General features: G+C 71.9%; 213 protein-coding genes, 4 tRNA genes, 6 pseudogenes and 1 riboswitch (2 of these 224 only partly in view). Of the genes and pseudogenes, 104 read left to right on the forward strand and 119 right to left on the reverse strand.

The features are described 5' to 3' along the window. A protein-coding gene (locus ABZV00_RS00820) for an ABC transporter permease (protein WP_355600689.1) crosses the window boundary here: on the forward strand, positions 1-474 show its 3' portion. 264 nt of this gene lie to the left of the window's left edge; only the last 474 of its 738 coding nucleotides appear in the window; its start codon lies off the left edge, out of view; it ends in the stop codon at positions 472-474. 95 nt (positions 475-569) lie between these two features. Beyond that, the gene (locus tag ABZV00_RS00825; RefSeq protein WP_328422569.1) at positions 570-1,334 is read left to right on the forward strand and encodes a VOC family protein; all 765 of its coding nucleotides are present in this window, start codon (positions 570-572) and stop codon (positions 1,332-1,334) included. Positions 1,335-1,368: 34 nt separating this feature from the next. Here the strand turns inward: ABZV00_RS00825 and ABZV00_RS00830 are convergent, their stop codons facing one another. The 4 genes from ABZV00_RS00830 to ABZV00_RS00845 all read right to left on the reverse strand — a co-directional run bounded on the left by ABZV00_RS00830 (position 1,369) and on the right by ABZV00_RS00845 (position 6,668). Further along, positions 1,369-2,148, reverse strand: coding sequence for an ABC transporter ATP-binding protein (locus ABZV00_RS00830; protein WP_355601321.1), 780 nt, complete (start codon positions 2,146-2,148; stop codon positions 1,369-1,371). A gap of 149 nt (positions 2,149-2,297) precedes the next feature. Then, a complete protein-coding gene (locus ABZV00_RS00835) occupies positions 2,298-3,467 on the reverse strand; it encodes an iron ABC transporter permease (protein WP_355600692.1) in 1,170 nt (389 codons plus the stop codon). 13 nt (positions 3,468-3,480) lie between these two features. Further along, the gene (locus ABZV00_RS00840) at positions 3,481-4,416 is read right to left on the reverse strand and encodes an ABC transporter substrate-binding protein (RefSeq protein ID WP_355600694.1); all 936 of its coding nucleotides are present in this window, start codon (positions 4,414-4,416) and stop codon (positions 3,481-3,483) included. A 110-nt stretch (positions 4,417-4,526) separates the two neighbouring features. Next, positions 4,527-4,592: riboswitch (cobalamin riboswitch) on the reverse strand. Between the two features lie 198 nt (positions 4,593-4,790). Next, entirely contained in the window at positions 4,791-6,668 is a 1,878-nt protein-coding gene (locus ABZV00_RS00845; RefSeq protein WP_355600696.1) for a M14 family zinc carboxypeptidase, read from the reverse strand. Positions 6,669-6,879: 211 nt separating this feature from the next. On the opposite strand from ABZV00_RS00845, the gene ABZV00_RS00850 reads away from it, so the two are divergent. Continuing rightward, positions 6,880-8,235, forward strand: a complete 1,356-nt coding sequence (locus ABZV00_RS00850) for a C39 family peptidase (RefSeq protein WP_355600698.1) — start codon at positions 6,880-6,882, stop codon at positions 8,233-8,235. 73 nt (positions 8,236-8,308) lie between these two features. Here ABZV00_RS00850 and ABZV00_RS00855 read toward each other — a convergent pair whose 3' ends face one another. The 3 genes from ABZV00_RS00855 to mqnE all read right to left on the reverse strand — a co-directional run bounded on the left by ABZV00_RS00855 (position 8,309) and on the right by mqnE (position 10,301). Then, on the reverse strand, positions 8,309-8,599 hold the full coding sequence (locus ABZV00_RS00855) for a DUF4229 domain-containing protein (RefSeq protein WP_328426232.1): 291 nt from the start codon (positions 8,597-8,599) through the stop codon (positions 8,309-8,311). 71 nt (positions 8,600-8,670) lie between these two features. Continuing rightward, positions 8,671-9,108 (reverse strand): hypothetical protein, encoded by a 438-nt coding sequence (locus tag ABZV00_RS00860; RefSeq protein WP_355600700.1) that lies wholly within the window; start codon positions 9,106-9,108, stop codon positions 8,671-8,673. A gap of 23 nt (positions 9,109-9,131) precedes the next feature. After that, positions 9,132-10,301: an aminofutalosine synthase MqnE gene (gene mqnE, locus ABZV00_RS00865; RefSeq protein ID WP_328422557.1), complete on the reverse strand. Its 1,170-nt coding sequence runs from the start codon at positions 10,299-10,301 to the stop codon at positions 9,132-9,134. A gap of 234 nt (positions 10,302-10,535) precedes the next feature. Here mqnE and ABZV00_RS00870 point away from each other — a divergent pair, with 234 nt between their 5' ends. From ABZV00_RS00870 to ABZV00_RS00885, 4 genes are all read left to right on the forward strand, one after another. Further along, complete coding sequence (locus ABZV00_RS00870) at positions 10,536-12,074, forward strand: C40 family peptidase (protein WP_355600703.1); 1,539 nt, start codon at positions 10,536-10,538, stop codon at positions 12,072-12,074. A 114-nt stretch (positions 12,075-12,188) separates the two neighbouring features. Next, complete coding sequence (locus ABZV00_RS00875; protein ID WP_355600705.1) at positions 12,189-13,691, forward strand: hypothetical protein; 1,503 nt, start codon at positions 12,189-12,191, stop codon at positions 13,689-13,691. Between the two features lie 251 nt (positions 13,692-13,942). Next, positions 13,943-15,964 carry a DEAD/DEAH box helicase gene (locus ABZV00_RS00880; RefSeq protein ID WP_355600707.1) on the forward strand — a complete coding sequence of 674 codons (2,022 nt, stop codon included), beginning with the start codon at positions 13,943-13,945 and terminating at the stop codon, positions 15,962-15,964. Between the two features lie 114 nt (positions 15,965-16,078). Further along, complete coding sequence (locus tag ABZV00_RS00885; protein WP_355601324.1) at positions 16,079-16,699, forward strand: putative glycolipid-binding domain-containing protein; 621 nt, start codon at positions 16,079-16,081, stop codon at positions 16,697-16,699. A 63-nt stretch (positions 16,700-16,762) separates the two neighbouring features. Here ABZV00_RS00885 and ABZV00_RS00890 read toward each other — a convergent pair whose 3' ends face one another. From ABZV00_RS00890 to ABZV00_RS00900, 3 genes are all read right to left on the reverse strand, one after another. Next, positions 16,763-17,854, reverse strand: coding sequence for a PLP-dependent cysteine synthase family protein (locus ABZV00_RS00890; RefSeq protein ID WP_355600709.1), 1,092 nt, complete (start codon positions 17,852-17,854; stop codon positions 16,763-16,765). 31 nt (positions 17,855-17,885) lie between these two features. After that, the gene (locus ABZV00_RS00895; protein WP_355600711.1) at positions 17,886-18,716 is read right to left on the reverse strand and encodes an SDR family oxidoreductase; all 831 of its coding nucleotides are present in this window, start codon (positions 18,714-18,716) and stop codon (positions 17,886-17,888) included. Between the two features lie 114 nt (positions 18,717-18,830). Continuing rightward, positions 18,831-19,289 carry an Lrp/AsnC family transcriptional regulator gene (locus tag ABZV00_RS00900; RefSeq protein WP_328422547.1) on the reverse strand — a complete coding sequence of 153 codons (459 nt, stop codon included), beginning with the start codon at positions 19,287-19,289 and terminating at the stop codon, positions 18,831-18,833. Positions 19,290-19,558: 269 nt separating this feature from the next. On the opposite strand from ABZV00_RS00900, the gene ABZV00_RS00905 reads away from it, so the two are divergent. Further along, entirely contained in the window at positions 19,559-19,825 is a 267-nt protein-coding gene (locus tag ABZV00_RS00905; RefSeq protein ID WP_328422546.1) for a BldC family transcriptional regulator, read from the forward strand. Positions 19,826-19,925: 100 nt separating this feature from the next. Here the strand turns inward: ABZV00_RS00905 and ABZV00_RS00910 are convergent, their stop codons facing one another. Next, positions 19,926-20,555 (reverse strand): UbiX family flavin prenyltransferase, encoded by a 630-nt coding sequence (locus ABZV00_RS00910; protein WP_355600714.1) that lies wholly within the window; start codon positions 20,553-20,555, stop codon positions 19,926-19,928. 153 nt (positions 20,556-20,708) lie between these two features. Here ABZV00_RS00910 and ABZV00_RS00915 point away from each other — a divergent pair, with 153 nt between their 5' ends. Next, positions 20,709-21,698, forward strand: coding sequence for a terpene synthase family protein (locus ABZV00_RS00915; RefSeq protein ID WP_355600716.1), 990 nt, complete (start codon positions 20,709-20,711; stop codon positions 21,696-21,698). A gap of 60 nt (positions 21,699-21,758) precedes the next feature. Here the strand turns inward: ABZV00_RS00915 and mqnP are convergent, their stop codons facing one another. Further along, positions 21,759-22,670: a menaquinone biosynthesis prenyltransferase MqnP gene (gene mqnP, locus ABZV00_RS00920; protein WP_328422541.1), complete on the reverse strand. Its 912-nt coding sequence runs from the start codon at positions 22,668-22,670 to the stop codon at positions 21,759-21,761. Further along, entirely contained in the window at positions 22,670-24,127 is a 1,458-nt protein-coding gene (locus ABZV00_RS00925) for a menaquinone biosynthesis decarboxylase (RefSeq protein ID WP_355600718.1), read from the reverse strand. The genes mqnP and ABZV00_RS00925 overlap by 1 nt, the downstream gene beginning before the upstream one ends. 224 nt (positions 24,128-24,351) lie before the next feature. Between ABZV00_RS00925 and ABZV00_RS00930 the strand changes: the two genes are divergently transcribed. Beyond that, complete coding sequence (locus ABZV00_RS00930) at positions 24,352-25,167, forward strand: alpha/beta hydrolase (RefSeq protein ID WP_355600720.1); 816 nt, start codon at positions 24,352-24,354, stop codon at positions 25,165-25,167. Positions 25,168-25,203: 36 nt separating this feature from the next. Here ABZV00_RS00930 and ABZV00_RS00935 read toward each other — a convergent pair whose 3' ends face one another. Then, entirely contained in the window at positions 25,204-25,758 is a 555-nt protein-coding gene (locus ABZV00_RS00935) for a carboxymuconolactone decarboxylase family protein (RefSeq protein ID WP_355600722.1), read from the reverse strand. Positions 25,759-25,858: 100 nt separating this feature from the next. On the opposite strand from ABZV00_RS00935, the gene ABZV00_RS00940 reads away from it, so the two are divergent. Further along, entirely contained in the window at positions 25,859-26,335 is a 477-nt protein-coding gene (locus ABZV00_RS00940; protein ID WP_355600724.1) for a MarR family transcriptional regulator, read from the forward strand. Positions 26,336-26,487: 152 nt separating this feature from the next. Beyond that, positions 26,488-26,703 carry a hypothetical protein gene (locus ABZV00_RS00945; RefSeq protein ID WP_328422531.1) on the forward strand — a complete coding sequence of 72 codons (216 nt, stop codon included), beginning with the start codon at positions 26,488-26,490 and terminating at the stop codon, positions 26,701-26,703. Positions 26,704-26,723: 20 nt separating this feature from the next. Here the strand turns inward: ABZV00_RS00945 and ccsB are convergent, their stop codons facing one another. Genes ccsB through hemL form a run of 6 tightly spaced genes read right to left on the reverse strand, consistent with a single transcriptional unit; the run spans position 26,724 to position 32,773 of the window. Further along, the gene (gene ccsB / locus ABZV00_RS00950) at positions 26,724-27,707 is read right to left on the reverse strand and encodes a c-type cytochrome biogenesis protein CcsB (RefSeq protein WP_355600728.1); all 984 of its coding nucleotides are present in this window, start codon (positions 27,705-27,707) and stop codon (positions 26,724-26,726) included. After that, on the reverse strand, positions 27,707-29,362 hold the full coding sequence (locus ABZV00_RS00955) for a cytochrome c biogenesis protein ResB (protein WP_355600730.1): 1,656 nt from the start codon (positions 29,360-29,362) through the stop codon (positions 27,707-27,709). The genes ccsB and ABZV00_RS00955 overlap by 1 nt, the downstream gene beginning before the upstream one ends. Beyond that, positions 29,362-30,216, reverse strand: coding sequence for a cytochrome c biogenesis protein CcdA (locus tag ABZV00_RS00960; protein ID WP_355600732.1), 855 nt, complete (start codon positions 30,214-30,216; stop codon positions 29,362-29,364). The genes ABZV00_RS00955 and ABZV00_RS00960 overlap by 1 nt, the downstream gene beginning before the upstream one ends. Continuing rightward, the gene (locus ABZV00_RS00965) at positions 30,216-30,782 is read right to left on the reverse strand and encodes a TlpA disulfide reductase family protein (RefSeq protein ID WP_355600734.1); all 567 of its coding nucleotides are present in this window, start codon (positions 30,780-30,782) and stop codon (positions 30,216-30,218) included. Before ABZV00_RS00965 ends, ABZV00_RS00960 begins: the two co-directional genes overlap by 1 nt. Next, complete coding sequence (locus ABZV00_RS00970) at positions 30,782-31,429, reverse strand: histidine phosphatase family protein (RefSeq protein WP_328422521.1); 648 nt, start codon at positions 31,427-31,429, stop codon at positions 30,782-30,784. Before ABZV00_RS00970 ends, ABZV00_RS00965 begins: the two co-directional genes overlap by 1 nt. A gap of 6 nt (positions 31,430-31,435) precedes the next feature. Continuing rightward, positions 31,436-32,773, reverse strand: a complete 1,338-nt coding sequence (gene hemL / locus ABZV00_RS00975; RefSeq protein WP_355600736.1) for a glutamate-1-semialdehyde 2,1-aminomutase — start codon at positions 32,771-32,773, stop codon at positions 31,436-31,438. A gap of 164 nt (positions 32,774-32,937) precedes the next feature. Between hemL and ABZV00_RS00980 the strand changes: the two genes are divergently transcribed. Next, positions 32,938-33,273: an STAS domain-containing protein gene (locus ABZV00_RS00980; protein ID WP_088951070.1), complete on the forward strand. Its 336-nt coding sequence runs from the start codon at positions 32,938-32,940 to the stop codon at positions 33,271-33,273. A 76-nt stretch (positions 33,274-33,349) separates the two neighbouring features. Here the strand turns inward: ABZV00_RS00980 and ABZV00_RS00985 are convergent, their stop codons facing one another. Then, on the reverse strand, positions 33,350-33,904 hold the full coding sequence (locus ABZV00_RS00985; RefSeq protein WP_355600738.1) for a response regulator: 555 nt from the start codon (positions 33,902-33,904) through the stop codon (positions 33,350-33,352). Further along, positions 33,901-38,268: a HAMP domain-containing protein gene (locus tag ABZV00_RS00990; protein WP_355600740.1), complete on the reverse strand. Its 4,368-nt coding sequence runs from the start codon at positions 38,266-38,268 to the stop codon at positions 33,901-33,903. Before ABZV00_RS00990 ends, ABZV00_RS00985 begins: the two co-directional genes overlap by 4 nt. A gap of 302 nt (positions 38,269-38,570) precedes the next feature. Between ABZV00_RS00990 and ABZV00_RS00995 the strand changes: the two genes are divergently transcribed. Both ABZV00_RS00995 and ABZV00_RS01000 read left to right on the forward strand, forming a co-directional pair. Further along, positions 38,571-40,646, forward strand: a complete 2,076-nt coding sequence (locus ABZV00_RS00995; protein WP_355600742.1) for a SpoIIE family protein phosphatase — start codon at positions 38,571-38,573, stop codon at positions 40,644-40,646. A 48-nt stretch (positions 40,647-40,694) separates the two neighbouring features. After that, the gene (locus ABZV00_RS01000; protein ID WP_328422513.1) at positions 40,695-41,126 is read left to right on the forward strand and encodes a hypothetical protein; all 432 of its coding nucleotides are present in this window, start codon (positions 40,695-40,697) and stop codon (positions 41,124-41,126) included. Positions 41,127-41,162: 36 nt separating this feature from the next. On the opposite strand, the gene ABZV00_RS01005 is transcribed toward ABZV00_RS01000, so the two are convergent. Next, positions 41,163-42,521 carry an FAD-binding oxidoreductase gene (locus tag ABZV00_RS01005; RefSeq protein ID WP_328422511.1) on the reverse strand — a complete coding sequence of 453 codons (1,359 nt, stop codon included), beginning with the start codon at positions 42,519-42,521 and terminating at the stop codon, positions 41,163-41,165. Between the two features lie 96 nt (positions 42,522-42,617). On the opposite strand from ABZV00_RS01005, the gene ABZV00_RS01010 reads away from it, so the two are divergent. Continuing rightward, positions 42,618-44,714 (forward strand): S9 family peptidase, encoded by a 2,097-nt coding sequence (locus ABZV00_RS01010; protein ID WP_355600745.1) that lies wholly within the window; start codon positions 42,618-42,620, stop codon positions 44,712-44,714. A 205-nt stretch (positions 44,715-44,919) separates the two neighbouring features. Beyond that, a complete protein-coding gene (locus ABZV00_RS01015) occupies positions 44,920-45,066 on the forward strand; it encodes a hypothetical protein (RefSeq protein WP_355600747.1) in 147 nt (48 codons plus the stop codon). 52 nt (positions 45,067-45,118) lie between these two features. On the opposite strand, the gene ABZV00_RS01020 is transcribed toward ABZV00_RS01015, so the two are convergent. The 3 genes from ABZV00_RS01020 to ABZV00_RS01030 all read right to left on the reverse strand — a co-directional run bounded on the left by ABZV00_RS01020 (position 45,119) and on the right by ABZV00_RS01030 (position 48,012). Next, positions 45,119-47,242 (reverse strand): bifunctional polysaccharide deacetylase/glycosyltransferase family 2 protein, encoded by a 2,124-nt coding sequence (locus tag ABZV00_RS01020; RefSeq protein ID WP_355600749.1) that lies wholly within the window; start codon positions 47,240-47,242, stop codon positions 45,119-45,121. After that, entirely contained in the window at positions 47,242-47,673 is a 432-nt protein-coding gene (locus ABZV00_RS01025; RefSeq protein WP_328422503.1) for a hypothetical protein, read from the reverse strand. The genes ABZV00_RS01020 and ABZV00_RS01025 overlap by 1 nt, the downstream gene beginning before the upstream one ends. 114 nt (positions 47,674-47,787) lie before the next feature. Continuing rightward, positions 47,788-48,012 (reverse strand): hypothetical protein, encoded by a 225-nt coding sequence (locus ABZV00_RS01030; protein WP_355600751.1) that lies wholly within the window; start codon positions 48,010-48,012, stop codon positions 47,788-47,790. 14 nt (positions 48,013-48,026) lie between these two features. On the opposite strand from ABZV00_RS01030, the gene ABZV00_RS01035 reads away from it, so the two are divergent. Next, positions 48,027-48,206, forward strand: a complete 180-nt coding sequence (locus ABZV00_RS01035; RefSeq protein WP_355600753.1) for a hypothetical protein — start codon at positions 48,027-48,029, stop codon at positions 48,204-48,206. 653 nt (positions 48,207-48,859) lie between these two features. Here ABZV00_RS01035 and ABZV00_RS01040 read toward each other — a convergent pair. Continuing rightward, on the reverse strand, positions 48,860-49,438 hold the full coding sequence (locus ABZV00_RS01040; RefSeq protein ID WP_355600755.1) for a TIGR03086 family metal-binding protein: 579 nt from the start codon (positions 49,436-49,438) through the stop codon (positions 48,860-48,862). A 31-nt stretch (positions 49,439-49,469) separates the two neighbouring features. On the opposite strand from ABZV00_RS01040, the gene ABZV00_RS01045 reads away from it, so the two are divergent. Further along, entirely contained in the window at positions 49,470-50,273 is an 804-nt protein-coding gene (locus ABZV00_RS01045) for an AraC family transcriptional regulator (RefSeq protein ID WP_355600757.1), read from the forward strand. 48 nt (positions 50,274-50,321) lie between these two features. Here the strand turns inward: ABZV00_RS01045 and ABZV00_RS01050 are convergent, their stop codons facing one another. Genes ABZV00_RS01050 through ABZV00_RS01075 form a run of 6 tightly spaced genes read right to left on the reverse strand, consistent with a single transcriptional unit; the run spans position 50,322 to position 55,914 of the window. Next, the gene (locus ABZV00_RS01050) at positions 50,322-51,857 is read right to left on the reverse strand and encodes a SpoIIE family protein phosphatase (protein WP_355600759.1); all 1,536 of its coding nucleotides are present in this window, start codon (positions 51,855-51,857) and stop codon (positions 50,322-50,324) included. A gap of 2 nt (positions 51,858-51,859) precedes the next feature. After that, positions 51,860-53,221, reverse strand: a complete 1,362-nt coding sequence (locus ABZV00_RS01055; protein ID WP_355600761.1) for a sensor histidine kinase — start codon at positions 53,219-53,221, stop codon at positions 51,860-51,862. Further along, the gene (locus ABZV00_RS01060; protein WP_355600763.1) at positions 53,218-54,231 is read right to left on the reverse strand and encodes a SpoIIE family protein phosphatase; all 1,014 of its coding nucleotides are present in this window, start codon (positions 54,229-54,231) and stop codon (positions 53,218-53,220) included. The genes ABZV00_RS01055 and ABZV00_RS01060 overlap by 4 nt, the downstream gene beginning before the upstream one ends. Then, positions 54,228-54,647 (reverse strand): ATP-binding protein, encoded by a 420-nt coding sequence (locus ABZV00_RS01065; protein ID WP_355600765.1) that lies wholly within the window; start codon positions 54,645-54,647, stop codon positions 54,228-54,230. The genes ABZV00_RS01060 and ABZV00_RS01065 overlap by 4 nt, the downstream gene beginning before the upstream one ends. After that, complete coding sequence (locus ABZV00_RS01070) at positions 54,644-55,054, reverse strand: STAS domain-containing protein (RefSeq protein ID WP_355600767.1); 411 nt, start codon at positions 55,052-55,054, stop codon at positions 54,644-54,646. The genes ABZV00_RS01065 and ABZV00_RS01070 overlap by 4 nt, the downstream gene beginning before the upstream one ends. Next, positions 55,054-55,914, reverse strand: coding sequence for an STAS domain-containing protein (locus tag ABZV00_RS01075; RefSeq protein WP_355600769.1), 861 nt, complete (start codon positions 55,912-55,914; stop codon positions 55,054-55,056). The genes ABZV00_RS01070 and ABZV00_RS01075 overlap by 1 nt, the downstream gene beginning before the upstream one ends. 165 nt (positions 55,915-56,079) lie before the next feature. Here ABZV00_RS01075 and ABZV00_RS01080 point away from each other — a divergent pair, with 165 nt between their 5' ends. Then, positions 56,080-56,436, forward strand: coding sequence for an STAS domain-containing protein (locus tag ABZV00_RS01080; protein ID WP_355600771.1), 357 nt, complete (start codon positions 56,080-56,082; stop codon positions 56,434-56,436). 13 nt (positions 56,437-56,449) lie between these two features. On the opposite strand, the gene ABZV00_RS01085 is transcribed toward ABZV00_RS01080, so the two are convergent. Beyond that, entirely contained in the window at positions 56,450-57,724 is a 1,275-nt protein-coding gene (locus ABZV00_RS01085; protein WP_355600773.1) for an MFS transporter, read from the reverse strand. 59 nt (positions 57,725-57,783) lie between these two features. Between ABZV00_RS01085 and ABZV00_RS01090 the strand changes: the two genes are divergently transcribed. The 4 genes from ABZV00_RS01090 to ABZV00_RS01105 all read left to right on the forward strand — a co-directional run bounded on the left by ABZV00_RS01090 (position 57,784) and on the right by ABZV00_RS01105 (position 59,945). Then, complete coding sequence (locus tag ABZV00_RS01090; RefSeq protein ID WP_355600775.1) at positions 57,784-58,467, forward strand: FadR/GntR family transcriptional regulator; 684 nt, start codon at positions 57,784-57,786, stop codon at positions 58,465-58,467. A 39-nt stretch (positions 58,468-58,506) separates the two neighbouring features. Beyond that, positions 58,507-58,980, forward strand: coding sequence for a large conductance mechanosensitive channel protein MscL (gene mscL, locus ABZV00_RS01095; protein ID WP_328422475.1), 474 nt, complete (start codon positions 58,507-58,509; stop codon positions 58,978-58,980). 79 nt (positions 58,981-59,059) lie between these two features. Beyond that, on the forward strand, positions 59,060-59,311 hold the full coding sequence (locus ABZV00_RS01100) for a hypothetical protein (protein ID WP_328422473.1): 252 nt from the start codon (positions 59,060-59,062) through the stop codon (positions 59,309-59,311). 262 nt (positions 59,312-59,573) lie between these two features. Further along, on the forward strand, positions 59,574-59,945 hold the full coding sequence (locus tag ABZV00_RS01105) for a hypothetical protein (protein WP_355600778.1): 372 nt from the start codon (positions 59,574-59,576) through the stop codon (positions 59,943-59,945). Here the strand turns inward: ABZV00_RS01105 and ABZV00_RS01110 are convergent. After that, entirely contained in the window at positions 59,858-61,138 is a 1,281-nt protein-coding gene (locus ABZV00_RS01110) for a benzoate/H(+) symporter BenE family transporter (RefSeq protein ID WP_355600780.1), read from the reverse strand. The genes ABZV00_RS01105 and ABZV00_RS01110 overlap by 88 nt on opposite strands. A 55-nt stretch (positions 61,139-61,193) precedes the next feature. On the opposite strand from ABZV00_RS01110, the gene ABZV00_RS01115 reads away from it, so the two are divergent. Beyond that, positions 61,194-61,754, forward strand: a complete 561-nt coding sequence (locus tag ABZV00_RS01115) for an XRE family transcriptional regulator (RefSeq protein WP_355600782.1) — start codon at positions 61,194-61,196, stop codon at positions 61,752-61,754. A 41-nt stretch (positions 61,755-61,795) separates the two neighbouring features. On the opposite strand, the gene ABZV00_RS01120 is transcribed toward ABZV00_RS01115, so the two are convergent. Then, complete coding sequence (locus ABZV00_RS01120; protein ID WP_355600784.1) at positions 61,796-62,842, reverse strand: AAA family ATPase; 1,047 nt, start codon at positions 62,840-62,842, stop codon at positions 61,796-61,798. A 63-nt stretch (positions 62,843-62,905) separates the two neighbouring features. Here ABZV00_RS01120 and ABZV00_RS01125 point away from each other — a divergent pair, with 63 nt between their 5' ends. The 3 genes from ABZV00_RS01125 to ABZV00_RS01135 all read left to right on the forward strand — a co-directional run bounded on the left by ABZV00_RS01125 (position 62,906) and on the right by ABZV00_RS01135 (position 66,136). After that, on the forward strand, positions 62,906-63,625 hold the full coding sequence (locus ABZV00_RS01125) for a protein phosphatase 2C domain-containing protein (RefSeq protein ID WP_355600786.1): 720 nt from the start codon (positions 62,906-62,908) through the stop codon (positions 63,623-63,625). Positions 63,626-63,678: 53 nt separating this feature from the next. Next, positions 63,679-64,869, forward strand: coding sequence for a GNAT family N-acetyltransferase (locus ABZV00_RS01130; protein ID WP_355600788.1), 1,191 nt, complete (start codon positions 63,679-63,681; stop codon positions 64,867-64,869). A 67-nt stretch (positions 64,870-64,936) separates the two neighbouring features. Continuing rightward, entirely contained in the window at positions 64,937-66,136 is a 1,200-nt protein-coding gene (locus ABZV00_RS01135; RefSeq protein WP_355601326.1) for a hypothetical protein, read from the forward strand. A gap of 13 nt (positions 66,137-66,149) precedes the next feature. Here ABZV00_RS01135 and ABZV00_RS01140 read toward each other — a convergent pair whose 3' ends face one another. Continuing rightward, positions 66,150-67,232 carry an NAD-dependent epimerase/dehydratase family protein gene (locus ABZV00_RS01140; RefSeq protein WP_355601328.1) on the reverse strand — a complete coding sequence of 361 codons (1,083 nt, stop codon included), beginning with the start codon at positions 67,230-67,232 and terminating at the stop codon, positions 66,150-66,152. A 344-nt stretch (positions 67,233-67,576) separates the two neighbouring features. Between ABZV00_RS01140 and ABZV00_RS01145 the strand changes: the two genes are divergently transcribed. Beyond that, positions 67,577-67,648 (forward strand) — tRNA-Lys (locus ABZV00_RS01145). A 41-nt stretch (positions 67,649-67,689) separates the two neighbouring features. Next, positions 67,690-68,067: pseudogene (locus ABZV00_RS01150) on the forward strand (HAD family hydrolase); the annotation flags it as partial. A 650-nt stretch (positions 68,068-68,717) separates the two neighbouring features. Here ABZV00_RS01150 and ABZV00_RS01155 read toward each other — a convergent pair. Next, entirely contained in the window at positions 68,718-69,065 is a 348-nt protein-coding gene (locus ABZV00_RS01155; RefSeq protein ID WP_355600790.1) for a hypothetical protein, read from the reverse strand. A gap of 671 nt (positions 69,066-69,736) precedes the next feature. Here ABZV00_RS01155 and ABZV00_RS01160 point away from each other — a divergent pair. Further along, positions 69,737-70,171, forward strand: coding sequence for an ester cyclase (locus ABZV00_RS01160; protein ID WP_355600792.1), 435 nt, complete (start codon positions 69,737-69,739; stop codon positions 70,169-70,171). Between the two features lie 324 nt (positions 70,172-70,495). Further along, positions 70,496-70,847: pseudogene (locus ABZV00_RS01165) on the forward strand (transposase family protein); the annotation flags it as partial. 143 nt (positions 70,848-70,990) lie between these two features. On the opposite strand, the gene ABZV00_RS01170 reads toward ABZV00_RS01165, so the two are convergent. Further along, positions 70,991-71,437 (reverse strand): DUF6069 family protein, encoded by a 447-nt coding sequence (locus tag ABZV00_RS01170; protein ID WP_355600794.1) that lies wholly within the window; start codon positions 71,435-71,437, stop codon positions 70,991-70,993. A gap of 151 nt (positions 71,438-71,588) precedes the next feature. Here ABZV00_RS01170 and ABZV00_RS01175 point away from each other — a divergent pair, with 151 nt between their 5' ends. Beyond that, a complete protein-coding gene (locus tag ABZV00_RS01175; protein ID WP_355600796.1) occupies positions 71,589-72,815 on the forward strand; it encodes a helix-turn-helix transcriptional regulator in 1,227 nt (408 codons plus the stop codon). Positions 72,816-72,861: 46 nt separating this feature from the next. Here the strand turns inward: ABZV00_RS01175 and ABZV00_RS01180 are convergent, their stop codons facing one another. Next, positions 72,862-73,410: an isochorismatase family protein gene (locus ABZV00_RS01180; RefSeq protein WP_355600798.1), complete on the reverse strand. Its 549-nt coding sequence runs from the start codon at positions 73,408-73,410 to the stop codon at positions 72,862-72,864. Between the two features lie 317 nt (positions 73,411-73,727). Here ABZV00_RS01180 and ABZV00_RS01185 point away from each other — a divergent pair, with 317 nt between their 5' ends. Then, a complete protein-coding gene (locus tag ABZV00_RS01185) occupies positions 73,728-74,471 on the forward strand; it encodes a serine/threonine protein kinase (protein ID WP_355600800.1) in 744 nt (247 codons plus the stop codon). A gap of 273 nt (positions 74,472-74,744) precedes the next feature. Continuing rightward, complete coding sequence (gene argS, locus ABZV00_RS01190; RefSeq protein ID WP_355601330.1) at positions 74,745-76,463, forward strand: arginine--tRNA ligase; 1,719 nt, start codon at positions 74,745-74,747, stop codon at positions 76,461-76,463. Between the two features lie 17 nt (positions 76,464-76,480). Here the strand turns inward: argS and ABZV00_RS01195 are convergent, their stop codons facing one another. The 3 genes from ABZV00_RS01195 to ABZV00_RS01205 form a co-directional block, all read right to left on the reverse strand. Further along, positions 76,481-77,122, reverse strand: coding sequence for a hypothetical protein (locus ABZV00_RS01195; RefSeq protein ID WP_355600802.1), 642 nt, complete (start codon positions 77,120-77,122; stop codon positions 76,481-76,483). After that, positions 77,119-77,688 carry an NADAR family protein gene (locus ABZV00_RS01200; protein WP_355600804.1) on the reverse strand — a complete coding sequence of 190 codons (570 nt, stop codon included), beginning with the start codon at positions 77,686-77,688 and terminating at the stop codon, positions 77,119-77,121. Before ABZV00_RS01200 ends, ABZV00_RS01195 begins: the two co-directional genes overlap by 4 nt. Positions 77,689-77,803: 115 nt before the next feature. Further along, positions 77,804-78,598: a hypothetical protein gene (locus ABZV00_RS01205; RefSeq protein WP_355600806.1), complete on the reverse strand. Its 795-nt coding sequence runs from the start codon at positions 78,596-78,598 to the stop codon at positions 77,804-77,806. Between the two features lie 196 nt (positions 78,599-78,794). Here ABZV00_RS01205 and ABZV00_RS01210 point away from each other — a divergent pair, with 196 nt between their 5' ends. From ABZV00_RS01210 to ABZV00_RS01220, 3 genes are all read left to right on the forward strand, one after another. Continuing rightward, a complete protein-coding gene (locus ABZV00_RS01210) occupies positions 78,795-79,217 on the forward strand; it encodes a VOC family protein (protein WP_355600808.1) in 423 nt (140 codons plus the stop codon). Positions 79,218-79,356: 139 nt separating this feature from the next. Next, a complete protein-coding gene (locus tag ABZV00_RS01215; RefSeq protein WP_355600810.1) occupies positions 79,357-80,538 on the forward strand; it encodes a low temperature requirement protein A in 1,182 nt (393 codons plus the stop codon). A 30-nt stretch (positions 80,539-80,568) separates the two neighbouring features. Continuing rightward, positions 80,569-81,609 carry a P1 family peptidase gene (locus ABZV00_RS01220; RefSeq protein WP_355600812.1) on the forward strand — a complete coding sequence of 347 codons (1,041 nt, stop codon included), beginning with the start codon at positions 80,569-80,571 and terminating at the stop codon, positions 81,607-81,609. A 45-nt stretch (positions 81,610-81,654) separates the two neighbouring features. Here the strand turns inward: ABZV00_RS01220 and ABZV00_RS01225 are convergent, their stop codons facing one another. Next, positions 81,655-82,815: a low temperature requirement protein A gene (locus ABZV00_RS01225; protein ID WP_355600813.1), complete on the reverse strand. Its 1,161-nt coding sequence runs from the start codon at positions 82,813-82,815 to the stop codon at positions 81,655-81,657. A 73-nt stretch (positions 82,816-82,888) separates the two neighbouring features. Beyond that, positions 82,889-83,686, reverse strand: coding sequence for an SAM-dependent methyltransferase (locus tag ABZV00_RS01230; protein ID WP_328422432.1), 798 nt, complete (start codon positions 83,684-83,686; stop codon positions 82,889-82,891). Positions 83,687-83,832: 146 nt separating this feature from the next. Between ABZV00_RS01230 and ABZV00_RS01235 the strand changes: the two genes are divergently transcribed. Next, positions 83,833-84,297 carry a hypothetical protein gene (locus ABZV00_RS01235; RefSeq protein WP_355600815.1) on the forward strand — a complete coding sequence of 155 codons (465 nt, stop codon included), beginning with the start codon at positions 83,833-83,835 and terminating at the stop codon, positions 84,295-84,297. Positions 84,298-84,506: 209 nt separating this feature from the next. On the opposite strand, the pseudogene ABZV00_RS01240 reads toward ABZV00_RS01235, so the two are convergent. Then, positions 84,507-84,887 (reverse strand): annotated as a pseudogene (locus ABZV00_RS01240) (hypothetical protein); the annotation flags it as partial. On the opposite strand from ABZV00_RS01240, the gene ABZV00_RS01245 reads away from it, so the two are divergent. After that, positions 84,886-85,515 carry a phosphatase PAP2 family protein gene (locus ABZV00_RS01245; protein ID WP_355600817.1) on the forward strand — a complete coding sequence of 210 codons (630 nt, stop codon included), beginning with the start codon at positions 84,886-84,888 and terminating at the stop codon, positions 85,513-85,515. The pseudogene ABZV00_RS01240 and the gene ABZV00_RS01245 overlap by 2 nt on opposite strands. Before the next feature lie 334 nt (positions 85,516-85,849). Here ABZV00_RS01245 and ABZV00_RS01250 read toward each other — a convergent pair. Beyond that, positions 85,850-86,528 (reverse strand): annotated as a pseudogene (locus tag ABZV00_RS01250) (A24 family peptidase); the annotation flags it as partial. A 288-nt stretch (positions 86,529-86,816) separates the two neighbouring features. On the opposite strand from ABZV00_RS01250, the pseudogene ABZV00_RS01255 reads away from it, so the two are divergent. Then, positions 86,817-87,269 (forward strand): annotated as a pseudogene (locus tag ABZV00_RS01255) (LysM peptidoglycan-binding domain-containing protein); the annotation flags it as partial. Between the two features lie 649 nt (positions 87,270-87,918). Here ABZV00_RS01255 and ABZV00_RS01260 read toward each other — a convergent pair. Next, entirely contained in the window at positions 87,919-88,770 is an 852-nt protein-coding gene (locus ABZV00_RS01260) for a Rieske 2Fe-2S domain-containing protein (RefSeq protein ID WP_355600819.1), read from the reverse strand. A 118-nt stretch (positions 88,771-88,888) separates the two neighbouring features. Here ABZV00_RS01260 and ABZV00_RS01265 point away from each other — a divergent pair, with 118 nt between their 5' ends. Next, the gene (locus tag ABZV00_RS01265; protein WP_355600821.1) at positions 88,889-89,704 is read left to right on the forward strand and encodes a crotonase/enoyl-CoA hydratase family protein; all 816 of its coding nucleotides are present in this window, start codon (positions 88,889-88,891) and stop codon (positions 89,702-89,704) included. Here the strand turns inward: ABZV00_RS01265 and ABZV00_RS01270 are convergent. The 8 genes from ABZV00_RS01270 to ABZV00_RS01305 all read right to left on the reverse strand — a co-directional run bounded on the left by ABZV00_RS01270 (position 89,691) and on the right by ABZV00_RS01305 (position 104,655). Beyond that, the gene (locus ABZV00_RS01270) at positions 89,691-93,389 is read right to left on the reverse strand and encodes a discoidin domain-containing protein (RefSeq protein ID WP_355600823.1); all 3,699 of its coding nucleotides are present in this window, start codon (positions 93,387-93,389) and stop codon (positions 89,691-89,693) included. The two genes, ABZV00_RS01265 and ABZV00_RS01270, sit on opposite strands and share 14 nt — an antisense overlap. Before the next feature lie 195 nt (positions 93,390-93,584). After that, on the reverse strand, positions 93,585-96,452 hold the full coding sequence (locus ABZV00_RS01275) for a discoidin domain-containing protein (protein ID WP_355600825.1): 2,868 nt from the start codon (positions 96,450-96,452) through the stop codon (positions 93,585-93,587). A gap of 161 nt (positions 96,453-96,613) precedes the next feature. Further along, a complete protein-coding gene (locus ABZV00_RS01280; RefSeq protein WP_355600827.1) occupies positions 96,614-98,263 on the reverse strand; it encodes a glycoside hydrolase family 13 protein in 1,650 nt (549 codons plus the stop codon). A gap of 99 nt (positions 98,264-98,362) precedes the next feature. Beyond that, complete coding sequence (locus ABZV00_RS01285) at positions 98,363-99,250, reverse strand: carbohydrate ABC transporter permease (protein ID WP_328422416.1); 888 nt, start codon at positions 99,248-99,250, stop codon at positions 98,363-98,365. 13 nt (positions 99,251-99,263) lie between these two features. Beyond that, positions 99,264-100,214 carry a sugar ABC transporter permease gene (locus ABZV00_RS01290; protein ID WP_355600830.1) on the reverse strand — a complete coding sequence of 317 codons (951 nt, stop codon included), beginning with the start codon at positions 100,212-100,214 and terminating at the stop codon, positions 99,264-99,266. Between the two features lie 82 nt (positions 100,215-100,296). Continuing rightward, positions 100,297-101,676, reverse strand: a complete 1,380-nt coding sequence (locus ABZV00_RS01295) for an extracellular solute-binding protein (protein ID WP_355600832.1) — start codon at positions 101,674-101,676, stop codon at positions 100,297-100,299. A gap of 383 nt (positions 101,677-102,059) precedes the next feature. Beyond that, positions 102,060-103,061 carry a LacI family DNA-binding transcriptional regulator gene (locus ABZV00_RS01300; protein ID WP_355600834.1) on the reverse strand — a complete coding sequence of 334 codons (1,002 nt, stop codon included), beginning with the start codon at positions 103,059-103,061 and terminating at the stop codon, positions 102,060-102,062. Positions 103,062-103,179: 118 nt separating this feature from the next. Further along, positions 103,180-104,655 (reverse strand): FAD-dependent oxidoreductase, encoded by a 1,476-nt coding sequence (locus tag ABZV00_RS01305; protein ID WP_355600836.1) that lies wholly within the window; start codon positions 104,653-104,655, stop codon positions 103,180-103,182. Positions 104,656-104,746: 91 nt separating this feature from the next. Between ABZV00_RS01305 and ABZV00_RS01310 the strand changes: the two genes are divergently transcribed. Next, the gene (locus ABZV00_RS01310; protein WP_355600838.1) at positions 104,747-105,835 is read left to right on the forward strand and encodes a serine hydrolase domain-containing protein; all 1,089 of its coding nucleotides are present in this window, start codon (positions 104,747-104,749) and stop codon (positions 105,833-105,835) included. Between the two features lie 19 nt (positions 105,836-105,854). Here ABZV00_RS01310 and ABZV00_RS01315 read toward each other — a convergent pair whose 3' ends face one another. Beyond that, positions 105,855-106,778, reverse strand: coding sequence for a phytoene/squalene synthase family protein (locus tag ABZV00_RS01315; protein ID WP_355600840.1), 924 nt, complete (start codon positions 106,776-106,778; stop codon positions 105,855-105,857). Positions 106,779-106,842: 64 nt separating this feature from the next. On the opposite strand from ABZV00_RS01315, the gene ABZV00_RS01320 reads away from it, so the two are divergent. The 9 genes from ABZV00_RS01320 (at position 106,843) to ABZV00_RS01360 (ending at position 112,981) form a co-directional block, all read left to right on the forward strand. Continuing rightward, on the forward strand, positions 106,843-107,985 hold the full coding sequence (locus ABZV00_RS01320; RefSeq protein ID WP_328422402.1) for a polyprenyl synthetase family protein: 1,143 nt from the start codon (positions 106,843-106,845) through the stop codon (positions 107,983-107,985). Between the two features lie 28 nt (positions 107,986-108,013). Further along, positions 108,014-109,495 (forward strand): phytoene desaturase family protein, encoded by a 1,482-nt coding sequence (crtI, locus tag ABZV00_RS01325; RefSeq protein WP_355600842.1) that lies wholly within the window; start codon positions 108,014-108,016, stop codon positions 109,493-109,495. After that, positions 109,492-110,112: an isopentenyl-diphosphate Delta-isomerase gene (gene idi / locus ABZV00_RS01330; RefSeq protein ID WP_355600844.1), complete on the forward strand. Its 621-nt coding sequence runs from the start codon at positions 109,492-109,494 to the stop codon at positions 110,110-110,112. The genes crtI and idi overlap by 4 nt, the downstream gene beginning before the upstream one ends. After that, on the forward strand, positions 110,102-111,082 hold the full coding sequence (locus tag ABZV00_RS01335) for a MerR family transcriptional regulator (protein ID WP_355600846.1): 981 nt from the start codon (positions 110,102-110,104) through the stop codon (positions 111,080-111,082). Before idi ends, ABZV00_RS01335 begins: the two co-directional genes overlap by 11 nt. A gap of 44 nt (positions 111,083-111,126) precedes the next feature. After that, positions 111,127-111,915, forward strand: coding sequence for a polysaccharide deacetylase family protein (locus ABZV00_RS01340; protein ID WP_355600847.1), 789 nt, complete (start codon positions 111,127-111,129; stop codon positions 111,913-111,915). A gap of 154 nt (positions 111,916-112,069) precedes the next feature. Beyond that, a tRNA-Glu gene (locus ABZV00_RS01345) sits at positions 112,070-112,142 on the forward strand. Positions 112,143-112,173: 31 nt separating this feature from the next. Next, positions 112,174-112,247 (forward strand) — tRNA-Asp (locus tag ABZV00_RS01350). 99 nt (positions 112,248-112,346) lie between these two features. Further along, positions 112,347-112,420 (forward strand) — tRNA-Phe (locus ABZV00_RS01355). Positions 112,421-112,792: 372 nt separating this feature from the next. Next, the gene (locus tag ABZV00_RS01360) at positions 112,793-112,981 is read left to right on the forward strand and encodes a hypothetical protein (protein ID WP_355600849.1); all 189 of its coding nucleotides are present in this window, start codon (positions 112,793-112,795) and stop codon (positions 112,979-112,981) included. Positions 112,982-113,249: 268 nt separating this feature from the next. Here the strand turns inward: ABZV00_RS01360 and ABZV00_RS01365 are convergent, their stop codons facing one another. Next, a complete protein-coding gene (locus ABZV00_RS01365; protein ID WP_355600851.1) occupies positions 113,250-113,579 on the reverse strand; it encodes a hypothetical protein in 330 nt (109 codons plus the stop codon). A gap of 269 nt (positions 113,580-113,848) precedes the next feature. Between ABZV00_RS01365 and ABZV00_RS01370 the strand changes: the two genes are divergently transcribed. Next, the gene (locus tag ABZV00_RS01370) at positions 113,849-114,424 is read left to right on the forward strand and encodes a TetR/AcrR family transcriptional regulator (RefSeq protein ID WP_355600853.1); all 576 of its coding nucleotides are present in this window, start codon (positions 113,849-113,851) and stop codon (positions 114,422-114,424) included. A gap of 51 nt (positions 114,425-114,475) precedes the next feature. Then, positions 114,476-115,264, forward strand: coding sequence for an SDR family oxidoreductase (locus ABZV00_RS01375; RefSeq protein ID WP_355600855.1), 789 nt, complete (start codon positions 114,476-114,478; stop codon positions 115,262-115,264). A 130-nt stretch (positions 115,265-115,394) separates the two neighbouring features. On the opposite strand, the gene ABZV00_RS01380 is transcribed toward ABZV00_RS01375, so the two are convergent. Further along, positions 115,395-116,279 (reverse strand): hypothetical protein, encoded by an 885-nt coding sequence (locus ABZV00_RS01380; RefSeq protein WP_355600857.1) that lies wholly within the window; start codon positions 116,277-116,279, stop codon positions 115,395-115,397. 165 nt (positions 116,280-116,444) lie between these two features. Here ABZV00_RS01380 and ABZV00_RS01385 point away from each other — a divergent pair, with 165 nt between their 5' ends. After that, on the forward strand, positions 116,445-116,966 hold the full coding sequence (locus tag ABZV00_RS01385) for an SRPBCC family protein (protein WP_355600859.1): 522 nt from the start codon (positions 116,445-116,447) through the stop codon (positions 116,964-116,966). Positions 116,967-117,027: 61 nt separating this feature from the next. Here the strand turns inward: ABZV00_RS01385 and ABZV00_RS01390 are convergent, their stop codons facing one another. Together ABZV00_RS01390 and ABZV00_RS01395 are read right to left on the reverse strand one after the other, a co-directional pair. Next, a complete protein-coding gene (locus ABZV00_RS01390) occupies positions 117,028-117,735 on the reverse strand; it encodes a DUF2786 domain-containing protein (RefSeq protein WP_355600861.1) in 708 nt (235 codons plus the stop codon). A gap of 201 nt (positions 117,736-117,936) precedes the next feature. Further along, positions 117,937-118,326 (reverse strand): hypothetical protein, encoded by a 390-nt coding sequence (locus tag ABZV00_RS01395; protein WP_328422382.1) that lies wholly within the window; start codon positions 118,324-118,326, stop codon positions 117,937-117,939. 154 nt (positions 118,327-118,480) lie between these two features. On the opposite strand from ABZV00_RS01395, the gene ABZV00_RS01400 reads away from it, so the two are divergent. Beyond that, positions 118,481-119,824, forward strand: a complete 1,344-nt coding sequence (locus ABZV00_RS01400) for an ABC transporter substrate-binding protein (RefSeq protein WP_355600863.1) — start codon at positions 118,481-118,483, stop codon at positions 119,822-119,824. Positions 119,825-119,889: 65 nt separating this feature from the next. On the opposite strand, the gene ABZV00_RS01405 is transcribed toward ABZV00_RS01400, so the two are convergent. Beyond that, positions 119,890-120,633 carry an enoyl-CoA hydratase/isomerase family protein gene (locus ABZV00_RS01405; protein ID WP_355600865.1) on the reverse strand — a complete coding sequence of 248 codons (744 nt, stop codon included), beginning with the start codon at positions 120,631-120,633 and terminating at the stop codon, positions 119,890-119,892. Next, positions 120,630-121,487, reverse strand: coding sequence for a 3-hydroxyacyl-CoA dehydrogenase family protein (locus ABZV00_RS01410; protein WP_355600867.1), 858 nt, complete (start codon positions 121,485-121,487; stop codon positions 120,630-120,632). Before ABZV00_RS01410 ends, ABZV00_RS01405 begins: the two co-directional genes overlap by 4 nt. Positions 121,488-121,663: 176 nt before the next feature. Between ABZV00_RS01410 and ABZV00_RS01415 the strand changes: the two genes are divergently transcribed. Next, the gene (locus tag ABZV00_RS01415) at positions 121,664-121,966 is read left to right on the forward strand and encodes a hypothetical protein (protein WP_074315850.1); all 303 of its coding nucleotides are present in this window, start codon (positions 121,664-121,666) and stop codon (positions 121,964-121,966) included. 51 nt (positions 121,967-122,017) lie between these two features. On the opposite strand, the gene ABZV00_RS01420 is transcribed toward ABZV00_RS01415, so the two are convergent. Then, entirely contained in the window at positions 122,018-122,797 is a 780-nt protein-coding gene (locus ABZV00_RS01420) for a class I SAM-dependent methyltransferase (protein WP_328422373.1), read from the reverse strand. A 54-nt stretch (positions 122,798-122,851) separates the two neighbouring features. On the opposite strand from ABZV00_RS01420, the gene ABZV00_RS01425 reads away from it, so the two are divergent. Then, positions 122,852-123,241, forward strand: a complete 390-nt coding sequence (locus ABZV00_RS01425) for a PPOX class F420-dependent oxidoreductase (RefSeq protein WP_355600869.1) — start codon at positions 122,852-122,854, stop codon at positions 123,239-123,241. Positions 123,242-123,319: 78 nt separating this feature from the next. Here ABZV00_RS01425 and ABZV00_RS01430 read toward each other — a convergent pair whose 3' ends face one another. Further along, entirely contained in the window at positions 123,320-123,529 is a 210-nt protein-coding gene (locus ABZV00_RS01430; protein ID WP_007073996.1) for a BldC family transcriptional regulator, read from the reverse strand. A 250-nt stretch (positions 123,530-123,779) separates the two neighbouring features. Next, positions 123,780-124,619, reverse strand: coding sequence for a hypothetical protein (locus ABZV00_RS01435; protein WP_355600871.1), 840 nt, complete (start codon positions 124,617-124,619; stop codon positions 123,780-123,782). 192 nt (positions 124,620-124,811) lie between these two features. Here ABZV00_RS01435 and ABZV00_RS01440 point away from each other — a divergent pair, with 192 nt between their 5' ends. Next, a complete protein-coding gene (locus ABZV00_RS01440) occupies positions 124,812-125,894 on the forward strand; it encodes a Glu/Leu/Phe/Val dehydrogenase dimerization domain-containing protein (RefSeq protein WP_355600873.1) in 1,083 nt (360 codons plus the stop codon). Positions 125,895-126,193: 299 nt separating this feature from the next. Then, the gene (locus tag ABZV00_RS01445) at positions 126,194-126,409 is read left to right on the forward strand and encodes a DUF3073 domain-containing protein (RefSeq protein WP_328422365.1); all 216 of its coding nucleotides are present in this window, start codon (positions 126,194-126,196) and stop codon (positions 126,407-126,409) included. A gap of 143 nt (positions 126,410-126,552) precedes the next feature. On the opposite strand, the gene amcA is transcribed toward ABZV00_RS01445, so the two are convergent. From amcA to ABZV00_RS01470, 5 genes are all read right to left on the reverse strand, one after another. Next, a complete protein-coding gene (gene amcA, locus ABZV00_RS01450; protein WP_355600875.1) occupies positions 126,553-126,789 on the reverse strand; it encodes a multiple cyclophane-containing RiPP AmcA in 237 nt (78 codons plus the stop codon). After that, positions 126,758-127,861: a cyclophane-forming radical SAM peptide maturase AmcB gene (amcB, locus tag ABZV00_RS01455; RefSeq protein ID WP_355601332.1), complete on the reverse strand. Its 1,104-nt coding sequence runs from the start codon at positions 127,859-127,861 to the stop codon at positions 126,758-126,760. Before amcB ends, amcA begins: the two co-directional genes overlap by 32 nt. A gap of 130 nt (positions 127,862-127,991) precedes the next feature. Beyond that, the gene (gene purM / locus ABZV00_RS01460) at positions 127,992-129,146 is read right to left on the reverse strand and encodes a phosphoribosylformylglycinamidine cyclo-ligase (RefSeq protein WP_328422361.1); all 1,155 of its coding nucleotides are present in this window, start codon (positions 129,144-129,146) and stop codon (positions 127,992-127,994) included. 61 nt (positions 129,147-129,207) lie between these two features. Then, entirely contained in the window at positions 129,208-130,746 is a 1,539-nt protein-coding gene (gene purF / locus ABZV00_RS01465; protein WP_328422359.1) for an amidophosphoribosyltransferase, read from the reverse strand. A gap of 168 nt (positions 130,747-130,914) precedes the next feature. Continuing rightward, positions 130,915-131,268, reverse strand: a complete 354-nt coding sequence (locus ABZV00_RS01470) for a sterol carrier family protein (RefSeq protein WP_355600878.1) — start codon at positions 131,266-131,268, stop codon at positions 130,915-130,917. A gap of 160 nt (positions 131,269-131,428) precedes the next feature. On the opposite strand from ABZV00_RS01470, the gene ABZV00_RS01475 reads away from it, so the two are divergent. After that, positions 131,429-133,468, forward strand: coding sequence for a carboxypeptidase-like regulatory domain-containing protein (locus tag ABZV00_RS01475; RefSeq protein WP_355600880.1), 2,040 nt, complete (start codon positions 131,429-131,431; stop codon positions 133,466-133,468). A 93-nt stretch (positions 133,469-133,561) separates the two neighbouring features. Here the strand turns inward: ABZV00_RS01475 and ABZV00_RS01480 are convergent, their stop codons facing one another. From ABZV00_RS01480 to purS, 4 genes are all read right to left on the reverse strand, one after another. Beyond that, on the reverse strand, positions 133,562-134,317 hold the full coding sequence (locus ABZV00_RS01480) for a 2-phosphosulfolactate phosphatase (RefSeq protein ID WP_355601334.1): 756 nt from the start codon (positions 134,315-134,317) through the stop codon (positions 133,562-133,564). 4 nt (positions 134,318-134,321) lie between these two features. Further along, entirely contained in the window at positions 134,322-137,048 is a 2,727-nt protein-coding gene (gene purL / locus ABZV00_RS01485; protein ID WP_355600882.1) for a phosphoribosylformylglycinamidine synthase subunit PurL, read from the reverse strand. A gap of 67 nt (positions 137,049-137,115) precedes the next feature. Then, on the reverse strand, positions 137,116-137,799 hold the full coding sequence (gene purQ / locus ABZV00_RS01490) for a phosphoribosylformylglycinamidine synthase subunit PurQ (RefSeq protein WP_328422353.1): 684 nt from the start codon (positions 137,797-137,799) through the stop codon (positions 137,116-137,118). After that, a complete protein-coding gene (gene purS / locus ABZV00_RS01495) occupies positions 137,796-138,059 on the reverse strand; it encodes a phosphoribosylformylglycinamidine synthase subunit PurS (RefSeq protein ID WP_328422351.1) in 264 nt (87 codons plus the stop codon). Before purS ends, purQ begins: the two co-directional genes overlap by 4 nt. Before the next feature lie 354 nt (positions 138,060-138,413). On the opposite strand from purS, the gene ABZV00_RS01500 reads away from it, so the two are divergent. Both ABZV00_RS01500 and ABZV00_RS01505 read left to right on the forward strand, forming a co-directional pair. After that, the gene (locus ABZV00_RS01500; protein WP_355600885.1) at positions 138,414-139,097 is read left to right on the forward strand and encodes a trypsin-like serine protease; all 684 of its coding nucleotides are present in this window, start codon (positions 138,414-138,416) and stop codon (positions 139,095-139,097) included. A gap of 24 nt (positions 139,098-139,121) precedes the next feature. Next, positions 139,122-139,685 carry a YbjQ family protein gene (locus ABZV00_RS01505; RefSeq protein ID WP_355601336.1) on the forward strand — a complete coding sequence of 188 codons (564 nt, stop codon included), beginning with the start codon at positions 139,122-139,124 and terminating at the stop codon, positions 139,683-139,685. 118 nt (positions 139,686-139,803) lie between these two features. Here the strand turns inward: ABZV00_RS01505 and purB are convergent, their stop codons facing one another. The 3 genes from purB to ABZV00_RS01520 all read right to left on the reverse strand — a co-directional run bounded on the left by purB (position 139,804) and on the right by ABZV00_RS01520 (position 144,569). Further along, positions 139,804-141,225, reverse strand: coding sequence for an adenylosuccinate lyase (gene purB, locus ABZV00_RS01510; protein ID WP_355600887.1), 1,422 nt, complete (start codon positions 141,223-141,225; stop codon positions 139,804-139,806). Between the two features lie 196 nt (positions 141,226-141,421). Next, a complete protein-coding gene (locus ABZV00_RS01515; protein ID WP_355600889.1) occupies positions 141,422-143,128 on the reverse strand; it encodes a sugar ABC transporter permease in 1,707 nt (568 codons plus the stop codon). 148 nt (positions 143,129-143,276) lie between these two features. Further along, positions 143,277-144,569, reverse strand: a complete 1,293-nt coding sequence (locus ABZV00_RS01520; protein ID WP_355600891.1) for an acetyl-CoA C-acetyltransferase — start codon at positions 144,567-144,569, stop codon at positions 143,277-143,279. Between the two features lie 55 nt (positions 144,570-144,624). On the opposite strand from ABZV00_RS01520, the gene ABZV00_RS01525 reads away from it, so the two are divergent. The 7 genes from ABZV00_RS01525 (at position 144,625) to ABZV00_RS01555 (ending at position 151,754) form a co-directional block, all read left to right on the forward strand. After that, a complete protein-coding gene (locus ABZV00_RS01525) occupies positions 144,625-146,043 on the forward strand; it encodes a 3-oxoacyl-ACP reductase (protein ID WP_355600893.1) in 1,419 nt (472 codons plus the stop codon). A gap of 152 nt (positions 146,044-146,195) precedes the next feature. Beyond that, positions 146,196-147,020 carry a MaoC/PaaZ C-terminal domain-containing protein gene (locus ABZV00_RS01530; RefSeq protein WP_355601338.1) on the forward strand — a complete coding sequence of 275 codons (825 nt, stop codon included), beginning with the start codon at positions 146,196-146,198 and terminating at the stop codon, positions 147,018-147,020. Between the two features lie 91 nt (positions 147,021-147,111). Continuing rightward, positions 147,112-147,867: an NUDIX domain-containing protein gene (locus tag ABZV00_RS01535; RefSeq protein ID WP_355600895.1), complete on the forward strand. Its 756-nt coding sequence runs from the start codon at positions 147,112-147,114 to the stop codon at positions 147,865-147,867. Continuing rightward, positions 147,864-148,835, forward strand: a complete 972-nt coding sequence (locus ABZV00_RS01540) for a serine/threonine protein kinase (RefSeq protein WP_355600897.1) — start codon at positions 147,864-147,866, stop codon at positions 148,833-148,835. The genes ABZV00_RS01535 and ABZV00_RS01540 overlap by 4 nt, the downstream gene beginning before the upstream one ends. A 9-nt stretch (positions 148,836-148,844) precedes the next feature. Then, positions 148,845-149,804 (forward strand): hypothetical protein, encoded by a 960-nt coding sequence (locus ABZV00_RS01545; RefSeq protein WP_328422335.1) that lies wholly within the window; start codon positions 148,845-148,847, stop codon positions 149,802-149,804. Then, positions 149,801-151,063 carry an adenylosuccinate synthetase gene (locus tag ABZV00_RS01550; RefSeq protein WP_355600899.1) on the forward strand — a complete coding sequence of 421 codons (1,263 nt, stop codon included), beginning with the start codon at positions 149,801-149,803 and terminating at the stop codon, positions 151,061-151,063. Before ABZV00_RS01545 ends, ABZV00_RS01550 begins: the two co-directional genes overlap by 4 nt. A 70-nt stretch (positions 151,064-151,133) precedes the next feature. Next, positions 151,134-151,754, forward strand: coding sequence for a DedA family protein (locus tag ABZV00_RS01555; RefSeq protein WP_355600901.1), 621 nt, complete (start codon positions 151,134-151,136; stop codon positions 151,752-151,754). Between the two features lie 24 nt (positions 151,755-151,778). Here the strand turns inward: ABZV00_RS01555 and ABZV00_RS01560 are convergent, their stop codons facing one another. Then, entirely contained in the window at positions 151,779-152,420 is a 642-nt protein-coding gene (locus ABZV00_RS01560; RefSeq protein ID WP_328422329.1) for a response regulator transcription factor, read from the reverse strand. Next, the gene (locus ABZV00_RS01565) at positions 152,417-153,568 is read right to left on the reverse strand and encodes a histidine kinase (RefSeq protein ID WP_355600904.1); all 1,152 of its coding nucleotides are present in this window, start codon (positions 153,566-153,568) and stop codon (positions 152,417-152,419) included. Before ABZV00_RS01565 ends, ABZV00_RS01560 begins: the two co-directional genes overlap by 4 nt. A gap of 167 nt (positions 153,569-153,735) precedes the next feature. Between ABZV00_RS01565 and ABZV00_RS01570 the strand changes: the two genes are divergently transcribed. After that, positions 153,736-154,383 (forward strand): DedA family protein, encoded by a 648-nt coding sequence (locus tag ABZV00_RS01570; protein ID WP_355601340.1) that lies wholly within the window; start codon positions 153,736-153,738, stop codon positions 154,381-154,383. Between the two features lie 16 nt (positions 154,384-154,399). Here the strand turns inward: ABZV00_RS01570 and ABZV00_RS01575 are convergent, their stop codons facing one another. Beyond that, complete coding sequence (locus tag ABZV00_RS01575) at positions 154,400-155,038, reverse strand: TetR/AcrR family transcriptional regulator (protein ID WP_355600906.1); 639 nt, start codon at positions 155,036-155,038, stop codon at positions 154,400-154,402. 76 nt (positions 155,039-155,114) lie between these two features. On the opposite strand from ABZV00_RS01575, the gene ABZV00_RS01580 reads away from it, so the two are divergent. From ABZV00_RS01580 to ABZV00_RS01590, 3 genes are all read left to right on the forward strand, one after another. Next, positions 155,115-155,567 (forward strand): SCP2 sterol-binding domain-containing protein, encoded by a 453-nt coding sequence (locus ABZV00_RS01580; RefSeq protein WP_328422324.1) that lies wholly within the window; start codon positions 155,115-155,117, stop codon positions 155,565-155,567. 1 nt (position 155,568) lies between these two features. Continuing rightward, positions 155,569-156,783 (forward strand): acyl-CoA dehydrogenase family protein, encoded by a 1,215-nt coding sequence (locus ABZV00_RS01585; RefSeq protein WP_328422322.1) that lies wholly within the window; start codon positions 155,569-155,571, stop codon positions 156,781-156,783. Between the two features lie 215 nt (positions 156,784-156,998). Then, entirely contained in the window at positions 156,999-158,561 is a 1,563-nt protein-coding gene (locus ABZV00_RS01590) for an AMP-binding protein (protein WP_355600908.1), read from the forward strand. A 911-nt stretch (positions 158,562-159,472) separates the two neighbouring features. Here the strand turns inward: ABZV00_RS01590 and ABZV00_RS01595 are convergent. The 7 genes and pseudogenes from ABZV00_RS01595 to ABZV00_RS01625 form a co-directional block, all read right to left on the reverse strand. Further along, positions 159,473-159,739 carry a hypothetical protein gene (locus ABZV00_RS01595; protein WP_355600910.1) on the reverse strand — a complete coding sequence of 89 codons (267 nt, stop codon included), beginning with the start codon at positions 159,737-159,739 and terminating at the stop codon, positions 159,473-159,475. 53 nt (positions 159,740-159,792) lie between these two features. Beyond that, positions 159,793-160,433 (reverse strand): annotated as a pseudogene (locus ABZV00_RS01600) (replication-relaxation family protein); the annotation flags it as partial. Between the two features lie 440 nt (positions 160,434-160,873). Next, positions 160,874-161,410 (reverse strand): hypothetical protein, encoded by a 537-nt coding sequence (locus ABZV00_RS01605; RefSeq protein WP_355600912.1) that lies wholly within the window; start codon positions 161,408-161,410, stop codon positions 160,874-160,876. Between the two features lie 3 nt (positions 161,411-161,413). Beyond that, positions 161,414-161,536, reverse strand: coding sequence for a hypothetical protein (locus tag ABZV00_RS01610; RefSeq protein WP_355600914.1), 123 nt, complete (start codon positions 161,534-161,536; stop codon positions 161,414-161,416). 60 nt (positions 161,537-161,596) lie between these two features. Further along, positions 161,597-162,847 carry a phosphoribosylamine--glycine ligase gene (gene purD / locus ABZV00_RS01615; protein ID WP_355600916.1) on the reverse strand — a complete coding sequence of 417 codons (1,251 nt, stop codon included), beginning with the start codon at positions 162,845-162,847 and terminating at the stop codon, positions 161,597-161,599. 101 nt (positions 162,848-162,948) lie between these two features. Continuing rightward, complete coding sequence (locus ABZV00_RS01620; protein WP_355600918.1) at positions 162,949-163,878, reverse strand: hypothetical protein; 930 nt, start codon at positions 163,876-163,878, stop codon at positions 162,949-162,951. A 186-nt stretch (positions 163,879-164,064) separates the two neighbouring features. Next, positions 164,065-165,354 carry an adenylosuccinate synthase gene (locus ABZV00_RS01625; RefSeq protein ID WP_355600920.1) on the reverse strand — a complete coding sequence of 430 codons (1,290 nt, stop codon included), beginning with the start codon at positions 165,352-165,354 and terminating at the stop codon, positions 164,065-164,067. Positions 165,355-165,478: 124 nt separating this feature from the next. On the opposite strand from ABZV00_RS01625, the gene ABZV00_RS01630 reads away from it, so the two are divergent. Then, a complete protein-coding gene (locus ABZV00_RS01630) occupies positions 165,479-166,534 on the forward strand; it encodes a hypothetical protein (RefSeq protein WP_355600922.1) in 1,056 nt (351 codons plus the stop codon). 69 nt (positions 166,535-166,603) lie between these two features. Beyond that, positions 166,604-168,940, forward strand: coding sequence for a chromosome partitioning protein (locus ABZV00_RS01635; RefSeq protein ID WP_355600924.1), 2,337 nt, complete (start codon positions 166,604-166,606; stop codon positions 168,938-168,940). A gap of 51 nt (positions 168,941-168,991) precedes the next feature. Here the strand turns inward: ABZV00_RS01635 and ABZV00_RS01640 are convergent, their stop codons facing one another. Then, on the reverse strand, positions 168,992-169,420 hold the full coding sequence (locus ABZV00_RS01640; protein WP_328422307.1) for a DUF3151 domain-containing protein: 429 nt from the start codon (positions 169,418-169,420) through the stop codon (positions 168,992-168,994). A gap of 249 nt (positions 169,421-169,669) precedes the next feature. On the opposite strand from ABZV00_RS01640, the gene ABZV00_RS01645 reads away from it, so the two are divergent. Continuing rightward, positions 169,670-170,869 carry a hypothetical protein gene (locus ABZV00_RS01645; RefSeq protein ID WP_355600926.1) on the forward strand — a complete coding sequence of 400 codons (1,200 nt, stop codon included), beginning with the start codon at positions 169,670-169,672 and terminating at the stop codon, positions 170,867-170,869. Between the two features lie 53 nt (positions 170,870-170,922). Here the strand turns inward: ABZV00_RS01645 and fbaA are convergent, their stop codons facing one another. Further along, complete coding sequence (gene fbaA, locus ABZV00_RS01650) at positions 170,923-171,948, reverse strand: class II fructose-bisphosphate aldolase (protein WP_355600928.1); 1,026 nt, start codon at positions 171,946-171,948, stop codon at positions 170,923-170,925. A gap of 143 nt (positions 171,949-172,091) precedes the next feature. Beyond that, a complete protein-coding gene (locus tag ABZV00_RS01655; protein WP_328426210.1) occupies positions 172,092-172,475 on the reverse strand; it encodes a phage holin family protein in 384 nt (127 codons plus the stop codon). Positions 172,476-172,598: 123 nt separating this feature from the next. On the opposite strand from ABZV00_RS01655, the gene ABZV00_RS01660 reads away from it, so the two are divergent. Next, a complete protein-coding gene (locus tag ABZV00_RS01660; RefSeq protein WP_355600931.1) occupies positions 172,599-172,811 on the forward strand; it encodes a hypothetical protein in 213 nt (70 codons plus the stop codon). 18 nt (positions 172,812-172,829) lie between these two features. On the opposite strand, the gene ABZV00_RS01665 is transcribed toward ABZV00_RS01660, so the two are convergent. Continuing rightward, the gene (locus ABZV00_RS01665; protein ID WP_328422299.1) at positions 172,830-173,888 is read right to left on the reverse strand and encodes an LCP family protein; all 1,059 of its coding nucleotides are present in this window, start codon (positions 173,886-173,888) and stop codon (positions 172,830-172,832) included. After that, on the reverse strand, positions 173,885-174,370 hold the full coding sequence (locus ABZV00_RS01670; protein ID WP_355600933.1) for a SigE family RNA polymerase sigma factor: 486 nt from the start codon (positions 174,368-174,370) through the stop codon (positions 173,885-173,887). The genes ABZV00_RS01665 and ABZV00_RS01670 overlap by 4 nt, the downstream gene beginning before the upstream one ends. A 177-nt stretch (positions 174,371-174,547) precedes the next feature. Here ABZV00_RS01670 and ABZV00_RS01675 point away from each other — a divergent pair, with 177 nt between their 5' ends. Then, entirely contained in the window at positions 174,548-176,113 is a 1,566-nt protein-coding gene (locus ABZV00_RS01675) for an LPXTG cell wall anchor domain-containing protein (RefSeq protein WP_355600935.1), read from the forward strand. Positions 176,114-176,243: 130 nt separating this feature from the next. Continuing rightward, positions 176,244-177,065 carry a DedA family protein gene (locus ABZV00_RS01680; protein WP_328422293.1) on the forward strand — a complete coding sequence of 274 codons (822 nt, stop codon included), beginning with the start codon at positions 176,244-176,246 and terminating at the stop codon, positions 177,063-177,065. 169 nt (positions 177,066-177,234) lie between these two features. On the opposite strand, the gene ABZV00_RS01685 is transcribed toward ABZV00_RS01680, so the two are convergent. The 9 genes from ABZV00_RS01685 to ABZV00_RS01725 form a co-directional block, all read right to left on the reverse strand. Beyond that, positions 177,235-177,612, reverse strand: coding sequence for a metalloregulator ArsR/SmtB family transcription factor (locus ABZV00_RS01685; RefSeq protein WP_007454255.1), 378 nt, complete (start codon positions 177,610-177,612; stop codon positions 177,235-177,237). Between the two features lie 57 nt (positions 177,613-177,669). Further along, positions 177,670-178,209, reverse strand: a complete 540-nt coding sequence (gene pyrE / locus ABZV00_RS01690) for an orotate phosphoribosyltransferase (RefSeq protein WP_328422292.1) — start codon at positions 178,207-178,209, stop codon at positions 177,670-177,672. 169 nt (positions 178,210-178,378) lie between these two features. Then, on the reverse strand, positions 178,379-179,188 hold the full coding sequence (locus tag ABZV00_RS01695) for an SDR family oxidoreductase (protein WP_328422291.1): 810 nt from the start codon (positions 179,186-179,188) through the stop codon (positions 178,379-178,381). 10 nt (positions 179,189-179,198) lie between these two features. Continuing rightward, positions 179,199-179,864, reverse strand: coding sequence for a hypothetical protein (locus ABZV00_RS01700; RefSeq protein WP_355600938.1), 666 nt, complete (start codon positions 179,862-179,864; stop codon positions 179,199-179,201). 71 nt (positions 179,865-179,935) lie between these two features. Beyond that, positions 179,936-180,760 carry a hypothetical protein gene (locus ABZV00_RS01705; RefSeq protein ID WP_328422287.1) on the reverse strand — a complete coding sequence of 275 codons (825 nt, stop codon included), beginning with the start codon at positions 180,758-180,760 and terminating at the stop codon, positions 179,936-179,938. A 92-nt stretch (positions 180,761-180,852) separates the two neighbouring features. Beyond that, the gene (locus tag ABZV00_RS01710) at positions 180,853-181,473 is read right to left on the reverse strand and encodes a DUF4178 domain-containing protein (RefSeq protein WP_355600940.1); all 621 of its coding nucleotides are present in this window, start codon (positions 181,471-181,473) and stop codon (positions 180,853-180,855) included. Between the two features lie 142 nt (positions 181,474-181,615). Then, positions 181,616-181,996: a hypothetical protein gene (locus tag ABZV00_RS01715; protein WP_355600942.1), complete on the reverse strand. Its 381-nt coding sequence runs from the start codon at positions 181,994-181,996 to the stop codon at positions 181,616-181,618. A 104-nt stretch (positions 181,997-182,100) separates the two neighbouring features. Further along, on the reverse strand, positions 182,101-184,692 hold the full coding sequence (gene clpB / locus ABZV00_RS01720; protein WP_328422281.1) for an ATP-dependent chaperone ClpB: 2,592 nt from the start codon (positions 184,690-184,692) through the stop codon (positions 182,101-182,103). An 86-nt stretch (positions 184,693-184,778) separates the two neighbouring features. Further along, entirely contained in the window at positions 184,779-185,432 is a 654-nt protein-coding gene (locus tag ABZV00_RS01725) for a helix-turn-helix domain-containing protein (protein WP_355600944.1), read from the reverse strand. 85 nt (positions 185,433-185,517) lie between these two features. Between ABZV00_RS01725 and ABZV00_RS01730 the strand changes: the two genes are divergently transcribed. Next, positions 185,518-186,654, forward strand: coding sequence for an epoxide hydrolase family protein (locus tag ABZV00_RS01730; protein WP_355600946.1), 1,137 nt, complete (start codon positions 185,518-185,520; stop codon positions 186,652-186,654). A gap of 84 nt (positions 186,655-186,738) precedes the next feature. On the opposite strand, the gene ABZV00_RS01735 is transcribed toward ABZV00_RS01730, so the two are convergent. Further along, complete coding sequence (locus tag ABZV00_RS01735; RefSeq protein ID WP_355600948.1) at positions 186,739-187,002, reverse strand: hypothetical protein; 264 nt, start codon at positions 187,000-187,002, stop codon at positions 186,739-186,741. Positions 187,003-187,272: 270 nt separating this feature from the next. Here ABZV00_RS01735 and ABZV00_RS01740 point away from each other — a divergent pair, with 270 nt between their 5' ends. From ABZV00_RS01740 to ABZV00_RS01755, 4 genes are all read left to right on the forward strand, one after another. Beyond that, positions 187,273-187,494, forward strand: coding sequence for a winged helix-turn-helix domain-containing protein (locus tag ABZV00_RS01740; protein ID WP_328422273.1), 222 nt, complete (start codon positions 187,273-187,275; stop codon positions 187,492-187,494). Between the two features lie 80 nt (positions 187,495-187,574). Then, a complete protein-coding gene (locus tag ABZV00_RS01745) occupies positions 187,575-188,075 on the forward strand; it encodes a cation:proton antiporter regulatory subunit (protein WP_328422271.1) in 501 nt (166 codons plus the stop codon). A gap of 5 nt (positions 188,076-188,080) precedes the next feature. After that, positions 188,081-189,286 (forward strand): cation:proton antiporter, encoded by a 1,206-nt coding sequence (locus ABZV00_RS01750; RefSeq protein WP_355600950.1) that lies wholly within the window; start codon positions 188,081-188,083, stop codon positions 189,284-189,286. Positions 189,287-189,496: 210 nt separating this feature from the next. Beyond that, the gene (locus tag ABZV00_RS01755) at positions 189,497-189,928 is read left to right on the forward strand and encodes a hypothetical protein (protein ID WP_355600952.1); all 432 of its coding nucleotides are present in this window, start codon (positions 189,497-189,499) and stop codon (positions 189,926-189,928) included. A gap of 138 nt (positions 189,929-190,066) precedes the next feature. Here ABZV00_RS01755 and ABZV00_RS01760 read toward each other — a convergent pair whose 3' ends face one another. The 5 genes from ABZV00_RS01760 to dnaK all read right to left on the reverse strand — a co-directional run bounded on the left by ABZV00_RS01760 (position 190,067) and on the right by dnaK (position 194,819). Further along, a complete protein-coding gene (locus ABZV00_RS01760; RefSeq protein ID WP_328422265.1) occupies positions 190,067-190,261 on the reverse strand; it encodes a hypothetical protein in 195 nt (64 codons plus the stop codon). A gap of 132 nt (positions 190,262-190,393) precedes the next feature. Then, positions 190,394-190,834, reverse strand: a complete 441-nt coding sequence (locus ABZV00_RS01765) for a helix-turn-helix transcriptional regulator (protein ID WP_328426208.1) — start codon at positions 190,832-190,834, stop codon at positions 190,394-190,396. A 30-nt stretch (positions 190,835-190,864) separates the two neighbouring features. Then, positions 190,865-192,046 carry a molecular chaperone DnaJ gene (gene dnaJ, locus ABZV00_RS01770; protein WP_328422263.1) on the reverse strand — a complete coding sequence of 394 codons (1,182 nt, stop codon included), beginning with the start codon at positions 192,044-192,046 and terminating at the stop codon, positions 190,865-190,867. 85 nt (positions 192,047-192,131) lie between these two features. After that, complete coding sequence (gene grpE, locus ABZV00_RS01775) at positions 192,132-192,890, reverse strand: nucleotide exchange factor GrpE (protein ID WP_355600955.1); 759 nt, start codon at positions 192,888-192,890, stop codon at positions 192,132-192,134. Between the two features lie 48 nt (positions 192,891-192,938). Continuing rightward, complete coding sequence (dnaK, locus tag ABZV00_RS01780) at positions 192,939-194,819, reverse strand: molecular chaperone DnaK (RefSeq protein ID WP_355600957.1); 1,881 nt, start codon at positions 194,817-194,819, stop codon at positions 192,939-192,941. A 220-nt stretch (positions 194,820-195,039) separates the two neighbouring features. Here dnaK and ABZV00_RS01785 point away from each other — a divergent pair, with 220 nt between their 5' ends. From ABZV00_RS01785 to ABZV00_RS01795, 3 genes are read left to right on the forward strand one after another with little or no spacing between them, the layout of a single operon-like run. Then, positions 195,040-196,884: a GTPase domain-containing protein gene (locus tag ABZV00_RS01785; protein ID WP_355600959.1), complete on the forward strand. Its 1,845-nt coding sequence runs from the start codon at positions 195,040-195,042 to the stop codon at positions 196,882-196,884. Continuing rightward, positions 196,881-198,566 carry a GTPase gene (locus ABZV00_RS01790; RefSeq protein ID WP_355600961.1) on the forward strand — a complete coding sequence of 562 codons (1,686 nt, stop codon included), beginning with the start codon at positions 196,881-196,883 and terminating at the stop codon, positions 198,564-198,566. Before ABZV00_RS01785 ends, ABZV00_RS01790 begins: the two co-directional genes overlap by 4 nt. Positions 198,567-198,623: 57 nt before the next feature. Further along, positions 198,624-199,847: a hypothetical protein gene (locus ABZV00_RS01795; RefSeq protein ID WP_355600963.1), complete on the forward strand. Its 1,224-nt coding sequence runs from the start codon at positions 198,624-198,626 to the stop codon at positions 199,845-199,847. Between the two features lie 110 nt (positions 199,848-199,957). Here the strand turns inward: ABZV00_RS01795 and ABZV00_RS01800 are convergent, their stop codons facing one another. After that, a complete protein-coding gene (locus tag ABZV00_RS01800) occupies positions 199,958-200,581 on the reverse strand; it encodes a phosphatase PAP2 family protein (RefSeq protein ID WP_328422251.1) in 624 nt (207 codons plus the stop codon). 87 nt (positions 200,582-200,668) lie between these two features. On the opposite strand from ABZV00_RS01800, the gene ABZV00_RS01805 reads away from it, so the two are divergent. The 8 genes from ABZV00_RS01805 to ABZV00_RS01840 all read left to right on the forward strand — a co-directional run bounded on the left by ABZV00_RS01805 (position 200,669) and on the right by ABZV00_RS01840 (position 211,040). Beyond that, on the forward strand, positions 200,669-201,007 hold the full coding sequence (locus ABZV00_RS01805) for a hypothetical protein (RefSeq protein WP_355600965.1): 339 nt from the start codon (positions 200,669-200,671) through the stop codon (positions 201,005-201,007). Between the two features lie 84 nt (positions 201,008-201,091). Continuing rightward, positions 201,092-201,310, forward strand: coding sequence for a hypothetical protein (locus ABZV00_RS01810; protein ID WP_355600967.1), 219 nt, complete (start codon positions 201,092-201,094; stop codon positions 201,308-201,310). Between the two features lie 643 nt (positions 201,311-201,953). Beyond that, a complete protein-coding gene (gene pdhA, locus ABZV00_RS01815; RefSeq protein ID WP_355600969.1) occupies positions 201,954-203,129 on the forward strand; it encodes a pyruvate dehydrogenase (acetyl-transferring) E1 component subunit alpha in 1,176 nt (391 codons plus the stop codon). Next, positions 203,129-204,118: an alpha-ketoacid dehydrogenase subunit beta gene (locus ABZV00_RS01820; protein WP_355600971.1), complete on the forward strand. Its 990-nt coding sequence runs from the start codon at positions 203,129-203,131 to the stop codon at positions 204,116-204,118. The genes pdhA and ABZV00_RS01820 overlap by 1 nt, the downstream gene beginning before the upstream one ends. Before the next feature lie 5 nt (positions 204,119-204,123). After that, positions 204,124-205,593: a dihydrolipoamide acetyltransferase family protein gene (locus ABZV00_RS01825; RefSeq protein WP_355601343.1), complete on the forward strand. Its 1,470-nt coding sequence runs from the start codon at positions 204,124-204,126 to the stop codon at positions 205,591-205,593. A 219-nt stretch (positions 205,594-205,812) separates the two neighbouring features. Continuing rightward, entirely contained in the window at positions 205,813-205,950 is a 138-nt protein-coding gene (locus ABZV00_RS01830) for a hypothetical protein (protein ID WP_328422241.1), read from the forward strand. 343 nt (positions 205,951-206,293) lie between these two features. Then, positions 206,294-209,083, forward strand: a complete 2,790-nt coding sequence (locus ABZV00_RS01835) for a hypothetical protein (RefSeq protein ID WP_355600973.1) — start codon at positions 206,294-206,296, stop codon at positions 209,081-209,083. Positions 209,084-209,207: 124 nt separating this feature from the next. After that, on the forward strand, positions 209,208-211,040 hold the full coding sequence (locus ABZV00_RS01840) for an NHL domain-containing thioredoxin family protein (protein WP_355600975.1): 1,833 nt from the start codon (positions 209,208-209,210) through the stop codon (positions 211,038-211,040). 55 nt (positions 211,041-211,095) lie between these two features. On the opposite strand, the gene ABZV00_RS01845 is transcribed toward ABZV00_RS01840, so the two are convergent. Genes ABZV00_RS01845 through ABZV00_RS01855 form a run of 3 tightly spaced genes read right to left on the reverse strand, consistent with a single transcriptional unit; the run spans position 211,096 to position 213,375 of the window. Next, positions 211,096-211,845, reverse strand: coding sequence for a 5-oxoprolinase subunit PxpA (locus ABZV00_RS01845; RefSeq protein ID WP_355600977.1), 750 nt, complete (start codon positions 211,843-211,845; stop codon positions 211,096-211,098). Continuing rightward, positions 211,829-212,692: a biotin-dependent carboxyltransferase family protein gene (locus ABZV00_RS01850; protein ID WP_355600979.1), complete on the reverse strand. Its 864-nt coding sequence runs from the start codon at positions 212,690-212,692 to the stop codon at positions 211,829-211,831. The genes ABZV00_RS01845 and ABZV00_RS01850 overlap by 17 nt, the downstream gene beginning before the upstream one ends. Next, positions 212,689-213,375, reverse strand: a complete 687-nt coding sequence (locus ABZV00_RS01855; RefSeq protein WP_355600981.1) for an allophanate hydrolase subunit 1 — start codon at positions 213,373-213,375, stop codon at positions 212,689-212,691. The genes ABZV00_RS01850 and ABZV00_RS01855 overlap by 4 nt, the downstream gene beginning before the upstream one ends. A gap of 107 nt (positions 213,376-213,482) precedes the next feature. Between ABZV00_RS01855 and ABZV00_RS01860 the strand changes: the two genes are divergently transcribed. Further along, on the forward strand, positions 213,483-214,160 hold the full coding sequence (locus ABZV00_RS01860; protein WP_355600983.1) for a hemolysin III family protein: 678 nt from the start codon (positions 213,483-213,485) through the stop codon (positions 214,158-214,160). A 106-nt stretch (positions 214,161-214,266) separates the two neighbouring features. Here ABZV00_RS01860 and ABZV00_RS01865 read toward each other — a convergent pair whose 3' ends face one another. After that, positions 214,267-214,554: a DUF6458 family protein gene (locus tag ABZV00_RS01865; RefSeq protein WP_355600985.1), complete on the reverse strand. Its 288-nt coding sequence runs from the start codon at positions 214,552-214,554 to the stop codon at positions 214,267-214,269. Between the two features lie 112 nt (positions 214,555-214,666). On the opposite strand from ABZV00_RS01865, the gene ABZV00_RS01870 reads away from it, so the two are divergent. After that, positions 214,667-215,206 carry a histidine phosphatase family protein gene (locus tag ABZV00_RS01870; RefSeq protein WP_355600987.1) on the forward strand — a complete coding sequence of 180 codons (540 nt, stop codon included), beginning with the start codon at positions 214,667-214,669 and terminating at the stop codon, positions 215,204-215,206. A gap of 42 nt (positions 215,207-215,248) precedes the next feature. Here the strand turns inward: ABZV00_RS01870 and ABZV00_RS01875 are convergent, their stop codons facing one another. The 4 genes from ABZV00_RS01875 to ABZV00_RS01890 form a co-directional block, all read right to left on the reverse strand. Continuing rightward, entirely contained in the window at positions 215,249-215,518 is a 270-nt protein-coding gene (locus tag ABZV00_RS01875) for a DUF6458 family protein (RefSeq protein ID WP_074315731.1), read from the reverse strand. Between the two features lie 317 nt (positions 215,519-215,835). Beyond that, positions 215,836-217,692, reverse strand: a complete 1,857-nt coding sequence (locus ABZV00_RS01880) for an acyl-CoA dehydrogenase (RefSeq protein ID WP_328422224.1) — start codon at positions 217,690-217,692, stop codon at positions 215,836-215,838. A 140-nt stretch (positions 217,693-217,832) separates the two neighbouring features. Next, positions 217,833-218,960, reverse strand: a complete 1,128-nt coding sequence (locus ABZV00_RS01885) for a PP2C family protein-serine/threonine phosphatase (RefSeq protein WP_355600989.1) — start codon at positions 218,958-218,960, stop codon at positions 217,833-217,835. A gap of 101 nt (positions 218,961-219,061) precedes the next feature. Then, positions 219,062-219,694 (reverse strand): septal ring lytic transglycosylase RlpA family protein, encoded by a 633-nt coding sequence (locus tag ABZV00_RS01890; protein WP_355600991.1) that lies wholly within the window; start codon positions 219,692-219,694, stop codon positions 219,062-219,064. 187 nt (positions 219,695-219,881) lie between these two features. On the opposite strand from ABZV00_RS01890, the gene ABZV00_RS01895 reads away from it, so the two are divergent. The 3 genes from ABZV00_RS01895 to ABZV00_RS01905 are packed head-to-tail and all read left to right on the forward strand — an operon-like array spanning position 219,882 to position 222,006. Then, positions 219,882-220,433 carry a phosphoribosyltransferase family protein gene (locus ABZV00_RS01895; RefSeq protein ID WP_355600993.1) on the forward strand — a complete coding sequence of 184 codons (552 nt, stop codon included), beginning with the start codon at positions 219,882-219,884 and terminating at the stop codon, positions 220,431-220,433. 33 nt (positions 220,434-220,466) lie between these two features. After that, on the forward strand, positions 220,467-221,519 hold the full coding sequence (locus ABZV00_RS01900) for a questin oxidase family protein (RefSeq protein WP_355600995.1): 1,053 nt from the start codon (positions 220,467-220,469) through the stop codon (positions 221,517-221,519). Positions 221,520-221,574: 55 nt separating this feature from the next. Then, positions 221,575-222,006 carry an ASCH domain-containing protein gene (locus ABZV00_RS01905; protein ID WP_355600997.1) on the forward strand — a complete coding sequence of 144 codons (432 nt, stop codon included), beginning with the start codon at positions 221,575-221,577 and terminating at the stop codon, positions 222,004-222,006. A 65-nt stretch (positions 222,007-222,071) separates the two neighbouring features. Here ABZV00_RS01905 and ABZV00_RS01910 read toward each other — a convergent pair whose 3' ends face one another. Both ABZV00_RS01910 and ABZV00_RS01915 read right to left on the reverse strand, forming a co-directional pair. After that, positions 222,072-222,950, reverse strand: a complete 879-nt coding sequence (locus ABZV00_RS01910) for an LLM class flavin-dependent oxidoreductase (protein WP_355600999.1) — start codon at positions 222,948-222,950, stop codon at positions 222,072-222,074. Between the two features lie 95 nt (positions 222,951-223,045). Then, entirely contained in the window at positions 223,046-223,399 is a 354-nt protein-coding gene (locus tag ABZV00_RS01915; RefSeq protein WP_328422211.1) for a hypothetical protein, read from the reverse strand. A gap of 156 nt (positions 223,400-223,555) precedes the next feature. Between ABZV00_RS01915 and ABZV00_RS01920 the strand changes: the two genes are divergently transcribed. From ABZV00_RS01920 to ABZV00_RS01930, 3 genes are all read left to right on the forward strand, one after another. Further along, complete coding sequence (locus ABZV00_RS01920) at positions 223,556-223,750, forward strand: hypothetical protein (protein WP_355601001.1); 195 nt, start codon at positions 223,556-223,558, stop codon at positions 223,748-223,750. Between the two features lie 35 nt (positions 223,751-223,785). Beyond that, positions 223,786-224,217, forward strand: a complete 432-nt coding sequence (locus ABZV00_RS01925; RefSeq protein ID WP_355601003.1) for a hypothetical protein — start codon at positions 223,786-223,788, stop codon at positions 224,215-224,217. A 242-nt stretch (positions 224,218-224,459) separates the two neighbouring features. Continuing rightward, a protein-coding gene (locus ABZV00_RS01930) for a dihydrofolate reductase family protein (RefSeq protein WP_355601005.1) crosses the window boundary here: on the forward strand, positions 224,460-225,025 show its 5' portion. It continues 136 nt past the right edge of the window; only the first 566 of its 702 coding nucleotides appear in the window; the start codon lies at positions 224,460-224,462; its stop codon lies beyond the right edge, outside the window.

A 225,025-nucleotide genomic window follows, 5' to 3' on the forward strand; every position in this document is an offset into this window, starting at 1 on the left:
GCCGGGCCGGCGCCCCGGTTCGCCGGCCGGGTGCTGGCCGGCCTGGCGCTGACGTACCTGTCGCTGATCCCGGTCGTGGTGATCGGCGCGACGCTGACCGCGGCCCAGATCACCCCGGCGGCGTTCCTGCTGACCGCCGGCATCGTGGCCGTCATCTCGGTGCCGTTCACGCTGATGGGGCTCGCCATCGGCTACTCGCTGCCGAGCAAGGCGGCGATCGTGGTGGCGCAGGTGGTGTTCCTGCCGCTCGCGTTCGGCGGCGGCCTGCTCTCCGCACCGGGCGAGGCACCCGGGTTCATCGAGACGATCGCGCCCTTCCTGCCCACCCGGGGCGCCGCCGAATTGATGTGGTCGGCGGTCGGTGACTATTCGGTCCAGCCGCTGGCGCTGATCATGCTCGGCGTCTGGGTGGTGCTGCTCGCCACGCTCGCCGGATGGGCGTACCGGCGGGACGAGGGTCGCCGGTTTAGCTGACGATTCGTCCGTTTCCGCCCCGGGCCGCAGCGGGACGGTGCCAGGATTCCGGCAGGGGGCCGTCGTGGCCGCCGGGGCCGAGAGGGGTCTTCACCGTGAGCACCGTCCCGCCGGGCACGCCCTGCTGGGCCGACCTGGCCACCCCGGACCTGACCGACGCCCGGCGCTTCTACCCGGAGCTGTTCGGCTGGACCGGCCGGGTGACACCGGAGCCCGAGGCGGGTGGCTACACCGTCTTCCTGCTCGACGGACAGCCGGTGGCCGGCGCCGGGCCGCCGGCGATCCCGGACCAGGTGCCGATCTGGTCGACGTACCTCGCCACCGACGACGCGGAGCTGGTCGCCGGGCGGGTCGAACGGGCCGGCGGGCAGGTAGTCGTGCCGCCGTTCGAGGTCTTCGACCGGGGCCGGATGGCGGTCTTCGCCGACCCGGCGGGCGCCACCTTCAGCGTCTGGCAACCGCAGGCCATGCCCGGCGCAGAGGTGTTCAACGTGCCCGGCGCGATGAGCTGGAACGAGCTGGTCACCCCGGACCCGGAGGGCGCGAAGGTCTTCTACGAGCTGGTGTTCGGCTGGCAGCCCGACGACCAGCCGGTCGGCGGAATGACGTACACCGGATGGCGGCTCGGGGCGCGGATCGTCGCCGGCATGATGCCGCCGTTCGCCGACGATTTCCCGGCCGACCTGCCGGCGTACTGGACGGTGTACTTCGCGGTGGCCGACGCGGACGCCGCCGCGGCCCGCGCCGCCGAGCTGGGCGGGACGATCCTGGTCCCGCCCCGCGACAACCCGGCCGGTCGGTTCGCCGCCCTGCGCGACCCCCAGGGCGCCCTCTTCTCCGTCATCGACCTGGGCCCCTGACCTGGCCACCTCCCCTGGGATTGGAGCCGGGGGGTCAGGGCATGCGGGGGCGGACGGGGACCACCAGAGGGCCGTGGGTGCCGGGGACGACGCGGACGCTGGCCCGGTAGTGGGTGGCGAGGAGGTGCTCGGTCAATACCTCGCGGGGGGTTCCGGCGGCCACCACCCGGCCGTCGGCGAGCATCACCATCCGGTCGGCGTACTCGCCGGCCAGGGAGAGGTCATGCATCGTGGCGAGCACGGTCAGGCCGTGCTCGCGGCGCAACTGGTCGACCAGCTCCAGCACGTCCTGCTGGTGACCGATGTCCAGCGCGCTGGTCGGCTCGTCGAGCAGCAGCAGCGTCGCGCCCTGGGCCAGTGCCCGGGCGAGGAAGACCCGCTGGCGTTCGCCCCCGGAGAGGGTGGCCAACTCCCGGCGGTGGAAGCCGGTGAGGTCCAGCCGGTCGAGCACCTCGTGCACGGCGTCCACGTCGGCGGCCGACTCCCGGCCCAGCGGCGGGATGTACGGGGTGCGCCCGAGCAGCACGTAGTCCAGCACCGACATGCCAGGCGGCACCACCGGGGACTGCGTCACCGTGGCCACCACCCGGGCGCGGCCCCGGCGGCGCAGCGCGGCGCTCGCCGTACCGAACAGGGTGATCGCCCCCGGCGCGGGCAGCAGCCCGCCGACGGCGCGCAGCAGGGTCGACTTGCCGGCGCCGTTCGGGCCGATCACGGTGACCCACTCGCCGGCCGCGACCGTGAGGTCGACGCCGGTGAGGATCGGCGTGCCGTCCAGGCTGACGTGCAGCCCCCGGACCTCGACAGCCGGCACGCCAGCAGCGCCGGCCGAGCCAGCGCCGGCCGAACCAGCAGCGGCCGGGCCAGCCTGGCCGGTGGTGGCCGCGCCGGCCGAGCCAGCCGGACCGGTGGTGGCCGCGCCAGCAGGGCCAGCAGCGGCCGACCCGGCGGTGGGCTCGGGGCTCACGTGAGCACCCGCCGGGCGGTACGTAGCACGAGCACGAAGAACGGGCCGCCGAGCAGGGCGGTGACCACCCCGATCGGGATCTCGGCCGGGGCGGCGGCGGTGCGGGCCACCACGTCGGTCAGCGCCAGGAACGCGGCGCCGAACAGCAGCGACAGCGGCAGGATCACCCGGTAGCTCGCCCCGGCGAGCAGGCGGACGGTGTGCGGCACGATGATGCCGACGAAGCCGATCAGGCCGGTCGCGGAGACCGCCGCGGCGGTTCCCAGCGAGGCGGCGGCGATCAGCAGGTAGCGGGAGCGCTGCGGGTGCAGGCCGAGGCTCTTCGCCTCGTCGTCACCGACGGCGAGGACGTCCAGCTCGCGGCGGTGCAGCAGCACCACCACGGTGGTCAGTACGGCGTACGGCAGCACCAGCAGCACGTCGTGCCAACCCGCGGTGGCCAGCCGACCGAGCAGCCAGGAGTAGACCTGCTGGATGCTGTCGGAGTGCCGTTGCAGCAGGTACGTCTGCCCGGCGGACAGGAACGCGGAGACCGCCACCCCGGCCAGGATCAGCATCGCGGGTGAGCGGCTCCGCCCGCCGGCACCACCGAGCAGGTAGGTCATCGTCACGGCGACCAGCGAACCGGCGAAGGCCGCCAGTGGGATGGTCACCGGCAGCCCGGTGATCGAGCCCTGCCGACCGGCGCCGCCGAGGGCGATCACCGCAGTGACCGCCAGCCCGGCGCCGGCGGCAACGCCGAGCAGGTACGGGTCGGCCAGCGGGTTGCGGAAAACCCCCTGATAGCAGCCGCCGGCCAGGGCGAGGAGGCCGCCGACGAGCAGACCCAGCACCACCCGGGGCAGCCGCAGCTCGGTGACGATGGCGATTTCCCGCTCGGTCAGCCCGCTGTCCAGGTGCACCCCGGGGATCAGGTTGAGCAGCTCGGCGGCGACGCTGCCCGGCGGCAGGCTGACCGGGCCGATGGACACCCCGGCGATCAGCGCGACGAGCACCGCGAACATGCCGGCGACCAGCCAACGCTTGCGCAGTCCGGCGGGCCGGGTTCCAGACGGCAGCCCACCGGGTCGGGCTCCGACCGGCAGCCCGGCGGGCCGGGACGGAGGCTGCGTCCCGGCCGGCTGGGTGGATGCTGCCGGTGCACCCGCCGGTGACGGCCCGGTCATCGACGGACGACGGTCACGCGGGCACCTTGGCGACCGCGTCGACGATGACCCGCAGCAGGTCCACGATCCGCGGGCCCCAGCGGGAGGCGATGTCGTCGTCCAGTGCGACCACCTGGTTGTTCTTCACCGCGGTCAGCCCGGCCCAGCCGCTGCGCGCCTTGACCGAGTCGGCGTTCTGCTGGCAGCACTTGGAGTCGGCCAGGAAGACGAAGTCCGGGTTGGCCTTGACGATGAACTCCTGGGAGAGCTGCGGGTAGCCGGCGCTCTTGCCGTCGGCGTCGGCCGGGTCGGCGATGTTGGTCAGCCCGACCTGGCTGTAGAGCGAGCCGATGAAGGTCTTGCTGGTCGCGCTGTACAGCTCCGGGCCCAGCTCGTGGAAGTAGGTGAGCTTCTCGGCGCGCTGCGGCACGTCCTTGAGCAGCTTGGCGATGTCGTCCTTCATCCGGCCGGTGACGTCGGCGGCCTGGTCGACGTGCCCGGTCAGGCTGCCCAGCTCGGTGATCTGCCGGTAGGAGTCGTCCAGCGTGGTCGCCGCCGGAGTCAGGTAGACCGGGATCTTCAGCTTGCCGAGCTGGTCGACGATCTTGTTTCGGTCATCGGAGAGCACCACCAGGTCGGGGCTCTTGCCGGCGATCGCCTCGGTGTTGGGCTGGAAGCCGGACAGGTCGCTCTTGGGCGCGTCGGCCGGGTAGCTGGACTGGTCGTCGACCGCGCTCACCTGCGGGCCGGCGCCGATCGCGAAGAGCATCTCGGTGGCGGTGGGCGACAACGAGACGATCTTCTCGGGGCGCTTGTCGAGGGTGAGCGAGCCGACCGTCACCGGGTAGGCGACGGTCGCCGAACTGGCGCCGGCGGCCGGCTGGTCGGCGCCCTTCTCGGCGCAGGCGCCGAGGGCGAGTGCGGCGACCGCGAGGGTCGCGGCGAAGAGCCGGGGGGTACGTCTGGACATGGGTCCTCCTGTCGGTCGAGGAGTGTGGTGCTTCGCCGACAGGACTTTCGTGCGCCCGCCCACGAGGCGCCCTTCCTCGAGAGCGCGTGTCGCGACCGATCCGCAGGCGACCTGGCTCGTCCCCGCCGTCAGGACGGGGCATCACAGTTGCGGGACAGCGCCGGGCTCACACCGGCTTCGCTGCGGACTGGTCGCTAAGACGGTAGCGCACCGCCAGGACGTGCCGGATCGATCAAGGACCGATCACCGCCGGTCGATCACCTGGGCCGCCCGATGGCGGGGTGGGGTGGTCGACCGGCGGCGATATGTCCCGGATCCGAGGGGTCGGAGCGGGTGGTGGGGCCCCGCCGGGGGCGGGACGGGGCCCCACCCGATCAGGAGGCGGTGATGGTGACGTTGTCCACAGCCGCCTCCACCAGGCTGGCGCCGGAGGCGTCCGCCGCCTCGACGAGGATGCGCACCGACTGGCCCGCGTACGGGCTGAGGTTGAGGTTGGCCACCGCCCAGCTCCCGTTGCGGTTGGCTGCCGCGCCGGCCTGGGTGAGCAGCGCCGTGGTGCCGCCGTTGTGCACCACGCTCACCCGCAGGTAGTCCGCCGAGGAGGCGTTCGAGCCGTGTGCCAGGTACCAGGCCAACGACAGGGTCAGCGTGCCGGACGACGGCAGGGTCACCGCCGGGGACCGGGCGCTGGTCACGCCGCCGTCGACGTCGTGGTCACCGGCGGCCGATCCCGCGAGCCGGCCGGTGACCAGGTCGTTGGCGCCGGCGTACGGGGTGAGCTGCTTGGCCCCGCTGGAGGTGGTCGCCTGGGCGGCGCCCCGCTCGAACACCCCGGCCGTGGCGGTGTCGGTGCCGGACGGGTTGATCGTCCAGCCGGTGGCCGTCTCGAAGGTGTCCGACCAGACGGTGGTGCCGCCCCCGCCGCCGCAGTACTGCGCCTGCTTGCCGATGGCCCGGTACGGACAGTCGGCGTACTCGCTGAGCATCAGCACGGCCTCCCGGTTGCGGGTGGTCTGCGCGGGGATCACCTCGTCGGGCGGGTAGAACCCGCCGCCACTCGCCGAGCCCGGGTACATCTCGAAGGTGTACGCCCAGATGTTGTGGGTGGCCCACATCCAGTCGATGCTGGTGCCGTCGGCGATGTAGAGGTCGCTGGACTGCTCCGGGGTGTAGCTGTTGGTGGCCGCCATCTGCTGGCCGATGGTGGCGAAGGTGTTGTACTGGTCCGCGCTCATCCCCGCCGGATTGTTGGCGGTGGTGTAGCCGAAGGGCCAGAGCACCAGCTGCGAGTAGGTGTGGAAGTCGATGTTCGCCTTGATCTGCTGGACGCCGCCGACAACCCGGCTGTTGACGAAGTTGCGCAGCGCCTGCGTTTCCGGGGCGGAGAACGCCGACGGGCCGCGGTAGGTCTCCGACGAGGTGCTGCCGGACGAGCCGCCGCAGCAGCCCCACTGGTGGGACCAGTTGCGGTTCAGATCGGTGCCGACCGCGGACGAGCCGCTGTTCGGCTGCCGGTTCTTGCGCCACGACCGGTACGACCCGGTGGCGATGTCGTACTCGCTGCCGTCCGGGTTGACCGTCGGCACGATCCAGATCTCCCGGCTGTTGACGATGTTCGTGATCCGGGAGTCGGCGCCGTAGCTGTCGGTGAAGAGGTTGAGCAGGTAGATCGCCATCTCGACGGTCAGGTGCTCGCGGGCGTGCTGCTGGGCGTTGAACAGGATCTCCGGCTCACCCTCGTCGGTGCCGACGTTGTCGGAGATCTTCACCGCCATCAGGTCGCGGCCCTCGTACGACGTACCAATGCTGATCTTGCGGGCGATGGCCGGGTGGTCGGCGACGGCCTGGTTCACCACGGCGGTCAGTTCCGCGTAGTCGTGGAAGTTGGAGTCGGCGGGCGGGAACGCCAACGTGCCCACCTCGCTGGCGCCTCGCTCGACGTTCGGCGGTGGGGCGAGCGGTTCCAGCCGGAAGCCGAGACGGCTGATCGCGGCGGCCTCGGTGGCGGTGGCCGAGATGTGCAGGACGCCGTGTTCGGAGTAGTCGATGGCGGCCCCGGTGCGGGCCACCGCGGTGCGGTCGGCGACGGTCCGAGGGCCGAGCACCCGGTAGCCGGTGGCGGCCTGTTCGGCGGTTCGGTCCGGTGCTGGTCGGGCGGCGACCGGGGCGGCGCCGACGGTGGCGATTGCCAGCCCGGTGACGACGGCGAGCACCAGGACGCGGCGGAGAGGGGTGGGCGTGCGGAGGGCCATGGACTACCTCCTCGAAGGGCGGGAGATCCCGCTCGGTGGAGGACACTTCACCATCAGTCACATGGTCATATCAATATTGATCGCTGCCTAATGCATCCCAGGCGGATCATCGCGGCGGCAATGATTTTCCACCATCGAACATCTGGCGAAACTTCCCTCCAAGCGGAACACTGACCAGCGACGATGTCCCTCTCGACACCGCGGAGCACCCATGGCCAGATCCCGCCTGCGCACGGCCGCCCTCGCCGGCGTCACCGCGCTCACCCTGCTCGCCACCGCCGCACCCGCGGTGGCGGCCCAACCGCTCACCGGCGGCCGTCCGCACCCCATCACCCACGACGAGCAGATCACGTTCCAGGACTGGTCAGGGCCGGCGGACTGGCACCGGGGCGACCAGGCCGGCACCCGCGTGGTGCCCGGCGCCCGATCGGGCCTCACCCTGGCTCGCCCCACCGGCACCACCGAGTACGCCGACCCGCACAGCGGCACCACCCGTAGCTGGGAGTACGGCACCTGGACCTCGCCGGTGACCCGGATCGGGTTCGACGCCACCGAGCTGATCGCCTCCTGGAACGCGGAGACCCCGGCCGGCACCTGGATCCAGGTGGAGATGCAGGGCAGCTACACCAGCGGTGACCAGACCCCGTGGTACGTCATGGGCCGCTGGGCGTCCGGCGACAACGACATCAAGCGGACCACCGTCAACCGGCAGGGCGACCCCTGGTCGACGATCTGGACCGACACCTTCAGCATCGACGACGCCACCGCCGGGGTGCTGCTGCGGTCGTACCAGTTGCGGCTGACCCTCTACCGCGCGCCCGGTCAGGCCGCCGCGCCGGTGGTCCGGATGCTCGGCGCGATGAGCTCGACCGTGCCGGACCGGTTCACCGTCACGCCGAGCGCCGGGCACATCGCCTGGGGCGTCGAGCTGCCGGTGCCGCGCTACTCGCAGAACGTGCACTCCGGGCACTACCCCGAGTACGACGGCGGTGGCGAGGCTTGGTGCTCCCCGACCTCCACGGAGATGGTGGTCGAGTACTGGGGTCGGCGGCCGTCCGCGGCCGACACCTCCTGGGTGGACCCGACCTACCCCGACCCGACCGTCAACCACGCTGCGCGGATGACCTACGACTACGCGTACGACGGTGCCGGCAACTGGCCCTTCAACACCGCGTACGCGGCCAGCTTCCCCGGCCTGGAGGGTCGGGTGACCCGGATGCACTCGCTGGACGAACTGGAACGCTTCATCGCCGCCGGCATCCCGGTGGTGACCAGCCAGTCCTTCCTCGCCAGCGAGCTGGACGGGGCGAACTACGGCACCTCCGGGCACCTGTTCGTGGTGGTCGGCTTCACCGCTGACGGCGACGTGATCGTCAACGATCCCGCATCGTCCAGCAACGACGTGGTGCGCAACGTCTACAAGCGTGCACAGTTCGAGCAGATCTGGCTGCGTACCAAGCGGACCAACGCCAGCGGCGGCGTCTCCGGCGGCTCGGGCGGCGTCGCGTACCTGATCAAGCCCACCTGGAAGGCCTGGCCGAAGGTCCCCGGCTCCACCAACTGGTGACCCACCCGGCCGAGCGCGTCTGATCAAGAGGTTTGCGTCACCGGAAGCCGTCCTGGTGACGCAAACCTCTTGATCAACGCGAGGGTCGGTCGGTGGGAGGCTCGGGGTCGGTGGAGGGCTGGTCGTCGCCGGCCAGAGCGGAGCGGAGACGCTCCTTCTCGCTGCGGCGGCGCTCCGCCGCGTCGGCCATCTCCTCGCCCATCTCGTCCCGCCAGCCACGCAGCAGGAAGAAGGAGAGCGCGGCGGAGAAGGCGAGCGCCAGCATCAGCTTCAGGAACACGTTCATGTCGATCAGCCAGAGGCCCGCCAGCACGGCGACGAACAGCCCGATCCGGCCCAGCGTGTACTTGACCGCCGCGCTCACCTGCACCACTCCGTTCTCCGTCACCCGCCGGTGCCGGCGGAAGAATCGACCCGCCCGGCGGGCGGTCGGGATCAGCCGGTCCGGCGGGCCAGCCAGCGGACGCCCGGGAACCAGACCGCCGCGTACGCCACGGTGAACGCCGCCGCCGCCAAAGCTCCGGAGAGCAGCGGCGGCAACCCGGCGCCCAGACCGGCGATCAGCAACCCGGCGAACACCCCGACTGCGGCGGCGACCAACGCCGCCACCACCCGGGCCGCGCCGAACTCCCAGGCCCGGAAGTCGTCCCAGAACAGCCAGGCCGGCAGGATCACCGCCAACCAGCCGTTGGTGTGCCCGAAGTCGCCGGCGCCCATCGAGGCGAACGCCCAGTCGAACAGCACGAGCGCCAGCGCGCCGATGACCAGGCCGGCCAGACACACCCCGAGCAGATCGCCCAGGGTACGGACGCGCCCCTCGGCGTCCCGGCGGGGGAACCCGCCCTGCTGCTCGGACTTACGCTGCTCGGTCATCGACTGCGAGGGTACGTGGTGACTCAGGCCCAGACCTGCTGCGGCTCGGCACGGCGCTCGGCCAGCGACGGCGCCTTGTCGTACTCCCGGACCACGTTGTAGCGGGTGTCCCGCTCGACCGGCTGGAATCCGGCGTCCCAGATCAGGTGCAGCAGGTCATCGCGGTGCATCGTGTTCGGGGTGCCGTACGAGTCGGCGTCGTGGGTGATCTTGTATTCGACGACCGAGCCGTCCAGGTCGTCCACGCCGAAGTTCAGCGAGAGCTGGGCCACCGAGAGCCCGTGCATCACCCAGAAGTTCTTCACGTGCGGCACGTTGTCGAAGAGCAGCCGGGAGACGGCGAACGTCTTCAGCGACTCGGCCGGCGAGGCCATCGTGGTGCGCGCCTGGATCTTGTTACGGATCTTGCCGTCCGCCGAGTCCACGAAGTCGTGCTGGTAGCGCAGCGGGATGAAGACCGCGAAGCCGCCGGTCTCGTCCTGCAGCTCGCGTAGCCGCAGCACGTGGTCGACCCGGTGCCGGGGCTCCTCGATGTGGCCGTACAGCATCGTCGCCGGGGTCTTCATGCCCTTGCTGTGCGCCAGGGCGTGGATCCGCGACCAGTCCTCCCAGTGGCAGGCGTGGTCGACGATGTGCTGCCGGACCTCCCAGTCGAAGATCTCCGCGCCGCCGCCGGTCAGCGACTCCAGACCGGCGTCCATCAGCTCGTCGAGGATCTCGTCGGCACTCAGACCGCTGATCTTCTCGAACCACTGCACCTCGGTCGCGGTGAAGCACTTGAGCTTGACGTTCGGCAGCGCCGCCTTCAGCTCGCGCAGCACCTTGGGGTAGTAACGCCAGGGCAGCGTCGGGTGCAGGCCATTGACGATGTGCAGCTCGGTGAGCTGCTCATCCTCCATCTCCTTGGCCTTGCGGACGGCCTCGTCGATGCGCATCGTGTACGCGTCCTTCTCGCCCGGCTTGCGCTGGAACGAGCAGTACGCACAGGACGCCGAGCAGACGTTGGTCAGGTTGAGATGCCGGTTGACGTTGAACATCACCCGGTCGCCGTTGAGCTCGGTGCGCTTGTGATGAGCCAGCCGCCCCAGCCAGGTCAGGTCATCGCTGTCGTAGAGGGCGACCCCGTCCTCGCGGGTCAGCCGCTCACCGGCGTACACCTTCGCTTCGAGCTCACGCTTGAGTCCGGCGTCCATGGCACGTCCCTTCCACCTGCGGTCCCGGTCGAGCGTACGTCGGGACGCCGACAGCCCCGGCGGCACGGTCGCCGGAGGCGACCCACTTCACCAGACTCTCAGCCTCCCGTAACCCGGCGATGCATCGACATCACTGCCCCATTGCGGTAAGACAGGGTGGGGCGGAACACACTGGTACCGTCCCGACGGCTGCGCCCTTGGGGCGCGGCGACGGGCTGCGGGACGGGGAGCGGAATGGTCGACAGCGAGCGCGGGCGACGGCAGCGACGACGGAGCCCGGTGATCTCGCCGGTGCTGCGCCCGAGGCTCTGGGCCGCCCTGCTCGGCGCGATCGCGGCCGCGGTGCTGGCCACCCCTGCGTACGCCGAACCCGGGCTGCCGACCACAGTGCCCGACACCGGCGCGCGCCCGGCGGTGGCCGGCGCGCTCCAACTGCCCGGCGGCGCGCCCGTCGCCGGCATCCCGGTCCCGCCGGTCGTCAACGTCGGCACGGGCCCGCTGGCCGCCCAGATCTCCGCCGGTGAAATCCAGGTCGGCACGCTCGGCGAGGCGCTTCTGCTGAGCCGGCAGAAACGCACCGACGCGCAGGCGCAGCTCCAAGCGGCCGGCAAGATGCTGGAGACCGCGCAGGACACCCTGCTCCGGGCTCAGCAGGCCGCCGACGTGGCCGCCTCGGACGCGATCAAGGCAGCCGCCGCGCTGCCGCCCGGCGACCTCGCCGACGACATCCAGGGGCTGAGCCGGCTCCAGCAGATCACCCGCGGCGAGAAGGTCGCGGGCGGCACCACCGGGGTGGCCGGGGAGCTGTCCCGGGCCCGCAACGGCGAGCAGCTCGCCTACCAGGCGCACACCGCGGCCAAGGCCCGGGTCGACGCCGCCGAGGCGGAGTTCACCGCTGGCGATCAGGCACTGCGCACGGCCGAGGCCAGCCTGCTCAAACTGCGCCGGGACAACGCCGCGCAGCTGATCCAGATCGAGCGCCAGCAGGAGGCCGTCGAGCAGCAGCTCGGTGCCGGCTACGTGGCGGGTCAGAGCGTCAGTGGGATGGCCGCGCACCCGCGGGCGCTGGCTGCGGTCGCGTACGCCCTGGCCCAGCTCGGCGACCCGTACAAGTGGTCGGAGGAGGGGCCGGACCGGTTCGACTGCTCCGGTCTCATGTGGGCGGCGTACCGGTCCCCGGGCGCCGACTACTTCGACCTGCCCCGCGTCTCCCGGGACCAGTACGCGGCCACCCGGTCGCGGACCGTGCCGCAGGCCGCGCTGCTCCCCGGCGACCTGCTCTTCTTCGCCTCGGGCAGCAGCTACACCACGATCCACCACGTCGGCATGTACATCGGCAACGGCAAGATGGTGCAGGCGCCCACCACCGGCGACGTCGTCAAGATCTCGGTCGTCTCCTGGTCCCGGCTGTACGCCGCCACCCGGGTGATCGGCGCGGTGCCGGCCCCGATCGTGCCGACCCCGCCGCCCAGCGCGACCCCGAAGCCGACGCCCACCACCAAGCCGACGCCGACGCCGACCGGCTCGGCCACCCCGACGCCCACGGGCAGCGCGACGCCGACGCCGACGCCGACGCCGACCGGCAGCACCTCGCCGAGCCCGTCGCCCAGCCCGACCCAGACCCCGACGACCCCGCCGCCGCCGACCAGCGCACCGGCCACCTCGTCCCCGGCCAGCGAGCCGTCGGCCAGCGAGCCGTCGGCCAGCCGGAGCGGGGCGGCCAGCGACAGCCCGGCCGCGAGCACGGAGGGCAGCCCGAGCACCGAAAGCTGACCCGCCACGTTTGGCTCCGGCTGTCCGCTCGGGGCGATCTGTGGCACCGTGACATCCATGCACACCCGGCCCGACGTCACGGGTGCGGGTGCGGGTGCGGCACGGAGGGCGGAGATGGCCGAGCAGAGTGATCCGGCGGAGACTGTCGACCCTGTCGCCATCGACCGGGCCGATCCACCGGAGCCCGCAGACCCGGCACCCACCAGCGACGCCGAGTCGGCCGCCAGCGAGGCCTCCGCTGACGCTGCTGACGTCCGTGCCGCTTCCGCCACCACCGACAACACCGGCGCCGCCGCGGACGCTCCGGACTCGGACGCCGGGCAGCCGGCACCCGAGGACGCTCGCCCTGACCCGGCTGCCGTCCCGGTACGAGCCCGGGCGAGTGTCGCGACCGCCGCCGCGCTGACCGGTGACCTTCCGGCCTGCGCTCCGGCCAGCGCGACCACCTACCGGGCGACCGGTTCCGCCACGCCGGCCGGTGCGCTGCCCGGGCAGCGGGATGGTTCGACGGCCCCGGCCCGGGCCAGCGCCACGGTGCCCGGCAGCAGTCGAGTCACGGCCGGAACGGCGGGCACGCCGGACCCTCGGGCGAGCGCGCCCGCCGTCTACCGGTCCGGTCCGGTGAACCCGGAGCCGCCGGAGCCGGTGCAGCCGCCGGAGCCCGCCCAGCCGCCCACGCCGCCGACCCCGGAGCCGGAGCCGATCCCCGCGCCACCCGGGCCAGGGCCGACCCCGCCGTCGCGGCCCGAGCCGGAGCCCGGGCCGACCCCGCCGTCGCGGCCCGAGCCGGGGCCTGCGCCGACCCCGGGGCCGTACCCGCCCGGCCCGGCGCCGACGCCGGGGCCTCGGCCCACGCCGCCACCCGGCCCGGTGCCGCCCGTCCCGGGCCCGCCCACACCGCCGCCCTCGCCGCTGCCGCCCATCCCGGGCCCGCCGGCTCCGCCGGTGCCCGGTCCGCCGGTGCCGCCGCCCGGCCCGCCGGTGCCCGCGCCACCACCGCCGCCCGGGCCGATGCCGGCACCGCCGTTCCCGCCGCCACCGGCGATGCCCGGCACTCTGCCGGGCGTCCGGGCCACCGCGTCGGTCTCCGCACCACCGGCCGGTTGGCCGTCCGCGGCCGTCGCGGCGCAGCCGACCTCGGCCGGCGGCAGGGCCAAGGCACCCGTCTCCGCACCACCGGTGGTGCCCGCGCCCGCGCTGCCCAGCTGGCCGCCATCCACCACCGGCGCTCCCCAGTCGTACGCAAGCGGCGTCGGCGTGTCCCGGCCGACCGTTTCGCCGGCCCACCCGATGGCCGGGCGGCCGGCGGGGCAGGGCGCGCCCGGCGGACGGTACGACGGCGGCCCGGACCTGGCTGGCACCGTCTACGCCGGCGGGGACGGGCCGGGCTTCGCCACGATCGCGCTGCCGGCCAACGCGGTGGAGAACTCCGGCTCGCTGACCGGGCACATCCTGGCCCAGGGCTGGGCGGACACGCCGGCTGAGCGCTCCAGGACCACCCGCGTGGTGATCGTCCTGGCCGCCGCGCTGGGGCTGCTGGTGGCGATCAGCGTGCTGATCGTCCTGCTCGCCAACAACGCCCTGGACGGTCTGATGGGCAGCGTGCTCAGCGGCTGAGCCGGCGACCGGAAGCGATGGTGAGTCCGCCCACTACCGTCGGTCAACCGGCTGGCGACTCCGCCAGACCGCCGTACACTGGGCGAGATCACTGACCCGGCGCGCGTGATGCGCGCCCATGGGCGATCTTGCGGGCGATCCGGCGGTACAGCCGCGGCGGGCCATCGCGAAGATGCGCCCCGCTCGAAAGGCATTTGTTGACCACCTCTGCTGACCCCAGCATCGTTCCGTCCGTTTTCAACCCCGCCCCGGTGACGGCCGACGCCTCCCCGGAGACGACCGACGCCACCTCGACGGAGGCCGGCACCGCGCCGGCGCCGACCGCCGCCGAGCAGATCGACTTCGCCGCGCTCGGCCTGCCCGAGCCCCTGGTCCGCGCGCTGGCGCGCCAGGGCATCACCACCCCGTTCGAGATCCAGCGGGCCACCGTTCCGGACGCGCTCGCCGGCCGGGACGTGCTGGGCCGCGGGCAGACCGGTTCGGGCAAGACGCTCGCCTTCGGCCTGCCGCTGCTGGCCCGGGTCGCCGCCGCCAAGCCGGCCCGGCCGCTGCGGCCGCGCGCCCTGGTCCTGGTCCCGACCCGGGAGTTGGCCATGCAGGTCAACGACGCCCTGCTGCCGCTGGGCAAGGCGCTCAACGTGTTCCTGAAGACCGCCGTCGGTGGGGTTCCGTACGACCGCCAGATCGACGCGCTGCGGCGCGGCGTGGAGATCATCGTGGCGACCCCGGGCCGGCTCGGCGACCTGATCGAGCGGGGCATCTGCCAGCTCGACGACGTCGAGGTCACGGTGCTGGACGAGGCCGACCAGATGGCCGACATGGGCTTCCTGCCCGAGGTGACCGACCTGCTGGCGAAGACGCCCGCGAACGGTCAGCGGCTGCTCTTCTCGGCCACCCTGGACGGTGACGTCGACGCGTTGGTCAGGCGGTTCATGACCGACCCGGTGACCCACTCCACGGCGCCGTCCACCGCCTCGGTGTCCACCATGGACCACCACATGCTGTTGATCCCGCCGCACGACAAGTTCCCGGTGGCTGCCTCGATCGCCGCCCGGGATGGCCGCACCATGGTCTTCGCCCGCACCCAGCTGGGCGTGGACCGGCTGGTCGAGCAGCTCGCCGCGGTCGGCGTACGGGCCGGTGGGCTGCACGGCGGCAAGACCCAGCGGATGCGCACCAAGACCCTGGCCGAGTTCCGTGAGGGCCGGATGAACGTCCTGGTCGCCACCGACGTGGCGGCCCGGGGCATCCACGTGGACGGGGTCACCCTCGTGCTGCACGTGGACCCGCCGAAGGACCCCAAGGACTACCTGCACCGCGCCGGGCGTACCGCTCGGGCCGGCGAGTCAGGCGCGGTCGCCACGCTGGTGCTGCCCAAGCAGCGCCGCACCACCCTGGCCATGCTGGAGAAGGCCGGCGTCGCGCCGGCCGAGACCCGGGTCAAGGCCGGCGACCCGGTGCTGGCCGAGCTGATCGGCGCCCGTGCGCCGAGCGGCGTCCCGGTTCGCGTGGAGGCGGAGCCCCGTGGCTTCGGCGACCGCTCCGGCGGCTCGCGCCGCTTCGACGACCGGTCCGGGGGCCCGCGCCGCTTCGGCGACCGCCCGAGTGGCGACCGCCGGTTCGGCGACCGCTCACAGGGTGAGCGGCGCTACGGCGACCGCCCGACCGGCGAGCGGCGCTTCGGCGACCGACCGCAGGGTGAGCGCCGCTTCGGCGACCGTCCGCAGGGCGACCGGCAGTACGGCGACCGCCCGACCGGCGAGCGCCGCTACGGTGACCGTCCGCAGGGCGACCGGGGTTACGGCGACCGACCGCAGGGTGAGCGGCGCTTCGGCGACCGGCCGCAGGGCGACCGGCAGTACGGCGACCGCCCGACCGGCGAGCGCCGCTACGGCGACCGTCCGCAGGGCGACCGCCCGACCGGCGACCGGGGCTACGGGGACCGTCCGACCGGTGAGCGTCGTTACGCCGATCGGGACACCCGGGGTTACGGCGATCGGCCGCAGGGCGAGCGCCGGTTCGGGGACCGACCGCAGTTCGGCGACCGGGACGGCCGGGGCGACCGCCCGACCGGCGAGCGGCGCTACGGCGACCGTCCGCAGGGCGACCGGCAGCAGGGCGACCGGCCCGCCGGGGAGCGGCGCTTCGCGGACCGGGACTCCCGGGGCGGCTTCCGCTCTGAGGGCCGTGGTCGGGACGACCGGCCGCGCGATGACCGGCCGCGTGACGACCGGCGCGGCTTCGGTGGGCGACCGCCGGCCCGTACCCACTGATGATCTGACGCACTGATCGACCGGACGCCGTCGCGGAGCCCACGCTCCGCGGCGGCGTTCGCGCATGCCCTGCCGATGACGGCCCGGTCGCGTAACGTCCGGCTCATGGCGACCATGCCGAAGTCGATCTTCTGGTCCCGGACGGACACCGCCGGCAGCGAGCAGGCCCTGCTCGACGACGGCCACGGGTTGGCGGCCCGGGGCACCCTGCTCGCGGTGGACCCGATCCCCTGGACCGCCCGCTACCAGCTGACCACCACGCCGGACTGGACCACCACCCGGGTGGAGGTCGAGGTCGAAGGGCTGGGCTGGCTGCGCAGAGTGACGCTGGAGCGGGCCGTGGACCGGTGGCGGGTGACCACCGCCGAGCAGGGCGACCTGGACGCGGCGCTGACCGCGGCCGGTCACCCCCGGACGGGCCTGCCGGGCACCGACGACCCGGACCGGCTGGCCGACGCGCTCGACGTGGACCTGAGCGGGTCACCGCTGTTCAACGCCCTCCCGGTCCACCGGCTCGGGCTGGCCGCCGGGCCGGCCGACCGGCCGCACCGGATCACCGTGGCGTGGGTTCTGCTGCCTGGCCTGGAGGTGGTGCCGGCCGAGCAGATCTACACCGGGCTCGGGCCGGGCCGGGTGCGGTTCGCCAGCGGCACCTTCACCGCCGACATCGACCTGGATGCCGACGGCTACGTGGTGCGCTACCCCGGGCTGGCCGAACGGATCGACCCGCGCTGAACGGGCGACCCAACCCGCGAGGGCTCAGGCCGCCCGCGACCGGCGAACCGCCGCCGGCACGGCTCAGGCGGGCCAGGCGCCGCTGCTCAGGAACCGTTCGACGGTGGCCAGGTGCGGCGCGAGGTCGAGGCCCTGAGCGCTCACCCAGTCGTCGTCGTAGTACGTGTCGGCGTACCGATCGCCGGCGTCGCAGATCAGGGTGACCACCGAGCCGGCCCGGCCCTCGGCGAGCATCCCGGCGATCAGGCCGAACGCGCCCCACAGGTTGGTGCCGGTGGAGCCACCCACCCGGCGGCCGAGCACCGCCGAGCCGGCCCGCATGGCGGCCAGCGACGCGGCATCCTGCACCTGGACCATCCGGTCCACCACCGACGGCAGGAAGGACGCCTCCACGGTGGGACGGCCGATCCCCTCGATCCGGGATCCCTTCCCGGTGCGCACCGACCAGTCGGCAGCCAGCCAGGCCGGGTAGAACGCGGAGTTCTCCGGGTCCACGACGCAGAGTTTGGTGGCCAGCCGGCGATAGCGGGCGTACCGGCCGATGGTGGCGCTGGTGCCCCCGGTGCCGGCGCCCACCACGACCCAGGTGGGGATCGGATGCCGTTCCAGCTCCAACTGCGCGTAGATCGACTCGGCGATGTTGTTGTTGCCCCGCCAGTCGGTGGCCCGCTCGGCGTAGGTGAACTGGTCCATGAAGTGGCCGCCGGAGTCCTCGGCCAGCCAGCGGGCCTCGACCACCACGGTCGCGGGGTCGTCCACCAGGTGGCACCGGCCGCCCTGGAACTCGATCTGCGCGATCTTCTCCGGTGAGGTGGAGGCGGGCATCACCGCGATGAACGGCAGCCCGAGCATCCGGGCGAAGTACGCCTCGGAGACCGCCGTGGAGCCGGAGGACGCCTCGACGATCGTGGTACGCGGCCCGATCCAGCCGTTGCAGAGCCCGTACAGGAACAGCGACCGGGCCAGCCGGTGCTTCAGCGAGCCGGTCGGGTGCACCGACTCGTCCTTGAGGTAGAGGTCGATCCCCCATGCCCGAGGCAGCGGGAACGGCAGCAGGTGGGTGTCGGCCGAGCGGTTCGCGTCCGCCTCGACGGCGGCGATCGCTTCGGTCACCCAGGTCCGGCTGGCCTCGTCGCACCGGTCGAGATGAGTCACGCCGGAAACCTAGCAAGCAGCCGTCAGCTGGTCAGCTCCGGTCCGGCGGGGTGGCCCGGCGCGACTGGCGGCGCTGCCCGGCCCGGCCGACGGCCTGGACGAGTGGGGTCAGCGCGACGGCCAGCCGGGGCAGGGTGTCCAGCAGCCGGACCTGCGCTCCCCGCCAGCGCGGCAGGCTGACCACTGGGCGCGGTCGCCGGGCCAGTCGGACCGCCCGGGCGGCCACCCGTTCCGGGGTCAGCAGCGACCCGGTGAACGACGCCAGCGCCCCGGGGTCGTCCAGCCGGTCGTGCAGCATCGGGGTCCAGATGCCGTCCGGGCAGAGGCAGGAGACGTGCACCTGTCGGTAACCGGCCATCCGCAGGTCGGACAGGATGCCGAGGCTGAACGCCAGCAGCGCGTGTTTGCTGGCCGCGTACACCGTCTCGCCGGGCGCGGCGACCAGCCCGGCCAGCGAGACGACGTTCAGCACGTGGCCGTACCCCTGCCCGCGCATCACCGCGAGCGCCGCGAGGGTGCCGTTCATGGCGCCGAGCGCGTTCACGTCGAGCACCCGGCGGCGGGTCGGGCCGTCGTGCTCCCAGGCGGGGCCGGTGACCAGGATGCCGGCGTTGTTGACCCAGAGGCCGAGGCCGCCACGGCTCGCCGCGGTCGCCGCGATCTCGGCGCAGGCGTTCTCGTCCCGGACGTCCAGCGCGGCGGACCAGCCGCCGAGCGGCGCGGCGGCGGCCGCCACGGCGTCCGCGTCGAGGTCGGTGAGCAGCACCGACCAGCCGTCGGCGTGCAGCGCGGCGGCGACGGCGCGACCCAGGCCGCCGGCAGCCCCGGTCACAACGGCCGCTCCACGTCCCGGCAAGGTCATCGGCGCACGCTACCGCCGGCCGGGCAGGCGGCACCAGGGCCGACCGGCCACGCTGCCGGACCACCGATGCCGGATCCGGGGGTACGCCGACGGCCGGTGGGCGGTACGCGCGGGTCAGGCCGGCGGCGAGCCGACGGGCTGGGGGCGGTTCTCCCACTTGGTGGAGAGCGCGATGGCGGTCCGGGTGGAGGCGACCCCGGGCGTCCGGTTCAGCCGCACGATCAGCTGCTCCAACTCGGCGATGGTGCCGACCCGCGCCTTGAGCAGGAACGACTCGACACCCGCCATGAAGTAGCAGGACTCGATCTCGGGCAGCACCCGGAGCGACTCGAGCATGTCGTCGCTGTCCGCGCCCGAGTCCTCGACGATGCCGATGAGCGCGGTGACACCCAGCCCGATCGCCTCCGGCGCCACGTCCGCGCGGTAGCCCCGGATCACGCCGCTGCTCTCCAGCTTGCCGACCCGTTCGTGCACGGCCGGGGCGGAGAGGCCCACCTGCCGGGCCAACTCGGCGTACGAGAGGCGGGCGTTGCCGCGCAGCAGGTCGACGAGGCTCAGGTCGATGGCGTCCACGGAGAGTGACCTTAACCGGTTGGGCGTAACGCGACGCCTTCGGCATCCGTTGCACACAGCAGTGAGTGACTGTTCACAAACAGACAGTGAAGGTAGGGGTTACGCCAGTACCATTTACTAACTTCCCACTCAGTGCGTTTTTCGCGTTTGGCGGACAGGCCAGGTCCCTGGTGCTGTAATTGCCATACGTCCCTCATGACGGCTCTGGGCTCGCACCAGCCGGGGGCAGTGTGTTCAGCCAGGGGCTTCGTCGACGCGAGGAGGGGGCTGTGGACACTGGAGATCGCCTGCTGACACCGGGTGAGGTCGCCGCGCTGTTTCGGGTGGACCCGAAGACTGTGACGAGATGGGCGGCGGCCGGCCGGATAGGAAGCATCCGGACTCCAGGCGGGCATCGCCGGTTTCGGGAATCCGAGGTGCGAGCCCTGCTTGAGGGGGAGGGCATGCTGGACGAGGTGGACGAGGTCGGAAAATCACGCAACGTGGGACCGGCCGCCTCCACCGGGCCAGGTCCGGCCAACGCCGGCATGTACTGAACTGGTGCGGACAACGCCACGCGGACCGGGCATCAGTCCGGTCCGCGTCCCACTACGACCAGTCGTCCCGCCGCAGGACCGGTCGGGCTGAGCGGACGGCTCAGCTCCGGGCCGCGCCGAGCTGGCCGGACCACCGTCGGAACAGAGTGTGCGGGACGGCGAGCGCGTCCAGCACCTTGCCAGCCACGAAGTCGACCAACTGCTGGGCGCTGGCCGACGCGCCCGCGCCGTAGAAGCCCGGGCTTGCCGGCAGCACCACCGCGCCGGCGTCGTGCAGTGCGATCAGGTGCTCCAGGTGGCTACGGGTCACCGGCGTCTCCCGGGGGACCACCACCACCGGCCGGCGCTCCTTGAGGTTGACCTCGGCAGCACGCTGCAACAGGTCCTTGGAGAGCCCGATCGCGATGCCGGCGCAGGCAGCCGTACTGGCCGGCACCACGGCCATTCCGCGTACCCGGTAGGAGCCGCTGCTCGGCCCGGCGGCCAGGTCGCCCGCCGGCCAGTGCCGCAGGTCCGCGCCGGTCAGGTCCCGGCCGAGCCAGGCGGCGAGGTCCTCGGCCCAGTGCGCGTCGCGGAACGGCCGCCCGGTCTCGTCGAGCAGGGTCAGCCGCGCCGCCCGGGACACGATCAGGTCCACCGCCTCGCCCGCGTCGAGCAGCCCGCCGATGACGGCCGCCGCGTACGGCGTGCCGGAGGCCCCGGAGACTCCGACCACCCATGGTTCCCGCATACCTTCCAGCCTGCCTGGTCGGGCTGGTGCGTCGGCGGGCACCCCCGGGATCGCTGGTCGCCCGAGTTGTCCGGGGGGTACCTGTGCATCCCGTCGACCTGAGATGCTGCCGGTGGCGATTCGCACCGGCAGCAGATCGCACAGGAGGCATCGGTGACGACCGGCAAGGTCCTCTGGACGCTACGCGCCGAGTGCCCGATCCCGGCCCGGCTCTCGCCGCACGCCGACCGGGTGCAGGAGTGGCTGCTCGGCCTGCTGCCCGAGCTGGGCCTGCCGCTGGACGACGCCGCGCTGCACCGGCTGACCCGGGGTGCCTTCGCCCGGTACGCCGGCCGGCTCTACCCGGACGCGAGCGAGGCCGACCTGCGTGTGCTGACCGCCCTGTTCACCTGGTTCTTCCTGGTCGACGACGCCTGCGACGGGCCGGGCCGGCTCGACCCGGGCCAGATCCGGGCGCTGCGCAACGGCACGCTGGCTTTGCTGCACGACGGCCCCCGGCCACGGCACGCCGGGCTGACCGGTCCGCTCCGACGGCTACTGGTGCTGGCCTGGCGGGAGCCGCGCCGCCGGATGCCGGCCCGGTGGCGACTGCGCTTCGCCGACGCGGTGGCCCGGCATCTCGACGGCACCTGGCGGGAGGCGGTCAACAAGGAGGCCAGCCATCGGCCCGGCGTCACCGAGTACGTCGAGTTGCGTCGGGCCACCTCGGCGGCGGACGTGTCCTACCCGCTGGTGGAGTTCGTCAGCGGCCGACCGCTGCCCGACCCGGTCTACCACCACCCGCTGCTGCGCCAGCTCGCCCACACCGGCAACGACCTGCTCTCCTGGTACAACGACCTGGCCTCGCTGGACCGGGACCGGGCCACCGCGGGCGGGCACAACCTCGTGCTGGCCATGCAGGACGAGTGGGGCCTGTCGCCCGCGACGGCGGTCGACCGGGTGGCGGAGCGCTGGCGGGAGTCGATGCGGCACTTCGTGGCGCTGCGGGCCGCAGTGCCGTCGTTCGGCCCGGCGCTGGACGAGGCGGTCACCGACCACCTCGACGGGGTGGCCGACGCGGTGCGCGGCACCATCGAGTGGACGCTGGAGAGCGGGCGCTACCCCACCGAGCATCCCGAGCCCGCCGGCACGTCCCAGCCCTGACCGCGCCGGCCCGGACCGCGCCGCAGCGGGTCGGCGCGGAGGTCGGGCGATGCGGACCGATCAGGGCCGCAGGTCGAGCCGGATCACCAGGTCGAGCAGGGCGAAGACGAACAGCGCGATGCCGACGAAGCCGTTGGCGGTGAAGAACGCCCGGTTGACCTTGCTCAGGTCGGTCGGGGTGACCACCACGTGCTGGTAGCCGAAGGCGACCGCGGTCAGTGCCAGGCCGACCCACCAGAGCCAGCCGAACCCGATCAGCGCGCCGAACCAGACGAAGAGCCCGAAGGTCACCACGTGCGCCACGGTGGAGGCGTGCAGCGCGAAGCGCCGCCCGTACCGGGCGGGCACGCTGTGCACACCGATCTCCCGGTCCACCTCGGTGTCCTGGCAGGCGTAGATCAGATCGAAGCCGCCGATCCACAGCCCGACCGCCGCGCCCAGCAGCCAGGCCGGCCAGGAGCCGTCCAGGGTGCCGGTGACCGCCAGCCAGGCGCCGACCGGGCCGACCGCCTGAGCCACCGCAAGGATGGCGTGCGGCCAGTTGGTGAACCGCTTGCCGTACGGGTAGACCACCAGCGGCACCACGGCGAGCGGCGCCAGCACCAGGCAGAGCGGGTTGAGCAGGGCGGCGGCGGCGAGGAAGACCACCAGTGCGACGGCCGCGCCGGTCCAGGCCGTCCGCACGCTCACCGCACCGGTGACCAGCTCACGGCCGGCGGTACGCGGGTTCCGCGCGTCGATCCGCCGGTCGAGGATCCGGTTGGCGGCCATCGCGAACGTCCGCGCCCCGACCATCGCCACGGTGATCAGCAGCAGGTCCATCCAGCGCACCCGGCCGCCGTTGACCTGCATCGCGGTCAGCGCCGACAGGTACGCGAACGGCAGCGCGAAGACCGAGTGCTCGATCGCGACGAGCTTGAGGAAGGACTTGATCCGGCCCGGACGTTCGGCCGGCGCGTCGAGGACCGCCATCAGATGCCGTACTCCTTCCAGCGCTTGTCGACCAGGGAGGTGACCTCCGGCGACATGCGCATCTCCTCCGGCCAGCCGCGGGTGTATCCCTCGGTGGGCAGCTTGCGGGTCGCGTCGACGCCCGCCTTGCCGCCCCAGAACTGCTGGTACGACGCGTGGTCGAGGTGGTCGACGGGCCCCTCGGTGAGCAGCAGGTCGCGCGCGTAGTCGACGTTGCCGAAGGCGCGGAAGGCCACCTCGTTGTAGTCGTGCACGTCGCAGTCCTCGTCGACGATCACGATCAGCTTGGTCAGCGACATCATGTGCGCGCCCCAGATAGCGTTCATCACCTTCTGGGCGTGCTTCGGGTACCGCTTGCGGATCGACACGATCGCGCAGTTGTGGAAGACCCCGGCGGCCGGCAGGTCGTAGTCGACGATGTCCGGAATCAAGAAGCGCAGCAGCGGCGCGAAGATCCGCTCGGTGGCCTTGCCGAGACCGTGGTCCTCCTGGGGCGGCTGGGACGTGACGATCGAGTGGTAGACGGGGTCGCGCTGCATGGTCATCGCCTCGATGTGCATCACCGGGAACGGCTCCACCGGCGTGTAGAAGCCGGTGTGGTCGCCGAACGGGCCCTCCGGCAGCCGCTCGCCCGGCTCGATGTAGCCCTCGAGGACGATCTGCGCGTGCGCCGGCACCTGCAGCGGCACGGTCAGGCAGTCGACCATCTCGACCCGCTCGCCGCTCAGGAAACCGGCGAAGAGGTATTCGTCGATGTCGGCCGGCAGTGGCGCGCTGGCCGAGTAGGCGACCGCAGGGTCGGCACCGATGGCGATCGCCACCGGCAGCCGCTGCCCGAGCTGCTCAGCGACCGCGTGGTGCGCCGTGGAGTTCTTGTGGATCTGCCAATGCATGCCGATCGTGTTGCGTGAGTGCTGCTGGAGCCGGTAGAGCCCGAGGTTGCGCTTGCCGGTCTCCGGGTGCTTGGTGTGGGTCAGCCCGAAGTTGTGGAAGATCCCGCCGTCACCCGGCCAGACCTGCAGCCCCGGCAACCGGTTGAGGTCGACGTCGTCGCCGCGGTAGACCACCTGCTGGCAGGGGGCCGTCTTGACCTTCTTCGGCGGCATCGACTTGAGCTGCATGACCTTGCCGAGCCCGCCCATCATGCCCGAGAAGCCCTGCGGCAGCTCCGGCTTGAGCAGCTCGCCGATCCGCGCGCCGATCTCGTCGAGGTTCTCCACCCCGAGCGCCATCGCCATCCGCTTCTCGGTGCCGAACAGGTTGACGGCGACTGGCATCTCGCCCCGGGTGGGCCGCTCGAAGAGCAGCGCCGGACCGCCGGCGCGGACCGTCCGGGTGACCACCTCGCTGATCTCCAGCGTGGGGTCGACCGGGACGTCGACACGTCGCAGCTCCCCCGCGCGCTCCAGCGCCGCGAGGAAGTCCTTGAGATCGGTGTACGGGAAGCCACGCGCCATACCCGCCAGTCTCCCCCACCGGCGCCCCAACCTTCCCGGCCGGGTCCGGGGATGGCGGGCGTCACCCGGCCGGAGGCATCCTGACCGCGCCTGCCGGTGGCGGATCGCCCGTTGTGTGCCGACGGCCCCGTGGGGTTCGCCACAGCAGCCGCCGGTCCGGGCCGGATCTGTCGGCGCCGACCGGCACCATGCGTGGGCCGTCGCAACAGACCAGGGGGAACACCATGCCGCACCGCACGCCGGTGACGTTGAACTTCGTCGAGCACGGTACGGGGACCCCGGTGCTGGCCCTGCACGGTTGGACACCTGACCACCGGCTGATGCTCGGTTGCCTCGAGCCGGTCTTCGCCGGGCGCACCGGCTACCGACGGCTCTACCCGGACCTGCCCGGCATGGGCGAGTCGCCGTGCCCGCCCGAGATCGCCAGCTCCGACGATGTGCTCGCCGCCGTGCAGGACTTCGTGGACGACGTCCTCGGCGACGCACCGTTCCTGCTCGTCGGCGAGTCGTACGGCGGCTATCTCGCCCGCGCCATCGCCCGGTCCCGCCCCGACCAGGTGCGCGGCCTGGCGCTGGTCTGCCCCACCGGCACTGCGGTGGAGAACGCGGATCGCACGGTGCCGCAGCGGCAGGTGCTGCGCCCCGACCCGGATCTGCTCGCCTCGACCGACGCCCGGACCGCTGCCGAGTTCGCGGACATCTCTGTCGTGCAGACCCCGGAGACGCTGCGCCGGTTCCGCGAGGAGATCCTGACCGGCCTCGACGTCGCGGACACCACGGCGATGGCGCGCATCCGGCAGCGGTGGACCCTCAGCGAGGATCCCGAGGACGGCGCGCCGTTCACCCGGCCGACCCTGATCCTCACCGGGCGCCAGGACCACGTCACCGGCTACCTCGACCAGTTCGTGCTGCTGCCGCACTACCCGCGGGCGACGTTCGCGGTGCTCGACGTCGCCGGCCACAACCTCCAGATCGAGCAGCCCGGGCTGTTCGACGCGCTGGTGGGCGAGTGGCTCGACCGGGTGGCGGCCGATGGTTGACCGGCTCCGCCGCCGGCCGACCACCGGCGGCGGCCGTCAGGCGGCCGGCTCCCAGGCGTGGGCGGCCAGCGGCGGGTCGAGCGGCGCGCGGGTGAGCCGGTTGGCGAAGGTGGAGATGGTGTACGTGCCAACGCCGAGCACCACGTCCAGCGCGTGCCGGGGCTGATAGCCGGCGGTCAGGAAGTCGTCCAGCACGCCGTCGGGCACCGCACCTCGATGGTCGAGCACGGCCAGGGTGAACTGGCGCAGCGCCTCCAGCCGTGGCTCCGGCAGCGCCGTGCCGGCCCGCAGCGCGGTGATCAGCTCGGTGGTCGCGCCGAGCCGGGTGAGCGTGCCGGTGTGCAGGGCGACGCAGACGTGACACTCGTTCGTGGTGGCGACGGCGAGGACGACCACCTCCCGTTCCAGCGGTTCGAGGGCGGTCTGTTCGAAGCCCGCGTTGGCGGTGAGGAAGCCGGCGAGCAGCTGCGGCGAGTCGGCCATCAGCGCCACCGGGGCGGGCAACCAGCCGAACCGGCGGCGTACCGCCTCGACGGTCGGACGGGCGGCGACGGGGGCGGTCTCGGCGGTGTGCGCGGTGAAGACGGACACGGTTACCTGCTTTCGGCAGCGGAGTCGGGAGTGCCACGTCGCCCGGAGCCCCGTAAGATAGTCAACGTGGTTGACGAAATAGTAAACGTGGTTGTCGAACATGGCAACCGCTGAACCCGCCCGGCCCGGCTTCCAGCTGCCGCTGCTGCTCCTGGCCGGTTTCCGGACGCTGATCGACGACCTGCACGCCGAGCTGGCCCGGCAGGGCCATCCGGAGCTGCGACCGCTGCACGGCTTCGTGCTCCAAGCGGTCGGGGCGGACGGCACCACCGCCACCGAACTGGGCCAGCGGTTGGGCATCTCCAAGCAGGCAGCCGGCAAGACGGTCGACCGGCTGGTCGCCGTCGGCTACCTCGCCCGGATCGACGACCCCCGGGACGCCCGCCGCCGGCTGGTCATGATGACCCCGCGCGGTGTCGACGGGTTGCGCCGCTCGGCGGAGATCTTCGACCGATTGCGCGAGCGGTGGGCCGACACCCTCGGCCCGGAGCGGGTCGACGCCCTGGAGGACGACCTGCGGACGATGGCCGCCGCCAACTGGTTCCGGCTCGACGTGCCAGGGTGGTTCGGCGGCTGACCGCACCAGGGTTGATCGACACCATGTTGCCGACATGGCGGTGTTGGCGGCGCGAAACACCGCGACATCGCCGACCTGGAGTGGGTCAAGCCGCGCGGACAAATCTCACCGGCACTGGCGTGCCTCGCCCGCCGGCGCGCAGCCTGGAAGGCATGTCGGATGCCTACGTCGTCGGCGACCCGGACGGGTTGTCGCCCCTGCTGGTCGAGGTGCGCGACGCCATCGCCCGGGAACTGCACGCCCAACTGGCGCTGCGCGCCGAGCGGATCGAACTGGCCGACCTGCCGGAGGTGGCCTACCAGGTCACCGTGCAGGTGGACCGGACACTGCGCGGCTGGCGACCCCGGTCGCCGGGATCCGACGGGTAGGACGTCGGGCTACTCGAGGATCAGTCCAGGCCACCGTACGAGTGCAGGCCGGTGAAGAAGATGTTCACGCCGAACAGGTTCATCAGGACGGTGAGGAAGCCGAGCACGGCGATCCAGGTGGCCACGTTGCGCTTCACGCTGGGCGTGGCCCGGGCGTGCAGGTAGCCGGCGTACACGACCCAGGAGATGAAGGCCCAGGTCTCCTTCGGGTCCCAGCCCCACGGCCGCCCCCAGGCCGCCTCGGCCCAGATCGCACCGGCGATCACCGCGAAGGTGAAGATCGGGAAGGCGAAGGCGTGCAGCGTGAAGGTCAGCCGCTCCAGACCAGCGGCCGCCGGCAGCCGCTTGGCGAGGGTGTACGGGAAGCTCCGCTTGCCCTGCTCGAACCCGGAGCGCATCAGGTAGCCGACCGCCGGCACGGCGCCCAACAGCAGGATGCCGGACGCGAAGACGATGGTCGAGACGTGGATGACGAACCAGTACGAGTTCAGCGCCGGCACCAGCGGCACGATCGGCACGTACAGCACCAGCTCGGCGGTGGCCACCAGCAGCACCATCACCAGGGTGAGGAACAGCCCGAGCTTGCGCAGCGAGGGCCGCTTCCAGAGCACCACGAGCCAGGCCGCGACCCCGATGAACGTCACCGTGAGCACAAACTCGTACATGTTGCCCCAGGGCATGCGGTCGGCCGCGATGCCGCGGGTGACCAGCGCCGCGAGGTGCAGCACGGCGGCGAGCGCGGTGGCGCCCACCGCGGCCAGGCCGGCGATCCGGGCGCGCCGCGCCGAGCGGTCGGCTGCGGCCGACACCGGGACCGGCGCGGACGACGTCGGTACGGCACCGCCGCCTCCGCCGACGCCAGCGCCGACCAGCTCAGGAGCCGGAGCCGCGGCGGCGACCGAGGTACGCGCGTTGCCCAGCGCGTACTCCACGGCGTGGCAGATCATCGCGACCAGGTACACCAGGATCGCGAAGGTCACCAGATTGTCGGAGAGCGCGGACATCACTCGGTCCCTTCTCGCACACCGGCCCGGCCGCTGGAGTCAGCATCCGTTGCCGCCCGCTCGGCCGCCCGTTCGTCACCGCTGACCGCGGCGACGAGCTGGGCGAACTCGTCGGCGAACCCTGGATAGTCGGTGCGCGGCAAGCCACCGGCCTCCATCAAGCTACTACCGCCCGTCGGAGATCCGTCCGCCGGGTCGGCCGGCATCACCCGGAAGAACACCCGGCGGCGCCGCCCGAACAGCGAGCCCATCAACCCGACCAGCAGGAACCCGCAGCTGATCAGCAGGATCGTCGAGCCGGGATCGTGCCGGACGGAAAGGGTGACGTACCGCTCGGTGCCGAGGAACTCGACCTTGCTGCCGTCGTCCAGCGTCCAGGTCTCGCCCTTCTTGAGCAGCTTGGTGCCGACCTCCTTGACCTTGCCGGTCCGCACCTGCCGCTGGTCGAGCTGGTAGATCGAGCCCGGGATGCCGGCGTCCAAACCGAGGTTGCCCCGGTAGGCGACCAGGTTCAGCGCCGGGTTGCGCTCGGTCGGGTACTGCGAGCTGACGAACGGTGCCTGCTGTGGCGCCGTGGGCAGGTAGATGCCGGTGAACGCCATCTGCTCATCCGGTGCGCGCTGCCCGGTCCGCGGGTCGATGTTCGCGTCCGGGAAGGCCGCCAGCCCCTCGCTGGTCAGGCCCATGTCGCCGGTGGTCAGGAACGGCTCGTCGCTGACCTGGGTGCGGCCGAACCGGTCGGTGTAACGGATGACCGGGGCGTACCCGTGGCCGAGCAGGTAGACGTTCGCGTCGCCCAGCCGCAGTGGCGAGTTCACCGAGAAGTTGGCGCTGCGGGTCGGCTCGTCAGGGCCGTCGACGGTGACCGTGGCGTCGAAGAACTCCGGCTGGCCGGAGGCCAGGAACCGGGCCTGGAAGTCGTCCAGCCGCAGACAGAAACGGGGCAGGTCCTCGCTGTCCACCTGGGGGCCGAGCTTCGCCTCGGCGTACTGCTGCCGGGTGTTGCAGAAGGCGTTGTCGGCGCCCGCCACCAGCAGCCGGTTGCCGCTCCAGCCGTACCACGAGCCGAGCGCGACGCCGATCAGCACGGCGATCAGCGAGGTGTGGAAGAGCAGGTTGCCGGTCTCCTTGAGGTACCCCTTCTCGGCGGAGACCTCGTTGCCGCGGACCTCCACCCGCCAGCGTCGGCCGCGCAGCACCTCGGCGACCGCCGCCGCGCCGCCGGCCGGGGCGGGCAGCACCGCGTGCTGCGGCAGCCGCTGCAGCCGCTTCGGCGCGGCCGGCGGCCGGGACCGGAGCGCCCGGACGTGGTCGCGCAGCCGGGGCGTGATGCAGCCGATCAGGGAGGTGAACAGCAGCAGGTAGATCGCGGAGAACCAGACCGAGCCGAAGACCTCGAACGCGCCGATCCGGTCCAGCCGAGGGGCCAGGTCCGGGTGCTCGGTGAAGTACTCGTTGACCCTCTCCGGGCTGATCCCGCGCTGCGGCAGCACCGAGCCGGGGATGGCGGCGACGGCGAGCAGGAAGAGCAGGATCAGCGCCGTACGCATGCTGGTCAGCTGCCGCCACGAGTTGCGCAGCAGTGCCAGCAGCCGGTTGGGCCGGCGCCGGGGCGCCGGGGCCGCGGTCTCCGGCCGGTCGTCCAGGGCGGTCATCAGATGCTCACCTCGCCCACCCCGACGGTGGTCTGCAACCAGATCACGAAGCTCTGCCATCCGCCGGTGACCAGCGCGAGGCCGATCAGGATGAGCAGGGCGCCGCCGACCCGGGTGACCCAGCGGCTGTTGCGCCGGACGGCGCGGAAGACCCCGAGCAGGCGCTGGAAGCCCAGCCCGAAGACGACGAACGGTATCCCCAGCCCGAGGCAGTACGCCACGGCGAGCACGACCGCACGGTCGCTCTGGCCGCTCGCGGTGGCCATGCCCATCACCGCGCCGAGCGTGGGGCCGGTGCAGGGCACCCAACTGAGTGCGAAGACCGCGCCGAAGACCGGGGCGCCGAGCAGCCCGGCGGAGGGCAGACGGGAGATCCGGAACTCCCGTTGCAGGGCCGGGATCAGCCCGAGATAGCCCAGCCCGAGCACGATGATCAGCGCGCCGATGGCGATCTCCAGCTGCCGCTCGTACTCGAAGAAGACCCGGCCGATGCTGGCGAACAGGATCGCGGTGGCGACGAAGACGACGGTGAAGCCGGCGATGAAGAGCAGCGTCCCGGCGAGCACCCGGCCCTTGACGGCCGCGGCCGTGGCGGTCCGCTCCCGGACGGCGACACCGCCAGTGGCCTCGGCCGGCGTGGGGTTGGCCGGCGTGGGGTTGGCCGGCGTGGGGTCGGCCGCCGGACGGCGGCCCTCCAGGTCGGCGCCGGCGAGGCCGGTGACGTACGAGAGGTAGCCGGGGACCAGCGGGAGCACGCACGGGGAGAGGAAGCTGACCAGGCCGGCGAGCGCCGCCGCGCCGATGGCGAGCAGCAGCGGCCCGCTCGTGGCCAACTCCTTGAAGGTCTCGCCCATCAGCGAGACGCCGCCTGCTCGGCGGCGATCCGCTCGACGATCGGTTGCAGCCCCTCCTGCTTGACCGCTGCCCGGATCACCGTGGCGATCCGGCCCTCCCGGTCGAGCACCACGGTCGCCGGAATGCTGTTCGGTGGGATGTCCAGGGCGAGCGCCAGTTTGCTCGGCGGGTCGAACAGGCTCGGATAGGTGACCCGGCCCTCCTCGAACGCCTTGGCCTTGTCCCGCTGGTCCTGGACGTTGATGCCGAGGAAGGTCACCCCGGAGGCCTTGGTGGCCTGGTAGGTGCCCTCCAGGTCGTCCGCCTCGGCGCGACAGGGCGCGCACCAGGAACCCCAGAAGTTGAGCACCACCACCTGGCCACGGGCCTGGCTGACGTCGTAGTTGCCGCCGGTGAGCAGCTCACCGCTGATCGCGGGCGGTGCCGAGCGCTGGTCCGGTGCGCACTCGATGACACCGTCGGAGGTGGTCGTGCAGGTCTTCTCCCGGCCCTGCGAGGTGCAGCCGACCAGCGCCACCGCGGCGACGGTGGCGAGCAGACCCGCGGTCCACCTCCGGGCGTTCATCAGGCCCCCTTGGCCGTCCGGGCGGTCGCGGAGAGGGCGATCAGGTGCGCGGCCGGCTCGTTGTAGCCGATGCCGACCACCTTGGCGCCGTCGAAGTGGAACGAGGTGAGGCTGGCCAGCCCGCACTGCCGTTTGCGCGGGTCGTGCCAGAGCCGCTTGCGCTCGACGTACCGGCGCAGCGTCCAGATCGGCAACTGGTGCGAGACCAGCACCGCCTCGCGCCCCTCGGCGGCGACCCGGGCGGCGTGCACGGCGGCGAACATCCGCTCGGCGATGACCCGGTACGCCTCGCCCCAGGACGGCGTCACCGGGTCGCGCAGCACCCACCAGTTGCGCGGGTCGCGGAACGACCCGTCGCCCGGGGACACCTTCTTGCCCTCGAACCAGTTGGCGCTCTCGATCAGCCGCTCGTCCACCCCGACCGACAGCCCGAACTGGGCGGCGATCGGCTCGGCGGTCTGCTGGGCGCGCTCCAGCGGGCTGGCCACCACGTGCACGACCTCCCGCTCCGCCAACCCCTGTGCCGCGGCCTTGGCCATCTGCACACCCAGCTCGGAGAGGCGGAAACCGGGCAGCCGGCCGTAGAGGATCTGGTCGGGGTTGTACACCTCGCCGTGCCGGAGCACGTGGACCACCGTCTTGCTCACCGCTCGTTACCCCCCGTGACCCGCCGCTGCCGCCGCGTTCGCCGCCGTCGGCAGCGCGGCGGCGATCTGATCCAGAGCGGCGTCGTCGATCGCCGCCGACACGAACCACGACTCGAACGCGCTCGGCGGCAGGTACACGCCGGCGGCGAGCATCGCGTGGAAGAACGCCTTGAACGCCGGCACGTGCTGGGTGCGGGCGCTGTCGTAGTCGACCACGTCGGCGTCGGTGAAAAAGATCGAGAACATGCTGCCCGCGTACGACAGCCGGTGCGGGACCCCGGCGGCGGCCAACGCGTCGGCGGCGAGCTTGCCCACGACGGCGGCCGTCTCGTCGAGGCGGCGGTACAGCTCGTCGTCGGCCAGCCGCAGCGTGGCCAGGCCGGCGGCGCAGGCGAGCGGGTTACCGGAGAGCGTGCCGGCCTGGTAGACCGGGCCGGCCGGGGCGAGCCGGGCCATGATCTCGGCGCGCCCGCCGAACGCGGCGGCGGGCAGCCCACCACCCATGACCTTGCCGTACGTCCACAGGTCGGCGTCGGAGGGGTCGAGGCCGTGCCAGCCGGCGCGGGAGACCCGGAAGCCGGTCATCACCTCGTCGACCACGAGCAGCGCGCCGTGCGCGTGCGCGATCCGGGCTAGCTGCTGGTTGAAGCCGTCGCGGGGGGCGACCACGCCCATGTTGCCGGCGGCGGCCTCGGTGATCACCGCGGCGATGTGCTGGCCTTCGGCGGCGAAGGCCTCCTCGACCGCCCTGACGTCGTTGTACGGCAGCACGATGGTCTCGCTGGCCGCCGCGCCGGTGACGCCGGGTGAGTCGGGCAGGCCCAGGGTGGCCACGCCGGACCCGGCGGAGGCGAGTAGAGCGTCGACGTGCCCGTGGTAGCAGCCGGCGAACTTGACGATCTTGGAGCGGCCGGTGAAGCCGCGGGCCAGTCGGATCGCCGACATGGTCGCCTCGGTGCCGGAGTTGACCAGCCGGACCTGCTCCACCGGGGTCCGGTCGACGATCTCGGTGGCCAACTCCACCTCACCGGGGGTGGGGGTGCCGAAGCTGGTGCCCCGGGCGGCGGCGGCCTGTACGGCGTCCACCACCTCCGGGTGGGCGTGCCCGAGGACCAGCGGACCCCAGGAGCAGACCAGGTCGACGTAGCGGCGGCCGTCGGCGTCGTGCAGCCACGGACCCTCGCCGCGAACCATGAAGCGCGGGGTGCCGCCGACCGCCTGGAAGGCGCGCACGGGGGAGTTCACCCCGCCCGGCACGATGGCGCGGGCGCGGTCGAACAGGGCCTCGGAGGCCGGCGCGTCGGCCGGGTAGCGGCCGGATCCGGCAGAGAATGTCTCGGTCACGATGCCGCCATTGTGTCAGCGCCGAACGGTCAGGCCGCAGCCACCCCGGACCGGGGTTACCCGGCTCACCCGCCTCCGGCGCCCGTCAACGGGGCCGACACGGCGGCCGGAGCGCCTCGCGGCCTCGACAGGCCGGGTCGTCCGGATCGCGCTAGGCTGACCGGGTGGATCGTGCCGAACTGTCCATCACGCTACACCGGACGGGCGACGAAGCAGTGCTGCGCCTGGCCGGTGAGATCGACATGCTCACGGCCGCGCAGCTCTCCACCGTGGTCAACGAGGTGCTGGCCGACCCGCCGCCGAAGATCGTGCTCGACCTCGGCGGCGTCACCTTCTGCGACTCACAGGGCCTGGGCACCCTGGTCGTGCTCAGCCGCAAGGCCAGCCACGCGCAGAGCCTGCTGATGCTCACTCACGTGGGTGATTTCCTGATCCGCGTCCTGGACATCACCGGCCTCCGCAGCGCCCTGATGATCCGCAACGACCAACCCACCGGCTAGGCCCAGTCGCTGGCGGGCCCGCCGGGCGGCCAGCGGCCACATCCGCCCCGGCGAGGCCTGAGCGCCCACCCCTCCGTCAGGAGGTGTTGCCCCAGCGGGCCTGTTCGAGCAGCTCCACCGCCCGGTCCCGAGCCTCCGGCTCGTCGGAGCGGAGCAGGGTGACCGCCTCGTCGACCGCGTCGGTGAGCCGCCGCCACTGCGTGTCGCGCTCCCGCACCAGGTCCGACTGGGCAGCCAACTGCCGGGTCTTCACCCACAGCTCGACGAAGACCGACACCTTGGCCCGCAGCACCCACGGGTCGAACGGCTTGGTCAGGTAGTCCACCGCGCCCACCTGGTACCCGCGCAGGGCGAGCTGGGCGTCCCGGTCGGCGGCGGTGAGGAAGATGATCGGCACGTGCCGGGTCCGCTCCCGGCGCTTGATGTGGCTGGCCGTCTCGAAGCCGTCCATGTCCGGCATCTGTGCGTCCAGCAGGATCACCGCGAAGTCGTCCACCAGCAGCTGCTTGAGCGCCGCCTCGCCGCTCTCCACCGCCACGGACTGGACCGGCAGGCCCTGGAGGATCGCCTCCAGTGCCATCAAATTCTCCCGCCGGTCGTCGACGAGTAGCGCCTTGGCCATCTGGGTCACGAAGTCTCCTCGGTCCGGCTGCCGCTGATCCAGGACGACATCAGCTCGATCAGGTCGTCCAGGTCGACCGGCTTGGTGATGTAGTCGCTGCCCCCGGCCGCGAGTGCGGACTCGCGGTCGCCCGGCATCGCCTTCGCGGTCAGGAAGACGACCGGTAGGTCGGCGAACCGGTGGTTGCGGCGGATCTGGCGGGTGGTCTCGTACCCGTCCTGGTCGGGCATCATGGCGTCCATCAGCACGATGTCCACCTCCGGGTGCTCGGCCAACAGGCGGACACCGTCCACGCCGTTGTCCGAGTACAGCACGGTCATCCCGTGCAACTCCAAGGCGCTGGTCAGGGCGAAGACGTTACGCACGTCATCGTCCACGATCAGCACCGTGGACCCGTCCAGCTGGCGGGTGGCCGGCGCCTCCGGCCGCTCGGGAAACAGCTCCAGCGGCGGCATCAGCAGCGACGACGGCAGACCGGCGCGCTGCGGGGACGGCGCCTGGGGCGCGACCACGGCGTCCGGGGCCAGCACCTGCGGCACGAACAGGGTGAAGGTCGACCCCTGCCCGGGCGCCGACGACACGGTGATCGTGCCCCCGATCAACCGAGCCAGGTCACGGCTGATCGACAGGCCCAGGCCGGTGCCGCCGTAGCGGCGGCTGGTGGTCCCGTCCGCCTGCTGGAACGCCTCGAAGATGATCGACAGCTTGTCGTCGGAGACGCCGATCCCGGTGTCGATCACGGTGAACGCGATCACCTGCTGGGCGTTGGTCAGCGCCGGCACGTCGAAGACCGCGTTCTCCGCCGCTGGGGCGATTCGCAGCGTCACCGCACCGTTGTCGGTGAACTTCACCGCGTTGGAGAGCAGGTTGCGCAGAATCTGCTGCAACCGCTGCGCGTCCGTGACCAGCGCCGGTGGCAGGTCCTTGCTCACCCGTACCTGGAAGTCCAGGTTCTTCTCCTCGGCCTGCGGCGCGAACGCCTGCTCGACGTAGCCGCGGATCTCCGCGAACCGGATCTCGGTCGGCTCGACGTCCATCCGACCCGCCTCGATCTTGGACAGGTCCAGGATGTCGTCGATCAGCGAGAGCAGGTCCGAGCCGGCGCTGTGGATGGTCCGGGCGAACTCGATCTGCTTCGGGTTGAGGTTCTGCTCCGAGTTCTCCGCCAGCAGCCGGGCCAGCAGCAGCAGCGAGTTCAGTGGCGTCCGCAGCTCGTGGCTCATGTTGGCCAGGAACTCCGACTTGTACGCCGAGGCCCGGGTGAGCTGCTGCGCCTTCTCCTCCAGGCCGAGCCGGGCCAGCTCGATCTCCCGGTTCTTCGTCTCGATGTTGCCCTTCTGCTCGGAGAGCAGGGTGGCCTTCTCCTCCAGCTCGGCGTTGGTGCGCTGCAACTCCGCCGACTGCTCCTGGAGTTCGTGCGCCAGCCGCTGTGACTGGGCCAGCAGCTCCTCGGTACGACGGTTGGCCTGGATGGTGTTGACCGCGACGCCGATGGTGAGCACCAGCCGCTCCAGGAACGCCAGGTGCAGCTCGGAGAAGGCCGCCACGCTGGCGAACTCGATCACCCCGAGCAGCTCCCCCTCGAACAGCACGGGGAGTACCACCAGGTCGGACGGGGGCGTCTCGGCCAGGCCGGAGCGCAGGGTGAGCCGGCTGTTCGGGGATGCGCTGACCCGGATCGTCCGGCGGGAGAGGGCGGTCTGCCCGACCAGCCCCTCACCCGGCCCGAAGGTGACGTCGTGCCCCCGCGCCACGTACCCGTAGGAGGAGGTCAGCTTCAGTCGCATGCTGCCGTCGGCGTCGTCGGCCAGGAAGAAGGCGCCGAGCTGGGCGTCGACCAGCGGGGTCACCTCCGTCATGATCATTCGGCAGACCTCGCCCAGATCCCGCTGGCCCTGCAACAGGCCGCCGATCCGGGCCAGGTTGGAGTCAAGCCAGCCCTGCTCGGCGTTCTTCTTGGTCGTCTCCCGGAGGGTGACGATCATCTGGTTGATGTTGTCCTTCAGCTCGGCGACCTCGCCCTGCGCCTTGACCGCGATCCGCTGGGTCAGGTCACCCCGGGTCACCGACGTGGACACCTGCGCGATGGCCCGCAGCTGGGTGGTCAGGGTCGAGGCGAGCTGGTTGACGTTTTCCGTGAGGTCACGCCAGGTGCCGGAGACGCCCTTGACCTGCGCCTGACCGCCCAACTTGCCCTCGATGCCGACCTCGCGGGCCACCCGGGTCACCTCGTCGGCGAACGACGACAGCTGGTCGACCATGGTGTTCACCGTGGACTTCAGCTCCAGGATCTCGCCCTGCGCGTCCACGGTGATCTTCTGGCTCAGGTCACCCTTCGCCACGGCGGTGGTCACCGAGGCGATGTTGCGCACCTGGCCGGTCAGGTTCGACGCCATCGAGTTCACGTTGTCGGTCAGGTCCCGCCAGGTGCCCGAGACGCCCTTGACCTGCGCCTGACCGCCCAACTTGCCCTCGGTGCCCACCTCACGGGCCACCCGGGTCACCTCATCGGCGAACGACGACAGCTGGTCGACCATCGTGTTCACCGTCGACTTCAGCTCCAGGATCTCGCCCCGAGCATCCACCGTGATCTTCTGCGACAGGTCACCCTTCGCCACCGCCGTGGAGACCTGGGCGATGTTCCGCACCTGGGCGGTCAGGTTCGACGCCATCGAGTTCACGTTGTCGGTCAGGTCCCGCCAGGTGCCGGCCACGCCGCGTACCTGGGCCTGGCCGCCGAGCTTGCCCTCGGTGCCCACCTCACGGGCCACCCGGGTCACCTCGTCGGCGAACGACGACAACTGGTCGACCATCGTGTTCACCGTCGACTTCAGCTCCAGGATCTCGCCCCGAGCATCCACCGTGATCTTCTGCGACAGGTCACCCTTCGCCACCGCCGTGGTCACCGACGCGATGTTGCGCACCTGGCTCGTCAGGTTCGACGCCATCGAGTTCACATTGTCGGTCAGGTCCCGCCAGGTGCCCGAGACGCCCTTCACCTGCGCCTGACCGCCCAGGTTGCCCTCGGTGCCCACCTCACGGGCCACCCGGGTCACCTCGTCGGCGAACGACGACAGCTGATCCACCATCGTGTTGACGGTGTTCTTCAGCTCCAGGATCTCGCCCTGGGCGTCCACCGTGATCTTCTGCGACAGGTCACCCTTCGCCACCGCCGTGGAGACCTGGGAGATGTTGCGGACCTGGCTGGTCAGATTGCCGGCCAGCTGGTTGACGTTCTCGGTGAGGTCACGCCAGGTGCCGGAGACCCCACGCACCTGGGCCTGGCCGCCGAGCTTGCCCTCGATGCCCACCTCACGAGCCACCCGGGTCACCTCGTCGGCGAACGACGACAGCTGATCGACCATCGTGTTGACGGTGTCCTTCAGCTCCAGGATCTCGCCCTGCGCCGCCACCGTGATCTTCTGCGACAGGTCACCACGAGCCACCGCCGTGGAGACCTGGGCGATGTTGCGCACCTGGGCGGTCAGGTTCGACGCCATCGAGTTGACGCTGTCGGTCAGGTCCTTCCAGGTGCCAGCCACGTTCGGCACCTCGGCCTGGCCGCCCAGCTTGCCCTCGGTACCCACCTCACGGGCCACCCGGGTCACCTGCTCGGCGAAGAGCCGCAGCGTGTCAGTGAGGTAGTTGATGGTGTGCGCCAGCTCGGCGACCTCACCCTTGGCCGACACGGTGATCTTCTGGGACAGGTCACCCTTGGCCACCGCCGTGGACACCTGGGAGATCGACCGCACCTGGTAGGTGAGGTTCGACGCCATGGTGTTCACCGAGTCGGTGAGGTCCTTCCAGGTGCCGGCGACGCCCCGGACGTCGGCCTGGCCACCCAGCTTGCCCTCGGTGCCCACCTCGCGCGCGACCCGGGTCACCTCGTTCGAGAACGACGAGAGCTGGTCGACCATGGTGTTCACCGTGCGCCCAATGCGCAGGTACTCACCGCGCAGCGGTCGGCCGTCGATCTCCAGCGCCATGTGCTGGGATAGATCGCCGTCCGCGACCGCCACGATGACCCGGGCGATCTCGGTGGTCGGCCGACCCAGATCGTCGATCAGCGAGTTGATCGCCCGCTGCCCCTCCGCCCAGGAGCCGTCCAGCCCCTCGTCGTCGAGTCGCTCGGTGAGCCGGCCGTCCCGACCGACGATCCGGCTGATCCGCCGCAGGTCCAGGTACTGCCGCTCCTGGAGCGAGACCACCTCGTTGAAGGCGTCCGCCACCTCGCCGCCCTTGCCCGCGCGGCGGGGTAGCCGAACCTTCAGGTCGCCGCGACGGACCCGTCGCAGCGCCTCGGTCAACTCACCGAGGAGCGCCTCGTGGTCGGGTGCGGACGGATCCGCCACCGACTGCTTCGCCGTGGTCATCATTCCTCGCTCAACTCGGGGGCGCCGGCCCGTGCGCACACGCCGGCATTCCATATTGTGCCCGGGTCCGCCGCAGTGCCAGGGTGCGCGACCCGCCGATTGGCCCCGCTGGCCACCCGATCCGCTCTATGTGGGCCGAGCGGGCGCGTCCGGTCGGACACCTCGCCCGGGTGCCGGGACCCCGCCACGGCGGGCGGATGGTCGCAGCCGGGCGGAGAGCGGAACGGGACCGGCTGGCGACCTGGCCCACGCGATGGTCGATCGGCTTGGCACCCGGCGGTGGGACGGTGGAGGATACGGGGGTGTCAGCCGAGGCGGGGCCCGCGACGGCCGGGGCCCGGAACGGGGCGGTCCGGCGTGTCCGCCTGCCCGCTGACCGTCGTACGCCGGCCGCTGCCCGCGCGGTGGTCCGCTCGGTGCTGACCGAGGCGGCCCTGGACGAGCTGGCCAACGAGGCGCTGCTGCTCACCACGGAGCTGACAACCAACGCCGTCGAGCACGCCGGCACCGAACTGGACATCGAGGTCGTCGCGGACGAGATCGGGCTGTCCGTAACCGTCTCCGACTTCGCGCCCGGCACGGGCGACGAGCTGACCGTCGGCACCCGCAACGACGCCACCGAGATCAACGAGGTCTCCGAGCGGGGTCGGGGCCTGCTGCTGGTCGACCACTTCGCCAGCCGCTGGGGCACCACGTACCTGCCCACCGGGAAGGGCGTCTGGTTCCGGCTGAACCGCCCCGGCGCCGACCCGCCGGCCGGGGCCAGCGCGGGCGGCGAGTCGATGCCGGCCAGTTCCGGCCCGGGGGCCGCCACCGACAGCTCCGCGCCGAGCGCCGGCGCGATGAGCGAACTCATGCAGACCGCCCCCGACATCTACGCGGACGACCCGCTGCCCGACTTCGCCAACAGCCTGCTCAGCCGGGTCGCCGAGATGGTGGGCGCGGCCGGCGGCATGATCCGCCTGGACCGGGGCGACGGGCAGGGTCGCCAGGTGCTGGCCCGCTTCGGCCGACAACCCCGCGACGACAGTGAACTGCTCCGGGTGCCGCTGACGGTGCACCGCCCGTACGCCGGGGAGCTGGAGCTGGACGCCGCACCGTCGGCGTACGCCCGGCCACTGGCGGTGCTCACCGCCGAGCGGCTGTCGCTGCACCTGGAGAACGACCGGCTACGCCGGGCCGACGTCCGCCGGCAGGCGTGGCTGACCTTCCTGGCCGAGGCGAGCGAACTGCTGGCCCAGTCGCTGGACGTCGAGCTGACCATGGCACTGATCCCGCACCTGGTAGTGCCCCGTCTCGGCCAGTGGTGCGCGGTGCACACCACCGACGAGTGGGGCCGGCTCCGGTTGGCGGCGGCCAGCCACGCCGACGAGTCGGTGCTGCCGCAGTTGCACAAGGTGCTGGCCGAGACCGGCCCGGACTCGATCCAGGCCCGGCTGCGTGAGGCATCCCGCAGCGCGGCGCAGATTCCGCTCGGCGGGCCGATGGAGGGCTTCGCGGTCCCGTTGATCGCACGCGGGCAGCGGCTCGGCACCCTGGCCGTGGGGCGGCACCAGCGGCACCGGCACGACCCGGACGAGGTGGCCGTGCTGGAGGACGTGGCCCGGCGGGCCGCTCTGGCCATCGAGAACGCCCGCATCCACGCCGAGCGTCGCCGGGTGGCACAGACGCTCCAGCAGTCCCTGCTGCCGCCGGTGCTGCCGCTGGTGGACGGGATCGGCTTCGCCGCCGAGTACGTCCCGACCGGCGACGACGCCGAGGTGGGCGGCGACTTCTACGACGTGCTGCCGCTGCCCGACGGGCGCTGGCTGGTGGTGATCGGGGACGTCTCGGGCAAGGGCGTCCAGGCGGCCGCGGTCACCGGGCTGGTCCGGGACGTCATCCGGGTGCTGGTCGGTGACGGCAAGCCGCTGCCGGAGGCGCTGGCCCGGCTCAACGAGACGCTGGTCGAGCGGGGCGGCGGCCGGTACTGCACCCTGGCACTGGCGGCGGTCGCCCAGGGCGACGGCGACCAGCTGGACGTTTCGCTGCACCTTGCCGGGCATGACCGGCCGGTGCTGCTGGCCGCTGCGGGTGGCGCCGGGTTCGTCGGCACCGGAGGCACCGCGCTGGGCCTGCTCGACACGATCACCTCGCCGACGGCGGAGATCACGCTCGCCCCGGGTGACTCCCTGATCTTCTACACCGACGGGGTGACCGAGCGGCGGCGCGGCCGGGAGCTGTTCGGCACCGACCGGCTGCGTGACGCGGCGGCGCCACTGGGCGGGTACTCGGCCGACGTGGTGGCGGCCCGGCTGCGCGCCGCCGCGATCAACTTCTCGGTCGAGCCGCCCCGGGACGACATCGCCATCCTGGTCCTCCGCAACGACGCGCGCTGACCGCCGCTCGTCGCACCGGGTCCCGGTCGGCTCGGTAGATTGACGGTCATGTCCAGTGTCGCGCAGGCCACGCCGTACTCCCGGCCAGCGGTCCGGGCGCTGATCGCCGGGCAGTTGGCGACCGTCGGAGCGTTCCTCACGGTGCTGCTGCTCTACCTGGGCCGGATGGCAGCCGCCGGCGTCGGCCCGGCCGAGATGCTGACCGGCGCGTACGACCCCAAGGAGCTGATCCCGTTCGGGATGCACGGTGCGAACCCGTTCCTCTGGCTCTACGCCGTGGTGGGGATGCTCTACCTGGTGGGCGCAGTGCTCGGGCTGCCGCTGGCAATCGTCGCGGTGGCCGTGGCCGCGCGGGAACGGGACGCCCTGCCCCGGGTGACCCGGACGCTGCTGCTGGCCGGTGCGGCTGTCACGTTGCTGGTGCTGGTGGCCCGGTTCACCCCGCCGCTGCTGGACATGCACCGGTGGTGGCTGGACTGACCGAGCACCGGTAGCGGTGCCGGTGGCGGAGCCCGGTCACAGGCCGCCGGGGAGGCGGCCGGGGGCGAGTCGATGCTCCGGGTCGAGGTGCTCCTTGGCGGACCGCAGCCGGGCCAGGCCGGCCAGCTCACCCCAGAGGTCAACGGCCTGCCGCACCGGCGCGGGGGCGGAGACCACCACGCAGCGGCCCTGCCGGGCCAGCAGGACCCCCCGGACGGCGGCCAGGATGGATGCCACCCGGTCGGGGGGCAGTGCGCCGGGCAGCGCCGCGTGCACCACGCCCAGCCCGGCGGAACCCCGCACCGGCACCGGGGTGCCGGCCGCGTCGCGCAGCGCGTAGACAGCGGCGTGCAGGTCGCTGATCGGCACCTCCAGGCGCAGCGCTGTGTCGCCGGGTGCGAACGGGTAGCGGCGCCACCACGGCGGCGCGGAGTGCGTGACGGTGGCCTCCCCGTGCAGCATGCCGACCAGGCGCTCGGCCCGCTCCGTGACGTCGGCCGGACCGCCCTCCAGCAGCACCACCAGGCTGCCCGCCCGGGACGGGGCGCTGGCCCGCCCGGACATCGAGGGGTGGCGCTCCCGGGCGGTGGCGGCCGGGTGGCCGGACGGGTACGGCGAGCGGGGCCGGGGCGCTCCGGCCGGCAGATCGAGCTCGATGGCCGCCGGCTCCAGCCGGGCGGCGAGGATCGCCCGGACCAGGTCGTGCACCTCCAGCGGCGTCCACACCGGCCGGGACACCCAGAGCCGACTGGCCGGCACCGACTGCACCCGCATGCTCGCCGAGACCAGCACACCGAGCGCGCCCTGCGAGCCGCAGAGCAGCCGCGCCAGGTCGAGCCCGGGCGCGCCGCCGCCGGCGCTGACCAGCTCGCCGTCGGCGCCCAGGTAGCGGACGCCGAGGAGCTGGTCGCACGGGCTGCCGTGGCGGTGCCGCAGAGGGCCCGCCTCACCGGCGGCGAGCACCCCGCCCAGGGTGGCGCCCGGCGACGGGGCGTCCATGGCCAGCCGCTGCCCGGTGCGCTCCAGCGTGGCCTGCACCGCTCGCAGCGGAGTGCCGGCGCCCACCTCGGCCACCGGCGCGCCGACCGGCTCGTGACCGATGCCGGCAAGCCGACCGGTGTCGAGCATGATGTCGACCTGCACGGGGGTGGCACCCCAGTCGATCTTCGTGCCGGCACCGCGCGGGACCACCGCCAGGTCGTGCGCGGCGGCCAGCCGCAGCACCTCGGCCGCGGCGTGCGGACCACCCGGCACCGCCACCCAGCGGGCCGGCCGCCCGGCCACCTCGTCGGCCGGCCCGGCGAGCCGGGCGAACGGCGGACCGCAGATCGCCGTCAACCGCCGGGTGATCTCGAGGGCTCCGGACCGGCCGAGGGAACTCGCTGCTGCCGCCATGCCGGTCATCGTACATGTGTTCGAATGGCGTGGTGGCGACTATCGGGATGCCGCTGGTCCGGCGCGCGGAGCGGGCCGGCCGGTAACGTGGCCGCCGTGACCACCGAGACTGCCCCGCCCGCGGCGAAGCGGGTGCCCGCCGAGCGCACCCACCACGGCGACACCGTCGTCGACGAGTACGCCTGGCTCGCCGCCAAGGACGACCCGGAGACGATCGCCTACCTGACCGCGGAGAACGCGTACACCGAGGAGCGCACGGCGCACCTGGCCGAGTTGCGCGCGGACCTGTTCGAGGAGACCCGCCGGCGCACCCGGGAGACCGACCTGTCCGTGCCGACCCGCAAGGGCGGGCACTGGTACTACACCCGGACGGTGGAGGGGCAGCAGTACGGGGTGCACTGCCGGCGCGCGGTCCGCGACTCCGAGACCGACCCGCCGCTCAGCGCGGACGGCGCACCGCTGGACGGCGAGGAGGTGCTGCTCGACGGCAACCTGCTGGCCGAGGGGCACGACTTCTTCTCGCTGGGCGCCTTCGACGTCAGCCCCGACGGGCGTTGGCTGGCCTACTCCACCGACTTCTCCGGCGACGAGCGGTTCACCCTGCGGGTGAAGGACCTGACCACCGGCGAGCTGCTGCCGGACGAGGTGCCGGACACCTTCTACGGCACCGCCTGGTCGGCCGACGCCTCGGTGCTGTTCTACGTGACGGTCGACGACGCCTGGCGGCCGAACCGGGTCTGGCGGCACACCGTCGGCTCGGCCGCAGCCGATGACGTGGTGGTCCACCAGGAGGACGACGAGCGGTTCTGGGTGGGCGTGGAGCTGACCCGGTCGGAGAAGTTCATCCTGATCGACATCCACAGCAAGGTCACCAGCGAGGTGCTGGTGATCACGGCCGGCAACCCGGCCGGCGCGCCGGCCGTGATCGCGCCTCGCCGGCAGGGCGTCGAGTACACGGTGGAGCACCACGGCCACCGCTTCCTGATCCTGCACAACGACGGCGCGGAGGACTTCGCGCTGGCGTTCACCTCGGCCGACACGCCGGGCGACTGGGTGCCGCTGATCGAGCACAGCCCCGGCACCCGCCTGGAGGCGGTGGACGCCTTCGCCAACCACCTGGTGGTGTCGCTGCGCACCGACGGGCTCACCGGGCTGCGGGTGCTGCCGATCGGCGGCGGCGACGAGTACGACATCGACTTCCCCGAGCCGCTGTACAGCGTCGGACTGGACGCCAACCCGGAGTACCGCACCGGGCAGGTCCGGCTGCGCTACTCCTCGCTGGTCACCCCCGACTCGGTGTACGACTACGACCTGGTCACCCGGCAGATGGTGCTGCGCAAGCAGAAGCCGGTGCTGCCCGGGCCGGACGGGCGGCCGTACGACCCGGCCGAGTACGAGCAGCACCGCGACTGGGCGCTCGCCGATGACGGCACCCGGGTGCCGATCTCGCTGGTCTGCCGGGTCGGCACTCCCCGGGACGGCTCGGCCCCCTGCGAGCTGTACGGCTACGGCTCGTACGAGGCCAGCATGGACCCGTGGTTCTCGGTGGCCCGGCTGTCCCTGCTGGACCGGGGCGTGGTCTTCGCGGTGGCGCACATCCGGGGCGGCGGTGAGCTGGGCCGGCGCTGGTACGACCAGGGCAAGATGCTGGCCAAGAAGAACACCTTCACCGACTTCGTCTCCTGCGCCCGGCACCTGGTCAAGGCCGGTTGGACGGCCAGCGACCGACTGGTCGCCCGGGGTGCCTCGGCCGGTGGCCTGCTGATGGGCGCGGTGGCCAACCTCGCCCCGGACGCGTTCAGCGGGATCGTCGCGCAGGTGCCGTTCGTGGACGCGCTCACCTCGATCCTCGACCCGTCGCTGCCGCTGACCGTCACCGAGTGGGAGGAGTGGGGCAACCCGCTGGAGGACCCCGAGGTGTACGCGTACATGAAGTCCTACACGCCGTACGAGAACGTGGCGTCGGTGGACTACCCGGCGATCCTCGCCGTGACCAGCCTCAACGACACCCGGGTGCTCTACTCGGAGCCGGCGAAGTGGATCGCCCGGCTGCGGGCGGTCGCCCCGACCGGCGACTACCTGCTCAAGACGGAGATGGGCGCCGGTCACGGCGGTCCGAGCGGTCGCTACGACGCCTGGCGCGAGGAGGCGTTCATCAACGCCTGGATCCTGGACCGCCTCGGCCGCGCCTGACGGTCGAGCCTCCGGTGCCCACCGGGATGATCGCGCTACAACCTGGAAGTAGTGGCCTTGGCTTCCCGTCGAGGCCACTACTTCCAGGACATTGCCCGGTCGCCGGGCAGCCCCGCGCAGCGAATGACGGTCGGCCGGGCGGCGGTGCCGCCTAGACTTCCGGAGTGATCGGGGGGCGGCGTTGACCGGCGACGACGAGGACGGCTTGACGCCCGAAGCGGCACCGACCGCGGCCCGGCGCGCATCCGCCTGGATGATCCTCGCGGTGGTGGCCGCCGCCCTGCTCGTGTGCTGCTGCTCCGCCGCCGTCGGCCTGCTGATCTCCTGGTCCGCCGGCCTCTTCCACCCCTGACCTGACCGATCGCCGTGCGTCCCAGTCAGCCGGTGCCGCCTGAGCGGCCCAGTCAGCCGCGGCCGGCGCCGACCAGGGCGGCGGCCTCGCCGGTACGCACCATCCGCTGCCAGCGCAGCCGCTTGCCGATCAGCGCGGTGACCACCGACTGCACCACCACCAGGTACATCAGCTGCCGGTAGACCAGCTGCTGGAACGGCAGCGCCCACAATGGCCCGTACCGCTCCCCGTCGAGGTGCAGCGCGTAGCCGGCGGTGGCCGCCTGGAGTAGCAGCAGCCCGACCCAGGCGATGGCGAGGGTCGACCAGGGCAGGAAGAACAGACCGTAGACGGCGAACACGTCGACCGCCGGGGCGGCCAGCGGCAGCACGATCTGGAACACCGTGAGGTACGGCAGCCCACGCCGGCCGAGCTTCCCGCCTGCACCTGACTCGCGCAGCGCGTGCCGGTGCTTCCACATCGCCTGCATCGTGCCGTAGCACCAGCGGTAGCGCTGCCGCCAGAGCTGACGCAGCGACGAGGGGGCCTCGGTCCAGGCGATGGCCGACTCCTCGTAGACCACCCGCCACCCGGCCCTGAGCACCTTCATGGTCAGGTCGGTGTCCTCGGCCAGCGTGTCCGCCGGCACCCCGCCCACCCGCAGAAGCACCTCGCGGCGGAACGCGCCGATCGCGCCGGGGATGGTTGGCATGCACTCCAGTACGTCATACATCCGCCGGTCGAGGTTGAAGCCGATCACGTACTCCAGGTGCTGCCACCGGCCGAGCAGTCGGCGTCGGTTGGCGACCTTGGTATTACCGCTGATCGCGCCGACTGACGGGTCGGCGAAGCCCTGCACCAACCGGTGCACGGTGTCCGGCTGGAACACGGTGTCCCCGTCCACCAGCACCAGCAGGTTCGCCCGAGCGGCCCGGATCCCGGTGTTCAGCGCCGCCGGCTTACCGGCGTTGGCCTGCCGGATCACGCGTACCCCGCGTAGCCGCATCCGCTCCACGATGTCGGCGGTGCCGTCGTCCGACCCGTCGTCCACCACGATCACTTCCAGCGCCGGATATGCGCTGGCCACCAGGGAACGGACCGTGGCGGCGATGTTCGCCGCCTCGTTGTACGCCGGCACGATCACCGACACCGGGGCGCGTACCTCGGGCCCGTCCCGCCGGGGCCGGCGGACCCGGCGCACGTGCCGGTGGGCACAGAACACCTGCACCGCCAGACGCACCACGCCGAGCACGAGGGCGACGGCGAGCAGCAGGTTCATCGCCCCGGCCGACCAGCGTGCGCCGGTCTGGGTCCAGCGCAGCGCGGCGCCGCTCAACCGGGTGCCAACGCCCGCCGGGACCATCGACGGCGAGGCGTCGATGCCGCTGGAGACGGTGGTGAACCGGTAGCCCTGATCGGTCAGGGCGGGCAGCAGCCGGTCCAGCGCGGCCACCGTCTGCGCCCGGTCACCGCCGCCGTCGTGCATCAGCACCACGGCGCCCCGCCCTTGCGTCGGGGTGGCCGCCTTCACGATCTTGTCGACGCCGGGGCGCTGCCAGTCCCTGGTGTCCCGGTCGGCGAGCACCGCGACGTGCCCGGCCCCGGCGGCGGCGCGCAGCGCGGCGTACTCGGGTCCGGTCAGCGCCGTCGGCACCGAGGAGAACGGTGGCCGGAGCAGGGTGACCTCCTGGCCGGTGGCCGCGGCGATCGCCTTGCGGGTCAGCGAGAGTTCGAGGTCACGCCGCCACGGCGGTACGGCGGCGAGGTCGGCGTGGGTGAAGGTGTGCGACCCGATCTCGTGGCCCTCGGCGAGGATCCGCCGGACCAGCTCCGGGTGTTCGTTGACCCGGGCCCCGACCACGAAGAAGGTGGCGTGCGCGCCATGCCGGCGCAGCACGTCGAGCACCTGCGGGGTCCAGCGCGGATCCGGTCCGTCGTCGAAGGTCAGCGCGATGGTCCGGTCCGGCAGGGCCCGGCTGGCCGGCTCGGCCCGATCCAGCCGCAGCACCGGGCCGCCCGAGCCGACCTGGGCCGGTACGCCGGCGGCGGGACTGTCGGCCGCGGGGATGCCGGAGCCACCGGCCATGCCGGTCACCAGGCCGTTGACGGTGAGCGCCGCGAGCAGCAGGAGCAGCCCGAGGAGGAGCAGGAGCCAGTGCGCCCGCGGATCGCGCCGGGCCACGTGTCGCGCCGTCATCACTGCGGCTTACCGGGTGACCTGCTCGGCTTCGCGGTGTTGCGGTGCTGGTCGCCCCGGCCCGGCTGCTCCGTGGCGGACGGCGCCACGGTGGCCGTGGTAGGCGGGCCGGAGCGCCGGGCGCCGGTGGTCGGGGCTGGGCTGGGCAGTGGCACAGACGTGCTGGTCGCCGGGGAGGACGAGGGCGACGGCGTGTCGGCCAACCGTGACTGGTTGATCCCGTCCACGCCGGCCTCCACCGGGGGCACCCGAGGGTCGTCGGACCAGCCGGGCAGCGGCACCGAGGTGTCCAGGAAGAGCCCGGCGGCGATCAGCCCGAGGCTGGTGAGCAGGCCGAGACCCATCGCGGTTCCGGCGATGACGGTCAGCCGACGACGGCGCCCCGTCGCGTCGACGAACACCGGCGGAGCACCGCCCGGTTGGTTGTGCATCTAGCGAGCTCCCGCCATTACCGCGCCGGGAACCATCCGGTCCGGCGCCGGGGACCCGATGGTCCGGGTCTCCGGTGCAGATAGCGGCACCGCCATCAACGGCGTTACACCGACTCAGGCCGTGCACAGCTCCTCCACCGCCGTACTGACCTGCAGGAAGAGCAGGCCGACACCGACCGTCACCAGCACCGCCGCCAACGCGCCGGCACCGAGCCAGGCCAGTTGCTCCAGCGGTACCTCCAGAGCCCGCTCGACCGGCGGCGTCTGCACGACGCGGATGTACTGCGCGCGAGTGGCCGGATCATCGCAGAGCGACGCCCCGGCATCGCAGATCTCCATCGACGACCCGCCCGGTGCACACCGACGAGGACCGGGACGGGTCGGAGACCGATGCGCCGCCGGGAGCGGCCAGGCGCGCGTCCGCCTGGATGATCCTCGCGGTGGTGGTCGGTGCCCTGCTCGTCTGCTGCTGCTCCGCCGCCGTCGGTCTGCTGATCGCCTGGTCCGCCGGCCTCTTCCACGCACCGAACTGACCGTCGGTCGTCGTTTTCCTGTCCGGTTTCATTGCGCGAGCAGCACGGATTCCAGAGATCGGTGAATCCTCAATTGCAGCCAGCATTCACTGCTGATTGCAAGACGCGGGCATTATTGCCAATGCGCACGGGCGTCGGACAGGTAGCGTCCGACGCCCGGCATCCGAGGATCTGACTATCGCGTCTGCCACGTCGCATTGAAAGCGACGTGCCCGTTGTCGCACTTGGCGAAAGACGACCAGGTCCCCACGCCCATCCAGGCGCCGTACCGGTCGTAGTCCGGGGCCCACGGCTTGTCACACCGCGTCTTTGCCCGGAACTCTCCGGTGCCGCCGCTGCAGTATGCGCCGGAGCCGTAACCGACGGCGGTCGCCGAACAACCGGTCGGTGCGGCCTGGGCGGCCCCTGACACGCCTACGAGAACCGATGCCGTGGCGACAGCCGCAAGCAAGAAAGCCCGCTTTTTCATCGCACCTTACCCCCCGTAATTGAGACCTCTATCCCAAGCGATCACGGGAATCTATCCCATCGACAGTTGTCAGTCAAGGCTGCTAATCGCGGACCAATGTCGACAAACGCGTCGAGATGCGCTCTGGCCCGGTCCCCGGGAACACCATGCGGCCATCACACCCTGCTGACCGCCAGAGAATGGGTCACGGGGTGGAAGGCCAGGTGGAGTTGCGGCCGGTGTGGGCCAGGAGGTGGTGCAGGTCCCGGGGGTCCTGGGTGGTCGGGGTCGGGGCCGGATCGGCGAAGACGCCCATCTTGCGGGCGGTCGGCGCCAACTGTTCGACCAGCCCGTGCAGCTCGGCCACGGCTTCCGGAGCCGGCTGGTACGGCTGGCCGGTGGCGACGGCGAGATCCCAGCCGTGCACGGTCAGATCCAGCAGCGCCATGCCGCCGATGACGGTCTGCGGCATGCCCATGCCCGGCGACACACCCTCCAGGGTGGATGGGTCCGCCCAGGCGGCGATCAGCCGGCCGGTCTCCGTCTCGAACCGGTCCCGCCAGCCGTCGGCCAGGTGGTCGGGCTTGTCGGACCACTCCACGTCCCGTTTCTCGGCCAGGTCCTGGAAGTTGACCACCACCTCGAACAGGTGGTTGAGCAGGTCGCGGACCGTGTAGTCGCGGCACGGTGTGGGCAGGTCGAGCTGGTCGTCGGCGATGCCGCGCACCACGTCGACGGTTCGCGGCGCGGCTGCCGCCAGCAGATCGCTAGTCTGTGTGGTCATAGGGCCAGCGTATGAGGGTGGTCTTGAAAAAATGCGACAGCGACCGCGTGGCGACAGCCGGGGAATTCTCGACCCGGGCCGGTTGCTGCGCGAGGTCCACTTCCGCCGGCACCTGCCGGCGGAGTCGCTGCGCCCGTGGGTCGAGCACTACTGGCTGATCGACTGGGCGTTGAGCGCACCGTTCGAGCAGCGGGTCGTGCCGCACCCAGCGGTGAACGTGGTCTTCCGACGCGACGGCAACGGTGACGGGCCGGAGACCGGCGAGGTGGCCGGGGTGGGCCGCCACCTCTTCCGGACCACGCTGGTCGGCACCGGTCGGGTCTGCGGGATCCAGTTCCGCCCGGGCGGCTTCCACCCGTTCTGGCGTCGACCGGTCGCCGAGTTGACCGGCCGCCGGCTGCCGTTGCCCACCGGCCGGTTGGCGCTGCCCGACGGTCGGGTATGCGCGGGCACCGACGACGAGCGCCGCCGCGCGCTGGACGCCCTGCTCACCACGTGGGCGCCCGAGCCGGACCCGGCGGCCGAGGAGGCCGTCCGGCTGGCCGAGGCGATCCGGACGGACCGGGCGGTGCTGCGGGTCGACGACTTCGCCGCGCGGCACGACGTCCCGGTCCGCCGGTTGCAGCGGCTCTTCACGGAGTACGTGGGGGTCGGCCCGAAGTGGGTGATCCGCCGCTACCGGCTCCAGGAGGCCGTCGAGCAGGCCGCCGGCGGGCCGCTGAACTGGGCGGGCCTCGCCGCCGACCTCGGCTACAGCGACCAGGCCCACCTGGTCCGCGACTTCACCGCCGTCGCGGGCGTGTCGCCCGCCGCGTACGCCCGATCGGTCCACTGAGGCCGGGACTGGCAGGCCCGCACCGCCGCGAGCAGCTTCGGCGCCGGCTCAGCGGCGATGCAGCACGACCACGGCGACGTCGTCCTGGATCTCCGGTGGGGCCAGCTCCACCAGCAGTCGGGCGCAGAACTGGTCCAGGTCCTCGTCCACGGTGCCGGACAGCGCGGCGAGCGCGGCCAGCCCCTCGTCGATGGTGGCGTCCCGGCGCTCGATCAGCCCGTCGGTGTAGAACACCAGCGTGGCGCCGGCCGGCAGCACGAACTCCAGGTCGGCCGGGCGGGGCGCGCGGACACCGAGCAGCGGTGCCAAATGCTGCACGAACTCCACCTTGCCGTCCAGGCTGAGCACCGGCGGCAGGTGACCAGCGCTGGCCAGCCGGACCCGCCCGGTCGGCGGGTGCAGCAGCAGCACGCAGAGCGTGGCGATCTCGGCCGGCAGCAGGGTCCGCATCAGCTCGTTGACCCGGTGCAGGATCTCGCCAGGCTGGTGCCCCTCGACCGCGTACGCCCGCACCGCGTGCCGCAGCTCGGCCATCACCGTCGCCGCGTGCAGCGAGTGGCCGGCGACGTCGCCGATCGCCAGCAGCAGGTGCCCGTCGAGCATGACCAGCTCGTAGAAGTCGCCGCCCACCTCGGTCTGTGCGTTGGCCGGCTCGTAGCGCACCGCGAGGTCCAGCCCGGCCACGTCGGGCAGCCGGCGCGGAAGCAGGCTGCGCTGGAGGGTGACCGCGATCCGGTGCTCCTCGTCGAACGAGCGCTGCGCCTCCACCGCCGCCGCCACCGCCTGGGCGAGCTGCACCAGCACCGGTGTCCGGGCGGTCTGGGTGGCGGTCGGGACCACCACGTACAACGGGGCCCGGTCCTCCCGCAGCCGGGCTGCGGCCACCGTCACCGAGCCCGCCGGCCACTCGATCAGCCCCCAGTTCGCCGGGTCCTCCACCCGGACCGTCGCGCCGGTCGGCACCCCGCTGTCGTCGACGACCCACGGCACCAGCGTGGCCCTGGTGCCGGGCCCAGCGGCGATCCCGGCCAGGCAGTCGCCGTCGAACGTCTCGGCGACCACCGCCACCGGGCTCTTGAAGATCTGCGCGGCGCCCTCGGCGGCGGCCTCCAGCAGCCGGGCGAAGGTCGGCGCGGCGTACACCGCCACCGTCGTGTCGGCCAGCACGAGCAGCCGCTCGGCGAGCAGCTCGGCGCGTTGCCGGGCCTGGTAGTAGCGCAGCACCGCCCGGGTGGTGGCGATCAGCTCTTCCGGCTCGATCGGCTCGGTCAGGTAGGCGTCCGCGCCCCGGGTCAGCCCCTGGGCGCGGTCGGCCACGTCCACGGCGTGCGCCGACACGTGGATCACCGGCATCGCCGGGTGCGCAGCCTTGACCCGTTCGCAGACCTCGTACCCGCTCAGGTCGGGCAGCCGGACGTCGAGCACCACCAGGTCGATCCGGTCCACCTCTACCCGGGCCAGCGCCTCTGCGCCGTTCTCCGCCTCGAGCACGGTGAACCCGGCCCGGGTCAGCCAGCTGACCAGCAGGTAGCGCTTGGTACGGCTGTCATCGACCACCAGGATGGTCGCCGCTCCGCCGTCCACCGTCACGCTCCGCCCACGGGCAGGGAGACCGTGAACGTGCTGCCCCGGCCCGGGTCGCTGGTCAGCTCCAGCGTTCCACCGAGCAGCGTCACCAGCCGCCGGGCGTACGGCAGGCCGAGGCCGGTGCCGCCGACCCGGGTCGCCCCGGGCACCTGGTAGAACTCCTCGAAGATCCGTTCGTGCAGCTCGGGGGCGATGCCTGGGCCGGTGTCGCTGACCGAGATGATCCACCGGTCATCGCGTTGCACGGCCCGCAGCCGCACCTCGCCGATCTCGGTGAACTTCAGCCCGTTGTGCAGCAGGTTGCGCAGCACCTGGCCGAGCAGCACCTCGTCGGTCCGCAACACGGCGCGCGCGGGCGGCTCCTCCACCACCAGCTCCACCTCGGGGCGGGTGGCCAGCGCGCGCAGCGTGCCGCGCAGTTGACCGAAGATCGGGCGCAGGTCCACCTCCGCCCAGTCCGGCTCGATCCGGCCGGACTCCGCCTTGGCCAGGTCCAGCAGTTCGTTGACCAGCCCGAGCAGGTCGGCCGCCGAGGACCGGATCAGATCGACCTGGCGGGCCTGCTCGGCGGTGAGCGGGTCGGAGGCGGAGTCGGAGAGCAGCCGCCCCAACCCGATGATCGCGGTGACCGGGGCGCGCAGCTCATGGCTCACATTGGCCAGGAACCGGCTCTTGGACTCGCTTGCCGCCCGCAGTTGGGCCGACTTCTCGTCCAGCTCGGCGTAGAGGGCGACCACACCCCGGTTGGTCTCCTCCAGCTCCTCGGTGAGCTGGTTGTAGAGCGCCAGCACGCCGCGATTGGTCTCGGCCAGCTCGTCGTTCAGCACGGCCAGGTCGTCGCGTTGGCTGCGCACCTCGTCGAGCGCCGCGATGAGCTGCCCGTTCTGGACGGTCAGCTCGTCCAGGGCGCTGGCCGGCGCGGTGCGGCCGAGTTCGGCACGGAACTCGGCGAGCCGCTCCGGGGTGGGCGTCGGCGCGTTGGCCGGGACTCGTCGGGACATCCTCACGACCGTAACCCCCGCGACGGTCGAAACGCTCAGTGTGTCGACCAGTCGGGACACCGCGCCGGACTGCGGCTCGTACCGGCCGTCCGGCAGCGGGGCCATAGGGGCCAGGTCGGCGCGGAGGTGGAACCGGCCGTCGGTGCCCGCATCGATGTGGAAGGAGACCTCCGCGCCCCCCACCGTCCGCAGCAGGTCCCGGGCCACCTCGCTGAGCGCGGTGGCGATCCGGATCTGGTCCTGGTGTTCCAGGCCGACCACCGCGGCCACCTCGCGGCCCCGCTGGCGGATCACGAAGATGTCCTGTTCGACTCGCAGCGCCATCTGCAGCAGCGGCAGCGCGGCCGGCTCCCCGGTCATGCCCAGGACCTCGCGACCAGCACGCAGGCGTCGTCGCGCCGTACTCCGGCGTCGCGCAGCAGGGTCGCCGCCATCACCAGCGGGGACCGTTCCGCGAGGCCCGGGTAGTCGGTCAACCGCCAGCGGTCGACCACTCCGTCGCTGTGCATGACGAGCCGGGCGCCCGGACCGAACGGGTAGTCGTATCCCCGGACCGTCGGCCGCTGGTGCCCGGCGATGCCGGGCAGCGACACCAGCCCTCGGCGCTTGCCGTCGCCCTCGACGACCACGCCGGCGATGTTGCCCAGCCCGGCGTAGTGCAGCACGCCGTCCTCCGGCACCAGCTCGGCGACCGCCAGCGCCGCGCCGCGGGTGTGCGACATGGCCCGGTGCAGGTGACTGACCACCGTTGCCGGTGGGCCGGCCGGGGCGTCACGGAACGCGGCCAGCGCAGCCTGGGTGGCCGCGGCGGCCAGCGGGCCGTGCCCCAGGCCGTCGCTGACCAGCACCTGGTGCCGCCCGTCCGCGATCCGGACGGCGTACCCGTCGCCGCTGACCGTCTCACCGGTCAACGGCCGGGTGAGGGCGCCGGCCCAGGACGGTCGGGCCGGCTCGGCCGGCCAGACCTGCACGGCGAGGACGGTGCCCCGGCCGGGCAGCGAGTACGCGTCGAACCAGTTGGCCTGCCGGACGATGGCGCCCAGACCGATGCCGAGCGTGCCGGTGGTGGAGTGCCCGTCCTGGGACGAGGCCGTCAGGTCGGCCATGCCGGGCCCGGAGTCGATGGCCACCAGTTCGACGCCTGCTTCCCCGGCGCGGCGTACCGGCCGCAGGAGCAGAGCGCCTTCGTCGGCGTGCTTGACCAGGTTGCTGGTCAGCTCGGCGGCGACGATGGCCAGGTCGGCGATGCGTGGCTGCCCCAGCTCCACCTGCTCACCGAGGCGCTCGGCGGCACGCCGGACGGCGCTGGCCGCGCTGCTGGCCTCCACCCGGAACCAGATACCGCTGTCGGTGACCACGTCCCCGTTCACCGGGACCACTTGGTGACCGCGATGCGGGTGCCGGTCTCCGCGGACGTCTCGATCTGGAACTCGTCGACAAGTCGCCGGGCGCCGCTGAGCCCGAGGCCGAGGCCGCCGCCCGTGGTGTAGCCGTCCGTGAAGGCCATGTCGAGATCGGCGATGCCGGGCCCGGAGTCGGTGAAGACGATCTGGACTCCCTGGCGCCGCCCGTTGTCCACGGTGGTCACCTCCACCGTGCCGCCGCCGCCGTACACCAGGGTGTTGCGGGCCAGCTCGCTCGCCGCGGTGACCACCTTGGTCTGGTCGACCAGGGAAAGCTTGACGGCCACCGCCACGGCACGGACCAGCTGCCGGACGCGCACCACGTCCTCGTCACTCCGGATCGACTGCGCCTGCGGGTGGCCCAGGTCGATACCCATGGTCACAGCGTGGCCGTCTCGGCGTCCGGATCGTCGGCGAGCTGGTCATCGAGCTCGTCTGGAAGCGCCGCCGCGATCAGCTCCATGCCGCGCTCGACGTTCAGAGCGGTACGGATGCCGTTCAGCGACAGGCCCAGTTCGACCAGGGTGATGGCGACGGCGGGGCGCATCCCGACCACCACCGTCTCCGCGTCGAGCACCTTGGAGATCGACGCGATGGTGGAGAGCATCCGCCCGACGAAGGAGTCGACGATGTCCAGCGCGGTGATGTCGATGATGACGCCGTGGCAACCGGTGGCCACGATCCGCTCGGCGAGGTCCTCCTGGAGCGCGACCGCGGTCTGGTCGGACATGTCGAGCTGGATGGAGACGAGCAGGATGTCACCGATCTTGAGGATCGGCACCCGTTCCATCAGGCGTCCCGGCGCGACTGTCGGCGGGAGTTCTCCACACCGGTCAGCCGCAGCACGTGGCGCAGGGCGTCGGCGAGGCTCGCCTTGGTGGCGATGTCACCGAACTCGATGCCGAGCGCGACGATGGTCTGCGCGATCTGCGGGCGGATGCCGGAGATGATGCAATCGGCGCCCATCAGCCGGGCGGCCACCACGGTCTTCAGGATGTGCTGGGCGACCTGGGTGTCCACCGCCGGGACGCCGGTGATGTCGATGATCGCGTACGGGGAGCTGGTGTCGACCAGGGTCTGCAGCAGCCGCTCCATCACCACCTGGGCCCGGGCCGAGTCCAGGGTGCCGACCAGCGGGACGGCGACCACGCCCTCCCAGAGCTTGACCACCGGCGTGGAGAGCTCGAGCAGCTGCTCGGCCTGGTCGGCGATCAGGCTCTCCCGGGTGCGTACGAAGCTCTCGAAGGTGAACAGGCCCAGCTCGTCGACCAGCCTGGAGAAGGCGACGTAGTCGTGCAGGGCCTTGTCGCCGCCGGCCTCCTGCACCAGGTCGGCCAACACGTCCTTGAGCGCGAAGATGCTGATCGCGGTCTCGGTGGCGGAGAAGCCCTGCCGGGCCCGGCCACGGGACAGCTCGGAGAGCGTGGCGCGCAGTTCGGCGGCGTTCTCGGCGGACAGGTCGATGACGCCCTGCTCGCCGGCGCTGACGATGGCATGGTGCAGGTCATGAACCTGCCGGCGCAGCTCCGCCTGGCTCAGCCGGCCGCGCAACGAACTGGCGATGATTTCGGTCCACCGCTGCGTGACCCGTTCGGCCTGCCCACCCAGCAACGCGGCGAGTCGACCACTTTCCTCGGCGCTCAACGCCATTGCGAAACCCCCCTCGACCTGGAACGGGCCGGACTCTATCACCGGAAACCGATCAAGTACTTGCCACGTAGCAACGGAATGATGACGACCACCAGATCACGGCTCCCGATCTGCGTCCGACCCCGTCCGTGGGATACCGTTCCCCCGATAACAGGAGGTCTGCAAATGTCCTTGACGGTGCACACGGAACAGCGCGACGACGTGGTCGTCGTGTCGGTCGCGGGCGAGCTGGACATGGCGACCGCACCGCAGTTGCAGGACCAGATCACCGATCTGCTCGACAAGGGCCGCAACCGGTTGGTGTTCGACCTGGCGGATGTCTCGTTCTGCGACTCGACCGGTCTGTCGGTCTTCGTCCGCGCCAAGAACAGCTGCGACGAGGCTGGCGGCGTGGTGCGGCTGGCCGCCCCGCAGCGAGGGGTGCTGCGCATCCTCGAGGTGAGCGGCCTGGTCGAGGTGCTGCACACCTATCCGACGGTGGATCAGGCCGTCGCCGGCGACCCGACGCCGACCTCCTCCTGACCGCTGCCGCTCGTCACTCGTCCTCGACGTAGCGGGGACGGGCGATCGCCAGGCCCGCCGCCGCCTGCACGGCGAGCGCGGCCAGCAGGAACCCGATCGGCGCGGTCCAGCCGCCGGTTACCTCGTAGAGGATGCCGACCATCAGCGGGCCGAGGGCGGCGATCACGTACCCGGTGCTCTGTGCGAACGCGGAGAGCGCGACAGTCCCCTCGGCGGTGCGGGCGCGCAGACCGATGGTGGTCAGGATCATCGGGAACGCGCCCTGGCCGATGGCCAGCAGGGCCACCCAGAGCAGCGCAGCGCCCTGCGGAGCGAGCGCCAACCCCAGGTAGGCCAACGTCGATGCGGCGGTCAGCCCGAGCACCAGCGGGCGCAGGGTGGCCAGCCGGCCGGCCAGGGTGGGCATCACCAGCGCGATCGGCACGCCGAGCGCGGTCACCCCGGCGAGCAGCAGCCCGGCCGACTCCGGCTGGTAGCCGGCGTCCCGGAACAGCTGGGCCAGCCAGCCCATGATCGCGTACCCGCTGAGCGACTGGGCGCCGAAGTAGATGGCCATCGCCCAGCCCAGCCGGGTCCGCGCCGGCCGGACCCGCGTCGGTGTGGCGACGGCCGCCGTCGGGGTCGCCCGCCGCGCGGCCGCCCGGGCCCGCAGCGCCAGCGGCACCCACGGGAGTACGGCCACCGCGGCCAGCCCGGCCCAGACGCCGAGCCCGGCCCGCCAGGACCCGAAGGCGTGCGCGATCGGCACCGCCGAGGCCGCGGCCACCGTCGTGCCCACGGTCAGCGCCATCGTGTACGCCCCGGTGACCAGGCCGGTGCGGTGCGGGAAGTGCTGCTTGACCAGCATCGGCAGCAGGATGTTCGCCACCGCGATGCCGGCCAGTGCCAGCGCGCTGGTGAGCAGGAAGACCCAGGTCGAGTCGGTGGCGACCCGGAGCACCTGACCGACGGCGAGGGCGAGCATGGCAATCACCAGCACCCGGGCCGGCGCCACCCGGCGGACCAGCCACGGGGTGAGCGCCCCGAGGCCGGCGAACGCGATGGTCGGCAGGGTGGTGACCAGGCCGGCGGTGGTCCCGGAGAGCCCCAACCCGTCGCGGATCTCGTCGAGCAGGGCGCCGAGGCTGGTGACCGCGGCGCGCAGGTTGAGCGCGACCAGCAGCATCCCGACCAGCACGAGCGCACCGCCGGTCGCCGGGTGGGTCCGACGGCCCGCACCGGGGTCGTGCGCCGGGCCGGGAGCGACGGGGGCGGGAGGCGCCGGAGCGGCGGTCGGTGGCGGGGTCATGACCTCTAACCTACAATCATGGGATGAATTTGGGACCGGTGATGTAACCAGTGCCACCGTTGGTCGATTCCCCCTCCGCGCCGCCGGTGCCGCCCCGCGGCCACCGCGTCCGGCAGACCATCGAGCAGCTCCGTGCCCGGATCCTGGGCGGCGAGTGGCCGGTCGGCGGGCGCATCCCCACCGAGCCACAGCTGGTTTCCGCGCTGGGCGTCGGGCGCAACACGGTCCGTGAGGCGGTCCGCGCCCTGGTGCACGCCGGTGTGCTGGAGTGCCGGCAGGGCTCCGGCACATACGTGGTGTCCACCGACGAACTGGCGCCGGTGGTGGCCCGCCAACTCGGCGACGACCGGATGACCGAGGTCATCGAGGTGCGGCGCGCCTTCGAGGTGGAGGCCGCCCGGCTCGCCGCGCTGCGGCGTACCCCGATCGACCTGGCAGCGCTCGACGGCGCGCTCGCCGAGCGCGAGGCGGCCTGGCGCGGCGGTCGGGTGGACGCGTTCGTCGAGGCGGACGCGGCGCTGCACACCGCGGTGGTCGCCGCCGCGCATAACCCCATGCTCGCCGAGCTGTACGCCTCGGTCGGCGCCGCCCTGCGCAGCACCGTCGCCCAGGCGATGGGGGACGTGCTCACAGCCGAGCGCTACGTCGACCACACCCGGCTGGTCGAGGCGATCCGGGCCGGCGACCCGGCGCTGGCGGCGATCGAAGCCGGCGCTTTTCTGGAGCCCGCTCCCGGGGCATAGGTTGTCCCCGACGGAAAACCGGACACGTCGGGAGTACGGATGTTCAAGGGCTTCAAAGACTTCATCATGCGCGGCAACGTCGTCGATCTGGCGGTCGGTGTCGTCATCGGCGCCGCGTTCACAGCGGTGGTCACGTCGCTGACCAACGCGTTCCTCAAGCCGCTGATCACGCTCCTCGTGCTGCTGATCACCGGCAAGGACAATGGTCTCGCAGGAGCCGCCTGGACGATCCGTGGCGTCGAATTCGACTGGATCAGCTTCCTCAACGCGTTGATCACCTTTCTGCTCACCGCAGCCGCGCTCTACTTCCTCGTGGTGTTCCCGATGAACAAGCTGGCCGAGCGGCGCAGGCGGGGCGAGGAGCCGCCGCCGGCGGCGCCGAGCGAGGAGGTCAAGCTGCTGACCGAGATCCGGGACGCACTGGTCTCCGCCGGCCACGCCACTCCGGGCCAGCAGCGCGGAGCGCTGGACGACGTGCTGGGCCGCCGCACCGAGCCGCCGGCGCCGCGCTGACCGACGGATGCACATCGGCCCCTGCGGGATTCCCGCAGGGGCCGCACCTTCTCGTACGTGTGTTCGATAGAGTCCGCCCATGGAGCAGCGAAAGCACTGGTGGAACGGGAAATGGGGGCGGTTGGCCCGGCGGGACGTGTTCCTCCGGGTGGACGCCGACCGGTGGCACGTCGAGCAGCGGGCCGGCGGCGCCGAGGGCATCTCCCGGTTCTACGAGTACGGCAGTGCGGACGAGGCCGAGGAGACGGTCCGGGCCCTGCTCGACGGCCCGGACGCCTGGCGCGAGCTCTCCCCGCGCCCGCCCGGCGGCTGGACCCTCCCGAACAGCTGAGTGGGCGGACCGTCTGGGCGGGCCGCCGAGTGCGGTGTGCCGTGCGCCTCTGGCGTCGCGGACCGTCGCCCGCCCCCGTTACTCCCGGGCCCTGGAGGCGGTACTGCTTTCGACGGCGATGACTCTGAGGCATGAATATGCCTCAGAGTCATCACGCTCTCCGGGCCTATCGCCTCCGTGCGCGGCCGCTGCCGGGCTGGCTGAGCGTGGGGCGGGTTGGCGACGGCGTTTAGCGGCGCACCGCCCCGGGAACCGCGGTGGGATGGACCAGCAGGACAAGCAGCAGGCGACCATCTCGCGGATCACCACCGGCATGCCGGTGATCGACGCCGCCGGCACCGAGGTCGGGACCGTGGACCTCGTCCAGCGAGGTGACCCGTACGCGGTGACCGTGCAGGCGCCGACCGCCGACCCGGGCAGCAGCCTGGACGAGCTGATCGAGGCGACCGCGGTCGAGGAGCCGGATGTTCCGGCCGATCTGGCGGCGCGGCTGCTGCACAGCGGCTACCTGAAGGTCTCCACCGAGCTGACCCGCACCGGGGCGGTCTACGTACCGGCCGACCGGATCGGGTCGGTGGCCGACGGCCGGGTCCTCCTCGCCGTGGGCGTGGCCGACCTGCCGCCCGAGGAGTGATCCACGGCCGTCCTGGCCCGAGTGGATCTCTCTGCGGCGGGTGGGCGACGGCGGAAGAGCAGCAGCATCAGGCAGCCGGCCACCAGCCCCCAGAACGCGCCGCCCACACCGATCAGCGTCACCCCCGAGGTGGTCACCACGAAGGTGACCACGGCGGCCTCCCGGGCGCCTGGATCGGCCACCGCCGAGGCGAGCGCGGTGGCGAGCGCCCCCAGTAGCGCCAGCCCGGCGACCGCCTCGATGAGGATCGGCGGGGCGACCGCGACCAGCGCGGTGGCCACGCCAGCACCCAGCCCGAGCAGGGCCAGGCCGACGCCGGCGGTGACCGAGGCGACCCACCGGCGCTCCGGGTCCGGGTGGGCGTCGGGGCCGGCGGCCAGCGCGGCGGTGATCGCCGCGAGGTTCACGGCATGCCCGCCGGCCGGTGCGGCCAGCAGGCTGGCCAGGCCGGTGGCCCGCAGCGCGGCACCGAAGGGCGGGCGGTAGCCGTAGCCGGCCAGCACCGCCATCCCGGGTACGTTCTGCGCGGCCATGGTGACCAGGAACAGCGGAAGGGCGAGCCCGACCAGCGCGGACGCGTTCCAGGCCGGCGCGGTCAGGGTGACCGACGGGGTCAGCGCGGCACCGGTCAGACCGGCCGGCGGTGCGGTCAGCGCGATCGCCGCCACCGCCACCAGCAGCGCGCCGGGCACCGCCCAGCGGCGGGCGAACCGGTGCAGCAGCAGCCAGCCGACCACCACCGGGCCGGCCACCGTGGGCAGTTCGACCAGCGCGCGGACCGGCGCGGTGCACAGCGGTAGCAGCACTCCGGCGAGCATCGCGCCGGCCACCGGCTTCGGGATGGCGGCCACCGCCCGGCCGAGCGGCGGGAACAACCCAGCCGCCACGATCAGCAGCCCGGAGACGAGAAACGCGCCTACCGCGACCGGCCACCCGCCCGGCGGCGGCCCCGTCGCCACCAGCAGCGCCGCGCCCGGCGTGGACCAGGCCACGCTCATCGGCACCCGGTGCCGCCAGCCCAGCCAGGCGGCGGCGAGGCCGCACGCCACGCAGAGCGCCAGCAGCCCGGAGGCGGCCTGCGCGTCGGACGCGCCGGCCGCCCGGAGCCCGGCCAGCACGACGGTGAACGAGCTGGCGAAGCCGACCAGCGCGGTCACCGCGCCGGCCAGCACCGGTTGCACCCGTCCAGCCATCCGATCCCCCCGACTGTTCCGTTTACGGAACGACAGCGTGTAGCACGATAGCCGGATGCCGCACCCACCACCAACCCGCCGTCCCGGCCTCGACGTGGATCCCGCCGTCGTGGGCCGCCGGGTCCGCGCCCTGCGCGAGGAGCGGGGGATATCGCTGTCCACACTGGCCCGGCTCGCCGGCATCGGTAAGGCCACGCTCTCCGGCTTGGAGCACGGCACCCGCAACCCGACCCTGGAGACGCTCTGGGCGGTCACCGCGCAGCTCGGCGTACCGCTGACCGCCGTACTGGCCGAGCCGACCGCCGCGCCCACCATGCACGGCAGCGCCGTCAGCGCCACCCTGCTGGAGGTGTTCACCGAGGCCGACGCGACCTACGAGCTGTACCGGATGAGGGTTGCGCCCGGGCCGGGGCAGCTCTCCCCCGCCCACCACCCCGGGGTCACCGAGCACATCACCGTCTTCGCCGGAGTGCTGCGCGCCGGCCCAGCCGACGCGCCGCTGACCGCCCCGGCCGGCGGTCACCTTCGTTGGGTCTCCGACGTGCCGCACAGCTACACGGCGGTGGGCGACGAGGAGGTCGCCGCCAGCCTGCTACTGCGCTACCCACGCCGCTGACCCGCGTCCCCCGGGGCCGCCATGGCCCGGCCGAGGGTGACTCAGCGGTCCACCGGGGCCGGCCCCGGCAGCCGGTGCCGGACCGCCCAGAGCGCCACCTCGGTCCGCGACGCCGAGCCGGTCTTGCGCAGCAGGTTGGACACGTGCACGGTCACCGTCCGCACCGAGATGCCGAGCGCCTTCGCGATCTGCTTGTTGGACATCCCGGCGACCAGGCAGCCGAGCACCTCGACCTCCCGACCGGTCAGCTCCGGGTCGACCGGTGGGACGACCTCCGACACCGGAGCGACCGGTGCCGCCGGTGAACGCGGTCCGGGCAACCGCCGGAACAACGCTTCCGGCCCTTCCCCGCCGTGCGCGGCCAACAACTCAGTCAGGGCGTACGGGTTGCCGCCGGTACACCGCCAGACCGAGGTGACCAGCCGACCGGACGGGTTGCTGCCGGCGTACACCTGGGTCAGCACCTCGGCGACCTCGGCCGGGCGCAGCGGGCCGAGGTGCTGGCGGACGGCGCCGCGGACCCCGCAGAGCCGGGCCAGCGCGCGGCTCGTGAGCTCCGGTGCCACCGCGTCGGCCGGCGGCCTACTGGCCACCACCAGCAGGGCTGGCAGGTTGGCAACGGTGGCCAGCTCGCCGATCAGGTTGACGCTGGCCGGGTCGAGCGCGTGCAGGTCATCCACCACCAGCACGGCCGGGCCGGCACCGATCAGCAACTGGACGGTCCGCACGGCGAGGCGGAGCAGGGTGCCCGGCGCGTACCGCTCGCGGGGCGCGGTGGGCTGCTGGGCCAACCAGGCCAGCGCGTCCGGCGGCAGGGCGAGCCGGCTGGTGTCCCGACCGGTCAGCACAGCGGCCAGCCAGTCGTACGGGGCGGGACCGTGCACCCGGGCGGCGCCGGAGAGAACCACCGCGGGACGCGGCGTGAAGGCGTCCACAGCGGCAGTGACCAGCAGACTCTTACCCACCCCCGCTGCGCCGGTGATCACCGCGACGGCCGCCGACGGCCGGCCGACGGTCGCCACGGCGGACCAGGCCCGGTCGAGCTCGGCAAGCTCGCCGGCGCGTCCGACCATGGACACCGGCATCATTTCTCAACCCTACGTAGTAGTGCGTAGAGACGGCGGTGGGGTGTTCTTGGCAAGCTTGACCCCATGACGCTCATCCTCCGCTCGGTCATCCTCAACGACATCGGACTGATCCGGACCAACAACGAGGACTCCGCCCTCGCCGGTGACCGCCTGATCGCCGTCGCCGACGGCATGGGCGGGCTACCCGCGGGTGAGGTGGCGAGCGAGATCGTGATCCGGATCCTGGACGAGTTGGCCCCGCCGACCGAACCCGACGCGGCCGCCGACGCCCTACGCGCCGTGGTCAGCACCGCCAACCAGCGCATCCACGCCGCCATCGCCGTCGACCCGGCCCGCGAGGGGATGGGCACCACGCTCACCGCGGCGCTGCTGGCCGCGGAGACGCTGGTGCTGGCCCAGGTCGGCGACTCCCGCTGCTACCTGCTGCGCGACGGGAAGCTCACCCAGCTCACCAGGGATGACACGTTCGTCCAGGCGCTCGTCGACCAGGGCACGCTCTCTCCCGAGCAGGCCCGGCACCACCCGCAGCGGTCCCTGGTGACCCGGGCCGTGCAGGGCGCCGACACCCCACCGGCGGTCGGCGTGCTCACCGTCGTGCCCGGCGACCGGCTGCTGCTGTGCAGCGACGGCCTTTCCGACTACGTCGAGGACGAGGCCATCGCGGCGACGTTGGGCATGTACGCCGACCGCCAGCAGTGCGGCGAGCAGTTGGTGAAGCTCGCCCACCACGCTGGTGCGCCGGACAACGTCACCGTCGTCGTCTCCGACGTCATGGCCCGTTGACGGGTTCGCGCAATCCGGTTGCGGCCAGTGGTGGCGCCGGTTGGGATGGGCTGATGACCATGCGCCGGGTGACCGCCGATGAACGCCTGACCACCAGCTTCCCGCTGGCCGCGTACGCCTTCGAGTCATCGCCGCTCGGTGCGGCCCGCACCGAGGAGTTCCGCGACTACCTGCCCTATCAGTCGGGCAACCGGACGCTGATCGTCGAGGAGGGCGGCAGCACGCTGGCCGCCGCCTCGGCCATCCCGATGCGGCAGAACCTGCGCGGAGTGGTGCTGCCGATGGCCGGCGTGGCCGGCGTGGCCACCCATCCGCTGGCCCGCCGGCAGGGACACGTCCGGACGCTGCTGCACCAACTCCTGGACGAGATGCGCGACGAGGGGCACCCGCTCAGCGCGCTCTACCCGTTCCGGCCCAGCTTCTACGCCCGGTTCGGCTACGTCGGGCTGCCCAAGCCGCGCACGGTCACCTTCAATCCCGCCGACCTGGGGCCACTGGTCCGCGCCGAACTGCCCGGCGAGGTGACCTGGGAGCGGATCCGCGCCGGTTACCCCGCGTGGCACGCGTTCACCGAGCTCTGCCTCCACCAACGCCACGGCTTCTCGGTCTTCCCCGACTACCGGGCCGTCGGGTTGCGCGACCGGGACGAGTACTGGCTGCTCACCGCCCGGGTGGACGGCGAGGTCACCGGCGCGGTCACGTACCGGATCGACGACCACGGCGGCGCGCTGATCGGCAACGAGCTGCTGTACGCCGACCCGCTCGCCCGTGCCCTGCTGCTGCAGTTCTTCGCTCGGCACGTCGACCAGGTCGAGCGGATCTCCGTTCAGGTCCCGCCCGACGAGCTGCCGGAGCTGTGGCTGACCGACCTGGCCGTGCACGTCGAGGCGCGGGCGGCCCGACCGGGCTCGTCCGCCCCGATGGCCCGGCTCCTGTCGCTGGACGCGCTGAGCGGGCTGCCCGCCGGGCCGGGCCGGGTCCGCATCGAGCTGACCGGTGACCGGTGGCTGGCCGGCAGCCACCTGCTGGACGGCACGACCGGGTCGCTGGAGCTGGTCGGTGGCGCGGGCGGCTCGGCGCCGACCGCCACGCTGACCGCCGCCGGCCTCTCCGCCCTGGCGTACGGGGTGCTGGATCCCGCCGAGCTGCCGTTGCGCGGGCTGGGCGAGGTGCCGGTGGACGCCGCCGCGGAGCTGCGCGGCATCTTCCCCCGCCGGGTGCCGTACCTCTTCGCCGACTTTTAGCAGCTGGTTAAGCCAGCATGGCGAATTCGCCGGACGCCGTCCCGGCTCCTAGCATCACGGGGTGCGCATGACGTCGCTTGCCGCCCTGCTCGTCCTCGGTGTCGCCACCGCGACCCTGCCCGCCTGCGCACCCAACGACCCGGCACCGGTCTCGCCGCCCGGCTCGTCGGCCCAGCCGGCGGCGCTGTCGACCGGTGAGCAGGGCGTCGCGCCGGCGGGCCGGGACGGCCTCGGCGGCCCCGGGGCCAGCGCGAGCCCGAAGCCGGCCACCAAGGCGCTCGCGGCCGGCAACCCGAACGGCAACGCCACCGTGCCGGCCGAGGGGCGGGCGGTCGACACCTCGAAGCCGACCCGGACCATCGGCACCGGCACCCCGGCGAGCTGCACCTCCGCGGCGGTGGTGAAGGCCGTCGCCGCCGGCGGCGTCATCACCTTCGACTGTGGACCGGCCCCGGTGACGATCAAGATGGCCGCCACCGCGAAGGTCCGCAACGCCAACGGGCCGAAGGTGGTGCTGGACGGCGGCGGCAAGGTCACGCTCAGCGGGCAGGGGAAGCGCCGCATCCTCTACATGAACACCTGCGACAGCGCCCAGGGCTGGACCACCTCGCACTGCCAGAACCAGGACCACCCGCAGCTCACCGTGCAGAACCTGACCTTCGCCGACGGCAACTCCACCGGGGACAAGGTCGAGGGCGGCGGCGGTGGGGCGATCTTCGTACGCGGCGGGCGGTTCAAGGTGGTCAACTCGCGCTTCGTCCGCAACCGCTGCGACCGTACCGGCCCGGACCTGGGTGGCGCGGCCGTCCGGGTGCTCAGCCAGTACGAGAACAAGCCGGTGTACGTGGTGGGCAGCACCTTCGGCGGTGCCGCCGGCCAGGGCGGCTCCTGCTCCAACGGCGGCGCGCTGAGCAGCATCGGTGTCTCCTGGGTGGTGCTGAACAGCGTGCTCAGCCACAACGAGGCGATCGGCAGCGGCGCCAACCCGGCCAAGTCCGGTACGCCCGGCGGCGGCAGCGGCGGCGCGATCTACTGCGACGGCAACGAGTTCACCGTGCGGATCGCCGGCACCATCATCGAGAACAACAAGGCCAACGAGGGTGGCGGCGCGATCTTCTTCGTCAGCAACAACCGCACCGGCACCATGGCGATCGAGAAGTCCACCCTGCGCCGCAACCCGAGCGGCAAGTTCGAGACCCGCGGCTTCCCCGGCATCTTCTTCCTCGGCGCCCGCAACCCCACCGTCAGTGGCTCCAAACTGAGCTGACCCTGGGCGTACCTCAGTAGGGGTTGCCCTGTCCGGCCGTCCGGGCGCGGAGCAGGCCGGCCGGGCGGCCGGGGAGGTCCGACGCACCGGACATCGGCGGGCTGCCGGTGTGGCCGCCGTCGGCCATCCCGGCGAACAGTTCCTTGAGCGCGGTCAGCGCGTCGATCTTGGGCTGCCAGCCCAGCTCGGCCTCCGCCCGCTCGCTGGACATCAGCGGCGCGTTCAGGCCCAGCTCCACCCAGCCCACGTCGACCGGCTGCAGCCGCGCCCGCCAGGTCAGCGCCGCCGCCGCTCGCAGCACCGGCGCGGCGACCGGCACCGTCCAGCCGTGGAAGTGCCGAGCCACCAACTCCGGAGTCAGCACCGGGTCCGCGGCGACGTTGAAGGCGCCGCGCGCGTCACCCAACACCGCCCGGGTGTACGCATCAGCCACGTCGTCGGCGTGCACCGCCTGCATCCGCAGCCGGCGGTTGGTGGGCACCAGCGGGATCCGGCCGAAGCGCAGCAGCCGCACCGGTGCCAGCGGGCCGAGGAAGTAGCGGGTGATCTCCACGCCGGCGTCCCGCTGAAAGATCAGCCCGGGTCGCAGCCGCACCACCCGGAGCGTCGGATGGTCCTGCTCGATCCCGTCCAGCAGCGCCTCCACCTCCGCCTTGTGCTCGCTGTACGACGAGCCGGGCACCCCGGTGGCCGGCCAACGCTCGCTGACCGGGTGGTCCTTCGGGCCGGGCGCGTAGGCGCCGACCGATGAGGCGTACACCAGCGCCGGCACGCCGGCCCGGACCAGCGCGTCGAACACCGCCCGGCTGCCGTCGACGTTGGTCCGGCGCAGCACCCGCGGGTCGTGGCTGGGCTGGATCTGCCAGGCCAGGTGCACCACAGCGTCCGCACCGGCGCACACCTCGGCGAGTTTTCCGGCTGCGCTCGGCGCGCCGATGTCGCAGGAGTGCCACTCCACCTGCTCGTACGGCTCGCCAGCCCCCGGCACGGGCAGCCGCCGGGCCACCCCGACCAACTCCACGCCCTGCTCCTTGCCCAGCCGGCGCAGCAGCGCAGTACCGACGTTGCCGCTCGCCCCCACCACCACGATCCGCATGTCCGACCCCGTACCCACCCAGCCGCCCGCCAACCACCCACCCCGGCGCGGCGCGGCCCGGCGCGGCCCGGCGCGGCGCGGCGCGGCCCGGCGCGGCGCGGCCCGGCCCGGCGCGGCGCGGCCCGGCCCGGCGCGGCCCGGCGCGGCGCGGCCCGGCGCGGCGCGGCCCGGCGCGGCTTGATCCACTCCACATCCCCGACAAAGGGCCATCCAGCGCGTCGGACACCGCCGGGTCACCGATCTGGTGATGATCAGGTGCGGCAAGCATCGGCCAGCCGTAGGCATCGACGGCCGGCCGGAAGCCAAGAGTCGTTGGCGCTCACCGTCGGGTAACCTGAGCGCGCGGGCCGCTAGCTCAATGGCAGAGCTGTGGACTTTTAATCCATAGGTTCAGGGTTCGAGTCCCTGGCGGCCCACTCCACCGCAGGTCAGCGGCCCCGACCGGGGTCGCTTTCGCCGCGATCAGGGCCTGTTCGTGGGCTTGGCCGGCAACCAGCCAGCTCATGCTGAAACGATCCTCCACGCTCTCGACCTCTCCGTGGACGTGATCGGCGCGTCGCACGGTTGGGACGTGGCGAAGCCGTCACCGGCCTTTTTCGAGCGGGTCATTCGCGAAGGTGGTGGCGATGCGTCTTCGATTCTGTACGTCGGCGATCGGCCCGACAACGATGCACGCCCGGCCAAGGAGGCCGGTATGAAGACGTGCCTGATTCGGCGCTCTCCGTGGGGTCACATCCTCGACATGCCAGCCGTGTCTGAGCAGAGCCTGTTCCGCATCGATTCGCTGGACGAACTCCAGAGCCTGGTTGCCAAGCACAACGCGGCAGGCAGCTAGCTCGCCGATAGTGCCGCGGGGGGAGCAGAGTGATCCGGCGCCAGCTGACCCGGCGGATGGTCACGGGCGAGCCGAGGCGGTCCCCTGTATTACCGAGGATCGCAGTACAGCCGTCCGTACAGCCAAGCCCACCGGCATAGACAGCCCGAGGCCGACGGGAGGCGACACGGCGAGCAGGTCACCGGCACTCACAGACGTTGGTCGGCAGCAGTCTCGATCTTTGCAAGGCAGGGGTTAGGGGTTCGAGTCCCATCCGCAGCCGGGCGCTGAAGTGAGGCAGTTGCTCTACTGATGCGATGAGCCCTCGTCCCCTTCTCTGCACCGCCTTGCTTGCTGCGGGCGTGATGACGGCAGGGACCGGACTCCTGGTCGCCTTGAGATACGTCGAGCAGCCGGGGCCCTTCAACGCGATGGTGCTGGGCGTCATCGGCGGAGGGCTGGCCTCGGCTGGTTTCCGCCGATGGAGGAAGTACCGCTCCTTGAGCTTGGTGCACACAGGGGGCACAAGGCAGCGTGAAACGTCGGCAACCAGCCACCAATGACGTGAGCCCAAGGCCGGTCCGGAACAGCATGCCCAGCAGGCCAGCGCAGGTCGCAGGAGGGTCCGTCTAAGTTCCGCTTAAACGTCTGGGTGCAGCCGGAGGCGGCGGCTACATCCAGATGTACTCCTCAGCGATGGCGCCGTCGCGCCATTTCGCTACCGTCACCATTCGGCTGCCGTCTTCCAGTTCGCCCACCACGCAGGTCCACTCTCCCGACCCGAAGCCGATGGGGTGCGACTTGATCTGGACCGGCTTGCCGCCGGTCTTCTGGGCGAACGCCTTCATGGCGTCGATGTGCTCCTGGATGCCGTGAGTCTGCGGTTGCCCCTTCATGTCCACGAGCACGTCATCGGTGTGGTGGTGGGCGAACACTCCGTCCCAGTCCGCCGGGTTCCACCCCTTGAAGTCGAGGTCGTCCATGCCCTTCACGTTGCGGATGACCTGGTCGTCGGCCATGACACAATCCCCTTCCACGGCCCGTCGCGACTCGTCTCTGAGTAAGCCTACGGAGACTTACGGGACCTATCAGGCGAATGGCGAGCCGGGAAGTGGTACCCACTGCGACGTTCCGCGCGGCGTCATCAAGGCCGAGATCGTCTCTAGGGACGACCGGGTTGCGGCCGGCAGTATGGCGGCGACCAAGCGGCGGGCAAGGTTCGCCTCGAGGACGGGGCAGCGCGTCGTTAACTGTCCGCCGAAGAACGGTGTCACGCGTACCACGGGTGGCTTCGACAGCAACGCTGACAGCAACCAGCCGAGATGGAGACGAGCGCCGGCTACTGGACATGGACAGCCGCCTGAGGTCGCGGATGCAGACGGACACCGCCAGGCCAAGCGCACAGAACTTGTAAGCGAGATGTCGCCGGTTCGATCCGGGCCGGGGGCTCCACACCTGTGCCAGCCATAACCCGCCTGGCGTGCCCGCTAGGAACGGTCGCCCCAGAGAGAGCTCCCCGCCGACAGTCCCGTCGAGCAGCCGGCGATCGCGGGCGGGCGGGCGGGCGATCATGGGCCTCGTAGTCGGCCGACGCCACCGCCTTGATCGGTGCGGACTAAGCGATATGCGACGGCTGGTCGGCAGTGCCCGGGCAGGATGTACCGAGGGCGTGCGGTTCAGCTGGAGGTGCGTGATCGACAGGGAAGCCCTCAAAAGGTTGGATGATGCCCGGCTCGCGGCGTGGGACACCCACCGTCTCGATGCCTTCGTTGACCTGCTTGCCGATGGTTTCGTGCTTCGCGACACCGCGATCGGCGCGCCAATCACTACCAAGGAGGGCGCGCGTGAATACGTGCAGGCATGGCTGACCGCGTTGCCGGACATGCGGATTCGCCGTACCAGCCGCCTCGTGGACGATGATGATGGTGCGGTCGCCGCCGAGGTGGAGTTCACCGGAACCCACACCGGTCCCATGGCGGTGGGTTCGACGCAGGTGCCGCCCACCGGCAAGACGGTGGTTGGGCGGGGGGCGTACTTCGCTCGGGTGAAGGATGGGCGGTTCGTCGAGCTCAGCTTCCACCCCGACTTGGCGGGCATCATGGCGCAGCTTGGCCTGATGCCCTGACACTGGTGCGAAGACGGCACCGCAGGCGCTGACATCCGCGGCAAGATCGTCGGGCACAAGGCGGGCACAGGTGACGCCGATAAGGGCTGTCAACCGCTGTAAGGCAGCGGAAGAGCTCGGCGAGGTCAGGCTGCCGATCCGCCCGATTGGAGTTGATCAGGAGCACGCCGGAGGGGTTCAGGGTTCGAGTCCCTGGCGGCCCACTCCACCGCAGGTCAGCGACCCCGACCGGGGTCGCTTTTGCCGCGACCGGGGCCGGTACAGCAGTAGCCACCTCACCGATCCAGCGCGCTGCCGAGCCGCTTGAGCGCGTCGCGGGTGGCTCGCCTGGTCATCGCCGTCGGCGACCCGCCGTCCGGCAGCCGCAACAACACCATCGTCTACCGCACCAGCGGCATCGAGGAAAAACTCGACGGGCGGCCCGTCATGGCCGACGGCGGTTACCGCGGCAGCTCCGAGGTGATCATCCCGTACCGCAAGCCCGCCGACGGCGGTCCTGCCAGCCTGGAAAGAAGAGCTGAACACCCACCACCGCACCATCCGCGCCGTAGTCGAACACGCCCTGGCCAGGATGAAGTGCTTCAAGATCCTGCGCGACTACCGCCGCGCCGCCCACATATTGGCCAACGCCGCTTCCGGCATCGCCAACCTCCACAACATCATCCTGGCCGGCTGACCGCCGGCCGGCGCCGGGCAACGCCTTCACCCAGTTACGGGAAGTCCGTTGGTGTGGGCGGGCCGTGGCCCGCCCACACTGGTGGTGCAGAACGCCAGGGAGCGCGACGGACTACACGTATCCGATCGGAACGTTGTCCATCCTTATCGGCAGGTCTGCCGGCCTGGCAGCCCGATGATGAGCGCCGCGCCGACGGTCAGGTGCATGCCGAGCAGGACCAGCCGGCTGCTGGTGCCGATGCCGCTGCCCAGCGGGCCGGCCAGCGAGAGCACCAGCACGATCAGGGCGATGATCCGGAACGTCCGGGCGGGGGCGCGGCCGACGGTACGCTCCAGCAGCGCGAGCAGGCCCCAGGCAGCCAGGCCGGCGATCAGCGCGGCCACCACCACTGCGGCCGGCCCGATGTGCTGGGTGGCGTCACCCTGGCGGACGGCGAGGTCGATGCCGGCCCAGGGGTCGTTGACGGCCCACAGCAGGAGAGCGCCGGCCGCTCCCGCAGCGACGGTGATCGCGCGGCCGGTACGCCGAGCGATGCTCCTGGTCTTGTCGGTCCACTGCATGTCGTTCGTCATGCCGATGAGCTTCTGCATCGTGTTCTCCCGTGACTCGTGGTTTCGAACGACGGAAACGCTACGACACTTGCCAGTCCCCTGGCAATAGTTTGCCAAGGCGATTTGCCAACGTGACGTCTAGGGGTGGGGCGAGTTGCCAGACTTGAGGCAAGCTGGCTAGGCTCGGGGTGTGGTGGAGCAACCAGCCTTCGGCCGTCGGCTCAGGCAACTGCGGATCGAGCGGGGCCTGACCCAGGGCGCGCTCGCCGGTGACGGCATGTCGACCGGCTACCTGTCCCGGCTGGAGTCCGGGGCCCGCCAGCCCACCGAACGCGCGCTGGCGCACCTGGCCAGCCAGCTCGGCGTCAGCACCGAGGAGCTGGTGGCGTCCACCGCCTCATCACTGGCGCGAAGCCTCACCATCGCCACCGGCCTCGGCGCGGACGAGACGGGCGAGCTGCTGTCCGGCGCGCTGGCCACCGCCGGGGGCGAGGACTCCCTGCTGCGCTGGCAGGCGTTGTGGCAGGTCGCCGAGTGGCGGCGGCAACGCAAGGAGTACGCCGAGCAGCGGGTCTACCTCGACGAGCTGACCGCCCTCAGCGACCAACTCGGACTGCCCGAGCTGCAGGCCAGGGCACTGGCCGAGTTGGCCCGCTGGCTGCGGTCCACCGGCGAGGTCCCGGCCGCCGTCGACACCGCGCTGACGGCCCACCAGCTGGCCAAGGACAACGCGCTGGCCCCCTATGTCATGGCGAACGTCCTGCTGGCCGTGGTGTCAGCGCTGGCCGAGGCAGACCGGCTGCCCGAGGTCAACCGGCACACCGACGAACTACTCAGCCTCGTCGAGGGCCGGTCAGACACGCTGTGGGCCGAGGCACTCTGGACCGCGGCCAACATCCGGCTCCGCCAGGGCGAGCCCGCCGCCGCGGCCGAGCTCCTCGGCGAGGCCGTGCGAGGGTTCGACGGACGCGACAACCCCACCCTGTGGACGCGCCTGCGGATCAGCGCGGCCAGGCTCAGCCTCCAGACCACCCCGCCGGACACCGAAGCCGCCCACCGCCGCGTCGAGGAAGTCCAGGCCTGCCTCCCCTTGACCGGAACACCCGCCATCGAACAAGAGCTGCTGTTCCTGCGCGCGCACCTCGCCATGCACACCGGACACCCCGCCGAGGCCCGCGTGCTGCTCGACCAGCTCGACCGCCTCGACCCGCTCCTGCCCTACCAGGACCGCATTGAACTCGACGTACTGCGCAACCGGCTCCTCCTACTGGACGGCGCACGCGACGAAGCGGTGGCCGGCCTGCGCGGCCTCGCCGAACAGGCCCAGGACAACGGCAACATGGCACTTGCCGCTGATATCTGGCGGCTCCTCGCCGAATCCCTCGCCCAGGACACACCGCGGCCGGCCCGCGCGTAGACCCAGGCCCTGCTTGTCCGGTCCCTAACGTGAGCCGGGAGCCTGTCTAATCTCGCGAGACCGGTTCCGGCGCCGCGAAGTCGACCTCCATCGCTGACAGAACCCGAACGCTGCGATCGGGGAAGTCGATGTGCCGGTAAATCTCGTTGTGGTGGGCGATCGACTGGTTTGGCGGAACGAAGTCTGTCGGTTCGGGGCGAATGGATGTCGTGTGCCCGTCCGCCACAATTACCAGGTCGTAGCCGTGGCTGAGGGCCTGGCGCGCGGTCGTCTCCACACAGTTCTCCGTGGCGAAGCCCGTGACCAGAACCTCGGTCACGCCGACACGCCGCAGCGTCGCATCGAGTTCGGTGTCCAGGAAGGCGTCCGCAGTCGTCTTCGTAACTACCGGCTCACCTTTCTGTGGCGTCAGTTCGGGCAGGACGCCACCGCATTGGTGCTGTTGGATGGTGACAACAGGAACGCCCGAGGCGCGCGCCCTGGAGCTAAGGTTCGCGATGGTTGCGATGGTGCGGTCAGGGAAGTGCATGATCGACAGCATGTCGTCCTGCATGTCGATGACGAGGAGCGCAGGGCGGTGTGGCTGCGGCGGCATGAGCACACCGTAGCTTTGGAGAGTTGGCCGCAACCAACATCAGAAGCCGCCAATCCCCAAGCAGCGTGCCAGGTGCCACAGCCCTAAGTTCCTTCGCCCAGTCCGCGGGAGCGGGGTAAGGGCAAGGTCTCGACGTACGTCTGCCACTGGCGCAAGGCGTTGAAGGCGGCCAGTGTGGTGACGCCGGACGGGAAGCCGAAGTGCACGCCGCAATCGCTGCGACCATTCTTCGACTCGACGGCCCTCGCCAACGGCGTCGGGCGGGTTCGTGACGATCGACGAAGCCACCGGCCACGTGAGGGCGTACCTTCGCCTGCATGTCCGACCTGGCGCTCGACTCCGCGTTCACGGTCTTCGGCACCCAGGACTCGGGATGCCTGTCGTACGGCGTCGAGGATGCCGGGCGCCGCTGGTTCGTCAAGAAGGCCATCACCGTGCAGGCCCGCCTGTCGCTGATCCGGGCCACGCAGTTTCACACCGCGGTCCAGCACCCAGCGATCATTCGCCCCGAGCAGGTTCTCGATGGCCCGGACGGGCCAGTGCTGGTCTACCCATGGCACGACGGCACAGTTCTCAACCACGCCACCATCCACGGCTCGGACCGGACCGCACTGGCCCGGTTCCGGCAGTTGCCCCTCCCGGACGTCGAGGCGGCTGTCACCACGATCCTCGACGCGCACGTGGCCATCACGGCGGCCGGCCACGTCGCGGTCGACCTGTACGACGGCTGTTTCCTCTACGACTTCGACAGTCGGCAGATGCGGCTGATCGACCTGGACGAGTACCGGCCCGGCCCCTTCGTCCTCGACGCCGACCGCCTCCCCGGATCCCGCCGCTACATGGCACCGGAAGAGTTCGTCCGTGGTGCCGTCATCGACCAGCGGACCACGGTGTACGCCCTTGGCCGCACCATCCAGCACCTGCTCGACTCCCCACACGGCTGGCGAGGCTCTCCGGCCCAAGGTCGGCTCGCGACCCACGCCACCCGACCGACACCCGGAGACCGACATCCCGACGTGGTGGAGCTGGTCACCGCGTGGCGAGCCACGCTCACGACGTGAGACGGGCACTGGTGGGCCTGGACAATGGCGTTGCGCAGCCCCCGGTCCGGCCGATTAGGCTGCTGGCATGATCAGCTCGCACGCGTTCCCGACGGCGTCCTCCGACGTCCTGTTCGGCGCGCTGCGACGCCGGCGGTCCCGCGACCGCCTGCGCTGAGTCTTCTTCTCCTGCGACCGGCGGATCGAGCCGCCGGTCACCCTCGATCGTCCTCGGTCCGCCCGCATCCTCATCCGGTGATCCGCGTGGCGGATCCGAGCGAGATCGGCGTACCCATGGATCTGGAGAAACTGCTGACCGACCGGCTGGCACCGGCGTTCGCAGCGGTGGCCGGCGCGTCGGTGGACCCGGTCGTGCGGCGCTCCCAGCACGCGGACTTCCAGTCCGACGCGGCGCTGGCACTGGCCCGGCGGCTCGGCCGGCCGCCGCGCGCCATCGCCGCCGACGTGCTGGCCCGCGCGGACCTGACCGACCTGTGCAGCGCGGCGGAGGTCTCCGGGCCGGGCTTCCTCAACCTGACCATCGCCGACAAGACCTTGGCCGGGCTGGTCTCCGCGCTGGCCACCGACCCGCAGCTCGGGGTGCCGGTGGTCGCCGAGTCGGAGACTGTGGTGGTCGACTACTCGGCACCGAACGTGGCAAAGGAAATGCACGTCGGGCACCTGCGCTCGACGGTGATCGGCGACGCGGCGGCCCGGCTACTGGAGTGGCTGGGGCACCAGGTGCTGCGGGCCAACCACCTCGGCGACTGGGGCACGCCGTTCGGCATGCTGATCGAGCACCTGGTCGACCTGGGCGAGGCCGAAGCCACACAGGAAGTCTCCATGGGCGACCTGGACTCGTTCTACAAGGCGGCCCGGGTCAAGTTCGACGCCGACGAGGCGTTCCGCGAGCGGTCTCGGCTGCGGGTGGTGGCCTTGCAGGGCGGCGATGCGGTGACGCTTCGGTTGTGGCGGCTTCTGGTGGAGCAGTCCGAGCGGTACTTCCTGACGGTGTACGACCTGCTCGACGTCACCCTCACCGAGCGGGACTTCCACGGCGAGAGCAGCTACAACGACCTGCTCGGTCCGGTCGTCGAGGAGTTGGACCGGCTCGGTCTGCTGCGGGAGAGCGACGGCGCGGCCTGCGTCTTTCCGCCCGGCTCGGTCGGCCGGGACGGCGAGCTGCTGCCGCTGATCGTGCGCAAGTCCGACGGCGGGTACGGCTACTCGGCGACCGACCTGGCGGCGATCCGGCACCGGACCGGCAGGCTGGGCGCGACCCGGCTGCTCTACGTGGTCGGGCTGCCGCAGCGGCGGCACTTCGAGATGGTGTACGCCGCCGCCGCGCAGGCCGGCTGGCTGGCCCCGCCGGCCCGGGCCGAGCACGTCGGGTTCGGGTCGATCCTCGGGCCGGACGGGCGGATGCTGCGTAGCCGGGCTGGCGGGTCGGTGAAGCTGGTCGGGCTGCTGGAGGAGGCGATCGTCCGGGCCACCGCGCTGGCCCGGGAGCGGAACCCGGACCTGGGCGAGGCGGAGGCGGCCGAGGTGGGTCGGGCGGTCGGCATCGGCGCGATCAAGTACGCCGACCTGTCCAGCGACCGGCACAAGGACTACGTGCTCGACTGGGAACGAATGCTCTCGCTGGACGGCAACACCTCGCCCTACCTGCAGTACGCGTACTCCCGGATCCGGTCGATCTTCCGGCGGGCTGGCGTGGCGGCGCGGCCGGAGGCGGGGATTTCGCTGGCCGAGCCGACCGAGCGGGCGCTCGCCTTCGAGCTGGTCGGCTTCGGCAGGGTGGTCGGCGAGGTGGCGGAGAACCTGGAGTTCCACCACCTGGCCGGGTACCTGTACCGGCTGGCCGCTGCGTTCAGCGCGTTCTACGAGCGGTGCCCGGTGCTGCGGGCCGACGGGCCGGTCCGGGAAAGCCGGCTGGTGCTCTGCGATCTGACCGCGCGGGTGCTCCGGCAAGGGCTGTATCTGCTCGGCATCCGGACTCCCGAACGAATGTGATCGGAATCGGGCGGCCGCTACCGCCGCCTGATGAGGTAGAGGCCTTGGCAGGTGGTGGCGAAGTGCCCGTCCGCGGGGTGCAGTGTCGAAGAGTGGTAGGTGCCGGGCTGGCGGAGGTCGGGGCGCCAGAGGGCCATGTCGAGGAGGTATCGGGCCGTGCGCCTGTACGCGACCGCGTTGCCGGCCAGGAACAGGGTGTGGCTGTGGAGGCGTTGGTGGAACCTGTCGCTGCGGGAGGAACGCTGATGGGCTTGGCGGTTTATCTCGTGCACCTCGTCCCACGTGGGGACGTCGTTCGGATTCCAGGAGATGGTGTGCGGTGCCCCGACTCCCAGTCGGTGGCGTAGACGCTTCCACTGATGCGGAGCGAATTGCAGGTTGTGGTGGCTCAGTACGAGGTCGAGCTCACCGGTGACGGTGGGGAGAGATGGCTCCGCAGGCGTGTTGTTCCGTAGCGGTAGATGGATGAGCGTGTGGCGTGATCGGGCTGCCAGCATCCACAGGCCCGTGATGGTGAACGCGGCGTCGGCGTTGAGCTCCAGAACGAACCAGGGGTTGTTGTCGCTCAGCACTGCGCCGGTCACCGAGGTAGCTGGGCGGATGACGCGGTACGGTTCGGCACCGAGCAGTGCCTGATATGTGCGGATCTTGAGGTTCATCCGTTGGTGAGCTGTGCGCGGGCGTGCATCAGCGCGAACCCGAGGAGGTTGCGGCCTCGCCATTGGGCGGGATCGTGCGCGCGTGGGTCCGTGGCGGCGAGGCCGATGCCCCAGACGCGATCCACCGGGCTGGCTTCCACCAGTACCCGGTTGCTCGTACGCGACAGATACTGCCCGAGGTCGGGGTGCTGGCTGAACTTCGCCACGTTGGCGGCGACGACCAGGTCGAAGCAGTGCCTGTCCCAGATGGCCTGGTCGAAGTCCCGGACCTGCCGACCCAGGGCCTTGACCGCGCCCGGGTGCGGCACCGTCAACATCTGCGCGGCGATCGCCTCATCGCCGAACAGGTGGGCCTTCCCGACCATCATGTAGTGCTCAGCCGTGGCGTACCGGATCCCGTCCACGATGAATGGGGCCGGCCACCATTGGCTCAGGCACTCCGGTCCGATGCTGCTGTCCGGCTGGGGGTGGTGCCCCCAGAAGAACAGGTACTTGACCGGCCCGCCCTCGGCAATGAGCGCCCGCAGCTCGGACAGGCTGCGCGGCGGGGAGGCGGTCTCGGGCACGTCCAGCAGGGTGCCAGACCCGCGTGGTCACGCACCATCGTGTTTGTCCACCGTGCGCGGCTACGATTCGCGGTCAGTTTGCCACGCAGCCCAGGTCACCGGTCTGGGTTCTGTGTCAGTGCGGGTACTTCCCGAAAGCGCTGCTCAAGGCGACCTCGGCGGTGCAGCTCATCTCGCCTGGGGCTAGCTGGGTGTGCGAGGGCCGCCAAAGCTCCGCTCCCTTCGAGGTGACGCGGGCCAGGATGCAGTCGTACTGCGAGGCTCGCAAGGCGACGCCAACCGTGCCGTCCCGCGCGGCGACGTCCTGGCGAATCGCCGGGTCAAGCTGCAGGCCGACGATCGCCGCGCGGACGGCGGCTTCGTTCGAGCCGGCGGACTGGAGGGCGTGCTTCAGACGGTCATCGACGCCGTCGAGCGACGGGTCCTTGGTGACCGGTACCGCAGCTTCCGTCGGGCAGGCGATGTCGTCGTCGCGGGTGTCGTCCTCCGGGCCGAGCTGGATACGAAAGCAGATCTGCTCGTCGCGTTCTTTGATCACTGAGCCGTCCGCGCCGATCTCCACACCATGACCGACCACCTGGAGCACCAGGCTCACGCCGGTCTGCCAGTGCGTCTCGCCGCTGACCGCGAGGACCTTGACGTCGGGGTGCTGGCCTGCGGAGTGCACGTACTTGTCAGCCTGGTAGAGGTGGTCGTACTCGAACCGGAAAAGGACCCTGTCGACCTTCTCCGCAGCATCGGCCACCGCGCTCTTGTGGACCGAGCTCTCCCGAAGGTCAACGGAAGTGCCGATCTTGTCCGCGAGCCGGCCCCCCAGTTTGTTGAGGAACGCCCACGACGCGCCGCCCACCAGCGCCACAACCAGGAGCACCACCACGCCGGACGCTATCTGCTGTTTCCTGCGATCCACGAGCGTGAGTATGCCCGCGCCGGACAAGCCGCGCCGCCCACAAGGCCCGCGACAGAAATGTCTCGGAAGGGAGCCGACGGCAACAGCACCCCGGCATGTTTCTCATTCTGCCCGCAGAAGAGGACACATCCTGGCCGCTTCCGCTGTGAGGGTTGTCGAGCGTCAGACGTCCACCCGAACGCGCAAGGAGCTCATCATGTCCGTCACGACCACGACCCACCTGAACTTCCGGGGTGACGCCCGCGCGGCGCTGGAGTTCTACCATTCCGTGTTCGACGGCCACCTCGTCCTCGTCACCTACAAGGACGCCGGTAACGTCCAGGAGGAGTCCGAGGCCGACCAGGTCATGTGGGGCCAGGTGCTCGCCGGGAACGGTTTTCACGTCATGGCGTACGACGTGCCCTCCAAAATGGCCTACGACCAGGGAGAGAACTCCTTCTTCGTCTCCCTGCGGGGCAAGACGGTCGAGGAGGTCACCGGCTACTGGGAGAAGCTCTGCGACGGGGCGAGCGTGGTGATTCCCCTGGGCCCGGCGGGCTGGGCGCCCGCCTACGGGATGCTGCGGGACCGCTTCGGTGTCGTCTGGGTCGTCGACGTCGTCAGCGAATACAGCGCGTAGCAGCACCCACCCTGGATGGGCGGGAGGGAACCACCCCGCCCATCCAGGGCCTTCGGCCAACGACCAGACCGGGCCTATCAGCACTGCCGCATGGTACGAATGCCTCGACACGTGCAAAAGCCATAGAACGGGCGAGTCGATGACGGCGAGTAGGGCAGGCAAGCTGCTGCGGAAGCCCGGGGATCCGCAACGGGCAACATTCCTGGAGCTGTTCTTCGACCTGGCGTTCGTCTACGTGCTCACCCAGCTCTCGCAGGTGCTCAGCCGGGATCTCACGTGGCGCGGCGCCTTCCACACGATGGTGTTGCTGCTGGCGGTGTGGTGGGTGTGGTGCAGCACGGCGACAGTCCCCGACAGGTTCGACCCGCAGCGGCCGGCGATACAGGCGCTGGTCATCGCGACCCTGGTCGGCAGCCTGGTGATGGCTGTCGCGCTACCCGAGGTGTTCGACGCGCAGGGCCTCGTCTTCGCGGGCGCGTACGTCGCCATTCAGGTTGGTCGCAGCCTCGTCCTTCTGATCGCCCTGCGGGGCCACGAACTGCAGCGCGGCGCCGTACGGACGCTTGTCTGGTTCGGCGTGTCTGCCGTGCCGTGGATCGCGGGGGCGCTCGTGCACGGCGCCACGCGCGAGGCACTGTGGACGCTGGCGGTGGCCCTTGACTACCTGGCCGGCAAACTCCGCTACCCCATACCCGGCCTGGGCCACTCGCCGGCCTCCGAGTTGCCGAGCGCGGCCGAGCACCTGGCCGAGCGTCACCGGCAGTTCTTCATCATCGCGCTCGGCGAGTTGATCCTGGTCTCCGCTTCGACCCTCGGCGGCGAGGGCTTCGCGCCCGACCGGACCACGGCATTCCTGGTGTCGATCGCCACCACCGTGCTGCTCTGGCGCATCTACATCTACCGGGCCGGGGAAGTGTCGGCCGCGGCCATCGCCGGATCTTCCGACCCGGCCCGCCTCGGCTTGTCGGCGTTCTACGCCCACCTGGTCATGGTGGGCGGCGTCGTCGTGACCGCTGTCGGCGCCGAACTCGTCATCGCCCATCCAGGTGGGCACCCTCAACCGGCCTGGATCGCGGTCATCCTCGGTGGGCCCGCGCTGTTCCTGGTCGGGCGTGCCCGCTTCGAGTACGCAGTCTTCGCCCGGGTGTCCTGGGATCGACCGATCGGGCTGCTCGCGTTGGCCGCCCTGGCACCGGTCATGCTCCTCGTACCGCCGCTCGTGGCCACCCTCGCCGCCACCGCGGTCCTGGCGGGGGTTGCCATCTCCGATGCCGCCCACGCGAGAGGGCACCCACCCGAGCCGCCCTCACCACCCGGCTAGCCCGAACCATCCGACGACAACAGGAGCAGCATGGACCAGCCGAGCCGCCGCGCCCGCGACCTCGGGGTCGTCGTCGGGCCGCTGCCGACCGGCCCGCACAACGCGATCACCGACGTCGCCGGAATCCTGGTCGGCCACACCACCATCGACGACGGCGCCGACCTGCACACCGGCGTCACCGCCGTCGTACCGAGCCAACTCGGCCCGGGACGATGGACCCTGCCGGCCGCCGTGTACTCCGGCAACGGCCACGGGAAGCTCGTCGGCTCGACACAGGTGGACGAACTCGGCGTACTGGAGTCACCGATCGTCCTGACCGCCACGCTGTCCGTCTTCCGGGCGGCGGACGCGCTGCTGAGTCACCTGATGGACCGTCGCCCCGAGGGCCTGTCGTTCAACCCCCTGGTCGGCGAGACCAACGACGGCCACCTTTCGGACATCCGCCGCCGCCCGATCAACGAGGGACACGTGCTCGCCGCGATCACGGGGGCGTCCGGCGAACCGCCGGCGGAGGGCTGCGTCGGGGCGGGCACCGGTACCACGACGCTGGGCTTCAAGGGCGGCATCGGCACCTCGTCGAGGACGGTACGGGTGGCCGACCGTCCGGCGACGGTCGGTGCCCTCGTCCAGTCCAACTTCGGTGGCGTGCTGACCGTCCTCGGCGTCCCGCTGCCGGTCGATGAGCTGATCCCGGACGCCGACCGGAGCGACCCGCCCGGCAACTCCTGCATGATCGTGGTGGCCACTGACGTGCCCCTGGACGCCCGGCAGCTCGGACGGCTCGCCCGGCGGGCGGTCTTCGCGATGGGCCGGGTCGGGGCGTCCTACAGCAACGGCAGCGGCGACTACGCGATCGCGTTCAGCACCGCACCACCGGACCGGCAACCCATCCCCGACGGGGAGATCAACCCGGTCTTCGCCGCCGTCCTGGACTCGGTCGAGGAAGCGCTGCTCAACTCCCTCTTCACCGCAACCACCACCGGTGTGGCCGGTCGTACCAGTCACGCCGTTCCGCACGAGGCGATGATCCGGCGGTTGTCGGCGGCGGGCCGGCTGGCGGCGCCAGCCTGATCGGGGTGGGGATGACGGGAGCAGGACGGCACCAGAGTCCGGCCGTCAGCGGGGTCGGGTGCGGCGGAAGGTGAAGATGTCGGCCTGGTCCAGGACGGCCACCACGATCAGCACCCCGGTGGCGACCGCGCTGACCGCCACCAGTGGAAGTCGCAGGGCGACCGCCGCGAGGACAAGGGCGAACAGGCCGACCACCCTCGCCCAGGAGAGTCGCCGGTGGACCGCGACGGAGAACAGGATCCGTCCGACGAGGAAGAGGGTGGGTCCGCCCAGGATGACCACGACGGCGGTCGTGTGGCCGATCTCGGTGGGGTGGGCGATGCTCACCTCGGCCCCGACGGCGGTGGCCACCACCCCGGCGATCATCACCAGGTGCAGGTAGCTGGTGGTGACGCCGAGCCGGGACGGATCGGCGCGCTCGATGGCCGGGCCCAGGCGCTGGCCGGCGGGTGTCACGTAGAGCAGACCGATCAACACGGCGGTGGCGAAGACCAACAGGAAGGCTGCGGTCTCCGGGAGGCTGAGGCGGGTCCCGGAGTACGTGAGACCAGCGACCAGGACGAGTTCACCGAGCGCGATGATCATGATCTGCTGGTACCGCTCGGCGAAGTGCTCGCCCGTGAGGTGCAGCTCCTGCTGCCGTGCCCGACCGAGCCGCGGCGTCGGCCAGCCGAGTCGTGGGCCGATGAGGTCGATGGCGAGGGCGAGCAACCAGAGCGGCACCCGCCACTCCGGCAGGAACGCGCCGATCAGCCACGGTACGGCGGAGACGGCGTACCAGTTGAGGATCCGCAGCGCCCGGCTCTGCCGCGGGTGACCACGCAGCATCTGGACGGTGACCACGCCCCGGGCGAGGTGGACCGCGACGTACGCGCCAGCGAAGAGCGGGCCCCGCCCGTCCAGCGCCTGCGGGATCGCCACTCCGACAAGCAGGCTGCCCAGCGTGGCGCCGACCAGCAGCCCTCGGATCGCCGGCGTCTCCGGGTCGTACCAGTCGGCGAGCCAGGTGGTGGTCACCCAGATCCACCAGACCGCGGCCAGTAGCAGCGCGGTGCGCAGCCCACCGACCAGGCTGAGGTCGGCGAGGAAGTGCTGCGCCAGCTGACTGAGGGCGAGGACGAACGCCAGGTCGAAGAAGAGTTCGAGGAAGGAGGCGCTGAGCGGCACGTCCTTTCCGCGCAGCAGCCGTTCGGGCTTGCTCACCATCGGCGCTCCTCCCGGTGGCACGCCCTGCGTCCGTTCGTACCATCCGGGATTGGCCGCTGGCGGCGAAAGCGGGTCAGTGGCGGATGCCGACCCCGGCATAGCCGTGCGAATCCACGGCCTCCCGTTCGCCGTCCGGCCGCCACCGGGTGGTTTCGACCAGGCCGGGCTCCACCAGGTCGTACCCGGTGAAGAAGCGCAGCGTCTCGGCGTGCGTGCGGGGCACCAGCGGGGCGCTGCTGTTGCGATAAACGGCCTGCCCGCGCTCGGCCAGCTCCGGCGGGATGCCGTCCAGCGTCAGGTGGGACAGCACCAGGTGGCTGCCGGGCGCGGTGGCGTCGCGCAGCCGGGCGATCGCCGCCCACGGGTCGTCGTCGTCCGACACGAAGTGCAGCACCGCGAGGAGCAGCACCGCCACCGGGCGGTCCAGGTCGAGGGTGCCCCGCACGTCCGGGTGAGCGAGCAGCTCGTCCGGGCGGCGCAGGTCGCCCTGGACGACCGCGGTCCCGGGCGCGCCGGTCAGCAACTGCCGGGCGTACGCGACGGCCACCTCGTCGTAGTCGACGTAGACCACCCGAGCGTCGGGCGCCACCGTCTGCACCACCTCGTGCACGGTGCCCTGCGTGGGCAACCCGGCACCGATGTCGAGGAACTGGCGGACGCCCTGCTCGGCGGCGTACCGGACGGCCCGGCGCAGGAAGTGCCGGTTGGTCTGGGCGGCGACCCCGGTCTCCGGGAAGAGTTCGAGCACCCGTTCGGCGGCGGCCCGGTCGGCGGCGAAGTTGTGGCTACCGCCCAGGAAGTAGTCATACATCCGGGCGACGTTGGGTCGGGCGCTGACATCGGTCGGGTCGGGTGCCGGCTGGTCGGTCACGAGGGAGTCCCTTCGACGGCAAGGTCGGATCTCGATGTCTAGCACCCGGGACGACGACCCGCTGACCCCTCGTGTCGTTGATCCGGCTGCGCCCCTGGTCACGGCCGACCACGGTGGGGGCACCGACTCATCGAGGAGCGACGCCGATGACCAGTCAGCGGGAAACCGTGCGGGTCGACCACGACCTTTTCCGCGCCGTGTACGACTCACCCGCGTCGCTGCCCGGCCAGCACCGGTGGACCACCCCGGAATCGGACGTCCGGCGGCTGGAGAAGCTGCTCGGCATGCCCGCACGCAGCATCGGCGCCCCGCTCTGGGTCAGCGGCGACGAGCCGGACTGCCCGAAGTGCAGCCGGCGGATCACCTGGTACGACATCGTCTCGTCGGCGCTCTCCGGCCTGCACGACAAGGCCATGATCGCCACCGTCATCCTCGGCGAGCACAAGTACGTCAACACCGAGGTGCCGGATGCCATCCCCGGCGTCCGCTGCGCCGACTGCCGTACCGCGATCGAGGGCCTGCGCAGCTTCAAGTGCCACAACTGGGCGTACGCCTTCGAAGAGCTGGAGGCCGTCCGCGAGCGGATGGCCGGCGGTCCCGCGCCGACCTGAGCGGACCGTGGCGGGTCAGCCGGCCGAGCGATGGGCGGGGCGGCGACCGGGTGGTGACTGCGGCTCGGGCCCGGGGTCGGGCAGCGGCGGCATCGGCCGGGTGACCGGCGTGGTGCCGGTGACCCGCAACTGCGTACCGTGGCTGGCACTCGTACGCGGCGAACTTGGTCAGCCTCAGCCGCTCGCCCGGGTAAACCGGTCTCCCGGCGCAGGACGCCCGCGCGCAGATCGAGCGCCTGCTCGTAGCTGCGCAGCGCCCCGGTCCGGACGTCCAGCGGCTCGTCGTGGACCCAGAGCCGGATCAGCGCCGCGTTCGGCGCGCTGACGACGGTGTCGCTGGCCTGCCGATAGGCGTACCCCTCCTCGGGGTAGCTCAGCTCGCACCGCTCGTGGAACCCATTGACGTGACTGCCCGCTTCCCGCACGGCGCCCTCATCGACGTCCCTGATCAGACAAGCAGAGCCCGACTGTGTGATCACTGGACGAAGGTCGGGAGGCGGCCCCGACCTTCGACTCCTGCGATACCCAGTGCCGCTTTCTACGCTTTCTCCCAGATGAATGGGGTATGAACATTTGGTGAGGTGATTCATGGTCGACACCGGCAACGTGGACGTTCCGGAGATCAGCGCCGAGTGGTACCGCGACGTGGTCGACGTCGCGGCCGACAGCCCGCAACCGGTGCAGTGGTTCGTCGGGCACGCCACCGAGGGGGTGATCCTGCTGCTCGGCGCGCTGCTGCTGATGGCCGCGCTGAGCCGCCTGTCCGGCTGCCCGCGCGACCGGGCGCTCGCCCTGGTCGCGCCGGTGCCGACCCTCCTGGCGTACGTGGGCAGCGAGTGGATCAAGACGGTGGTGGACGAAGATCGCCCGTGCCGGACAATTGGCTCGGCGATCATCGCGGGTGCCTGCCCACCCCCGGGCGACTGGTCGTTTCCCAGCAACCACGCCACCCTGGCGGGTGCGCTGGCGGTCACCACGCTGCTGCTGTCGACCCGGTTCGGACTGGTCGCGCTGCCGCTGGCCGCGCTGGCCGCCTTCTCACGGGTCTTCGTGGGCGTGCACTACCCGCACGACGTGGCCGCGGGCGTGCTGTTCGGCGCCCTGGTCGCTGTGCTGGCCACCCCGCTGCTGGCCCGCCTGGCAGCCGAGGCGCTACACCGCCGGGCCAACCGCACCCGTCGCCCGGTCCCCGACCTGGCCGGTCCACCCCGCTCCTGACCCCACCCGGCTCAGGCCGCCGCGCTCACACCGCCATTCGCCGCCAAGATCGTGCTCGATCCTGGTTGTAGTGGCCTCGACCGCGAACGAGACGACTACGTCCTGGATCGAGCACGATCTTGCAGCGGGCAGCGGGCAGCGGGCAGCGGGCGGCGGGCTGGCGGGCTGGCGGCTGGGCAGCGGGCCGGGCTGGCGGCGAGCGGGCGGGTGGCCCGGACGACAGGCGGACGCGGCGCGGGCGGGGAGGTCCGGGCGGCGGGCGGGCTGGTGGCCCGGGCGACTGCGGGCGGGCGGGGAGGCCCGGGCGGCGGGTGGTCAGTTGGCTGCCGCGAAGGGCGCCGACGGTGCCGAGCAGCAGGAACGGGCCGAACGGCAGGTGGCTGCTCCAGCGGGCGCGCCGGGCGACCAGCAGTCCCAGGCTGACCAGCGCGGACAGCCCGAACGCGAGTAACAGCCCGAACGCCAGGACCGGCCAGCCGTACCAGCCGAGCAGCGCGCCCACGTTGAGCGCCAGCTTGGCGTCGCCCAGCCCGAAGCCGCGGCGGCCGAGCAGCAGCGTGCTGCCGGCGAAGAGCAGCGCCAGCCCTGCTCTGGCGGTGACGGCGCGCAGCCAGTGCCCTGTTCGGCATCGCCGAGTGCGGCAGCACCGAGCAGCAGCCAGGTCCCGGCTGCCGCCGGCAGGGTGAGCCGGTCCGGCAACCGGTGCACGGCCAGGTCGACGAAGACCGCCGGGACCGTCCAGCCGAGCCACCAGGCCAGTGCCGGCAGCACCCCGACCGGCGGGCCGACCAGCACCAGCAGGACCACTGCGGCGAGCGCGACGAACTCGACCGTGCCGGGCCGCGGGCCGACCCGGGATCGGCAGCGACCGCACCGGCCGGTCGGTCCCAGCGCGGGCCAGGGGCGGTCAGGCGGACCGGCTGGCCGCAGGCGTCGCAGCCGGTCCGGCTGGCGGTGCCCGGGGGTACGGCGTAGCGCAGGGCGGCCAACCGCAGCACCGGGCTGACCGCCATGATCGCCAGCACGCCCGAGAGCGAGATGCGCGGGGTGGCCGCCACGATCCCCGCCGATCGCCGGAGACCCGGGGTATCCGGCGGCGCGGCATTCGCCGGCCGGGAGGCCGGTCCGGCGGGTGCCGTCGGTGTGGTCTCGGTCTGCTCGGCGTTCCCGGCCCTCATCCGAGGGTCGAACCTGACACCACCGCCGCCGGACGGCTGGGGCGCAGGGCTCCGATCGGGTGCGTCGCTGGGCCGCTCGGGCTGGTCGCGCCCGCCGGGACCACCGCCAGCGATGAGGCGGCGCCGGTGTACCGGGTGGCACGCGGCGACTACCTCGGCGAGGTGGCCGAGCGTTACCTGGACGAGTTCGCCGACTACCGACGACTTGCCGAGTTGAACCGGTTGGACGACCCGGACCGGATCCACCCCGGCCAACTCCTCCGGCTGCCCGCCGAGGCCGCAGACCAGGGCGCCCGGCCGCACGCCACCGGCCGACTGGCCGGCAGGCCCGCCGCGCCCAAGCCGCCGCCGCCCCGGTCGGCGCCCGAAGGGACCGCACCGGAGCGGGTGGCCCCGGCATCCCCCAGCGGTACGGAGTCAGCCGGTCAACCGCCCGCCATGACCGTCGGCGCGGCCCGGGCCGGCACCAGTGACCGGGTGAACCGTCCGCTGGCGGTCTCCGCCGTGCTGGCCGTGGCGAGCATCGTCGGTGCCCAGATCGGCGCGGTGCTCGGGCTGCGTCGCCGGCCGGCCACCGCCGGTGCGGCTCCCCGGCTGGCCGCATCCACCCGCACGCCCCGCCGCGGTGCGGGCCGGAGGACCGGCGACAGGACCCCGACCGGCGGCACCCCCACCCGGCAGCTCGGCGACGGCCCGGCCGGGAGCGGCGCCACCTGGCCCCCGTCCGGACGGCACCGGCCATCGAAGCCACGGCACCGACCGCCGGTGGGACGGCACCTGCCGGCGCGCCGGCTTGGGGTGGCGCCGAGGGTTGGGGCAGTGACGAGGGTTGGGGCAGTGACGCAGGCGGTGACCTGCTGGCCGGCGGGCCCGGCCTGGATTCCGTGCCGGACGGAACTTCGGTCGGTCGGCACCGGCGCAGCTGACCAGGTGCCTGCCCGTCCCGACCCAGGTCGCACACGGGCTGACCGCGACGTGCGCGCCGCCGCCGCTGCCGTGCCTTCCCCAGCCCGCACCGGAATCAGCGGCTCGGCGGTAGGCCGCGCTCAATCGCCCACCCATCCGGCGGCCGGTGCCGTCGGTGGCGCGCCGCGCTCAACAACGCCCACCCACCCCACAGCACGTGGCGTCAGTGGCCGGCCTCGCTTGAAGCGCCGCGGGCCTGGCGACGCGGAGCGTCGGTGGTGGGGCGCGCTCAAGCCAGGGCGACCGGGCGGACAGCCGTTCAGGGCAGGCGGGTCTGCAACACGCCGTTCTGGATCCGGGTGGGCAGGATCTGCTGGTCGCTGCCGGACGGCCCCTGCACGACCTCGCCGCCGTTGAGCCGGAACGCGCTGCCGTGCCACGGGCAGACCACGCAGGCGTGGCCGTCGATCTCCTGCACGTCGCCCTCGCCGAGTGGCCCGCTCTGGTGCGGGCAGCGCTCCAGCATCACGGTGACCCCCTCACCGTGCCGGTAGAGGATCACCGAGACGTCGTCCACCTCCCGGGTGACCAGCGTGCGTTGCGGCAGCGCCGCCATCTCGGTCAGCGAATGCCAGCCTTCGCTCATCCGGTGCAGCTCGGAGATGCTCTGATTGACCTGCGCCCCCTGCTTGTACGCCAGGTGACCGCCGACGTACGCGCCCAGGCTCACGGCGGAGAGCCCGAGATAGCCGAGGGCACGGCCGACGCCGTGTCGGCCGGCGAGCCGCGCGGCCAGCGAGCCGGCGTAGAGCGTCACGCCGACGGTGTTCGCCGCGGCGTGCACCAGGCCGACCCGGCGCTGGTCCCGGGAGAGCGCCGCCCAGTCGTTCAGCCCGGCGACCGCCGCCGGCAACGCGCTGACGGTGCCCAGGCCGACGAGCATGGTGGCAGGCCGGCGCTGCCCGGGCATCAGGTCCAGCACCGCGGCGCTCGTCCAGGAACCCAGCGGCACCTGCACCATCGCCGGATGCAGCGGGTGCCCCAGCGTCACCCCGTGCAGCAGGTCCCGCAGCCGCCGCGGACGCAGCGTGCCGAGGACCACCCGCTGCAGGCGGTCACCTGCCCGGTCCAGCCGGGATGCCTGCTCAATTTTCGTCAATAGCGCTCGCACCCGTACCGACTTCCCGGCGAACGCGGTCGCAAACCGGTCGACGGTGACTAAACCTGTAGCGAAACGTGCAAGATCGACGAGGATTGTCCCGGCGGAGCGCGGCGGGCATGCTGGGCCGATGGGTGTACGGGTGGAGCGCGCCGGGCCGGTGACCACGGTGGTGCTGGATCGGCCGGCGGCCAGGAACGCGGTCGACGGGCCGACCGCTCGGGCGTTGGCCGACGCCTTTCGGGCCTTCGACGCCGACCCGGACGCGGCGGTGGCCGTGCTCTGGGGAGCCGGCGGCACGTTCTGCGCCGGTGCCGACCTCAAGGCGATCGGCACGCCGAGCGGCAACCGGGTCGAGTCGGAGGGGGACGGCCCAATGGGTCCGACCCGGATGACGTTGGGCAAGCCGGTGATCGCGGCGATCTCCGGGTACGCGGTGGCCGGCGGGCTGGAGTTGGCGCTCTGGTGCGACCTGCGGGTCGCCGAGTCCGACGCGACGCTCGGGGTGTTCTGCCGCCGCTGGGGGGTGCCGCTGATCGACGGTGGCACGGTCCGGCTGCCCCGACTGATCGGTGAGAGCCGCGCACTCGACCTGATCCTCACCGGCCGGCCGGTGCCGGCGGATGAGGCGTACACGATGGGGTTGGTCAACCGGCTGGTGCCGCCCGGCCAGGCGCGGGCCGCGGCCGAGGAACTGGCGGCGGAGATCGCCCGGCACCCACAGACCTGCCTGCGCAACGACCGGGCGGCGATGCTGGCCGGCGCTGGTCGGCCCGAGCCGGAGGCCCTGGCGACCGAGTTGGCGTACGGGATGGACTCGCTGGCCGCCGACGCGGCCGCCGGTGCGGCTCGGTTCGCTGGCGGCGAGGGCCGGCACGGCGCGATGCCGCCGGGAGGGGTGAGCTTCCCGGCGGCATCGGCTACCGGCGAGATCAGTTGCGGTTGATGGTGAAGGTCGACGTGGTGTTGCGGATGTCCTGGTAGTTGTTGGTCAGTCGCAGGTTGTTGAAGGTGACCGAGCCGACCGCCGGGCCCTGACCGGGTTCCGGCATCTCGTTGGCCCAGATCGCGTAGCCCGACTTCGCGTCGAACGCGTCACCGCTCTTGCGGACGCCGCTGATCGAGACATTGGTGAAGACCGTGTCCGTGATCGGGTTCTCCGGCTGCGACCCGTTGTACTTGGTCTGGAACATGATCCCGGTGTACGTCGGATCGACGATGTCCACGTCGGACACCCGGATACCGCGGAACTCCTTCGAGGCGGAGAAGACCCAGATCGCGGGGAACGTCTGCGATCCCCAGAAGTGCCCGCCGGCCCGGATCAGCGAGATGTTCTGGAACTGGGTCGGCGGGCTGGCCCCGAACCCGATGAACGGGTAGCCGAAGTCCAGCGAGCTGATGGTGACCCCCGAGTACGTCAACATGTCCGCGATGTACAGGTTGCGGAAGATGTTGTTGTAGCCGCCGTAGACCGCCAGCCCGGCCGCCCGCCAGGTCAGCGTGGCCGAGAGGTTCTCGAACACGTTGCCGTTGTTGGAGGTCGACGCACCCTGGTCGGTGGCCGAGAAGAGGGCAAAGGCGTCATCGCCGTTGGACCGCCCCTCGGTGTTGGTGATCAGGTTGTTGGTGCTGCCGTTGGTCAGGTTCACACCATCGGCGAAGGTGTTGCGGAAGCGGCTGTTGCGGATGGTCAGCCCGCTGACGCTCACCCCCCAGTACGCACAGACGGTGTGCTCGACCCAGACGCTGTCCAGGGTCATGTTGTCGACGTCCTTCAGCTCACCCCAGACCTTGCCCGGCCCGTCGATGCGGTTGGTGTAGTTGCCGAAGAAGGCCAGGTGCGAGAAGGACGACCCGCTGGCCGAGGACTCCACCCGGAAGCCCGCGTCGGTGTTCTGCTGGCCGGTCGGCGTCTGGAAGCGGGTGTACCACATGCCCGCGCCGACCACCGTGATCGGCTTGCCGTACACCTGGAGCTTCTGCGCGGTCTCGTAGGTGCCGGCCGGCAGGTAGACGCCGATCAGGTTTCCGGTGGTGTCCATCCGGACCGCGTCCAGCGCGTTCTGGACGTCCTGTTGGCTGAAGCCGGTCGGCACCCGGTACCGGGCCGGGTCCGGGTTGGCTCGGGGTGCGACCAGCTCCAGGTTGATGAAGTCGATCGCGTACGTGGTGGTGTTGGCCGGGTCCTTCTGCAACCGGATCCTGCTGCCGGCCGGGATGGTCGAGTTCAACATGACGTTCGCTTCGTCGTACAGGTGCCGGGGCGGTCCGGCGCTCGGCGAGTCACTCGGGCTGGCCTCCGCACCGTAGAGCCAGATGTGCTTGGAGGTCAGGTTGATCGGCTTGTGCAGGGTGCCGTTGACGTAGATGTTCAGCGTCGAGTCGATGCCTCCGCCGCCGGCCGAGTCCGGGATCGAGAAGCGCGTGACCAGGGTGTTGGTCGCCGCCCGGGTGGTCCACTCCACGTACGAGCCGGTGCTGTTCAGGGTCACCGCCCGCCGTCCGGACGCTTCACCGCCGAGGTTGCCGATGTCCCGGTTCGGCCCGACCTGCCCGGCCCCGCCGCCGGTCGTGCCGTCCTCGGCCTCGTACATGTCGTAGCCGAGGTTGGCGCCGCGCCCCACGAAGAGCGGGCGGTCACTGGTGTTGTTGGTCTGCTTGACCGGCAGTTCGTTGCCGTCGACGGCGAGCACCACCCGGACGGTGTACTTCCCGTTCGCGGCGGTCCAGGTGCCCAGGTTGATCGGGCCGACCGTCGCGCCGGCGTTGATCACGCCGGAGTGGGAGCCGGTCAGGGTACGGACCACGGTGCCGGATTCGTTGAGCACGGTCAGGGTGATGCCGTGCGCACCGGACGCCGAGGCGACGTTGCCGGCGTTGCGGATCGATACGGAGAAGGTCACCGTGCTGCCGGGCGGCGGGTTACCCGGCGACCAGTCGACCGCGGAGGCGACCAGGTCGGAGCTGGCGACCGCGCCGACAACCAGCGGGCTGGGGTTGGCGTAGCTGTTGTTGGTGTCGTCCTGCTCGACGACGGTGTTCGACTCGTCGACCTTCGCGCTGAGCGGGTAGCTGCCCGAGTCACGCGTGCCGATGTTGGCGTTGACGGTGGTCGAGGCGCCGGCCGCGAGGCCGCCGACCGACGCGGTGCCGACCCGGGTGGAGCCCAGGTAGAAGTTGACGTTGGTCGCACCGGAGGCCGCCGAGCCGGCGTTACGCACGGTCGCCGAGAGCGTGATGGTGCTCGTCTCGACCGGCGCGGACGGGCTGAACGACATGCCGGTGACGGTCAGGTCTGGGTTCGGCGCCGGGGTGCCGAAGACCTGGAACTCGGCCACCTGCCCGGCGGGGGCGCCGGTGTTCGAGGCGATCGAGAGCCGTACGTCGGCCGCCGCACCGGAGACCGGGATGGTCACCGTGTTGCCGCTGGCCGGGTTGAAGCTGTAGTTCGCGGCACCAACCAGGGTGGTGAAGGTCGAGGAGCCCTGGTCCCGGCCGAGCACGGTGATGTTCTGGGTACGCGCACCCCAGGCCGAGTCCGGGTTCAGCTTCAGCACGATCTGGCTGAGGCTGGCGTTCGCGCCCAGCTGCACGGTCAGCGTGCTCGGGTTGCCGTTGCCCTCCCAGTAGGTGGCCACGTTGTTGTCGTTGGCGTTGGTGGCCACGAACGTGTGCACGTACCCGGAGGCGGTGATCGGCTTGCCGATCGCCAGGTTGGTGCCGGTCGGCGGGTTGCCGGTGCCGGTCCGGGTCACGGTGTTGCTGTTCGCCGACTGGTTGCCGGCCGCGTCCTTGGCTTGGACGTAGTACGCGACGGTGGCGCTGTCCGGCTGGCTGTCGGTGTACGTCAGCGTCGAGCCGTTGACGCTGCCGCGCAGTCCGCCGTTGGCGTAGACGTCGTACCCGGTCACGCCGACGTTGTCGGTGGACGCGGACCAGGTGAGGCGGATCTGCCCGCTGGCGGGCTGGGTGTACGCCAGGTTGCCGGGGACGCTGGGGGCCTGGGTGTCGGGGCTGCCGACGGCGCCGTAGACCTCGACCTCGGACAACTGGGCGGCCGGCCAGCCGGTGTTGCCGGTGACCTGCACCCGCACGTAGCGGGTGCTGGCCGCGGTGAAGCTGACGGTGGCGGTGTTGCCGGTGGCCGGGTTGAAGGTGTAGCCGGCGGACGCCTTCAGGGTGGTGAACGACGAGCCGTTGGTGGAGCCGAGCACGGACAGCGTCTGGGTGCGGGTCTGCCAGGCCGACGGTGGCGGCAGCTTGAGCACCACCCGGTCCACGCTGACCGTGGCGCCCAGGTCGGCCTGGATCCACTGCGGGAACGCGTTGTTGGCGCTCTCCCAGTAGGTGTCGGCGTTGCCGTCGTTGGCGTTGCTCGCCACGTAGTTCTGGTTGTGGCTGCTGGCGGTCATGGTGGCGGAGAGCCCGGCGAGCAGGGCGGCGCGGGCGGCAGCCGCGGAGGGGTCCGCCGCCGGTGCGGCGGTCGCGGGGGTCACGGCCGGCACGGCGGTCAGGAGCAGCCCGGCGAGTACGCCGGCGAGCAGCCGCCGGTGGCCGGTACGGGTGGTTCGGCGAGTGGGATCGGGCGCGGCGGTCGGCGGGGTGCCTCGTCTGGTACCGAATCTGGACATGGCGTCGCTACACCTCTTTCGGGGGTGGGGTGTGGGTGCGTTGCCCGGCGACGGGTGCAGGGGTACGCCCGTCGTACCGCGACAGGTGGGGGACGGTGCGGTGGACAAGACGGGGGATCAGACCGGCCCGGGGCTGCGCTGCGCCGGGCCGCCCGACCGGGTGGCCCCGCCCCGGGCGGGCGGGGGCTGCCCGGCCTAGCTGGAATAGACCTCGAGCTCGCTGAGCTGACCGGCGGGCCAGCCGCTGTTGCCGGTGATGGTCAGCCGCAGGTACCGCTGGCTGGTCGCCGCGAACGTCACGGTGGCGGTGTTGCCGGTGGCCGGATTGAAGGTGTAGCCGGCGGACGCCTTCAGGGTGGTGAACGACGACCCGTTGGTGGAGCCGAGCACCGACAGCGTCTGGGTACGGGTCTGCCAGGCCGACGGCGGCGGCAGCTTCAGCACGACCCGGGAAACCGTCCGGTTGGCGCCCAGGTCCACGGTCAGCGACTGCGGGAACGCGTTGTTGGCGCTCTCCCAGTAGGTGCTGGGGTTGCCGTCCACCACGTTCGGCGCGACGTACACGTCGGAGTGGCTGGTCTCGGTGACCGGCCGCCCGGCCGCCAGGTTGCCGGTGGGCGGTGGCGTGGTCGGGGGCGGGGTGGTGGGCGGTGGTGTGGTGGGCGGCGGGGTGGTGGGCGTGCCGCCGTACACCTCGACCTCGGAGAGCTGGGCGGCCGGCCAGCCGGTGTTGCCGGTGACGGTGACGCGGATGAAGCGACGGTCACCGGCGGGCAGGCCGATCGAGACGGTGTTGCCCGCGCCGGGGTCGAAGACCCGACCGGCGGACGCCGCCAGGGTGGCGTACGACGACCCGTCGGTGGAGCCGAGCACCGACAGGGTCTCGGTACGCCGCTCCCAGCCGGCGGGCAGCTTGAGCACCACCCGGTCGACCGACCGGGCCGAGCCCAGGTCGACGGTCACCGTCTGCGGGAAGGCGTTGTTGGCGCTCTCCCAATAGGTGGCCGCGTTGCCGTCCACCGCGTTGGCCGCGCTGTAGCTCTGGTTGGTGCTGGTGGCGGTCGCCGGCCGGTTCAGCGCCAGGTTCCCCCCGGTCGGGGGCGGGGTGGTGGGTGGCGGGGTGGTCGGCGGCGGAGTGGTCGGGGGCGGGGTGGTGGGTCCGCCGCCCCACTGTGGGTCCGGCCACGGGCCGCAGTACGGGGTCGGGGTGTACCAGCCGGAGTTGCCGGCGCCCTGGGTGATCTGGAAGCCGCCGCCCACGCAGTTGTGGATCGGGTTGCTCTGCGCGATGCCGGTGGCCCGCACGTTGGTGAACGACACCTGACTGGGCGCCTGCACCTGGAGCGCGTACGTGCCGGCGCCGTCGATCCGCACGTTGTTCAGGTTGATCCCGCTGGTCTGGCCCTCGATCCAGTGCAGGGCGGCGTACGAGCTGTCCAGGATGTCGGTGTCGGTGATGTTGATGGTGGGCTGCTGGAACGCCTCGTTGAGCGCGGAGAACCAGATCGCCCCGACGCCGAAGTTCCAGTTGTAGTCCGAGTTGCCGTTGCGGATCAACGTGTTCCGGGCGATCGTCCAGGTGCCCTGGACGCCGGTGGCGCCCTGCACGCCGGGGTAGCGGTTGGCGACGTGGATGCCACCGCCGTTGGTCAGCGAGTCGGCCGTCACGTTGTCGGTGATCTTGATGTCCCGGCCGCCGTAGCTGACCAGGTGGTTCGCCAGCAGGGTCACGCCGATGGTGTTGTGCGTGAAGGAGTTGTTGACGTTCGCCACGTTCTGCGCCCACATCGCCAGCGCGTCGTCGCCGGTGTTGCGGACGAAGGTGTTGGTCACCGTCGAGTTGGTCACGCCGGTGTGGAAGTTCACCCCGTCGGCGGTCTGGTCCAGGATCCGGCTGTTGCGGATGGTGAAGTTGTCCATCGGGCCGTCCATCCACGCCCCGACCTTGGTGTTCTCCAGCCAGAGGTTGTCCACCACCGAGTTGGTCATCGCCCCGCCCAGCGCGTTGACCTGGTCGTCGTCCACCCGTTCCCGGATGTCGCCGATGATGGCGAAGTCCCGCAGCGTGACGTTCCGGCTCGGGCCACCGGCCTCGTGCGGGCGGACGCCGCCCGTGTAGCCACCACCGGGCACGTACTTGCCGTAGATGCCGGCGGCCCGCTTACGGTCGGTGGGGTGCCGGCCGCCGAGCACCGAATACCACGGGCCGGCGCCGCGCAGGGTCACCCCGTCGACCACCACGTGGTCCCAGAGGGTGAAGGTGCCGGTCGGGATCCAGACCACCCGGCCCTGGGCCTTACCGGCGTCGACCGCCGCCTGGAACTTCGCGGTCGAGTCGGTCGCACCGCTCGGGTCGGCGCCGAAGTCGGTGACCACGTCGAGCGCACCGGCGGGCTTGTCGATCGGCCCGCCGACCAGCTCGAAGTCGGCCAGGTCGATGGTGAAGGTGGGCGACTGGGCGGTCGAGGAGACCTGCAACCGGACCTTCGTACCGGCCGGGTAGGTGCTGCCGAACATCGCCCGGGTCTCGTCGTAGAAGTGGTGCGGGTTGGTGTCGCCCGGGTTGTTGTTGAACGGGTAGCCGCCGTAGTACCAGCCGTACCTCGAGGTCACCGGGACCGACTTCAGCAGCGTTCCGTTGGCCCGCAGGTCGATGGTGGCGTCCCGGCCCGTGCCGGCCGGGCTGTCGGGCAGGCTGTGCCGGAAGGTGACCGCATTGGCTGGGGCGGTGAGGGTGAACTCGACGTACTCGCCGACGGAGTCGAGGGTGACCGCCTCCCGGCCGGACGCCTCGGACGGCAGCGTGCCGTAGCGCCGGTCCGGACCGATCTTCGTGCCGTTGTGGGCGGCCTTCTCCGCCTCCTGCTCGACGAACGGGACGGTGGCGCCCCGGCCGGGAATGTCGAAGGGGGACAGCCCGGCCGCCGAGGCTGGGGTTGCGGTGCCGGTGACCGCGAGGGCGGTCACCGAGGTCGCGACGAGCAGGGTGGCGGCGATGGCGGCCAACCCTGCCCGGGTCGGGTGTCGGAGGTGGTGCGCGGTGCCGGTGGTGTGGTTGGCCATGAGCTGCGCTCTCCCTTTCGTCAGGCAGGCCAGATCCCCCCGTATCCGTGCGGCGTGGCGGGTCCCCCCTCTTTCCTCCTTCCTCCGACGGCCCATGCTGGGCCGGGGTGGGTGCTCGGTGCCGGCGACCGGGACGGGCCGCCGGCACCACGGCGATCAGGTCAGGCCAGGCCGGGCCCCTCCGCCGGCTCTGGGGTACGCAGCCAGACGGCGGTGTCCGGTGGCAGCAGACCGTCATCGAGCGGCCCGCTGGCCAGCAGCAACTCCCCCTCGGCGGGCAGCGGGACCGACGAGTCGGCGAGGTTGACGAGGCAGCGGAACCCACCGCCGCGGCTGAAGGCGAGCACCCCGTCCGGGGCGGGCAGCCAGCTCAGGTTGCCGTCGCCGAGCGCCGGTTCGGCCCGCCGGATCGCGATCGCCGCCCGGTACAGCTCCAGCATCGAGGCCGCGTCGCCGGTCTGCGCCCGGGCCGTCCGGTCCTTCCAGTCGGCCGGCTGGGGCAGCCAGGGCGCTGCGGCGCCGGCGGGGCTGAACCCGAACGGCGGCTCGTCACCGGCCCAGGGCAGCGGCACCCGGCAGCCGTCGCGACCGGGGTCGACCCGGCCGGAGCGTTCCCACATCGGGTCTTGGCGCAGCGCGAACGGAATGTCCTCGACCTCGTAGAGGCCCAGCTCCTCGCCCTGGTAGACGTAGGCGGCGCCGGGCAGTGACAGCGAGAGCAGCGCGGCAGCCCGGGCCCGGCGGGTGCCCAGCTCCAGGTCGGTGGGGGTCCCCTCGCGCTTGGCGGCGAAGCTGAACGTGGTGTCCGCGCGGCCGTAGCGGGTGACGTGCCGGGTGACGTCGTGGTTGGAGAGCACCCAGGTGGCCGGCGCGCCGACCGGCGCGTGCGCGCTCAGCGTCCCGTCGATGCTCTCCCGCAGGGCGGAGGCGTCCCAGGCGCAGCCGAGGAAGTCGAAGTTGAACGCCGCGTGCAGTTCGTCCGGGCGCAGGTAGTTGGCGAACCGCTGCCGGTCCGGCATCCACACCTCGCCGATCAGTGCCCGGTCGCCGGGGTACTCGTCGGCGACCCGCCGCCACACACGGTAGATGTCGTGCACCCCGTCGAGGTCGCGGAACGGGTGCGGCCGGCCCGGCACGGTCTCGGGCAGCGTCCCGTCCTTGACCAGCAGCCCGGCCGAGTCGATCCGGATGCCGTCCACCCCACGGTCGAACCAGAACCGCAGAATGTCCTCGAACTCGGCCCGCACCGTGGGGTGGTCCCAGTTGAAGTCCGGCTGTTCGGGGGCGAACAGGTGCAGGTACCAGTCGCCGGGCGTGCCGTTCGGGTTGGTGGTCCGGGTCCAGGTCTCGCCGCCGAACTCGCCGACCCAGTCGGTGGGCCGCTGGTCGCCGTTCGGGCCCCGGCCGGGCCGGAACCAGAACAGGTCCCGCTCGGGCGCGCCGGGCCCGCCGGCGAGTGCCGCCTGGAACCAGGGGTGCGCGTCGGAGCAGTGGTTCGGCACCACGTCGACGATGGTCCGGATGCCGAGCACGTGTGCCTCCGCGATCAACGCCTCCGCCTCGGCGAGGGTGCCGAAGACCGGGTCGATGTCGCGGTAGTCGGACACGTCGTAGCCAGCGTCGGCCATCGGCGAGGGGTACCAGGGGCTGAACCAGATCGCGTCGACGCCGAGCGCGGACAGGTGATTCAGCCGGGACCGGATGCCGGCGATGTCGCCGATGCCGTCGCCATTGCCGTCGGCGAAGCTACGTGGGTACACCTGGTAGATCACCGCTCCACGCCACCACGGACCGCTGTCTGCTGTGGACACGAGCACCTGCTTTCTGCGTCAGTACGTCGGCGGGTTCGCCGGACCTAGATATGTGTCGGGCGAACAGTCGTTGTTCGCCGCGGGAGGTTACGCTGCCGGCTATCCCTTGAGGCTGCCCGAGGTCAGACCGGACATGATGTTCCGCTGGAAGATCAGGAAGATGATGACGGTCGGGATCGCGGCGATGACCGACGCGGCGATCACCACGTTCATGGGCGTACCACCCGAGAAGGCGTAGATGCCGACGCTGACCGTCCGGGTCTCGGGCGACGGCATGACCAGCTTCGGCCAGAGGAAGTCCTTCCAGACCGCCGTCACGGCGAAGATCGAGACGACGCCGAGGATGGGTCGCGACAGCGGCAGGATGATCGACCACAGCGTGCGCAGTGACGTCGCCCCGTCCATCAGGGCTGCGGCCATCAACTCCTCGGGAATCGAGTCGAAGAACCGTTTCAGCAGGAAGATGTTGAACGCGTTCGCGACCAGCGGCAGCCAGATCGCAAACGGTGAGTCGAGCAGGTTGATGTGCAGGATCGGCAGGTCGATCACGGTCACGTACTGCGGGACGATGAGGACCATCGCCGGAATCATCAGCGTGCCCAGCATCAGGGCGAGGATCACGTTGCCGAACATCGGTCGAAGCTTGGACAGCGAGTACGCGGCAGCGGTGTCGAAGACGAGTTGGAACAGCACCGCGCCCGTCGCGTAGTAGAACGTGTTGAACAGCAGTTTGGCGAGGTCCAGGTTGTTCCACGCATCGATGTAGTTCTGCGGCTCGGGATCCTGCGGGAACAGCGAGGGTGGGGTCTGCGCGATCTCCTGGCCGGACTTGAGCGCGCCGGTGACCATCCAGTAGAGCGGCCCGAGGAAGACGAGGGTGAAGCCCGCGACGACGACGGCGAGCAGCGTCCAGTAGATGACCTTGCCGCGCCCGCGGCTGAGCTGGGCGTGCGAGATAAGGGTCCGGGTCCCGGAGTCCTGTGCCATTCCTCGTCCCGTCCTAGTCCTGTTTCGCGCTCAGCCGCAGGTAGGCGGCGGAGAAGCCGGCCAGCACCACGAGCATGATCACGCCGAGCGCCGCAGCGCCGTTGAGGTCGTTCTGGAAGAATCCGTGCTGGTAGATGAGGTACGCCACCGAGGTCGCGGAGTCCTCCGCGCCCGCACCGTTGGCGAGGATCAGCGGTTCGATGAAGAGCTGCATCGTGGCGACGATCTGCAGCATCGCCAGGAGCGCGAGGATCAGCCGGGTCTGCGGGATCGTCACGTTGACGATCCGCCGCCAGATGCCGGCACCGTCGAGCTCGGCCGCCTCGTAGAGCTCGCCGGGGATGTTCTGCAGCGCCGCCAGGTAGATGAGCACGGCGCCGCCCATGTTCATCCAGGTCGACGCGATCACCATCGCCGGCATCGTCATCTCGGGGGACTGCATCCACTGCGAGGTGGGCAGGTGCAGTGCCTTGAGGATGGCGTTGAAGAGGCCCGCCTCGCTGGGGTCGTACGCGTAGAACTTGAAGAGGAAGAGCGCCGAGGCTGGTGGCAGCATCACCGGCAGGTAGACCAGGATTCGCAGGTACCCCTTGGCGTGCCGGAACTCGTTGAGCAGGATCGCCACGAAGAACGGCACCGCGTACCCGAGCACGAGTGCGAGCACCGTGAAGTAGAGCGTGTTCTGCCAGGCGGGCCAGAAGCTGGGGTCGGCGATGATGCGGGAGTAGTTGTCCCAGCCCACCCAGGTGGTCTCGCCCCGCCGGGTGCGCTGGAAGCTCATCACGATGCCGCGGATCATCGGATACCAGGAGAAGACAACGAAGCAGAGCACCGCCCCGATCAGGAACGCGTGACCGGTGAGGTTGTCCCGTACCTTGCGGCCGAGGCTCGTACGCTGCGGCCCCGGGTACGAGGACGTGGGGCGCCCCGGTTTTCTGGCGGCCGGGACGGTGGTGATCGCCAAGGCAACTCCTGGGTGATTCAGTGACCGGACGATGCGGCGCGAATGGTGTGGGGGCCGGCGCACCGGCCCCCACAGCATCGGATCAGCTCTCGGCAGCGAGGAGCTGGTTGACCTTCTCTTCGGCCGTCTTGAGCAGCGCGTCGATGTTCGCGTTCGGGTTCGTCAGCACACCGGACATCGCGGCGTCGAGCACCGCGTAGACCGCCTGCGCGTTGCGCGGCTCACCCTTGATCGTTACCGGGGTCGCCTCGAAGAGCGCGAAGTTCGCGGTGTCGACGTTCGCGTTCGCCTTACGCAGCTCGAGCTCCTGCTTCTGCGCCGCACTGCCGTTGGCGAAGAGCAGCGGCTGGGGCAGACCGACCGGGTAGTTCTGCGGCTTGGCCCGGACGTAGTCGAACTGACCCTTGCCCGGCGTCAGCTTCTGGTACGCGATCCACTTCAGACCGGCCTTGACCTGCTCGGGAGAGAGGTCCTTCTTGAAGAAGTAGCCCTCGCCACCACCGAGCGTGCCCTTCGCCGCGCCGTCCTGGCCGGGCAGCGGGCTCATCGCCCAGTCCTGGAACTTGCCCTGGAACTGGCTGACGATCGCCTGGGTGGAGTCGGGCGCGCCGATGAACATGCCGACCTTGCCCGCACCCGCGTTGGTCAGCAGGTCGCCCCACTGCAGCAGTTGCCGGGCGCCCATGCTGTTGTCGCCGTACCGCATGTCCTTGAGGTTCTGCAGGACCTGCTTGCCCGCCGCGTTGTTGAAGTCGGCCTTCTTGCCGTCGGGGGTCAGCACCTGGCCGCCCTGCGAGTAGAGCAGGGAGGTGAAGTGCCAGCCGCCGGTGTTGCCGGCGCTGTACTCGGAGTAGCCGGCGATGCCGTTGCCGAGCGCGGAGATCTTCTTGGCGGCGGCCCGGACCTCGGCCCAGGTCTTGGGCGGGTTGTTCACGTCGAGCCCGGCCTGCTGGAACAGGACCTTGTTGTAGACCAGGCCCATCGAGTAGTTCTTCACCGGGACGGCGTAGAGCTTGCCGCCGTCGGTGAAGACCTCCTTGAGCGCCGGGTCGACGCTGTCCCAGGTGGGGATCGTGTCCTTGTTGACGAACGAGGAGATGTCCATCGCCTGACCGGAGTCGAGCACCTGCTGAAGGTCGGTCATGTACCCGTAGAACACGTCGGTCACGGTGCCGCCGGCGAGGCGGGCGGTGAAGTCCGGCGGGTTGTTGCACTGCTCGCCGACGCTCACGCTCTTGACGACGATGTCGGGGTTCTGCCGCTGGAACTCGACGACGTCGTCGTTCCAGTTCTTCAACAGCTCTTTCTGAGCGCCGACCGGCTGGCAGTCCACTGTGATGGTGACCTTGCCGCCTGCGTTGGTGTCCTTGTCGTCGCTCTTCGTGGAGCACGCCGTGAGGCTGAACCCCAGGCCGGCCACGAGCGCTAACGCCGCAGCCTTTCGGTATTGCGGTACGGACATCTGTCCATCCCTTCGGGAACGGGTGTCTCCATGACGTTCGTGATCTGCGGTGATACGACCTGACGCCCAGTAGCTGCGTCGGAGCCAGGTGTGAGTGGAGTCACTGTAACGAGGCCGACTCATTTCGGCAAGGTATCGATGCTGTTGTGAAAGGACACGACTTCCTAACGGCAAATAACGACAAGATCGTGAAACAGGCCCGGGATATTGGCTTTTCAGCCCTTATGGACCGACGGCGGATCAGGCCGGCGTTGCGCGGTTCCGGCAACGACGAAAAGGCCGCCGACCGCGAGAGGCGGTCGACGGCCGAAGCGTCGTTTCAGCGGAACCTACGGAGGCGATCCTCCGGGGCCGGGACGGTCAGTCGGTGTCCAGCTCGCTGGTCAGCGGCCGGGGGCGGGCGCGGTGGAACCACGCACCACCAGCTCGGGCTCGAACAGCAACTCGTCGTGCAGCACGCCGGCCCCCTCGATCTGGGTGACCAGCAGGTCCACCGCGGCCTGCCCCATCGTCTCGATCGGCTGCCGCACGGTGGTCAACGGCGGGTCGGTGCAGGTCATGAACGCGGAGTCGTCGAAGCCCACCACGGACACATCGGTCGGCACCGCACGACCCAGCCGCCGGGCGGCCCGGATGGTGCCCAGGGCCAACACATCGCTGGCGCAGATGATGCCGGTGACGCCCCGCTCGACCAACTTGGTCGCGGCGACCCGCGCCCCTTCCATGGAGAAGCTGGAGCGCTCGACGTACTCCGTGTCGTCGCCCCAGCCCGCGGCCTGGACCATCGCGTCCAGCTTGCGCCGGGACGGCACGTGCCCCTCCGGGCCGAGCACCATCCCGATCCGGTCGTGCCCGAGCGAGCGCAGGTGCCCGTACGCCTGCTCCACCGCCACCGCGTCGTCGGTGGAGACCCGGGGGAAGCCCAACTCGTCCACACCCGCGTTGACCAGCACCACCGGCAGGCCCCGGTCGGTCAGCCGGCGGTAGTGGTCGTGCCGGGCGTCGGCCAGCGCGTACGAGCCACCGGCGAAGATGACCCCGGAGACCCGGTGGTCGAGGAGCATCTCCACGTAATCCATCTCGGAGACGCCACCGATGGTGCGGGCGCAGAGCGCCGGGGTGAACCCACGTTGGGCGAGGGAGCCGGTGACCACCTCGGCGAGCGCCGGGAAGATCGGGTTCTGCAACTCGGGCAGCACCAGCCCGACCAGCCGGGCACGCTCGCCGCGCAGCTTGGTCGGTCGCTCGTAGCCGAGCACGTCCAGCGCGGTCAGCACGGCCGTCCGGGTCGCCTCGGAGACTCCGTCCCGACCGTTGAGCACCCGGCTGACGGTGGCCTCGCTGACGCCCGCCTTCTTGGCAACTTCAGTCAACCGCTTGGTCACGGCCGCAATCGTACGTCATCAGAATGAAAGAAATGAACAGCCACGTGCCGACCGTTTGCTTCATCCTTGCCGTGCGCTGTCCACCGCCGGCCGTCCCGACGACGGTCGACCGGCGCCGTCAGGACAGGTCGCGCAGCGCGTCCTCGATGGCCCGGTGGAAGGTCGGATAGGCGTAGATCATGTGCCGGAGCTGGCTCAGTGGCACCGCCGCGTGCACCGCCACCACCAGCGCGGAGAGCACCTCGCCGCCGGCCGGGCCGACCGACGTCGCGCCGATCAGCACACCCTGGTCGGCGTCCGCGATCAGCTTGATGAACCCCTCGTCGCCGACCCGGTGGATCCAGCCCCGGGTCGAGCTGCCGAGCTTGGTGAAACCGACCTGCACGTTGATGCCGCGCTCCCGGGCCTGCCCCTCGGTCAGCCCGACCGCGCCGACCTCGGGGTCGGTGAAGGTCACCCGGGGCAGCGCGCGGTAGTCGGCGCGCGGGACGCTGCCGGCCGATCCGCTCGACCCGCTGGCCCCCAACGAGCTGGCCGCGCCCATCGCGCCGCCGACCACGCTCGCGGTCCCGCTGGCGTCCGGCCCCGCCTTCGCCTGCCGGGCGTTGGCGAGCACGTCGGCGATCACGATGCCCGCCTGGTACATGGCGATGTGGGTGAAGGCACCTTCGCCGGTCACGTCACCGACCGCCCAGATGCCATCGGAGACGTGCAACCGGTCGTCCACCGGCAGGTAGCGCTGGGTGGCGTCCAGGCCCACCGTGTCCAGCCCCAGCTCGTCGAGGTGGGCCCGCCGCCCGGTCACCACCAGCAGCCGGTCGGCGGTGAACTCCGCCCCACCGGCGCCGTGCAGGGTGAACCGGCTGCCGTCGTGCTCGACCCGCTCGGCGCGTACCCCGGTGTGGATCTCCACGCCGTCGGCGCGCAGCGCCGCGGCGGCCACCTCGGACGCCTCCGGCTCTTCGAGGGCCAGCACCCGGTCCAGCGCCTCCACCACGGTGATCCGGACCCCGAACCGGGCGAAGACCTGGGCCAGCTCCAACCCGATCGCGCCGCCGCCGAGCACCAGCAGCGACTCCGGCAGCTGCTCGACCTCGATCGCCTGGTGGTTGGTCCAGTACGGAGTGTCGGCCAGCCCGGCGATCGGCGGCACCGAGGGCCGGGTGCCGGTGCCCAGGACGATTCCGTGTCGGGCCTGGAACACCTGGTCGCCGACCCGGACCCGACCCGGCCCGTCGAGCCGGCCGCTGCCCCGGACGAACCGGCCGCCCCGATCGGTGAACCGGCGCACCGCGACCGTGTCGTCCCAGGTGTCGGTGGCCTCCTCGCGGATCCGCTTCGCGACCGGCGCCCAGTCCGGCTGGACCTGTGCCGTCCCGGCCAGCCCGTCGACCCGACGCGCCTCGGCGAGCGCGTTGGCCGCCCTGATCATCATCTTGCTCGGAATGCAGCCCCAGTACGGGCACTCCCCGCCGACCAGGTCCCGCTCAATGCCGACGACGCTCAGGCCGGCCTCGGCGAGCCGCCCGGCCACCTCCTCGCCGCCAACGCCGAGCCCGACCACGACCACATCCACCAGCTCCGGCTCCGCCACCTGGACAGCATCCCCCAGCAGCCCCGCATCGACCACCGGGGTCCGGGGAAAAGTCGACGCGCTCCCGGACCGTTCCACCTACGGTGACCGGATGCACGCACGCTTCGCCCCGGTCCGGGACTGCTTCCACGACCTGCTCGCCACCGGCCGGGAGACCGGTGCCAGCCTGACCATCTGGTACGACGGCCACCCGGTGGTCGACCTGATCGGCGGCTCGTGCACCAACGCCGGATCCGGCGCACCGACCAGCGACGGCGCGTGGCGGCCGGACACGCTGGTCAACGTCTACTCGGTCGGCAAGCCGGTGGCGGCACTCTGCCTGCTCATGCTGGTGGACCGGGGTCGGGTCGACCTCGACGCGCCGGTCACCCGGTACTGGCCGGAGTTCCAGACCCCGGCCACCGTGCGGCAGGTGTTGTCGCACACCGCCGGGCTGCCGGCCTTCCCGGTGCCCCGGCCGGCCACCGCGATCGCCGACTGGGCGCTGCTCACCGGTGACCTGGCCGCCGCCGATCCCGAGTGGGCGCCGGGTTCGGTGGCCGGGGAGCACGCCTGGACGTACGGGCATCTGGTGGGCGAGCTGGTCCGCCGGATGGACGGCCGGTCGGTGGGCCGGTTCCTGGCCGAGGAGATCGCCGGCCGGTGGCGGCTCGACCTCGGCTTCGGGCTGTCGGAGGCGGACCAACGGCGCTGCGCAGACCTGCGGTACGGCGACCCGCAGTGGCCGACCCGTGTGCTCGGTGAGCCGGGCTCACTCCGGGCCCGGGCCATGGGCAACCCGGCCGGCGGGCAGGACCTGGCCGTGCTGAACAGCCCGCTCTGGCGGGGCGCCGAGGTGCCGGCGGTCAACCTGCACGCCACCGCGTCCGGCCTGGCCCGGCTCTACGCCGGCCTGTTGGCCGGTGGTGTCCTGGACGGCGTCCGGCTGTTCAGCCAGGAGCTGGTGGCGGAGGCGACCCGGGTCCAGTACGACGGGCCGGATCTGTTGCTGGACCGTCAGACCCGGTGGACGCTGGGCATGCAGTGGGAGCCGGACGGCAGTTGGGGCATGGGCGGCCTCGGCGGCAGCAGCGCGTGGGCCGACCCGGAGCGGGGCTACACCTTCGCGTACGCGACCGGCCGGCTGGCCGAGCACGACCGGGTGGACGAGCTGGTCGAGGCGCTGCACTCGGTGCTCTGATCCGCCGTGGTGCTCGCGGTCACCGGGCCGCGGCGTGGAGCCTCGGTCCGGGGACGGTGACCGGGGTACCGGTCGAGGTGAGCAGGGCGCGGGCGGCCACCGCCATCCGTCGCCGCTGCGGCACCAGAGCCCGCCGGGCGAAGACGTCGTAGTCCTGCGCCGCCACCTCGTCCAGGATGCCGCCGTAGAGCGAGTACGCCGTGCGCATGCAGGCCTGTGAGGCTGGCGCGAGCATGGTGATGCCCGGCGCGGCGGCGGCGTAGTGCGCCTGTGCCCGGGTCACCTCGTACTCGATCAGCTCGCGGGTCCCGGGCGTGCCACGCCCCCGGGCACGGGCCTTGGCCAGCTCGTCGCGGGTGACGCCGAACTTCGCCAGGTCCTCGTCCGGCAGGTAGGTGCGGCCCCGGTCGAGATCCTCGGCGACGTCCCGGATGAAGTTGGTGAGCTGGAAGGCGAAGCCGAGCTGCCGGGCGGGTTCCCGGGCCGCCGCCGGGTCGGAGCTGCCCAGAATCGGCAGCATCATGGTGCCGATGACCGCCGCCGAGCCCTCCATGTAGTCGAGCAGGTGGTCGTACGTCGGGTAGGCCGTGACGGTCAGGTCCATCGCCATGCTCTTCAGAAACGACGCAAAGTCGTCCCGGTCGAGATCGAAGATGGCAATCGTGTGCAGCACGGCCGGCAGCAGCGGGTCGTCGACCGGCGCGCCGTGCAGACCGGCCATGAACCGGCTGGCCCAGTCGTCGAGCCGGGCGGCCCGCTCGGCTGGCGGCAGGGCCTCGGTGCGATCGACGATCTCGTCGGCGTACCGGGTGAACCCGTAGAGGGCGTGTACGTGTCGCCGTTTCCACGCGGGGAGCAGCCTGGTGGCGAGATAGTAGGTGCGGCCGTGACGTCTGTGTACCTCACGGCACCGGTCATAGGCGGCTGTGAGATCAGTGTCCACCGGGCCTCCTCAGTTATCGACGCACCAATCGACGCAACTCGTAGCCTAGGGTACGCTCGGCCGCATGGCCAACGACGCAGTTGCGGGGAACGCGATCCGCCTGGCGCCGACCCGGCCGGGCGACAGGGACGATCCGGTCCGCGCCGTGCTGGCCGCGTACACCCAGGAACTGACCACTGCGGTGAACGACACCCTGACCACCTTCCTCGCCGCCGAGGTCGACTCGCTCGCCGAGATCGACGCAGCGATGGGCGGCTTCGCGGCCGCCGCGCGGGAGGCCGTCCTGGCCGGCGGCAAGCGGATCCGGCCCACCTTCGCCTACTGGGGCTGGCGCGGGGCGGTCGGCGGCACCGAACCGCTGCCACCCGTGCTGCCCGCGTTGGCCGCGCTGGAGTTGCTGCACACCTTCGCGCTCGTGCACGACGACGTGATGGACGCCTCCACCACCCGCCGCGGCCGGCCCACCGTGCACGTCGCGGTGGCCGCGCAGCACGTCGCCGCCGGCCACCGGGGTGACCCCGACCGGTTCGGTGAGGCCGTCGCCATCCTCATCGGCGACCTCTGCCTGGTCTGGGCCGACCGGCTGCTGGCACAGGCCACCGTGCCGCCGACCCGGCTGTTCGAGGTCCGCCGCTGCTACGACCAGATGCGGGTGGAGACAGTCGCCGGGCAGTACCTCGACGTGCTCGGCGAGAACGACGCCGCCAACTGGTCGGTCGACCGGGCGCTGCGGGTGGCCCGCTACAAGACGGCGAGCTACACCGTTCAGCGACCGCTGCTCTTCGGCGCCTGTCTGGCCGGCGTTCCCGCCGACGCCCCGCTGATCGCCGCGTACACCCGCTACGGCCTGGCCGTCGGCGAGGCGTTCCAGCTCCGCGACGACCTGCTCGGCGTCTACGGCGATCCGGCCGCCACCGGCAAGCCGGCCGGTGACGACCTGCGCGCCGGCAAGCCGACCACGCTGCTCATGCTGGCCCGGCAGTTGGCCACGCCGGCCCAGCTCAGCGCGTTGGAGCGGGCCGGTGCGGGGCCGGTCGACCGACTCGCCGAACTGGTCGCCGACACCGGCGCCGTGGCCCGGGTGGAGCGGATGATCGCCGAACGGGTGGGCGACGCGCTGGCCGCGCTCGACGCCGCACCCGTGGACCGGACGGCGCGGACGGCGCTGACCGGTCTGGCCGTCGCCGCCACCGACCGGCGGGCCTGATGAGCAACATTTTCGAGGAGGTGGTCACATGCGGACGGTGACGGGACGGACTGACCGGGTGGTGGTCGTCGGCGCCGGGCTGGGTGGGCTGGCCTGCGCGCTGCACCTGGCCGGCAGCGGTCGGCAGGTGACCGTGCTGGAACGCGAGCCGGTGCCCGGCGGGCGGGCCGGCCGGCTCGCCGTGGACGGCTACGAGTTCGACACCGGCCCGACCGTGCTCACCATGCCCGACCTGATCGCCGAGGCGCTCGGCGCGGTCGGCGAGGAGTTGCGCGACTGGCTCGACCTGACGCCACTCGACCCGGCGTACCGGGCGTACTACCCGGACGGCTCGACCCTCGACGTGCTCACCGACACCACACGAATGGCGGCCGAGATCTCCCGCGTGTGCGGGCCGCGTGAGGCCGACGGCTACCTGCGCTTCGTCGACTACGCGCGGGAGCTGTGGCGGCTGGAGCGGACCGACTTCATCGAGCGCAACCTGGACGCGCCGACCGACCTGATCACCGGCAACCTGCTCAAGCTGCTCACCGGCGGAGCCTTCCGCCGCCTCCAGACGAAGATCAACCAGTTCTTTCGGGACCCGCGCACCCAGCGGATCTTCTCCTTCCAGGCGATGTACGCCGGGCTCGCCCCGCACGACGCGCTGGCGATCTACGCGGTCATCGCGTACCTCGACTCGGTGGCGGGGGTCTACTTCCCGCGCGGCGGCATCCACGCGGTCTCCCGGGCGATGGCCGGCGCCGCCGAGAAGCACGGCGTGCAGATCCGGTACGACACCACGGTGACCCGGGTGGAGACCGCGAACAGCCGGGCCACCGGCGTGCTGACCGCCGACGGCGAGCTGGTGCCGGCGGACGTGGTGGTGCTCAACCCCGACCTGCCGGTCGCCTACCGGGACCTGCTCCCGGCGGCTCCCAAACGCCGGCTCACCTACTCGCCGTCCTGCGTCGTCCTGCACGTCGGCTCCCGCCAGGGATATGCGAAGATCGCCCACCACAACATCCACTTCGGACGCGCGTGGAAGGGCACCTTCGATGAGGTCATCCGCCGGGGTGAGCTGATGACCGACCCGTCGCTGCTGGTGACCAACCCGAGCCGGACCGACCCGTCGGTCGCCCCGCCGGGCCGGCACACCTACTACGTGCTCGCGCCGGTGCCCAACCTCGACCGGGCGCCGTTCGAGTGGCGCGGCGACCTGACCCGCCGTTACGGCGACCAGCTGATCGGCACGCTGGAGGAGCGCGGCTACGTCGGCTTCGGCGCCGGAGTGGAGGTGCTGCAGGCCATCACCCCGGCCGAGTGGGCGGAGCAGGGGATGGCCGCCGGCACCCCGTTTGCCGCCGCGCACACCCTCTTCCAGACCGGCCCGTTCCGCCCGTCGAACCTGCACCGCGACCTGTCGAACGTGGTCTTCGTCGGCTCCGGCACCCAGCCCGGGGTCGGCGTGCCGATGGTGCTGATATCCGGCAAGCTGGCCGCCGGCCGGATCACCGGGGAGGGTCGGTGAGCAGCCGCGAGGAGCACCTCGTCGAGCTGGTCGACGACGCCGGCCGAGCCCGCGGCCAGACCACCGTCGCTGCCGCCCACCAACCGCCGGGGCGGCTGCACCGGGCCTTCTCGGTGCTGCTCGTGGACCCGGACGGCCAGGTGCTGCTCCAGCGGCGGGCCGCGGTCAAGACCCGGTTCCCGCTGCGCTGGGCCAACTCCTGCTGCGGCCACCCCCGGCCGGGCGAACCGCTCGCCGACGCGGCCAACCAGCGGCTACGCGAGGAGTTGGGCACTGGCCCGGTCGAGCTGACCGAGGTGGGCGTCTACGTCTACTACGCCGAGGACCCGGCCACCGGACGGGTCGAGTTCGAGTACGACCATGTGCTGAAGGGCGAGTTCCGCCCCGGCGCCCCGCTGCTGCCCGACCCGGACGAGGTGGCCGAGCTGCGCTGGGCCGAGCCCGCCGCACTGGAGGCCGACCTCGAACTGGACCCCCGGTCGTACGCACCCTGGCTGGGCGGGGTGGTGAACCGGCTGCTGCGCCCCTCGGGGCCGACGTCCGACGCACCCGGCCAGGCCGTGACCCCGTCCGGATCGTCGGCGGATGATGCGGCGGAGCGGTCAGGTGGCCGATGAGCCGCTGAGCGCGGGCGCCGTGGCGCGCAGGCTGGGGGTCGCGGTCACCACCCTGCGCACCTGGCACCAGCGCTACGGACTCGGGCCCAGCGAACACGTCCCAGGCCACCATCGCCGGTACACGCCGGCCGACCTGGCGCGCCTCGAGATCATGCGACGGCTCACCGCCGACGGCGTGAGCCCCGCCGACGCGGCCCGCTGGGCCCGCCAGGCACCGGATTCGACACCCGCCGATGTCGTCATCCGCAGTCGCATCGGCACGCCCGGCCGGGACGGCGGCGGCGGAACCATCCCGGTGGGCCGCGCCGGCCCCGCCGCCCGCGGGCTGGCCCGGGCCGCCATGCGGCTGGACGGTGCGGCGATCAGCGAGACGATCGCGCACGCTCTGGCCGCCAGCGGGGTCGTCGCCACCTGGGACGGCCTGCTACGCCCGGTGCTCGTCGGCATCGGCGACCGGCACGCCGCCACCGGCGCCCTGATCGAGGTGGAACACCTGATCTCCCGCTGCGTGTCGGAGGCGTTCGCGGCGGCCAGCCGGGCCACCGTGCCCACCGGGCCGGCCCGGATCCTGCTCTCCTGCGCCGACGAGGAGCAGCACAGCCTGCCACTGGAGGCGATGGCCGCCGCGCTCGCCGAGACCGGGGTCAGCTACCGGATGCTCGGCGCCCGGGTGCCGGTGGCCGCCCTCGTCGAGGCGGTCAACCGAACCGGGCCGGCCGCCGTGGTGCTCTGGTCACATACCCGGACCACCGCCGACCCCGCCCAGCTCAGCGCGCTGCTCGCCGCGCCACGCCGCCCGCTGCTGGTACTCGCTGCCGGCCCCGGCTGGCGGGCCGACACGCTGCCCGCCGGGGTGGTGCGGCCGGTCGGCCTGGCCGAGGCGGTCTCGCTCGCCGTCGCGGTCCGTGACTCACTGGACCAGTCGAAGGGGGGCCTCACCGGACTGTCGGCTCTCGGCGACGTCCGTTAGCGTCGGGGAGTCCGCCTACCCCGACCCCCCCCCGGGAGCGACAGATGCAAGCCCGCGCCGCCCTGGCGTCCGTCCTCGCCATGGTGCTGGCCCTGTCCGGCTGCGCCCAACCGGACGGCACCATCGCACCCGCCGGCGCGCCGCAGCCGGCGGAGTCGACCACGCCGCCGAAACCCACCACGTCGCCGCGCCCGACCCGCACCAAGCCCCCGAAGCCTCCGCTGCGGCCGCTGCCGGCCAAGCTCCCGGACGGCCTGCGCCGCAACACCGGCGTCGGCCCGGTGGCGCTGACCTTCGACGACGGGCCCAGTCCGGCCTGGACGCCCAAGGTGCTCGACCAACTGCGGGCGGCCCGGGTGACCGCCACCTTCTGCCTGGTTGGCCATGAGGTGCAACGCCACCCGGAGCTGGTGCGGCGGATCGTCCGGGAGGGGCACCAGCTCTGCAACCACAGCTGGCGGCACGATCTCGACCTCGCCCGGCGGCCGATCGCCGAGATCCGGGCCGACCTGACCCGGACCAACAAGGCCATCCAGGCGGCGACCCCGGGCGCGCCGGTGCCCTTCTACCGGCAACCGGGCGGTCGCTGGACGAAGGAAGTACTCGCGGTGGCGAAGGAACTTGGCATGCGTCCGCTGCACTGGAACGTCGACCCGCAGGACTGGGGCAAGCCGACCGCCGCCACGATCGCTCACCGGATCCACTCCGCCGCCCGGCCCGGGGCCATCGTTCTGCTGCACGACGGCGGCGGCGACCGGGCCGCGACGCTCGCCGCCTGCCCGCGCCTGATCGCCGACCTGAAGCGCCGCTACGGCATCGCCCGACTCCGCTAGACCGGGCCTGACCTGCGGTTATGCGCTGATCCAAGGCTTCGGCCATACCGGTTTTGTCGACCGACCGAGCATCACGTATGCTTTCCAAGCCTCCGGCGGGGCCGGATGGGAGCAAGTCCGCTAGAAGTTGCGAATGTGCAATGATGGCGGGGCCGCCCTCATCGTCTAGCGGCCCAGGACGCCGCCCTTTCAAGGCGGTAGCACGGGTTCGAATCCCGTTGGGGGCACGACCGGCGCAAGCCGGAGCAACACAAGCTAGGTCCTGTGGAGCAGTTGGAGTGCTCGCCGCCCTGTCAAGGCGGAGGTCGCGGGTTCAAGTCCCGTCAGGACCGCAGCGCCGACGCCGCGCCCAGCGCGGCGTTCTGCGTATCGGAGCGTGTGACCCTGCCAGCGGTTCATCCGGTTGGCGGGTAGCATGAGCCGAGCGACACGGCCAGGTAGCTCAGTTGGTACGAGCGTCCGACTGAAAATCGGAAGGTCGGCGGTTCGACCCCGCCCCTGGCCACATAGCCTTTCGCCGGGCTACAGAAGCGCCGACCAGCGGAAACGCCGGTCGGCGCTTTGCTTTTCGCCTCGGCATCCCGCCTGTCCGGTCTGACCCTCGTTGACCCCGGAATCCCGCTGCTGGCCGCCCCTTGTCGCACGTAGATCGCACGGCCACTCGTCATCCCGACCGGGTGGCAGAGCGTCGCCCGACCCCTGCCTTGCAAAGATCAAGACTGCTGTCGGCGAGCGTCGGCGCGTGCCGCTGGCCTGCGCGCCTTGTCGCCTGCCGCCGACTGCTGACCGGTGCCGCCGACCGGCTTGGCTGTACGGATGGCTGTACAGCCTAGCGGCGCGACCAGTTCACTCCCCCCAGTGATCGTAGGCTCGCCTCATGACGTCAGTGATCCAAATGGTGGGACTTGTCTTCGTCGTCGCTTTTCTGCTGACCGTCGTGGTGCTCATAGTCATCGGTCTGTTGAAGCCAAAGCGTTCCCGGCCCGATGACGAATCCACTGATTACCCGCATTACCCTCCGTTGGACGGGGGTGGTCGCGGCGATGCAGGTGGCGGCAGCGACTAGTGATTCAAGGGGCTGACCAGCAGAGTTGGCGCGGTGTCTGGAGCCTGCGCACGAACTGTTGGGCCTGACCACGACGGACGCGGCCGGGTGGGCGGTGCGGTCGCTGCAGTGTCACTCGGGCTGGCTGCTGGTCTTGGACAACGCATGGCGGCAGCCGGCGGTACCTGTACGCAGTCGACGGACGTGACCGCGAGATCGTCAAAGCCCTCTCGGAACTCGCGGCGCACGGGGATGTCGCGCGACTGCCCCGGCACATCACCATGCGCAGCTAGCGACGGAGCAGCGAAAACGCTCCCGCCGCCGCCGTCAGCAGCAACAGCAGTGACACCGCGAACAGGGTACGTCCAAGGGGAAGGGGCATGGAGATGAAGAACGGTGCCTGCTGGACCAGCAAGCTCGCACCGATCACGGCCTGGGCGATGCCCACCCGCACGGGCTGGGACCGATCTCCCGGCTTCAGGCGTGCAAGCCGAACCCAGGCTGCGGGAAACCGTCGTGACACGGCCACACGCACCCCGAGTACAACCGAGCCCAGGCTGAGGACCACGACCCCCACCCGCAATGCGAACGTGACTGGGTCCTCGTCATACAGGCTCATGCGCCCATCATCGGAGGGGCGTCAAGGTCGCAATCGCATGACAGATCGCACGGCAGCCTCCGCCGGCTTCCTGACAGATCCAACCCTGCCCCTCCCTCACCTCTTACCCTCTCCACCTCCCCCTTCCTTACTGACCCAGAGGTGACGTGCGGGGGCGGGGCGTGGGGTTCGGGCCGGCTGACTTTCTGCCCCGCCGCTGGTCGTGAGCCCATCGGGTGACTGCTCCCACAGTTGTGGACTGATCAGTTCCTTACCTCTATGGTTGTCGCATGGGTAGGCCAAGGACGTTCGACATCGACACGGCAGTGGACCGTGCGATGGAGTTGTTCTGGCGTCAGGGGTTCGAGGCGACCTCGACGGAGGATCTCGTGGACGGCCTCGGAATCGCCCGGGGCAGCCTGTACAAGGCGTTCGGATCCAAGGAGCAGCTGTATGCGCTGGCCCTTCGCCGTTACTGCCAGCGCCACGCGGTAGGGCTGATCGAGGTGTTGGACCGGGCGGAGCAGGTGCGTCCGGCGATCCGGGCGGTGCTCCTGGAGTTGGTGGAGGCCGACCTGGCCGATCCGGAGCTGGGCTGCCTGCTGGTCAACGCGGCCACGGAGCGCTCGGCGCACCCGGACACGGTGCAGCAGGTCTCGCGCACGATGGGTCAGGTCGAGTCGGCCCTGGCCGGGGCATTGGAGCGGGCGCGGGCCCGCGGGGAGATCGCGGCGGACAAGAAACCGCAGGAGCTGGCCCAGTTCTTGACCACGTTCCTGCAGGGTTTGCGGGTGATGGGCAAGGCCCGCGCGGATCGCGCGTTCCTCGACAATGCCGTGGAGGTCGCCCTGGGCGCCCTCGACTGACTTTTTGCTGCCCGAATTAGGAACTGATCAGTCAACAACTGGGGAGTAGTAGTGGATCTCGAACTGCAGGGCAAGGTCGTCATCGTCACCGGCGCGAGCAAGGGCATCGGTCTGACCACCGTGGCGGCGTTGCTCGACGAGGGTGCGCACGTGGTGGCGAGCAGCCGTACGAGCACGCCAGAGCTCGACGCCCAGGCCGCGCGCGGCGCCACCGTGGTGCTGGCCGACATCACCGATGCGGAGACCCCGCAGCGGCTCGTCGACGCCGCGCTGTCGACGTACGGGCGGCTGGATGTACTGGTCAACAACGTTGGCGCCGGCAGCGTCCGGTCAGGATTCCTCGACGTCGACGACGCCGAGTGGGCGCGCGTGTTCGACGTGACGTTCTTCAGCGCCGTACGCACGAGCAGGGCGGCCCTGCCCGCCCTGGTGGACAACGGCGGAACGATCGTCAACATCAGCAGCATCAATGCACGGCTGCCGTTCCCGATGGTGGTCGACTACTCCGCGGCCAAGGCGGCGATGTCCAACCTGACAAAGACCCTGTCGGAGGAGTTCGCGCCGCGCGGTGTGCGAGTCAACGCCGTCTCGCCCGGCCCAGTGCGGACCCCGTTCTGGACCGGGCCTGACGGTTTCGCGCACGCCGTTGCCGCCGGCGCGGGTGTCACCGCCCAGCAGGCGCTCGACGAGGTCGTGCCGCAGAGCATGGCGATCAGCACCGGCCGGATCACCGAGGCAAGCGAGGTCGCCCACCTGGTGCTGTTCCTTGCCTCCGCCCACTCCGCCAACACCACCGGCGCCGAGTTCGTCCTCGACGGCGGCCAGGTCAAGACGCTCTGAGCACACCTGTCCCTCGGGACGTGGACATCCCGGCCAGGCAGCGGACGACAGGAGCAGCCGCCCATCACAACATGATGGGCGGCTGCTCTCTTCAGCTCGCACTGTCACCTGTGGCTCGGCTCCGCCGCCGTCACTGGTCCCGACGCCCCTGCTGGCGGTGCTGCGCCACGCCACCCTGGATCGCCTCCCACACGCTGCGCCCGGCCTGCCGGAGGGTCTCCCCCGCCTGCTCGGCGAGCTGAGCCGCGCTCTGGGCTGCGGCGTGGGCCCCACCTGACACGCCACCGCCGTTCTGGCCGCCGTCAGGCTGACGCTGACTCTCGGGTCCCTGCGCCTCCGGCCGCCGACCTTCCGTAGCGGCGGGCTTCGGTCGTTCCTGCTCGCCGGCCCCCGGGCCACCGGCCCCCTGGCCGGGACCACCAACATCCGGCCCACCAACACCCGGGCCAGGACCACCGACACGCGGCCCAGGACCACCAGCACCGGGCCCGGGGCCACCAGCACCCGGCCGGAGTCGATCGGCGACCGGGCTGGCCGTGCCCACCCGCCGGCCCAGTTCGCCGGGTACGCCGCCGGGGCGCTGCGCCGAGCCGGTGGCCTCCACGGCTCCCGCGGCCAACTTTTGGGCGCTGCGGTTGACGTCGTTGATCGCGATGCCGGCCGTCCGGCCAAGGGTCTCGATGATCTGCGGGTTGCTGTCGATCGTGTCCAGCGCCCGGCCCAGGATGGTCGCCAACTGCTCCAGCCGCACCCGCAGCTGCGCCTCGGCCTGCACGCCGTTGATGTCCAGCTCGACGCTGTGCAGATGCACCCGTACGCCGGCGTCGATCTCCAGCAGATTGGCCAGTCGAGCCCGCAGCGAGAGGTCGGCGTCCAGCCCGTCCACCGCCAGCCTGATCGACTCGACGGTGACCCTCGGAATGTCGAGCAGGATGTCCGGATCCCCACCGTCGTCGACCCGGCCCGGCCGGTCGAGGTCCTGGCCCGGCTCCCGCTGCTCCGCGCTCTCGCTCATGCTCTCCCGCTCCGCCGTACACCCGCCTGGTCGTCCGGGTTGTCCGGCGCGGTTACCCGCTTTCCGGCGGGGCATCCCGTCCGTGACGGTCCGACAACCCACTGTCCGGAACCGGGCACCCATCGAAGCTGCGCACCCGGGCATCAGCCGGTATGGTCCGGGCCTATGGGACAGGGGATGACTGATCCGGCCGACATCCGGCAGGACCTGGAACGGTTCTCCTTACGGTGCAGCCTCCTCGTCCCGGGCGCCGCCGAGCACGCGTTCGCGGTTTTCACCGACGATCTGACTGACTGGTGGGTCACCGAGTACACCTGGTCCGGCCCCGAGGCCCTCGCCGAGCTGGGCATGGAGCCGCGGGCCGGCGGGATGCTCTACGAGATCGGCCCGTACGGCTTCCGCGCCGACTGGGGCCGGGTGCTCACCTGGGACCCGCCGCGGCGGCTGGTCTTCGCCTGGCAGCTCGGTCCCGACCGGGTGCCGGTGCCGGACCCAGCCCGGGCCAGCGAGGTCGAGGTGCTGTTCCTCCCCGACGGCCCCGAACGCACCCGCGTCGAGCTGGAGCACCGGCACTTCGACCGGCACGGTGAGGCGGCCGAGGGGTACCGCAAGGCGCTCACCGCCGGCTGGCACGACCTGCTCACCCGCTACCTCGCCACGGTCTCGCGCCGCCGCCCCATCACGTGACCGACGCCGCCACCGGCGGCCCGTGACCGACGCCGCCTCCGGCGGGCACGCAGCGGTTGGCTCAGCGGTCGAGCTGTCGTTCCCTGGCTGCGCCGCCGCCGAGGTCCCGGCCGCCCAGGTCCGCGCGGCGGCCGGCCTCCGCCCCAGAGCCGAATCCGGTGCCGGCCAGCCGGCGCGGTGGTGCGGTGCGCAGCTGCGGGTACTGCTCGGCCAGCCGGCGCTGCACCCGGTCGGAGCGGTCGGCCAGCACCAGCGCCACCGACGGCGTACCCGGTTCGCTGGCCGCTGCGGTCTCGGCCGCCCAGAGCCGGCCCCCGATCACCTGCGCGAAGCCGGCGAGCCAGGACCGACGGAAGGCGGCCGGATGCTCGCCGGCCGGCACCGCCGTGCCGGCCAGGCCGTGCGCCGCCTGCACGAGCAGTGAGGTGAAGAGCAGATCGACCCGCTCCAGGTCACTGGCGAAGCCGAACAGGTGCAGCGCGAACCCGCTGCCCTGCCGGCGGCGTACGCAGCGGCAGCGCAGTGGTTCGGCGACCGCGGCGAGCAGGCCGACCTTGTCGCGGGCGTACGGAGCGACGATGTCGACCACCCGATCGCCGACCGGGTCGGTGGCCGGGTCCCGGGCCGCGAGCAGCGCCCGATCCACGCCGTAACGGGCGATCAACTCGGTGGCCTTGGCGGTGAACGCGGCCGCCTCGGCAGGCGTACAGGCCGGATCCTCGGCCTGGGCCAGCAGCTTGCGCACCTTGCTGAGCATGGCCTCGGACATGCCCCCAGAGCTATCACATCCACCGGCCGGCGCGGGGCCGAGCCTGCACTGATCAACCGGTGTCGTCGTCCTGACCGGTCTCACCGTCCTATCCGGACGGTCAGGTCGACAAGCTGCGTGACGAGCACGAGGGTCGCGGGTAACGCCTCCTGAGCGACCCACCCGGGCGCGGCGGCCGCCCCCGACGGGCGCCCGGCATCATCAGCCCGACCGGCTGCGCAGGGTGGCGATCGTCGAGCCGGCGAGGGTGAGCAGGCAGTCGGGGAGCAGCCCGTCGGCCACCGCCGCACCGAAGAGCGCCTCCCCGGTCGGTACGTCCCGGTTGGCGTACGCGCTGACGAACCGGGCCACCCAGCGGGTGTCGTAGTCAGCCTGGTCGATCCCCGGGAAGTCGAGGGCACACCCGCTGCCCGACGGTGCGTCACCGACCATAGTCGCGGCCAGGCACCAGGCGACCCCGTAGGCACCGTTCAGGCCGGCACGGTCGACGACCGCGTCGAACGTCCCCACCACCGCGTCTCCATCCCCGGCCAGCGCCGAGCGGAGCACGGAAGCCGCGTCGTCGATCGTTTGCTGTGGTAGGTCCGTCACCCAGCGCACAGTAGGACGGCCGGTCAAGGCCCCCCCGACCGTCACTATCCGTGTTCGAGGCGAGCGACCTGCGCATTAGGCCACCTCCACGGTCCCGCCGCTGGCCCCGGCACGCTAATGTGCGCAGCGGACCTTCGCCGGAGGAAGGACGACCATGTTCGTATCACGCCGCTCGCGGGCAGCCTCACTGGCCGCCTGCGCGACGATCCTGCTCGCCACAAGCGCTTGCGGGGATGACAAGGCCGAGGAGGGAAGCGCTCAACAGGTGCGCCTCTACGGCACGGACGGCAACATGCTCAACTCCTATCCTGCGGAGTTGAAGGAACGTGCCAATCTCGTGGACGGGATGAAGGGAACCACGCCGCTCACCCCGCTGCCGGATGACTTCAAGAGCCGGCTACGGTCCGTCGACCCGGCGCTGACGGACTACCTCTACTCCGCCGAGACGTACGACGCGGTGGTGATCGGAGTGCTCGCCGCCCAACTGGCCGGGAGCACAGACCCGGCGGCCATCGCCAAGCAGATCGTCGGCGTGACCAACGGCGGCCAGCGCTGCGAGGACCCGGCGACCTGCCTGACGCTGGCCCGCGCCGGGCAGGACATCGAGTACCGCAGCGTGTCGCTGACCCGGGCGGGCTTCACCGACAAGGGCGAGCCGGCCACCGCGAGCTACGCCACGCTGACGTTCGACGGCCAGCAGATCAACGACGGCAAGACCGAGTTCGTCGGGGCGGGCACCGAGTCGGCGGCGAGCACCAAGGCACCGCCGAAGCCGAGGAAGCAGCCCGCCGGCGGAGACGCCGACCAGGAGCCGCTGATCCTGGGCGGCCTGCTGCCGAAGACCGGTGACCTGGCGATCGCCTACCCGCCGATGGCCGCTGGCGCGGCGCTGGCGATCCGGGAGATCAACGCCGGTGGCGGCGCGCTGGGCAAGCCGGTGACCTGGATCGACGGCGACGACGGCACCAGCCCGGCGGTGGCCAAGGCGACCGTGGCCAAGCACGTGACGGACGGCGTCAGCCTGATCATCGGCGCTGGCGGCTCGGGTATCTCCCGCGAGGTGCTGCCGGACGTGGTGGCGGCCGGGAAGATCCTCTTCTCGCCGTCCAACACCGACAGCGGCCTGACTGACGTGGAGGACAAGGGCCTCTACTTCCGCACCGCACCGCCGGACAGCCTGCAGGGCCGGGCGCTGGCCGACGTGATCCTCCGCGACGGGTCGCAGAAGATCGTCATCGTCGCCCGCAAGGACTCCTACGGCGAGGGCCTTCAGGCCACCGTCCGTGACGAGCTGGAGAAGGCCGGCATCACCGGCGACCGGCTCAAGCTGCTCACCTACGAGCCGCCGGCCGACGCCAAGGCCCCGCCGGTGGACTTCACCGACGGCGCCAAGGAGATCAAGGACTTCGGCGCGGACGCCGTGCTGGTCATCGGCTTCGGCGAGTCCGCACAGGTGATCCGGGCGCTCGCCGACAGCGGGGTGCAGATCCGGCACTGAGCACCGACCACGGACCACGACGGCCGCACCGGCATTCCGCCGGTGCGGCCGTTTCCGTCCCCGCGTCAACGGGTCCGGCGGCGCTCCAGGAACTCGGTCATCCGCCGGTGCTTCTCCTCGTCCTCGAAGAGCACCGCCTGGCTGACCAGGTCGAGCTGCGGGTGCGCGGCGGCCGGTGCGTCCACCGCCAACTTGGTGAGCCGCAGCGCCAGCGGCGAGCCCTGGGCCATCTCGTCCAGCAGCCCGTGCGCCACCGTCAGCAGCTCACCGGGCTCGTCCACGACCCGGTTCACCAGGCCGATCCGCAGCGCCTCCGCGGCGTCCACCCGCCGGCCGGTGAAGAGCAGCTCCTTGGCCCGGGCCTCACCGATCAGTGCGGGCAGCCGGTGGGTCGCGCCGGCGCCGGCCAGGATGCCCAACCGCACCTCCGGCTGGCCGAAGAACGCCCGCGCCGTACACACCCGCAGATCGCAGGCGTACGCCAGCTCCGCGCCACCGCCCAACGCCGGGCCGTCGACGGCGGCCACACTCGGCATCGGCAGCGCCCGGATCCGGGCGAAGGCGGCCGAGTTGATCGCGGCCAGGGCGTCCGTGCGGCCCCGCTCGCGGAGCTGACCGATGTCAGCGCCACCGGCGAAGATGCCCTCCGCGCCACCGGTGAGCAGCAGCAGCCGGGGGCGCGCCTCCAGCTCGGCGCAGACCTGGTGCAGCTCGGCGATCAGGTCGGCGTCGATGGCGTTGCGCTTCTCCGGCCGGTCCAGGGTGACCACCACCCGGTCCGGCCGTTCCTCGATCCGCAGCCCGCTCACCGCTTCACCCCGCCGTCCCACCGGTAGAAGCCGTGCCCGGACTTCTTGCCCAGCCGCCCGGCGGCAACCATCTCCACCAGCAACGGCGGCGGCGCGAAGCGATCCCCGTACGCGGCCTGGAGGGTGCGGGCGATGTCCAGCCGCACGTCCAGGCCGACCAGATCGGTCAGCTCCAGCGGCCCGATCGGGTGCCGGTAGCCCAGCACCATCGCCTTGTCGATGTCGGCCGGGCTGGCCACCTCGTCGGCGACCATCCGGATCGCCTCCAGGCCGAGGGTGACCCCGAGCCGGGAGGTGGCGAAGCCGGGCAGGTCGCGTACCACGACGGGGTCCTTGCCCAGCCGGCCGGCGAGCGCGACGGCCGCGGCGGTGGTCTCCTCGGCGGTGGCCGGGCCGACCACGACCTCCAGCAGCGCCATCGCCCAGACCGGGTTGAAGAAGTGCAGGCCGAGGAAGCCCTCGGGCCGGTCCAGACCGGCGGCCAGCTCGCCGATGGCGATGCTGGAGGTGTTGCTGCCCAGCAGCGCCGGGTGCAGCGCGGCGGCGTCACGTAGCACCGCCCGCTTCAGGTCGAGCCGCTCCGGCACCGCCTCCACGATCACCTCCGGGGCGGGGGCGACCTCGGCGAGGGTCGGGCGCAGCGTCACCCGCAGCCGGTTGGTGGCGGCCTCGTCGGCGCTCAGCTTTCCGCGCTGCACCGCCCGCTCCCACAGGTCGGCGAGCCGGTTCAGTGCGGTCGCGCCCCGGCCGGGGTCCACCTCGACCAACTCGACGGCGTACCCGGCCCCGGCCGCCACGTACGCGATGCCGAGCCCCATCGTGCCGGCTCCGACGACCACGAAACGATCGCTCATCACGCCTCCCTGTCCCGCCCGGCGGCGCGCGGGGTCCCCGCCACGCCGGCTCGGGCGTTCCGCCCACTCCGCTCGCTCATGGTGCGACCCTATGCAGCACGGCGACCCGGCCCATGCGTGGGGGAGCGCGGGATCGGGTACAGACGGCCCGTCAACCGAGGGAAGGACCAGTCGACATGAGCCAGGCACCGGAGAGCGTCACCGACCCGGGTAGCACCGACGGGGAGACCGTGGAGACCCGAGGGGACGAGCGGGTCGACCTGCTGCGCGCCGACACCAACAACGACGGCCGCACCGACGTGTGGGTGGTGGACACCGACGGCGACGGCAAGGCCGACCTGTTCCAGTTCGACACCAACGGTGACGGCAAGGTGGACATCACCATGGTCGACATCGACGAGGACGGCACCCCGGACGAGGTGGTCGACGGCGACGGCGGGCTTCCGCCCGAGCAACTCCCCCCGACCGTCCAGGTCTGAGAGGTAGGGAAGGGCCCCTCCTTGTCGCGGGGCCCTTCCTCACCTGGGTGCTCAATCGGCGAGGCGCAGGGTAGCCAGGTAGTACGGGGCATCGCGGTCGTCCACATCGGTCAGCCGCCAGCCGCTGCCGTGCACCAGGCTGGCGAACTCGTCCGCCGAACAGACCAGGTAGTCGAACCACTCGGTGCCCAACTCCCGGTAGCGCAGCCGGAGCCGTAGCTGGCCGCCCAGCCGACCCCGGCTGCGATTGCGCTCGTGGTAGCCGGTGTGCAGCGGGTCACGGGTGCCGTACGGGTCGGTGCCGTGCGCGATGATCTGCGCCCCCGGCCGGGCCAGCGCGGCGAGCGCGGCCAGGAACCCGGGTGCCCGCTCCCGCCCCTCGAACAGCCCCAGGTTGTTGCCGAGCAGCAGGAACGTGTCGTACCGCTGGCCGTCGGCGACGTGCGTGTCCACGGTGCCGTGGACCAGCCGCCGGACCCCGCGCCGCCGGCTCACCGCCAGCGCGCCCGCCGAGGTGTCCAGCCCGGTGACCGGTACGCCGCGCTCCTGGAGCAGCAGCGCGATGCGGCCGGCACCGGTGCCGATGTCCAGCGTCTCGCCCTCGGCCCGGTCCACGGCCCGGTGGTCGTACGGCTGCCAGTCCGCCGGCGCGTCCAGGTAGTGCGCGGCCGGCGCGCCGTTGATCAATCCGTCGTCCCGCTCGATGATCTCGATGACCGGCCGGGGCAGTCGCCCGCCGACCAGCGGCCGGGGACCCACCCCGGAGGCCACGGCGAGCGTGTCCCTGAGCAGTTCTCCGACAACGTCACCGATTAGAGGATCCCCCGTCACGACGTTCACGCTATCCGGCCACTCAGCGGCCCGCAGCGGCCGTATCCTGGCGGCGTGACCACGCTGGACAGACTGTCGGCCGAGAAGTACATCCTGCTCACGACCTTCCGCAAGGACGGTCGGGCGGTGCCGACGCCGGTCTGGGCGGTACGCGACGGCGAGGCGTTGGCGGTCTGGACCCGGGCCGACTCGGGCAAGGTGAAGCGGATCCGCCGCAACGGCGAGGTGACCGTGGCGCCGTGCGACGTGCGAGGCCGGCCGCACGGTGCGGAGGTGCCCGCCCACGCGACGATCTACGGTGGCGGCGACACGGGCCGGGTACGCGACCTGCTCAAGCACAAGTACCGGCTGCTCGGTCGACTGAGCCTGCTCGGCAGCCGGCTGCGCCGTGGTGAGGGCGGCACGGTCAGCATCCGGGTGACGCTGGCCGACGGGCGCGACTGAGGCCGGGCGCGCCCGCGGGCGGACATGGAAAGGGGCGGCGGATCGAGATCCACCGCCCCTGACCGGAAAAACTGGCGCTCAGTCACCCTGCCGCTGCTGCGGGATCTGGCCCTGCAACAGCGCCCTGACCTCCGACTCGCGGTAGCGACGGTGGCCACCCAGGGTGCGGATGGCGCTGAGCTTGCCCGCCTTGGCCCACCGGGTCACCGTCTTCGGGTCGACACGGAACATCGACGCCACCTCGGCCGGCGTGAGTAGCGGCTCTGGTTCATGCGTTCGCGATGCCATCGGTCACTCCTCCACATGTATAGACATCGGCCGGGGTCCCGCCGGCCGACGCGCCTCCCATGGTCCGGCTAGTCCCCGATGTCCGACATGGGCCGAACGGATGAAGGTCCCTAGACGGACGGATGAACCATGCCCGATTTTTACTACTTTTACATGTCAGAAAGTACCTTATTCGGACTCATGATCACGGTTCGTGATGCGTCAACTACGAGCACACCTCACCTTGAGAGCGCTCCTTGGGCGATTTGCCTTAGTTGCACCGCTCCAGCAGCTGCACGGCGCGCCACCGGGCCACCAGCTTGTCGTACGCGGCCGACGCCTCCTCGGCCTCACCGCGGGACAGCCCGGCGAGACCGCCGGCGACCAACTCGGGCGAGTCGTCCGCGGCCAGCGTCTCGTCGGAGAGCAGATCGACCAGGCCGCCGTAGTCCAGTTCCACCACCGAGCGAGGGTGGAACTCCTCCAGCCAGCGGGCCGCCTCCTCCACCGCGTCGGTGATCGGCGCCTCGCCCACCGACTTACGCAGCACCGACAGCGCCCGTGACGAGCGGCGGCGGGCCTTGGAGATCTCGGTCCGGTAGCGCAGCGCCCGTCGGCCCGGCTGGGCGACCAGGTCCCGCTCGGAGGGGTCGAAGAGCACGAACCACCGCAGCGGCACACCCCAGGTGGCGATCTGCTCGTGCACCCGGGGCACCCCGTGCTCCAGCACCCGGGCTCCACTGCGCCAGTCGTCCACCACCGCCCGGGCCTGCCCGGCGAGCACCGGCGGCACGAAGGCGTCGGCGAGCACCGAGGGCACCCCGTCCCGGGCGCTGAGGGCCGCCTCAGCGACTCGGATCCGCAGGTTCCAGGGGCAGACCAGCAGGCTGTCGTCCGTCTCCAGGACGTACGCCTCCTCCGGCAGGTCCGGTAGCCGGGTCCAGCCCGCGCCCAGCGCCTCGATCACCGCCGTCCGCTGCCGGCCGGGCCCCTCCACCGGGGCCACGGCCCGCCCCTCCGACACGTAGCGGCGCCAGTAGCTCTGGCGGTCCCGGTCGAAGGCGGTCAGCGGTTCGTACACGCGCAGGTAAGAAGCGAAGAGCGACGGCACGGCGCGATCCTCCCACGAACCGCACCCGGACGCGGTCAGCGGCCGGACCACGCGCGCCGCAACGTGGGACGCCGGCAGCGCGTCGGGCACCCCCACGGCGGCCGATACTAGGCTCGACGGCACCGGCAGCATCCCCGCCGGGGTCCACCAGGTCCGCGTCCCACAAGGACGCCACCATTCCAGGAGCCAGTCATGGGCGTATTCGCGAGCACCGACGACCCGGTATCGACCGGACACGAACAGGTCGTGTTCTGCCAGGACAAGCAGAGCGGCCTGAAGGCGATCATCGGGATCTACTCCACCGCGCTGGGGCCCGCGCTGGGCGGCACCCGCTTCTACCCGTACGCCAGCGAGGATGACGCGCTCGCCGACGTGCTCGACCTGTCCCGCGGCATGGCGTACAAGAACGCGCTCGCCGGGCTGGACCTGGGCGGTGGCAAGGCGGTCATCTGGGGCGACCCGGAGCAGATCAAGAGCGAGGCGCTGCTGCGCGCGTACGGCCGCTTCGTGGAGTCGCTGGCCGGCCGCTACTACACCGCCTGCGACGTCGGCACCTACGTGGCGGACATGGACGTCATCGCCCGGGAGACCCGCTACGTGACCGGCCGCAGCGTCGAGCACGGCGGCGCCGGTGATTCCTCGATCCTGACCGCCTGGGGCGTCTTCCAGGGCATGCGGGCCTCCGCCGAGCATGTCTGGGGCACCCCGAGCCTGCGCGGCCGCCGGGTCGGCGTGGTCGGCCTCGGCAAGGTCGGCAAGTACCTGACCGGGCACCTGCTGGAGGACGGCGCCGAGGTGGTGGCCACCGACGTCAACCCGAAGGCGCTGACGTGGGTGCGCACCAACCACCCGGAGGTCACCCTGGTGGACGACCCCACCGCGATGGTCGCTGCGGACATCGACGTGTACGCCCCGTGCGCGCTGGGCGGCGCGTTGAATGACGACACCGTGCCGGTGCTGCGGGCCAAGGTGGTGACCGGGGCGGCGAACAACCAGCTCGCCCACCCGGGCATCGAGAAGCTGCTGGCCGACCGGGGCATCCTGTACGCCCCGGACTACGTGGTCAACGCCGGCGGTGTGATCCAGGTGGCGGACGAGATCGAGGGCTTCAACTTCGACCGGGCGAAGCTGCGGGCCACCCGGATCTACGACACCACCCGGGAGATCCTGCACCTGGCGGACGCCGAGGGCGTTCCTCCGGCGGTGGCCGCGGACCGTCTGGCCGAGCGGCGGATGGCCGACGTCGGCCGGCTGCGCACGATCCACCTGCGCTGAGCGACCCCGGAGGCGGATCGACCGGATCCGCCTCCGGGCCCCGCCGCCGGCCCGGCTCGGTAAGCTGAGGCCGAGTCAAGTTTGGTGCGTTTTGCCCGGTGTCACGGGTGCTCTCCGTTCCGCTCCTTACCGGGTACACTGGGTTACGGCCGGATCGACGCGACGCGCAGAGCCGGTTGACGGTAACCCGAGGTGCCGAACGATGGCATCCCCATGTACCGTAAGAGCCACGAGAGATGCCTGACGTCATCGGGGCCCGCCTTCGGGCTGCCCCGCATTCTGTGCGAGGGGGTCGAGCCATGGGGCGCGGCCGTGCTAAGGCCAAGCAGACAAAGGTGGCCCGGGAGTTGAAGTACCACTCCCCGAACACCGACCTCACCGCCTTGCAGCGCGAACTGGCGGGTGCTGGTAAGTCTGAGCACCACTTCGACGACGACTCAAAAGAGTTCGTCGACGACGATGATGAGGATCACGCGGACGACGACCCGGATCCCTGGGTTCGTCCGACCCACTGACCTCTCGACGTAGCTGAGCACGCGGTGACCCCCGCGTGCTCACGCATGTGCCCGTCGAGAGCGCTACCGGCACCGACGATCAGGGGCCTGGCCCGGCGGGAGACCTCTCCGGCCGTTCGACAGGCCCCTGACCGCGGTCCCCGTCAGCGTGGCCGGTTGTTCCAGTTGTAGAAGGTCGGGATGTTCTCGAAGTGGTTCCAGGCGCAGACCGCGCTGGCGCCGTCCCCGCCCGATACCTCCGCCCGCAGCCGCCGTGCGTCCTCGGCCTCCTGAAGCAGCTCGACGAGCCCCGGGGCCACCTCCCGCACCCGCTCGGTGACTCCGTCCGGGGCGTCATCCGCCTCGCGCTCAGGCAACCGGTGACTCGTGGTCTCGGGCATGCTCCAACACTCCCTCCAATAGGCGGATCTTGCTGTTGCGGCAGTGCTCGGTCTCCGTACCGTCGAAACGCCCCAGCTCGAAGTAGCGGTTGGCCGCATGGCCACCGCCACAGAAGCCGAAGTACGGGCAGGACGTCCGGCACGACTCCACCCCGGCCAGGAACTCGCCCACCCAGGGCGTCGCGGCAGCGCCCGTGAGGATCTCGGCCAGCGGGGTGGTCAGCACGTTGCCGCTGCTGAAGTCGCCGTAGTGGGGGTCGGTGAAGCCGGCCAGCTCCGGGGAGAGCACGGTCACCGAGCCGTCGTGCCCGATCGTCGGGATCGGGTCCAGCCGGCGGGGCAGCACGCTGTCCGCCGAGTTGTCGAGCACCGCCGCGGCGTAGCGCAGCGACCACTCGATCTCGCGCAGGTGGATCCGGGGCTCCCGGCGCCAGGCCGCCACCAGCTCCGCCCAGAAGGCGGTCACCGCCGCCGCGTCGTGACGGTTATCGCGGGTGTTGACCCCCTCGGTCTCCTCGATGTTGATGCCCAACACGTCGCAGCCCAGCCCGAGGAAGTAGTCGTACAGCTCGGCGGCGAGCCCCGACTCCGGCCTGGACACCACGGCGAGCGCGGAGAACGGCAGCCCGTGCCGACGCAGCGCGGCGACCCCGCGCAGGATCCGGTCGTACGCCGGCTGGCCGCCCCGGTTGACCCGGTCGCCGTTGCGCTCCCGGGGCCCGTCCACGCTCACGCTCACCCGCACCTCGTGCCGGGCGAAGAAGTCGCACCAGTCGTCGTCGATCAGCGTGGCGTTGGTCTGCACGTGGTGCTCGACCTGGGGCCCGAACGGCGCGATCAGGTCGGCCAGGTGCTCCCGGCCGGCCGCCAGCGGCTCACCGCCGTGCCACACCACGGAGAATCGGCCGGCCGCCGCCCACGGGTTGACCGCCGCCGCCACCGCCTCGGCCACCGACACCGGCATTCGCCGGTCGGCGGCCCGGAACGGCAGGTAGCAGTACGCGCAGTCGAGGTTGCAGAGGGTGGTGGGCTGCATGACGACGTACGACGGGACGGCGGCCAGACCGCGCATCCCGCTGAACGACTGTCCACGAGCAGCCATCGCCCTCCTCCGCCTAGCCTGAGGGTGCCCTTCAGGCTAGGCGGCATTGGCCACTCGGGTGAAGCCCTGATCAGGTGCCCGTACGATCACCAGAACGTGATCATCCGCGGGTGTGCTGGCCAACCATCTGCACGTTGCCGGTGCCCTCGATGATCTCGCCGGCCTGCCACGCCTCGACCCCACGGCCGGTCAGCGTGGCCAGCGCGCGGTCGGCGTCCTCGGCCGAGACGATGGCGAACATGCCGACGCCCATGTTGAAGGTCGACTCCATGTCCTGGTCGTCGATCCGACCCTTCGACTGGATCAGGTCGAAGACCGGCTGCGGCTTCCAGGTGGACCGGTTGACCACCGCGTCGACGTGCTCGGGCAGCACCCGGACCAGGTTGCCGGGGATGCCGCCGCCGGTGACGTGGGCCAGCACCCGCACCTCGGCCTCGGCGATCAGCTTCAGGCAGTCCTTGGCGTAGATCTTGGTCGGGGTGAGCAGCTCCTCACCCAGGGTCCGCTGCCGGCCGAAGTCGTCGATCACGATGTCCAGCCGCATCCGGGCCGCGCCGAGCAGCACGTGCCGGACCAGCGAGTAGCCGTTGGAGTGCAGGCCGGAGGAGCGCATGGCAATCACCACGTCGCCCACCTCGACCCGATCCGGGCTGAGGATGTCGCTCTCCTCGACCACGCCGACGCCGGTCGCGGAGATGTCGTACTCGTCCGGGCGGAGCACGCCGGGATGCTCGGCGGTCTCCCCGCCCAGCAGCGCGCAGCCGGCGTAGCGGCAACCGTCGGCGATGCCCGCGCCAATCTCGGCGACCTTGTCCGGAACCACCTCGCCGGTGGCGATGTAGTCGAGCAGGAACAGCGGCTCGGCCCCACAGGCCACCAGGTCGTCGACGACCATCGCGACCAGGTCGATGCCGACCGTGTCGTGGATGTCCATCTGCTGGGCGATCACCAGCTTGGTGCCCACCCCGTCGGTGGAGGAAGCCAGGATCGGGTTCTTGTACTTGGTCGTGTCCAGCCGGAACAGGCCGGCGAAGCCGCCGAGGTCACCCAGCACCTCGGGGCGACGGGTCTGACGCACCTTCGACTTGAGCAGCTCCACCGCGCGGTCACCCGCGTCGATCGAGACGCCCGCGTCGGCGTACGAGACCGAGCGTTTGCGGGTCTGACGGCCGGCGCCGGCCGTCCAGAGCTGGCGGTCGCCGCCGGCGCCGGTCGGGCTGCTTCCTGCGCCGCTGCGCTCGGACACGTGCGTCACGGTTCTCCCCTTTGTGGTTCTCGGTGCCGCACCGGCGGTGGCCGGGCCGCGCCGGTTGGTGCTACGGGCGGTTTGCGGTCACGCCACCCGGAGTGGCGACGAGCGAGCCGTTGGTGTGTGGGGCTTCCGGTGCCGAGTTGGCGACCCGTCGGCCCACCCCTTCGAGCACGTGCTTGCCGATCAGGTTGCCGGCCGGCAGCTCGATCGGGTACTCCCCATCGAAACACGCCCGACACAGCCGGGTCTTCGGCTGCTCGGTCGCGGCGATCAGGCCAGGAAGCGAAACGTAACCCAGCGTGTCGGCTCCGATGGAACGCCGGATGCCGTCGTTGTCCAACCCGTTGGCCAGCAGCTCCGCCCGAGTAGCGAAGTCGATGCCGTAGAAGCACGGCCAGCTGACCGGCGGGGAGGAGATCCGGACGTGCACCTCCAGTGCCCCCGCCTCGCGCAGCATCCGCACGATGGCCCGCTGCGTGTTGCCGCGGACGATCGAGTCGTCCACCACCACCAGCCGCTTGCCCCGGACGTTCTCCCGCAGCGGGTTGAGCTTGAGCCGGATGCCGAGCTGGCGCAGGGTCTGCGACGGCTGGATGAAGGTGCGCCCCACGTACGGGTTCTTCATCAAACCGGCACCGTAGGTGATGCCGGACGCCTCCGCGTAGCCGATCGCGGCCGGGGTGCCGGACTCGGGCACGGGGATCACCAGGTCGGCCTCGACCGGGTGCTCCTTGGCCAACTGCCGGCCGATCTGCACCCGTGCCGCGTGCACGTTGCGCCCCGCGATGGTGGCGTCCGGGCGCGCGATGTAGACGTACTCGAAGAGACAGCCCTTCGGCTCCGGTGCGGCGAACCGGGTGGACCGCAGCCCGTCCTCGTCGATCGCGATCAGCTCGCCCGGCTCGACCTCGCGCACCACGCTGGCGCCGACGATGTCCAGCGCGGCGGTCTCACTGGCGACCACCCAGCCGCGCTCCAACCGGCCGAGCACCAGCGGGCGTACGCCGTGCGCGTCGCGAGCCGCGTAGAGGGTCGACTCGTCCATGAAGACGAAGCTGAACGCGCCCCGCAGCTGCGGCAGCACCTCCATCGCGGCCGCCTCGACCGACAGGTCCGGTCGGCTGGCCAGCAGCATGGTCACCAGGGAGGTGTCGTTGGTCGAGCCGTCCGCGACGAGGCCGCGCTCGGCGACCTCCTTCTCCAACTCGGCGGTGTTGACCAGGTTGCCGTTGTGGGCCAACGCGATGGTCGTGCCGGAACTGGTCGACCGGATGGTCGGCTGGGCATTTTCCCAGTTCGAGGCGCCGGTCGTGGAATAGCGGGCGTGCCCGATCGCCAGGTGGCCGCGCAGGCTGGCCAGGGTGGGCTCGTCGAAGACCTGGGCCACCAGGCCGAGATCCTTGTAGACCACCACACCGGAGCCATCGCTCACCGCGATGCCCGCCGCCTCCTGGCCGCGGTGCTGGAGGGCGTAGAGGCCGAAATAGGTCAGATTGGCGACCTCTTCGCCCGGAGCCCAGACGCCGAAGACGCCACAGGCATCCTGTGGGCCGGGTCGTTGGGGGTCAAGGTCGTGGCTCAGCCGGCCGTCGCCTCGGGGCACTACCGCTCCCTCATGCTGGTCTGGACCGGCCTGGCGGGGATCACGGGGCGGATCCACACTCCTCGGCCGGGACCACTGTCGTCGCCTGACAGTGTACGCGAATCGCCATGAATACAGATAGTCACGATTTCCCTGCCGAGCGTGACGATCACCCGGACATTGGGGCAACTAGAGGGGCAGATATGCAGAGAGGTCCGCACGGACGCCGCTCACCTGGACTCGACCGTCGGTAACCGCCTCGGTCCAGCCGATCCGTCCGGTGGCCAGCTTCAGCCAGGTGTCCGGGGCCATCTCGACCACGTTTGGCGGGTTTCCCCTGGTGTGTCGAGGACCCGGAACGCACTGGACAGCCCCGTATGGTGGGACGCGTACCTCCACCGATCGGCCGGGGGCGCGCTCCGCGAGGACGGCCAACAAGGACCGGACCGCCTCCCGGAGCACCGGCCGTTCGGGCGTACGCCCCTCGTCGAGCGCCGACAATGCCGCCGCAACGGCGGTGGACTTACTGTACGGAGAGGACACGACGGGACGATACGACCCGCAGGCAGAGCACCCGACGCTGGCCCTGGGTCGCGCCGATCCAGTAAGACAAGGCATAGTTGCCGACGGCGTATTCGTACCGTGATAATCCCCGGCCCGGCGCCCCGCCGGTTGAGGGAAGTCAGTCCGGAAGGCGGTGGACGTGTCAACACACCGACGTGCCTGGAAGCAGCGGGCCGGTGTGGTCGTAGCGCTGGTTGCCAGCGCTCTGCTCGCCGTCCCCGCGACACCGGCCCTGGCCGCCGATCCCGGTGTACAGATCACCGGCCTATCGTCGGGCACCCTGACCTCCGGGCAGCGGGCGACCCTCTCGTTCAGAGTGACGAACAACAACGTCAAGCTGCCACCGTTGAACTCCGACTCCGTAACCATCAAGGTCAGCACCAGCTTTGGCGAACTCAGCTGCGACGGTCGCTGCGACTTCACGGAAGAGATCAACCGCGGCGAGTCCGGCACCTACACCGTTAACCTGGTTGCGGGCAACGTAGCTCCGGGCGACACCAAATCCGGCAAGGTTCAGATCAGTGCAAGCGTTGGCGGCGACTCTGACAGCGCTGAACGCGACATCACTGTTCGCGGACCGCAGCAGCAGCAGACGCAGACTGTTCGGTCGGTCTCCGGCAAGGTGGTCGTGCAGGCCGACGGCAAGGCCGTACCGAACGCGGTCGTCATGTTGCAGGACAGCACCGGCCGGCGCTACGACACCACCAGCGACGGCAGCGGCAACTTCCGCTTCACCGGCACCACCGAGAAGCCGATCGCGCCGGGCCGGATCGACCTAGGCGCGAGCTTCGACAACGTGTTGGCGACCAAGACGCTCAACGCGAGCGCCAACCAGTCGATCACCGGGCAGCGGATCAGCCTCGCGATCAAGGTGGAGGTGACGCCGAGCCCCACTCCGTCGGCCTCCGCCGAGGCGAGCCCCACCGAGGAGGCGACCGAGGAGGGCGCCGAGGATCAGGCCTCCGAGGAGGCCAGCCCGGGCGCGGCGGCGAACGCCGCCAACGAGGACGACGGTGGCGGCTTCGGCTCGTACCTGATCATCCTGCTCGGCGGCCTGCTGGTGGCTGCGGGCGTCGGCACGATCGTGCTGCTCTGGATGAAGCGCAAGGAGAACGGCGACGACGAGGACGCCCCGGCGGGTGCCGGCGCGGTCCCGGCGGCGCGCGGCGGCTTCCGTGGCGCCGACGACCAGACCCGGGTGGTCGGCCGGCCCGGAGGCGGACCGGACCCGACGATGGTCGGTGGCGCGGCGCTGAGCGAGGCGCCGACGATGATGCACCGCCCCGTGGTCGACGACGTTCCGCCGGACCCGTACGGCGCGCCCGCGCAGCCGTACGGCGCGGCTGGCCAGCAGGGCTGGGGCGGCGCCGGCTACGGCGAGGAGCCAGCGCCCGCTGGGTACGGCGGCTACGGCAACGCTCCCGCCTCGGGCGGCGGCTACGGCACGGCGGCGGCCCCCGAGGGTGGCTACGGTGCAGGCGCGGCCGGAGACGCCTACGGCGCCGCACCCGGTTCCGGCGCGGGCTACGGTGGCGCGCCGGCCTCCGGTGGCGGCTATGGCGGTGCACCGGCCTCCGGTGGCGGCTACGGCGGCGCGCCCTCCTCCGGTGGCGGCTACGGCAGCCGCGACTACACGGCCCCCGCTGGCGGCGCTGGCGGCGCGGCCTATGGCGAGCGCTTCGACGAGCCCACCGGCCGGTACACCGGCGACAGCACCCAGTACCCGGCCCCGGCCGACCCGTACGCCACCGGCGTCTACCAGCCGGAGCAGGGCCACGGCTACGGCCAGCCTGACCCGACGACCCCGTACAGCGGTCGGACGGCCGAACCGACCGGCGGGTACGGCCAGCAGGCCGGCGGGTACGACCAGGGCGGCTACGGGCAGCAGGCCGGTGGCTACGACCAGGGCGGCGGCTACGGTCAGGAGCCCCCGCAGCAACGCGGTGGCTACGACGACCGGGGCGGCTACGACCAGAGCGGCGGCTACGGCCAGCAGACCGGCGGGTACGACCAGGGCGGCGGCTACGGCCAGGAGCCCCCGCAGCAACGCGGTGGCTACGACGACCGGGGCGGCTACGACCAGAGCGGCGGCTACGGCCAGCAGACCGGCCGAACCCGGCCGGACACCCCGCCGCCGACCGAGCGGGGCGGCCGACGCCTCGACTGGCTGGACGACTGACCGACCACAGCGCAAGGAAGCGGCTACCCGGATCTCCGGGTAGCCGCTTCGCTGTTGCTGGATCCACTCGTGGTCAGTGAGGTCGACGCGGGGTCAGGCGGCGGAGAACACGCCGTGGCGGAGCACCGGGACGACGTCCGACACGCCGACCCGGACGGCGATCTCCACGTCCTCGGCGAAACCACTCTCGGTCAGCTCGCGCCCGGAGACACTGCCGCGCACCGCGGCGGGCACGTCCGGGGTGCTGGCCAGCGCGGCGAGCGCCATGGCCGCCTCCACCGACAACCCGCCGGGGACGCCGGAGAGCGCATCGAGCACGGAGGCCGCCCCGAGCTGATCCTCCACGCACGGGCGCAGCGACCCGTCCGGCCAGCGTTCCCCGGAGGCGATCACACCGATCGGGGCGTCCGCCGCGCCGTACCCCTGGTGGCGCAGCCAACGCCCGACGGCACGGGCGTTGCGCAGGCACGCCGCGACCACCGGTAGCCCGGTGGCGCTGGCGGCGGCGCTGATCGCCGAGCCGTTCGGGGAGGGCAGCACCAGGTCCGCCACCACCGGCGCGGTGCTCAGCGCGGCGGGCGAGAGCGACCACGGATGGTCCGCTGTCGTCCGCCGACGGCCCACCGCGGCCACCGCGCCGACCCGCAGCGCGTAATCGGCGGCCTGCTCACCCCAGGGGAACGGGTGCACCCGCATGCCGCGGCCGACCGCCACCTCCACCGAGGTGGTGAACGAGAGCACGTCCACCACCACCAACGCCGCGCAGACGCGACCGAGCTCGGCCGCCCCGGTCAGCCCCCAGTCGAACCGGGCACCGGAGCCGGGTTGGCCGTAGACGGCCGCGGCCAACGCCTCAGCGCTCGTCAGGCGACGGTTCGGCGACACCGGAGTCAGACTCGGACGACCCGCCGGGCCCGGCCGGCTCGGCGGTGGTCGGCTGCTCCGACTCGGCGGACTCGACCTGCGCCTCGGCGATCGGCTCGGCGGCCCCGGTCTGCGGGGCCGGCCCGGCCGAAGCGATCGGCTCGCTGGCAACCGCCGCCGGATCCACCGGTGCGACCTCCGCGTCCGATGCGACCGGCAGCGCCACGGCCTCGACCGCGCCCGCCACACCAGCCGCCGGAGCGGGCACCTCGACGGCCGCCGCGCCGCCGAAGAGGCGGGGCAGCGTCTCGGTGTGCGCGGCCCGCAGCTCGTCCAGGCCGATCCGGAACTGGCCGTGCACCTCCAGCGCGCCGCCGGCCGGGTCGGTGACGCCGATCAGCTCGAACGGCACCCCCCGCTCGGCGCAGAGCGCCGCGAACGCCTTGTCGTGACCGCGCGGCACCGACACCAGCGCCCGCGCGGCGGATTCGCTGAACAGGTAGACGAACGGCATCGAGCCGCCGGCGAAGTGCTCCGGCACGGCGATCCGGGCGCCGACGCCGCGACGCAGGCAGGACTCGACCAGGCTCTGGGCGAGGCCACCGTCGGAGAGGTCGTGCGCGGAGGTCAGGTGACCGACCCGGGCCGCCTCGGCCAACAGGTCGGCGAGCGCCTTCTCCCGGGCAAGGTCGACCTGTGGCGGGATGCCGCCGAGGTGCTCGTGTGTCACCCAGGCCCACTCCGAGCCGGAGAGCTCCACGTTCGTCTCGCCGAGCAGGTAGAGCTGGTCGTGGTCGCCACCGGCGCGCGGGACGAAGCCCATCGGCACCCGGTCGGCGACGTTGTCCAGCACACCCAGCACGCCGACCACCGGGGTCGGGTGGATGGCCGCCGCGCCGGTCTGGTTGTAGAAGCTGACGTTGCCGCCGGTGACCGGGATGCCCAGCTCCAGGCAGCCGTCCGCCAGGCCGCGCACGGCCTCGGCGAACTGCCACATCACGCCCGGGTCCTCCGGGGAGCCGAAGTTGAGGCAGTTGGTGACGGCGATCGGCTTCGCGCCGGTCACCGCCACGTTCCGGTACGCCTCAGCCAGCGCGAGCTTGGTGCCGTTGTACGGGTCGAGCCGGGTGTACCGGCCGTTGCCGTCCACGGACAGCGCCACGCCGAGCCCGGTCCGCTCGTCGATCCGGATCACGCCGCCGTCTTCCGGCTGAGCGAGCACGGTGTTGCCCAGCACGTAGCGGTCGTACTGCTCGGTGACCCAGGTCTTGTCGGCCAGGTTCGGCGACGCGATCATGCGCAGCACGGTCTCCCGCAGCGCCTCCGGGTCGGCCGGGCGGGGCAGCGTCTCTGCGCGGTCGGCCTGGAGCAGGATCAGGTCGGCCGGCTCGCGCATCGGCCGGGCGTAGACCGGGCCGTCGTCGACCAGCGAGCCCGGCGGTACGTCGACCACCAGGTGGTCCTGCCAGGTGATCAGCAGTCGGCCCGGACGGCCGTCCGGCTCCGGCGCGGTGACCTCGCCGATCGCGGTGGCCAGCACGCCCCACTTCTCGGCGGTCTTGAGCACCGCGTCGAGCTTGTCCGGCTCGACGACCAGCAGCATCCGCTCCTGGGACTCGCTGGCCAGGATCTCGTGCGGGTCCATCGAGGGCTCGCGCAGCGGCACGCGCTCCAGCCAGACCCGCATGCCGGTGCCAGCCGCGGCGGCCGTCTCGGTGAGCGCACAGGTCAGACCGGCGCCGCCGAGGTCCTGGATGCCGACCACCAGTTGGCCGTCGTACAGCTCCAGACACGCCTCGATGAGCAGCTTCTCGGTGAACGGGTCACCGACCTGCACGGCGGGGCGGCGCTGCTCGCTGCCCTCGTCGAAGGTGGCGCTGGCCAGCACCGAAACGCCGCCGATGCCGTCCCGGCCGGTCTTGGCGCCCATCAGGACGACCACGTTGCCGGGGCCGGCGGCGGCCTTGTTCTGCAGCCGGTTGACCGGCAGCACGCCCAGGCAGAGCGCGTTGAGCAGCGGGTTGCCCTGGTAGGAGGGGTCGAAGACCAGCTCACCACCGATGTTGGGCAGGCCGAGGCAGTTGCCGTAGCCGCCGACGCCGGCGACCACGCCGGTCAACACCCGGGCGGTGTCGGGGTGGTCCGCGGCACCGAAGCGCAGCGGGTCCATCACCGCGATCGGGCGGGCGCCCATGGCGAGGATGTCCCGGACGATGCCGCCGACGCCGGTCGCCGCGCCCTGGTACGGCTCGACGAAGCTCGGGTGGTTGTGCGACTCGACCTTGAAGGTCACGGCCAGCTCGTCGGAGACCTGCACCACGCCGGCGTTCTCGCCGATGCCGGCGAGCAGCCGGTCGCTGTGCGGGGCCTTCTCACCGAACTGACGCAGGTGCACCTTGCTCGACTTGTAGGAGCAGTGCTCGCTCCACATGATCGAGTACATCGCCAGCTCGGACTGGGTGGGCCGGCGGCCGAGGATCTGCCGGATCCGGTCGTACTCGTCGTCGCGAAGGCCCAGCTCGGTGTACGGCTGCAGCTCGCCCGGGGTGCCACCGGCGCGCGGCACGGTGTCCACGCCGTCGGTCCAGTCGGCGGTGACCGGCTGGACGGGGGCGGTCGCCGGGGCGGCGGGCTGCGCCGGGCGCGGCTCGGTCGGCTGCGCCGGGGCGGAGTACGCCTCCGGAGTGTCCCGTACCGGGTCCGGATGGGTGGTCATGACCTCTCCTCGCTGCGCTCGTGCCCGCCCGACCGGCGGTTGAGCTGACCGATGATCGTGTCGCCGGTCACGCCGGCGCCCCCACCAGGTGCTTGAGGACCGAGGTGAAGAAGCCGAGGCCGTCCAGCGAGGGGCCGGTGAGCGACTCCACCGCGTGCTCGGGGTGCGGCATGATGCCGACCACGTTGCCGGCAGGGTTGGTGATCGCTGCGATGTCGCGCTGCGACCCGTTCGGGTTGCCGCCGACGTAGCGGGCGACCACTCGGCCCTCGGCTTCGAGCTGGTCCAGCGTCGCCGTGTCGGCGACGTAGCAGCCCTCGCCGTTCTTGACCGGAATGAGCACCTCCTGGCCGGGCTGGAACGCGTTGGTCCACGCGGTGCCGGCCGACTCGACGCGCAGGATCTGGTCCCGGTTGCGGAAGTGCAGGTGCTGGTTGCGGGTGAGCGCGCCGGGCAGCAGGTGCGCCTCGCAGAGGATCTGGAAGCCGTTGCAGATGCCGAGCACCGGCAGGCCACCCTGGGCGGCGTCCACGATCGTCTCCATCACCGGAGCGAACCGGGCGATGGCGCCGCAGCGCAGGTAGTCACCGTAGGAGAAGCCGCCGGGCAGCACGACCGCGTCGACCCCGTACAGCCCCGGGTCACCGTGCCAGAGCCGGACCGGCTCGGCACCGGCGATCCGGACGGCACGGGCCGCGTCCCCGTCGTCGAGCGAGCCGGGGAAGGTGACCACACCGACCCGGGCGGTCACGAGCGGGCGTCCGCGGTCTCGTCGGTCTCGACCAGGCGGACGGTGAAGTCCTCGATGACCGGGTTGGCGAGCAGCTTGTCGGCGATCTCCCGGGCCCGGTCCAGGTCCGGTTCACCGGTGAACTCGATCTCGATCCGCCTGCCGATCCGAACCGAGGCGACGTCGCTGACGCCGAGCCGGGGCAGCGCGTTTGCGACGGCCTGGCCCTGCGGATCGAGGATCTCGGGCTTGAGCATGACGTCGACGACGACGCGAGGCACTGGGCACTCCTGACTGTGTACGCAGTTGGGTGCCGACCCACAACGGGCGAGCGCAGCCAGCCTACCTGGCAGATTCCGCCGCAGACGCACCGGCCGGCCGCAGTTCAGGCAGTGATCAACATAACCGGCGGCCGGAACGGGCCACTACGCGTGACACGCGGCCTCACCAGGCGATATACGGCACTGCGGGTAGCCAAATCGTTACATTGATCGATCTCGATCAGATCCTTGAAAACGGCCACCGCGCGCCCTAATCTACATCGACACGATTCGATGTCAGCGGCAGCGGGGATCCCCGCTGTCGTCCTCCCGCGCCCGGCGACCCCGGGCCCGCCCCGTCCAAGGAGTCCCCCGATGCGCATCCGCCCCCTGCTCGCCCTGCTCGGCACCGCGCTGATCGGCGTCCTCGGCGCCTCCTCCGGCGCCGTCGCCGCCCCCGCCGGCCCGCAACCCATCATCGGCGGCGGCACCGTCTCGTCCGCACCCTGGGCCGCCGCGGTGCTCAGCAACGGCTCGTTCACCTGCTCCGGCAGCGTGATCGCCTCCCAGTGGGTGCTCACCGCCCGACACTGCATCAGCGGCACCATGTCCGTCCGGATCGGCAGCGTGAACCGCACCTCCGGCGGGGTCACCCGCACGATCAGCGCCACCTACACCCGTAGCGACCTCGCCCTCATGCGGCTCTCCAGTGCCGTCAGCACCTCGACGGTGACGCTGGCCAACAGCAACCCGCCGATCAACTCGACGAACTCGATCTACGGCTGGGGCATGACCTGCTACAGCGGCTGCTCCGCGTCCACCCAGCTGAAGACCGCCACCGTCCGGGTGACCAGCAACAGCGTCACCGACGCGTACGGCGGGCAGGCCATCCGCAGCACCAGGATCAACGGCAACGCCTGGCGCGGCGACTCCGGTGGCCCGCAGTTCTACAACGGCCAGCAGGTCGGCGTCGCCTCCACGGCCAACGGGTCGACCATCCAGAACTACGGCAGCGTTGCGTACAACCGGGCCTGGATCACCTCGGTGGCGGGTGTCTGACGGTTAGCGCCCGGCGCGGTGCGGATGGTCGGCGGCGTTCCGGCCGTCCGCGCCGCGTCGTTTTGCAGCATCCGATCAGGTGAACAATGCACACGATCGGGTCGCGCTGCTCCTGACAGCATCGGAAACGTGCTGGTCGTCACGACGGAGCAACTGCCCGGCTACGAGATCCGCCAGATTCTCGGTGAGGTGGTGTCATCGATGGCCAGGACGCGCAACCCGTACCGCGAGGGGGTCAAGAACCTGCGCGGTGGCGCGTACGACCCGATGGCGCCGGACAACCTGACCCGGTGGCGCACCGACTCGGTGGCCCGGCTCGGCGAGGAGGCCCTTCGGCTGGGTGCGAACGCGGTGATCGGCATGCGGTTCGACAGCCGGGACTGCGGCGAGATGTGGATGGAGATCTGCGCCTACGGCACGGCGGTGATCGTCGTACCCGTCATGCCGGACGTCATGCCCGCCGACCAGCCCGCGATCGCGGCGGAGACCGCGCAGCAGCCAACAGTCGTGGAGGCACCGGGCGGCATCGCCGAACCAGCCAGCGCCCCCAACCTCCGCAGCGCAGCAGAAACCCCCACCGGCGACTAACCACCCACGCCACCCCGCGCCCCACCCCATCCCGACCCGATGATCATGAAGTTATTGCCCTCCGCCTCGGCGTGTCGGGGCAACAACTTCATGATCAACCAGTGGGGCGGTCGCGGGGTTAGAGGATGGGGGGTGGGGAGTAGGTGGCGGCTTCGGGGTGGGCTGTCACGACGTCGGTGATGCGGCGGGTGACCGCTGCGACCTGGGCGGAGGCGGCGCCGACGAAGGCGGTGCGGTCGGCGACCAGGGTGTCGATGTCGGCGCGGGACAGACCGAGCCGGCCGTCTGCGGCCAGCCGGTCGAAGAGATCGTTCTCCGGGGCGCCCTTCTCGCGCATGGCCAGCGCCACGGCGACCGCGTGCTCCTTGATCACCTCGTGCGCGACCTCCCGGCCGACGCCGCGCCGGACCGCCGCCACCAGGATCTTCGTGGTGGCCAGGAAGGGCAGGAACCGCTCCAACTCCCGGTTGATCACCGCCGGGTACGCGCCGAACTCGTCGAGCACGGTGAGGAAGGTCTGGAACAGCCCGTCGGCGGCGAAGAACGCGTCCGGCAGGGCCACCCGGCGAACCACCGAGCAGGAGACGTCCCCCTCGTTCCACTGGTCACCGGCCAGCTCGCCGACCATCGACAGGTATCCCCGGATGATCACCGCGAAGCCGTTCACCCGCTCCGACGAGCGGGTGTTCATCTTGTGCGGCATGGCGCTGGAGCCGACCTGGCCCGGCTTGAAGCCCTCGGTGACCAACTCCTGGCCGACCATCAGCCGGATCGTGGTGGCCAGGCTGCTCGGTGCCGCCGCGACCTGGGAGAGCGCGGCGAGCACCGCCATATCGATCGAGCGCGGGTAAACCTGCCCGACGCTGTCCAGCACCCGGGTGAAACCCAGGTGCTCGGCCACCCGGCGCTCCAGCTCGGCCACCTTGTCGGCGTCGCCGTCGAAGAGGTCGAGCTGGTCGGCGGCGGTGCCGACCGGCCCCTTGATCCCGCGCAGCGGGTACCAGTTGATCAGGTCTTCCAGCCGCTCGTACGCGATCAGCAGCTCCTCCGCCGCCGACGCGAAGCGCTTGCCGAGGGTGGTGGCCTGCGCGGCCACGTTGTGCGAACGGCCGGTCATCACCAGCTCGGAGTGCTCGTGGGCGAGCCAGGCCAGGCGGGCCAGGGTGGCCACCACCCGGTCCCGAATCAACTCCAGCGACGCGCGCACCTGGAGCTGCTCGACGTTCTCGGTGAGATCCCGGGAGGTCATCCCCTTGTGCACGTGCTCGTGCCCGGCGAGCGCGCTGAACTCCTCGATCCGGGCCTTCACGTCGTGCCGGGTGACCCGCTCCCGCTCCGCGATCGAGGCTAGGTCGACCTGGTCGAGCACCCGCTCGTACGCCTCGACCACGCCGTCTGGCACGGGCACGCCGAGGTCGCGCTGTGCGCGGAGCACGGCGAGCCAGAGCCGCCGCTCCATCCGGACCTTCTCCTCCGGGGACCAGAGGGCAACCAACTCGGGCGAGGCGTACCGGTTGGCGAGCACGTTCGGGATCGTCACGTACCTCAGTCTTTCATGCCCGCGGACGCGGTCCCGTTGTGGACGTCCGGCTGCTCACCAGCGGCGACAGCCGGGGGGTCGCCGGCCGGCGGCTCGCACACCACCAGCCGGCGACCTCCCGCCGACGTCCTACCGCCCGGCCAGGGCGACCGCCGGATCGAACGCGACGGCCTGCTGCTGTGCGGCGGTCACGCGGTCAGTCCCGCCGCTCCTCCGTCGACCCCGCCCGGACGACGAGCCGGTCCAGGTAGCCCACCTGCAACGCCACGAACGCGACGAGGAACAGCGCCAGCATCGGCAGCGGCAGCACCTGGGCCACCATCCCCTGCGCCGCGTCCTCGGCGCCGAAGGACTGGGCGATCCGCATGACGAGCAGGTTGGTCGCCGGCGCATTTTCGGGGTCCTGGACCACCAGTTGCGGCCAGAGCCAGCTCTGCGCGCCGACCAGCCAGTCGAGCAGCCCGACGCCCGCCAGCAGGGGGAGGGCGGGCAGCAGCATGGTCGCGCCGAACCGGCCGCCGGCCGCCCAGCGTTCCCGCTGGCCCCGGAAGAAGAGGGTGAACGCCACCAGCGCGGGGATGCAGAGCCAGCCCGGCGGGATCGACCCGACGAAGGTGTTGAGCTGATCGGCCTCACGGGCCCGCAGGAAGTTGGCGATGGCCAGCGGGCCGTCGCCGACGAAGAGCCAGGGCGCGAACGGCAGCAGGAGCAGCTCGCTGGCGCGGCCAAGCGGGCGCAGGCCACCGATGGCGAAGCCGGCCAGGGCGGCGAGGCCCACCCCGACCACCGTGGAGATCAGTGGCGGAAGCCAGGTGTTGGCCTGAATTTCGCTGGCGGAGAGGCTGGCGGGCAACTCTCCGCCGTCCGAGGTGAGCGCCCGCAGCCATGGCGTCAGCACATAGCCGAGCACCCCGAGGAACGCGAGCAGTCCCACCGCCAGCAGCCCGAGCGCAACCGGATTGTGGGTGCCGACCGCGCGGACGGCCGGGTCGTCGGCCGGGCGGTCGCGCCACCCGGTGAAGGCGATCCTCGTCCGGGTGGCCAGGAGCAGGACGACGGCGAGGATGCCGAGCACCGCCAGCAGCGCCAGCAGCAGCACGCTGCCGGCGGCGCCGACGCCGAACTGGAAGTGGACCAGGCACTCGCGGACGATCCGCACCACCGGGCCGATCTGGTCGCCCTGCCCCAAGAGAACGGGCGACTGGAGGGACCAGGACTGCACGGCCACCGCGACGACGGTCAGCCCGAGGACGCCGCCGACGGCCAGGGCAGCCGGGCCGGAACGGCCGCCGCCGGGGCTGCGGCGCAGCGCGGCGAGGAAGACGGTGGCACCGACCGCGACCACCAGCCCGGCCGTCAGTAGCGCCACGGTGCGTACGGCGGTCAGCGTGGGCGCCTGCGCCCAGGCGTCCCCCTCGGCCTCGAACCGGTCCATCGTCCACACCGTCCCCACAGCGAGCGGGGCGTAGGCGGCCAGCGGCAAGGTCAGCAGCGCCCGGGTCACCAGCCGGGGCACCCGGCCGACCCGCGCCGCGGCGAGCGCGAGCAGCGGGGCGGCGAGCAGTGCGAGCAGCAGCGGCACGAGGGCGAGGAGCAGCGCGTAGCCCAGGTCGCCGAGGAACCCGCGCTCGATCACCTGCGCGTAGTTGTCGCCGCCGGCGGCCTCGGCCGGGCCGCCCAGCGCGTCGCCGCGGCTGAAGCTCTCCGACAGCGTGCGGACCGACGGCAGCACGTACGACCAGAGCAGAGCGGCAGCCGCCGGCACGATCAGCAGCAGGCCGGCGACGACCTGGGCGCTCCGGCCGATCCCGACGCCCCCGGACGACCCGGGACCGGGCGGGCTCGTCGGCGGCGGCGCGAGAGGAGCCTTGGGGTCGGACATGGGCATGGGGGTGGCAGACACCGGAGCCATCCTTCGGTCGACTGTAGACAGAGGAACGACTCAGGCTAGGACAACGGCCCTCGCCAGCATCCGGGGCACCGGAACGCGGTCACCGGAAAAGATCCCGCGTCCGCCCTGCGCAGTACGACAGCTGCGAACGCCCCAGCCGTCAGCGTTCCAGGATCGCCGTCACGCCCTGGCCACCGGCCGCGCAGATCGAGATCAGCCCCCGCCCGCTGCCCTTCTCGGCCAGCAGCTTCGCCAGGGTCGCCACGATCCGGCCGCCGGTGGCGGCGAACGGGTGACCGGCCGCCAACGACGAGCCGTTGACGTTCAGCTTCTCCCGGTCGATCGCACCGAGCGGCGCGTCCAGGCCCAACCGCTCCTTGCAGAACTCCGGCGACTCCCAGGCCGCGAGGGTGGCCAGCACCTGCGAGGCGAACGCCTCGTGGATCTCGTAGTAGTCGAAGTCCTGCAACGTCAGCCCGGCCCGGGACAGCATCCTCGGCACCGCGTACGTCGGGGCCATCAGCAGCCCTTCGTCGCCGTGCACGAAGTCCACCGCCGCCGTCTCCGACCAGCTGAACCAGGCGAGCACCGGCAGGTGGTGCTCGCGGGCCCACTCCTCGCTGGCCAGCAGCACGGTCGACGCGCCGTCGGTGAGTGGCGAGGAGTTGCCGGCGGTCATGGTGGCCTGCTCGGCGTCCGGGTCCCGGGTGCCGAAGACCGGCTTGAGCGAGCCGAGCTTCTCCAGGCTGGTGTCGGGGCGCAGGTTCTGGTCGCGGGTCAGCCCCAGGTACGGCGTCATCAGGTCGTCGAAGAAGCCCCGGTCGTACGCGGCAGCCAGCCGCTGGTGCGAGCGCAGCGCCAGCTCGTCCTGGGACCGCCGGTCGATCTGCCAGCGCAGCGCGGTGCGGGCGGCGTGGTCCCCCATCGACAGGCCGGTACGCGGCTCGGCGTTGCGCGGGATCTCCGGCTTGAACGGCTGGAGCGGGCGCAGCTTCGCGGCGATCTTGAGCCGCTCGCCCAGCGTCCGGGCGGAGTTGAGTTTGAGCAGCGTGCGCCGCATCTCCTCGTTGACCGCGAGCGGCGCGTCGGAGGTGCTGTCGACGCCGCCGGCGATGCCCACGGCGAGTTGCCCGAGGGCGATCTTGTTGGCGACGAGGATCGCCGCCTCTAGGCCCGTGCCGCAGGCCTGCTGGATGTCGTACGCCGGGGTGTGCGGGTCGAGCCGGGAGCCGAGCACCACCTCGCGGGCGAGGTTGAAGTCACGGGAGTGCTTGAGGACCGCCCCGGCCACCACCTCGCCGACCCGCTGGCCGGCCAGCCCGTACCGGGCGATCAGACCGTCCAGCGCCGCGCCGAGCAGGTCCGAGTTGGAGGCGTCCGCATAGCGGGAGTTGGAACGGGCGAAGGGGACGCGGTTGCCGCCGATGACCGCGACCCGTCGGATGCTCTGCACGATCCGCCTCCTTGAGATGTGTTGCTCGAACCCTACTCGCCAGTAGGCTACGCGCATGACCGACAGGTACGCGAGCTTCGTCCAATCGGCCGCCGGCCGCGCGCTGGTCAAGCGCCTCGGGCTGCCCGACCCGCCGCGACTGCGCCGACACCACCCCGGCGACCCGCTGCTGCCCGGGCCGGCCCTGCTCGGCGCGGCCACCGGCGGCTGGCTCGCCGAGCCGATCACCAAAATCCTGACCGCCGCCGGGGTCGAGCTGGCCGACCCGGCCGCCGCCCCCGCCAGTGACTCCTCGCAGCGGTACGGCGCACTGCTCTTCGACGCCACCGGGATCACCGACTCGACCGGCCTGCGCCAGCTCTACGACTTCTTCCACCCGCAGGCGCGGGCCGTGCTGCCCAGCGGTCGGGTGATCGTGCTGGGGACCCCGCCGGAGGAGTGCCCGACGCCGCGCGAGGCGACCGCCCAGCGTGCCCTGGAGGGGCTGGTCCGCAGCATCGGCAAGGAGTTCGGCCGCGGCAGCACCGCACAACTCGTCTACGTCACCCGCACCGGCACCGCCGCCCAGGCCCGCCCGGACCACTCAAGCCTTCCGGACGGCCCGGACCTCTCAGCCGGCACGCTCACGAGCCTCGAATCGACCCTCCGATTCCTTCTTTCCGGGCGTTCCGCGTACGTCTCGGGGCAGGTCATTCGGGTCGGTGCCGGCGACGCGAGCGCACCGGCCGACTGGGACCGCCCGCTGGACGGGCAGATCGTGCTGGTCACCGGCGCCGCCCGGGGCATCGGTGCCGCGCTGGCCCGGGTGCTGGCCCGCGACGGCGCCCAGGTGGTGGCGCTGGACATCCCGGCCGCCGGGGACGCGCTGGCAGCGGTGGCGAACGACATCGGCGGGACCGCCGTCCAGCTCGACCTGACCGCACCGGACGCGCCGACCCGGCTCGCCGACCACCTGGCCAGCCGGCACGGCCGGGTCGACGTGGTGGTGCACAACGCCGGTATCACCCGGGACAAGACGCTCGGCCGGATGGACGCTGACCGGTGGGACCAGGTCATCGACGTCAACCTCTCCAGTCAGGAGCGGATCAACGACGTGCTGCTGGAGCGGGAGCTGATTCCGGCCGGCGGGCGGATCGTCGCGGTCTCCTCGATCGCCGGGGTCGCCGGCAACCGGGGGCAGACCAACTACGCCACCAGCAAGGCCGGCGTGATCGGGCTGGTCGGCTCGCTCGCCCCAGCCCTGCGCGACCAGGGGATCAGCGTCAACGCGGTGGCCCCCGGCTTCATCGAGACCCGACTGACCGCGCGCATCCCGCTGGTGGTCCGCGAGGCGGGCCGGCGGATGAACAGCCTGGCCCAGGGCGGGCTGCCGGTGGACGTGGCCGAGACGATCGGCTGGCTGGCCTGGCCCGCCAGCGGCGCGGTCAGCGGCAACGTGGTCCGGGTCTGCGGCCAGAGCATGCTGGGGGCGTGATGGGCGGCGCGCGGCGGGAGCCGGCGGACGGGCCCAACGACGTCTCCCTGCACGAGCTGATCGACGGCCCGACGAAGAGGCTGTCGGCGGAGACCCGGGCCGCGGCACGCTTGCCGGACGCGGGCGGCCGTACCCCGGTCGAGCTGCCCCGGATGCCGGCGGCCGGGGCGCTCTACCGGCGGGCGTTGCTCGGTGCGCTGCCGGGCCTCGGCGGAGGGCGGCGCGGGCCCGGCCTGCCGGCGGTCGAGTTGGCCGCGCGCGGGGTGACCGTCGACCGGGCGCACCTGGCCGACTACGACCGGGTCTGCGGGTTCCGGCTCACCGACCGGCTGCCCGCTACGTTTCCGCACGTCATGGGCTTCCCGCTGACCCTGCGACTGATGACCGCGCCAGAGTTCCCCATCCCGCTGACCGGCGTGGTGCACGTCGGTAACCGGATCACCGTGCGCCGCCCGATCACCGCCGACGAGACCCTCGACTTCACGACGTACGCGGAGAACCTGCGCCCGCACGACCGAGGACGGCAGGTGGACGTGGTGCTGATCGGCTCGGTCGACGGGGAGGAGGTCTGGCGCGGCGTCTCGACGTACCTCGGTCGGGAGCGCAAGCCCGGCGGCGGTGAGCGGCGCGACGGGAGCGGACGCCCCGAGGCGCCGGCCGCCACAGCCCGCTGGCGGGTGGAACCCCGCGTCGGCATGCAGTATGCGCGGGTGTCCGGGGACCACAATCCGATCCACACGTCCCGACTCGGGGCGCGGCTGTTCGGCTTCCGGCGGCCGATCGCGCACGGCATGTGGAGCAAGGCGCGCTGCCTGGCCGCGCTGGAGAGCCGGCTGCCGGACGCCTACACCGTCGAGGTCGCCTTCAAGCTGCCCGTACCGCTGCCGAGCACGGTGAGCTTCGCCCTCCTGCCGGACGGTGGGTTCGCCCTGCACGACTCGCGCGGCCGGCCGCACCTGGCGGGTCTCTTGCACTAGGCACCCCTGCCGACCCGGATTCGGGATTGGCAGGGTTGCTCTCATGCGCTAAGTTCTTCTCAGATCGAGATGTTCTCAGATTGAGAGAGACATGGTTGACGAGCAGGACTTCCTGGCCGCGTACGACCCCGGGGCCTACCCGTCGGTCGCCGTGACCGTTGACGTGGTGGCGCTGACCATTCGCGACGACGCACTGCACCTGCTGCTGATCCGGCGCGGCCAGCCACCCTTCGAGGGGCACTGGGCGCTGCCCGGCGGCTTCGTCCGCCCCGACGAGGACCTGACCGCTGGCGCCCGACGGGAGCTGGCCGAGGAGACCGGGCTCGGCGGCGAAGGGTTGCGCCGCGTACACCTGGAGCAGTTGGGCAGCTACGGCTCCCCCGACCGCGACCCGCGGATGCGCGTCGTCTCGGTCGCCCACCTCGCGTTCGCCCCCGACCTGCCGGACCCGGCCGCCGGCACCGACGCCGACGAGGCGATCTGGCTGCCGGTGACCGCGTTGACCAGTCGGCAGCTCGCCTTCGACCACGGCCGGATCATCGACGACGCGCTGGAGCGAGCCCGGTCCAAGCTGGAATACACCCCGCTCGCCACCCGCTTCCTCGCCGCCGAGTTCACGATCAGCGAGTTGCGCGCCGTCTACGAGACGGTCTGGGGTCACCCGCTGCACGCCGGCAACTTCCACCGCAAGGTGCTCTCCGTGCCGGGTTTCGTGGAGAGCACGGGCGCCAGCACCGAGCGCGGCGGCGCCCGGGGCGGCCCCCGCGCCCGGCTCTACCGCGCTGGCGACGCCCGGCTGCTGCACCCGGCGCTGCTGCGCCCCGCCCGCGAGGAGACGGTGCGATGAGGACCGGGGCGGCCATCCGCCTGGTCACGGCGGCCCGCACCGACGCCGACCTGTTCGGCACGGACCAGCCGGCCCGGCGTTACCGCGAGCTGGTCGCAGCTCTGCACCCCGACCGTCTGCCGACCGACCCGGCGGTACGCGCCGAGGCCACCGAGGCGTTCATCCACGTCACCACCCGGTGGCAGGCCCGGCAGGTCACCGTCCTCGGCGACTACCGACTCGGCGCGCCGGCCCACTCGGGCGACCTGGCCGATCTCTACGACGTCGGCGACGACCGGCTGCTCAAGCTCCCCCGACGGCCCACCGACAACGACCTGATGGCCCGCGAGGCGCACGCCCTGCGCACCATCGCGGAGCGCGGCGACCCGCGCTACCTGCCGTACGTGCCCCGACTGGTCGACGACTTCCGGCACCGGGACGCGGCGACCGGCGCCGAACGGCGGATCAACGTGCTCGCCACCGCGCCCGGCCTGCACGACCTCGACGAGGTGCGGCGCGCGTACCCCGACGGGTTGGACGCCCGGGACGTGGCCTGGATGTGGCGGCGGCTGCTGGTAGTGCTCGGCCTGGCCCACCGGGCGGGCGTGGTGCACGGTGCGGTCCTGCCGCGACACGTGCTGATCGAGCCAGACGCCCACGGCGTGGTGCTGGTCGACTGGTGCTTCTCCGCCCCCGTCGGGAGCACGATCCCGGCGCTGGTGCCCGGCCAGGAGGACTGGTACCCACCCGAGGTCCTCAAGAAGCTGCCCAGCGGGCCGGGCACCGACATCGCGATGGCCAGCCGCTGCATTACCTCGCTGATGAACCGCCAGGCCCCGCGCGAGCTGCTCAACTTCGCCCATGGCTGCCGGCAACGGTCCCTGGACGCCCGGCCCGACGACGCCTGGCGCCTGCTGCGCGAACTCGACCAGGTGCTGGACCGGCTCTACGGGCCACGCACCTTCCGACCCTTCACCCTCACCCCGTAAGGAGCTGTCATGGGCAGTGGAATCTGGTCCACCGACGTGTACGACGCCGCCGACCGCTACCGGCGCTCCACCGGCCGCAGCGCGTTCTCCTACAGCGACAGTGGGGCGCGCACCGTGCACCCCACGCTCGACCCCCGGGACGCGACGCGCGAGAGCCGCGACTCCGACGAGCACCCACGGTCGACGCCCATCGCGGTGCTGTTCGACGTGACCGGCTCGATGCGCAAGGTGCCGCGCGTCCTGCAGACCAAGCTGCCGCAGCTGCTCGGGCTGCTACAGCGGCAGGGCTACGCCAGCGACCCGCAGATCATGTTCGGCGCGATCGGCGACGCCACCTGCGACCGGGTGCCGTTGCAGGTCGGCCAGTTCGAGTCGGACAACCGGATGGACGACGACCTCGGCCGGATCGTCCTGGAGGGCGGTGGCGGCGGGCAGATGAGCGAGTCGTACGAGCTGGCCATGTACTTCATGGCCCGGCACACCGTCACCGACAGCTGGGAGAAGCGCGGCCGGCGCGGCTACCTGTTCATCATCGGCGACGAGCTGGCGTACCCGCAGGCGAAGGCCCGGGAAGTGGCCGGCCTGATCGGCGACGACCTGACCGAGGACGTACCGCTGCGGCAGGTCGTCGACGAGGTGACCCGCCGCTGGGACACCTACTACCTGCTCCCCGCCGGCAGCCACTACGCCGGCAACGCCAAGGTGCTCGACTTCTGGCGGGACCTGCTCGGGCAGAACGCCGTCGTGCTCGACGACCTCGACGCGGTCTGCGAGACCATCGCGCTCACCATCGGCCTCGGTGAGCAGGCCATCGACCTGGACGAGGGCCTACGCCACCTGGACCGCACCGGCTCTGGCACCACCGGCACCGTGTCGAAGGCGCTGGCCCGCCTCGGCCGGGGGCGGCGGGCCGAGGTGTCGACGCTGCCGGCCTTCCGCGACACCGGCGGTGAGGTGACCCGGCTGTGAGGCACGTGGCGGTGGTCGACCTCGGCTACGGCGACGCCGGCAAGGGCACAGTGGTGGACTGGCTCTGCGCCACCCGCCCCGTGCACACGGTGGTCCGCTTCAACGGGGGCGCGCAGGCGGCGCACAACGTCGTGCTGCGCGATGGGCGGCACCACACGTTCGCGCAGTTCGGCGCCGGCACGTTCCATCCCGGGGTCCGTACGCACCTGTCGCGGCACGTGGTGGTGGACCCGCTGGCGCTGGCCGCCGAGGCCGACCATCTCGCCACGGTCGGGGTGCCCGACGCGCTCGACCGGCTGACCGTCGACGGGGAGGCGCTGCTCTCCACCCCGTACCACCGGGCCGCCAACCGTGCCCGAGAGATCGCCCGGGGAGCCGACCGGCACGGCTCCTGCGGGCTGGGGGTGGGCGAGGCCGTCGCGTACGGTCTCGCCCACCCCGACGACGCACCCCGGGTCATCGACTGCCGCAGCCCGGCGCTACTGCGCCGCAGGCTGACCGCCCTGCGGGACCGACTGACCGCCGAGCTCGGCCCGCTGGACGCGCCACCGGTCGAGGACTGCCTGCCCGCGTTCACCGGGTTCGCCGGGCGGGTCGCGATCGTCGAGCGGAGCTGGCTCGCCGGGGCGCTGCGCGCCGGAACCTGCGTCTTCGAGGGCGCGCAGGGCGTGCTGCTCGACGAGTGGCACGGCTTCCACCCGTACACCACCTGGAGCACCACCACGTTCGCCAACGCCGACAGCCTGCTCGCCGAGGCGGGTCTGCCCGACAACGCGACCCGGATCGGGGTGCTGCGGCTGGTCACCACCCGGCACGGGGCCGGCCCCCTGGTTACCGAGGACCCGGACCTGCCACTGGCCGACCCGCACAACCCGACGAACCCTTGGCAGGGCCGGTTCCGGTTCGGCCACTTCGACGCGGTCGCCCACCGATACGCCCTCGCCGCGGCCGGCGGAGTTGACGGCCTGGCGCTGACCCACCTCGACCTCGCCGGCCCCGGGCTGCGGATCTGCCGCCGCTACGACACCACCGACCGGCTCACCCCGGGCCCGCCCGGCGACCTGGACCGGCAGGCCGCGCTCACCGCCCGCCTGCTGCGCTCCCGCCCGCTGTACGACGACCCGCCGCCCGACTGGGCGGAGGCGGTGCGCGCGGAGCTGGACACGCCGGTGGTGCTGACCTCGCACGGCCCCACCGCCAGCGACAAGACCCCGCACGGCCCGCTGCTCGCCCCGCCGGCCCTGGTCCGCTCGGCCTGACGCCCGTGGCCGTAGCGGGTGATCCGGCGACTCGGCCACCGGGCAGGTCGCGCCCCGCGAGCATGGGGGCATGGAAGCCCTGCTCGACCTGCTCCGGGACACGGCCACCTCACCGTGGGTGTACCTGGTGATCTTCGGGCTCACGGCGGTCGACGCGTTCTTCCCCGCGGTACCGGGCGAGGCGGCGGTGATCACCGCAGCGGTGTTCGCCGCCGATGGAGCCCATCCCAACCTGGTCGCGGTGATCGCCACCGCCGCGCTCGGCGCGCTGATCGGCGACCACATCTCGTACGCCATCGGGCGGGGCGGCGGCGCGAACCGGCTCGCCCGATTTCCCGACGGCAGCCGCCGGCGGGCCAGCTCCGAGTGGGCCCGACGCGCGGTGGACCGGCGCGGCGGGCTGATCCTGACCACCTCCCGGTACCTGCCGGGCGGCCGGACGGCGGTCACCCTCACCATGGGCGCGGTGCGCTACCCACGCCGGTCGTTCCTGCTCTACGACGGCATCGCGACGACCACCTGGGCGCTCTACTGCGGGTTGCTCGGCTACTTCGGTGGGCTGGCCTTCGAGCGCCACCCCATCAAGGGCATCCTCGCCGGGATCGGCCTCTCGGTGATCGTCACGCTGGGCATCGAGGGCGTCCGTTGGCTGCGCCGCCGGGCGCACCGCCGCGCCGCCGCCCGCTACTGACCGGCCAGGCTGGACCTGCCACCCTCACAGCAGGTCAGCGTCGTGCACCAGGATCGCCAACTGCACCCGGTTGCCCGCCTGGAGCTTCGCCAGGGCCCGACTGACGTGCGCCTTCACGGTGGCCTCGCTCATCGTCAGCCGCCTGGCGATCTCCGCGTTGCCGTGCCCGCGCGCCACCTCCCGGACGATCTCCAGCTCACGCGCGGTGAGCGGGGCGAGTCGCTGGCGCGCCGCGTCCCGACGGGCCGGACCACGCTCGGCGAACGAGCTGATCAGGCGCCGGGTCACCGTCGGGGCGAGCATCGCGTTCCCGGCGGCCACCGTGCGGACCGCAGCGGCGAGCTCGCGGGGCGGGGTGTCCTTGAGCAGGAAACCCACCGCTCCGGCCCGCAGCGCGCGGTGCACGTACTCGTCGAGGTCGAAGGTGGTCAGCATGATCACCTTCGGTCCGGCGGCGACCACCTCGGGCGCGACGGTCAGCCCGTCGATGCCCGGCATCCGCACGTCGAGCAGCACGACGTCGGGGCGTAACCGGTGGGCCTGCTCCAGCGCGCCGGCGCCGTCCGCGGCCTCGCCCACCACCGTGATGTCCTCCGCCGCCTCCAGGATGAGTCGCAGCCCGGCGCGGACGAGTTGCTCGTCGTCGACCACCACCACCCGGATCACGCCGCATCCACCACCGGGATCAGTGCCCGGACCAGGAACCCGGCGTCCACGGGCGCCGCCTCCAGCCGACCGCCGAGCAGTTCCACCCGCTCGCGCAGCCCGAGCAACCCCTGCCCGGCACCGGGCAGGGGTTGCCCGCCCTCGGACGGGCCGTTGCGGACCACCACCTCCAGCCCGTCGGGCAGGTAGCGAAGGCAGACCGTCGTCTCGGCCTCGGCGGCGTGCTTGCGCACGTTGGTCAGCGCCTCCCGGACCACCCGGTACGCGGTGCGTCCCACGGTCGCCGGCAGCGCCGACGGCACGCCCTCGTCCCGTCGCCGGACCCGGAGCCCGGCGGAGCGGGACTCCCCGATCAGCTCATCGATGGCGTCTAGCCCACGCTCCGGCACCGTGGCCGGACCGGCCTGCCGCAGCACGCCCAGCACCTCGCGCAGGTCGGTGAGCGCCTGCCGGCCGGTCTCGCGGATCAGCGCGGCGGCCTCGACGGTCGCCGGGTCGGCGGCGGTCACCTCCAGTGCGCCGGCATGTACCACCATCAGCGACACCTGGTGCGCCACCACGTCGTGCATCTCCCGGGCGATCCGGGTCCGTTCCTCGGCGCGAACCCGGTCGGCACGGGCCTCCTGCTCGCGTTCCAGGCGTTCGGCCCGGTCCCGTAGCGCGGCGAGCGTGTCCCGGCGCGCCCGCACCCAGAGGCCGACGACCAGGGGAAATCCGACCAGACAGGCGGCGAGCAGCAGCACGTTGCCGAAGGTGGCGGTGGTGAGCCGGCGCACGCCGCCCACCGCCAGCCCGACCAGCACCCCACCGGCCAGCACCAGGGCGGCCCCGACGAGGAACCCGGTGAGCCGCCGGCCGCGCAGCCGCAGGCCCGCCTGGTACGAGGCGACCACCCCGGGCGCCGCGGCGGCGAGCACCAACCAGCTGATCGCGGCGGCCAGGAACAGCGGCCAGCGGCGGGTCCGGACCAGGCCAGCGGCCCAACCGGAGGCCACGGCGACGAGCAGCACGACGACGGGCGGCAGCGGCGAGCGGACCCCGACCGCGCCGGTCGCACTGGCCCAGACAGCGGCGGCGACCACGACGGCGAGCAGCAGCGAGGCGTACCGGTCGACGACCCGCCGGAGCACGACGGCGCTGGAGGCCACGCAGCGAGCGTAGGGCTCCATCGGCGGGTCGGGCCGCCCACGCCCGACAGACCCGGGTGCGGTGGGGGAAGACCCCTACCCGCCGTCCGGGCCGGACGCTACCTAAGTGATGTCGCCCGGCTGACCACTGGCCGATGGCGGGAGCCGTCGCCGGCACCAGCATCGGGATCATGGATCTGCTCGACCTGCTACATCAGACGATGTCCTCACCGTGGGTGTACCTGGCGATCTTCACGATCGCGGTGCTCGACGGCTTCTTCCCGGTGGTGCCGAGCGAGACAGCGGTGATCACCGCAGGGGTGTTCGCGGCCTCCGGCGCGCCGTACCTGCCCGCGGTGATCCTGGTGGCCGCCGTCGGCGCGCTGGTCGGGGACCACATCTCGTACGCCATCGGCCGGGGTGGTGGCACCCGGCTGCTCGACCGGCTTCCGCCCGACGGCCGGCGCCGGGCCGCCGTCGAGCGTGCCCGCCGGGGAATCGCCGCCCGGGGCGGTCTGATCCTCACCGTTGCCCGCTACGTGCCGGGCGGCCGGACTGCGGTCACCCTCACCATGGGGGCGATCCACTATCCCCGTCGACGCTTCCTGGCCTTCGACGCGCTCGCCGCCGGCTCGTGGGGGCTCTACTCGGCGCTGGTCGGCTACCTCGGCGGGATGGCCTTCGAGCAGGATCCGCTGCGCGGCCTGCTGCTCGGTCTGGGTCTCGCGCTGACGGTGACCCTGGTCGTCGAGGTGGTCCGCTGGCTCGGCCGGCACCGCCTTTCTGGGCCGTCGGTGCCGACGACCGCGCCGGTGAGCCGGACACCGGCGCGGTGACGGCAGGTCGGGTCGGTCATTCGGCGGGCGGGCGCCAGGTGACACCGTGCAGGAGTTGGCCGGCGCCGAGCCAGGCCACGTTCATCATCCGGGTGGCGGTCTTCTCCGGGTCGGCCTCCGGGTGGTCCGCGAGCCAGTCGGCCAGCGACTCGGTCGCGCCGACCAGCGCGTACGCGACGACCTCCAGGTCGACGGCGGCGATCTCGCGGCCCTCGGCGCGCAGCGCGTGGTCGAGCATCCCGGCGACCACCTCGACCAGCCGGGCCCGCATGGTGGCCAGCTCGGTGGCGAACGGCTGCTCGCCCCGGGCCTGCCGGTAGAGCACGGCCCAACCGTCGCGGTGCGCGCCGACGAAGCCGAAGAACGCCCTCAGCCCTCGCCAGAGTCGTTCGTCGGCCGGCAGGTCGGGGGCGGCCGCACCGGCGATGGCCTGCATCATCCGAGTGCCCTCCCGGTGCAGGCAGGCGACGAAGAGCTCCTCCTTGGTGCCGAGGTACGCGTAGACCATGGGCTTGGAGATGCCGGCATCCTCCGCGATCTCGTCCATGCTGGCGGCGTGGAAGCCCCGCCGGGAGAAGACCTTGACGGCCGCGTCGAGCATCTGCTGCTCACGGACGGCCCGTGGCAGGCGCTTGAAGGCGGGAGGGGTGGACACCTTGCGAGCATACCTACTCGTGCGTAGGGTTACGCCAGAGTAACCAAGTCCGGACGGCCCGAGAGGTGTTTCCCCCATGACTGACTTCGACCCGGCTACCTTCGCCAACGTCGGCCCCAAGGAGTTCGCCCAGCTGGTCAAGTCCACCCCGGACGACAAGATCGCCCAGGTGATGTCCGGTGACCTGCGCGGCAAGATCCTGGGCGAGGTGTTCGGCCGGATGCCGTCGCTGTTCCGCGCGGACCGGGCCGGCTCCACCAACGCGGTCATCCACTGGGTCGTCACCGGTCGCCCGGACGGCGGCAGCGACACCTACGAGGTGGTCATCGCCGACGGCAAGTGCGACGTGAACGAGACCCCGCAGCACGACCCGAAGCTGAGCCTGACCATGGGCCCGGTGGAGTTCCTGAAGATCGTCTCCGGTGGCGCCAACCCCGTGATGATGTTCATGACCGGCAAGCTGAAGGCGAAGGGCGACCTCGGCCTCGCCGCCAACATCGCCAACCTGTTCGACATCCCCAAGGCCTGAGATGGCCGAGTTCTCGCTCGACCTGACCGAGGAACAGCGGGATCTGCGCGACTGGGTGCACGGCTTCGCCGCCGAGGTCGTGCGCCCGGCCGCCGCCGAGTGGGACGAGCGCGAGGACACCCCGTGGCCGGTGATCCAGGAGGCTGCCAAGGTCGGCCTCTACGGCTTCGAGTTCCTCGCCACCTGCTGGGCAGACCCGACCGGGCTCTCCCTTCCCATCGCCAGCGAGGAACTCTTCTGGGGTGACGCCGGCATCGGGCTGAGCATCTTCGGCACCTCCCTCGCCGTCGCCGCCATCTACGGCGCGGGCACTCCGGACCAGATGGTCGAGTGGGTGCCGCAGTGCTTCGGCGACATCGACTCGCCGGCCGTCGCCGCGTTCTGCACCAGCGAGCCGGAGGCCGGCTCCGACGTCGGGGCGATGCGCACCCGGGCGGTCTACGACGAGGCCACCGACGAGTGGGTGCTGACCGGGCAGAAGGCGTACGCCACCAACGGCGGCATCGCCGGGGTGCACGTGGTCACCGCCTCGGTCGACCCCACGCTCGGTTCCCGGGGCCAGGCGGCGTTCGTCGTACCGCCGGGCACCCCCGGCCTGGCCGCCACCCGCAAGCTGCGCAAGTTGGGCCTGCGGGCGTCGCACACCGCCGACGTCTTCCTCGACGGGGTACGCGTGCCAGGCCGCTGCCTGCTCGGCGGCCGGGATGCCCTGCTGGAACGCCTGGACCGGGCCCGCTCCGGGCAGCGGGCCAGCGGGCAGGCCGCGATGCGCACCTTCGAGCTGTCCCGACCCACGGTGGGCGCGCAGGCGCTCGGCGTGGCCCGGGCCGCCTACGAGTACGCGCTGGAGTACGCCAAGGACCGGGTCCAGTTCGGACGGCCGATCATCGAGAACCAGGCGGTCGCGTTCGCGCTGGCCGACATGCGGATGGAGATCGACGCGGCGCGGCTGCTGGTCTGGCGGGCCTCCTGGATGGGCCGCAACAACCGCCCGTTCACTGCTGGCGAGGGTTCGATGTCCAAGCTCAAGGCCGGTGAGGTGGCGGTGTCGGTCACCGAGAAGGCGGTGCAGCTGCTCGGCGGCGCCGGCTTCCTCCGCGACCACCCGGTGGAGCGCTGGTACCGGGACGCGAAGATCTACACCATCTTCGAGGGCACCTCCGAGATCCAGCGGCTGGTGATCTCCCGGGCGATCTCCGGAATGCAGATCCGCTGACCAGCCCTGGCCGGTCCCGTCTCGGCGGGGCCGGCCAGGGGCTTGCCGGCGTACTCCCTGCCCGCCGTCCCTGATCCCACGATCCGTGCCGTCTTCGTCACCCCGCGCCGTCGCCGGCTGGGCAGGGTGCCGAGCCCAGTGCATGATCAAGGAAGACGCCCTGACGGACGGGGGGTCCCTTGCCCCGTCCGCGCACCCTTAAGGAGGTCTGCGGCATGGACCTGCCGTTCGTCATTGCCACGCTGACCCGTCGAGGGCTGCTCACCCCCGGCCGGCCGATCCGGGTCGCCTCGCAGCTCAACGCTTTGCGCACGTGGGGATGGAGCCTGGCCGGCGAGCTACGCCAGGCAGCCGCCCGGGACCCTGGCCGACCGGCGATCATCGACGAGGACGGTGTCGAGCTGACCTATCAGGATCTGCTCGACCGGGCCGAACGGATGGCCCGGTCGATGCGGGCGGGCCTCGGCGTACAGGCCGGCGACCGGATCGGCGTGCTCTGCCGCAACCACCACGGGCTGATCGAGACGATCGTCGCGGCCACCCTGCTCGGCGTCGACTCGGTCCTGGTCAACACCGGGCTCTCCGCGGCCCAACTGGCCACCGTCGCCGAAGAGCAGCAGCTCCGGCTGCTGGTGCACGACGACGAGTTCGCCGAGCGGGTCATCGGCCTCCCCGCCGAGCTGTCCCGCCTCGACGAACGCGCCCGCGAGGAGATGGTGGCCGGGGCACTGCCGGGCGAGCTGCACCCGCCGGAGCGGGACGGCCGCATCATCGTGCTCACCTCGGGCACCACCGGTGCGCCGAAGGGGGCCCGCCGCCCCACGCCGAGCGGCTTCGGCCCGCTGGTGTCCATCATCGACCGGATCCCACTGCACACCCGCGACCGGGTGATGATCGCGGCACCGATCTTCCACACCTGGGGGTTCGCCGCCCTCCAGGTCTGCTTCGCCCTGCGGGCCACCATCGTGCTACACCGCCGCTTCGACCCGGCCGCCACGCTCGCCGCCCTGGTGGCACACCAGTGCGACGCACTGTTCGCCGTACCGGTGATGGTGCAGCGGCTGCTGGAAGTGCCCCCACCGGACCCGCGCCCCCCGCTCAAGGTCGTCGCGATCAGCGGATCGGCCCTGCCCGGCGGGCTGGCACCGAAGTTCATGGACGTCTACGGGGACGTCCTGTACAACCTCTACGGCTCCACCGAGGTCTCCTGGGCCTCCATCGCCGGTCCGGAGGACCTGCGCCAGGCGCCCACCACGGCCGGCCGGCCGCCGCACGGCACCCGGCTGCAGATGCTCGACGACGCTGGCAAGCCGGTACCCGACGGCCGGGTCGGGCGGATCTTCGTCGGCAACGAGATGCTCTTCGAGGGCTACACCTCCGGTAGCAGCCGGGAGAGCCGCGACGGACTGCTCGACACCGGCGACCTCGGGCGACTCAACGCCGACGGACTGCTCTTCGTCGACGGCCGGGCCGACGACATGATCGTCTCCGGCGGCGAGAACGTCTTCCCGTCCGAAGTGGAGGACCTGCTCGCCCGACTGCCGCAGGTACGCGAGGCGGGCGTGATCGGCGTACCCGACCCCGAGTACGGCCAGCGGCTGGCCGCGTTCCTCGCCCTGCACCCCGGCGAGACGCTCGATCCCGAGGCGGTCCGCGAGTACGTCCGGCACTACCTGGCCCGCTTCTCCGTCCCGCGGGACGTGGTCTTCGTGAAGTTCCTGCCCCGCAACGCCACCGGCAAGGTGCTCAGCCGCGAACTACGCCGCTACTACAGCTGACCGACCAATCAGGGGTAGCGGGTCAGGCCCGGTGCCCGCGCCAGCTCGACCAACTCCTGCAGGATGTCACCGAGGCGTGCACGGCGAAGTAGACCTCGGCGAGGGTGTAATTCCAGTCCGCCCTGCCTGCCGAGTTCGGGCTGGCGGTAGCAGCGGCTGCGCCCGCCCAGCGGGGCGGGCGCAGGTCAAGCGGCGTGTGGTGGGGCGGCGGGCTGGTGGTGCAAGCGCAGGAGTCGGGCGAGCTTGGCGGCTTGGTCGATGTCGGGTAGGCCGGCTTCGGCGGCGAGGGCTTGGATTTCGTCTTCGGTCTCGGGGTCGGTCAGGTAGTGGCCATCGACAGCGTCCCTGACTGGGTGAGGGCTCGGTGTCGGGGTGCGAGGCCCGGGCTCGTCGGCGGATGTCCTCGTGACGCTGGCCGCCGGCGACGGGTGTGTTGTGTTCGCGCGTGATCGCTGGTCACGGCGTGTGGCCATGTCCCTCCCAGGACGGCTCGTGGCGTGAGGTCGAGGTATCGGGTCATCGGCAACTCCTTCTCGTGGGAACTGGCATCAGGGTTGATCGCCGGGTCGTGCCGCTCGCTCAGGCAGCGATGGACCGACGACAGGGGCGAGGGCCGCGGAGGGTACCTCCGGTGGCTGCGGAATGAATGGGGTCGCCACTCACACGATCTGTCACGTCGCGGTGGCTGGTGTGAGTGCGCGGTTGGGTCGCTGGCCTGTCACCGGAGCACCGTGCTGACAGATGGGTGAGTACCGGCGTGGTCGCCGATATTTGGCGCTGGCTGTGTGCCGCCCGCGCCCTTGTCTCGCCCGGTAGGGCCGTACGGCGGTCGACGGCCGCGCCTAGGGGGCGGTGTGGGGGCGGGCGTGTCGGCCTCGCAGGCCGCGTAACGCCCCACCTGGCCTGGGTCATCAGGCTGCCCGCACGCTCGTGCGGGGCGCGGTGCGGGTCGGGAACTCGTCGTCGTGGTGGGTGTCGCTGTAGGGCAGGTCGATGAGGCGGTGGCGGCCGGTGCTGCCGCCGGTCAGTTGCCAAACCTGCTCGGCGGGGCTGGCGCCGGGTGCGAGGCGCAGCTCGGTGGTAGTGGTGGCGATGACCGCGTCCAGGCCGGTGCCGGCGAGGCGGTGGTGCAGGTTCGCCTCACGGTGGGCGGAGGTAGGTGGAACAGCACTGGCCACGTCCAGGTGCTCAAGGCGAAGAGCCGTTCGTACTTGGCAATTTTCTCGGTGAGGATGTCGAGGCGTTCGCGGCCTGTGTCGTACTCGAGGAAGAACGGCACGGACCGTCCGTGCTCGGTCCACACCCCGGCGCGTCCGGGCGAGGCAGCCCGCTCGGTCCGTGGACCATCATTCCCGGGTTGCTGCCTCTGCGGTAGAACACCTCGGGCTCGTGGAAGGCCGAGGCCGGCTGCCACCGGTCCAGGGCCGTGTCGGGGTGGGTGCGGGCGTGGGCGGCGAGGTCAATGAAGACCTGGTTGCCGCCGAGCAGGTGCGGCAGGTCCGGCCGGCCGGTGAGGGATTGCTTGCGGCGGCGGGCCTGGTCCCGGCGTGGTGGACCAAGGCCACGTTGGGCGCGGACGTGTCCGTAGCCGAGCTGGTCCAGGACGTAGTGGTACGGGTAGGAGCCGCCGTAGGCCCGGTTGGGTCGAAACCGGTCTGTCGCACGCAGAACGGTGAGGCGACGTAGCCGGCGTTGGGCGAAGTCCAGGGACGGGAACAGGGCGGCGCCGATCTGATCGGTGGTGAGGACGCCATGGTCGTAGAGCCAGCCGAGGAGCTGGTCGTCGCGGGCGGTGAGGCTGGCCTGTAGACGCAGCAGCGGGTCCGGAGCCGGTAGCGGTTTGCATGGGCGGCCCCTGGGGGGACACCCCACACATGAGGGTGTGTCTGGAGCCGATCAGGAGCGATGAGAGTGGGGTTGACCTGGGCTGTGAGCGAGTGCCGGGGGTTAGTTCGGGGGTCAGTATCAAGACGGACGGTGCAACGGGCATCGACACCGACGTCGACACGGCCGGCGACACCGGGTCCACTGAAACGATGGCGTGGAAGGTTGTGCGCCTCGGGTTGGCGACGGCCCTGGTGGCGCGGATGGGGGGCCGCTGAGCTGGGTCAGCATGCTTGTTGCTCCTTCGAGGATCGGAATGCGGGATGGATGGCGAGGCGTGCGCTGGTCGCCCTGCCGCGGGCGGGCGGGCTGGTGGTCGCTGTGCCAGGTCGAGTCAGGTTCTGTCAGGAGGCGGGTTTCCTGACAGACGCGTGTGTTGGTCTCACGGGAACGGCTCGGTCTGACAGAAGTGACGGGTTGTGGTTCTGTCACGCCGCTTCCCGATGTGACAGGTCCGGCGCGGTGGGGTGGGCTCGGCGCGCAGGACGCGCAGGATGCGTGGAGGCGGTGGCGTTGGACAGTTGGCGTCCGTCCGCGCGCAACTGTTGGGCGAGGGCCTTGCGGGACAGCGGTGTCCCCTCGGCGGTCAGGGTGCGGGCGGCGGTCCGGGCGGCCGGGACCAGCGCGGCGATCTCCGGGCCTCGGGCCCGGGCCGGTGTGTTGTCGGTCCGTCGGTCCGCGACCGCCGGGTCCTGGTCCGCCGGGGCGGGGACTGCGGTGGTGGAGTCCCGGACCGGGGCGGTGTTCGCGGGGACCGGAAGTGGCGGTGCGGGGACCGCCTCGCGGGTGTCCGGGACCCCGGCCTCGACGATCAGCGGAGGTCCTGATGCGGCCCGCGCGGGTCGGGCGGTGCGGTCGGGTGGGGCGAGGTCGGCGCGGCCGAGGGCGATCTTCACCATCGTCAGGAAGCCCAGCGCCGGCAGCGCTGCGGCGATCGAGCCGATCGCCGACGCTTCCGCCTCCACCACCTAGGCGGTGAGGGACAGGACCACCGCCACCGTCAGGACGGTCGCCGGGAAGGCGACACTCTCGCCGAGGCGGCGGTTGCGCGCAGCGACATAGTCGCGGTAGCCCTCGACGTCGGCCGGCAACCCACCACCCCCTCACCTCACCGGTCAAACGGCGGTTAGGCGGCCGGGGGTTGCCCGGGTTCAGCCAGGAATCGTGATCCGGCCGTCGACCGCGGCGGCGGCGATGTCGCTGCGGTGCTGCGAGCCGGCCAGCTCCACCCCGTCCACCAGCGCGTACGCGGCGGTCCGGGCGGCTGCCAGGTCGGCGCCGGTGGCCGTACCGCAGAGCACCCGGCCACCGGCGGAGAGCAACGCGCCGTCGCTGGCCCGGCGGGCGGTGCCGGCGTGGATGATGCCCGGCCGGTCCGCGCCGGTGATCACATCGCCGGTGCGCGGTGCGGTCGGATAGTCCTGCGCGGCGAGCACCACGGTGACCGCGGCGCCGGGCTGCCAGCGCAGCGGCGGATGCTCCGCCAGCGTGCCGGTGGCCGCCGCGTGCAGCAGCGCGCCCAGCGGGGTTTCCAGCAGTGCGAGCACCACCTGGGTCTCCGGATCACCGAAGCGGGCGTTGAACTCGATCACGCGGGGGCCGGCGGCGGTCATCGCGAGCCCGACGTAGAGCAGGCCGGCGAACGGCGTGCCCCGGCGGCGCATCTCGGCCAGGGTGGGGTGGACCACGTCGCGCATGACCTCGTCGACCAGGCCGGGCGGCGCCCAGGGCAGCGGTGCGTACGCGCCCATCCCGCCGGTGTTCGGGCCGGTGTCGCCATCGCCGATCCGCTTGAAGTCCTGTGCGGGCAGCAGTGGCAGCGCCGCGTCGCCGTCGGTGACCACGAACAGGCTGACCTCCGGGCCGTCGAGGAACTCCTCGACCACGACCCGGCCACACTCCCGCGCGTGCGCCAACGCGGCGGACCGGTCGTCGGTGACCACCACGCCCTTACCGGCGGCGAGACCGTCGTCCTTCACCACGTACGGCGCGCCGAACTCATCCAGCGCCCGCGCGGTGCTCTCCTCGTCCATGCAGGCGTACGCCCGGGCGGTCGGCACGCCGGCGGCGGTCATCACGTCCTTGGCGAACGCCTTGGACCCCTCCAGCCGGGCGGCCTCGGCCGAGGGGCCGAACACAGCGATGCCCTTGGCGCGTACCGCGTCGGCGACGCCGGCGACCAGCGGCGCCTCCGGCCCGATCACCACCAGGTCGGCCGCGGTCTCCACGGCCAGCGCGGCCACGGCAGCCGGGTCGGTCGGAGTGACCGCCCGCACCTCGGCCACGCTGGCGATCCCCGGATTACCAGGCGCCGCGATCAGCGCCGTGACAGCCGGATCCGCCGCCAACCCGAGCGCGAGCGCATGCTCCCGCCCCCCACCACCCACCAGAAGAACCCGCACGACCCGAAATCCTACTGCCCCCGCCCCTGCCTGCCGGCGACAGTCGGTGATCATGAAGTTGTTGCCCGCCGTCTCGGCGTGTCATGGCGATAACTTCATGGTCAACGGCGCCGGGCGGCGGCGATCGCCTGGCGGACGGTCCACGGGATGCAGTCCGGGCGGAGGGTGTCCGACCAGGTGAAGCGGAGGACGGTCCAGCCGGCGTTGACCAGACGGTTCTGCCGGCGTCGGTCGGCGAAGGCCGCCTCCGGGCTGCCGTGCGCGTCCCGGCCGTCGGCCTCGGCGATGATCCGGGGCCCGCGCCAGCCGAGGTCACCGATGCCGAGCAGGTATCCGTCGTCGTCGCGAACCTCGAGCTGCAATGCGTCGGGCGGCACCCTGCCGTCGACGCAGCGGAGCCGGGCGCGCGTCTCGAGCGGCGACTGCGCTCGCCCGTCCACCTCTCCGAGGTAGCCACGAGCCGCGACCGCGCCGCGCCGCCCACGGATGAGGCGCGGGACGGAGAGCAGGTCATCGGCCGTCACGAGGCGACGATTCAACGCCGAATCCAGCACACTCACCGCCGAGAAACGATCAGCCCGCAGGCTGAGGTCGGCAATAGTCCGCAGCAGCCCGGTAGCGCCGACCCCGTCTACCCGGACGAGGTGCTCAGGCGGGATGACCAACTGATGGACCACCACCTCCGGATGGGCGAGCCGGGCCGGCCTGGCGACCGGACCCGGCACCGACAGATGGATCAGCTCAGTGACTCGCATGCCGGCCAGCCCGTGCAGCTCGGCGGCCGTTGCGAGCACCGCGACGGCCGCCGGGCCGAAGGAGGCCACCGCCGCCCTGATTCGCGCCCGTCGAGGCACCCCGTCGTACAGGTCGGCGTCCACGAGATAGCTGCCCCGCGCCACGACGCGCCAGCGGCCGACCCGACAGAACCGCTGCACCTCATGCGTGGTCAGGACGGCGGCACGCGCCTGCCCGAGCGTCACAATCCCGTCCCGCTCGGCGGCAACCCGCCGTACAACGTCCAAGGCGTCCACCCGGCCACCCTGACCCACCCAAAAACCCCAGGCACCCCCCTGTGGACAACCACCCCACCCCTGTGGATAACCCGGCGGCCAGCGCACCTTGGATCATGAAGTTATTGCCACGACACGCCGCAGCGGCGGGCAATAACTTCATGATCAACCCAGAAGGGGGTGGGGGCCAGGGGGCAGTGCCTGGGGTTAGGGGAGGAGGGGGTGGAGGAGGACGTTTTCGTCGCGGCCGGGGCCTACGCCTACGACGCTCACCTTGGTGTTGCAGAGTTCCTCTACGCGGGCGATGTAGCGGCGGGCGTTCTCCGGCAGCTCGTCAGCGGTGCGGGCCTTGGTGATGTCCTCCCACCAGCCGTCGAGCTCCTCGTAGACGGGCTTGGCGTGGTGGAAGTCGGTCTGGCTCATCGGCATGTCGTCGACCCGCTCGCCGTTGATCTCGTAGCCGACACAGATCGGCACCTTGGGCAGCCCGGTGAGCACGTCCAGCTTGGTGATGACCAGGTCGGTGACGCCGTTGAGGCGGCAGGCGTACCGGGCGACGACCGCGTCGAACCACCCACACCGGCGCTCCCGCCCGGTCGTGGTGCCGTACTCCGCGCCGATCTTGCGCAGGTGATCGCCGTTGGCGTCGAACAGCTCGGTCGGGAACGGGCCCGCGCCGACCCGGGTGGTGTACGCCTTGCTCACCGCGATCACCTTGCTGATCGCGGTCGGCGGAATGCCGGCGCCCACGCAGGCGCCGCCGGCCGTCGGGTTGGACGAGGTCACGAAGGGGTATGTGCCGTGGTCCATGTCCAGCATGGTGGCCTGGGCACCCTCCAGCAGCACCGTCTCGTCCCGGTCCAGGGCGTCCCACAGCATCGCCCGGGTCTCCGCGATGTACGGCTTGAGCCGCTCCGCGTACTCCAGGTACTCCTCGACGGTCGCCTCAAGGTCGATCGCCTTGCGGTTGTAGACCTTGAACAGGATCTGGTTCTTCTCGCGCAGTGCGAGTTCCAGCTTCTTGCGCAGGATGCCCGGGTCGAGCAGGTCCTGGAGCCGGATGCCGATCCGGGCGACCTTGTCGCCGTACGCCGGGCCGATGCCCCGGCCGGTGGTGCCGATCCGGGACGAGCCGAGGTAGCGCTCGATCACCCGGTCCAGTGCCCGGTGGTGCGGCATGATCAGGTGCGCGTCACCGGAGATCCGCAGCCGGGACACGTCGACGCCACGCTCGGCCAGGCCGTCGATCTCGGCGAGCAGCACCTTCGGATCGACCACCACACCGTTGCCGATGACGATCATCGCGTTGGGCGAGAGCGCGCCGGATGGCATCAGGTGGAGCGCGTACTTCTGGCCGTCCGGGGTGATCACCGTGTGGCCCGCGTTGTTGCCACCGGAGTAGCGCACGACGTAGTCGACCCGCTCACCCAGCAGGTCGGTAACCTTGCCCTTGCCCTCGTCGCCCCACTGAGCGCCGATGAGCACGATCGCTGGCATCTTTTCCGCCTCCAGAAGGCTCGGGTGCCAGGTGGCGACCGGTTGGCGAGCCCGGGGTGTCAGGTTAACAAGTAGTGACGGCGTGGCCGGCAGCGGTCGCGGCGAGAGGCAGGAGGCTCCTTCCGTGTACGACGTGGTGCTGCTCACCCTCGGTTCGGAGCGGGACGCTCCCGGGGGCTGCGGCAGCGGCGGGGCCTGCTGCGGCGGCGCGACCGAAGCTGACCCGGCGACAGGGGCCGACACCGGCACGACCGGGGGCACCGGTCCCGGCGAAAGCACACAGGGCGACGCCGACCGGTGCGTCACCGAGCGACCCCGCGTACCGGTGCTGGCCTGCGCCGACGCACTGAACGCCCGAGGCGCGCGGGTGCAGACGGTCACCGCCCGCTCGGACGCGGAGATCGACGAGGTGTTGGCGGGGCTCGACGGCCCGCCCCGCCCGGACGGCCTCACCTGGCCGGACCCGGACGGCAAGACCCGCCTGGTCGTCGCCACGGCGAGCGACGCACAGTTGCGCGCCGTGCTGCGCCGGCTGGTGCGGCGGTACGCGCCAGCGCCGAGCCGCCGGCCGGCGGACCTGCCCGGTGACCGGACCCTGCCCGACCTGCCGCCGGTGGCCGTACTCCCGCTCGACCCGGCGCGTGGCAGCACCCACCGGGACCTGGCCGCGCAGCTCGGGCTGCCCCGCGACCCGGCGGCGGTGGCCGCCGCGGTGCTGGACGGCACGCCACGCCGGCTGGACCTGCTGCGTAACGACGGCGGCTCGGTGACCCTGGACGGGGCCCTGCTCGGTGCCGCCGACGACGCCGGTCGGCCGCTGCACTGGCGGGCCCGCGTGGAGGTGGACGACGCGATTCTCACCAACGGCGACGAACCGCTGCTGGCCTGCGCGATCGGCAACGCCGGCGGGTACGCGACGCTCGACGACGTGACGCTCCTGGCTGCGCCGGATCCGGCCGACGGCCAGGTCGAGGTCGCGGTGGCCGTGCCGGTGGTCGTCCGCTCGGCGTTGGGCAGGAAACGGGTACGCCTGGAGGTGCGGCGGGCTCGCGGGCGGGCCGTGTCGGTGCTGCCCAGGGAGGGAAAGGTGCCCTACCTCGACGACGGCGTCGAGGGCGAGCTGACCCGGAAGCGGTCCTGGTGGGTCGAGCCGGGCGCCTGGGCGGTCTGGTCGATCTGACCCCGGCTGCGCCGGCCGGCCCTCCTCGGCCGGTGGGCCTATCCTCGCAGGAGGACTGGGGAGGCCGTAATGGACGAGAAAGCCGACCGGGCGCAGGTGCCCGGCCAGCAGCCGGTGCCGGAGCGGGACATCGAACCACTCTGGCCACCTGATCCAGCCGACTCCGGCGCGGGCAACGTGGCACCGCCATGGGCCTCGGTCGCCAACCAGCGGGGTACCCCGTCGTCGGCCGCGGAATCGTCGACCGTGCTGCCGCCGGTGGCCGCACCGTCGACGGGTGGTCCGCCGGTCCCCTGGCAATCCCCGGCCCCGGCCGCGACCCCGCCGTCGCCGTCCGACTACCCGTCGCTCACCGGAGCCGTGCCGCCGCCCGGCGGCTGGGGAGTCACCGGCCCGTCCGGCACCGCGCCGGGCTGGGCCCCGCCGCAGCCAAGTTGGACGCCGCCGGCCGACCCGCCGACACCCGACGCTCCCGGCCCAACGGCCGACGACACTTCGCCCTCGCCGTCGACCACCGATGCCGTGCCCGGCCCGCCGGCTACCAACCCCGCCTCGAACGGCGCAGTGGTCGGCACCGCCGGCCCGGCGGCCGGTTCAGCGTCCGAGCCCGCGAGCAGCACCACCGAGACCCCTGGCAGCACCGCGACCCCTGGCAGCACCGCAACGCCGGGCAGCCCGGCGGGCACCGCCTCCGCGCCGACGAACAGCGCGCCCGAGGCGGCGAGTACCGCGTCCGGGGCGGCAGCGGCCCAGGCCGGTGATCCTCCAGCCGTCCCGGCCCCGCCGATCGTGCCGGGCGGCGTCGACCTGGACCAGCCGTTCTCCCTGGACCGCCCGGCGGCAGCCGCCGTGCCCGTCGAGAGCAGGACGCCTGCCGACCCCGCGACCGCCGACCCCGCAGCGGCCGGTCCGGCGGCGACCTCGGATGACGGCACCGGCACCGAGGAGGATGGACCCTCCGTGGCGCCGGCGCGGCCGACCACCGAATCGCCCTGGGCGCTTCCGCCGCAGCGGCCTGCCGGCGCGTCCGGACCGGCCCACGCCGAGGCCGCCACCGCGTTGCCGCCGATCCCCGCTCCGCCCGGTCCGCAGCAATCGCACCCCGGCGGCCCCGCCGCCCCGCAGGCCGGCCCCGGAAAGACGTACCCCGGGCAGACCTACTCCGGGCAGACGTACTCGGGACAGACGTACGCCGCTGGGGCTCCCGGCCAGGCCGGACCGGCGCCGATCCCGCCACCACCGGACGTGACCCAGTTCGGCGGTCCGCCGCAGAGCAACCCGGCGCCGCAGCAGGGTGCGCCGGTGGCCCCGCCGCCGGGGCCGTTCCCGCCGTCACCGGGCTGGTACCCGCCGCCCTGGCAGCAGGGCACGCCCGGGGCCACGCCGGGGCCGCCGCAGCAGCAGTACCAGGAGGCCGAGGGGGTGACCCGGGTGCCGTCCACCGGCTATCCGGATGCCACCTGGACGCCGGAGACCACCGCGGCACCGACCGCCGAGGATTTCGCCCGGCGTCGGCAGGTACGGCCCGCCGAACCGGTGGCCACCATGGGTGTGCGCGCGGTGGTCAACAAGATGGGGCTGCTTCGACTCGCTCCCGGGCGGCAGGAGCAGGAGCTCAAGCGGGACATCGAGATGGTGCGCCGCAACTTCGGCGGGCTGCGGCAGGTGACCGTGGTCAACCCGAAGGGCGGTGCCGGCAAGACGGTGGCCATCCTGCTGCTCGCGATGACGTTCGGCCAGAAGCGCGGTGGCTACGTGCTGGCCTGGGACAACAACGAGACCCAGGGCACCCTCGGGATGCGTGCCCAGCAGGACTTCCACTCGCGCACGGTGCGGGACATGCTGCGTGACCTCGGTCAGTTCCAGGGCGCGCACGGTCGGGTCGGCGACCTGTCGCAGTACGTCCGCTCGCAGGGCGAGGGGATGTTCGACGTGCTCGCCTCGGACGAGTCGGCCACCGGCGGCGAGATGCTCACCGCTGCCGCGTTCGCCGAGATCCGCGAGGTGGTCAGCCGGTTCTACAAGTTGATCTTCGTGGACACCGGCAACAACGTCCGCGCTCAGAACTGGCAGGCCTCGATGGATGCCACCGACCAACTGGTCGTCACCATGTCGGCCCGGAACGACTCGGCGGAGACCGCCGCGCGGATGCTCGACCATCTGGAGCAGAGCGGCCGGCAACGGCTGGTCCGGCAGGCGGTGACGGTGGTGTCGATGCCGCCGTCCCGCAAGGAGATCGACCTGCCGGCCATCCAGGAGCACTTCGCCGCCCGGACCCGGGCGGTGCTGCTGGCCCCGTACGAGCGGCTCATCGACAGCGGCGAGCCGATCCGGTACGGCGGGCTCTCCTCGGCCACCCGCGACGCCTGGCTGAAGATCGCCGCTGCGGTCGCCGAGGGGTTGTAAGCCGCCGACGGCCGGCCCGGGCGTGACCCGGACCGGCCGTCGGGACGGGTGTCAGTTGCTGGCCAGCGCGTCCGCCGCCGCCGGGTCGCAGTCGCGAAGGAACTGGGCGCAGCGAGCCGCCTCGTCGGCCTCGCCGATCTCGTCCGCGGCCCGGGAGAGCACGTACAGGCAGCGGAGGAAGCCCCGGTTCGGCTCGTGCGACCACGGCACGGGGCCGTGGCCCTTCCAGCCGCTGCGGCGCAACTGGTCCAGGCCACGGTGGTAGCCGGTGCGCGCGTAGGCGTACGCCGTCACCACCTGGCCCTGCGCGAACGCCCGCGCCGCGAGCTCCGCCCAGGCCGCACTGTAGGTCGGGAAGCGGGCCGCCACCTCGGCGTACGCCTCATCGGTGCCGACCGCCTCGGCGCCGGCCAGGGCGGCGTCAGCCTCGTCGTTCACGGGGAGGAGCGTGGCCGGTGGCTCTGGCAAAAGGTTCTGCATCGCCCCATTCAACCCGCTGGGTGGGGCGGCACGCGAGCGGGTCGGCCAACGCGTTCGGCTGAACGGCTGAGGAGTTGGTCACGCCTGCGGCCTATGCCGGCGCCAGGTGTTTTCCACTACAACTAATGGTCCGGAGCCTCCCCAGGACCCGGTTAAGCAGGAGCCCGGTGGCCACGACCACCGGGCTCCTGTCGGTTCCGCCCCCGGCCCGGGGTTTGGCCGCCCCCGCCGGAGGGGCAGGATGGCCCGGTGCCGACCCCACCTCCCGCGGACGTCATCGAGCCGCACCTGCACGCCAACGAGATCCAGACCCGCGACGAGCTCGACCAGCGCCTGGCCACCGGCCGCCTGACCGGGCTGACCGTGCAGGGGCTCCGCCTCGACCTCGCCCCGGCCCCCGACCTGACCGGCGTCGAGGTCACCGGCACCCTCTTCGTCGGCTGCCGGTTCGCCTCCCGGGAGGTCGGCGCCGACCTGGTCCGGCGCGGCGCGAACGTGGTGCCCCCGTTCTCCGGGCTGCCCTACCCGACCCAGCCGACGCACCTCTACACCCCGGAGGAGCTGGCCGCCGGGTTCGCCGACGGCGGGTTCACCGGGATGTACGACACCCGGGTGTACGAGCACTACCGGGCGCACGGCGGCGCGCTGCCGGACGTCAAGGAGGCGCTCGGTCAGCGGCTGCACGACCATGGCGTGGACAACGCGCTGGCCGACGCCACCCGGGCCTGGCTGGCCGGGCACGGGCCGCAGTCGGTGGTGGGAATCATGGGCGGGCACGCGGTGCGGCGCGGCAGCCCGGCGTACCGGATGGCGGCCGTGCTGGGTTGGGAGCTGGCGCGGGCCGACCGGCTGGTGGTGACCGGCGGCGGCCCCGGGGTGATGGAGGCGGCGAACCTCGGCGCCTACCTGGCGGACCAGCCTGCGGCGGAGTTGACCGCGGCGATCGATCTGCTGGCCACCGCGCCCGATTTCACCGACCACCACCGGTACACCGCCACGGCGCTGGAGATCCGGCAGCGGTACGCGGGCGTGCCCCGGCAGCGCGGCGCCGACGCGGGATGGGCGCGGGCCGGCGGGCTGGCCATCCCGACCTGGCTGTACGGGCACGAGCCGGCGAATCTGTTCGCGGGGCGGATCGCCAAGTACTTCTCGAACGCGATCCGGGAGGACACCATCCTGCGGCTCGCCCGGGGCGGCATCGTCTTCGCTCCGGGACGGGCGGGCACGGTGCAGGAGGTGTTCCAGGCGGCCACCAAGACCTACTACGGCACCGACGGGGCGAGCGGGGCGTACATCTTCCTGGACCGCGCGTACTGGACCCAGGAGCTGCCGGTGGAGGCGTTGTTGCGTCCGCTGTTGGCCGCCTCCCCGTTCGGCGACCTGTCGTCGACGATCCACCTGACCGACGACGTGCGTGAGGCCGTCCGCCTGCTCACCGCGCCGGCCTGACGAGACGACGACGGCCGGCCCCCGAGGGGAGCCGGCCGTCGGTGGGAACGTCGTTACTTGGACATCTTGGTGCCGGTGGAGCGCAGGTGCTCGCACGCCTCGACGACCCGGGTGGCCAGGCCGGCCTCGGCGGCCTTGCCCCAGGTACGCGGGTCGTACTGCTTCTTGTTGCCGACCTCGCCGTCGATCTTCAGCACGCCGTCGTAGTTGCGCAGCATGTGGTCGGCGACGGGCCGGGTGAAGGCGTACTGGGTGTCGGTGTCGATGTTCATCTTCACCACGCCGTAGTCCAGCGCCTCGCGGATCTCGCTCAGCAGGGAGCCCGAGCCGCCGTGGAAGACCAGGCTGAGCGGCTTGTCCTTGCCGTACTTCGCGCCGACCGCGTCCTGGATCTGCTTGAGGATCTCCGGGCGGAGCTTGACGTTGCCCGGCTTGTAGACGCCGTGCACGTTGCCGAAGGTCAGCGCCGCCATGTAGCGGCCCTTCTCGCCGAGGCCGAGCGCCTCGACCATGGCCAGGCCGTCCTCGACGGTGGTGTAGAGCTTGTCGTTGATGGCGTTCTCGACGCCGTCCTCCTCGCCACCGACGACGCCGACCTCGATCTCAAGGACGATCTTGCCCTTGGCGGCCTCGTCGAGGAGTTGGGAGGCGATCTGCAGGTTCTCCGCCACCGGCACGGCCGAGCCGTCCCACATGTGCGACTGGAACAGCGGCTGCTCGCCGCGCTTCACCCGCTCCTGCGAGATGCCCATCAGCGGCCGGACGAAGCCGTCCAGCTTGTCCTTCGGGCAGTGGTCGGTGTGCAGCGCGATGTTGACCGGGTACTTCTTGGCCACCTCGTGTGCGTACGCGGCGAACGCCACCGCGCCGGTGACCATGTCCTTGATCGAGGGGCCGGACAGGTACTCGGCGCCACCGGTGGAGACCTGGATGATGCCGTCGCTCTCCGCGTCGGCGAAGCCCTTGAGCGCCGCGTTCAGCGTCTGGGAGGAGGTCACGTTGATCGCGGGGTACGCGTACCGGCCAGCCTTGGCGCGGTCCAGCATCTCCGCGTAAGCCTCGGGGGAAGCGATGGGCATGTCGAACGCTCCTTACTTACCACTCTCGGCCGTGCTGGCCGCTGTTGTTCATTTGTGCGCCGGACCGCGCTGTCCTCCGCCCGGAAGTATCCCGTAGGTGAGGTGCGCCGGAACAACCGACCCGGGTTCCGGCCGGGATCCGCTCACCGGTTGTCCAGGTTGTCGGGCACGATGACGCTGATCAGCCAGGTGACCACAGTCATCACGATCGCTCCCCAGAACGCCGCCCAGAAACCGTCCACCTGGAACGGCAGGTCCAGCCCGCGGGCGATCCGGTCGGTGAGCAGGAAGAGCAGCGCGTTGACCACCAGCGCGAACAGGCCCAGGGTCAGCAGATAGAAGACGCAGCCGACCACCTTGATGATCGGCTTGAGCACCGCGTTGATCACGCCGAAGATCAGCGCCACCACGATCAGCGTGAGCACGGTGTTGCCACCCGAGCGGCCGTGCACGTCGACCCCCGGCACGATCAGCGTGGTGATCCACAACGCGACCGCCGTGATCGCCAGCCGGATGAGGAAGCCCACCGCCCCATCCTGGCACCGGGTCGTGTCGCCCCGGGGAGATTCCGCCGACTCGGCTTCCAGGCGCGGCACCGGCACACCCCGTACGGTGGGTGGGAACCGTGCACCGAGCCCCCGGGAGGGACGATGGGTCAGCCCGATGAGGACTTCACCCCCGGCGATCACCTCGACGCGGACGAACGCGACCCCGAGGCGGCGCCGGCCGACGCGGTCGAGCAGGCCGCAGTGGTCGGCCCGAACGACACCGACGCCGAGCCGCACCGCGGCCTGGAGGTCGGCGACTGGGACGCCATGGAGCAGGCCCGGGTGGTCAGCGGAGACGAGGACGACTACCGCTGACGCCACACCCGGCGAGCTTCAGCGGTCGACCCGCTCCGGGTGGCGGGCCGCCCAGTCGCCGAGCCGATCCTCACGGAGCGCGGTCAGGAACTCCGGGGCGAGCTTCGGGTCGGCGATCAGGTGATAAGGCGGCCCGGCGGGCTCCGTGACCGGCAAGCTGAGCCCGATCGGTTCGACCGATCGCAGCGTGGGCACGAGCCGCATCAAATCCAGCACCGCGGCTCGGTCGGGAGACACCAGGAGCTCCGGGCCGACGGTTCCCAACAGCGTTGAGAGTCGTACCGGGTTGGTGAGCACGCCCTGGTCGGTGGCCTGTCGGACCAGCCCGGCGGCGAAGAGCCGGGCGTTACGGTCCCGGTCCAGGCTGCCCTCGGGTAGCCCACGCCGCTGGCGAAGCAGGTCGACCGACGCGGCACCGTCGAGACGCTGACAGCCGGCCGAGAAGATCCGCCGAGTGTGGACGGAGCGCACCTGCTGGGGCAGACAGACCGGCACGCCCTCTACCGCGTCGGCGAGCTTGCGCAGTCCGGGGTAGGTCAGCACCACGCCGGCATCCACGTGGACCCCGGTCAGCTCGGCGACCGTACGTCTAGTCAGCTCGTAGCCCTTGGACATGTCCGGCCGGGTGAACCCGGCACCGAACGCGAACGCGGCGTTCAGCTTGTCGGTCCCGTGGCCGGGGATCGGCACGCCCAGGTCACGCGGCAACGAGACCAGGTACGGGCGGCTCTGGTCGGACGGAATGTGCACCAACAGCACCGAATCTGCTCGCGATACCTCCCGCCCGTCGCCGTCGATGCCGAGCAGCAGGATGTTCAGCGCACCCGTCACCACCGGCCGGCTCGATTCGCCGAGCAGGTCGGCGGTTGGCGGCGGCCCGGAGCGCTCCGGGGTGAACAGGGGCACCCCGATCCCCAGTACGCCGAGCAGGGCCAGCGCTGTACCACCGGTCTGCCACCGTCGACGGCGCCGCCGCCGGCCGTTCGCCAGCCGGTCGATCGTGGCCCGCAGCGGGCCGGTCGGCGGGGTCAGCGGCTCGTGCCGGGCGAAAGCGGCACGCAGGTCGTCCTCGATCATGAACAGGCCTCCACGTACTCGGCCCGAAGCGTGGCCAGGGCCCGGGAGATGGACGAACGTACGGTCCCGACGGCGCAGCCGAGGATGTCGGCGATCTCGGCGTCGGGCAGGTCCTCGTAGTAGCGCAGCACCAGGGTGGCCCGCTGCCGGCGCGGCAGCCGGGACAGCCAGGACCAGATCTGGTCCCGGTCCACGGCGGACTGGGCATGGTCGGCTGGCTCCGGCACCGCCTCGTCGGGTTCCCCGCGCAGCAGCACCCGGCGCATCCACGAGCCGCGCCGCCAGTCGACGTACTGGTTGGTGAGCATCCGGCGCACGTAGCGCTCGGGTAAGTCCGCCCGGGCGACGCGTCGCCAGTTGAGCTGGACCCGGACCATCGTCTCCTGCACCAGATCCTGTGCCTGATGCGGATCGCCGGTGAGCATCACCGCGTACCGCAGCAGCGGGGCAAGTCGCGTGTCCGCGAACTCCTCGTACGTCACTGCACCTCCCGGGCTCCTGCTCAGATGACGGGAGTGGACGGCCCGAACGTTGCGGTCATGTTGATCAGCCTTTCGGCTGGTCCTCGCGGATGAGCCCCGATCGGGGCGGCGGCCAACCTGTGAGTTTCCTTAAGATCCGCAGGCTGCACCTGAATCCCCCTCTGGAGGAACCCCTTCATGCTCACCCACTCCACCCGGCGCTGGCTCGCCGGACTGGGCGTAGCAGGCGCGTTCGTCGCCGCCTCCGCCAGTCCGGCCGTCGCCGCTGAAGCCCCTTTCGAGATCTCGACGCACGATCTGCTCGTCGCGCCCGGCCACCTGGACTACGCCTGGTTCTACGCTCAGCCGACCGACACCGAGTCGGAGCCGAAGTTCGGTCGCACCTCCGTGGACATCGACCTCTCCGCGGTCGCGGAGTTCGCCACGGTGGAGCCCGGGTGGGGCTGGACCTGCGATGTGTCGCCGGCCAAGCTGCACTGCGAGACCGACGTCGAGGATGGCCAGTGGCCCTCGTTCGACTACATGGTCACGGGTAAGGACGACGCGAAGCCGGGGCAGAAGGGTCCGCTGGCGATCAGCATCACCTCCGGCGGCAAGACGGCCAAGGCGACGGCCGACATCACCATCGCTGAAGGCGTTGACCTGGTGAGCGACCCGACCGTCGAGGCCAGCGGCGCTCCGGGTGGCAGCGCGGGCTTGCCGGGCGTCGTACGCAACGCCGGTGAGACCACCGTCGATGGCACCGTCCTCGTCGTACAGGCCGAATACCTCGCCGCCTACGGCGGGGATTTCTCGAACTGCAAGTCGGACGAGTGGGGCATGGCCGCCTTCTGCGCGTTCGACACGAAGATCGAGCCGGGCAAGTCGTACAAGCTCTCCGAGGACCTGCCCATCAAGGTAGCCCCGGAGGCACGTACGAGCGCCAAGTTCCCGGTCTATCTGGACTGGTGGACCACGGACGACTGGAACCTGGCGTTCAAGGACTGGTTCCTGGACGACGTCAAGCCCGGCAAGGGCAAGGAGCTTCGTCTCGTCGCGCAGTCGATGCAGGCGGCACGGGTGCCGCAGACCGACCTGGACAAGCAGAACAGCACCACCGTCGGGACCGTCCGGGTGACCGGCGACAACCACGCGGACCTGGCGACCAAGGGCGTGACCGCGAGTGGCAAGAAGGGCGACGTGGTCACCGTCGCGCCGAGCTTCACCAACCTGGGGCCGGCTGTGGTCGAGTACCAGGGCCAGAGCACGCCGGGCATCCGGCGCGAGGACCTGCCAGTCCGGGTGTCTGTCCCGGCCGACACGACGGTGATCGAGGCTCCCTTCGACTGCGTGCCGTTCGCGCCCGAGAAGGAGTGGGACCCGTGGAACGCGGGTTGGGGCGAGCCGGGTGCCAAGGAGTACGCCTGCCAGGTCCTGGAGAGCTGGCAGGACTACGAGACCTCGTTGGAGTTCGCCCTCCGGATCGACAAGGTCGTCCCGGACGCCACGGGTGCCATCACCACCGCGCTGAGCGGTGACCCGAACAAGAGCAACAACACCGCGAAGATCGTCATCAACCCGACCTCCGCGGGCGGCGGTAACGGCGGTGGAGGTAACGGCGGAGGCGACAACGGTGACGGCGGAGGCCTTCCGGTCACCGGTGAGTCCACCGGCCTGATCGCCGGTATCGGCGCACTGCTGCTCGCCGCCGGCGTCGGCGGCTACCTGGTGGCCAAGCGCCGCCGGACCCGCTTCGTCGCCTGATCCACCCCGCACCACCGGTGCCCCGCCGACCATCCGGTCGGCGGGGCACCGTCGTTGTGGCACGCAGGATTCGCCGTAGGGTGGTGGGGGCGGTCCGGCGCATTACGAGGCCCAGCCTTCGGTACCCTTTGTGGCCGTGGACACAGCTGAGAAGACCCGCGCGCTCGCGGAGAGCGTCGCCCTGAACCCGCTCGATCCCAAGGAGCTGTTGCAGACCTTCGGGCTGATCGGCGTATGGGTGATTCTCTTCGCCGAGACCGGCCTGCTGGTGGGCTTCTTCTTCCCCGGCGACTCGCTGCTGTTCCTGGCCGGGGTGGCCTCGTCGCCGGTCGCGGACGCCATCTTCGGCGACGGCACCCGGCTTTCCCTGGCCGGCCTGCTGATCGGTGGGCCGATCTGCGCGATCGTCGGTGCCCAGCTGGGGCACTGGCTCGGCGCGCGGTACGGCCGGCGGATGTTCGAGCGGCCGAACTCCCGGCTCTTCAAGAAGGAGTACGTGGAGAAGGCGGAGTACTACTTCCAGAAGTTCGGCCCGGCGAAGGCCGTGGTGCTGGCGCGCTTCATCCCGATCGTCCGGACCTTCCTCAACCCGGTCGCCGGCGCTCTGGGCATGCCGGCGCGGAAGTTCCTGCTCTGGAACATCGTCGGCGCGGTGCTCTGGGTGGACGGCATCCTGCTGATCGGCTACCTGCTGGCCGAGCAGATCTACCAGGCCATCGGCGACAAGATCGACCACTACATCCTGCCGGTGGTAGCCCTGATCATCGTGATCTCGGTGCTGCCGATCTTCTTCGAGTTCCTCCGCGACCGTCGGGCCCGCAAGCGCGGCGAGGCGGTCGCTGTGGTCGCGACGGCCAGCGCCGTTGGCGCGGTGGAAGCGGTCCGCGAGACGTTCGACCACGACGAGCACCCGCACGACCGTCGGCGTCCGGAGCACGGCCAGGAGCGCTGACCCGAGGTACGACGACGGCCGGCCCCCTGATGAGGGGGTCGGCCGTCGGCATGTCGGACCCGGCCTCCGGCGGTGCGGCCGAGGACGAGCAGGTGTCACTCACCGATGGCGCCACCCCTGGCTCGCCACCGGACACCATCCCGGCGCGGGACGGTGTGCAGTGCCTACTTCAGCGGGCCTTCTTGGTGGCCCGCTTACGCGGCGGGGTCAGCAGGTCGGCGATCGTCGCGATCGCACTCGGGACCAGCCGGTAGTACGCCCAGACACCGCGCTTCTCCCGCTCCAGCAAGCCGGCCTCGGTGAGGATACGCAGGTGGTGACTGACCGTCGGCTGAGAGAGGCCGAGCGGCGCCGTCAGGTCACAGACGCACGCCTCGCCCTCTGGGGCCGACTGGATCAGGCTGAGCAGCCGCAACCGGGCGGGATCGGCAAGGGCCTTGAGGACCCCCGCGAGACGCTCGGCATCGGCACGTTCGATCGGCTCGCCGGCAAGCGGCGAGATCTGAGGCATAGTCATTTCGGCCAACGCAGTTCCCACGTATTCCATCCTTCCACCAGCAGCATCGATCCGCCTGCATATCAGCAGATCCGAATCGGCAAACTTTTACGCCACAAGGCCGAGGTCAGCCAACGTATAGGCCGCCCGGTACGGCAATCCGGCGGCTCGCACCGCGTCGCCGGCACCTCGATCAACAATAACCGCCACACCCACGACTTCGGCTCCGGCCTCACGAAGCGCCTCGACCGCCGTCAACACACTTCCACCCGTCGTGGACGTATCCTCCACCGCCAACACGCGGCGGCCGGCCACTTCCGGCCCCTCGATCCGCCGCTGTAGACCGTGGGCCTTGCCCGCCTTGCGCACCACAAAGGCGTCCAGTGCCCGACCGGTTGGAGCGGCGGCGTGCATCATCGAGAGCGCGACGGGGTCCGCGCCCAGGGTGAGCCCGCCGACGGCGTCGAACTCCCAATCGGCGGTGAGGTCAAGCAACACCCGACCGACCAACGGAGCGGCCTGGTGATGGAGCGTGACACGCCGCAGATCGACGTACCAGTCTGCCTCGCGCCCCGAGGAGAGCACGACCCGTCCGTGGACCACAGCCAGGTCGGTAATGAATTTACGCAGGTCGTCGTGGTCCCCCATGGCGATAGAGATTACTGCGCAAGTCTGAACGCCGTATGTGGGGTCCACCCTGATCAGGCCGCCGGGGGACCGACGGTTGGCGATGTTCGACTACGCTCAGCGACCGTGCCAGTTGCGGCACGCCAACCTCCCGGCGACAGTGCCCGCGGACCGGCCGGCCCGTGGAGGCTCAGCTCTCGTCGCGACCTATCCGGCCACGGGTGTCCCGGGCGACCGCCTGGAGCAGCCGGCGCGGCGCGAGGCGCAGACCGGCGACGGCCACTTTGTACTTCCACGCCGGGATGCTGACCAACTTGCCTTTGCCCAGGTCACGCAAGGCTTCGTCGACCACATCCTCGGCCCGCAGCCACATCCACTCCGGCGTCTTCGACATGTTGATGCCGGCACGCTCGTGGAACTCGGTGCGGGTGTAGCCAGGGCAGAGGGCCATCACCCGGACGCCGAACGGGCGCGTCGACTGGCCGACGGACTCGCTGAAATTGGTGACCCACGCCTTGCTGGCCGAGTAGGTCGACCCGGGCATCACCGTGCCGAATCCGGCAACCGAAGAGACATTTATCACTGCCCCATCCCGCCGTTCGGTCATCGGACGAAGCGCCGCCAGGGTCAGCCGCATGACCGCGTGGACGTTGAGCCGCAGCAGGCGTGCCTCGTCCTCGGCGGAGGAGCGCAGGAACGGCTTGTTCAGGCTGATCCCGGCGTTGTTGACGAGCAGGTGCACCGGGCTTCCGTCGGCGAGGCGCCGTTCCACGGTCGCGCAGCCGTCGTCCGTGGACAGGTCCGCCGAAATCGTCTCCACCTCGCGGCCAAACCGGGAGCCCAACTCGGCAGCCAACTCAGTCAGCCGGCCCGCGTCCCGGGCGACCAGCACCAGGTGCCAACCGTCGGCGGCCAATCGGCGGGTGAACGCCGCGCCGATGCCGGCGGTGGCGCCGGTGATCAGGGCCCGTCGCTCAGCGGTCGTCGGGTCGAGCGTCACGGGCGGGTCCTCACCTGGGCGGGTACGGGGGCGCGGGCGGCGCCGGCAGCGGCTGGTGCGGGGCGGGTGGGAACCGGGGTGGAACGGTCGGCACGGCTGGCGTCGTCGGGCGGTGCCGACGGAACCAGGCGTTCGCCGCCGGCAGGGTCAGCAGCGTAGCTACCACAAGGTAACCGAGGCACTGTCCGACCGAAAGCCCCGCGTTCAACGGGATCCACCACGACGGGTACGCGTCACCGATCAGGCCCAGTAGCTCGGCGGTCGCCCGCTCGCCGTCGCCCAACCGCAGTGGTGCGGCCCGTTCACCGATGACCACCGCCACGCTGCAACAGCCGGCGAGCAGACCGAGCCCGCAGACCACCCAGGTGGCCACCCGGACGCCGGATCGACCGGCCAGCAACCCGAGGGCCAGGCCGGCGAGCACCGGCGCAGAGAGCGCGGCCACCACCGCCGACAGTGCCGCGGAGGCTCGCAGCAGGGTCACCACGTCGTCGATCTGCTGCGCGCTCGCCGAGGTGTCCCGGGCGGCGGAGCGGAAGGCGACGACCGTCCGGCCCAGCACCGCCAGGTCGACGACGGTGTACGCGAGTGCGGCGACCGCCATCACCAGCAGCACAGCCGTTGCCAGCAGGACCACAGCGGGCCGGCGGACCGGTGCCGATTCCGGGTACGACACGACGAATCCCTCCGGTAGGCGTCGGGTTGCAACCTATCGGAGGGATCGTCGGTGTCGTGGCTATCGAGCGGTCAACTCGTCGACGGCGGGTTCTGTCCGGGGCGGTCGGCCGGCGGCGTGTCGTCCGGCCGGTCCGTGCCGGCCGTGCCCGTCGAGGGCGGCGGCGGGTAGCCCGGCTGATCCGACCCGGGCGCCTGACCCGGCGTCGACGGGTAACCCGGCGTCGACGGATAGCCCGGCTCGGCGGGGGCCTGCGGGTAGCCGGGCTGGCCCGGCGCCTGCGGGTAGCCCGGGTAGCTGGCGCCCGGAGTCGGCGGCTCCCAGCCCACGGCGGGCTTGCGGAAGAACTCGTTGGCCTTCGGCAGCGCCAGCAGGATCAGCGCCGCGAGCAGTGCGAGCAGGCTGATCACGCCGAGCAGGATGCTGACCGGGGTGAGCCAGGAGGGCAGGGCCTCGTCCAGCCGACGCTGGATCTCCTCGGCGCTCGGCATGTCACCGCTGGTGTCCCCACCGGTGGTGAGGCTGCCGGCCGCGCCGCTGAGCAGGCTGCCACCCACGCAGCAGACCATGATGCCGCCGACGATCCAGGTGGTGATCCGGGCGCCGTTGCGACCCTGGTTGTTGAACAGGGCCAGCACGCCCAGCACGACCGCGAGCAGGAGCAGCAGGATGCTGCTGCCGAGGCCGATGGCGTAGAAGACATCCGCCACCTGGTCGGCGCCCTCGGCGGTACTGCCCTCGTACGCCTCACGGAGCGCGTCACGGGTCTTGCCGGCGGTGGCGAGGGTGAGGACAAGACTGATCACCTGGCACGCCAGGAACAGAAAAAGCAGATAGCTGGAAATCGTCACGATGGATGGCCGCTGGCGGGCCGGCGTGCTCTGGGAATCGACCACGATTCTCCTTCCCTAGATCGCGCCCACACCGTATCGACAACCGGCCACTCTGGCATGCCGTGACGACCCCGGCGCGCCCGTCGGGGTCGCGCTCAGCGGTCGTCGGTAGCGGGCTGGATCGTCAGGTCGGCGGGGTCGAGCAGGTCACCGCGGGCCACCCGCCAGCCCTCTTCGCCGTACGCCTCGAAGGAGAGCCGCGCGTCGCCGCCGGACTGGTAGTCGTGGTAACGCATGGTCCCGGCCGGCAGCAGCCCGGTCTCTCCGATGGCGGTGTAGCGCGCCTGCCCGGTCTCGGCCCAGGTGTAGCGCCGGCCGCCGAGGTCGATGGTCGGGGCGCCCGGGGTGACGGTCGCGCCAGGCTCGGCGGTCCAGAGCACCAACTCCAGGTCGGGGCCGTCCTCCACGGAGAGACGCTGCCGGGTGCCGGAGACGTCGTCGAGCAGGTGCTGCACCCAACTCCAGTCCCCCTCGACCAGGCGGATCGTGCCGCTCACGGCGTACTCCTGGTCGTGGATCCGCACGCGGTCGCCCGGGGCCAGGCGGTGCGGGCCGCCGCGCGGCGACTCCGCCACCCGGCCGCGCTCGGGCCGTCCGCGGGGTGGCGCACCGCCGGGCCGGGCCGTCGCCCGCCGCCGGGCCCGCACGACGATCACGATCACGACCACCGCGAGTACGACCACCGCCGCCACCAGGTACATCACCGGTGCGTCCACCCGACCACCTCCCCAGGTACGTCGGCGCAGACGGTAACAAGCCTCGGCACCCGGGAGGCTCGTGCTGTGGCCGATAGCTCAACGCGCGGTGGGCCGTCGGCGGTCGGCAGGGCCGATCGGGTAGCTCCGATCGGCGAACGGATCATGCTGCGGCGAGTCGTTGGGTGGCGTAGTCGCCGAGGGTGGTGCGACCCATCACGCAGCCGACGAAGGTGGTGAACTCGGTCGGGTCGTCCCGCAGCGACGTCCAGGTTGCCCGGGCCGTCGCCGGGTCGATCCGCTCCAGCAGCGTGGCCGCGTACGCCCGACCGGCGGGTGAGCCCTCGGCCAGCAGCCGGTCGAGCTGCCGTCGTACCTCCTCGGGGTGGTCGTCGAGAGCGGCCCCGACCCGGTGGTAGGCCTCGGTCACGGGCAGCAATGTGCCCGCGATGCCAACCCCGCCAAAGGCGAGCGTGTCGGCCCCCACCAACTCGTCAACGGCGGCGTCCAGTTCCCGTTCCCACTTCTTCCCGATCCCGAACATGACCCCATCCTTTCCCCGCCCGCACCCACCTCACCCTGTTGATCAAAAGGTTTGCGTCATGAGAAGACGTCTCGATGACGCAAACCTCTTGATCACCGCGCTGGTCAGGCGGGGGTTACCGTGAGGGTGTTCGTGGGGGTGGTCAGGTCGACCTTTACCGTGTCGCCATCGCGGATGGTGCCCGACAGGAGGGCCTTGGCCAGTTGGTCGCCGATCGCCGTCTGAACCAGGCGGCGTAGCGGACGGGCGCCGTAGATCGGGTCGTAGCCGTGCTCGGCGAGCCACTGACGCGCGGACTCGGTGATGTCCAGGGCCAGTCGGCGGTCGGCCAGGCGCCGCCGCATCCGGTCCAGCTGGATGTCCACGATGGAGCGCAGATCGTCCCCGCGCAGCGCGGCGAACACCACGATGTCGTCCAGCCGGTTGAGGAACTCCGGCTTGAAGTGCGAGCGGACCACCGCGAGGACCCCCTCCCGACGCTGCTCCTCGCCCAGCGTCAGATCGCCGATCACCGACGACCCGAGGTTGGAGGTGAGGATCAGGATCGCGTTGCGGAAGTCCACCGTGCGGCCCTGACCGTCGGTGAGCCGACCGTCGTCGAGCACCTGGAGCAGCACGTCGAAGACGTCCGGGTGGGCCTTCTCCACCTCGTCCAGCAGCACCACCGAGTACGGCCGGCGGCGCACCGCCTCGGTGAGCTGGCCACCCTCCTCGTAGCCGATGTAGCCGGGCGGGGCACCGACGAGGCGGGCCACGGAGTGCTTCTCGCCGTACTCGCTCATGTCGATGCGGACCATCGCCCGCTCGTCGTCGAAGAGGAACTCGGCGAGCGCCTTGGCCAGCTCCGTCTTGCCGACCCCGGTCGGGCCGAGGAAGAGGAAGCTGCCGGTCGGACGGTCCGGGTCGGCGACACCGGCCCGGGCCCGGCGCACCGCGTCGGAGACCGCGCCCACCGCCTCGACCTGGCCGACCACCCGGCCGCCCAACGACTCCTCCATCCGGAGCAGCTTCGCCGTCTCGCCCTCCAGCAGCCGGCCGGCCGGGATGCCGGTCCAGGAGGCGACCACCGCGGCGATGTCGTCCGCGCCGACCTCCTCCTTGAGCATCGCGCCGTCGGCCTGGAGCTGGGCCAGCTCCTCCTCGGCCTGCTTCAGCTCGACCTTGAGCGCGGGGATCCGGCCGTAGCGCAGCTCGGCGGCACGCTCCAACTCCCCGTCGCGCTCGGCCCGCTCGGCCTCGCCACCCAGGCGCTCCAGCTCCTCCTTGGCGGTGGAGAGCTTGGTGATGTGGCTCTTCTCCGTCTGCCAACGCTCGGAGAGCACGGTGAGCTGCTCGCGCTTGTCGGCCAACTCCTGGCGCAGCCGCACCAACCGCTCGGCGGAGGCGGCGTCCGGCTCCTTGGCCAGCGCCATCTCCTCGATCTCCAGCCGGCGGACCGCCCGCTCGATCTCGTCCACCTCGACCGGCCGGGAGTCGATCTCCATCCGGAGCCGGGACGCGGACTCGTCGACCAGGTCGATCGCCTTGTCCGGCAGGAACCGGTCGGTGATGTAGCGGTTCGACAGCGACGCGGCGGCGACCAGTGCGGCGTCGGTGATCCGGACGCCGTGGTGCACCTCGTAGCGCTCCTTGAGCCCGCGCAGGATGCCGATGGTGTCCTCGATGGTCGGCTCGCCGACCAGCACCGGCTGGAAGCGACGCTCCAGCGCCGGGTCCTTCTCGATGTGCTCGCGGTACTCGTCCAGCGTGGTGGCACCGACCATGCGCAGCTCACCGCGGGCGAGCATCGGCTTGAGCATGTTGCCGGCGTCCATCGAGCCCTCGCCCTTGCCGGCACCGACCACGGTGTGCAGCTCGTCGAGGAACGTGATGACCTGCCCGTTGGAGTTCTTGATCTCCTCCAAGACGGACTTCAGCCGCTCCTCGAACTGACCGCGGTACTGCGCGCCGGCGACCATCGCGCCGAGGTCCAACGAGATCAGCTTCTTGTCGCGCAGCGACTCGGGCACGTCACCGGCCACGATCCGCTGGGCCAGGCCCTCGACGATCGCGGTCTTGCCGACGCCGGGCTCGCCGATCAGCACCGGGTTGTTCTTGGTACGCCGGGAGAGCACCTGGATGACGCGGCGGATCTCCGAGTCCCGGCCGATCACCGGGTCGATCTTGCCGTCCCGGGCGCTGGCGGTGAGGTCGACGCCGTACTTGGTCAATGCCTGGTAGGTCTGCTCCGGGTCGGCGGTGGTGACCCGCCGGTCCCCACCCCGGACGGTCGGGAACGCGGCGACCAGGGCCTCCTCGGTGGCGCCGGCTGACTTCAGCGCGCCGGACACCGCACCGCCCACCCGGGCCAGACCGGCCAGCAGGTGCTCGGTGGAGGTGTACTCGTCGCCCAGCGGCCGGGCGATCTGCTCGGCGGCCCCGATGGCATTGACGAACTCCCGGGCCAGGGTGGGCTCGGCGATGCTGGAGCCCCGCGCGGCGGGCAGGCCGTCGACCGCGCGCTGGGCGGCCCGGCGCAGCTCGGCGGGGTCGGCGCCGACGGCGCGCAGCAGGCCGGCGGCGGTCGAGCCGTCGGTGTCCAGCAGGGACAGCAGTAGGTGCCACGGCTCCACGGTGGCGTGGCCGCGCTGGTTGGCCAGTGCGACGGCACCCGTGATGGTCTCGCGGCTCTTGGTGGTGAGGCGTTCGGTGTTCATGGGCTCCCCCGGATCGGCGTTGTCCAATGGTTTGGACACAACCAGAGTTGAGCGTATTCCACTCAACCTTAGCGCTGTGACGCCCATCACTCCGGGCGGCGCCACCGCCAGGCGAACTCCCCGGCCGCCGGGGGCGGGCCGGGCAGCGGATCCGTGTCCGGCGTCGTCGACAGGCCCGCCAGCAGCACCGCCAGCTGGCGTTGGCGCAACTGCCCGGTCCGCTCCGGATCGGGTACGCGCACCGCGGCGCACGCCTCCAGCACCAGCCCCAGGTCCTGCACGACCACGTCCGGACGCAGCCGCCCGCTGGCGTGAGCCCGCTCGAACAGCACCGTGGCCAGCTCGCTGGCGCGCATCGCGGCCCGACCCATCTCCTCGGTCGGAGTGAAGGTGCCGGCCAGGTGGACGGTGAGCGAGTGCACGTCGGCGTCGACCACCCGGGCCATGAAGCCGGCGAACGCGGCCCAGTCGTCCGGCTCGGCGAGGGCCGCCTCGGCCACCGCGATGTACCGGCGAAGCCCGTCGTGGCAGAGCTGGCGCAGCAGGTCCTCCTTGCCCGCGTACCGCCGGTAGAGGGCACTGATGCCGACGCCGGCGCGTTCGGCGACGGCGGCGATCGGGGCCTTCGGGTCGTCGAGGAAGACCGCACGGGCGGCTTCCAGGATCACCTCGTCGTTGCGCGCGGCCTGGGCACGGCGACCGGCCAGCGGCACGTCGTTCTTTCCGGGGGGAGTCGACATGACTCCAGACTAACAGTGGAACGGATCATTCCGGTCTGCTACTCTGATTGCAGAACGAAACATTCCGTTCCGAAGGAGTTCCGAGATGACCGGCACCGCGATCCGCCCGTTCCGCGTCGAGATCCCGCAGACCGCCCTCGACGACCTGGCTGACCGACTGGGCCGCACGATCTGGCCCGCCGACCTCCCCGGCGCAGGCGACGCGTACGGGATGAGCAACGACCGGGTCCGCGCCCTCGCCGACCGGTGGCGCGACGGGTTCGACTGGCGGGCCGTCGAGGCCCAACTGAACGCCCACCCGCAGTTCGTCACCGAGATCGACGGCGAGCAGATCCACTTCCTGCACGTCCGGTCGTCCCGCCCGGACGCCACCCCGCTGGTGCTCACCCACGGCTGGCCCGGCTCGGTGCTGGAGTACCTGGACGTGATCGCCCCGCTCACCGAGCCGACCGCACCGGACGCGCCGGCCTTCCACCTGGTCATCCCGTCGCTGCCCGGCTTCGGATTCTCCGGCCCGACCCGCAGCGCCGGCTGGAACCGCTACCGCACCGCCCGCGCCTGGGCCGAGCTGATGAACCGACTGGGGTACGACTGCTACGGCGCCATCGGCAACGACGCCGGCTCGATGATCGCGCCCGAGTTGGGCCGAACCGATTCGGAGCACGTGCTCGGCGTACACGTCACCCAGCTCTTCTCGTTCCCCTCGGGCGACCCGGCCGAGTTCGCCGGGCTCTCCGAGGCCGACCAGGCGGCGCTTGAGCACCTCCAGTGGTTCTACGAGAACAAGTTCTCCTTCAACCAGGTGCACAGCCAGCAGCCGCAGACCCTGGCGTTCGGGTTGGCCGACTCGCCGGTCGGGCTGCTGGCCTGGAACGCCCAACTCTTCGACGAGAGCCTGGAGGCCGACTTCATCCTGGCCAACGTGGCGGTCTACTGGTTCACCGGCACGGCCGCCTCGGCGGTCCGGTTCTACTGGGAGGACGCGCACGCCGGCCAGCCGCCGACCGACCCGACCACCGTGCCGACCGCGCTGGCCATGTTCCCCGGCGACTTCCAGTCCATCCGCCGCTTCGCCGACCGGGACCACGCGAACATCGTCCGGTGGACGGCGTACGAGACGGACGTCGACGGCCGCGGGGACGTCGGCGGCCACTACGCCGCCCACCAGGCCACCGATGTGCTGGTCGCCGACATCCGCGAGTTCTTCGCCAGCCTTCGCTGACCAGTCGCGCCCGGGTGCCCGCTCCGCTCCGTCGGGGCGGGCACCGGCGCGTCCGGCGCCTGTCGAGCTGAATCGGTTACGACATCACCGGCCGGTTCGACGGGGCAGGCGGGCGGTGCAGGGAGTCTCGTGGTCGGCTCGCAGCACGCAACGGCGATCACCGTCCAGCCGCTGGTCGCAGAAGACCCAGTGTCGTACCCCCTGGTCGTCCTCGGTCGAGACGGTGATCCCACCGAGGTCGATCCGGGCCAGGAAGGCCAGCGACCGGCCGGCGGTCCGACCCAGCATCTTGGCGCGAGCCAGGTCGGGCGCGGCCACCGGCAGGTGAATGACAAAACGCCCGCTCATTGGAGTCGCACGACAGTCGGTTCACACGTCATGGCATCACCCTCTCTGGTGGATGGCTGCTGGCACGGCCGAGCGGGCGACCGTGCCAGCCAATGCGGACGACCAGGCCGAGGGCCGGTTGCCTACCAGGCTTTCCACTCCCAAGCGCCCGCACGGCCAACGTACAATGCAAAGCATTGCAAGACAACCAGTGACCATGCTTAGCACGCGAAGTGTTGGCCGACCGGCCACACGCATGGGAGGATCTTGGGGCCTACCAGGAGTTGCCCCATGCCCCGAGTCTCGGACCGCCAGCGCATCGCACAGGACATTCGCGACAAGATCAGTTCGGGCGAATACGCGCCCGGCGACAAGCTGCCCTCGCTGCGCGAGATGATCGCGCACTACGGCGTGTCCGCCGAGCCGGTCCGTTCCGCTCTGCTGATCCTGCAAGCCGAGGGCCTGATCGAGGGCCACCAGGGCAAGGGCACGTACGTCAGCGACAAGCCCTAGATCCTGGAAGGAAACGGCTCTTGGACGGGCCGAGTTCGACCAAGATCTAAGCCCGGTTCACGAAGCGGTAGCCTTGGCGGGTGCGAGTACGTGTCGAGCAGACCGCCTTACCAGGCATCGGGGTACGCCACGATCTGGTGACGGAGTCCGGACGCCGTTTGGGCGTCGTCTCCCACCGCAATGGCCGCCGTGATCTTGTCCTCTATGACCCCGACGATCCCGACTCCTGTCAGGCCGACATCCCGCTGACCGACGACGAGGCGGAGGCGCTGGCCGACATCCTCGGCGCGTCGCTGATGCTCGGCCAGCTCTCCGGGCTGCGCGAACAGGCCGCCGGTCTGCTCACCGAGCAGTTCGCCATCCCGGCCGGGTCGCGGTACGTCAACCGGCAGCTCGGTGACACCAAGGCGCGTACCCGCACCAGCGCCTCCATCGTGGCGGTGCTGCGCGACGGCGAGGTTATCGTCTCGCCGCTTCCCACCTTCCGCTTCGCAGCCGGCGACGTGGTGGTCGTTGTCGGGACCCGCAAGGGTCTCGACGGCGTGTCCGCCATCCTCGCCGACAGTGACCCGGACGGCTGAGGCGGATGCACGAATCCACAACTCTGCTCGTCGAAGTCGGCGCGCTGCTGCTGCTGCTTGGGGTCCTCGGCCGGCTCAGCCGCCGGGTTGGCCTCTCACCCATTCCCCTCTACCTGCTCGCCGGGCTGGCGTTCGGGCACGGCGGGCTGCTCCCGCTCAACGCCAGCGAGGAGTTCTTCGCGGTCGGCGCCGAGATCGGCGTGATCCTGCTGCTGGTGATGCTCGGCCTGGAGTACTCGGCCAACGAACTGGTCGGCAACCTCCGTTCGGCGGCCCCGGCCGGGTTGATCGACGGCGTGTTCAACGCGCTGCCCGGCGCGGCGTTCGCCCTGCTGCTCGGCTGGGACTGGGTGGCCGCCCTGGTGCTCGGCGGCATCACCTGGGTCTCCTCCTCCGGGGTGATCGCCAAGGTCCTCGCCGACCTGGGCCGGCTCGGTAACCGGGAGACGCCGGTGATCCTCTCGGTCCTGGTGATCGAGGACCTGGCGATGGCCCTCTACCTGCCGCTGGTGACCGCCGTGCTGGCCGGCACCGGCCTGCTCGGCGGCGGCATCGCGCTCGCCGTCGCGGTGGGCACGGTGCTGCTCGTGCTGGTGGTCGCCATTCGGTACGGCCATCTGATCTCGTCCGCCCTGTCGGCGAAGGACCCGGAGGCGCTGCTGCTCGGCGTACTCGGTCTGACCCTGCTGATCGCCGGCCTCGCGGCGAAGCTCCAGGTCTCGGCGGCGGTCGGCGCGTTCCTGGTCGGCATCGCGCTCTCCGGCCCGGTGGCACACCACGCGACCCAATTGCTCTCCCCGCTGCGGGACCTGTTCGCCGCGGTGTTCTTCGTCTTCTTCGGGCTGGTCACCGATCCACGGGACATCCCTCCGGTGCTGCTGCCGGCACTCGCGCTGGCCGTGGTCACCATGGCGACGAAGACGCTCACCGGCTACCTCGCGGCCCGTCGCGTCGGCATCGCCGAACCCGGTCGTTGGCGTGCCGGCCTGGCACTCGTACCCCGCGGTGAGTTCTCCATCGTCATCGCCGGGCTCGCGGTGGCCTCCGGCAGCGTCGAGCCACGGTTGGCCGCGCTGGCGACGGCGTACGTACTGATCACCGTCGTGACCGGGCCGATGCTGGCCCGGCTGCCCGACTTCCCGTGGTTCAAGCGGTGGCTGCGCACCCGCGCGGCGGCCCAGCGGCGGGAGCCGGTTCCGATTCACGACTGACGCGTCGCCGCCGCCGTTTCCCGCATTCTGAACGGCGGCGGCGGTGCTCGTGTCCGCTCGACCATCCAGTTCGCCCGGCCAGGCCAACGGTTGCTGAATTGCTCCCAACGAGGACTACCGCAGCACCCGACGGCGGGTTACCGTTTCGCCCCAGCAGCCAGGGTTCGCGGACGGCCAGTGCCGACGCGGGCGAGAGCGGAAGGTTGGCCGGTGAGCGTGCAGGAGTCGACGTTCCACGGCTTCGCTAACCCCGTCGATCCGACTCCGGCGGAGTTACGAGCTTGGGCGTACCAGCCCGATTCGGTGCCGTTGTCTTCCATGCCACCCGACTGGGACCTCCTGGTCTCCGGTGACCGGCTGGTGTTGACGCTCTTCGAGCTTGCGATGGACTCGACCTGTCCGGCCCGCCGCTTCGCGCTGCACTGCCTCTACATCTACGCGGCCGACGGCATCCGGACGAACTTCCGCGCGCACCCGAAGCGCCGCTTCCGCAAGCTGGTCGAGCAGGCGGAGCGCGACGGCGACGAGCTGATGAAGATCTGGGCGCACAACGGCCGGGTGTTGCTGGCCCGACCGGACCTCTTCGCCTACCGGGACTGGTGCGAGGGCGGCCTGGTCCGCGAAAACCGCCGTCTCGGCTGAGGCCGCGTCCCGGCCCGCACTCAGAACGGCGAACGGGCCGGGACCCCCACCGCAGGCGTCACCGCGTCCCGGCCCGCGTTTAAGACGGCGAACGGGCCGGGACCCCCCGTGGGTCCCGGCCCGCACGTCGGTTACCGGTCAGTCCTGCTTCCGCTGGGTCTCGGCCCGGCCCTGGTCGACGCCGTGGTCGACCTGGTCGGCGAACCGCCCTTCGGTGATCTGGTCCCGGAAGCTTCCCTCGGTCACCTTGTCGAACTTCTCGCGGATGGTGTCGGCCAGGTCTTCGAGCCGGTCCTCCGTCTGCTGGGCCATCTCCTTCGCCGGCTCCGCCATCGCTCCCCCTGCTATGCCGGTAGGTCCGAATTAAGCCGATAGAACCCGTGTCGACAGGCTAACCGGAACGGCCCGGCCAGCGCCGGAAAACCGGAGCGGGCCGGGCCGAGGAGAAGGGACCGGAAGAGCGGGTCAGCGATCGGGCAGGCGGCGGGGACGCCAGACCACCAGCGCGGTGGAGGTGCGGTTGGTCGGCACCAGATCCCGGCCCGGGAAGCGGGCGAGCGACTCCAGCTCGGCCACCCGGCGGTACGCGGCGTCCAACTCCGCCTCCAGCCGGGCCACCCGCTGCTGCGCCTGCTCCAGCAACTGCTCCAGCCCGATGATCCGCTTGACGCCGGCCAGGTTGATCCCGTCGTCCTGGCTGAGCCGCTGCACCTCGCGCAGCAGCACCACGTCGCGCACGCTGTACCGACGCCCGCCGCCGGCCGCCCGGCCGGGCTGCACGAGCCCCAGCCGGTCGTACTGGCGAAGGGTCTGTGGGTGCATCCCCGCCATCCGTGCCGCGACCGAGATCATCAGCACCTTGGCCTCGTAGGCAGGGTCACCCGAACCGAGGAACTCGCCCGACATCCCGCTCACCTCCGCGTCCATCCCACCGGACTAACTGATCCGACGCACCCGTGCGTCGAGATGTTCCCGTGCCGCTGGCGGGCTCTGCTCGGCGAACGCCTCCAGCGCCGTGCGCGCCTCGTCCGACAACCGGGCCGGCACCACCACGTCCAGCGTGACCAGCAGGTCGCCGGCCTGCCCGTCGCGGCGGACCACGCCCTTGCCCCGAGCCCGCAGCACCCGACCGCTCGGCGTACCCGGCGGGACCCGCAGGGTCACCGCGCCGTCGAGCGTGGGCACCCGGAGGTCCGTGCCGAGCACGGCCTCCGCGAAGGTGACCGGCACGGTCAGCGTCAGGTCGTCGCCGGTACGCCCGAACAGCTCGTCCGGCCGGACTTTGACGTGCACGAACAGGTCACCGGCCGGGCCGCCGCGCTCACCCGGCTCGCCCCGCCCGGCCAGCCGGATCCGTTGGCCGTCGGCCACGCCGGCGGGGAAGCGCACGTTCAGCGTGCGGGTCTTGGTGACCCCGCCGCTGCCGTGGCACTCGGGGCACTTCTCCTCGACCACCGTGCCGACGCCCTGGCAGGTGCGGCACGGCTCGGAGAAGCTGAACGACCCCTGGTTGCGGGTCGTCACTCCGGCGCCGTGGCAGGACGGGCAGGTGCGCGGCTGGGTGCCGGGCTTGGCCCCGTTGCCGTGGCAGGTGTCGCAGACGCCTGGGGCGCGGAGCGTCAGCGGCAGAGTCACCCCGCGCACCGCGTCGCCGAAGTCCAGCGCCACCTCGGTCTCCACGTCCCGACCGCGGGCCGGACCGCGCGGCGCGGCCTGCCCACCGCCCTGGCCGCCGGAGAAGATCGAGCTGAACAGGTCCTGGAAGCCGGCCCCGCCGAAGCGACGGTCACCGCCCTCGGCCCCGCCGCCGAACAGGTCGGAGACGTCGAAGGGCACGCCGCCCGGCCCCGCACCCCGCGCATTGCGCCGGAACGCGCCCGAGCCGAACAGCGAACGCATCTCGTCGTACTCCCGGCGACGGCCGGTGTCCGACAGCACGTTGTACGCCTCGGACGCGGCCTTGAACCGCTCCTCGGCCTTCGGGTCGCCCGGGTTGTGGTCCGGGTGCGACTCCCGCGCCAACTTGCGGTACGCCTTCTTGATGTCATCCGCGGAGGCGGCCTTGTCCACGCCGAGCACGGCGTAGAAGTCCTTCTCGAGCCAGTCCTTCGAACTCACCGGTCCACCCCCTTCCTACCGTCGTGGTCGGGCCGTCCCGCCCACCGCATCGCGGCGGACGGGACGGCCCGGTCACTGTCTCGCACTATTCCGGATCCGCTACCGCGACCAGCGCGGGGCGCAGCAGCCGCTCACCGAGCTGGTAGCCGCGCCGCATGACCTGCACGCAGGTCGGCTCGCTGACCTCTGCCGAGGTCTGGTGCGCGACCGCCTCGTGCCGGGTCGGGTCGAACGGGTCGCCCTGCTCACCGAAGGCGGTCAGGCCGAACTTGCCCAGCGCGGTGGTGAGTTGCTCCGCCACCGTGCCGAACGGCCCGACCAGGTCGCCGTGTTCCCGGGCCCGGTCCAGGTCGTCCAGGATCGGCAGCAGCGCGGCCAGCACCGAGCCGGTCGCCTGCTCCTGCACCAGGCTGCGGTCCCGGTCCACCCGCTTGCGGTAGTTGGCGTACTCCGCCGACACCCGCTGCAGGTCCCGGGTCCGCTCGTCCAGCTCGGCCCGGAGCGCCTCCAGCTCGGCGCCCAGCGCCGTGCCGGTGCCGCCGCCGCCCACCGGCTGCGCCGGGGCGTCCACCACCGGCGGACCGGCTGGCGTGGGGCCGTCGACCGAGGTCGCCTCGATCTCGATCTCGTCGACCACGATCTCGGCGTCCTCGACCAGGCCGTCGGCGGGGACGTCGCTCCCCGCGTCGGCGGCGGTGCCCTCCGGCTCCGTCGTGTCGCTGAGCTTGCGGTTGTTGCGGATGACGTCCCGCTCCCCGTCGCCGGTGGCCGGCTCGGTGGGCGCGGAGCCACCCGGCGTCGACCCGGTCTCGCCCGGGTCGGCGGCTCGTGGCTTCTGCGTCATGCGGCTACCTCATCCCCTTCGGCGTGGATACGTGTCGGAGGCCGACGGTCACTTCTTGCCGTCCTCGTCCACGATCTCCGCGTCGACCACGTCGTCGGCGCCGCTCGCAGCGCCACCGGCGGCGCCGGCCTGCGGGCCGGTCGCACCGGTCGCACCCGGGCCGGCCTCGCCGCCGGGCTGCTGGCCCTCCTCGGCCTGCTGCGAGTAGAGCAGCGAACCGGCCTGCTGGGAGACCTGCGCGAGCCGCTCGTGCGCCGACTTGATCTTTTCGATGTCCTGACCGCCGAGGGCGCCACGCAGCTCACCGAGCGCCTCGTTGATCTGCTCCCGGTTCTCGCTGGGCAGCTTGTCGCCGCTCTCGGCGAGGAACTTCTCGGTCTGCCACTGGAGTGCCTCGGCCACGTTGCGGGTCTCGGCGTCGTCGCGGCGGCGCTTGTCCTCCTCCGCGTGCTCCTCGGCGTCCCGGCGCATCCGCTCGATGTCGTCCTTCGGCAGCGAGGAGCCGCCGGTGATCGTCATCTTCTGTTCCTTGCCCGTGCCGAGGTCCTTGGCGTGGACGTTGACGATGCCGTTGGCATCGATGTCGAAGGCGACCTCGATCTGCGGCACGCCACGCGGCGCCGGCGGGAGGCCGGTCAGCTCGAAGGTGCCGAGCTTCTTGTTGTAGGCCGCGATCTCCCGCTCACCCTGGAAGACCTGGATCAGCACCGACGGCTGGTTGTCGTCCGCCGTGGTGAAGACCTCGGAGCGCTTGGTCGGGATCGTGGTGTTGCGCTCGATCAGCTTGGTGAAGATGCCGCCCTTGGTCTCGATGCCCAGGCTCAGCGGGGTCACATCGAGCAGCAGGACGTCCTTGACCTCACCCTTGAGCACGCCGGCCTGCAGGGCGGCACCGACGGCGACGACCTCGTCCGGGTTGACGCCCTTGTTCGGGTCGCGGCCGGTGAGCTGCTTGACCAGGTCGGTCACGGCGGGCATCCGGGTCGAACCGCCGACCAGGATCACGTGCTCGACGTCGGAGATCTTGATCCCGGCGTCCTTCACGGCCTGCTCGAACGGGCCCTTGCAGCGGTCCAGCAGATCCTGCGTCATCCGCTGGAACTCGGCGCGGCTGAGCGTCACGTCCAGGTGCAGCGGGCCGGCCGCGCCGGCGGTGATGTACGGCAGGTTGATGTTGGTGGTGGTGGCGGCGGACAGCTCGATCTTGGCCTTCTCGGCGGCCTCACGGAGCCGCTGCAGGGCCATCTTGTCCTGGCCCAGGTCGATGCCGTGCTCGCCACGGAACGTCTTCACCAGGTGGTCGATGATCCGCTGGTCCCAGTCGTCACCGCCGAGGTGGTTGTCACCGCTGGTCGACTTGACCTCGATGACGCCCTCAGCCAGCTCCAGCAGCGACACGTCGAAGGTGCCGCCGCCGAGGTCGAAGACCAGGACGGTCTGCTCCTTGGAGCCCTTGTCCAGCCCGTACGCCAGGGCGGCCGCGGTCGGCTCGTTGACGATCCGCAGCACGTTGAAGCCGGCGATCTCACCGGCCTCCTTGGTGGCCTGGCGCTGGCTGTCGTTGAAGTAGGCCGGGACGGTGATCACCGCGTCGGTGATCTGCTCACCCAGGTACGCCTCAGCGTCCCGCTTGAGCTTCATCAGGGTCCGGGCCGAGATCTCCTGCGGGGTGTACTTCTTGCCGTCGATGTCGACGGACCAGTTCGTGCCGACCTCGCGCTTGACCGACCGGATCGTCCGGTCCGGGTTGGTCACCGCCTGGCGCTTGGCGACCTCACCGACGAGCACCTCGCCGTTGCGGGCGAACGCGACGATCGACGGGGTCGTCCGCGAGCCTTCAGCGTTGGCGATGACGGTGGGCTCACCGCCCTCGAGAACGCTGACGCAGGAGTTCGTCGTGCCGAGGTCGATACCGACCGCACGTGCCATCTTCGCTTCCTCGCTTCGTAAGGTTGTGCAGGTGACGGGCATCGCCCGTGGGCTGCTGGCGGGCACCGCCCGCAGCGGACCACACCACAAGTTGAGTGAACTTGACTCAATAGTGCCACGCCCCGGCGAATCGTCAAGTTGGGTTGAGCCGACCCGACGCAACCCAGCCGTTATTACCGTCCGGTTGTCTTCCCTTGCATCGGTCGGGCACGCTTTAGCGGTGACGACGCCCGGCGATTCCGCCACCCGTTCCGGAGCGCCCGCCGTCGCAGCCCGCACCGGCCCGCCGGACGCCGCGGAGGAGCCGCCCGCCACCACCGGGGACGACAGCCTCCCCGCTGCGCTGACGGGTCTCCGGGCCGCGATCGGCGCCACCCGGTACCCCCTCGCGCTGCCCTCCGCCGCCTCGGCCCGGCAGACTGCCACCACCCTCACCGACCAGCTCGACGACTATCTGCTGCCCCGGCTCGCCCGGCTCGACGCGCCACTGCTCGTGGTCGTCGGGGGCTCCACCGGCGCGGGCAAGTCGACCCTGGTCAACAGCCTGGTCAAGGCCCGGGTCAGCGCCGCCGGCGTGCTCCGGCCGACCACCCGCTCGCCGGTGCTGGTCTGCAACCCGGCAGACGCGGCCTGGTTCCGGCAGGGTGAGCTGCTGCCCGGGCTGACCCGCACCACCGAGCCGAGCGAAGATCCCCGCGCCCTGCACCTGGTCACCGCCCCGGCCCTGCCCGCCGGGCTGGCCTTCCTCGACGCGCCGGACATCGACTCGGTGGTCGACGCCAACCGGGCACTCGCCGGCCAGTTGCTGGCCGCCGCCGACCTCTGGCTCTTCGTCACCACCGCCGCCCGGTACGCCGACGCGGTGCCCTGGGGGCTGCTGCGCAGCGCCCGGGCCCGGGGCGCGGTGATTGCCATGGTGCTGGACCGGGTGCCCGCGGAGGCCAGCGACGAGATCGCCGCGCATCTGGCCGAGATGCTCGCCGCGCAGGACCTCGGCCGGGCGCCGCTGTTCGTGCTGCCGGAGACCTGGGTCGACGGCCAGGGGCTGCTGCCCGAGGGGGTCACCGCACCGCTGGCCGACTGGTTCGCCCGGCTGGCCGCCGACGCCGACGCCCGGGCGGCGGTCGTCCGGCAGACCCTGGACGGGGCGCTGGCCGCGCTGCACCCGGCCGTCGAGGAGTTGGCCGACGCCGCCGACGAACAGGTCGCCGCCGCCGACGGGCTGGACGAACGGGTCCGGGCCGCCTATCGGGGCGCCGAGCGGACCGTCGAGCAGGGCCTGCAGGACGGTCGGCTGCTCCGCGGTGAGGTGCTCGCCCGGTGGCAGGAGTTCGTCGGCACCGGAGAGTTCTTCCGCACCCTGGAGGCGCGGATCGGACGGCTGCGGGACCGCGTGGTGGCCGCCGTCACCGGCCGACCGGCACCCGCCACCGAACTGCGCAACGCCATCGAGTCGCAGCTTGTCACGCTGCTACGCGGGGTGGCCTCCGAGGCGGCCGAAGCGGCGCACACCGGGTGGAAGGCGCATCCGGCCGGGGCCGGACTGCTCGAACCGTCCCTCGCCCACCCGAGCGACGACCTACCCGAACGCGCCGAGCGAATGGTCCGGGACTGGCAACGCGGCGTGCTGGAGCTGGTCCGGGTCGAGGGCGGCGACAAACGGTTCGTGGCCCGCACCGCCGCGTACGCGGTGAACGCCACGGGGCTGGCCGTGATGATCGCCGTGTTCGCCTCCACCGCGTTCATCCCGACCGGGTTGGAGGTGGCCACCGGGGCCGGCACCACGGTCGCCGCCCAGGCCGTACTCCAGGCGATCTTCGGCGACCAGGCGGTGCGTACCCTCGCCGCCAAGGCCCGCGCCGACCTGCTGGACCGGGTGCGGACGCTGCTCGACACGGAGGCCGACCGCTTCCTGACCCGCACCGCCGACGCCCGCCCCGCCGCGGAGGCCGGCGACGGGTTGCGCCGGGCCGCCGGCCGGGTCGAGCTGGCCCGGCACCGCAGCGGCCTGGCCACCGCCGGCGGCGACACACTGCCTGCCGCGAATGAGGAGGGCTCCCGGTGAGCAACATCGCCGGTCGGGTACGCGAGGCGTTCCGCGGCGACCGGCGGGTCGACCCCGACGCGCTGATCGCCCGCCTGGAGGGGGTACGCCGGTTCCTCACCGCGGCGGACGGCCTGCTGCCCGACGCCGAGCTGGTGCCCGCGCACACACTGATCGAGCGGGCCGGCACCCGGCTCGCCCTGTCCCGGGACCACACCGTGGTCGCCCTGGCCGGTGCCACCGGCAGCGGCAAGTCCAGCCTCTTCAACGCGTTGGCCCAACTGGAGCTCTCGCCGGTCGGGGTCCGCCGGCCAACCACCGGTGTCGCGCACGCCTGCGTGTGGGGGCCGCTGGAGGGCGCCAACCGGCTCCTCGACTGGATCGGCGTACTGCCCCGGCACCGCTTCGTCCGCGAGAGCGCGCTGGACGCGGACGACGAGACCGCGCTGCACGGGCTGATCCTGCTCGACCTGCCCGACTTCGACTCGGTGCAGCGGTCCCACCGACTGGAGGTGGACCGGCTGCTCGGCCTGGTCGACCAGGTGGTCTGGGTGGTCGACCCACAGAAGTACGCCGACCGGGTGATCCACGACAGCTACCTGCGCGAGTTCCACCGACACCGCGACGTCACCCTGGTCGTGCTCAACCAGGCCGACCGGCTGCCCACGGCCCAGCTGCCCCGAGTCCTGGACGACCTGCGCCGGCTGCTCGACGCCGACGGGCTGACCGGCGTGCCACTGCTGGCCACCACCGCCATCGACCCGGCCGGGATGGCCGGGCTGCGCACCGCGCTGGAGCAGACGGTCGCCGGGCGGCAGGCGGCGCTGCGCCGGCTCGCCGGTGACGTCGACACGGTGGTCGCCACGCTGGACGAGCTGGTCGGCTCGGCCCGCCCGCCGGGCGGACCGGACGATGCGGCCGTCAGCGGCCTGAACCGGGCACTGGCCGGCGCGGCCGGCGTGCCTGCGGTCACCGAGGCGGTGGAGCAGGCGTACCGGCACCGGGCCGGCTCCGCCACCGGCTGGCCGGTGGTCCGGGGCTGGCGGCGGCTGCGGCCCGACCCGTTGCGCCGGCTGCACCTGCCCGGCCCGGCCGGCGACCGGGCCGACCCGGCGGAGAGCCTGGTCGCGGCGACCTCGGTGCCGGACCCGACGGCCGCCCAACGCTCGGCGCTCGGCCTGGCGATCCGCGCGGTGGCCGACCGGGCCGCCGCCGACCTGCCCGCCGCCTGGCCGACCGCGGTCACCGCCGCCGCCCGGTCCCGCCTCGGCGACCTGCCGGACGCGCTGGACCGCAAGATCGCCAGCACCGACCTCGGCCTGGACCGTCGACCGCTCTGGTGGCGGCTGGTCGGCGGCGTGCAGTGGTTGGTCACGCTGGCTGCCGTGGTCGGGCTGGGCTGGCTGGTGCTCGGTTACGCGCTGCGGGTGCTCGGCCTGCCCGCGCTGGACAACCCGATGGTCGGGCAGGTGCCACTGCCCACCCTGCTGCTGCTCGGCGGGCTGCTGGCCGGGCTGCTGGTGGCAGCGCTGACCCGGCCTGTGGTGCGCTGGGCGGGCCGCCGGGCCCGAGCCCGCGCTGAGCAGCGGCTGACGGCCGAGGTCGCCCAGGTGGGCGAGGAGTACGTGCTCGCCCCGGTGCGGATCGTGCTCGCCTCGTACGCGCAGGCACGCGACGCGCTGCGGGACGCCGCCCGCCGCTGACGCTCCGCACGGCTCGCTAGCGCTCTGCGTACCCCTCGGGCGGCGTAGGGTCGGAGCATGGCCACGCCTCAGACCCCCTACGACGCGGTGCTGCACGCCGCACGCGACGTGACCAAGCTGGAGTCCGCGCTGGACGCCGAGATGCTGGGCAGCGCACTGCTGGGCAGCGTCTATGCGATCGCGGAGACCGACCGCGACACCGCCGTACGGGAGTTCGTCACCGGGTTCCTCGCCGCCACCGCCCGCCGCCGGATCGCTGCGGCAACCACCATCCGGCAGGTCTTCGCCGCACTCGTCCCGGACGCCGAGGGCACCGAGCGGGTGCGCCCGGGCAGCCAGACACCGGCCTGGGCCGAGCAGCTCGGCCGGGTGCACCTGACCGGCAGTTGGGCGTACGGCGATGTGTACGGCGACCAGACCTCCTACCTCGCCACCTTCGCCTACGACGACGAGGCCGGCGGCCCCGAACACGCGCTGGTGGCCCTGGTGGACCACAACATCGGGATCACCAAGGACATCTTCGTCGGCGGGCCGGCGGAACGGATCCTGGACCAGGTCCGGCAGATGTGCGCGGACGACGAGCTGACCTGGTTCCGCACCGAGGACCCGGCCCGGCTGCGCGGCGAGGTGGCCCGGCATCTCGCGGTCACCGACGACCTGGGCGAGCTACCCGGCGAGGGCTCGCTCTCCACCGACCGCGCGCTGGTCGGCCTCCGGCTGGCGGTGCTGCCCACCGCCGCCGACCCGACCGGCCCGGCGGAGGTCGAGCCGCTCTCCGCCGCTGAGCGCACCGACCTGGTCCGGCGGTTCCTGGCCGCGCCGGAGGCCACCCGGTTCGGGCTGGACACCGTCGACGGCCCGGAGCTGGCCTCGCTGCACTTCTGCCTGAGTCTGCTGCTGGACCACTCGGCGACCTTCCCGGACGCTGACCCGATGCGGTGGAGCCCCGCGGTGTCCGGGCTGTTCCTGCTCGACTGGGTGCACCGCCGCGCGGTGCTGGACATGGACGACGCGGCGATGCTGCCCCGGGTCCTGCGCGCCTGGGCCCGGTACGCGTCGCGCCAGCGCGGGTTGCCCGAGTCGGCCGCCGCGCGCACCGACGAGGCGATCGAGGAGATGGTGCCGGAGTTCGCCCGCCTCTACTCCACCGGTGAGCGGCGCAGCCCGGCCACCGCAGCCGTCGCCCAGCTGATGGCCGACGGGGTGGACCCGGACGACCCGGCCGCCCTCGACGCCTGGATCGAGGCGAACCGGCACCGCCTCGCCGACGACGGCGCCTGACGGCATCCCGCCCGGGCGGCATTCTCGCCGCCCGGGCGGGTGCCAGGCCCGGTCTCCGCGCAGCAGGCCCGGTCTCCGCACAGCCGGCGCGGTCAGCGCAGCAGGCGCGGTCAGCGCAGCAGGCCGAAGACCAGCCCGGCGATGAGTGCGCCGAGCACACCGCCAGCCAGCACCTGCGGCACGGTGTGGTCGCGCAGCCGCACCCGGGACCAGCCGACGACGGCCAGCAGCGGCGCGGCGAAGAGCAGCCGGGCACCGAAGGTCAGCGCAAGGATGACCAGCGTGCCAGCGGCCACCGCCGAGTGGATCGACATCTTCCACCAGTGGCTCACCGACACGGCGACCACCAGACCGACCAGCCCGGCCACCGCCAGCGCCAGCAGCGGGCGGGGCGCGCCGAGCACGGCGAGCAGGGCCAGCCCGGCGGCGACCGAGCCGAGGCCGACCAGTAGCGGCACCCGACGCTGCTCCCGACGGCCGATGTGGTGGTCGGTGAGCCGGCCGCGGCGTACCCCGCCGACGATGTAGGCGAACGGAATGCCGGTGACGAAGAGCGTGGCGAGCAGGCCCCACGCCAGGCCGTGACTCGCGCGCCGGGCGCTGTGCCAGCTCACGGCGACCATCAGCAGCGACACCAGCACGGCCGGGGCGGTCAGCTCGGTGACGAGCCGGGCGACCCGCAGCCCGGGGCCGGGCCGGGTGGTGACCGGGCGGAGTTCCGCACCGCCGCCCACGCCACCCCCTCCGGTACGCGCCTACCGCCGACCACCGCCGGCACCGGCTCGGTCGCGCCTGATCGTCACCGTACCGCCGGGGACACCGTGGGGTGCGTCGGTCCGGCCAGCGGCGACCGGCTCACCGTGGGCGTGGACGGGGCGGTCGGGCTGGGCCGGCTGCCCGATGCACCGGGGGTGGCGGTCGGCGTGGGCGTGCTGGCCGGTACGGACGGTGTGCTGGTCGGCGATGCGGTCGGGGTCGAGGAATCGGTCTCGGTCGGCGTCGCCGGCACGGTTGGCGTCGGGCTCGGCGTCGGACTCGGGGTCGGGTCCGGCGGGTCGGTCGGCGAACCGGTCGGCGACGGCACCGGCGACGGGCTGGGCGGGGACGGGGACGGCGGTCTGCTCCGGGTGGGCCTCGGTGCTGGCGGCGGTACCGCATGACGTGCGGGCTCCGCGTTGGCGGCAGCCGGCGCGGGCCCCGGCCGGTCCGGGACACGTCGGGGAGCGGCGGGCAGCCAGCCATCGGTGGCGGTCGGGCCGACGCTGGGCGTGCCGGGTGGCGGAAGCGCCGGCTGGCTGGTCATCGGCAGCGGGATCACCACCGGCCCGACCGACGGAGTGGGGATGAAGGGGGTGCTGCTGTCCGGTAGCGCGGTGCTGCCCGACGTTGCCGAGCCCGCGCTGATAGCGGCGAGGATGGGCATCGAGGCGGTGCCGGCCAGCAGCGCGACGGTGAGCAGGTAACCGCGGGAGGGGCTGCCGGCGCCGGGGGCGCGGTGCGCGCCGACCACCGGGCGGTAGCCGCCGGGCGACCGGTGCCGGCTGAGCTCCGGTGTGCCGGGACCGTCACCTGGCTCGTGCACCGCACACCCCTTGTCGTCGGCTTCGGAAAGACGCGGACGGACACCGTCGGCTGAAAAACACCGGCAAATCACCCGATCAGCACGATCCTGCGGTAATCAGCCTCGCCTAGTTACCTTGCGTTAGCCAACCTCCACCGCGTGTCGACACGCGGAGATGACCGAACGATGACGAACCGCCGCCGGACCGCCTAGCGCCCGCGTCGCGGCATCATGGCGACAAAGGACGTCAAAGGGTGGGCGGTCGGAATGCAGGGCGGGCGTACTGTGGGCGCGCTCACCTGCTCTGCGAATATGGAGCACGACGGCAACGCAGCCGTGACCTCCGCGCACCCTCGCGGCAGGCGCGGTTGAGCGCCGGCGCTCCCGAACCGGGTTCGGCCAGAATCCGGCTCACGCCGCGCGGCAACTCCCACCGGGGCTAGGCGCGGCCGCCAGGAACCGGTCCGGCAGCAGCCGGACAGGCGCACGAGTTGCGCGGCCGGGTGACCCCCCGGTGCCGACGCAGACATGACAGGGAGAGACGGATGGCAAAGGGCGACCCCGGGGGCACCACCCGCAGCAGGCGGGCGGCACCCCGCTCCAGGAAGAGCGCGGCTGGCAATCCCGAGCTGGTGCAGCTGCTCACCCCCGAAGGCGAGCGGATCGAGAGCGTCACCGGGCCGGACGGCATCGAGTACCGCGTCGACTTCACCGACGAGGAGTACCGCGGGCTCTACCGCGACCTGGTGTTGGTCCGCAAGCTCGACGCCGAGGCGACCGCGCTCCAGCGGCAGGGCGAGCTGGGCATCTGGGCCAGCCTGCTCGGCCAGGAGGCGGCCCAGGTCGGCTCCGGGCGCGCGCTGCGCACCCAGGACATGGCCTTCCCGACCTACCGGGAGCACGGCGTCCTCTACTGCCGGGGCATCGACCCGATCATGCCGCTCGGCCTGTTCCGCGGCGTCGACCAGGGCGGCTGGGACCCGAACGAGTTCAAGTTCAACATGTACACGATCGTGATCGGGGCGCAGACCCTGCACGCGACCGGCTACGCCATGGGCATCACCATGGACGGCAAGACCGGCACCGACGACGGCGAAGCGGTGATCGCCTACTTCGGCGACGGGGCCACCAGCCAGGGTGACGTCAACGAGGCCTTCGTCTGGGCCGGCGTGTTCAACGCGCCAATGGTCTTCTTCTGCCAGAACAACCAGTACGCGATCTCCGAGCCTCTGGAGCGGCAGACCCGCATCCCGCTCTACCAGCGGGCCGCCGGCTTCGGCTTCCCCGGCATCCGGGTGGACGGCAACGACGTGCTGGCCACCTACGCGGTCACCCGTACCGCGCTGGACAACGCCCGGCACGGGCAGGGCCCGAGCCTGATCGAGGCGTACACCTACCGGATGGGCGCGCACACCACCTCCGACGACCCGACCCGTTACCGGATCGCCAGCGAGGTCGAGGCGTGGCAGGCCAAGGACCCGATCGCCCGGGTCAAGGCCTTCCTGGAGAAGCAGCAGATCGCCGACGCCGACTTCTTCGCCGAGGTCGACGAGCAGGCCCGCCGCGAGTCGGTGCACCTGCGCGAGCGGGTGCTCGCCATGCCCAACCCGGAGCCGGTGACGATGTTCGACCACGTCTACCCCAACGGGTCTCCGCTGCTCGACGAGCAGCGCACGCAGTTCAGCCGCTACATGGAGTCGTTCGAGGGGAGCGCCCACTGATGGCCACGGAGACGCTCACCCTCGGCAAGGCCCTCAACACCGGTCTGCGCCGCGCCCTCGAGAACGACCCCAAGGTCATCATCATGGGCGAGGACGTCGGCAAGCTCGGCGGCGTCTTCCGGATCACCGACGGGCTCCAGAAGGACTTCGGCGACGACCGGGTTATCGACACCCCGTTGGCCGAGTCCGGCATCATCGGCACCGCAGTCGGCCTGGCCATCCGCGGCTACCGCCCGGTCTGCGAGATCCAGTTCGACGGCTTCGTCTACCCCGCGTACGACCAGATCGTGTCGCAGGTGGCGAAGATGCACTACCGCTCGCGCGGCAAGCTCAACATCCCGATGGTGATCCGGATCCCGTTCGGCGGCGGCATCGGCGCGGTCGAGCACCACTCCGAGTCGCCGGAGGCGTACTTCGCGCACACCGCCGGCCTGAAGGTGGTGTCCTGCTCCAACCCGCAGGACGCGTACGTGATGATCCAGCAGGCCATCGCCTCGGACGACCCGATCGTCTTCCTGGAGCCCAAGCGCCGCTACTGGGAGAAGGGTCCGGTCGACCTGGACGCGCCGCTGGCCGACGCGTACCCGCTGCACTCGGCCCGGGTGGTGCGGCCCGGCACCGACGTCACCGTGCTCGCCTACGGGCCGATGGTGCGGACCTGCCTGGAGGCGGCGACCGCCGCCGCCGAGGACGGCCGGGAGCTGGAGGTCATCGACCTGCGCTCGCTCTCCCCGCTGGACCTGACCGCGGCGTACGAGTCGGTGAAGCGCACCGGCCGCGCCGTGGTGGTGCACGAGGCGCCGTCGAACATCGGCCTCGGCGCCGAGTTGGCCGCGCGGATCACCGAGGAGTGCTTCTACTCCCTGGAGTCGCCGGTGCTGCGGGTGACCGGCTTCGACATCCCCTACCCGGCCGCCCGGGTGGAGGAGGAGTACCTGCCCGACCTGGACCGGGTGCTCGACGCCGTCGACCGCTCCTTCGGCTGGTGAGCGGCATGTCCCGGATCAAGGAGTTCAACCTGCCCGACCTGGGCGAGGGGTTGACCGAGGGCGAGATCCTGTCCTGGCTGGTCAAGGTCGGCGACACCATCGAGCTGAACCAGCCGATCGTCGAGGTGGAGACGGCCAAGGCGGCCGTGGAGATCCCGGCGAAGTGGGCCGGGCAGGTGCACGCGATCTTCCACCCGGAGGGCACCACGGTCGAGGTCGGCACGCCGATCATCGCGATCGACACCGACCCGGGCGCCGGCCCGCTGGCCGAGCCGTCGACCACGGCCACGCCCGGCGGCTCCCTGCCCACCCCGTCGGCGGCCTCGCTGGCCGCGGTCGAGGTGGCACCGGCCGAGGGCATGGTGGAGCCCGGCCTGATCGGCGGCCCGGCCCCGGGTGGCCGGACCGCGGTGCTGGTCGGCTACGGCCCGCGCACCACCTCCGCGAAGCGCCGCCCGCGCAAGGGTGGCGTCCCCGCGCAGGCCGAGGCGACGCCCGCGCCGGCGCCGGTCGCGCCGGCTCCACAGCCGGCGGCCGTGCCGACGCCTGGGCAGAACGGCCAGGGCGCTCCGCTGGCCGGCGGGCTGGTGCTGGCCAAGCCGCCGGTGCGCAAGCTCGCCAAGGACCTCGGCGTCGACCTGCGCACGCTGACCGGTTCGGGTCCGCTGGGCTCGATCACCCGGGAGGACGTGCAGCAGGCGGCGAGCGGGGCCGTGGCGGCGGCCGAGCCGATCGCGGTGACGTCGGCGGCCACGAGCGCCGCGAGCTTCGGCGCCGACCGCGAGCAGCGCATCCCGGTCAAGGGGGTACGCAAGCTCACCGCCGAGAACATGTCCCGCTCGGCGTTCACCGCCCCGCACGTGACGGAGTTCCTGACCGTCGACGTGACCCGGGCGATGAAGGCGCTCGACCGGCTGCGCGACCGGCGGGAGTGGCGCGACGTCCGGGTCTCGCCGCTGCTGCTGGTGGCGAAGGCCGTGCTGCTGGCGGTCAAGCGTCATCCGATGGTCAACTCGACCTGGGCCGGCGACGAGATCGTGGTCAAGGAGTACGTCAACCTCGGTATCGCAGCGGCCACCGAGCGCGGCCTGATCGTGCCGAACGTGAAGGACGCCGGCCGGCTCTCGCTGCGCGAGCTGGCGGACGCGCTGACCGATCTGGTGCAGACGGCGAAGTCCGGGCGCACCTCGCCGGCGGACATGTCCGGCGGCACCCTGACCATCACCAACGTCGGGGTGTTCGGGGTGGACACCGGCACGCCGATCCTGCCGCCGGGTGAGTCGGCGATCCTGGCCTTCGGCGCGGTGCGGGAGATGCCCTGGGTGCACAAGGGCAAGGTCAAGGCGCGTCAGGTCACCACGCTGGGGCTGAGCTTCGACCACCGGATCATCGATGGTGAACTGGGCTCGAAGTTCCTGCGCGACATCGGCGACTTCCTCGCTGACCCGGAGGCGGCGCTGCTCGCCTGGACCTGACCGTCCGAACACCAGGCCACGGCCGGTGTGCCACGGGTTAATCCCCGGCACACCGGCCGTGTCCGTTCAGCAAACGAAACCGTCGGCCACCAGGCCCTCTGGCCTTTGATTGTTAGGCAGGTGTCCCAGCTCACCTAATAATCGATGGAAGTTGACCCGGTTCTGAGGTTAAATAGAGCCATCAAGGGCTGACAACCGAATAGCCAGGGGGACCCACCAATGAGCATGATCGAGCGCATCCGCAACCACCGCGACGCCACCCGCCGCGCCCGTGCCATCGAGCACGCGCTGCGGTCCGCGAGCTCGCCGGCGGTCCGCGACGAACTCCTCGTCATCGCCCAGCGTCACATGAGCTGACGCTCCACCACTTTCCTCACCTCCTCCAGATCGATGGCCCACCCGGCGAACCGGGTGGGCCATCGGCGTTTCACCGCACCTCGGCACCGGGATTCCGCCCTGCCGCAGCGCCCGGTACGGTGGGCTTCGGTCACCGCCCGCTGGCCCGGCACAAGCCGATCCGATAGAAGCTGCTCGACACCGACCGGCAACGCGGAGTGACGACCGGTGCTCCTTGGACGCGCTGTGCGGCTACCGGATACCGTGCGGGGAGCCGGCACGGCGGTACGCCGGTGAAGCCGGCAGCCATGCCGAGGAGACCGATCGGCACCGGCGGCCGACATGTGATGGAGGAGGCGCACCCATGACGTCCGAGGGCCCGCACCGCCCCGGCCAGGAGCCGGACGAGGTGTCACCGGGCGCCGGCGGACCGGCGCCGTACGGCGACCGCCCGGCGCAGCCGGACAACGGTTACAACGCCGCCGGCCCCGACCTTGGCTGGGCGCCCCCACCGCCGACCGGGCAGAACCCATCGGCACCGGCCTGGGCGGCCCAGTCGGAGCAGCCGCCGAACCCCGCCTGGGGTTCCGGCGCCGCGCCGCAGCCCTCCGACCCGCCCCAGCCCGCCTGGGCCACCGGCGGTGGTGCGAACGACGCGCCGCAGCAGCCCGGCGCCTGGCCCGCCAGCGGTGGCGCACCGGACCACGCGCAGCCCGCCCCGTGGGCTGGGCAGCAGCAGGGCTGGACGCCAGCCGAGCAGAGTGCCCCCACCTGGGCCGCGGCTGCCCCCGAGCAGCCCGACTGGGCGCAGGCCCAGCCGGCTGCCGCGCGGGGTGCCGCGCAGGTGCCGCCGGCCACCGCCGCCTGGCCGGCTCAGGAAGACCCGGCCCGCTCCGGCGGCTGGAGCACCGACTCCCAGCAGGACGACCAGGCCCGCTCCGGCGGCTGGGGCGGGGCGGCGCAGGCCAACCCACCGGCCGCTGACTGGCGCGGCGCCGAGTCACAGCAGCCCGAGTCCGCGCAGGCCGGCGGCTGGCCCGGCGGCATCGGTCAGCAGGACGACCCGGCCGCCTCCGGCGGCTGGGCCACCGGCGCTGCCGCGCGCGACGACCAGCCGGTGTGGACGCCGGCCGAGCAGTCCCCCCAGACCTGGGGCCAGGCCGCCGAGCAGACCGAGCAGCCGGCCCCCGGCTGGGGGCAGGCCGAGCCGGCCGCGGCACGTGGCGCGGCCCAGGTGCCGGCACCGGCGGCAAACTGGCCCAGCCAGGACGACCCGGCCCGCTCCGGCGGCTGGGCCGCACAGCAGCAGCAGGCGCAGCCCGGTGGCTGGGGCGACGGCGCTGACGTGAAGCAGGACGAGGCCGCGCAGCCGGCCGCCTGGGGTGGCGCCGAGAGCCGCCCGCAGCAGCCGGACTGGGTGCTCTCGGCCCAGGACCAACCGGCCGAACGGCCGGAGCAGGCGGGATGGACCCCGGAGCAGGCCGGCACCCCGGCGCGGGCCAGCGCCAGCGTGCCGGGCAACGACGGGACGCCCGCCTGGGCCGCCGCCCCGGACAATGCCGCCCAGGGCAGCGCCGCTGTGCCGGCCACCCAGCCGTGGGCACCCGGCGAGGTGTGGGGTCGCGCCGAGGCGGAGGCCTCCGCCCAGTCCCGCGGTGGCTGGGAGGCCGACCGGGGCGACGAGCCACCGGCCTACCAGCCCGGGCCCGCGCCGGGCATCTCGCCGGCAAACGCGGTGCCGCTGCCGCCACAGGAGCAGCGCGTACCGGGTGCCAGCCTGGCCGCCGCCCCGCCGGTCGACTACGCGCCACCCGCCCAGTTCGCCGCGATCCCCGAGCAGCCGGCGTACGCCGAGCAGCCGGCGTACGCCGAGCGGGAGCAGCCGGACGCCCCCGCGCAGTACGAGGCCGAGCCGGCCGGTTGGGGCCGGGCCGAGGATGCCTCGGCAGGCGCTGCGGTGGTGCCCGCCCCGCGTACCTCTCCGGAATCCGGAGCGGGCCGTGCGGTCGTACCGGTGCCGGAGGCCGAGTCGGCGGCCGGCGCGGTGGGCCGGGCCTCGGCGAGCGCCTCCGTGCCACTGGCCAGCCGGGTGATGCCCCCGACCGACCAGGCCATCCGGCCGGCCGGCGCGCCCGCGCCACAGCCCCGGGTGTACGGCCGTCCGGCGCAATCCGAGCCGGAGCAGGCAGCGCCGGAGGCGTTCCAGGCCGACCCGGGCATTGAGCGCCAGAGCGCACCGGACTGGCAGAACGGCCCGGCACGCCAGGAGGCACCCGACTGGCAGAACGGCTCCGACCGCCAGGCAGCACCCGACTGGCAGAACGGCCCTGACCGCCAGGCAGCACCCGACTGGCAGAACGGCCCTGACCGGCAGGCCAGCCCCGGTTGGGGCGGCGACTCCCCGGCCGAACCGCGCTTCGACGACCGGCCGGCGACTCCGAACGGGTTCGGTGAGGCGGCGTCCGCGCCGCCGGCGTTCCCGCCCGGTGTGCCGTCATTCGTCGACGCGCCCGGGAACAACCGGCCGGTGAACGGGGTCCGGCCGCAGTCCGGTGCCGAGCGTCCGGCCGACCGGTTCGGCCCCGCTTCTCCGGCCGCCGGCACCGCCGCGGTGAACGGCACGCCGGGCTTCGGCGGCCCCGGCTTCGGCGGACCGGGCTTCGGCAGCGGGCCGGCCACCGAGCCGGCACCGGGCGCCAACTTCGCGGCGGCCTTCCCGTCGGCGCCCCAGCAGGCCGCGCCGGCCTGGGGTCAGCAGGCCAGCGAGTCCGACCAGGGCCGGTTCGACTCGTTCAAGCCGGACGCTGAGGAGCCGAAGGCAGAGCCACCGGTGCCGAAGGTGCGCAACGGCCGGGTGCTGGCCGCGGTGCTGATCGCGGCGGTGCTCATCCTGGCGGTGCCGCTCGGCCTGCTGATGCTGCTCGGCAAGTTCGGCGGCGGGAACGAGGCACCCAGCTTCGACCCGGCGGTCGGCACGTGCGTGAAGCAGTCCGGTCAGGGCGCCTCGGCGGCGGACTGCGGCGAGGCCGGCGCGTTCACGATCGTTTCCAAGGTGGACGCGAAGGACAAGTGCACCGACACGACGCAGCCGCACGTGGTGCTGCCCGGCGAGGGCACCAACCGGGTGCTCTGCCTCAAGCCGGCCACCAAGTAGATCCACCGACGGCGGGGCCACGGGAATCCGTGGCCCCGCCGTCGTCGTACGCGGGGGTGGCCTGGATCTCGGCGGCTCGCCCCCTCTGGCCGACCGTCAGCCGATGGTCAGGCACGATGGAGTCATGAGCGCACGAGTACGGGCCCCCGAGCTGCGCGGTCGGGGCTGGCTGAACACCGGTGGACGCGATCTCAAGCTCGCCGACCTGCGCGGCAAGATCGTCCTGGCGGATTTTTGGACCTTCTGCTGCATCAACTGCCTGCACGTGCTCGACGAGTTGCGCCCGCTGGAGGAGAAGTACGGCGACGTGCTCGTCGTGATCGGCGTGCACTCGCCGAAGTTCGAGCACGAGAAGGACGCCGACGCGTTGGCCGCCGCCGTGGAGCGGTACGGGGTGCACCACCCCGTGCTCGACGATCCCGAGCTGGACATGTGGCAGCAGTACGCGGCCCGGGCCTGGCCGACCCTGTCGGTGATCGACCCCGAGGGGTACGTGGTGGCCACCATGGCCGGCGAGGGGCACGCCGAAGGGCTGGCCCGGCTGATCGACGAGCTGATCGCCACCCACGAGGCAAAGGGCACCCTGCACCGGGGCGACGGCCCGTACGTCCCGCCACCCGCGCCGGAGACCACGCTGCGCTTCCCGGGCAAGGCGGTGCTGCTGCCGGACGGCAACCTGCTGGTCTCCGACTCGGCCCGGCACTCCCTGGTCGAGGTGGCCCCCGACGGTGAGACGCCGGTGCGCCGGATCGGCTCGGGCGAGCGGGGCCGGGCCGACGGGCCGGCCGGCGCGGCGACCTTCTCCGAGCCGCAGGGGCTCTGCCTGCTGCCCACGCAGGTCGCCGAGGTCGCCGGCTACGACCTGGTGGTCGCCGACACGGTCAACCACCTGCTGCGCGGCGTACGCCTGGCGTCCGACGAGGTGGTCACCGTCGCCGGTAGCGGCCGGCAGTGGCGGGCCACGGTCGACGACCACCCGCACGACGCGCTCGCCGTGGACCTCTCGTCCCCGTGGGACCTGGCCTGGTACGACGACAAGTTGATCATCGCGATGGCTGGCATCCACCAGCTCTGGTGGTTCGATCCGATCAAGCGGACCGCTGGCATGTACGCCGGCACCACGGTCGAGGCGCTGCGCGACGGCCCGCTGGCCGAGGCGTGGATGGCGCAGCCGTCGGGGCTCTCCGTCTCCGCCGACGGCGCCCGGCTCTGGATCGCCGACAGCGAGACCAGCGCCGTCCGGTACGTCGAGAACGGGGAGCTCGGCACCGCCGTCGGGCAGGGCCTGTTCGACTTCGGGCACGTGGACGGGCCGGCGGAGTCGGCGCTGCTCCAGCACCCGCTGGGCGTGTGTGCGCTGCCGGACGGCTCGGTACTGATCGCGGACACCTACAACGGTGCGGTCCGCCGCTTCGATCCGGCCACCGGCCAGGTGTCCACGGTCGCCGACGGGCTGGCCGAGCCGAGCGATCTCGTGCTCACCCCCGCCGGCGAGGTGCTGGTGGTGGAGTCCGCCGCGCACCGGCTGACCCGGCTCGCCCCGGGTGCGCTGTCGGCGGCGGGCGCCAGCACGGTGGACGGCCCCCGGCACCGCACCGAGCGGAAGCCGACCGACATCGCGGCGGGCGAGGTCACCCTGGACATCGTCTTCACCCCCGCGCCCGGGCAGAAGCTGGACGAGACGTACGGGCCGTCGACCCGGCTGGTGGTCTCCGCGTCCCCGCCGGAGCTGCTGGTGGAGGGCGCCGGCACGGGCACCGAACTATCCCGCCGGCTGGTGCTCAACGGCGAGGTCACCGGCGGGGTGCTCCAGGTGACCGCCCAGGCGGCGACCTGTGACGCGGACGTCGAGCACGCCGCCTGCCATCTGACCCGGCAGGACTGGGGCGTCCCGGTCCGAGTGGTCGACGGCGGGGCGGCCCGGCTCCCGCTCGTGTTGCGCGGCCTGGACGCCTAGCTGTTGGGCAGGGCCCCTTGGACGACGGAATCCGATGTCCAAGGGGCCCTTCCATTCATGCGAACGGGGCGAGCGGGATGCCGGCGTCGATCAGCGTGGCGCGGACCAGTTCGGTGGCGGAGACCGCGCCGTGGGTGTCCCCGTGCACGCAGATCGAGTCCACCGGGCAGGGAATGACGGTGCCGTCCACCGCCACCACGGTCCGTTCGGTGGCCATCCGTTCCGCCCGGTTGGCCACCTGTTCCGCGTCGGTGATCAGCGCGCCGGGTGTGCCGCGCGGCACCAGTGCCCCGTTGGGCAGGTAGCCGCGGTCGGCGAAGCCCTCGGCGACGACCGGCAGGCCCGCACCGACGGCGAGCTGGGCGAGCACCGAGCCGGGCAGGCAGAGCACGGGCATCTCGGGGTCGTGGCCGGTGACCGCGGCGACCACCGCCGCCGCCTGCGCCTCGTCGGTGCTGGCCACGTTGTAGAGCGCCCCGTGCGGCTTGAGGTAACGGACCCCGGTGCCGAACAGCCGGCAGAACGCGTCGAGCGCGCCCAGTTGGTAGGTAATCTCGTCGCGCAGCTCGGCGAAGTCGTACGCGATGCGCCGCCGGCCGAAGCCGGCCAGGTCCCGGTAGCCGACCTGCGCGCCCACCGCGACCCCGCGCCGCGCCGCGCCCTCGCAGACCCGCCGCATGGTGGACGGGTCGCCGGCGTGGAAGCCGCAGGCGACGTTGGCGGAGGTGACCAGGTCCAGCAGCGCCTCGTCGTCACCGAGCCGCCAGATGCCGAATCCCTCGCCCAGGTCAGCGTTGAGGTCCATGGAATCTGACGGTAGTACCTGGCCGGGCCTGCGCGAGCGGGGTCACGTCGGTGACCACCCCGATAACCGGGTATCCGCCGGTGGTCGGGTGGTCGGCGAGGAAGATCAGGGGTTGTCCGTCCGCCGGCACCTGCACCGCGCCGAGCACGATGCCCTCGCTGGGCAACTCGCCGGCGACCGCGCGGGGCAGCGGCGCGCCGGCGAGCCGCGCGCCGACCCGGTTGCTCACGGGGCTGACGGTGTACGCGGCGCCGAGCAGCCGGTCGAGCGCGGTCGGAGTGAACCAGTCGTCGCGGGGGCCGGGGCGCAGCGTCAGGTGCAGCTCCGGCGGGGGTGCGGGGCCGACGGTCAGGTCCACCGGCGCGGGTTCGCCGAACGGTTCGCCGAGCGGCAGCCGGTCGCCGTCACGCAGCGGGGGCGGGCCGAGCCCGGAGAGGGTGTCGGTGGCCCGGCTGCCGAGCACCGGCGGCACGTCGATCCCGCCCGCCACGGCCAGCCAACTCCGTACGCCCCGACGGGCCGGGCCGATCCGCAGCACCGTGCCCGCCGGCACGGTGAGCGGGCGTCCAGCGTCGCCGGGTCGGTCGCCGGCCCGGACCGGCACCTCGGCGCCGGTGACCGCCACCGTGGTGGCCCGGGTGAGCCGCAGCACGCAGCCGGTCAGGGTGATCTCCAGGCCGGCGGCACGCTCCGGGTTGCCGACCAGGCGGTTGGCCAGCCGCAGGGCGGCCGGGTCGAGGGCGCCGGACCGGGGTACGCCCAGGTGCGCCCATCCGGGCCGGCCCAGGTCCTGCACGGTGGTGAGCGGGCCGGCGCGGAGCACCTCGATCTCGGCGGGCCGGGTCATGCCGCCGCCAACCGGACCGGGGTCCCCGGGCCGAGCAGGGCCGGCGGGTCGGCGTGCACGTCGAAAAGAACCAGGTCGGTCCGGCCGACCAGCAGCCAGCCGCCCGGGGACGCGCCCGGATAGATGCCGGCGTACGGGCCGGCCAGGGCGACCGAGCCGGCCGGCACCCGGGCGCGGGGGGTGGCCAGTCGGGGCAGCGCCAGTTCGGCGGGCAGCCCGGTCAGGTACGGGAAGCCGGGGGCGAAGCCGCAGAAGGCGACCCGGAACGGGGTGCCGGTCAGCCGCCGCAGCACGTCCGGCACGTCGACCCCCCAGTGCTCGGCGACCGCCGGCAGGTCCGGCCCGTCGAAGTCGACCGGGACGACCACCTCTCCACCGTCGCCCGCCCGGCCCACGTCGCCGCAGCCGTCGCGAGCGCCACGTGCGCGGTCGCTGGCGGCGACGGCCCTCGAGACCGTCGGCGCCCAGTGGGAGAGCAACTCGGCCGTTGCGGCCGGGTCGGGTACGCCGTCGAGCAGGACGGTGCTGGCCGCCGGCACGATCTCGATGGCGATCAGTTCGCCCTGCTCGCGACGCCGCCACAGCTCGGCTCTCCACGCCTCGACCAGGGCAGACTCGGGCACGCCGGTGGGGGCGGTGCAGTCGAGCAGCAGGGCGTGCGCCCCGACGGGTCGGATCCGCATCCGCTCATCCTCGCCGATGTCGTGCCGGCGAGGTGTTCACGGCGACGGTGCCTGGCGTCACCAGGCCGACTACTTGAAAGTAACCTACGGTGCCGTAACCTGGAGACGTGACCACCTCCGCTCCGCTCCGACTGAAGCCGGTCGACATCGGTAAGCCCAGGATGCGCGGCTGGCTGCACACGTACGCCTTCTTCGTCGCCCTGGCCAGCGGCATCGTGCTCTGCTCGATCGCCGCCACCCGCCCGGGGTGGGCACCCCTGGTGAGCTGCGTCATCTACAGCCTGACCGTCTGCGGGCTCTTCGGCACCAGCGCGCTGTACCACCGTCGGGTGTGGTCGGAGCGTGGCTACCAGGTGATGCGCCGGATGGACCACTCGATGATCTTCGTGTTCATCGCCGGCACGTACACGCCGTTGTGCGTACAGCTGCTCGCGCCGCGACAGGCCACCCTGATGCTGGCCCTGGTCTGGGGTGGCGCGCTGGCCGGCGTGGCGCTCAAGTTGGTGTGGCCGCACGCGCCGCGCTGGGTCTCCGCACCGCTCTACCTGGCGCTCGGCTGGGTGGCGGTGGCCATGCTGCCGGAGATCCTGCACAGTGGCGGCGTCGCGGCCCTGGTGCTGCTGATCGTCGGTGGCGCGATCTACAGCGTGGGCGCGGTCTTCTACGCGCTCCGCCGGCCCAACCCGTGGCCGACCGTCTTCGGTCACCACGAGTTCTTCCACGCCTGCACCCTGCTGGCCGCGCTCTGCCACCACATCGCGATCTACTTCGCACTGTTCGCCTGACCGCACGGCGACCCGGCGCGAGCCCGACCACGGCGCGAGCCGGGACCTGGCACATGCGAGCCGGGGCCCCGCGACGCTGCGGGACCCCGGAGTGTGCGTGCGGGACTCAGATCGGACGGCCCGGCCGGCGCACCTCGCGGTACTCCCGCATGACCTGGTCATCCTGGATCGGCGCCACCCGGTCGGCCACGACGCGGTCCCCACGGACCGGTGCGGCGACCACCGTGCGGCGGCGGCTGTTCCAGAAGTAGACGGTGGCGAGCAGGCCGGCGACACCGGCCAGCATCAGCACCCAGCCGACCACGGCCAGGTTCAGCCAGCCCAGGTCTGCCTCCACTGCGAACGCGAAGATCGCGCCCAGCGCGATCAGAAAGATGCTGCCACCAATGCCCATGTCTCGCTCCTCGGCTCTAACCTGGCGTACGGCCCGCCGCGGCCGTCGGTAGGGGTGCGGCACCCATCGACTTACCCCGGCACGGAGATCGCCAATCGGGCAAGCTGAGGGCATGACGGACACCCCAGCCGAGACACGGACACTGGTGCTGCTCCGGCACGCGAAAGCCGAGCAGGGCAGCGACAGTACGGACGACGCCGTGCGGCCGCTCACCGCACGGGGGAACGCGGACGCGGCGGCGGCCGGCGCCTGGCTGGCTCACCACGGGTTGCTGCCCGACGTGGTGATCTGCTCGACGGTCCGACGCACGCGGCAGACCTGGCACGGGGTGGCGATGGGGATGACCGGTTCACCGCCGGAGGGCGGGCCGGCCGGTCCCCGCCCGACCGTCCACTACGAGCCGGGCGCGTACGACGCCCACCCCGAGGAGTTGTTGGCGCTGGTCCGCACCGTCGACCCGGCGGCCCGGACGGTGCTGCTGATCGCCCACAATCCGGGCATCTCGCTGCTCTCCGCTCTCCTCGACCCGGAGGGGACGGACGGGGAGGGGTTGCGCACCGCCGAGCTGGCGGTGCACCGCAGCACGCTCGGCTGGGCGGAGCTGGACCGGGCAGGGGCACCGATCACCGCTCGGCACACCGCACGCGACTGAGCCACCCGTCGATGGTCGGCGGGTGGCTCAGGCGTACGTGGCTCAGGAGGGTGGCGCGGTCGGCGGCGGCGGGTCGGGCGGCGGCGGCATCATCGCCGTCGGATGCGAGAGCCGATTCTCCTCCACGATGAGGGTCCGGGCCCGCTTGCGCCGGTCCTGCCAGAACCAGAGCGTGGTCAGCAGCACGGCCAGCCCGGCCAGGATGAACACCCAGCCGACCGCCCGCAGGTCTATCCACCAGACGTTGGCTCTTATCGCGAACGTCAGGATGGCGCCGATCGCGATGAGAAAGATGCCGCTTCCTACACCCATGTGCGCTGCACTCCCCCGTGCGGTGGCTCTGGGCGTTCTCTGTCGTGGACACGCGACGATTACCCGCCACGCAGGCCACCTACCCGACCGGGCCTCGCCGAATACGGGACGGACGGCCCTCCGGCGACCCCGGCATTCGCCGCTGCCACCCGGCCCGGGACGGGACCACGGCACGGAAGCGCAGACGGCTCCGGGGGTGTCCCCACGGACGGCACCGACCCGGACATGCCGACGGCCGGCGGGACAATTGCCCCGCCGGCCGTTGGTGTCGGTGCCGGGTGGTGCGAACCGGAACCTTCAGGCGTGCCGTGGCACGGTCAGAAGGCCTCTTCCGGGAGGTCCATGATGTCGAGGTCGGCGCCCTCGATGATCCGCCGGTCCGCGCCGATGCGCGGCAGCACCTCACGGGCGAAGAACCGGGCGGCAGCCACCTTGCCGGTGTAGAACGCCTTGTCGGTGGTGGAGACCTCGCCGGCCAGCGCCTTCAGCGCCACGTCCGCCTGCTTCTGCAGCAGCCACCCGACCACCAGGTCGCCGATGGCCAGCAGGAAGCGCCGGCTGCTCAGCCCGACCTTGTAGAGCGCGCGGGTGTCGCCAGCCTGCGCCTCGCCGAGCCAGCCGGTCATGACGCCGAGGATGTTCTGGACCTCGACGAGCGCCTTGCCGAGCGCCTGCCGCTCCTCCTTGAGCTGGCCGTTGCCCGCCTCGGAGGAGATGAACTCCTGGATCTCGCTGGCGACCGCCATGAGCGCCTTGCCGTTGTCCCGAACGATCTTGCGGAAGATCAGGTCGAGGCTCTGGATGGCGGTGGTGCCCTCGTACAGAGTGTCGATCTTGGCGTCGCGGACGTACTGCTCCAGCGGGTAGTCCTGGAGGAAGCCGGAGCCGCCGAAGGTCTGCAGGGCCTCGTGCCCGAGCATCTCGTACGCGCGCTCCGAGCCGACGCCCTTGACGAGCGGCAGCAGCAGGTCGTTGACCCGCTTGGCCAGCTTGGTGGCCTTCTCGTCGCCGGCCGCCTCGGCGATGGCGACCTTGTCCTGCCAGGTGGCGGTGTAGAGGACCAGGGCACGCAGACCCTCGGCGTACGACTTCTGCAGCAGCAGCGAGCGGCGCACGTCCGGGTGGTGGGTGATGGTGACCCGCGGCGCGGTCTTGTCCGTCTGCTGGACCAGGTCGGCGCCCTGCACCCGGTTCTTCGCGTACTCCAGGGCGTTGAGGTAGCCGGTGGAGAGGGTGGCGATCGCCTTGGTGCCGACCAACATCCGGGCGTACTCGATGATCATGAACATCTGCCGGATGCCGTCGTGCTTGTCGCCCAGCAGCCAGCCCTTGGCCGGTACGCCGTGCTCGCCGAAGGTCAACTCGCAGGTGTTGGAGACCTTCAGGCCCATCTTGTGCTCGACGTTGGTGGTGTAGACGCCGTTGCGCTCACCCAGCTCGCCGGTGTTCTCGTCGAAGTGGTACTTCGGCACCACGAAGAGCGACAGGCCCTTGGTGCCAGGGCCACCGACGCCCTCCACGCCCACCGGGCGGGCCAGCACGTAGTGCACGATGTTGTCGCTCAGGTCGTGCTCGCCCGAGGTGATGAAGCGCTTCACGCCCTCGATGTGCCACGTGCCGTCCGGCTGCTGGATGGCACGGGTACGGCCGGCACCCACGTCCGAGCCGGCGTCCGGCTCGGTGAGCACCATGGTGGAGCCCCACTGCTTGTCGATGAAGAGCTTGGCCCACCGCTTCTGCTGCTCGGTGCCCTCGACCTCCAGCACGTGCGCGAAGGACGGACCGGAGGCGTACATCCAGATGGGGGCGTTCGAGCCGAGCACCAGCTCGGCGAGGGCCCACCAGAGGGCGCGCGGCGCGTTGGTGCCACCCAGGTGCGGCGGCAGGTCCAGGCGCCAGAACTCGGAGTCCATGAATGCCTGGTAGGACTTCTTGAACGACGCCGGCAGCGGCGCGGTGTGCGTGACCGGGTCGAAGACCGGCGGGTTGCGGTCGCTGTCCGTGTAGCTGGCGGCCAGGTCCTCCCGGGCGAGGCGGTCAAGCTCGGAGAGGAAACTGCGGGCGGTGTCGGCGTCGAGTTCCGAGTACGGCTCCTGGCCGAACGCCTGGTCCGCCCCGAAGACCTCGAACAGGTTGAACTCAAGGTCCCGCAGGTTGCTCTTGTAGTGGGTCATGCTCGCTGGCCCCGCTTCCGGACAGGTGTTACCGATCAGTAACCCCGACTGTATTACTCGCGGGTAGGCAGCGACAAGCGGATCACGTAAGTGACGGCCATTACACACTCGCCCCGAACCGGGGGCGGACGCGTCGGCGGTCAGCTCTCGGTGGCGCCGACCTCCCAGCTCGGCACAGCCGCCGCCACACCGGTCCGCGCGCCCACGTACTCCATCAGGACCAGCGCGATGTCATCGTCGAGCCGGCCGTGCACCCACTCGACCAGGGCAGCCTCCAGCGAGGCCAGGCCGTCGGCGACCGTGCCGTGGCCGAGCAGCCGCCAGGCCCGGTCGGCGGTGGGGAAGAACTCGCCATCCCGTCGAGCCTCGCCGAGACCGTCGGTGAACAGCAGCAGCCGGTCACCGGGCTCCAGGCGTTCCACCCGGGGGCGGACCACCGGCATGAACCCGAGCGGGGGTGCCGGCGCCGGCGGCTCCAGCGGGATCACCGCGCCCCGACGCAGCAGCAGCGGCGGCGGATGCCCACAGTTGACGATGGTGAGCGTGCCGCCGCGCTCTTCCACCAGCGCCGCGGTCACGAAGTCCTCGTCGCCGACGTTGCGGGCCACCGCGCGGTCCAGATCGGCGACAACGGCGCGCAGGTCGGCCCGCTCGTAGGCCACGTGCCGGTAGGAACCGAGGACGATACTGGCCAGCCGGACGGCGTCCAGGCCCTTGCCGCGCACGTCGCCGATGATCATGCGTACCCCGTACGGCGTGTCGATCGCCTCGTACAGGTCGCCGCCGATCTGAGCGGTCGCGGTGGAGGAAATGTAGCGGCCGGCCACCGAGAGCGTGCCGACCTGCGGGCCGAGCGGACGAAGCACCGCCTGCTGGGCCACCGAGGCGAGCTTGGACAGCTCACCGATCTGCTCCGTCTGCCGCTGCCGCACCGACGCCACCGCCACGGCCAGCCCGGTGGCGAGCGCGACCGCGAGCACGTTGACCGAGGTGACCAGGAACATCTTCGGCTCGACCACGGCGAAGCCGGCCCCGATCAGGGTCGCTGCGGTGCCGACTCCCAGCACCACCGGCCAGGATGCCAGGGCGGCGGCGAGGAACGGGGCGCCCACCAGCAACGCGATGTAGTGCGCCGGGCGACCGTCCGCCAACTCCACAGCCGAGACGATCGCGAGCAGAACGAGGGCCGCGCCGAGGCCGGCGCGGGATCCGGGGCTCAGCGGGCGACGGCCCGACTGGAGGAGTCGCGTGGGTACGAGGGACAGCATGCCTGATCCGCGTGAACGGTTGAATGAACCTGGCCCCTCGTCCGAGGAGGTTCTGTCCGCCCGGCTCGGCTGTTCGGCCAGATCGGCGTCAGCCACGCCGGTCAGCCGAGTACCTCGTACCTGACGGTGAGCGCGCCCACGTCGACCGAGGCGATGGTGGCGAACGCGGCCCGGGAGAGGTCCAGGCAGCGGCCGTCGATGAACGGGCCGCGGTCGTTGATCCGCACCACGACCGACTTGCCGCTGTTCGGGTTGGTCACCCGGACCTTGGTGTTGAACGGCAGGGTCTTGTGCGCCGCGGTCAGCTCGTTCGGGTTGAACGACTCGCCGTTGGCGGTGAGCTGCCCCTCGGAGTAGAAGGAGGCACCGCACGAGCCGCTGTCCAGCACCTTCGGCGCCGCCGTGGTCTTCTTCGCGGTCGGGCTCGCCTTCGGCGCGGCGGTGCGGGCCTTGTTCCGGGAGGCGGCCTGCGGCGACCGGCTGGCTGACGGGCTGGCCGTCACGCTCGGCGAGGCGCTGGCGCTCGGAGAGGCGGCCGGCGAGCTGGGGGCGAGACTGCCGGCGGCGACGGTCGGGGCGAACTCGATGGCGGCCGGCCCCGGCTGCGCGGAGCCCGAGGTCAGCTGCACGGCACCGACGGTGCCCCCGACGGCGAGGGCGACGCCGACCGCCGCGGTGGCCGCGATGCCCGCCGGAGAGGAGAAGATGCGGGTACGGGAGTGCCTACCAGCCACCGGCCCGGTCCTTTCGTCGACTGAACAAACCGGGTCGGACCGTAACGAGAGAAGCACTTCCGAAGTCAACGTGATCATTGGGATATGCCCGCATTTGCACTGGTACGTGTAGCCGATCATCCGAGTCGGGATGGGCCGGCCGGCCCGGGTGCCGACCCGCCGGGCACGCGTACCGCAGGATGGACGAATGCCCGCTGACCTGACCGAACGCCTCACCACCTTGTTCCGGTGGATCGACCCCGGGCCGGGCACCAGCCACCTGGTCAGCGACATCTCCGGTTGGTGGCGGGACCCGGGGGTGCTGACCGAACTGGGACCGGCCCTCGTGGCGCCGTACCGGACCGCCCGGCCGACCGTGGTGCTCGCCCCGGCGGTCACCGGGCTGCTGCTCGGGCCACTGGCCGCCACCGCCCTCGGTGTCGGCTTCGTGGCCGCGCACAAGACCGGCGACGGGCGGCTCCCCGCCGGGCCACTGACCTGGGCGCAGAGCCCGCCGGACTACCGGGGCCGGCAGGTCGACCTGGCCGTGCGGGACCGACACCTCGGCCCCGGCGACCGGGTCCTGGTGGTGGACGACTGGGTGCGCACCGGGGCGCAGATCCACGCCCTCTACGACATCTGCGCGGCGCGCGGCGCAGAGGTGCTGGGCGCCTCCGTGGTGGCCGTCGACTGCCCGCCCGAGGTCGCCACCGAACTGCGGATCACCGGCCTGATCGCCGGTGCGGATCTGCCGGCTTGACCTGAACCTCGGTTCAGGTCAGACGATCGACGCATGAGTAATGGGATTCTCGACGAGGCGTACGAACGGCTGCACCGCACCGGCCCCGAGTACGAGGGCTGGCTGTCCAACCACGGGCCGATGGCGGTCGAGGCACTGGCCCGGCACGGGCACGAGCAGCGGGTGCACCGCTGGCTCGACGACTACCTCGGTCGCCTCGACGAACTGCCTCGGGGACTGCGCCCCCTCGACGACTGGCGGGCGGCGCTGGGAGACCCGAAGCGGGCTGGCGACTGGCTGGCCTACTTCGACCGGGAACTGCGCGAGCACCCGTGGCGGGAGGTGCTCGGCACCTGGTGGCCCCGGCTGCTGCCCGGCATCGCCGCCGGCGCCACCCACGGCGTGATCCGGGTCGGGCACGCCGTACGCGCGCTCGACTCGGCCGATGAGAACCCGCAGCGGGTCACCGAGCTGGGCCAGGCACTCGGCTACTGGGCGGCCCGCTGGCAGCCGGTCCCCGGCACCGACCGGCTCCTCGACCCAGCGCGTGTCCCCACCGGGCCGAACGTTGACGGCCTGGACGTGGCCACCGCGCTGGCCGCGCTGCCCCGGATCGAAGACCGCTCCGGGGGCATCCGGGACCGGCTGGGTCGACTGTCGGGCGTACCCCGATGGGAGCCGGCGCTGGCGGCGCTGCGCCCCGCGCGGACCCCGGCCGAGGCGGAACGGGAGCTGACCACGCTGGTGCACCGGGCCGGCCTGGACTACCTGCGCTTCGGGCACGCCGCGCCGGTCATGCTGGTGCACGCGGTCACCGCGCCGACCGCGGTGCTGCGTACCCTGCCGGCACTGGATCGGGCGCTGTGGGCGCCGAGCCTCGCCGCGGCCTGGGCCGCGACGGCGGCCGTGACCTCGGTGTACGCCCCAGCGGACGGGATCACGGCGCCGACCGTGCCGGCCGCGACCCCGGCGGAGGTCTTCGACCGCGCGGCCCGGCACGGTGACGCGCACGTGGTCAAGCTGGCCGATGCGGTGCTCGACGCGCACGCCGCCACCGGAGACGATCGGCTGCTCGCGGCCGCCGGCTACGCCGGGCAGCTGATCTGACAGGGCGGGCGTAATGCGGCGGCGGCGCGGGCCGCGCTGGCCTAGCCTCGGCAGGATGTGGCCTCGGATCGGTGAACTGCGCGCGCTCGCCCTCGGCACCCCCGGCGAGCTGCGGGCGACCCTGAACACCCTGGTGCTGGCCGGCGTGAAGACCGCCACGGCCGGTCGGCTCGCCGAGTACGCCGAAGAGGGCGAGGAACTGGAGCAGGTCGGCGAACGGCTGGCCCTGGTCGACGACGACGACGCACTGGCCGGCGTCGTGGAGATCACCGGCGTCGACGTGGTCCGCTTCGCCGACGTGCCGTGGGACTTCGCCCGCTCCGAGGGCGAGGGTGACCGCTCGATCGAGGAGTGGCGGGCCGGCCACTCGGCCTACTGGGCGCGGCTCGGCACCCCGGTCGACGACGACACCCCGATCGTCTGTCTCCGGCTGCGGCTGGTCTCCGGCGGCGAGGGCGGCGTGGCCGGCGGCGACCTCGGCACCTGATCCTGCGCCGCTGACGGCCTGGCAGGGCCGCTGGCGCTGTGTCCGCGCCGCTGGCTGCTACCGGGTCAGCGGCGCAGCTCCGGGAGCAGCCGGGTCGCCACGTCCGCCAGGACGGCCTCGTCGCCGGCGTACCAGCTGCTGGCCCGCGGCCAGTGCGTCACGACGTCGGTGAAGCCAAGGTCGGCTGCCCGGCCGACCTGGTCGGTGAAGAACTGCGCGCTGCTGAGCGAGAAGACCGGCGCCGCGTCCAGCGACAGGTAGCGGTCCAGTGTGGCCGGGTCGCGGCCAGCCTCATCCAGCGTCCGGTCCATCCGCGCGGACAGCGCCGACACGGTGTCCCACCAGCCGTCCACGTCGTCGGCCTCGGTGCCGGTGGTCACCCAACCCTGGCCGAACCGGGCCACCAGCCGCATCGACCGCGGCCCGTTGGCGGCCACCACGAACGGCACCCGAGGCTGCTGCACACTGCCGGGGTTGTTGCGCGCGTCCACCGCGGCGAACCAGTCGCCACGCCAGGTGGTGCCGTCCTCTCGCAGGATCAGGTCCAGCAGCTCGGTGAACTCGGCGAACCGGTCGACCCGCTGGCGCGGCGGCAACGTCTCGCCGCCCAGCACCGCCGAGTCGAACCCGATGCCGCCCGCGCCCAGGCCCAGCAGCAGCCGACCGTCGGACACGTCGTCCACCGTGGTGATCTGCCGGACGAACGCGGCCGGGTGCCGGAAGTTCGGCGACGCCACCAGGGTGCCCAGCCGAATCCGGGAGGTGACGGTCGCCGCGGCCGTCAGCGTGGTCATCGAGTCGAACCACGGCCCGTCCACCAGGTCCCGCCAGCCCAGGTGGTCGTACGTCCAGGCGTGGTCGAAGCCCCACTCGTCGGCCTGCCGCCAGCGACGCTGCGACTCCGCCCAGCGCTGGTCCGGAAGGATCACGATGCCAATCCGCATGATCGCCAGCCTAGCCGCGCCAGCCCGCGGCCGCGCACGTCACACCAGGGCTCCGGAGGCGTCAGCCGAACTTGCAGCCGCAGGTGGTCGGGGCGCTACCGAAACTCGCGCACGACCTCGATGAGGCCGACGATGTGGGCGTTGAACTCGGCCAACTCCTCCGCCGGCACCCACAACTCCAGGATCGTCCTGCCACCCGCCTGTCGTACCGGGTAGCGGCGCAGGAACTCGGACTCGACGTGGAAGCGGGTCACATAGCCGACGCCCGAGCTGGGGACGTTCCAGTCCCGGGCGATCATCACCGCGTACTCCTCGTTGAGCACCGGATAGAAGATCGGCTGGTCCGGCAGGCGCGGCGGCCACTCACGCCACCCCGACCCGCGTACGAGCTCCAACTCGGCCGGCCCCGTCGGGCGCCACAGCACCGTCGTACCGCCACCGCTGCTCATCTCGCCTCTTCCGTTCGGGTTCGTGGGAGCACGGACGGTACCGGCGGGCGGGGGACACGCACCACCTGATTCGAGGCCCTGCCCTTGGATCATCACGAGTGGCCGCCCGGCCCCGGCGGGGCGCCAGCGGCGCCGGTTCTTCGCTACCGTTCCGCTGTGGATCTACGGTCGCAACGGGTCGACACGGTACGAGCGTTCGGCACCGTGTCGCTGGTGGCCGGCTTCATGACGTCGCTGCTCACCATGTCGTCCGGCTACGACGGGCTCAAGCCCCACATCCTTGCTGCCTTCCTCATCCTGACCGGCATCGGTCTGCGGATAGAGGCGGCGATCACGGACCGGAAGTCGTAGTTCCACCGTTCCGGCTGGACCGTAACCTCCCAACCATGTCCGTCGATCCTGCCGCTGCCCGTGCGCCCCTGGGCCGACGGCCGCGTGCCGTCTGCGCGGCAGCGATCGTGCTCGCGGTGATCGTGCCGTCCCTGGTCATTCGCGAGCTGGCCGAGGCCCGATTCGGCGACGGGCCGATGGCCGACTTCAGCATGATCGCGCTGCCGGTTGCGGTGACCGCCTGGCTCGCGCCACGCGCCTCCTACCGAAGACGCGATGCCCTGCTGTGGCTGGTCGGCCCGGGTATCTACATATTCGCGGTGATCGCCTGGCGGCTGGCCTTCGCGCCCTACCGCGACTGGACGCCCCGCCCGGATGAGATGTCCCGTATGCGCTGGCGGCGCGGCCCCGATCACGCCGGGCTGTGGTATCTGCCGAGGGATGGCCGCCACCCTGGCCGGCCATCCGAGAATGGTCCCGCGCTCTAGCCTGGCCGGTGGCGACCCTGGAGCAGCTTGAGCGGGACGTGTGGCCGGATCCTGGCTCCGACGCCAGCTTTCTCGCCAGTTGATCAACTGGCATCGGTTGGGACAGTTGGGTCGTCACCCCGCTCCACATGATGTGACCACCGTCACGTTGACGCCCTGTAGGCATTCTTCGGTTGGTACCGACCCATCGGTGAGCAGGCACCCGGGCCGGGTGTCGCCCAACGGGAGAGGAACCAGACAAGATGACGAAGGTGACCGCTCAACTGTCGGTGTCGGTGGACGGGTTCTACGCCGGCCCCCGCTTCAGCGGCGACGGCAACTGGATGGATTCGGCCGAGAGCGCCGGATTCTTCCGGGTCACCCGCTGGGCGACCAACGCGATGGCATGGCGCGAACGGCAAGGTTTTGCCGGCGGAGAACAGGACACCAACTCCGAGGTGGTCGCCGAGTCCTTCGGGGCGGCCGGCGCGTACGTCATGGGGCGGCGGATGGCCGACGGCGGTGAGGTCCCCTGGGGCGAGGTGCCGCCGTTCCGCGCGCCGGTCTTCGTCGTCACGCACCGCCCACGCCAGCCCCTGCTGCGCGGAGGCGGCACCAGCTTCACCTACGTCACCGATGGTGTGGCCAGCGCCGTCGAACAGGCGCGCGCCGTGGCCGGCGGCAAGGACGTCGCCGTGGCCGGAGGCGGCAGCATGGTGCGGCAGGTACTCAAGGCTGGCCTGCTCGACGAGTTGGAGCTGCACGTCGTACCGGTCGTGCTCGGTACCGGTCTACGGCTCTTTGACGCGGACCTCGACCTCGACGAGAA

Origin of the sequence: Micromonospora sp. NPDC005173 (assembly GCF_040608515.1) — a bacterium.
Classification (GTDB): Bacteria; Actinomycetota; Actinomycetes; order Mycobacteriales; family Micromonosporaceae; genus Micromonospora.

What these genes read in the sequence shown, in the direction of transcription:
- ABZV00_RS00860 (WP_355600700.1), bottom strand. Translation starts at nt 9,108, where the DNA reads ATGACCGAGCAGCGTAAGTCCGAGCAGCAGGGCGGGTTCCCCCGCCGG.
- ABZV00_RS01905 (WP_355600997.1), top strand. Translation starts at nt 221,575, where the DNA reads ATGTGGCCTCGGATCGGTGAACTGCGCGCGCTCGCCCTCGGCACCCCC.
- ABZV00_RS01020 (WP_355600749.1), bottom strand. Translation starts at nt 47,242, where the DNA reads ATGACGGCGCGACACGTGGCCCGGCGCGATCCGCGGGCGCACTGGCTC.
- ABZV00_RS01795 (WP_355600963.1), top strand. Translation starts at nt 198,624, where the DNA reads ATGGCCACGCCTCAGACCCCCTACGACGCGGTGCTGCACGCCGCACGC.
- ABZV00_RS01850 (WP_355600979.1), bottom strand. Translation starts at nt 212,692, where the DNA reads ATGACCCGGCCCGCCGAGATCGAGGTGCTCCGCGCCGGCCCGCTCACC.
- ABZV00_RS01320 (WP_328422402.1), top strand. Translation starts at nt 106,843, where the DNA reads ATGGCCAACGACGCAGTTGCGGGGAACGCGATCCGCCTGGCGCCGACC.
- ABZV00_RS01760 (WP_328422265.1), bottom strand. Translation starts at nt 190,261, where the DNA reads ATGGCGGAGCCGGCGAAGGAGATGGCCCAGCAGACGGAGGACCGGCTC.
- ABZV00_RS01540 (WP_355600897.1), top strand. Translation starts at nt 147,864, where the DNA reads ATGAGGACCGGGGCGGCCATCCGCCTGGTCACGGCGGCCCGCACCGAC.
- ABZV00_RS01530 (WP_355601338.1), top strand. Translation starts at nt 146,196, where the DNA reads ATGCCGGCGGCCGGGGCGCTCTACCGGCGGGCGTTGCTCGGTGCGCTG.
- ABZV00_RS01885 (WP_355600989.1), bottom strand. Translation starts at nt 218,960, where the DNA reads ATGCTGTCCCTCGTACCCACGCGACTCCTCCAGTCGGGCCGTCGCCCG.
- grpE (WP_355600955.1), bottom strand. Translation starts at nt 192,890, where the DNA reads ATGACGCAGAAGCCACGAGCCGCCGACCCGGGCGAGACCGGGTCGACG.
- ABZV00_RS01445 (WP_328422365.1), top strand. Translation starts at nt 126,194, where the DNA reads ATGGGGCGCGGCCGTGCTAAGGCCAAGCAGACAAAGGTGGCCCGGGAG.
- ABZV00_RS01625 (WP_355600920.1), bottom strand. Translation starts at nt 165,354, where the DNA reads ATGCCAGCGATCGTGCTCATCGGCGCTCAGTGGGGCGACGAGGGCAAG.
- ABZV00_RS01525 (WP_355600893.1), top strand. Translation starts at nt 144,625, where the DNA reads ATGACCGACAGGTACGCGAGCTTCGTCCAATCGGCCGCCGGCCGCGCG.
- ABZV00_RS01140 (WP_355601328.1), bottom strand. Translation starts at nt 67,232, where the DNA reads ATGCGGATCGTGGTGGTGGGGGCGAGCGGCAACGTCGGTACTGCGCTG.
- ABZV00_RS00965 (WP_355600734.1), bottom strand. Translation starts at nt 30,782, where the DNA reads ATGAACGCCCGGAGGTGGACCGCGGGTCTGCTCGCCACCGTCGCCGCG.
- clpB (WP_328422281.1), bottom strand. Translation starts at nt 184,692, where the DNA reads ATGAACACCGAACGCCTCACCACCAAGAGCCGCGAGACCATCACGGGT.
- ABZV00_RS01765 (WP_328426208.1), bottom strand. Translation starts at nt 190,834, where the DNA reads ATGTCGGGCGAGTTCCTCGGTTCGGGTGACCCTGCCTACGAGGCCAAG.
- ABZV00_RS01900 (WP_355600995.1), top strand. Translation starts at nt 220,467, where the DNA reads ATGAGTAATGGGATTCTCGACGAGGCGTACGAACGGCTGCACCGCACC.
- ABZV00_RS01440 (WP_355600873.1), top strand. Translation starts at nt 124,812, where the DNA reads ATGGGCGTATTCGCGAGCACCGACGACCCGGTATCGACCGGACACGAA.
- ABZV00_RS01220 (WP_355600812.1), top strand. Translation starts at nt 80,569, where the DNA reads ATGGACCAGCCGAGCCGCCGCGCCCGCGACCTCGGGGTCGTCGTCGGG.
- ABZV00_RS01725 (WP_355600944.1), bottom strand. Translation starts at nt 185,432, where the DNA reads ATGTCGACTCCCCCCGGAAAGAACGACGTGCCGCTGGCCGGTCGCCGT.
- ABZV00_RS01500 (WP_355600885.1), top strand. Translation starts at nt 138,414, where the DNA reads ATGCGCATCCGCCCCCTGCTCGCCCTGCTCGGCACCGCGCTGATCGGC.
- ABZV00_RS01275 (WP_355600825.1), bottom strand. Translation starts at nt 96,452, where the DNA reads ATGGCCAACCACACCACCGGCACCGCGCACCACCTCCGACACCCGACC.
- ABZV00_RS01185 (WP_355600800.1), top strand. Translation starts at nt 73,728, where the DNA reads ATGTCCGACCTGGCGCTCGACTCCGCGTTCACGGTCTTCGGCACCCAG.
- ABZV00_RS00960 (WP_355600732.1), bottom strand. Translation starts at nt 30,216, where the DNA reads ATGGGCGAGACCTTCAAGGAGTTGGCCACGAGCGGGCCGCTGCTGCTC.
- ABZV00_RS01155 (WP_355600790.1), bottom strand. Translation starts at nt 69,065, where the DNA reads ATGGCCGACGACCAGGTCATCCGCAACGTGAAGGGCATGGACGACCTC.
- ABZV00_RS01735 (WP_355600948.1), bottom strand. Translation starts at nt 187,002, where the DNA reads ATGAGCGGGCGTTTTGTCATTCACCTGCCGGTGGCCGCGCCCGACCTG.
- ABZV00_RS01925 (WP_355601003.1), top strand. Translation starts at nt 223,786, where the DNA reads ATGTCCGTCGATCCTGCCGCTGCCCGTGCGCCCCTGGGCCGACGGCCG.
- ABZV00_RS01555 (WP_355600901.1), top strand. Translation starts at nt 151,134, where the DNA reads ATGGAAGCCCTGCTCGACCTGCTCCGGGACACGGCCACCTCACCGTGG.
- ABZV00_RS01585 (WP_328422322.1), top strand. Translation starts at nt 155,569, where the DNA reads ATGGCCGAGTTCTCGCTCGACCTGACCGAGGAACAGCGGGATCTGCGC.
- ABZV00_RS01820 (WP_355600971.1), top strand. Translation starts at nt 203,129, where the DNA reads ATGGCCACGGAGACGCTCACCCTCGGCAAGGCCCTCAACACCGGTCTG.
- pyrE (WP_328422292.1), bottom strand. Translation starts at nt 178,209, where the DNA reads ATGGGGGACCACGACGACCTGCGTAAATTCATTACCGACCTGGCTGTG.
- ABZV00_RS00840 (WP_355600694.1), bottom strand. Translation starts at nt 4,416, where the DNA reads ATGTCCAGACGTACCCCCCGGCTCTTCGCCGCGACCCTCGCGGTCGCC.
- ABZV00_RS01265 (WP_355600821.1), top strand. Translation starts at nt 88,889, where the DNA reads ATGGGTGTACGGGTGGAGCGCGCCGGGCCGGTGACCACGGTGGTGCTG.
- ABZV00_RS01000 (WP_328422513.1), top strand. Translation starts at nt 40,695, where the DNA reads ATGTCCAGTGTCGCGCAGGCCACGCCGTACTCCCGGCCAGCGGTCCGG.
- ABZV00_RS01385 (WP_355600859.1), top strand. Translation starts at nt 116,445, where the DNA reads ATGGGACAGGGGATGACTGATCCGGCCGACATCCGGCAGGACCTGGAA.
- ABZV00_RS01105 (WP_355600778.1), top strand. Translation starts at nt 59,574, where the DNA reads ATGGACCAGCAGGACAAGCAGCAGGCGACCATCTCGCGGATCACCACC.
- ABZV00_RS01120 (WP_355600784.1), bottom strand. Translation starts at nt 62,842, where the DNA reads ATGATGCCGGTGTCCATGGTCGGACGCGCCGGCGAGCTTGCCGAGCTC.
- ABZV00_RS01730 (WP_355600946.1), top strand. Translation starts at nt 185,518, where the DNA reads ATGACCGGCACCGCGATCCGCCCGTTCCGCGTCGAGATCCCGCAGACC.
- ABZV00_RS01310 (WP_355600838.1), top strand. Translation starts at nt 104,747, where the DNA reads ATGCACGCACGCTTCGCCCCGGTCCGGGACTGCTTCCACGACCTGCTC.
- ABZV00_RS00835 (WP_355600692.1), bottom strand. Translation starts at nt 3,467, where the DNA reads ATGACCGGGCCGTCACCGGCGGGTGCACCGGCAGCATCCACCCAGCCG.
- ABZV00_RS01360 (WP_355600849.1), top strand. Translation starts at nt 112,793, where the DNA reads ATGACGTCAGTGATCCAAATGGTGGGACTTGTCTTCGTCGTCGCTTTT.
- ABZV00_RS01340 (WP_355600847.1), top strand. Translation starts at nt 111,127, where the DNA reads ATGCAAGCCCGCGCCGCCCTGGCGTCCGTCCTCGCCATGGTGCTGGCC.
- ABZV00_RS01505 (WP_355601336.1), top strand. Translation starts at nt 139,122, where the DNA reads ATGGTCGGCGGCGTTCCGGCCGTCCGCGCCGCGTCGTTTTGCAGCATC.
- ABZV00_RS01430 (WP_007073996.1), bottom strand. Translation starts at nt 123,529, where the DNA reads ATGGCATCGCGAACGCATGAACCAGAGCCGCTACTCACGCCGGCCGAG.
- ABZV00_RS00990 (WP_355600740.1), bottom strand. Translation starts at nt 38,268, where the DNA reads ATGACCACGGCGAAGCAGTCGGTGGCGGATCCGTCCGCACCCGACCAC.
- fbaA (WP_355600928.1), bottom strand. Translation starts at nt 171,948, where the DNA reads ATGCCCATCGCTTCCCCCGAGGCTTACGCGGAGATGCTGGACCGCGCC.
- ABZV00_RS01115 (WP_355600782.1), top strand. Translation starts at nt 61,194, where the DNA reads ATGCCGCACCCACCACCAACCCGCCGTCCCGGCCTCGACGTGGATCCC.
- ABZV00_RS01195 (WP_355600802.1), bottom strand. Translation starts at nt 77,122, where the DNA reads ATGAACCTCAAGATCCGCACATATCAGGCACTGCTCGGTGCCGAACCG.
- ABZV00_RS01715 (WP_355600942.1), bottom strand. Translation starts at nt 181,996, where the DNA reads ATGTTCGGGATCGGGAAGAAGTGGGAACGGGAACTGGACGCCGCCGTT.
- ABZV00_RS01665 (WP_328422299.1), bottom strand. Translation starts at nt 173,888, where the DNA reads ATGATCGAGGACGACCTGCGTGCCGCTTTCGCCCGGCACGAGCCGCTG.
- ABZV00_RS01880 (WP_328422224.1), bottom strand. Translation starts at nt 217,692, where the DNA reads ATGACCCACTACAAGAGCAACCTGCGGGACCTTGAGTTCAACCTGTTC.
- ABZV00_RS01855 (WP_355600981.1), bottom strand. Translation starts at nt 213,375, where the DNA reads ATGCGGATCCGACCCGTCGGGGCGCACGCCCTGCTGCTCGACTGCACC.
- ABZV00_RS01910 (WP_355600999.1), bottom strand. Translation starts at nt 222,950, where the DNA reads ATGCGGATTGGCATCGTGATCCTTCCGGACCAGCGCTGGGCGGAGTCG.
- ABZV00_RS01825 (WP_355601343.1), top strand. Translation starts at nt 204,124, where the DNA reads ATGTCCCGGATCAAGGAGTTCAACCTGCCCGACCTGGGCGAGGGGTTG.
- ABZV00_RS00955 (WP_355600730.1), bottom strand. Translation starts at nt 29,362, where the DNA reads ATGACCGCCCTGGACGACCGGCCGGAGACCGCGGCCCCGGCGCCCCGG.
- ABZV00_RS00885 (WP_355601324.1), top strand. Translation starts at nt 16,079, where the DNA reads ATGCCGAAGTCGATCTTCTGGTCCCGGACGGACACCGCCGGCAGCGAG.
- ABZV00_RS01635 (WP_355600924.1), top strand. Translation starts at nt 166,604, where the DNA reads ATGGACGAGAAAGCCGACCGGGCGCAGGTGCCCGGCCAGCAGCCGGTG.
- ABZV00_RS01750 (WP_355600950.1), top strand. Translation starts at nt 188,081, where the DNA reads ATGCACGAATCCACAACTCTGCTCGTCGAAGTCGGCGCGCTGCTGCTG.
- mscL (WP_328422475.1), top strand. Translation starts at nt 58,507, where the DNA reads ATGTTCAAGGGCTTCAAAGACTTCATCATGCGCGGCAACGTCGTCGAT.
- ABZV00_RS01380 (WP_355600857.1), bottom strand. Translation starts at nt 116,279, where the DNA reads ATGAGCGAGAGCGCGGAGCAGCGGGAGCCGGGCCAGGACCTCGACCGG.
- ABZV00_RS01180 (WP_355600798.1), bottom strand. Translation starts at nt 73,410, where the DNA reads ATGCCGCCGCAGCCACACCGCCCTGCGCTCCTCGTCATCGACATGCAG.
- ABZV00_RS01580 (WP_328422324.1), top strand. Translation starts at nt 155,115, where the DNA reads ATGACTGACTTCGACCCGGCTACCTTCGCCAACGTCGGCCCCAAGGAG.
- ABZV00_RS01075 (WP_355600769.1), bottom strand. Translation starts at nt 55,914, where the DNA reads ATGGCGTTGAGCGCCGAGGAAAGTGGTCGACTCGCCGCGTTGCTGGGT.
- ABZV00_RS01125 (WP_355600786.1), top strand. Translation starts at nt 62,906, where the DNA reads ATGACGCTCATCCTCCGCTCGGTCATCCTCAACGACATCGGACTGATC.
- ABZV00_RS00850 (WP_355600698.1), top strand. Translation starts at nt 6,880, where the DNA reads ATGGCCAGATCCCGCCTGCGCACGGCCGCCCTCGCCGGCGTCACCGCG.
- ABZV00_RS00910 (WP_355600714.1), bottom strand. Translation starts at nt 20,555, where the DNA reads ATGCGGGAACCATGGGTGGTCGGAGTCTCCGGGGCCTCCGGCACGCCG.
- ABZV00_RS01740 (WP_328422273.1), top strand. Translation starts at nt 187,273, where the DNA reads ATGCCCCGAGTCTCGGACCGCCAGCGCATCGCACAGGACATTCGCGAC.
- ABZV00_RS00895 (WP_355600711.1), bottom strand. Translation starts at nt 18,716, where the DNA reads ATGACCTTGCCGGGACGTGGAGCGGCCGTTGTGACCGGGGCTGCCGGC.
- argS (WP_355601330.1), top strand. Translation starts at nt 74,745, where the DNA reads ATGGATCTGGAGAAACTGCTGACCGACCGGCTGGCACCGGCGTTCGCA.
- ABZV00_RS01685 (WP_007454255.1), bottom strand. Translation starts at nt 177,612, where the DNA reads ATGGAATACGTGGGAACTGCGTTGGCCGAAATGACTATGCCTCAGATC.
- ABZV00_RS01870 (WP_355600987.1), top strand. Translation starts at nt 214,667, where the DNA reads ATGACGGACACCCCAGCCGAGACACGGACACTGGTGCTGCTCCGGCAC.
- mqnP (WP_328422541.1), bottom strand. Translation starts at nt 22,670, where the DNA reads ATGGCGGTCCTCGACGCGCCGGCCGAACGTCCGGGCCGGATCAAGTCC.
- ABZV00_RS00940 (WP_355600724.1), top strand. Translation starts at nt 25,859, where the DNA reads ATGGCAACCGCTGAACCCGCCCGGCCCGGCTTCCAGCTGCCGCTGCTG.
- amcB (WP_355601332.1), bottom strand. Translation starts at nt 127,861, where the DNA reads ATGCGCGGTCTGGCCGCCGTCCCGTCGTACGTCGTCATGCAGCCCACC.
- ABZV00_RS01080 (WP_355600771.1), top strand. Translation starts at nt 56,080, where the DNA reads ATGTCCTTGACGGTGCACACGGAACAGCGCGACGACGTGGTCGTCGTG.
- purL (WP_355600882.1), bottom strand. Translation starts at nt 137,048, where the DNA reads ATGACCACCCATCCGGACCCGGTACGGGACACTCCGGAGGCGTACTCC.
- ABZV00_RS01055 (WP_355600761.1), bottom strand. Translation starts at nt 53,221, where the DNA reads ATGACCGGGGAGCCGGCCGCGCTGCCGCTGCTGCAGATGGCGCTGCGA.
- ABZV00_RS01070 (WP_355600767.1), bottom strand. Translation starts at nt 55,054, where the DNA reads ATGGAACGGGTGCCGATCCTCAAGATCGGTGACATCCTGCTCGTCTCC.
- ABZV00_RS01545 (WP_328422335.1), top strand. Translation starts at nt 148,845, where the DNA reads ATGGGCAGTGGAATCTGGTCCACCGACGTGTACGACGCCGCCGACCGC.
- ABZV00_RS01005 (WP_328422511.1), bottom strand. Translation starts at nt 42,521, where the DNA reads ATGGCGGCAGCAGCGAGTTCCCTCGGCCGGTCCGGAGCCCTCGAGATC.
- mqnE (WP_328422557.1), bottom strand. Translation starts at nt 10,301, where the DNA reads ATGGACGCCGGACTCAAGCGTGAGCTCGAAGCGAAGGTGTACGCCGGT.
- crtI (WP_355600842.1), top strand. Translation starts at nt 108,014, where the DNA reads ATGCGGACGGTGACGGGACGGACTGACCGGGTGGTGGTCGTCGGCGCC.
- ABZV00_RS01110 (WP_355600780.1), bottom strand. Translation starts at nt 61,138, where the DNA reads ATGGCTGGACGGGTGCAACCGGTGCTGGCCGGCGCGGTGACCGCGCTG.
- ABZV00_RS01085 (WP_355600773.1), bottom strand. Translation starts at nt 57,724, where the DNA reads ATGACCCCGCCACCGACCGCCGCTCCGGCGCCTCCCGCCCCCGTCGCT.
- ABZV00_RS01245 (WP_355600817.1), top strand. Translation starts at nt 84,886, where the DNA reads ATGGTCGACACCGGCAACGTGGACGTTCCGGAGATCAGCGCCGAGTGG.
- ABZV00_RS01835 (WP_355600973.1), top strand. Translation starts at nt 206,294, where the DNA reads ATGACGTCCGAGGGCCCGCACCGCCCCGGCCAGGAGCCGGACGAGGTG.
- ABZV00_RS01370 (WP_355600853.1), top strand. Translation starts at nt 113,849, where the DNA reads ATGGGTAGGCCAAGGACGTTCGACATCGACACGGCAGTGGACCGTGCG.
- ABZV00_RS01025 (WP_328422503.1), bottom strand. Translation starts at nt 47,673, where the DNA reads ATGCACAACCAACCGGGCGGTGCTCCGCCGGTGTTCGTCGACGCGACG.
- ABZV00_RS01830 (WP_328422241.1), top strand. Translation starts at nt 205,813, where the DNA reads ATGAGCATGATCGAGCGCATCCGCAACCACCGCGACGCCACCCGCCGC.
- ABZV00_RS01400 (WP_355600863.1), top strand. Translation starts at nt 118,481, where the DNA reads ATGTTCGTATCACGCCGCTCGCGGGCAGCCTCACTGGCCGCCTGCGCG.
- ABZV00_RS01225 (WP_355600813.1), bottom strand. Translation starts at nt 82,815, where the DNA reads ATGGTGAGCAAGCCCGAACGGCTGCTGCGCGGAAAGGACGTGCCGCTC.
- ABZV00_RS00930 (WP_355600720.1), top strand. Translation starts at nt 24,352, where the DNA reads ATGCCGCACCGCACGCCGGTGACGTTGAACTTCGTCGAGCACGGTACG.
- ABZV00_RS00925 (WP_355600718.1), bottom strand. Translation starts at nt 24,127, where the DNA reads ATGGCGCGTGGCTTCCCGTACACCGATCTCAAGGACTTCCTCGCGGCG.
- ABZV00_RS01285 (WP_328422416.1), bottom strand. Translation starts at nt 99,250, where the DNA reads ATGGCACAGGACTCCGGGACCCGGACCCTTATCTCGCACGCCCAGCTC.
- pdhA (WP_355600969.1), top strand. Translation starts at nt 201,954, where the DNA reads ATGGCAAAGGGCGACCCCGGGGGCACCACCCGCAGCAGGCGGGCGGCA.
- ABZV00_RS01235 (WP_355600815.1), top strand. Translation starts at nt 83,833, where the DNA reads ATGACCAGTCAGCGGGAAACCGTGCGGGTCGACCACGACCTTTTCCGC.
- ABZV00_RS01915 (WP_328422211.1), bottom strand. Translation starts at nt 223,399, where the DNA reads ATGAGCAGCGGTGGCGGTACGACGGTGCTGTGGCGCCCGACGGGGCCG.
- dnaK (WP_355600957.1), bottom strand. Translation starts at nt 194,819, where the DNA reads ATGGCACGTGCGGTCGGTATCGACCTCGGCACGACGAACTCCTGCGTC.
- ABZV00_RS01030 (WP_355600751.1), bottom strand. Translation starts at nt 48,012, where the DNA reads ATGGAGATCTGCGATGCCGGGGCGTCGCTCTGCGATGATCCGGCCACT.
- ABZV00_RS01390 (WP_355600861.1), bottom strand. Translation starts at nt 117,735, where the DNA reads ATGTCCGAGGCCATGCTCAGCAAGGTGCGCAAGCTGCTGGCCCAGGCC.
- ABZV00_RS00945 (WP_328422531.1), top strand. Translation starts at nt 26,488, where the DNA reads ATGTCGGATGCCTACGTCGTCGGCGACCCGGACGGGTTGTCGCCCCTG.
- ABZV00_RS01410 (WP_355600867.1), bottom strand. Translation starts at nt 121,487, where the DNA reads ATGAGCGATCGTTTCGTGGTCGTCGGAGCCGGCACGATGGGGCTCGGC.
- amcA (WP_355600875.1), bottom strand. Translation starts at nt 126,789, where the DNA reads ATGCCCGAGACCACGAGTCACCGGTTGCCTGAGCGCGAGGCGGATGAC.
- ABZV00_RS01640 (WP_328422307.1), bottom strand. Translation starts at nt 169,420, where the DNA reads ATGCAGAACCTTTTGCCAGAGCCACCGGCCACGCTCCTCCCCGTGAAC.
- ABZV00_RS01215 (WP_355600810.1), top strand. Translation starts at nt 79,357, where the DNA reads ATGACGGCGAGTAGGGCAGGCAAGCTGCTGCGGAAGCCCGGGGATCCG.
- ABZV00_RS01535 (WP_355600895.1), top strand. Translation starts at nt 147,112, where the DNA reads ATGGTTGACGAGCAGGACTTCCTGGCCGCGTACGACCCCGGGGCCTAC.
- ABZV00_RS01170 (WP_355600794.1), bottom strand. Translation starts at nt 71,437, where the DNA reads ATGCAGAAGCTCATCGGCATGACGAACGACATGCAGTGGACCGACAAG.
- ABZV00_RS01590 (WP_355600908.1), top strand. Translation starts at nt 156,999, where the DNA reads ATGGACCTGCCGTTCGTCATTGCCACGCTGACCCGTCGAGGGCTGCTC.
- ABZV00_RS01295 (WP_355600832.1), bottom strand. Translation starts at nt 101,676, where the DNA reads ATGTCCGTACCGCAATACCGAAAGGCTGCGGCGTTAGCGCTCGTGGCC.
- ABZV00_RS00845 (WP_355600696.1), bottom strand. Translation starts at nt 6,668, where the DNA reads ATGGCCCTCCGCACGCCCACCCCTCTCCGCCGCGTCCTGGTGCTCGCC.
- ABZV00_RS01365 (WP_355600851.1), bottom strand. Translation starts at nt 113,579, where the DNA reads ATGAGCCTGTATGACGAGGACCCAGTCACGTTCGCATTGCGGGTGGGG.
- ABZV00_RS01270 (WP_355600823.1), bottom strand. Translation starts at nt 93,389, where the DNA reads ATGTCCAGATTCGGTACCAGACGAGGCACCCCGCCGACCGCCGCGCCC.
- ABZV00_RS01210 (WP_355600808.1), top strand. Translation starts at nt 78,795, where the DNA reads ATGTCCGTCACGACCACGACCCACCTGAACTTCCGGGGTGACGCCCGC.
- ABZV00_RS01865 (WP_355600985.1), bottom strand. Translation starts at nt 214,554, where the DNA reads ATGGGCATTGGTGGCAGCATCTTTCTGATCGCGCTGGGCGCGATCTTC.
- ccsB (WP_355600728.1), bottom strand. Translation starts at nt 27,707, where the DNA reads ATGTCCGCGCTCTCCGACAATCTGGTGACCTTCGCGATCCTGGTGTAC.
- ABZV00_RS01135 (WP_355601326.1), top strand. Translation starts at nt 64,937, where the DNA reads ATGACGTCGCTTGCCGCCCTGCTCGTCCTCGGTGTCGCCACCGCGACC.
- ABZV00_RS01840 (WP_355600975.1), top strand. Translation starts at nt 209,208, where the DNA reads ATGAGCGCACGAGTACGGGCCCCCGAGCTGCGCGGTCGGGGCTGGCTG.
- ABZV00_RS01895 (WP_355600993.1), top strand. Translation starts at nt 219,882, where the DNA reads ATGCCCGCTGACCTGACCGAACGCCTCACCACCTTGTTCCGGTGGATC.
- ABZV00_RS00870 (WP_355600703.1), top strand. Translation starts at nt 10,536, where the DNA reads ATGGTCGACAGCGAGCGCGGGCGACGGCAGCGACGACGGAGCCCGGTG.
- ABZV00_RS01045 (WP_355600757.1), top strand. Translation starts at nt 49,470, where the DNA reads ATGCGACAGCGACCGCGTGGCGACAGCCGGGGAATTCTCGACCCGGGC.
- ABZV00_RS01100 (WP_328422473.1), top strand. Translation starts at nt 59,060, where the DNA reads ATGGAGCAGCGAAAGCACTGGTGGAACGGGAAATGGGGGCGGTTGGCC.
- ABZV00_RS00875 (WP_355600705.1), top strand. Translation starts at nt 12,189, where the DNA reads ATGGCCGAGCAGAGTGATCCGGCGGAGACTGTCGACCCTGTCGCCATC.
- ABZV00_RS01675 (WP_355600935.1), top strand. Translation starts at nt 174,548, where the DNA reads ATGCTCACCCACTCCACCCGGCGCTGGCTCGCCGGACTGGGCGTAGCA.
- ABZV00_RS01845 (WP_355600977.1), bottom strand. Translation starts at nt 211,845, where the DNA reads ATGGACCTCAACGCTGACCTGGGCGAGGGATTCGGCATCTGGCGGCTC.
- ABZV00_RS01040 (WP_355600755.1), bottom strand. Translation starts at nt 49,438, where the DNA reads ATGACCACACAGACTAGCGATCTGCTGGCGGCAGCCGCGCCGCGAACC.
- ABZV00_RS01875 (WP_074315731.1), bottom strand. Translation starts at nt 215,518, where the DNA reads ATGGGTGTAGGAAGCGGCATCTTTCTCATCGCGATCGGCGCCATCCTG.
- ABZV00_RS01415 (WP_074315850.1), top strand. Translation starts at nt 121,664, where the DNA reads ATGAGCCAGGCACCGGAGAGCGTCACCGACCCGGGTAGCACCGACGGG.
- ABZV00_RS01660 (WP_355600931.1), top strand. Translation starts at nt 172,599, where the DNA reads ATGGGTCAGCCCGATGAGGACTTCACCCCCGGCGATCACCTCGACGCG.
- ABZV00_RS01130 (WP_355600788.1), top strand. Translation starts at nt 63,679, where the DNA reads ATGACCATGCGCCGGGTGACCGCCGATGAACGCCTGACCACCAGCTTC.